Origin of the sequence: Rhodococcus sp. NPDC079359, from assembly GCF_040702585.1 — a bacterium.
Taxonomy (GTDB): Bacteria; Actinomycetota; Actinomycetes; order Mycobacteriales; family Mycobacteriaceae; genus Rhodococcoides.
Genome location: NZ_JBFBLH010000003.1, coordinates 279,977 through 507,138, shown reverse-complemented (window position 1 = coordinate 507,138; position 227,162 = coordinate 279,977). Strand labels below are relative to the sequence as shown.

General features: G+C 65.5%; 227 protein-coding genes, 1 tRNA gene and 1 riboswitch (2 of these 229 running past the window's edge). Of the genes, 146 read left to right on the top strand and 82 right to left on the bottom strand.

From position 1 onward, the window contains the following. A protein-coding gene (locus AB0362_RS10740; RefSeq protein ID WP_366235568.1) for an MBL fold metallo-hydrolase crosses the window boundary here: on the top strand, positions 1-610 show its 3' portion. The gene continues 182 nt to the left of window position 1, outside the view; the window shows 610 of its 792 coding nt (coding positions 183-792); its start codon lies beyond the left edge, outside the window; its stop codon occupies positions 608-610. A gap of 27 nt (positions 611-637) precedes the next feature. On the opposite strand, the gene AB0362_RS10735 is transcribed toward AB0362_RS10740, so the two are convergent. After that, positions 638-1,312, bottom strand: coding sequence for a Crp/Fnr family transcriptional regulator (locus AB0362_RS10735; protein WP_027494494.1), 675 nt, complete (start codon positions 1,310-1,312; stop codon positions 638-640). Between the two features lie 267 nt (positions 1,313-1,579). Then, positions 1,580-1,849 carry a hypothetical protein gene (locus tag AB0362_RS10730; RefSeq protein WP_068054099.1) on the bottom strand — a complete coding sequence of 90 codons (270 nt, stop codon included), beginning with the start codon at positions 1,847-1,849 and terminating at the stop codon, positions 1,580-1,582. A 173-nt stretch (positions 1,850-2,022) separates the two neighbouring features. Here AB0362_RS10730 and nth point away from each other — a divergent pair, with 173 nt between their 5' ends. The 4 genes from nth to marP are packed head-to-tail and all read left to right on the top strand — an operon-like array spanning position 2,023 to position 5,265. Next, positions 2,023-2,709, top strand: coding sequence for an endonuclease III (gene nth / locus AB0362_RS10725; protein WP_366235630.1), 687 nt, complete (start codon positions 2,023-2,025; stop codon positions 2,707-2,709). Positions 2,710-2,759: 50 nt separating this feature from the next. Further along, positions 2,760-3,368, top strand: a complete 609-nt coding sequence (locus tag AB0362_RS10720; RefSeq protein WP_317809701.1) for a TlpA disulfide reductase family protein — start codon at positions 2,760-2,762, stop codon at positions 3,366-3,368. Positions 3,369-3,391: 23 nt separating this feature from the next. After that, entirely contained in the window at positions 3,392-4,078 is a 687-nt protein-coding gene (locus tag AB0362_RS10715; protein WP_068054125.1) for a CoA pyrophosphatase, read from the top strand. Then, positions 4,075-5,265 (top strand): acid resistance serine protease MarP, encoded by a 1,191-nt coding sequence (gene marP / locus AB0362_RS10710; protein WP_317809552.1) that lies wholly within the window; start codon positions 4,075-4,077, stop codon positions 5,263-5,265. The genes AB0362_RS10715 and marP overlap by 4 nt, the downstream gene beginning before the upstream one ends. Here marP and AB0362_RS10705 read toward each other — a convergent pair. After that, complete coding sequence (locus AB0362_RS10705) at positions 5,262-5,765, bottom strand: MarR family winged helix-turn-helix transcriptional regulator (protein ID WP_366235567.1); 504 nt, start codon at positions 5,763-5,765, stop codon at positions 5,262-5,264. The two genes, marP and AB0362_RS10705, sit on opposite strands and share 4 nt — an antisense overlap. 99 nt (positions 5,766-5,864) lie before the next feature. Here AB0362_RS10705 and AB0362_RS10700 point away from each other — a divergent pair, with 99 nt between their 5' ends. Next, entirely contained in the window at positions 5,865-6,776 is a 912-nt protein-coding gene (locus tag AB0362_RS10700; RefSeq protein ID WP_366235629.1) for an NADP-dependent oxidoreductase, read from the top strand. A gap of 27 nt (positions 6,777-6,803) precedes the next feature. On the opposite strand, the gene AB0362_RS10695 is transcribed toward AB0362_RS10700, so the two are convergent. Together AB0362_RS10695 and AB0362_RS10690 are read right to left on the bottom strand one after the other, a co-directional pair. Next, a complete protein-coding gene (locus AB0362_RS10695; protein WP_317533229.1) occupies positions 6,804-7,736 on the bottom strand; it encodes an alpha/beta hydrolase in 933 nt (310 codons plus the stop codon). A gap of 22 nt (positions 7,737-7,758) precedes the next feature. After that, positions 7,759-8,253, bottom strand: coding sequence for a phage holin family protein (locus AB0362_RS10690; protein ID WP_068054119.1), 495 nt, complete (start codon positions 8,251-8,253; stop codon positions 7,759-7,761). A gap of 250 nt (positions 8,254-8,503) precedes the next feature. On the opposite strand from AB0362_RS10690, the gene AB0362_RS10685 reads away from it, so the two are divergent. After that, positions 8,504-9,871 carry an MFS transporter gene (locus tag AB0362_RS10685; protein ID WP_188078774.1) on the top strand — a complete coding sequence of 456 codons (1,368 nt, stop codon included), beginning with the start codon at positions 8,504-8,506 and terminating at the stop codon, positions 9,869-9,871. 67 nt (positions 9,872-9,938) lie between these two features. Here the strand turns inward: AB0362_RS10685 and acs are convergent, their stop codons facing one another. Continuing rightward, a complete protein-coding gene (gene acs / locus AB0362_RS10680; RefSeq protein WP_149407304.1) occupies positions 9,939-11,882 on the bottom strand; it encodes an acetate--CoA ligase in 1,944 nt (647 codons plus the stop codon). Positions 11,883-12,368: 486 nt separating this feature from the next. Here acs and AB0362_RS10675 point away from each other — a divergent pair, with 486 nt between their 5' ends. The 5 genes from AB0362_RS10675 to AB0362_RS10655 all read left to right on the top strand — a co-directional run bounded on the left by AB0362_RS10675 (position 12,369) and on the right by AB0362_RS10655 (position 18,403). Then, positions 12,369-13,949: an ABC transporter substrate-binding protein gene (locus AB0362_RS10675; protein ID WP_176460169.1), complete on the top strand. Its 1,581-nt coding sequence runs from the start codon at positions 12,369-12,371 to the stop codon at positions 13,947-13,949. 147 nt (positions 13,950-14,096) lie between these two features. Continuing rightward, positions 14,097-15,020, top strand: a complete 924-nt coding sequence (locus tag AB0362_RS10670) for an ABC transporter permease (RefSeq protein ID WP_094612081.1) — start codon at positions 14,097-14,099, stop codon at positions 15,018-15,020. Next, positions 15,013-15,951: an ABC transporter permease gene (locus AB0362_RS10665; protein WP_094638621.1), complete on the top strand. Its 939-nt coding sequence runs from the start codon at positions 15,013-15,015 to the stop codon at positions 15,949-15,951. Before AB0362_RS10670 ends, AB0362_RS10665 begins: the two co-directional genes overlap by 8 nt. A gap of 1 nt (position 15,952) precedes the next feature. Continuing rightward, positions 15,953-17,626 carry an ABC transporter ATP-binding protein gene (locus tag AB0362_RS10660; RefSeq protein WP_094638622.1) on the top strand — a complete coding sequence of 558 codons (1,674 nt, stop codon included), beginning with the start codon at positions 15,953-15,955 and terminating at the stop codon, positions 17,624-17,626. A gap of 30 nt (positions 17,627-17,656) precedes the next feature. After that, on the top strand, positions 17,657-18,403 hold the full coding sequence (locus AB0362_RS10655; protein ID WP_317549711.1) for an oxidoreductase: 747 nt from the start codon (positions 17,657-17,659) through the stop codon (positions 18,401-18,403). Positions 18,404-18,801: 398 nt separating this feature from the next. Here the strand turns inward: AB0362_RS10655 and AB0362_RS10650 are convergent, their stop codons facing one another. Further along, complete coding sequence (locus tag AB0362_RS10650; RefSeq protein WP_068054189.1) at positions 18,802-19,635, bottom strand: HAD family phosphatase; 834 nt, start codon at positions 19,633-19,635, stop codon at positions 18,802-18,804. 346 nt (positions 19,636-19,981) lie between these two features. On the opposite strand from AB0362_RS10650, the gene ssd reads away from it, so the two are divergent. The 7 genes from ssd (at position 19,982) to AB0362_RS10615 (ending at position 24,587) form a co-directional block, all read left to right on the top strand. Continuing rightward, positions 19,982-21,097, top strand: a complete 1,116-nt coding sequence (gene ssd / locus AB0362_RS10645; RefSeq protein ID WP_366235564.1) for a septum site-determining protein Ssd — start codon at positions 19,982-19,984, stop codon at positions 21,095-21,097. Then, positions 21,094-22,278 carry a TadA family conjugal transfer-associated ATPase gene (locus AB0362_RS10640; protein WP_366235563.1) on the top strand — a complete coding sequence of 395 codons (1,185 nt, stop codon included), beginning with the start codon at positions 21,094-21,096 and terminating at the stop codon, positions 22,276-22,278. Before ssd ends, AB0362_RS10640 begins: the two co-directional genes overlap by 4 nt. Continuing rightward, the gene (locus AB0362_RS10635) at positions 22,275-23,054 is read left to right on the top strand and encodes a secretion protein F (RefSeq protein ID WP_366235562.1); all 780 of its coding nucleotides are present in this window, start codon (positions 22,275-22,277) and stop codon (positions 23,052-23,054) included. Before AB0362_RS10640 ends, AB0362_RS10635 begins: the two co-directional genes overlap by 4 nt. Next, a complete protein-coding gene (locus AB0362_RS10630; protein WP_366235561.1) occupies positions 23,051-23,623 on the top strand; it encodes a type II secretion system F family protein in 573 nt (190 codons plus the stop codon). The genes AB0362_RS10635 and AB0362_RS10630 overlap by 4 nt, the downstream gene beginning before the upstream one ends. Before the next feature lie 63 nt (positions 23,624-23,686). Then, entirely contained in the window at positions 23,687-23,890 is a 204-nt protein-coding gene (locus AB0362_RS10625; RefSeq protein WP_068054150.1) for a DUF4244 domain-containing protein, read from the top strand. Between the two features lie 23 nt (positions 23,891-23,913). Continuing rightward, on the top strand, positions 23,914-24,225 hold the full coding sequence (locus AB0362_RS10620; protein ID WP_366235560.1) for a TadE family type IV pilus minor pilin: 312 nt from the start codon (positions 23,914-23,916) through the stop codon (positions 24,223-24,225). Next, entirely contained in the window at positions 24,222-24,587 is a 366-nt protein-coding gene (locus AB0362_RS10615) for an Rv3654c family TadE-like protein (protein ID WP_366235559.1), read from the top strand. The genes AB0362_RS10620 and AB0362_RS10615 overlap by 4 nt, the downstream gene beginning before the upstream one ends. Before the next feature lie 198 nt (positions 24,588-24,785). Here AB0362_RS10615 and AB0362_RS10610 read toward each other — a convergent pair whose 3' ends face one another. Together AB0362_RS10610 and AB0362_RS10605 are read right to left on the bottom strand one after the other, a co-directional pair. Beyond that, positions 24,786-26,048, bottom strand: a complete 1,263-nt coding sequence (locus AB0362_RS10610) for an alpha-hydroxy acid oxidase (RefSeq protein WP_366235558.1) — start codon at positions 26,046-26,048, stop codon at positions 24,786-24,788. Positions 26,049-26,100: 52 nt separating this feature from the next. Continuing rightward, complete coding sequence (locus AB0362_RS10605) at positions 26,101-27,786, bottom strand: L-lactate permease (RefSeq protein ID WP_366235557.1); 1,686 nt, start codon at positions 27,784-27,786, stop codon at positions 26,101-26,103. A gap of 121 nt (positions 27,787-27,907) precedes the next feature. Here AB0362_RS10605 and AB0362_RS10600 point away from each other — a divergent pair, with 121 nt between their 5' ends. Beyond that, a complete protein-coding gene (locus AB0362_RS10600) occupies positions 27,908-28,675 on the top strand; it encodes an FCD domain-containing protein (protein WP_366235555.1) in 768 nt (255 codons plus the stop codon). 203 nt (positions 28,676-28,878) lie between these two features. Here AB0362_RS10600 and AB0362_RS10595 read toward each other — a convergent pair whose 3' ends face one another. Next, the gene (locus tag AB0362_RS10595) at positions 28,879-31,248 is read right to left on the bottom strand and encodes a DEAD/DEAH box helicase (protein ID WP_366235554.1); all 2,370 of its coding nucleotides are present in this window, start codon (positions 31,246-31,248) and stop codon (positions 28,879-28,881) included. Positions 31,249-31,639: 391 nt separating this feature from the next. Here AB0362_RS10595 and AB0362_RS10590 point away from each other — a divergent pair, with 391 nt between their 5' ends. The 9 genes from AB0362_RS10590 (at position 31,640) to AB0362_RS10550 (ending at position 39,968) form a co-directional block, all read left to right on the top strand. Then, on the top strand, positions 31,640-31,843 hold the full coding sequence (locus AB0362_RS10590; protein WP_005248460.1) for a cold-shock protein: 204 nt from the start codon (positions 31,640-31,642) through the stop codon (positions 31,841-31,843). A 147-nt stretch (positions 31,844-31,990) separates the two neighbouring features. Continuing rightward, positions 31,991-32,578: a hypothetical protein gene (locus AB0362_RS10585; RefSeq protein ID WP_094638632.1), complete on the top strand. Its 588-nt coding sequence runs from the start codon at positions 31,991-31,993 to the stop codon at positions 32,576-32,578. 109 nt (positions 32,579-32,687) lie between these two features. Then, entirely contained in the window at positions 32,688-35,681 is a 2,994-nt protein-coding gene (topA, locus tag AB0362_RS10580) for a type I DNA topoisomerase (RefSeq protein WP_317549719.1), read from the top strand. Between the two features lie 100 nt (positions 35,682-35,781). Continuing rightward, complete coding sequence (locus AB0362_RS10575; protein ID WP_366235553.1) at positions 35,782-36,969, top strand: DNA polymerase III subunit delta'; 1,188 nt, start codon at positions 35,782-35,784, stop codon at positions 36,967-36,969. Positions 36,970-37,054: 85 nt separating this feature from the next. Beyond that, a tRNA-Thr gene (locus AB0362_RS10570) sits at positions 37,055-37,127 on the top strand. A gap of 365 nt (positions 37,128-37,492) precedes the next feature. Then, positions 37,493-37,741: a type II toxin-antitoxin system prevent-host-death family antitoxin gene (locus tag AB0362_RS10565; RefSeq protein WP_317809565.1), complete on the top strand. Its 249-nt coding sequence runs from the start codon at positions 37,493-37,495 to the stop codon at positions 37,739-37,741. Next, positions 37,738-38,004 carry a Txe/YoeB family addiction module toxin gene (locus tag AB0362_RS10560; RefSeq protein WP_317549722.1) on the top strand — a complete coding sequence of 89 codons (267 nt, stop codon included), beginning with the start codon at positions 37,738-37,740 and terminating at the stop codon, positions 38,002-38,004. The genes AB0362_RS10565 and AB0362_RS10560 overlap by 4 nt, the downstream gene beginning before the upstream one ends. An 89-nt stretch (positions 38,005-38,093) precedes the next feature. Then, on the top strand, positions 38,094-39,137 hold the full coding sequence (locus AB0362_RS10555; protein ID WP_366235552.1) for a zinc-binding dehydrogenase: 1,044 nt from the start codon (positions 38,094-38,096) through the stop codon (positions 39,135-39,137). Between the two features lie 21 nt (positions 39,138-39,158). Then, a complete protein-coding gene (locus AB0362_RS10550; protein ID WP_366235551.1) occupies positions 39,159-39,968 on the top strand; it encodes an alpha/beta fold hydrolase in 810 nt (269 codons plus the stop codon). On the opposite strand, the gene AB0362_RS10545 is transcribed toward AB0362_RS10550, so the two are convergent. Genes AB0362_RS10545 through AB0362_RS10530 form a run of 4 tightly spaced genes read right to left on the bottom strand, consistent with a single transcriptional unit; the run spans position 39,958 to position 43,973 of the window. Beyond that, on the bottom strand, positions 39,958-40,770 hold the full coding sequence (locus AB0362_RS10545; protein ID WP_269595986.1) for an ABC transporter permease: 813 nt from the start codon (positions 40,768-40,770) through the stop codon (positions 39,958-39,960). The genes AB0362_RS10550 and AB0362_RS10545 overlap by 11 nt on opposite strands. Further along, a complete protein-coding gene (locus tag AB0362_RS10540) occupies positions 40,767-41,729 on the bottom strand; it encodes an ATP-binding cassette domain-containing protein (RefSeq protein ID WP_366235550.1) in 963 nt (320 codons plus the stop codon). Before AB0362_RS10540 ends, AB0362_RS10545 begins: the two co-directional genes overlap by 4 nt. Further along, the gene (locus tag AB0362_RS10535) at positions 41,726-42,853 is read right to left on the bottom strand and encodes a hypothetical protein (protein ID WP_366235549.1); all 1,128 of its coding nucleotides are present in this window, start codon (positions 42,851-42,853) and stop codon (positions 41,726-41,728) included. Before AB0362_RS10535 ends, AB0362_RS10540 begins: the two co-directional genes overlap by 4 nt. Before the next feature lie 22 nt (positions 42,854-42,875). Further along, complete coding sequence (locus tag AB0362_RS10530) at positions 42,876-43,973, bottom strand: DNA alkylation repair protein (RefSeq protein ID WP_366235548.1); 1,098 nt, start codon at positions 43,971-43,973, stop codon at positions 42,876-42,878. A 313-nt stretch (positions 43,974-44,286) separates the two neighbouring features. On the opposite strand from AB0362_RS10530, the gene AB0362_RS10525 reads away from it, so the two are divergent. Both AB0362_RS10525 and AB0362_RS10520 read left to right on the top strand, forming a co-directional pair. Then, positions 44,287-46,812, top strand: coding sequence for an EAL domain-containing protein (locus AB0362_RS10525; protein WP_366235547.1), 2,526 nt, complete (start codon positions 44,287-44,289; stop codon positions 46,810-46,812). Between the two features lie 47 nt (positions 46,813-46,859). Then, on the top strand, positions 46,860-47,951 hold the full coding sequence (locus tag AB0362_RS10520; protein ID WP_366235546.1) for a spore photoproduct lyase family protein: 1,092 nt from the start codon (positions 46,860-46,862) through the stop codon (positions 47,949-47,951). Positions 47,952-48,003: 52 nt separating this feature from the next. Here AB0362_RS10520 and AB0362_RS10515 read toward each other — a convergent pair whose 3' ends face one another. From AB0362_RS10515 to AB0362_RS10505, 3 genes are all read right to left on the bottom strand, one after another. After that, a complete protein-coding gene (locus tag AB0362_RS10515) occupies positions 48,004-48,954 on the bottom strand; it encodes a manganese catalase family protein (protein WP_149406394.1) in 951 nt (316 codons plus the stop codon). A gap of 110 nt (positions 48,955-49,064) precedes the next feature. Next, positions 49,065-50,096, bottom strand: coding sequence for a DUF2087 domain-containing protein (locus tag AB0362_RS10510; RefSeq protein WP_366235545.1), 1,032 nt, complete (start codon positions 50,094-50,096; stop codon positions 49,065-49,067). A gap of 61 nt (positions 50,097-50,157) precedes the next feature. Next, positions 50,158-50,526, bottom strand: a complete 369-nt coding sequence (locus AB0362_RS10505; protein WP_149406396.1) for a helix-turn-helix domain-containing protein — start codon at positions 50,524-50,526, stop codon at positions 50,158-50,160. A gap of 81 nt (positions 50,527-50,607) precedes the next feature. On the opposite strand from AB0362_RS10505, the gene AB0362_RS10500 reads away from it, so the two are divergent. The 3 genes from AB0362_RS10500 to AB0362_RS10490 all read left to right on the top strand — a co-directional run bounded on the left by AB0362_RS10500 (position 50,608) and on the right by AB0362_RS10490 (position 52,912). Then, entirely contained in the window at positions 50,608-51,018 is a 411-nt protein-coding gene (locus AB0362_RS10500; protein WP_317809576.1) for a RidA family protein, read from the top strand. Between the two features lie 69 nt (positions 51,019-51,087). Beyond that, positions 51,088-51,645 (top strand): dihydrofolate reductase family protein, encoded by a 558-nt coding sequence (locus AB0362_RS10495; RefSeq protein ID WP_149406398.1) that lies wholly within the window; start codon positions 51,088-51,090, stop codon positions 51,643-51,645. Positions 51,646-51,685: 40 nt separating this feature from the next. Next, entirely contained in the window at positions 51,686-52,912 is a 1,227-nt protein-coding gene (locus AB0362_RS10490) for an AGE family epimerase/isomerase (protein WP_366235544.1), read from the top strand. Positions 52,913-52,944: 32 nt separating this feature from the next. On the opposite strand, the gene AB0362_RS10485 is transcribed toward AB0362_RS10490, so the two are convergent. The 4 genes from AB0362_RS10485 to AB0362_RS10470 are packed head-to-tail and all read right to left on the bottom strand — an operon-like array spanning position 52,945 to position 56,801. Then, positions 52,945-53,772, bottom strand: a complete 828-nt coding sequence (locus AB0362_RS10485) for a fumarylacetoacetate hydrolase family protein (RefSeq protein WP_317809579.1) — start codon at positions 53,770-53,772, stop codon at positions 52,945-52,947. Positions 53,773-53,775: 3 nt separating this feature from the next. Then, positions 53,776-54,708 carry a VOC family protein gene (locus AB0362_RS10480; RefSeq protein ID WP_317809581.1) on the bottom strand — a complete coding sequence of 311 codons (933 nt, stop codon included), beginning with the start codon at positions 54,706-54,708 and terminating at the stop codon, positions 53,776-53,778. Between the two features lies 1 nt (position 54,709). Further along, positions 54,710-55,213 carry a DUF3237 domain-containing protein gene (locus tag AB0362_RS10475; protein WP_317809583.1) on the bottom strand — a complete coding sequence of 168 codons (504 nt, stop codon included), beginning with the start codon at positions 55,211-55,213 and terminating at the stop codon, positions 54,710-54,712. Between the two features lies 1 nt (position 55,214). Next, the gene (locus AB0362_RS10470; protein WP_317809585.1) at positions 55,215-56,801 is read right to left on the bottom strand and encodes an MFS transporter; all 1,587 of its coding nucleotides are present in this window, start codon (positions 56,799-56,801) and stop codon (positions 55,215-55,217) included. 147 nt (positions 56,802-56,948) lie between these two features. On the opposite strand from AB0362_RS10470, the gene AB0362_RS10465 reads away from it, so the two are divergent. The 4 genes from AB0362_RS10465 to AB0362_RS10450 are packed head-to-tail and all read left to right on the top strand — an operon-like array spanning position 56,949 to position 62,432. Further along, positions 56,949-57,734, top strand: coding sequence for an IclR family transcriptional regulator (locus tag AB0362_RS10465; RefSeq protein WP_149406404.1), 786 nt, complete (start codon positions 56,949-56,951; stop codon positions 57,732-57,734). Between the two features lie 59 nt (positions 57,735-57,793). Continuing rightward, entirely contained in the window at positions 57,794-59,425 is a 1,632-nt protein-coding gene (locus AB0362_RS10460; RefSeq protein WP_317809587.1) for an FAD-dependent monooxygenase, read from the top strand. Beyond that, entirely contained in the window at positions 59,418-60,941 is a 1,524-nt protein-coding gene (locus AB0362_RS10455; RefSeq protein ID WP_317809589.1) for a carotenoid oxygenase family protein, read from the top strand. The genes AB0362_RS10460 and AB0362_RS10455 overlap by 8 nt, the downstream gene beginning before the upstream one ends. Positions 60,942-60,980: 39 nt before the next feature. Then, positions 60,981-62,432, top strand: a complete 1,452-nt coding sequence (locus AB0362_RS10450) for an aldehyde dehydrogenase family protein (RefSeq protein WP_317809590.1) — start codon at positions 60,981-60,983, stop codon at positions 62,430-62,432. 33 nt (positions 62,433-62,465) lie between these two features. Here the strand turns inward: AB0362_RS10450 and AB0362_RS10445 are convergent, their stop codons facing one another. Further along, positions 62,466-62,777 carry a hypothetical protein gene (locus AB0362_RS10445; RefSeq protein WP_068284000.1) on the bottom strand — a complete coding sequence of 104 codons (312 nt, stop codon included), beginning with the start codon at positions 62,775-62,777 and terminating at the stop codon, positions 62,466-62,468. 83 nt (positions 62,778-62,860) lie between these two features. Then, entirely contained in the window at positions 62,861-63,394 is a 534-nt protein-coding gene (locus AB0362_RS10440) for a CGNR zinc finger domain-containing protein (protein WP_068054245.1), read from the bottom strand. Between the two features lie 39 nt (positions 63,395-63,433). On the opposite strand from AB0362_RS10440, the gene AB0362_RS10435 reads away from it, so the two are divergent. Next, complete coding sequence (locus AB0362_RS10435; RefSeq protein ID WP_149406407.1) at positions 63,434-64,435, top strand: DMT family transporter; 1,002 nt, start codon at positions 63,434-63,436, stop codon at positions 64,433-64,435. Positions 64,436-64,443: 8 nt separating this feature from the next. Here AB0362_RS10435 and AB0362_RS10430 read toward each other — a convergent pair whose 3' ends face one another. Then, positions 64,444-65,088, bottom strand: a complete 645-nt coding sequence (locus AB0362_RS10430; RefSeq protein WP_317549742.1) for a TetR/AcrR family transcriptional regulator — start codon at positions 65,086-65,088, stop codon at positions 64,444-64,446. Between the two features lie 73 nt (positions 65,089-65,161). Here AB0362_RS10430 and AB0362_RS10425 point away from each other — a divergent pair, with 73 nt between their 5' ends. Genes AB0362_RS10425 through AB0362_RS10415 form a run of 3 tightly spaced genes read left to right on the top strand, consistent with a single transcriptional unit; the run spans position 65,162 to position 68,244 of the window. Further along, complete coding sequence (locus AB0362_RS10425; protein ID WP_149406409.1) at positions 65,162-66,028, top strand: SDR family oxidoreductase; 867 nt, start codon at positions 65,162-65,164, stop codon at positions 66,026-66,028. 26 nt (positions 66,029-66,054) lie between these two features. After that, positions 66,055-67,545, top strand: a complete 1,491-nt coding sequence (locus AB0362_RS10420) for an NAD(P)/FAD-dependent oxidoreductase (protein ID WP_317549743.1) — start codon at positions 66,055-66,057, stop codon at positions 67,543-67,545. Positions 67,546-67,584: 39 nt separating this feature from the next. Further along, a complete protein-coding gene (locus AB0362_RS10415; RefSeq protein ID WP_317549744.1) occupies positions 67,585-68,244 on the top strand; it encodes an NAD(P)-binding domain-containing protein in 660 nt (219 codons plus the stop codon). Between the two features lie 47 nt (positions 68,245-68,291). On the opposite strand, the gene AB0362_RS10410 is transcribed toward AB0362_RS10415, so the two are convergent. The 5 genes from AB0362_RS10410 to AB0362_RS10390 form a co-directional block, all read right to left on the bottom strand. Next, complete coding sequence (locus AB0362_RS10410) at positions 68,292-68,573, bottom strand: protealysin inhibitor emfourin (RefSeq protein ID WP_082899002.1); 282 nt, start codon at positions 68,571-68,573, stop codon at positions 68,292-68,294. 10 nt (positions 68,574-68,583) lie between these two features. Further along, a complete protein-coding gene (locus AB0362_RS10405) occupies positions 68,584-69,672 on the bottom strand; it encodes a M4 family metallopeptidase (protein ID WP_317549745.1) in 1,089 nt (362 codons plus the stop codon). An 87-nt stretch (positions 69,673-69,759) separates the two neighbouring features. After that, positions 69,760-70,509, bottom strand: coding sequence for a 5'/3'-nucleotidase SurE (locus AB0362_RS10400; protein WP_317533177.1), 750 nt, complete (start codon positions 70,507-70,509; stop codon positions 69,760-69,762). Beyond that, positions 70,506-71,459, bottom strand: coding sequence for a PfkB family carbohydrate kinase (locus AB0362_RS10395; RefSeq protein WP_094687668.1), 954 nt, complete (start codon positions 71,457-71,459; stop codon positions 70,506-70,508). Before AB0362_RS10395 ends, AB0362_RS10400 begins: the two co-directional genes overlap by 4 nt. A gap of 55 nt (positions 71,460-71,514) precedes the next feature. Further along, the gene (locus tag AB0362_RS10390; protein WP_317549746.1) at positions 71,515-73,188 is read right to left on the bottom strand and encodes a phospholipase D-like domain-containing protein; all 1,674 of its coding nucleotides are present in this window, start codon (positions 73,186-73,188) and stop codon (positions 71,515-71,517) included. A 54-nt stretch (positions 73,189-73,242) separates the two neighbouring features. On the opposite strand from AB0362_RS10390, the gene AB0362_RS10385 reads away from it, so the two are divergent. Then, positions 73,243-74,091 (top strand): aldo/keto reductase, encoded by an 849-nt coding sequence (locus AB0362_RS10385; RefSeq protein WP_068054275.1) that lies wholly within the window; start codon positions 73,243-73,245, stop codon positions 74,089-74,091. Positions 74,092-74,165: 74 nt separating this feature from the next. Here AB0362_RS10385 and AB0362_RS10380 read toward each other — a convergent pair whose 3' ends face one another. Beyond that, positions 74,166-74,804 carry a 3-oxoacid CoA-transferase subunit B gene (locus tag AB0362_RS10380; RefSeq protein WP_317809591.1) on the bottom strand — a complete coding sequence of 213 codons (639 nt, stop codon included), beginning with the start codon at positions 74,802-74,804 and terminating at the stop codon, positions 74,166-74,168. Next, entirely contained in the window at positions 74,801-75,562 is a 762-nt protein-coding gene (locus tag AB0362_RS10375; RefSeq protein WP_317809592.1) for a CoA transferase subunit A, read from the bottom strand. The genes AB0362_RS10380 and AB0362_RS10375 overlap by 4 nt, the downstream gene beginning before the upstream one ends. Positions 75,563-75,705: 143 nt before the next feature. Between AB0362_RS10375 and AB0362_RS10370 the strand changes: the two genes are divergently transcribed. Then, complete coding sequence (locus tag AB0362_RS10370; protein ID WP_317809593.1) at positions 75,706-76,479, top strand: IclR family transcriptional regulator; 774 nt, start codon at positions 75,706-75,708, stop codon at positions 76,477-76,479. Here the strand turns inward: AB0362_RS10370 and AB0362_RS10365 are convergent. Beyond that, a complete protein-coding gene (locus tag AB0362_RS10365) occupies positions 76,476-76,745 on the bottom strand; it encodes a hypothetical protein (protein WP_317809594.1) in 270 nt (89 codons plus the stop codon). The genes AB0362_RS10370 and AB0362_RS10365 overlap by 4 nt on opposite strands. 141 nt (positions 76,746-76,886) lie before the next feature. Here AB0362_RS10365 and AB0362_RS10360 point away from each other — a divergent pair, with 141 nt between their 5' ends. Further along, positions 76,887-79,280 (top strand): DUF222 domain-containing protein, encoded by a 2,394-nt coding sequence (locus tag AB0362_RS10360; protein ID WP_317809595.1) that lies wholly within the window; start codon positions 76,887-76,889, stop codon positions 79,278-79,280. 33 nt (positions 79,281-79,313) lie between these two features. Here AB0362_RS10360 and AB0362_RS10355 read toward each other — a convergent pair whose 3' ends face one another. After that, positions 79,314-80,459, bottom strand: coding sequence for an NADH:flavin oxidoreductase (locus AB0362_RS10355; RefSeq protein ID WP_068053519.1), 1,146 nt, complete (start codon positions 80,457-80,459; stop codon positions 79,314-79,316). A gap of 65 nt (positions 80,460-80,524) precedes the next feature. Here AB0362_RS10355 and AB0362_RS10350 point away from each other — a divergent pair, with 65 nt between their 5' ends. The 3 genes from AB0362_RS10350 to AB0362_RS10340 all read left to right on the top strand — a co-directional run bounded on the left by AB0362_RS10350 (position 80,525) and on the right by AB0362_RS10340 (position 83,455). Further along, complete coding sequence (locus tag AB0362_RS10350; protein WP_317809596.1) at positions 80,525-81,346, top strand: sulfurtransferase; 822 nt, start codon at positions 80,525-80,527, stop codon at positions 81,344-81,346. Between the two features lie 72 nt (positions 81,347-81,418). Next, positions 81,419-82,240 carry an SDR family oxidoreductase gene (locus AB0362_RS10345; RefSeq protein WP_317809597.1) on the top strand — a complete coding sequence of 274 codons (822 nt, stop codon included), beginning with the start codon at positions 81,419-81,421 and terminating at the stop codon, positions 82,238-82,240. Positions 82,241-82,249: 9 nt separating this feature from the next. After that, positions 82,250-83,455, top strand: a complete 1,206-nt coding sequence (locus tag AB0362_RS10340) for an acyl-CoA dehydrogenase family protein (RefSeq protein WP_032403731.1) — start codon at positions 82,250-82,252, stop codon at positions 83,453-83,455. An 8-nt stretch (positions 83,456-83,463) separates the two neighbouring features. Here the strand turns inward: AB0362_RS10340 and AB0362_RS10335 are convergent, their stop codons facing one another. Next, complete coding sequence (locus AB0362_RS10335; RefSeq protein WP_149406422.1) at positions 83,464-84,501, bottom strand: TIGR03086 family metal-binding protein; 1,038 nt, start codon at positions 84,499-84,501, stop codon at positions 83,464-83,466. Then, complete coding sequence (locus AB0362_RS10330; protein ID WP_149406423.1) at positions 84,498-84,857, bottom strand: metalloregulator ArsR/SmtB family transcription factor; 360 nt, start codon at positions 84,855-84,857, stop codon at positions 84,498-84,500. Before AB0362_RS10330 ends, AB0362_RS10335 begins: the two co-directional genes overlap by 4 nt. Positions 84,858-84,951: 94 nt before the next feature. Between AB0362_RS10330 and AB0362_RS10325 the strand changes: the two genes are divergently transcribed. Continuing rightward, entirely contained in the window at positions 84,952-85,581 is a 630-nt protein-coding gene (locus AB0362_RS10325) for a hypothetical protein (protein WP_317809598.1), read from the top strand. Between the two features lie 87 nt (positions 85,582-85,668). Here AB0362_RS10325 and AB0362_RS10320 read toward each other — a convergent pair whose 3' ends face one another. Continuing rightward, a complete protein-coding gene (locus AB0362_RS10320; protein WP_317809600.1) occupies positions 85,669-86,778 on the bottom strand; it encodes an NDMA-dependent alcohol dehydrogenase in 1,110 nt (369 codons plus the stop codon). 142 nt (positions 86,779-86,920) lie between these two features. After that, a complete protein-coding gene (locus tag AB0362_RS10315; protein WP_366235541.1) occupies positions 86,921-88,540 on the bottom strand; it encodes a helix-turn-helix domain-containing protein in 1,620 nt (539 codons plus the stop codon). A 141-nt stretch (positions 88,541-88,681) separates the two neighbouring features. On the opposite strand from AB0362_RS10315, the gene AB0362_RS10310 reads away from it, so the two are divergent. The 3 genes from AB0362_RS10310 (at position 88,682) to AB0362_RS10300 (ending at position 90,984) form a co-directional block, all read left to right on the top strand. Continuing rightward, positions 88,682-89,281 (top strand): DJ-1/PfpI family protein, encoded by a 600-nt coding sequence (locus AB0362_RS10310; protein WP_317809604.1) that lies wholly within the window; start codon positions 88,682-88,684, stop codon positions 89,279-89,281. Beyond that, positions 89,278-89,742, top strand: coding sequence for a helix-turn-helix domain-containing protein (locus tag AB0362_RS10305; RefSeq protein WP_317809606.1), 465 nt, complete (start codon positions 89,278-89,280; stop codon positions 89,740-89,742). Before AB0362_RS10310 ends, AB0362_RS10305 begins: the two co-directional genes overlap by 4 nt. Positions 89,743-90,240: 498 nt before the next feature. Continuing rightward, positions 90,241-90,984: a hypothetical protein gene (locus AB0362_RS10300; protein WP_317809608.1), complete on the top strand. Its 744-nt coding sequence runs from the start codon at positions 90,241-90,243 to the stop codon at positions 90,982-90,984. Between the two features lie 76 nt (positions 90,985-91,060). Here the strand turns inward: AB0362_RS10300 and AB0362_RS10295 are convergent, their stop codons facing one another. Beyond that, positions 91,061-92,617 carry an amidase gene (locus AB0362_RS10295; protein ID WP_317809609.1) on the bottom strand — a complete coding sequence of 519 codons (1,557 nt, stop codon included), beginning with the start codon at positions 92,615-92,617 and terminating at the stop codon, positions 91,061-91,063. 105 nt (positions 92,618-92,722) lie between these two features. Here AB0362_RS10295 and AB0362_RS10290 point away from each other — a divergent pair, with 105 nt between their 5' ends. The 3 genes from AB0362_RS10290 (at position 92,723) to AB0362_RS10280 (ending at position 96,673) form a co-directional block, all read left to right on the top strand. Continuing rightward, positions 92,723-93,727 (top strand): aldo/keto reductase family protein, encoded by a 1,005-nt coding sequence (locus tag AB0362_RS10290; protein ID WP_149406430.1) that lies wholly within the window; start codon positions 92,723-92,725, stop codon positions 93,725-93,727. A 51-nt stretch (positions 93,728-93,778) separates the two neighbouring features. After that, the gene (locus AB0362_RS10285) at positions 93,779-95,245 is read left to right on the top strand and encodes a carboxylesterase family protein (protein WP_317809610.1); all 1,467 of its coding nucleotides are present in this window, start codon (positions 93,779-93,781) and stop codon (positions 95,243-95,245) included. A gap of 63 nt (positions 95,246-95,308) precedes the next feature. Next, complete coding sequence (locus AB0362_RS10280) at positions 95,309-96,673, top strand: NAD(P)/FAD-dependent oxidoreductase (RefSeq protein ID WP_317809611.1); 1,365 nt, start codon at positions 95,309-95,311, stop codon at positions 96,671-96,673. A gap of 61 nt (positions 96,674-96,734) precedes the next feature. On the opposite strand, the gene AB0362_RS10275 is transcribed toward AB0362_RS10280, so the two are convergent. Beyond that, on the bottom strand, positions 96,735-98,576 hold the full coding sequence (locus AB0362_RS10275; protein ID WP_317809612.1) for an NAD(P)/FAD-dependent oxidoreductase: 1,842 nt from the start codon (positions 98,574-98,576) through the stop codon (positions 96,735-96,737). Positions 98,577-98,806: 230 nt separating this feature from the next. Between AB0362_RS10275 and AB0362_RS10270 the strand changes: the two genes are divergently transcribed. The 13 genes from AB0362_RS10270 to AB0362_RS10210 all read left to right on the top strand — a co-directional run bounded on the left by AB0362_RS10270 (position 98,807) and on the right by AB0362_RS10210 (position 109,748). Next, entirely contained in the window at positions 98,807-99,865 is a 1,059-nt protein-coding gene (locus AB0362_RS10270; protein WP_149406434.1) for a 2,3-butanediol dehydrogenase, read from the top strand. Then, on the top strand, positions 99,862-100,629 hold the full coding sequence (locus tag AB0362_RS10265; RefSeq protein ID WP_317809614.1) for an acetoin reductase: 768 nt from the start codon (positions 99,862-99,864) through the stop codon (positions 100,627-100,629). Before AB0362_RS10270 ends, AB0362_RS10265 begins: the two co-directional genes overlap by 4 nt. Positions 100,630-100,673: 44 nt before the next feature. After that, on the top strand, positions 100,674-101,966 hold the full coding sequence (locus AB0362_RS10260) for a GAF domain-containing protein (RefSeq protein ID WP_068053582.1): 1,293 nt from the start codon (positions 100,674-100,676) through the stop codon (positions 101,964-101,966). Positions 101,967-101,988: 22 nt separating this feature from the next. Beyond that, entirely contained in the window at positions 101,989-104,046 is a 2,058-nt protein-coding gene (locus tag AB0362_RS10255) for an FUSC family protein (protein WP_317809616.1), read from the top strand. Positions 104,047-104,080: 34 nt separating this feature from the next. After that, entirely contained in the window at positions 104,081-104,707 is a 627-nt protein-coding gene (locus AB0362_RS10250; RefSeq protein WP_317809617.1) for a HEAT repeat domain-containing protein, read from the top strand. A 9-nt stretch (positions 104,708-104,716) separates the two neighbouring features. Then, the gene (locus AB0362_RS10245; protein WP_366235538.1) at positions 104,717-105,691 is read left to right on the top strand and encodes a HEAT repeat domain-containing protein; all 975 of its coding nucleotides are present in this window, start codon (positions 104,717-104,719) and stop codon (positions 105,689-105,691) included. Positions 105,692-105,714: 23 nt separating this feature from the next. Continuing rightward, entirely contained in the window at positions 105,715-106,056 is a 342-nt protein-coding gene (locus AB0362_RS10240; RefSeq protein WP_269596638.1) for a plastocyanin/azurin family copper-binding protein, read from the top strand. Between the two features lie 31 nt (positions 106,057-106,087). Beyond that, complete coding sequence (locus tag AB0362_RS10235) at positions 106,088-106,498, top strand: DUF2752 domain-containing protein (RefSeq protein ID WP_317809618.1); 411 nt, start codon at positions 106,088-106,090, stop codon at positions 106,496-106,498. Positions 106,499-106,612: 114 nt separating this feature from the next. Further along, positions 106,613-106,810 (top strand): hypothetical protein, encoded by a 198-nt coding sequence (locus AB0362_RS10230; protein WP_094640895.1) that lies wholly within the window; start codon positions 106,613-106,615, stop codon positions 106,808-106,810. Positions 106,811-106,933: 123 nt separating this feature from the next. After that, on the top strand, positions 106,934-107,590 hold the full coding sequence (locus AB0362_RS10225; RefSeq protein WP_317809619.1) for a GntR family transcriptional regulator: 657 nt from the start codon (positions 106,934-106,936) through the stop codon (positions 107,588-107,590). Then, on the top strand, positions 107,587-108,843 hold the full coding sequence (locus tag AB0362_RS10220) for an MFS transporter (RefSeq protein WP_269595918.1): 1,257 nt from the start codon (positions 107,587-107,589) through the stop codon (positions 108,841-108,843). Before AB0362_RS10225 ends, AB0362_RS10220 begins: the two co-directional genes overlap by 4 nt. Positions 108,844-108,873: 30 nt before the next feature. Next, positions 108,874-109,494: a hypothetical protein gene (locus AB0362_RS10215; RefSeq protein WP_317809620.1), complete on the top strand. Its 621-nt coding sequence runs from the start codon at positions 108,874-108,876 to the stop codon at positions 109,492-109,494. Between the two features lie 59 nt (positions 109,495-109,553). After that, positions 109,554-109,748: a hypothetical protein gene (locus tag AB0362_RS10210; protein ID WP_094640899.1), complete on the top strand. Its 195-nt coding sequence runs from the start codon at positions 109,554-109,556 to the stop codon at positions 109,746-109,748. Between the two features lie 85 nt (positions 109,749-109,833). On the opposite strand, the gene AB0362_RS10205 is transcribed toward AB0362_RS10210, so the two are convergent. Continuing rightward, positions 109,834-111,171 carry a M1 family metallopeptidase gene (locus tag AB0362_RS10205; protein ID WP_149406444.1) on the bottom strand — a complete coding sequence of 446 codons (1,338 nt, stop codon included), beginning with the start codon at positions 111,169-111,171 and terminating at the stop codon, positions 109,834-109,836. A 6-nt stretch (positions 111,172-111,177) separates the two neighbouring features. Continuing rightward, entirely contained in the window at positions 111,178-115,110 is a 3,933-nt protein-coding gene (locus tag AB0362_RS10200) for a Pls/PosA family non-ribosomal peptide synthetase (RefSeq protein WP_317549835.1), read from the bottom strand. A gap of 208 nt (positions 115,111-115,318) precedes the next feature. After that, positions 115,319-115,434, top strand: a riboswitch (SAM riboswitch). A gap of 54 nt (positions 115,435-115,488) precedes the next feature. Here AB0362_RS10200 and AB0362_RS10195 point away from each other — a divergent pair. Beyond that, positions 115,489-116,820, top strand: a complete 1,332-nt coding sequence (locus AB0362_RS10195; protein WP_317809621.1) for an aminotransferase class V-fold PLP-dependent enzyme — start codon at positions 115,489-115,491, stop codon at positions 116,818-116,820. Between the two features lie 151 nt (positions 116,821-116,971). Next, complete coding sequence (locus AB0362_RS10190) at positions 116,972-117,472, top strand: hypothetical protein (RefSeq protein ID WP_317549828.1); 501 nt, start codon at positions 116,972-116,974, stop codon at positions 117,470-117,472. A 30-nt stretch (positions 117,473-117,502) separates the two neighbouring features. Here AB0362_RS10190 and AB0362_RS10185 read toward each other — a convergent pair whose 3' ends face one another. From AB0362_RS10185 to AB0362_RS10175, 3 genes are read right to left on the bottom strand one after another with little or no spacing between them, the layout of a single operon-like run. After that, a complete protein-coding gene (locus tag AB0362_RS10185) occupies positions 117,503-117,976 on the bottom strand; it encodes a YbaK/EbsC family protein (protein ID WP_068053615.1) in 474 nt (157 codons plus the stop codon). A gap of 27 nt (positions 117,977-118,003) precedes the next feature. Next, on the bottom strand, positions 118,004-118,969 hold the full coding sequence (gene alc / locus AB0362_RS10180; protein ID WP_149406447.1) for an allantoicase: 966 nt from the start codon (positions 118,967-118,969) through the stop codon (positions 118,004-118,006). Between the two features lie 4 nt (positions 118,970-118,973). Continuing rightward, positions 118,974-119,978, bottom strand: a complete 1,005-nt coding sequence (locus AB0362_RS10175) for a hypothetical protein (RefSeq protein ID WP_317809622.1) — start codon at positions 119,976-119,978, stop codon at positions 118,974-118,976. Between the two features lie 52 nt (positions 119,979-120,030). Between AB0362_RS10175 and AB0362_RS10170 the strand changes: the two genes are divergently transcribed. Both AB0362_RS10170 and AB0362_RS10165 read left to right on the top strand, forming a co-directional pair. Beyond that, on the top strand, positions 120,031-120,675 hold the full coding sequence (locus AB0362_RS10170) for a TetR/AcrR family transcriptional regulator (RefSeq protein WP_317549826.1): 645 nt from the start codon (positions 120,031-120,033) through the stop codon (positions 120,673-120,675). A 28-nt stretch (positions 120,676-120,703) separates the two neighbouring features. Continuing rightward, positions 120,704-120,928, top strand: coding sequence for a DUF6480 family protein (locus AB0362_RS10165; protein ID WP_068283967.1), 225 nt, complete (start codon positions 120,704-120,706; stop codon positions 120,926-120,928). A gap of 36 nt (positions 120,929-120,964) precedes the next feature. Here the strand turns inward: AB0362_RS10165 and AB0362_RS10160 are convergent, their stop codons facing one another. Then, entirely contained in the window at positions 120,965-121,462 is a 498-nt protein-coding gene (locus AB0362_RS10160) for a 2-oxo-4-hydroxy-4-carboxy-5-ureidoimidazoline decarboxylase (RefSeq protein ID WP_149406449.1), read from the bottom strand. A 119-nt stretch (positions 121,463-121,581) separates the two neighbouring features. On the opposite strand from AB0362_RS10160, the gene AB0362_RS10155 reads away from it, so the two are divergent. The 3 genes from AB0362_RS10155 (at position 121,582) to AB0362_RS10145 (ending at position 124,039) form a co-directional block, all read left to right on the top strand. After that, positions 121,582-122,409 carry a crotonase/enoyl-CoA hydratase family protein gene (locus AB0362_RS10155; RefSeq protein ID WP_366235536.1) on the top strand — a complete coding sequence of 276 codons (828 nt, stop codon included), beginning with the start codon at positions 121,582-121,584 and terminating at the stop codon, positions 122,407-122,409. A 1-nt stretch (position 122,410) separates the two neighbouring features. Then, positions 122,411-122,875 (top strand): MarR family transcriptional regulator, encoded by a 465-nt coding sequence (locus AB0362_RS10150; protein WP_068053636.1) that lies wholly within the window; start codon positions 122,411-122,413, stop codon positions 122,873-122,875. Positions 122,876-122,962: 87 nt separating this feature from the next. Continuing rightward, the gene (locus AB0362_RS10145; RefSeq protein ID WP_149406451.1) at positions 122,963-124,039 is read left to right on the top strand and encodes a GGDEF domain-containing protein; all 1,077 of its coding nucleotides are present in this window, start codon (positions 122,963-122,965) and stop codon (positions 124,037-124,039) included. Positions 124,040-124,088: 49 nt separating this feature from the next. Here AB0362_RS10145 and AB0362_RS10140 read toward each other — a convergent pair whose 3' ends face one another. Both AB0362_RS10140 and AB0362_RS10135 read right to left on the bottom strand, forming a co-directional pair. Beyond that, positions 124,089-124,538: a PAS domain-containing protein gene (locus tag AB0362_RS10140; RefSeq protein ID WP_032395173.1), complete on the bottom strand. Its 450-nt coding sequence runs from the start codon at positions 124,536-124,538 to the stop codon at positions 124,089-124,091. 63 nt (positions 124,539-124,601) lie between these two features. Beyond that, entirely contained in the window at positions 124,602-125,093 is a 492-nt protein-coding gene (locus AB0362_RS10135; RefSeq protein ID WP_366235535.1) for an inorganic diphosphatase, read from the bottom strand. Positions 125,094-125,298: 205 nt separating this feature from the next. On the opposite strand from AB0362_RS10135, the gene dacB reads away from it, so the two are divergent. The 19 genes from dacB to AB0362_RS10040 all read left to right on the top strand — a co-directional run bounded on the left by dacB (position 125,299) and on the right by AB0362_RS10040 (position 145,662). Next, complete coding sequence (gene dacB / locus AB0362_RS10130; protein ID WP_366235628.1) at positions 125,299-126,639, top strand: D-alanyl-D-alanine carboxypeptidase/D-alanyl-D-alanine-endopeptidase; 1,341 nt, start codon at positions 125,299-125,301, stop codon at positions 126,637-126,639. Further along, positions 126,624-127,721, top strand: a complete 1,098-nt coding sequence (locus AB0362_RS10125) for a zinc-dependent metalloprotease (RefSeq protein WP_366235533.1) — start codon at positions 126,624-126,626, stop codon at positions 127,719-127,721. Before dacB ends, AB0362_RS10125 begins: the two co-directional genes overlap by 16 nt. A gap of 41 nt (positions 127,722-127,762) precedes the next feature. Further along, positions 127,763-128,713, top strand: coding sequence for a tRNA lysidine(34) synthetase TilS (gene tilS / locus AB0362_RS10120; RefSeq protein ID WP_366235532.1), 951 nt, complete (start codon positions 127,763-127,765; stop codon positions 128,711-128,713). Between the two features lie 11 nt (positions 128,714-128,724). Next, positions 128,725-129,276: a hypoxanthine phosphoribosyltransferase gene (gene hpt, locus AB0362_RS10115; RefSeq protein ID WP_032395535.1), complete on the top strand. Its 552-nt coding sequence runs from the start codon at positions 128,725-128,727 to the stop codon at positions 129,274-129,276. 298 nt (positions 129,277-129,574) lie between these two features. Further along, on the top strand, positions 129,575-132,466 hold the full coding sequence (gene ftsH / locus AB0362_RS10110) for an ATP-dependent zinc metalloprotease FtsH (RefSeq protein WP_366235531.1): 2,892 nt from the start codon (positions 129,575-129,577) through the stop codon (positions 132,464-132,466). A 219-nt stretch (positions 132,467-132,685) separates the two neighbouring features. Beyond that, positions 132,686-133,285 carry a GTP cyclohydrolase I FolE gene (gene folE / locus AB0362_RS10105; protein ID WP_037195562.1) on the top strand — a complete coding sequence of 200 codons (600 nt, stop codon included), beginning with the start codon at positions 132,686-132,688 and terminating at the stop codon, positions 133,283-133,285. A 19-nt stretch (positions 133,286-133,304) separates the two neighbouring features. Then, complete coding sequence (folP, locus tag AB0362_RS10100; RefSeq protein ID WP_366235530.1) at positions 133,305-134,153, top strand: dihydropteroate synthase; 849 nt, start codon at positions 133,305-133,307, stop codon at positions 134,151-134,153. After that, positions 134,150-134,554: a dihydroneopterin aldolase gene (folB, locus tag AB0362_RS10095; RefSeq protein ID WP_068053664.1), complete on the top strand. Its 405-nt coding sequence runs from the start codon at positions 134,150-134,152 to the stop codon at positions 134,552-134,554. Before folP ends, folB begins: the two co-directional genes overlap by 4 nt. Beyond that, complete coding sequence (folK, locus tag AB0362_RS10090) at positions 134,551-135,093, top strand: 2-amino-4-hydroxy-6-hydroxymethyldihydropteridine diphosphokinase (protein WP_366235529.1); 543 nt, start codon at positions 134,551-134,553, stop codon at positions 135,091-135,093. Before folB ends, folK begins: the two co-directional genes overlap by 4 nt. Then, positions 135,090-135,560 (top strand): DUF3180 domain-containing protein, encoded by a 471-nt coding sequence (locus AB0362_RS10085; protein WP_149406707.1) that lies wholly within the window; start codon positions 135,090-135,092, stop codon positions 135,558-135,560. The genes folK and AB0362_RS10085 overlap by 4 nt, the downstream gene beginning before the upstream one ends. 90 nt (positions 135,561-135,650) lie before the next feature. Further along, a complete protein-coding gene (locus AB0362_RS10080) occupies positions 135,651-136,973 on the top strand; it encodes a DUF6779 domain-containing protein (protein WP_366235527.1) in 1,323 nt (440 codons plus the stop codon). Positions 136,974-137,087: 114 nt separating this feature from the next. Continuing rightward, positions 137,088-137,999 (top strand): DUF2520 domain-containing protein, encoded by a 912-nt coding sequence (locus tag AB0362_RS10075; protein WP_366235526.1) that lies wholly within the window; start codon positions 137,088-137,090, stop codon positions 137,997-137,999. Continuing rightward, a complete protein-coding gene (gene panC / locus AB0362_RS10070) occupies positions 137,996-138,904 on the top strand; it encodes a pantoate--beta-alanine ligase (protein ID WP_366235525.1) in 909 nt (302 codons plus the stop codon). Before AB0362_RS10075 ends, panC begins: the two co-directional genes overlap by 4 nt. A gap of 4 nt (positions 138,905-138,908) precedes the next feature. Beyond that, on the top strand, positions 138,909-139,340 hold the full coding sequence (gene panD / locus AB0362_RS10065) for an aspartate 1-decarboxylase (protein ID WP_032380718.1): 432 nt from the start codon (positions 138,909-138,911) through the stop codon (positions 139,338-139,340). Positions 139,341-139,344: 4 nt separating this feature from the next. Further along, complete coding sequence (locus tag AB0362_RS10060; RefSeq protein ID WP_269595900.1) at positions 139,345-140,145, top strand: type III pantothenate kinase; 801 nt, start codon at positions 139,345-139,347, stop codon at positions 140,143-140,145. Between the two features lie 137 nt (positions 140,146-140,282). Then, on the top strand, positions 140,283-140,852 hold the full coding sequence (locus AB0362_RS10055) for a cysteine dioxygenase family protein (protein ID WP_366235524.1): 570 nt from the start codon (positions 140,283-140,285) through the stop codon (positions 140,850-140,852). An 11-nt stretch (positions 140,853-140,863) separates the two neighbouring features. Next, entirely contained in the window at positions 140,864-141,286 is a 423-nt protein-coding gene (locus AB0362_RS10050; RefSeq protein WP_149406462.1) for a rhodanese-like domain-containing protein, read from the top strand. 36 nt (positions 141,287-141,322) lie between these two features. Then, positions 141,323-142,846 carry a lysine--tRNA ligase gene (gene lysS / locus AB0362_RS10045; RefSeq protein WP_300521366.1) on the top strand — a complete coding sequence of 508 codons (1,524 nt, stop codon included), beginning with the start codon at positions 141,323-141,325 and terminating at the stop codon, positions 142,844-142,846. A gap of 275 nt (positions 142,847-143,121) precedes the next feature. Beyond that, on the top strand, positions 143,122-145,662 hold the full coding sequence (locus AB0362_RS10040; protein ID WP_366235523.1) for an ATP-dependent Clp protease ATP-binding subunit: 2,541 nt from the start codon (positions 143,122-143,124) through the stop codon (positions 145,660-145,662). A 190-nt stretch (positions 145,663-145,852) separates the two neighbouring features. On the opposite strand, the gene AB0362_RS10035 is transcribed toward AB0362_RS10040, so the two are convergent. Both AB0362_RS10035 and AB0362_RS10030 read right to left on the bottom strand, forming a co-directional pair. Continuing rightward, positions 145,853-147,178, bottom strand: coding sequence for a serine hydrolase domain-containing protein (locus tag AB0362_RS10035; RefSeq protein ID WP_317549816.1), 1,326 nt, complete (start codon positions 147,176-147,178; stop codon positions 145,853-145,855). A 175-nt stretch (positions 147,179-147,353) separates the two neighbouring features. Beyond that, on the bottom strand, positions 147,354-148,568 hold the full coding sequence (locus AB0362_RS10030; RefSeq protein ID WP_317549815.1) for an alpha/beta fold hydrolase: 1,215 nt from the start codon (positions 148,566-148,568) through the stop codon (positions 147,354-147,356). Positions 148,569-148,669: 101 nt separating this feature from the next. On the opposite strand from AB0362_RS10030, the gene AB0362_RS10025 reads away from it, so the two are divergent. Continuing rightward, positions 148,670-149,107 (top strand): OsmC family protein, encoded by a 438-nt coding sequence (locus tag AB0362_RS10025; RefSeq protein WP_068053702.1) that lies wholly within the window; start codon positions 148,670-148,672, stop codon positions 149,105-149,107. Positions 149,108-149,282: 175 nt separating this feature from the next. Next, positions 149,283-151,595 (top strand): bifunctional diguanylate cyclase/phosphodiesterase, encoded by a 2,313-nt coding sequence (locus AB0362_RS10020; protein WP_317549814.1) that lies wholly within the window; start codon positions 149,283-149,285, stop codon positions 151,593-151,595. A gap of 6 nt (positions 151,596-151,601) precedes the next feature. Here AB0362_RS10020 and AB0362_RS10015 read toward each other — a convergent pair whose 3' ends face one another. Further along, the gene (locus AB0362_RS10015) at positions 151,602-151,913 is read right to left on the bottom strand and encodes an antibiotic biosynthesis monooxygenase (protein WP_317549813.1); all 312 of its coding nucleotides are present in this window, start codon (positions 151,911-151,913) and stop codon (positions 151,602-151,604) included. 36 nt (positions 151,914-151,949) lie between these two features. Between AB0362_RS10015 and AB0362_RS10010 the strand changes: the two genes are divergently transcribed. Together AB0362_RS10010 and AB0362_RS10005 are read left to right on the top strand one after the other, a co-directional pair. After that, a complete protein-coding gene (locus AB0362_RS10010) occupies positions 151,950-152,687 on the top strand; it encodes an alpha/beta hydrolase (protein WP_317549812.1) in 738 nt (245 codons plus the stop codon). A 5-nt stretch (positions 152,688-152,692) separates the two neighbouring features. Beyond that, positions 152,693-153,502: an alpha/beta hydrolase gene (locus AB0362_RS10005; protein WP_317533891.1), complete on the top strand. Its 810-nt coding sequence runs from the start codon at positions 152,693-152,695 to the stop codon at positions 153,500-153,502. Between the two features lie 7 nt (positions 153,503-153,509). Here AB0362_RS10005 and AB0362_RS10000 read toward each other — a convergent pair whose 3' ends face one another. Continuing rightward, positions 153,510-154,394, bottom strand: a complete 885-nt coding sequence (locus AB0362_RS10000) for an A/G-specific adenine glycosylase (RefSeq protein WP_366235627.1) — start codon at positions 154,392-154,394, stop codon at positions 153,510-153,512. A 90-nt stretch (positions 154,395-154,484) separates the two neighbouring features. On the opposite strand from AB0362_RS10000, the gene AB0362_RS09995 reads away from it, so the two are divergent. The 3 genes from AB0362_RS09995 to AB0362_RS09985 all read left to right on the top strand — a co-directional run bounded on the left by AB0362_RS09995 (position 154,485) and on the right by AB0362_RS09985 (position 156,838). After that, positions 154,485-155,111, top strand: a complete 627-nt coding sequence (locus AB0362_RS09995) for a carbonic anhydrase (RefSeq protein WP_068053727.1) — start codon at positions 154,485-154,487, stop codon at positions 155,109-155,111. Between the two features lie 92 nt (positions 155,112-155,203). Beyond that, entirely contained in the window at positions 155,204-155,950 is a 747-nt protein-coding gene (locus AB0362_RS09990) for a hypothetical protein (RefSeq protein ID WP_366235519.1), read from the top strand. A gap of 15 nt (positions 155,951-155,965) precedes the next feature. Continuing rightward, entirely contained in the window at positions 155,966-156,838 is an 873-nt protein-coding gene (locus AB0362_RS09985; RefSeq protein ID WP_366235517.1) for a hypothetical protein, read from the top strand. On the opposite strand, the gene disA is transcribed toward AB0362_RS09985, so the two are convergent. The 3 genes from disA to AB0362_RS09970 form a co-directional block, all read right to left on the bottom strand. Then, entirely contained in the window at positions 156,835-157,920 is a 1,086-nt protein-coding gene (disA, locus tag AB0362_RS09980) for a DNA integrity scanning diadenylate cyclase DisA (RefSeq protein ID WP_037195049.1), read from the bottom strand. The genes AB0362_RS09985 and disA overlap by 4 nt on opposite strands. Before the next feature lie 155 nt (positions 157,921-158,075). Further along, positions 158,076-159,473, bottom strand: a complete 1,398-nt coding sequence (radA, locus tag AB0362_RS09975) for a DNA repair protein RadA (RefSeq protein ID WP_366235516.1) — start codon at positions 159,471-159,473, stop codon at positions 158,076-158,078. A 43-nt stretch (positions 159,474-159,516) separates the two neighbouring features. Then, the gene (locus AB0362_RS09970; RefSeq protein ID WP_068053749.1) at positions 159,517-160,125 is read right to left on the bottom strand and encodes a hypothetical protein; all 609 of its coding nucleotides are present in this window, start codon (positions 160,123-160,125) and stop codon (positions 159,517-159,519) included. A 288-nt stretch (positions 160,126-160,413) separates the two neighbouring features. Here AB0362_RS09970 and AB0362_RS09965 point away from each other — a divergent pair, with 288 nt between their 5' ends. From AB0362_RS09965 to rlmB, 5 genes are read left to right on the top strand one after another with little or no spacing between them, the layout of a single operon-like run. Further along, positions 160,414-160,902: a CarD family transcriptional regulator gene (locus AB0362_RS09965; RefSeq protein ID WP_027494344.1), complete on the top strand. Its 489-nt coding sequence runs from the start codon at positions 160,414-160,416 to the stop codon at positions 160,900-160,902. A gap of 1 nt (position 160,903) precedes the next feature. Further along, positions 160,904-161,581: a 2-C-methyl-D-erythritol 4-phosphate cytidylyltransferase gene (ispD, locus tag AB0362_RS09960; protein WP_149406475.1), complete on the top strand. Its 678-nt coding sequence runs from the start codon at positions 160,904-160,906 to the stop codon at positions 161,579-161,581. Beyond that, the gene (gene ispF / locus AB0362_RS09955) at positions 161,578-162,042 is read left to right on the top strand and encodes a 2-C-methyl-D-erythritol 2,4-cyclodiphosphate synthase (RefSeq protein ID WP_300518776.1); all 465 of its coding nucleotides are present in this window, start codon (positions 161,578-161,580) and stop codon (positions 162,040-162,042) included. The genes ispD and ispF overlap by 4 nt, the downstream gene beginning before the upstream one ends. Positions 162,043-162,065: 23 nt before the next feature. Next, positions 162,066-163,481, top strand: a complete 1,416-nt coding sequence (gene cysS / locus AB0362_RS09950) for a cysteine--tRNA ligase (protein ID WP_300518773.1) — start codon at positions 162,066-162,068, stop codon at positions 163,479-163,481. After that, positions 163,481-164,464: a 23S rRNA (guanosine(2251)-2'-O)-methyltransferase RlmB gene (gene rlmB, locus AB0362_RS09945; RefSeq protein WP_032397190.1), complete on the top strand. Its 984-nt coding sequence runs from the start codon at positions 163,481-163,483 to the stop codon at positions 164,462-164,464. The genes cysS and rlmB overlap by 1 nt, the downstream gene beginning before the upstream one ends. A gap of 102 nt (positions 164,465-164,566) precedes the next feature. Here rlmB and AB0362_RS09940 read toward each other — a convergent pair whose 3' ends face one another. Genes AB0362_RS09940 through AB0362_RS09915 form a run of 6 tightly spaced genes read right to left on the bottom strand, consistent with a single transcriptional unit; the run spans position 164,567 to position 169,542 of the window. Further along, positions 164,567-165,421, bottom strand: a complete 855-nt coding sequence (locus AB0362_RS09940) for a biotin-dependent carboxyltransferase family protein (RefSeq protein ID WP_366235513.1) — start codon at positions 165,419-165,421, stop codon at positions 164,567-164,569. After that, positions 165,418-166,020 (bottom strand): 5-oxoprolinase subunit PxpB, encoded by a 603-nt coding sequence (pxpB, locus tag AB0362_RS09935; RefSeq protein ID WP_366235512.1) that lies wholly within the window; start codon positions 166,018-166,020, stop codon positions 165,418-165,420. Before pxpB ends, AB0362_RS09940 begins: the two co-directional genes overlap by 4 nt. Further along, positions 166,020-166,778: a 5-oxoprolinase subunit PxpA gene (locus tag AB0362_RS09930; RefSeq protein ID WP_366235511.1), complete on the bottom strand. Its 759-nt coding sequence runs from the start codon at positions 166,776-166,778 to the stop codon at positions 166,020-166,022. Before AB0362_RS09930 ends, pxpB begins: the two co-directional genes overlap by 1 nt. 10 nt (positions 166,779-166,788) lie before the next feature. After that, positions 166,789-167,667, bottom strand: a complete 879-nt coding sequence (locus AB0362_RS09925; RefSeq protein ID WP_068053774.1) for a metal ABC transporter permease — start codon at positions 167,665-167,667, stop codon at positions 166,789-166,791. After that, a complete protein-coding gene (locus tag AB0362_RS09920) occupies positions 167,664-168,497 on the bottom strand; it encodes a metal ABC transporter ATP-binding protein (protein ID WP_094640928.1) in 834 nt (277 codons plus the stop codon). The genes AB0362_RS09925 and AB0362_RS09920 overlap by 4 nt, the downstream gene beginning before the upstream one ends. Positions 168,498-168,528: 31 nt before the next feature. Continuing rightward, positions 168,529-169,542, bottom strand: a complete 1,014-nt coding sequence (locus tag AB0362_RS09915) for a zinc ABC transporter substrate-binding protein (RefSeq protein ID WP_068053783.1) — start codon at positions 169,540-169,542, stop codon at positions 168,529-168,531. Between the two features lie 142 nt (positions 169,543-169,684). Between AB0362_RS09915 and AB0362_RS09910 the strand changes: the two genes are divergently transcribed. Further along, complete coding sequence (locus AB0362_RS09910; protein WP_068053785.1) at positions 169,685-170,791, top strand: LacI family DNA-binding transcriptional regulator; 1,107 nt, start codon at positions 169,685-169,687, stop codon at positions 170,789-170,791. Between the two features lie 159 nt (positions 170,792-170,950). Here AB0362_RS09910 and otsB read toward each other — a convergent pair whose 3' ends face one another. Together otsB and AB0362_RS09900 are read right to left on the bottom strand one after the other, a co-directional pair. Beyond that, complete coding sequence (otsB, locus tag AB0362_RS09905) at positions 170,951-173,494, bottom strand: trehalose-phosphatase (protein ID WP_317809639.1); 2,544 nt, start codon at positions 173,492-173,494, stop codon at positions 170,951-170,953. Positions 173,495-173,553: 59 nt separating this feature from the next. After that, complete coding sequence (locus AB0362_RS09900) at positions 173,554-174,297, bottom strand: FCD domain-containing protein (RefSeq protein ID WP_317809642.1); 744 nt, start codon at positions 174,295-174,297, stop codon at positions 173,554-173,556. A gap of 80 nt (positions 174,298-174,377) precedes the next feature. Between AB0362_RS09900 and AB0362_RS09895 the strand changes: the two genes are divergently transcribed. From AB0362_RS09895 to AB0362_RS09880, 4 genes are all read left to right on the top strand, one after another. Next, the gene (locus tag AB0362_RS09895) at positions 174,378-174,938 is read left to right on the top strand and encodes a gluconokinase (protein WP_068053791.1); all 561 of its coding nucleotides are present in this window, start codon (positions 174,378-174,380) and stop codon (positions 174,936-174,938) included. 244 nt (positions 174,939-175,182) lie between these two features. Beyond that, positions 175,183-175,485 carry a WhiB family transcriptional regulator gene (locus tag AB0362_RS09890; protein WP_317809643.1) on the top strand — a complete coding sequence of 101 codons (303 nt, stop codon included), beginning with the start codon at positions 175,183-175,185 and terminating at the stop codon, positions 175,483-175,485. A 346-nt stretch (positions 175,486-175,831) separates the two neighbouring features. Then, positions 175,832-176,551 carry a DUF2637 domain-containing protein gene (locus tag AB0362_RS09885; protein ID WP_149406488.1) on the top strand — a complete coding sequence of 240 codons (720 nt, stop codon included), beginning with the start codon at positions 175,832-175,834 and terminating at the stop codon, positions 176,549-176,551. A gap of 22 nt (positions 176,552-176,573) precedes the next feature. After that, a complete protein-coding gene (locus AB0362_RS09880) occupies positions 176,574-177,086 on the top strand; it encodes a DUF427 domain-containing protein (RefSeq protein WP_068053796.1) in 513 nt (170 codons plus the stop codon). A 4-nt stretch (positions 177,087-177,090) separates the two neighbouring features. Here the strand turns inward: AB0362_RS09880 and AB0362_RS09875 are convergent, their stop codons facing one another. Genes AB0362_RS09875 through AB0362_RS09865 form a run of 3 tightly spaced genes read right to left on the bottom strand, consistent with a single transcriptional unit; the run spans position 177,091 to position 181,033 of the window. Further along, entirely contained in the window at positions 177,091-178,134 is a 1,044-nt protein-coding gene (locus AB0362_RS09875) for a hypothetical protein (protein ID WP_317809644.1), read from the bottom strand. Then, positions 178,131-178,766: a 5,6-dimethylbenzimidazole synthase gene (bluB, locus tag AB0362_RS09870; RefSeq protein WP_317809645.1), complete on the bottom strand. Its 636-nt coding sequence runs from the start codon at positions 178,764-178,766 to the stop codon at positions 178,131-178,133. Before bluB ends, AB0362_RS09875 begins: the two co-directional genes overlap by 4 nt. After that, positions 178,763-181,033 (bottom strand): bifunctional diguanylate cyclase/phosphodiesterase, encoded by a 2,271-nt coding sequence (locus tag AB0362_RS09865; protein ID WP_317809646.1) that lies wholly within the window; start codon positions 181,031-181,033, stop codon positions 178,763-178,765. Before AB0362_RS09865 ends, bluB begins: the two co-directional genes overlap by 4 nt. Positions 181,034-181,190: 157 nt before the next feature. On the opposite strand from AB0362_RS09865, the gene AB0362_RS09860 reads away from it, so the two are divergent. The 3 genes from AB0362_RS09860 (at position 181,191) to AB0362_RS09850 (ending at position 184,433) form a co-directional block, all read left to right on the top strand. After that, on the top strand, positions 181,191-181,784 hold the full coding sequence (locus AB0362_RS09860; protein ID WP_149406492.1) for a TetR/AcrR family transcriptional regulator: 594 nt from the start codon (positions 181,191-181,193) through the stop codon (positions 181,782-181,784). Positions 181,785-182,091: 307 nt separating this feature from the next. Next, the gene (locus tag AB0362_RS09855) at positions 182,092-182,769 is read left to right on the top strand and encodes a DUF4956 domain-containing protein (protein ID WP_037190487.1); all 678 of its coding nucleotides are present in this window, start codon (positions 182,092-182,094) and stop codon (positions 182,767-182,769) included. Between the two features lie 2 nt (positions 182,770-182,771). Beyond that, entirely contained in the window at positions 182,772-184,433 is a 1,662-nt protein-coding gene (locus AB0362_RS09850; protein WP_317809648.1) for a CotH kinase family protein, read from the top strand. Positions 184,434-184,444: 11 nt separating this feature from the next. Here AB0362_RS09850 and AB0362_RS09845 read toward each other — a convergent pair whose 3' ends face one another. Beyond that, positions 184,445-184,612 (bottom strand): S4 domain-containing protein, encoded by a 168-nt coding sequence (locus tag AB0362_RS09845; RefSeq protein WP_317785433.1) that lies wholly within the window; start codon positions 184,610-184,612, stop codon positions 184,445-184,447. Positions 184,613-184,699: 87 nt separating this feature from the next. Between AB0362_RS09845 and AB0362_RS09840 the strand changes: the two genes are divergently transcribed. The 6 genes from AB0362_RS09840 (at position 184,700) to dinB (ending at position 189,799) form a co-directional block, all read left to right on the top strand. Next, positions 184,700-185,548: a hypothetical protein gene (locus AB0362_RS09840; protein WP_317809649.1), complete on the top strand. Its 849-nt coding sequence runs from the start codon at positions 184,700-184,702 to the stop codon at positions 185,546-185,548. A 48-nt stretch (positions 185,549-185,596) separates the two neighbouring features. Next, entirely contained in the window at positions 185,597-186,514 is a 918-nt protein-coding gene (locus tag AB0362_RS09835; RefSeq protein WP_269596732.1) for a polyphosphate polymerase domain-containing protein, read from the top strand. Positions 186,515-186,537: 23 nt separating this feature from the next. Then, entirely contained in the window at positions 186,538-187,155 is a 618-nt protein-coding gene (locus AB0362_RS09830; protein WP_094687770.1) for a DUF47 family protein, read from the top strand. 7 nt (positions 187,156-187,162) lie between these two features. Further along, positions 187,163-188,149, top strand: coding sequence for an inorganic phosphate transporter (locus AB0362_RS09825; protein ID WP_317785435.1), 987 nt, complete (start codon positions 187,163-187,165; stop codon positions 188,147-188,149). A 44-nt stretch (positions 188,150-188,193) separates the two neighbouring features. After that, positions 188,194-188,538, top strand: coding sequence for a hypothetical protein (locus AB0362_RS09820; RefSeq protein ID WP_366235507.1), 345 nt, complete (start codon positions 188,194-188,196; stop codon positions 188,536-188,538). A 73-nt stretch (positions 188,539-188,611) separates the two neighbouring features. Further along, the gene (gene dinB, locus AB0362_RS09815) at positions 188,612-189,799 is read left to right on the top strand and encodes a DNA polymerase IV (RefSeq protein WP_179272114.1); all 1,188 of its coding nucleotides are present in this window, start codon (positions 188,612-188,614) and stop codon (positions 189,797-189,799) included. Here dinB and AB0362_RS09810 read toward each other — a convergent pair whose 3' ends face one another. Then, complete coding sequence (locus AB0362_RS09810; RefSeq protein WP_317809651.1) at positions 189,800-191,197, bottom strand: cytochrome P450; 1,398 nt, start codon at positions 191,195-191,197, stop codon at positions 189,800-189,802. A 95-nt stretch (positions 191,198-191,292) separates the two neighbouring features. Here AB0362_RS09810 and AB0362_RS09805 point away from each other — a divergent pair, with 95 nt between their 5' ends. Beyond that, entirely contained in the window at positions 191,293-191,868 is a 576-nt protein-coding gene (locus AB0362_RS09805; protein WP_094640941.1) for a TetR/AcrR family transcriptional regulator, read from the top strand. Positions 191,869-191,890: 22 nt separating this feature from the next. Then, entirely contained in the window at positions 191,891-192,166 is a 276-nt protein-coding gene (locus AB0362_RS09800) for a DUF2277 domain-containing protein (protein WP_317809652.1), read from the top strand. 6 nt (positions 192,167-192,172) lie between these two features. Here the strand turns inward: AB0362_RS09800 and AB0362_RS09795 are convergent, their stop codons facing one another. Then, positions 192,173-192,592, bottom strand: coding sequence for a helix-turn-helix domain-containing protein (locus tag AB0362_RS09795; RefSeq protein ID WP_068053936.1), 420 nt, complete (start codon positions 192,590-192,592; stop codon positions 192,173-192,175). Positions 192,593-192,884: 292 nt separating this feature from the next. Between AB0362_RS09795 and AB0362_RS09790 the strand changes: the two genes are divergently transcribed. Continuing rightward, entirely contained in the window at positions 192,885-193,556 is a 672-nt protein-coding gene (locus AB0362_RS09790; protein WP_141215322.1) for a hypothetical protein, read from the top strand. A 22-nt stretch (positions 193,557-193,578) separates the two neighbouring features. Here the strand turns inward: AB0362_RS09790 and AB0362_RS09785 are convergent, their stop codons facing one another. Further along, complete coding sequence (locus AB0362_RS09785; RefSeq protein ID WP_068053851.1) at positions 193,579-194,742, bottom strand: globin domain-containing protein; 1,164 nt, start codon at positions 194,740-194,742, stop codon at positions 193,579-193,581. A 178-nt stretch (positions 194,743-194,920) separates the two neighbouring features. Between AB0362_RS09785 and clpB the strand changes: the two genes are divergently transcribed. From clpB to pyrE, 5 genes are all read left to right on the top strand, one after another. Then, positions 194,921-197,467 carry an ATP-dependent chaperone ClpB gene (clpB, locus tag AB0362_RS09780; protein WP_283347694.1) on the top strand — a complete coding sequence of 849 codons (2,547 nt, stop codon included), beginning with the start codon at positions 194,921-194,923 and terminating at the stop codon, positions 197,465-197,467. A gap of 97 nt (positions 197,468-197,564) precedes the next feature. Continuing rightward, positions 197,565-198,545: a DUF5666 domain-containing protein gene (locus AB0362_RS09775; RefSeq protein ID WP_317533909.1), complete on the top strand. Its 981-nt coding sequence runs from the start codon at positions 197,565-197,567 to the stop codon at positions 198,543-198,545. Between the two features lie 113 nt (positions 198,546-198,658). After that, on the top strand, positions 198,659-199,723 hold the full coding sequence (locus AB0362_RS09770; RefSeq protein ID WP_317533910.1) for a hypothetical protein: 1,065 nt from the start codon (positions 198,659-198,661) through the stop codon (positions 199,721-199,723). Between the two features lie 58 nt (positions 199,724-199,781). Beyond that, positions 199,782-200,366, top strand: coding sequence for a LemA family protein (locus tag AB0362_RS09765; RefSeq protein WP_317533911.1), 585 nt, complete (start codon positions 199,782-199,784; stop codon positions 200,364-200,366). A 115-nt stretch (positions 200,367-200,481) separates the two neighbouring features. Continuing rightward, positions 200,482-201,030: an orotate phosphoribosyltransferase gene (gene pyrE / locus AB0362_RS09760; RefSeq protein ID WP_094687780.1), complete on the top strand. Its 549-nt coding sequence runs from the start codon at positions 200,482-200,484 to the stop codon at positions 201,028-201,030. A 21-nt stretch (positions 201,031-201,051) separates the two neighbouring features. On the opposite strand, the gene AB0362_RS09755 is transcribed toward pyrE, so the two are convergent. The 5 genes from AB0362_RS09755 to AB0362_RS09735 all read right to left on the bottom strand — a co-directional run bounded on the left by AB0362_RS09755 (position 201,052) and on the right by AB0362_RS09735 (position 206,108). Beyond that, the gene (locus tag AB0362_RS09755; protein ID WP_317533912.1) at positions 201,052-201,549 is read right to left on the bottom strand and encodes a class F sortase; all 498 of its coding nucleotides are present in this window, start codon (positions 201,547-201,549) and stop codon (positions 201,052-201,054) included. Between the two features lie 97 nt (positions 201,550-201,646). Further along, on the bottom strand, positions 201,647-203,479 hold the full coding sequence (locus AB0362_RS09750) for a hypothetical protein (protein ID WP_317533913.1): 1,833 nt from the start codon (positions 203,477-203,479) through the stop codon (positions 201,647-201,649). Between the two features lie 275 nt (positions 203,480-203,754). Then, positions 203,755-204,981 carry an MFS transporter gene (locus AB0362_RS09745; protein WP_317533914.1) on the bottom strand — a complete coding sequence of 409 codons (1,227 nt, stop codon included), beginning with the start codon at positions 204,979-204,981 and terminating at the stop codon, positions 203,755-203,757. Then, on the bottom strand, positions 204,978-205,439 hold the full coding sequence (locus AB0362_RS09740) for a MarR family transcriptional regulator (protein WP_149406507.1): 462 nt from the start codon (positions 205,437-205,439) through the stop codon (positions 204,978-204,980). The genes AB0362_RS09745 and AB0362_RS09740 overlap by 4 nt, the downstream gene beginning before the upstream one ends. Positions 205,440-205,511: 72 nt before the next feature. Then, a complete protein-coding gene (locus tag AB0362_RS09735; protein ID WP_143545925.1) occupies positions 205,512-206,108 on the bottom strand; it encodes a hypothetical protein in 597 nt (198 codons plus the stop codon). 132 nt (positions 206,109-206,240) lie between these two features. Here AB0362_RS09735 and AB0362_RS09730 point away from each other — a divergent pair, with 132 nt between their 5' ends. Continuing rightward, complete coding sequence (locus tag AB0362_RS09730; protein WP_317809654.1) at positions 206,241-206,876, top strand: lysoplasmalogenase family protein; 636 nt, start codon at positions 206,241-206,243, stop codon at positions 206,874-206,876. Here the strand turns inward: AB0362_RS09730 and AB0362_RS09725 are convergent. Further along, positions 206,847-207,299 carry a hypothetical protein gene (locus tag AB0362_RS09725; RefSeq protein ID WP_300521151.1) on the bottom strand — a complete coding sequence of 151 codons (453 nt, stop codon included), beginning with the start codon at positions 207,297-207,299 and terminating at the stop codon, positions 206,847-206,849. The genes AB0362_RS09730 and AB0362_RS09725 overlap by 30 nt on opposite strands. Before the next feature lie 89 nt (positions 207,300-207,388). On the opposite strand from AB0362_RS09725, the gene AB0362_RS09720 reads away from it, so the two are divergent. The 4 genes from AB0362_RS09720 (at position 207,389) to AB0362_RS09705 (ending at position 210,819) form a co-directional block, all read left to right on the top strand. After that, the gene (locus AB0362_RS09720; protein WP_068053942.1) at positions 207,389-208,177 is read left to right on the top strand and encodes an SDR family oxidoreductase; all 789 of its coding nucleotides are present in this window, start codon (positions 207,389-207,391) and stop codon (positions 208,175-208,177) included. A 138-nt stretch (positions 208,178-208,315) separates the two neighbouring features. Continuing rightward, positions 208,316-208,918, top strand: coding sequence for a DUF6636 domain-containing protein (locus AB0362_RS09715; protein ID WP_317809655.1), 603 nt, complete (start codon positions 208,316-208,318; stop codon positions 208,916-208,918). Further along, positions 208,915-209,595: an RNA methyltransferase gene (locus tag AB0362_RS09710; RefSeq protein ID WP_317809657.1), complete on the top strand. Its 681-nt coding sequence runs from the start codon at positions 208,915-208,917 to the stop codon at positions 209,593-209,595. Before AB0362_RS09715 ends, AB0362_RS09710 begins: the two co-directional genes overlap by 4 nt. Positions 209,596-209,682: 87 nt before the next feature. Next, entirely contained in the window at positions 209,683-210,819 is a 1,137-nt protein-coding gene (locus AB0362_RS09705) for a glycoside hydrolase family 76 protein (protein WP_317533918.1), read from the top strand. Positions 210,820-210,859: 40 nt separating this feature from the next. On the opposite strand, the gene AB0362_RS09700 is transcribed toward AB0362_RS09705, so the two are convergent. Continuing rightward, positions 210,860-211,555: a DedA family protein gene (locus tag AB0362_RS09700; protein WP_068053945.1), complete on the bottom strand. Its 696-nt coding sequence runs from the start codon at positions 211,553-211,555 to the stop codon at positions 210,860-210,862. A 28-nt stretch (positions 211,556-211,583) separates the two neighbouring features. Then, a complete protein-coding gene (locus AB0362_RS09695) occupies positions 211,584-212,315 on the bottom strand; it encodes a VTT domain-containing protein (RefSeq protein ID WP_269596671.1) in 732 nt (243 codons plus the stop codon). A 185-nt stretch (positions 212,316-212,500) separates the two neighbouring features. Between AB0362_RS09695 and fbaA the strand changes: the two genes are divergently transcribed. Continuing rightward, entirely contained in the window at positions 212,501-213,541 is a 1,041-nt protein-coding gene (gene fbaA / locus AB0362_RS09690; protein ID WP_317533919.1) for a class II fructose-bisphosphate aldolase, read from the top strand. Between the two features lie 55 nt (positions 213,542-213,596). On the opposite strand, the gene AB0362_RS09685 is transcribed toward fbaA, so the two are convergent. Continuing rightward, positions 213,597-214,385: a hypothetical protein gene (locus AB0362_RS09685; RefSeq protein WP_317533920.1), complete on the bottom strand. Its 789-nt coding sequence runs from the start codon at positions 214,383-214,385 to the stop codon at positions 213,597-213,599. Between the two features lie 150 nt (positions 214,386-214,535). On the opposite strand from AB0362_RS09685, the gene AB0362_RS09680 reads away from it, so the two are divergent. The 3 genes from AB0362_RS09680 (at position 214,536) to AB0362_RS09670 (ending at position 217,093) form a co-directional block, all read left to right on the top strand. After that, on the top strand, positions 214,536-214,952 hold the full coding sequence (locus AB0362_RS09680) for a DUF3151 domain-containing protein (RefSeq protein ID WP_068053907.1): 417 nt from the start codon (positions 214,536-214,538) through the stop codon (positions 214,950-214,952). A 37-nt stretch (positions 214,953-214,989) separates the two neighbouring features. Beyond that, on the top strand, positions 214,990-216,084 hold the full coding sequence (locus tag AB0362_RS09675; RefSeq protein WP_317533921.1) for an FUSC family protein: 1,095 nt from the start codon (positions 214,990-214,992) through the stop codon (positions 216,082-216,084). Between the two features lie 79 nt (positions 216,085-216,163). Beyond that, positions 216,164-217,093 (top strand): cation diffusion facilitator family transporter, encoded by a 930-nt coding sequence (locus AB0362_RS09670; protein ID WP_317533922.1) that lies wholly within the window; start codon positions 216,164-216,166, stop codon positions 217,091-217,093. Here the strand turns inward: AB0362_RS09670 and AB0362_RS09665 are convergent. The 3 genes from AB0362_RS09665 to AB0362_RS09655 all read right to left on the bottom strand — a co-directional run bounded on the left by AB0362_RS09665 (position 217,083) and on the right by AB0362_RS09655 (position 219,116). Next, the gene (locus AB0362_RS09665) at positions 217,083-217,550 is read right to left on the bottom strand and encodes a pyridoxamine 5'-phosphate oxidase family protein (protein WP_317533923.1); all 468 of its coding nucleotides are present in this window, start codon (positions 217,548-217,550) and stop codon (positions 217,083-217,085) included. The two genes, AB0362_RS09670 and AB0362_RS09665, sit on opposite strands and share 11 nt — an antisense overlap. A 130-nt stretch (positions 217,551-217,680) precedes the next feature. Then, entirely contained in the window at positions 217,681-218,454 is a 774-nt protein-coding gene (locus AB0362_RS09660) for a site-2 protease family protein (RefSeq protein WP_149406515.1), read from the bottom strand. Further along, positions 218,451-219,116, bottom strand: coding sequence for a hypothetical protein (locus AB0362_RS09655; RefSeq protein WP_068053919.1), 666 nt, complete (start codon positions 219,114-219,116; stop codon positions 218,451-218,453). Before AB0362_RS09655 ends, AB0362_RS09660 begins: the two co-directional genes overlap by 4 nt. 202 nt (positions 219,117-219,318) lie before the next feature. On the opposite strand from AB0362_RS09655, the gene AB0362_RS09650 reads away from it, so the two are divergent. The 8 genes from AB0362_RS09650 to AB0362_RS09615 all read left to right on the top strand — a co-directional run bounded on the left by AB0362_RS09650 (position 219,319) and on the right by AB0362_RS09615 (position 226,080). After that, positions 219,319-220,608, top strand: a complete 1,290-nt coding sequence (locus tag AB0362_RS09650; protein ID WP_094640959.1) for an adenylosuccinate synthase — start codon at positions 219,319-219,321, stop codon at positions 220,606-220,608. Between the two features lie 424 nt (positions 220,609-221,032). Further along, on the top strand, positions 221,033-221,623 hold the full coding sequence (locus tag AB0362_RS09645) for an alternate-type signal peptide domain-containing protein (RefSeq protein ID WP_317809658.1): 591 nt from the start codon (positions 221,033-221,035) through the stop codon (positions 221,621-221,623). A gap of 3 nt (positions 221,624-221,626) precedes the next feature. After that, complete coding sequence (locus tag AB0362_RS09640; RefSeq protein WP_317809660.1) at positions 221,627-222,187, top strand: hypothetical protein; 561 nt, start codon at positions 221,627-221,629, stop codon at positions 222,185-222,187. Continuing rightward, the gene (locus AB0362_RS09635; RefSeq protein WP_317809662.1) at positions 222,184-222,783 is read left to right on the top strand and encodes a signal peptidase I; all 600 of its coding nucleotides are present in this window, start codon (positions 222,184-222,186) and stop codon (positions 222,781-222,783) included. The genes AB0362_RS09640 and AB0362_RS09635 overlap by 4 nt, the downstream gene beginning before the upstream one ends. After that, positions 222,780-223,289 carry a hypothetical protein gene (locus AB0362_RS09630; RefSeq protein ID WP_317809663.1) on the top strand — a complete coding sequence of 170 codons (510 nt, stop codon included), beginning with the start codon at positions 222,780-222,782 and terminating at the stop codon, positions 223,287-223,289. Before AB0362_RS09635 ends, AB0362_RS09630 begins: the two co-directional genes overlap by 4 nt. Beyond that, entirely contained in the window at positions 223,238-223,897 is a 660-nt protein-coding gene (locus tag AB0362_RS09625) for a TasA family protein (protein WP_317809665.1), read from the top strand. The genes AB0362_RS09630 and AB0362_RS09625 overlap by 52 nt, the downstream gene beginning before the upstream one ends. A 3-nt stretch (positions 223,898-223,900) precedes the next feature. After that, positions 223,901-225,550 (top strand): signal peptidase I, encoded by a 1,650-nt coding sequence (locus AB0362_RS09620; protein WP_317809666.1) that lies wholly within the window; start codon positions 223,901-223,903, stop codon positions 225,548-225,550. Between the two features lie 89 nt (positions 225,551-225,639). Then, entirely contained in the window at positions 225,640-226,080 is a 441-nt protein-coding gene (locus AB0362_RS09615; protein WP_149406522.1) for an LGFP repeat-containing protein, read from the top strand. Between the two features lie 68 nt (positions 226,081-226,148). Here AB0362_RS09615 and AB0362_RS09610 read toward each other — a convergent pair whose 3' ends face one another. Continuing rightward, positions 226,149-226,673: a methylated-DNA--[protein]-cysteine S-methyltransferase gene (locus AB0362_RS09610; protein WP_317809668.1), complete on the bottom strand. Its 525-nt coding sequence runs from the start codon at positions 226,671-226,673 to the stop codon at positions 226,149-226,151. Positions 226,674-226,763: 90 nt separating this feature from the next. On the opposite strand from AB0362_RS09610, the gene AB0362_RS09605 reads away from it, so the two are divergent. Then, positions 226,764-227,162 carry the 5' portion of a PLP-dependent aminotransferase family protein gene (locus tag AB0362_RS09605; protein WP_068053970.1) on the top strand. The gene runs 1,083 nt beyond the window's last position, so the window shows 399 of its 1,482 coding nt (coding positions 1-399); it begins with the start codon at positions 226,764-226,766; the stop codon falls past the right edge of the window.

Sequence of the window (227,162 nt, the reverse complement as noted above, 5' to 3'; positions counted from 1 at the left end):
TCATCTCGACGCCGTCGCCGCGTCGGGCACGGTGGTGCTGACCCTGGTGACCCATCGCCACGCCGATCACACCGGTGGGCTGAAGCGTTTTCATCGAAAGACGGCGGCTCCGGTGCGCGCTGTCGGGGAGAAGTTCCTGCACGGGGACGGCGTGAGCCTGGCCGACGGCGAGGTCATCGAGGCAGCCGGGCTGCGCATCGAGGTTCTGCACACGCCGGGTCACACCGCGGATTCGGCGAGTTTCGTGCTGGACGACGCGATCCTGACGGGAGATACCGTCCTCGGTCGCGGCACGACGGTGCTGGACCCCAAAGACGGTTCGCTCGCGGACTATCTGCAGTCGTTGGACCGGCTCGAAGCGGCCGGCGCGGGGAAGACGGTACTTCCCGGGCACGGGCCGGAGTTGCCGGACACCGCCGAGGTGGCGCGAGCGTATCGCGCCCACCGTCGGCAGCGGCTGGATCAGGTTCGCTCGGCGCTCGCCGAGATCGGCGAGAACGCGAAACCGATGCAGGTGGTACGGCACGTCTATTCCGACGTGGACAAGAAGTTGTGGCCGGCTGCGCGGATGTCGGTCAAGACGCAGCTGGCCTACCTCCGCGAGAGCTAGCGAGCTGCTGTCTCGACGGAACTCGGCCTAGCGAGCTCGGCGTGCCAGACGCTCGGAGTCCGAGATCAGCACGGACTTGCCTTCGAGGCGCAGCCAGCCGCGGTGTGCGAAGTCGGCCAGTGCCTTGTTGACGGTCTCGCGAGACGCGCCGACGAGCTGAGCGATCTCCTCCTGCGTCAGGTCGTGGGTCACGCGCAGCGAGCCCGCTTCCTGGGTGCCGAAGCGCTGGGCCAGCTGGAGCAGCGCCTTCGCGACACGTCCGGGAACGTCGGTGAAGATGAGGTCGGCCAGGTTGTTGTTGGTGCGACGCAACCGGCGAGCCAGGACGCGCAGCAGCTGCTCGGCGATCTCGGGGCGCTGATCGATCCAGTCCTTGAGCGCGGCGCGATCCATGCTGACCGCGCGCACCTCGGTGACCGTGGTGGCCGAGGACGTACGGGGGCCGGGGTCGAAGATCGACAGCTCACCGAACATGTCCGACGGTCCCATGATCGTCAGCAGGTTCTCGCGGCCGTCGGGGGAGCGTCGCCCGAGCTTGATCTTGCCCGAAACGATGATGTAGAGCCGGTCTCCGGGCTCACCCTCGTTGAACACCACGTGCCCACGGGGGAAATCGACAGGCTGCAGCTGCTTCGTCAGTGCCGCAACCGCAGAGGGTTCGACTCCTTGGAAGATGCCGGCCCGTGCCAGGACGTCGTCCACTTGCGCTCCTTTTGGGATGTCGGTGTCGCGGAAACCCGCACCACCGAAAGCGTTTGTACTCAGTTCGTGCCATGCACCGAACTGCGGTGCAGTTCAGGCGTCGACGCCGATCCGATGATCAAACACAACAATTACCTCAGGGGAGTCTACTTCGAGTCGGTGAAAACCGAGTGATCGACGCCACCACAGGTTGCCAGAGGACTCGGGCGTGTGTTCCCGTTCACCCGAAATTCATCCAAATTACGACCAATGGGACGAAACGCGCGCTCAACTGGCTCGTTGGTCGGCCAGGCCGTCGCGCGTGTCGATGGTCCGCGGCGGGGTCTGGCGGCGTTTGCGGGTGTTGAACCGGGCCAATGCGTGCGGGAAGCCCTCGTTCGCCAGGGTGGCGACCTCGGACTTGCTCGCCTGATCGAGGAATTCCTGTACTTCCTGCTCGCGGACGCCGAGCTTGCTCAGACGAAACTCGACCCGTTCCATCGCGAGTGCGAAGAGCATGAGTAGTACCGGAAAGAGCACCACGGCGAGTCCTTGCATACCGGCCAGTTAACACCGAAAAGATCTCGATACAAACACGGTCCGCTGCTGCCGCGAGGAACGTTACGCATTCTTGTCCGTACAGTTGTGGAGTGGATTCGACAGCTCCGAAACGCCCCGACGTGCGCAAACGCGAGGAGACGCACCTCGGGCTGGTGCGTCGAGCTCGGCGAATGAACCGGACGCTGAACACTGCCTTCCCGCATGTGTATTGCGAACTCGACTTCACCACGCCGCTGGAACTGGCCGTCGCGACCATCCTGTCCGCGCAGTGCACCGACAAGCGCGTCAACATGGTCACCCCGGCGCTGTTCGTGAGATACCGCACAGCCCGTGACTACGCCGAGGCCGACCGGACCGAACTCGAGGAGTTCATCCGCACCACCGGCTTCTATCGGAACAAGGCCAACTCGCTGATCGGTCTCGGGCAGAAGTTGCTGGAGAACTTCGACGGCGAGGTGCCCGCGACGCTGACGGACCTCGTCACGCTCCCCGGGATCGGCCGCAAGACGGCCAACGTGGTTCTCGGCAATGCCTTCGATGTTCCGGGGATCACCGTCGACACCCATTTCGGACGGCTCGTACGGCGCTGGCAGTGGACCGAGGAGCAGGACCCGGTCAAGGTCGAGCACGCCGTAGGCGCACTCATCGAGCGCAAGGAGTGGACGCTGCTCTCGCATCGAGTCATCTTTCACGGTCGACGCGTCTGCCACGCTCGTACACCCGCCTGTGGGGTGTGCGTCCTCGCCAAGGACTGCCCCTCGTTCGGGACCGGTCCGACCGACCCCGCAACCGCAGCTGCGTTGGTGAAGGGCCCGGAAACCGATCACCTTCTCGCTCTCGCCGGAATCGTGCCGTGAACAAATCTGCCCTGCGGTGGTCACTCGTCGCTCTGATCCTGGTGGTCGGGATGGTCTACGCGCTGTGGCCCCGGAGCGACGCGCCGACCGCGCAGCCCATGGATTCGCCCGGCCTCGGGCAGCGAACACCGAGCACGGACGAGCGTCGTGCAGTCGACACCCCCGAGGCGCTCGCACCACTGCGTCAGGACGCCGGTCTCGCCGCATGCCCCACGGCGTCGGGCAACGCCGCGGGACCGTTGACGGGCATCACCCTCGAATGCATCGGCGACGGCTCGTACGTCGACCTCGGGCAGGTACTCGCGGGCCGCCCTGCTTTGCTCAACATCTGGGCGTACTGGTGTGGCCCGTGCGCCGAAGAGCTGCCCTATCTGCAGCAGTATGCCGACCGGGCGGGCGAGAAGATCGAGGTCCTGACCGTCCACAACGACGCCAACGAGGCCAACGGCCTGACTCGGCTGACCGATTACGGCGTCACCCTGCCCGGCGTTCAGGACGGCGGCGGCCGCGTCGTCGCCGCCGTCGGAGCACCCAACGTGCTGCCCGTTTCCGTTTTGATATCTGCGGATGGCACTGTCGCCAAGGTGCTGCCACAACCTTTCCGTAGCGTCGACGAGATCGCCGACGCCGTACGCGTGAACCTCGGAGTCGACTCGTGAGCGCACCCGACTGGCTCGGACGCATGCTCGACGTGGCAGGCAGGGCCGGCGGACTGACCGACACCACCGGCATCAACCCCGTGCTGCAGCGTCAGGCACCGCCGTCCGACCGACCGCGGTCCGCCGCTGTGCTGGTGCTGTTCGGCGGCCCCGCCTCCGCAGATCCCACCTCGCCCGGTGGATTGCCCGCCGACGCCGACGTCCTGCTGACGCAGCGCGCGTCGACGCTGCGCGATCACAGCGGGCAGATCGCCTTCCCCGGCGGAGCCACCGACCCGGGCGACGACGGCCCGGTCGGCACGGCTCTGCGCGAGGCGCAGGAGGAAACCGGACTCGATCCGGCAGGCGTCGTGCCACTGGCGACAATGCCCGGCATCTACGTTCCGCCGTCGCGCTTCGATGTGGTTCCGGTGCTCTCGTACTGGCAGCAGCCCAGCCCGGTGCGCGTCGTCGATCCCGGTGAGACCGAGCGAGTGGTGCGAGTTCCATTGCGCGAGTTGCTCGATCCGGACAATCGATTTCAGGTGCGCCACCCTGCGGGCTACCAGGGCCCGGCGTTCGCCGTGCAGGGAATGCTGGTGTGGGGATTCACGGGCGGTATCCTGGCGGGTCTGCTGGCTGTATCGGGCTGGGAGCCCGAGTGGGACACGGGGGACATACGCGATCTGGAGGCCAGCTTGACTGCGGTAGGAGCGAGGCTCGATCGGTGACGGGTTCAGGGTGGGTCGATATCGCGGTGATCGCCATCGCACTGCTGGCGGCGTCGTCGGGATGGCGGCAGGGGGCGGTGGCGTCGGCGCTGGCGTTTCTGGGGGTCGTCCTCGGTGCCGTTGCCGGCATTCTGGTGGCACCGCACGTGCTCGAACACGTCGACGGTGCGCGGACGCGGGTGTTCGTCGGTATCGCACTGATCGTGGTGTTGGTGATCGTCGGTGAAGTCGCCGGCATGGTCCTCGGGCGGGCCTTGCGCAGCGGAATACATTCGCGCGCAGCGAGATCCGTCGACAGCACGGTCGGAGCCGGGCTGCAGGCGGTGGCGGTGCTCGCCGCTGCGTGGCTGCTGGCCATTCCGCTGACGTCGTCCTCGCAGCCCGAGGTGGCCAGTGCGGTGCGCGGGTCGTCGGTGCTCGGTCAGGTCGATCAGGTGGCACCCGACTGGCTGCGGCAGGTACCCGAGGAATTCTCGGCGTTGCTCGACACCTCCGGATTGCCGGACGTCATCGGGCCGTTCGGTCGCACCCCGGTCGCCGAAGTCGCCGCGCCCGATTCCGGTATCGCAGCGGGACCTGTTCCGGTGCAACTGCAATCGAGTGTCATCAAGATCAACGGCATCGCACCGAGCTGCCAGAAGGCTCTCGAAGGCTCCGGTTTCGTCGTCGGATCCGATCTGGTGATGACCAACGCGCACGTCGTCGCCGGCACCTCCGAGGTGACCGTCGATTCGCCAAACGGACCGCTCGACGCAGACGTCGTGCTGTTCGATCCGGAAGAAGACGTTGCGGTGCTTCGTGTTCCACAGTTGCAGGCACCGGTGCTGACCTTCGCCCCGACGCCTGCCGAATCCGGAACCGACGCCATTGTGCTCGGTTACCCCGGCGGCGGCCCGTACACGGCGAGCCCGGCGCGAATCCGCGAGATCATCAACCTCAGCGGCCCCGACATCTACCGCACCGGAACCGTCCAGCGTGAGGTCTACACCGTGCGCGGATCGGTGCGGCAGGGCAATTCCGGCGGACCCCTGGTCAACTCGTCCGGTGAGGTACTCGGAGTCGTGTTCGGCGCTGCCGTCGACGACCCCGACACCGGATTCGTGCTGACCGCGTCGGAGATCGCGGACGAACTTGCACAGAGTTTCGCTGCCCCGGTGCCGGTCGGCACGGGCGACTGCGTCGTCTAGTCGCCAGGGCCTGGCGAAGTCCGGCTGGGCAACAGATGCACACAATCTTGTCTGAGTGGGGTCAGGATCGCTTCGGTCAGTTGCTCCAGCTGGTCGATCCGGCCGGGGGCGAGCTGCTCGAAAACCCGTCGGCGCACTTGCTGCACGTACCCGGGCTCGATGCGGTCCACCGCCTGCGAGCCTGCATCGGTCAATCGTGCCAATGTTCGTCGTGCGTCCTCGGAATCGCTTCGGCGAGTGACCCACAGCTTCTTTTCCATCCTGGTCACGATGCGCGACAGGTGTGAGGGCGTGACGCCTGCGCCCGCGGCCAGCTGCGTCATGTGAACGTCGCTTTCCTCGCTCGTCGACAACCAGCGCAGGACCTGATACTCCGCGTGTGTGAGCCCGTGCTCGTGGCCGAGGTACGCATCGAGGGCGCCCGGTAGCCACATCATCACTCCCACGAGCAGAGACCAGGTTCGGTCTTCCTGAGGCGAGAGGTGCGGGGCATCGGACACGGGTTACACGATAACGTTGCTTGCTGCGGAAAGTATTCGCGGGTAGATTGCTTTCCGCGGGAAGTAATCTCGCACCTGATGCGTAGTACGGAGAAGCAGATGCAGGCAGCGCGATACCACCGTTACGGTGGCCCCGAAGTACTCGTGGTCGAGGACGCACCGGAACCTCACGCGGAGGCGAACACCGTTCGCATCGAGGTCGGAGCCGCGAGCATCAACCCCATCGACTATCTGCTGCGCTCCGGTCGGTTGAGTGATGTGGTGCCGCTCGATCTGCCCGCCATCCCCGGCCGTGACGCGGCCGGAGTGGTCGACGAGGTAGGACCGGGGGTTGTCGGTACGCAGGTCGGAGACGTCGTGTTCGGCGTCGGTGGGATCAGTGACACCACCGCGCAGTACGCAGTACTCACCGCGTGGAGCAGTGCACCCTCGGATTGGAGCATCGAGCACGCTGCGGCCGCCGGGCTCGCTTCGAGCACGGCATCCGCGGTCATCGAGGCTCTCGAGGTCTTCGGGAGTCTGGAAGGGAAGACCGTACTGATCGACGGCGCTTCCGGAGCAGTGGGCACCGCCCTGAGTGTTCTCGCCAGGGATTCGGGGGCCGAGGTGATCGGAACCGGAAGCCCGCGCAATCACGACTATCTGATCGGCCTCGGCGTACGGCCGACCACCTATGGTCCGGGGCTTGCCGAACGGGTCGCCCTCCTCGCGCCGGGCGGGGTGGACGCGGCTGTGCACACGGCGCCGTCATCTCTGCCGGCGGACCTGATCACGCTGGTGGGCGACCCCGCCCGCGTCGTGACCGTCCTGGACGCCGAGGGTGCCGAACGTCTGGGTGCGCGAAAGATCGACGCTCGCAACGAGTCTCAGTTGTTGGAGCGCGCTTCCGAGCTGGGCCGACGCGGAATCTATCTGCCCCGGGTCGACCACACTCTGCCGTTCGCCCAGATCGCCGACGCCCACGCCGTGGCCGAGCGGGGAAGCGGCAAGGTCGTCGTCACCATGCGGTGACCCACCGCCGCGCGTAATCGAGCGCGTTCAGATTTCGCGCACGACGCGCAGGATTTCCTCGGACACCACGTCGGGTGCTTCCTGGTGGACGTAATGTCCCACGTCGCGCACTGTTCGACGCGTCAGTCCCGGTGCCCAGTGCCGATCGCGATCGAGGGTGGTGGGCAGCACGTACGGGTCGAGGTCGCCGCTGATCTGCGCGACGGGAATCGAGGTGCGCACGTCCACGGCGGCCATGAAGCGGCGTCCCTCGGCGCGGAACTGGCTGCGGAACGCCCAGCGCTGATATTCGAGCGCGCAGTGCGCAGCACCCGGAATCCGGATGGCCGAGCTCATCTTGGCCGCGGTGTCCGCATAGTCCTCGGTGTTCTTCCACGCGGACCCGGCGCGGCTGCTCATCAACTCGCCCACCGCAGCTCCGCCTCGGCGCGTCAGCAGCCTCTCCGGGCGCAGCGGAACCTGGTAGCGAACGAAATGCGGTAGCAGCGCAGCGCGTTGCGCGGAATCCTTCAACACCGCTCGCCGCAGCGAGATGGGGTGCGGTGCGTTGATCAGCACCATCGAGCTCACCAAGCGGGGGTGCAACGCCGCACTGGCCCAGCAGACGAGACCGCCGTCGGCGTGACCGACGAAGGTGGCGTGCGGGTATCCCAGAGCGCGAACCAGTCCGACGATGTCGCCGGCCAGTGTCCACCCGTCGTATCCGCGTGGGGGCTTGTCGGAGTCACCGTAACCGCGCAGGTCGACGGCGATTGCCCGGACGCCGGACCGAGCGAGTGCGGCAAGTTGGTGTCGCCACGAATACCAGAAGTCGGCGAAGCCGTGCAGCAGGACCACCAGCGGTGCGTCCGGTGCATGTTCGCCGACCTCGACGACGTGGAACCGGATTCCGTTGGCGTGGATGTCGCGATGGATCCACTGTCCCGGATACCGGACCGTGGACGGATCGGGCTGATTCATACTGCTCGATTCGCCCGGGCTACTACTTCTTGTAGCCGGGAACCCCGGGGATGGAATCGTGCTGGTTCGGCAGCACCGTCGACGCCTGCTTGAGCGAGTCGATGGTCTTCTCGGGCTTGCGCAGTTTCTTGACCCTGCGGTAGCCGAGGAATCCGAACAGCGCCGCAGCCAACACCATGAACGCGAACACGATGAGGAATGCGGCCCAACGGTAGAGCCACACGTCGAGCAGCTCGGCCGCGAAGAAGAAGAAGAAGAAGGTGCTGAACAGCAGAACCGTCAGGGCGATGATGAAGAAGACGCTGCCCTGCAGACCCTTCTTGACCTCACCGGTGACCTCGGCCTTGGCGAGGGCGACTTCGGCGCGCACGAGCGTCGAGACCTGGGTGGTGGCGTCCTTGACGAGGTTTCCGATGCTGGCGCTACCAGGGGTGCGGGCATCGACATCGGTCAGAGGTATCGATGAAATCGTGTTCGGGACGCCGTTTCCGTATCCCTTGTCATTGCTGACGCTCAACTCTCGACCCCTTGTAATCGCTCTGCTCGGTGTTGTGCGGAAGATCGTATCGACAGTAGTGCCTGGGTAGCAGATTAACTGTTCCGCGAAGGGCGAGCGACGCTCGGCCCTCGTTTGGACGCGTACCTCGGTACCGCTTCCCGCAAACTCGCCGATCTTGCGCGATCGGGCACCGGACACGCCCGGGTCGTGAAATTCTCAGGTGTTCATCAGGTAATTTGCAGGGAACTTCCCCCTTTCAGGAGCATTCGTGAGTTCAACACACGCCGTCGCCGACGGCGCAATTCCCGCACCTCAGGTGCCGCGGTCACGCATCGTGATCGCGTCGATGGTCGGCACGTCCATCGAATTCTTCGACTTCTACATCTACGCGACCGCCGCAGTGCTCGTCTTCCCGCGTCTGTTCTTCCCGGCGGGCAACGACACCACGGCGCTGCTGGCGTCGTTCGCGACGTTCGGTCTGGCGTTCGTGGCGCGACCCATCGGGTCGATTCTGTTCGGCCACTTCGGTGATCGCATCGGGCGCAAGGCGACCCTCGTCGGCTCCCTGCTCACGATGGGCGTCGCGACGTTCGCGATCGGCCTGTTGCCGACGTACGCCGCGGTGGGTCTGTGGGCACCGGCCCTGCTGGCGATCATGCGCTTCACCCAGGGTGTCGGTCTCGGTGGTGAGTGGAGCGGTGCAGCATTGCTGGCGACCGAAACCGCGAAGCCGGGCAAGCGAGCCTGGGCCGCGATGTACCCGCAGCTGGGCGCGCCCATCGGCTTCTTCTTCGCCAACGGCATCTTCCTGCTCATCGTCATCGCGACGGGCTACGATTCTGCGAACTCCGGCACCGACCATGCGTTTCTCACGTGGGGCTGGCGAATCCCGTTCCTGCTCAGCGCGATCATGGTGATCATCGGTCTGTACGTCCGGCTCAAGCTCGAGGAGACGCCGGTGTTCAAGCTGGCCGTCGAGCGCGGGCAGAAGGTCAAGACTCCGCTGGCTCAGGTGTTCAAGACCAGCTGGCGTCAGCTGATCATCGGTACCTTCGTCATGCTCGCCACCTACACGCTCTTCTACATCATGACCACGTGGGTGGTCAGCTACGGAACGGGCAAGGTCTCCGACGTCAACGGGCCCAAGCTGGCCATTCCGTACACCGACTTCCTGGAACTGCAGCTCATCGCCGTGCTGTTCTTCGCGGCTCTGATTCCGGTCGCCGGACTGCTCGCCGACAAGTACGGCCGCCGTCCCACGCTCATCGTCATCACCACGGCGATCGTGCTGTTCGGCCTGTCGTTCCACTGGTTCGCCGACCCGGCGTCCGCGTCGGCAGGCAAGATGCTGGTGTTCATGTGCGTCGGTCTCGGCCTGATGGGTCTGACCTTCGGACCGATGAGTGCCGTTCTGCCCGAGCTGTTTCCGACCAACGTGCGCTACACGGGCTCGGGGATCTCGTACAACACCGCGTCGATCCTCGGGGCCGCAGTCGCCCCGTTCATCGCCACCTGGCTGGTGAGCAGCTACGGCGTCGGCTGGGTGGGCGTCTACCTCGCCATCGCCGCAGCGTTGACGCTGATCTCGTTGATCATCATGAAAGAAACACGGGATCAGTCGCTCGACAGCGTGTGAGCGGCTGCGCCGCACGTGAGCGGAAACTCGTAGCAGGGGTCGAGTTTCCGCTCACCTGCGCTGAGCGCTAGCGGCCCTTCTTGATCGCCTCGAACACCTTCGGGTCGACGAGGGTGGACACGTCGCCGAGTTCGCGGCCCTCGGCCACGTCGCGCAGTAGGCGACGCATGATCTTGCCGGATCGCGTCTTCGGCAGCTCGGGCACGATGGAGATCTCGCGTGGCCGGGCGATCGGTGAAATCTCCTTGGAGACCTGAGCTTTGAGCTCCGCGATCAACGCGTCGCCGGTGTTCTCCTCGCCGGCCCGCAGGATGACGAACGCGACGATGCCCTGACCGGTGGTGTCGTCGGCGGCACCGACGACAGCCGCCTCGGCGACACTGTGATGGGTGACCAGTGCCGATTCCACCTCGGACGTCGAGATGCGGTGGCCCGAGACGTTCATGACGTCGTCGACGCGGCCGAGAACCCAGAGTGCGCCGTCCTCGTCGTACTTGGCACCGTCACCGGCGAAGTACCAGCCTTCTTCGGCGTAGCGGGACCAGTAGGTGTCCTTGTAGCGGTCCATATCGCCCCAGATGCCGCGCAGCATCGCAGGCCACGGCTCGTCGAGCACGAGATATCCGTTGCCGCCGTTGCCGAGTGGCTTGGCGTCGTCGTCGACGATCTTGGCGCAGATACCCGGTAGCGGGGTCATTGCGGAGCCGGGCTTGGTGGATGTGACGCCGGGCAGTGGGGAGATCATGATCGCGCCGGTCTCGGTCTGCCACCAGGTGTCGACGATCGGTGCGGTGCCGCCGCCGACGACGTCGCGGAACCACCGCCACGCTTCGGGGTTGATGGGCTCACCGACGGAGCCGAGCAGACGGATCGAGCTCAGATCGTGTGCCTCGGGAATCTCCTTGCCCCACTTCATGAATGTGCGAACGAGGGTGGGGGAGGTGTAGTAGATCGAGACCTTGTACTTCTCGATGACGTTCCAATGCCGGTGCTCGTCGGGCGAATTGGGCGTGCCCTCGTAGACGACCTGCGTTGCGCGGTTCGAGAGCGGGCCGTAGACGATGTAGGAGTGCCCGGTGACCCAGCCGATGTCGGCGGTGCACCAGTAGACGTCCTTGCCTGCCTTGTGGTCGAAGACGTTGTGGTGGGTGTACGAGGTCTGCGTCAGGTAGCCGCCGGAGGTGTGGATGATGCCCTTCGGCTTACCCGTCGTACCGGAGGTGTACAGGATGAACAGCGGGTGCTCGGCCGGGAAGGGCTGTGCCTCATGCTCTTTCGACGCCTTCGCGACGGTCTCGTGCCACCACAGGTCGCGTCCGTCGGTCCACGAGACCTCGGAGTCGGTGCGCTTGACGACGAGCACGTGTTCGATCGAGGCAGCCCCGTCGACGGCCTCGTCGACGGTGTCCTTGATGGGAGCGGGCTTGCCGCGTCGCCACTGACCGTCGGTGGTGATGACGAGCTTGGCCTCGGCATCGTCGATGCGCGAGCGCAGCGCGGTGGCCGAGAAGCCGGCGAAGACGACGGAGTGGGTCAGGCCGAGGCGGGCGCATGCGAGCATCGAGACGATGGCCTCGGGAATCATGGGCATGTAGATCGCAACGCGGTCGCCGGAGACGAGGCCGAGTTCGGTCAGCGTGTTGGCGGCCTGGCTGACGTCCGCGAGCAGATCGGAGTACGTGACGTCGCGGCTATCGCCGGGCTCGCCTTCCCAGTGAATGGCCACCTGGTCGCCGTGGCCGTCGAGGACGTGGCGGTCGACGCAGTTGTAGGCGACGTTGAGCTCGCCGTCGGCGAACCACTTGGCGACGGGGGCGTCGGACCAGTCGAGTACCTCGGTGAACGGGGTGTGCCAGTGCAGCCGGCGAGCCTGCTCGGCCCAGAAGCCGAGTCGATCGTTCTCCGCGGCGGCGTAGAGGTCGGCTCCGGCGTTGGCCTGAGCGGCGAACTCGGCCGAGGGCGCGTAGGAGGCAACCGCGGTCTCGTCGGTTCCGGAGGTACTGGTCGTCATCTCGAATAGCTCACTTTCGTCCGGTGCATTTCGCTCATGAAACTGCACTTCCGTGCCTGTCTCGAGCCCCTTGTGAGGGTAGTCACATGTGATGGCAATCGCACCGTTGCAATCGCCTGCAACCCCCTGATCTGCGGTGATCGGTAGTTTCTGCACGCTGGGCGGTAATCGGGGCCGTCGGCGCGCACCCCGGGCGACGCCGATGTCCGAACTGTGAGAAATCGACTTGCCGAAACGTTTCGATCATGTTTCCGGCTTACTCACGGGTCAGCAAAATCTGGGGGAGTTCACATGTTCGTTTCAGGATGTGTCTAAAGTCCATCCCATCAGATCGTTGGAACGGCCCACCTGCCGTGCCATGCGGTCGCCCACGAATCCCCGGGCGTCGCGCCCGAGGAACTGAGCACGGACGACCCCGTGTTCACATCTGGATGGAGGATTTTCTTGCGTATCAAACGTGCCGCGGTAGTCACCACGGCTGTGCTGATGAGTGCGAGCCTGCTCGCCGCCTGTGGCGGCGGAGGCTCGAGCTCCGGCGGTAGCGCCGACGGTATCTACAGCATCTACATCGGCGAGCCCGAGAACCCGCTGATTCCGGGCAACACCACCGAGAGCGAGGGCAGCCAGGTTCTCGAGGCGCTCTTCACTCCGTTGGTCACGTTCAACGACGAGGACAACAGCGTCGAGTACAACGGTGTTGCCGAGTCCGTCGAGTCCGAGGACAACACCACCTGGACCGTCAAGCTCAAGGACGGCTGGACCTTCCACGACGGCACCCCCGTCACGGCCGAGTCCTACACCAAAGCCTGGAGCTACAACGCGTTGAGTACCAACGCTTTCGGTGCCTCCTACTTCTTCGAGAACATCGAAGGCTACGCAGACCTGCAGGGCAGCGACACCGCCGAGCCCGTCGCGACCGAACTGAGCGGACTGAGCGTCGTCGACGACACGACCTTCACCGTCAAGCTCAACGGACCGTTCGCGATCTTCCCGCTCACGCTGGGATACACCGCATTCGACCCGCTGCCAGAGGCGTTCTATGCCGACCCCGACGCCTACGGCGCTCGCCCGATCGGTAACGGCCCGTTCAAGGCCGACGAGGACTTCGTTCCCGGACAGGGATTCACCGTCACCAAGTACGACGATTACGCAGGCGACAATGCGGCACAGTCCGCAGGCGTCAACTTCAAGGTCTACACCGAGGTGAGCACCGGTTACAACGACGTTCAGGGTGGCGGACTCGACGTCATGCTCGACCTCCCCGAGGACGCATGGGCCACTGCCCGCGACACGTTCGGTGACCGGTACGGCGAGCGCGCACGTCCCGACATCACCTCGCTCGGCTTCCCGACGTACGATCCGCGATTCCAGGATCCGAACGTGCGTAAGGCATTCTCGATGGCCATCGATCGCCAGGCCATCGCGACCGCGATCTTCACCGATACCCGCACTCCGGCAGGATCTTTCGCGTCGCCCGTCGTCGACGGCTACCGCGAGGACGCCTGCGGTGCCAACTGCGAGCTCAACGCGGACGAGGCCAACCGTCTGCTCGACGAGGCCGGATTCGACCGCAGCCAGCCGGTGGATCTGTGGTTCAACGCCGGTGCGGGCCACGACTCGTGGATGACCGCCGTGGGCAACCAGCTGCGTGACAACCTGGGCGTGAACTACGCACTGCGCGGTGACCTCCAGTTCGCGCAGTACCTGCCGCTGCAGGACGCTCAGGGCATGACCGGCCCGTTCCGTTCGGGCTGGATCATGGACTACCCGTCGATCTACAACTTCCTCTCCCCGTTGTACTCGGCAGCCGCAACCCCGCCTGCAGGTAGCAACTACGTCTTCTTCAACGATCCGGCATTCGACGCCGCGCTGGCCGAAGGCAACAACGCTGCAGATATCGACGCTGCAACCGCGGACTACCAGAAGGCAGAGGACATCCTGATCGACCAGATGCCCGCTACTCCGCTGTTCTACGGCCTGAACCAGGCTGTGTGGTCCGATCGCGTCTCCGACGTCAAGATCGACAACCGAGGCAACATCATCCTCGAGGACGTCGTAGTCAGCTGACGACACACCCAGGTGGGTGGCAGCCGAGCGTGATCGGCTGTCACCCACCGGGTCTCGTTCAACCGTGGGGCGCATCCGCCCCACACCGACCTGCGCCGGCAAGACCCGAGGCGCAGGTTCGTCCCTTGTTCAAGGAGAAGACACACAGTGGGTCGCTACATCACTCGCCGATTACTGCTGACGATTCCCGTCCTGATCGGCTCCTCGTTCTTGATCTTCGCGATGGTCTACGCGCTCCCGGGTGATCCCATCCGCGCCCTCGCCGGAGATCGCCCCCTCGCCCCGGGCGTCGTCGCCCAGTTGCGAGACGAGTTCAACCTCGACGACAACCTCTTCGTGCAGTACTTCAAGTACATCGGCGGCTTCTTCCAGGGCGATTTCGGTACCGACTTCTCCGGACGCCCCGTTCTCGACACCATCGAGCGGGCACTTCCGGTCACGGTCCGATTGACCATCGTGGCCGTCGTCATCGAGACCGTCATGGGTATCGCCGCAGGCGTGCTCGCCGCCCTCAAGCGCGGATCCTTCTTCGACAACCTGGTGCTCATCTCGACGACGCTGCTGGTGTCGGTGCCGGTGTTCGTTCTCGGCTTCATCGCCCAGTTCACCCTCGGTCTCAAGTTGGGGCTCTTCCCGATCTCCGGCATCAACGACGGCTGGTCGAGTTACCTGCTTCCCGGATTGGTGCTCGCATCGCTGTCGATGGCGTACGTGGCTCGTCTGACGCGCACCTCGGTGGCCGAGTCGATGGCCGCGGACTACATCCGCACCGCCAAATCCAAGGGAATCAGCAACCGGCGCATCATCGTTCGGCATGCGTTGCGCAACTCGCTCATTCCTGTTGTCACCTTCATCGGTGCCGACGTGGGTGGTCTGCTGGGCGGCGCCATCGTGACCGAAACGGTGTTCAACCTGCCCGGGCTCGGCCGCGCCATCTACGACGGTCTCGCCCGTCAGGAAGGTGCCGTCGTCGTCGGCATCGTGACGCTCTTCGTGTTCTTCTACATCTTCTTCAACCTCGTGGTGGACGTTCTCTACGCGGTTCTCGATCCAAGGATTCGCTATGAATAAAGAAGATTCGAGCGCAGCTCAGCACGCCGCGGACGAGGGCCAGCCCGGAAACGTCGTCACCGGCGAGGCCGTCGAGCTGGTCGGTCAGGCCAGCCTGTGGGGCAACGCGTGGAAGTACCTGCGCAAGAGCCCGTTCTTCATCATCGGCACGTTCCTGCTGTTGGTGCTGTTGGTCATGGCGGTGTTCCCGCAGCTGTTCGCCCGCGGCATCGATCCGCGAGTGTGCTCGCTGTCCGATTCCGGTCAAAAACCCAGTGCAGCACACTGGTTCGGCACCGACATCCAGGGCTGCGACTACTACGCCAACGTCATCTACGGTGCGCGGATCTCGCTGTCGATCGGTGTGCTCTCGGTGATCGGCGTACTGATCATCGGCGTCCTCATCGGTGCTCTCGCCGGCTACTTCGGCGGTGCGATCGACAGCATCCTGGCGCGCTTCACCGACGTGTTCTTCGGTATCCCGCTGCTGCTCGGTGCTCTGATCCTGCTCACCGTCACCGCCCAGCGCACCATCTTCACCGTCTCGCTGGCCCTGGTGGCCTTCGGTTGGATGACGGCGATGCGCCTGGTGCGATCGTCGGTGATATCCATCAAGAACAGTGAATACGTCCAGGCCGCACAGGCATTGGGAGCGTCGACCTACCGCATTCTGGTGCGACACATCCTTCCCAACGCGCTGGCCCCGGTGATCATCTACGCCACGATCTCGGTGGGTACGTTCATCGCGGCCGAGGCGACATTGACGTTCCTCGGAATCGGATTGCAAGCCCCCGAGATCTCCTGGGGCCTACAGATCAACCTCGGTCAAGCCAGGTTCCTCACGTCACCGCACCTGGTGCTGTTCCCGGCCGCGTTCCTCTCCGTCACAGTGCTGGCGTTCATCATGCTCGGCGACGCACTCCGTGACGCACTCGATCCGAAACGGAACTGACATGAGTATTCAGAAGGACACGGTTCTCAGCGTCACCGATCTGACGGTCGAGTTCGAGGTCGAGAAGGTCTGGCGCAAGGCGGTCGACACCGTCTCGTTCACGGTCGCCTCCGGTGAAGTTCTCGCCATCGTCGGTGAATCCGGATCCGGTAAGTCGACGACGGCGATGGCCGTCCCGGGTCTGCTGGCCGATAATTCGCGGGTGTCCGGCAGCATCAAGCTGGGCGAGAAAGAGCTGGTCGGGCTGCCCGAGAAGCAGCTCGCACCCATCCGCGGCAAGAACGTCGCGGTGATCTTCCAGGAGCCCATGACGGCGCTCAATCCGGTGTACTCGATCGGCTGGCAGATCACCGAGGCCATCCGCGCGCACACCTCGCTGTCGAAGAAGGAAGCGAAAGCGCGGGCCGTCGAGCTGCTGAAGCTCGTCGAGATGCCGGATCCGGAGACGCGGGTCAACTTCTACCCGCACCAGCTCTCCGGTGGTCAGCGTCAGCGCGCCATGATCGCCCAGGCGCTGTCCTCGGACCCGTCGCTGCTGATCGCGGACGAGCCGACCACGGCCCTGGACGTGACGGTGCAGGCCGAGATCCTCGACCTGATGCGTGATCTCCGGAACCGCATCGACGCGTCGATCGTCCTGATCACCCACGACATGGGTGTGGTGGCCGACATGGCCGACCGCATCGCGGTGATGAAGGACGGCGTCATCGTCGAAACAGACGCTGCGCAAACCATATTCAAGAACGCGTCGCATCCGTACACGCAGCAGTTGCTCGCCTCGGTTCCGCACCTGGGTAGCAGCATCGAGGCCGTGACCGCCGGGAAGATCGCCGAGCCCAGTGCCGTCGAGGAGACCCGGGCTCTGAGCATCGTCGACGGTGTCATCGAGTACCCGGGCCGCACCGTGTTCCGGGCCGTCGACGGGGTCAGCCTCGACATCGAGATGGGTGAGGTGGTCGGCCTCGTCGGCGAGTCCGGCTCGGGCAAGTCGACGATCGGCAAGGCCGTGGTGGGACTGAACAAGCTCACCGGCGGCTCGTTGTCGATCGCAGGCGTCGACATCACCAACCTGTCGAATCGTGAACTGCGGTCGGTGCGAAGCAAGGTCGGCATCGTGTTCCAGGATCCGGGTTCGTCGCTGAACCCGCGCTGGCCGATCGGACAGTCCATTGCCGAGCCGATGCTGTTGCACACCGAGCACAGTGCTGCAGACCGAAATCGAAAGGTCGAGGAACTGCTCGACCGGGTTCACCTGTCGCGGACCATGCGCAACCGCTACCCCCACCAGTTGTCCGGTGGGCAGCGTCAGCGCGTCGGTATCGCTCGGGCATTGGCGCTGGAGCCGACGCTGCTGGTGGCCGACGAACCGACGTCCGCACTCGACGTGTCGGTGCAGGCCAAGGTGCTCGAGCTGTTCAAGGAACTACAGCGTGAGTACGGCTTCGCGTGCCTGTTCATCAGCCACGACCTCGCTGTGGTGGAGGTACTGGCCAAGCGCATCGCGGTGCTGAACAAGGGCAAACTCGCCGAGTTCGGTACGACGGATCAGATTTTGCGTCGTCCGACCAACGAGTACACCAAGCGGTTGCTCGCGGCCGTCCCGGTGCCCGACCCGGCCGAACAGGCCAAGCGTCGCCAGGCCCGTGCCGAGCTGTTGGCGGCAGGGGCAAAGTAGGGGTGAGGGGAGGGGGTACCGTCGTCTGTCGTGACGGACCCCCTCGCCCCGCTGCTGGAATTGCCCGGAGTTGTCGACTCCGCCGAACGGGCGCGTGACGCTCTCGGCGCGGTGCATCGACACAAGGCCAACCGTCGTGGCTGGCCGGCCACCGCGGCCGAGGCCGCGGTCCGTGCGGCCCGCTCGTCCTCGTCACTCGAGGGCGGGTCGATGGATTTCCCCCGCGAGGGCGAAGAGGGCGACCCCGTGCTCGCGGGCGCGCTTCGAGTCGCGGCAGCCCTCGATGGCGACGCCCTGCAGAACACGCTCTCGACGTGGAAGCGCGCTCCGCTGCAGACCCTGGCTCGACTCCACTTGTTGGCAGCTGCCGATCTCGTCGACGACGCCTCCGCGCTCGGTCGTCCGCGCGGTGATTCGGGGGTCGGCGAGCGACTCGATCTGCTCGCTCAGCTCGTGACCGGTGGAACCTCTGCACCCGCTCCGGTGATCGCGGCGGTGGTGCACGGTGAGTTGTTGACGCTCAAAGCTTTCGGATCGGCCGACGGCATCGTTGCGCGGGCTGCATCGAGACTGGTGGCGGCGTCGTCGGGCTTCGACCCCCACAACCTCGGAGTGCCGGAAGTGAGCTGGATGCGTCGAGCAAATGCCTACCGGGACGGCGCGACCGGATTCGCCCAGGGCACCGCGACGGGCGTCGGGAGTTGGGTGATCCTGTGCTGTGGAGCCTTCGAAGCCGGTGCGGCAGAAGCGACTTCGATTGCCGAAGCCGCACAGTAGCGAGCACATAAAAGGGCCGCGAGCGGAGCCTGCAGTAGCGAGCACATTAAAAGGGCGGCGATGCCGACTTGCGTCGACTTCGCCGCCCGTTAGCACGGAGCGCCTGGTTACCAAGCGTGCTCAGGTGGGCTGTGATGGAAAACCACGTGGCCTCGGCGAGGGTTCGACGGTGATGAGGTCATCCCTGCAACCGGTGCAGGGTTCTTGCTGATCATCGACGAATCTCGCAGGCCCACAGCGCTTCTGCCATTAGGTGGCCGCTCCGCGTGGGTGCCTGGTGTCCGTGCTGGGAAGGGCGGTCGGGAGAGCGAATCTTCTCTTCCGATTCGATCTTGGCCTTCCGTTCTTCCGTACGTCATTTGTACCCCGTGACGCGCCTCACATCAAGGGGTTGAGCGTCATCTTTTTCTTCGGAGCAGTCCGTAGGTGATCGCGCCGGCCGCAAGAGCGCTGAAACCTGCTGCCGCACTTGCCGCTACGGTCTTACCGGACGGGGTCTGGATCCGTGATCGCAGCGAGACCGGGTTGGAGAAGGTGAGAATCGGCCAGCCGCGGGATGCGGCTTCCTTGCGCAGCGCTCGGTCGGGGTTGACGGCCGTGGGATGCCCGACGGCGCGCAGCATCGGCACGTCGGTGATCGAGTCCGAGTACGCGTAGCTCGACGCCAAGTCGTAATCGTGTTGCGCGGCCAGGGAGTTCATGGCGTCGACCTTGCCCTCGCCATAGCAGTAGAAGTCGACCTTGCCGATGTACTTGCCGTCCACGGTCACCATCGTGGTGGCCATGCTGTGATCGGCTCCGAGCAGTTCTGCGATGGGGTGCACGATCTCGTCGCCGGACGCCGACACGATCACCACGTCGTGGCCGCGGAGCTTGTGGTCTGCGATCAGGTCGGCGGCTTCGGCGAACACGAGGGGGTCGACGATGTCGTGCAGGGTTTCGGCGACGACTGCTCGTACCTGTTCGACGTCCCAGCCGGCGGTCATGCTCGCGATGTGTGCGCGCATGCGCTCCATCTGGTCGTGATCGGCTCCGGAGAGCAGGAACAGGAACTGGGCGTAACTGCTCTTGAGAACGGCGCGCCGGTTGATGAGTCCTTGGTCGAAGAACGGCCTGCTGAATGCCAACGTGCTGGACTTGGCGATGATCGTCTTGTCGAGGTCGAAGAATGCCGCCACGCGCGCTGCGCGTCGGCCGGCCGGGGCGTCGTCGGTGCTCGCGCTCTGGGTCACGTTTGTCACCATAGTGGCCGGTGGTGACCGGTGGATGTTGCGCGGTGCCACTGGCGGACTCGGTCCGAAACCGTCGAGAAAAAGCGACGGTTGAACTTGCAAACAAGGAAGTCCACGGGTGTAGTATTTGCTATGAGCCCGGTTCATTCCGGGCGGTGTTCAGCCCGACCCCCCGGGGCTGAACCAGACGACCCTCGCCTCCTCCCCCCCTGGCGAGGGTCGTCCTCTTTTCCGGGTCGGGTCAAAAACTGGTACAGCAGTACCGGTATTCATCCACAGGCCCCGATCTATCCACATTTCCCCAAGTCGCGCGCACCTCGAGCAGATTCTCACGCAGGCTTGGCGCATGGAAACGGACCCGCGACAGCGAATCGCGCACCCGACTGTGGCGATGTCGATAGAACTTCGCGGACTCCGCGAGGACGTCTATCGAATAGCCGCAGCCGCGGATTGTGTTGTGGAAGAGCAGAACTTACTGGTCGGTATCGGTTCGGCACGGTCGATGTGGGACCGACTCGGAACAATTTTGGTCGATTTCGAGTCTGCAGAGACGGCATTGGCGTCCGGATTTTCGCGACGCTCGGGCGTCATTCTGGTCACGGCCGCGCAACCGACACTCGACGACTGGCGCATCGCCACATCGCTCGGTGCCGAGCATGTGCTCTCCCTGCCGCAGGACGAAGACGCACTCGTGCGCATACTCGGCGAACCCGCGTCGGTGCCGTCGGGAGACGGTGGAGTGATCGCCGTGGTCGGCGCTCGCGGCGGCGCGGGCGCATCGACATTCGCCGCCGCACTCGGACTCCGCAGCAGCCGCTCGGACCGACGTGCCCTCCTCGTCGAGGGTGATCGGTACGGCAGCGGCCTCGACCTGTTACTCGGCTGGGAGAACGCTCCGGGTCTGCGGTGGTCCGGCCTGGTCGTCGAAGGCGGCCGAGTCTCCGGCGACGCTCTGCACGGGGCGCTGCCTTCCCGCGGCGGGTTGTCGGTGCTGGCGCTCGGCCGATCCGAGGACCGGGGTGTCGGACTCTCGGCCGTTGCAGTGGCGGCTGTGGTCGATGCAGGACGCGCAGCGGGAGATCTGGTGGTGTGCGACGCTCCGCGTCATCCGAGCGTCGTCTCCGACGCTCTGTACGCCGCGGCGGATCTCGTCGTGCTGGTACTTCCGGCCGAACTGCGGGCCGTGACGTCGGCCGAGGCGGTGGCAGCGCAGGTGATGGATCGAAACGCCAACGTCGGCCTGGTCGTTCGTGGGCCTGCGCCGGGTGGGCTGAGGGCAGACGACATCGCCGTCGCCCTCGGGCTTCCTCTGTTGACGTCGATGCGCGCCGAGCCCGCGTTGGCCGAGCGCCTCGAACGAGGAGGTCTGGTGCTGGGCCGACGTTCGCCGCTGGCCGCGGCAGCCGACGCTGTGCTCGATACGTTCGCGCACAAGCCCGGTGGTCAGCGGTGGGCGGCATGAGCGCCGTCGTCACCGCGGATCTGCTCGACCGCGTCCGTGATCGCTTGGCGGCATCGGCTGACGCTCCGGTTCCCGCGACCGTCGCCGCGGCCATTCGAGCGGAAGCAGGTGGAGTCATCGGCGACACCGATATGCTTGCGGCCCTTCGTGTTCTGCAGACCGAGCTGACCGGCGCGGGGCCGTTGGAGCCGCTGCTGACCGAGCCCGGAGTGACCGATGTGCTGGTCACCGCACCGGATCAGGTGTGGATCGATCGCGGTCGCGGACTCGAGCGCACCGGTATCCGCTTCGCCGACGAGGCTGCCGTACGTCGTTTGGCGCAGCGGCTCGCGTTGTCGGCCGGCCGCCGCTTGGACGACGCGCAGCCCTGGGTCGACGGTCGATTGCCGGGCGTCGGGCAGGGGGCGTTCGGAGTCCGCCTGCACGCGGTGCTGGCACCGGTGGCGAGCGGAGGAACGTGTGTCTCGCTTCGGGTGCTGCGACCGGCAACTCAAGGACTCGCCGTGCTCCGTGCATCGGGAGCCGTGACCGAAGACGGGTACGAGCTGCTGCGTCGAATCGTGCTCGGTCGCCTGGCATTTCTCGTTGTCGGCGGTACCGGCGCTGGAAAAACTACACTCTTGGCCGCCCTTCTCGGAGAGGTGGATCCGGCCGAGCGGATCGTCTGCGTCGAGGACGCCGCCGAGTTGGCCCCGGCACATCCGCACGTGGTCCGGCTGGTGGCCCGCGCGCCCAATGTCGAAGGCGTGGGTGAAGTATCGGTGCGGCAGCTGGTGCGTCAGGCTCTGCGAATGCGACCGGATCGGCTCGTGGTCGGGGAAGTGCGCGGGGCCGAGGTCATCGACTTGATGACGGCTCTCAATACCGGTCACGACGGCGGAGCAGGAACCATTCACGCGAATTCCCCGGCCGAGGTGCCGGCCCGACTCGAAGCCCTTGCGGCACTGGGCGGAATGGGCCGAGACGCGCTGCACAGCCAACTCGCCGCTGCGGTCCAAGTGGTGTTACACGTCCACCGCAGTTCCGACGGTACTCGACGGCTACGTGAGATCGGAGTGGTCGACGTCGATCGCGCCGGGCGAGTGCACATCGCGGCGGCCTGGTCGGTGACTGCCGACGCGACGCCGGGTGAAGGTCGGCTCCTCGAACTGCTCGACCGCCGTTGCGGTGACACCCGATGACGGCGGCGGTGATGGTCCTCGCCCTCGCGGTTGTCCTGTGGCCGAGCAGTTTCCGTCGGTTGCCTCGTGAAGAACGGGCGGCTTCCTCCGCGCCGCGATGGCTGGTGCCGGCCTGCTGCGTTCTGCTTGCGGCAGGGGCGGCGTGGTGGTTCGGCGGAATCTGGGCCGTGAGCGCAGCAGCGGTGGCGGGCGGTACCGGATGGCGTCGCTATCGTCGGCGACTCGGACGCGACCGGCGTGCCGACGAATTGAACTGGCTTGCAACCGGAGTCGAGTTGATCATCGGCGAGCTGCGCGTCGGATCCCATCCGGCCACGGCCAGCGCGGTCGCGGCGGACGAGTGCGGCGGCATCGCGTCGACGGCACTGCGCGGTGCGGCATCGCGGTCCCGACTGGGCGGCATGGCTGCCGACGGTATTGCCTCGTCCGATTCGTTGTTGGACGCCGAGCTCGGCCGGCTGGCCGCCGCGTGGAGAGTCGCAGACGAGCACGGGCTCGCGCTCGCCGAGCTGCTCGACGCCGTCCGCGAGGACATGCTGGGACGCAGACGGTTTCGCGAACGAACCGACGCATCGCTCGCCGGTGCCCGTGCCACCGCGCTGGTGCTGGCCGGGTTGCCGATTCTCGGAGTCGCGCTCGGTCAGCTGATGGGAGCCGATCCATTGCACATTCTGCTCGGCGGTGGGCTCGGCGGAATGCTGCTGCTCATCGGCACGGCGCTGGGCTGTGCCGGACTACTGTGGACCGATGCGATCACCGGCAAGGTGACGACGTGACGTGGGTGGCGATGCTGTGTCTGGCCACGGCATCGATCACGCTGCCCTCGGTCTCGGGTGGGTTGCACAGGCTGGCACCCGAGCGCCGGGCGGACACCGACACCGTCGATGTGCCGACACCCGACCCGCTCGCGGTGGCCACGACCTTCGATCTGCTCGCCGCCTGTCTGCGGTCAGGCTTGCCGATATCGACCGCCGCTGCGGCAGCGGCACATTCCGCTCCGACCTCGTTCGGTATCGCGCTCCGCAAGGCAGCCGATTTGCTCGAACTCGGTGCCGACGCCGCGACCGCGTGGGACGCCGTCGCGCAGGATCCCGAGACCGAGGCTCTGGCCAGGATGGCCCGCCGATCTGCCCGGGCCGGGTCGTCCATGGCGTCGGCGATGACGGAACTCGCTGCGACACAACGAACTCGCGCCGAGGACGCGTCGGCCGCTGCGGCCGAACGCGCGGGTGTGCTGATCAGCGGGCCGTTGGGGCTGTGCTTTCTGCCTGCCTTCATCTGCCTCGGCATCATCCCCGTGGTGATCGGACTGGCGGGCAACGTACTGGGCGGCGGTCTGCTGTGACCGCCGCGCCGACAATCTTCCGTTGCGGAACTACCGCAGCGGACAACAGGGAGGGGAATCGAGATGATCGAGAATGCACTGCAGGAGTTGAAGACTCGAATCGTTCTGTTCGGCGTGGAGGACGATGGCATGTCGACCGCGGAGTACGCGATCGGGACCATCGCGGCCGCGGCGTTCGGGGCGGTGCTGTACACGGTGGTGACCGGCGACAGCATCGTCACGGCGTTGACAGGGATCATCGATCGAGCGCTGAACACAGCCGTCTGAGCCTGGCCGATGACGACGGTGCCGTGACGGTGGAGGCGGCGTTCGCGATCGCATCCATCGTCGCGGTGATCGTGGTGTGCATCGGGGCGATCGTGTCGGTGACGATGCACATCGGCTGCGTCGATGCGGCCAGGGAGACAGCGCGGTTGGCGGCCAGAGGGGATACGGACCGGGCTGTGTCGGTGGGGGAGAGGGTTGCGCCGGAGGGGGCTCGCATCACGGTGACCGAGGACGGGGAGTTCTTCGTCGCGCGGGTGGAGGTGGCGAGTCCGCTGCCGGGGTTGACGTTGTCTGCTGAGGCGGTTGCTGCTGCGGAACCGGTTGCAGCGGAATGAAGTTCGCCTTCTGGAGGGCGCTGCGTGATGAGGAGGGTGGCGCGACGGTGTTGGCGGCGCTGGCGATGTCGGCGTTGATCGTTGTCGTGGTGATGGTGATGCACGTCGGCTCGGCGGTGGGTGCACGTCATCAGGCGCAGTCGGCGGCCGATCTCGCGGCGCTGGCCGGGGCCGGGGCCCTCGACCGCGGGATAGCAGATGCGTGCGAGACGGCGCGGGGGCTGTCGGTGCGAATGGGTACGGAGTTGCGGGAGTGCACGATCGACGAGTGGGACGTGATCGTGACGGTGGGGAAACCGGTGTTCCTCGGACGCTTCGGAATGTCCGACGCCACCGCCTCGGCGCGGGCGGGTCCGGGGTGAGGGTCGCCCCGCTTGCCCGCCCCGGTCCGCCTCGCCCGCTGACCGAATCCGCAAATGCGCGCGCGTTTGTCAGGTGCGCGGGGATTCGCCCCGTCTGGCCGGCGATTTCGCGAGCATTCAGCGAATGCGCGCGCGTTTGCCGTGAGCCTTTGCCGTGAACCCCGGCTTCGAACCCAAGCCACGGCTGGCTTACAGCGGTCAGCGTGGCGTGAAGGTGTGTGCCCCCGACTGCAGAGGGGCCAATCGAGTGAGTTGGGTGACGTGCTCCGGGGTCAGTTCCGCGAGTGAATTGACCTGCAGCAGTTGCATGGTGCGGACTATTTCTTCGCGCAGGATCTCGATCATGCGGTCGACGCCGGCTCGCCCTCCGGCCATCAGGCCGTACAGGTACGCGCGTCCGACGAGGGTGAACGACGCTCCCATCGCGATGGAGGCGACGATATCGGCACCGTGCATGATTCCCGTGTCGACGGCGACCTCGAAATCGGAGCCGACTTCGCTCACCACCTGAGGCAGCAGGTGGAAGGGAACGGGGGCCCGATCGAGCTGTCGGCCTCCGTGATTGGACAGGATGATTCCGTCGACTCCCAGCTCGGCGAGACGGACCGAATCCGCCACCGATTGAACACCTTTGACGACCAGCTTGCCGGGCCAGATCTCCCGGATGACGTCGAGATCCTCGAACGAGATCGATGGATCCATCGCTGAATTCAGCAGCTCTCCGACCGTGCCGCCAGTGGAGGACAGCGATGCGAACTCGAGCTTGGCCGTGGTGAGGAAGTCCCACCACCACCAGGGCCGCGGGATGGCGTTGGCGATCGTCGACGCGGTCAACTGCGGCGGGATGGAGAATCCGTTGCGCTTGTCTCGCAGTCGTGATCCGGCGACGGGCGTGTCGACCGTGAACAGGAGGGTGTCGAAGCCTGCCTTCGCGGCGCGTTCGACCAGCCCGAACGAGATGTCGCGATCTCGCATCACATAGAGCTGGAACCAGTTTCGTCCGTTCGGATTGGTGGCCTTGACGTCCTCGATAGACGTGGTGCCCAGGGTCGAGAGGCAGAACGGAATTCCAGCAGCTCCGGCCGCGGCAGAACCGGCGTATTCGCCCTCGGTCTGCATGAGTCGAGTGAATCCCGTCGGTGCAATGCCGAACGGGAGCGCGGACGGCCCGCCGAACACCGTCGTCGAGGTGTCGACGTGCGAGACGTCCCGCAGGATCGAGGGGTGGAATTCGACGTCGCGGAAGGCCTGTCGAGCCCGCGAGAGCGAGATCTCGGCGTCGGCGGCACCGTCGGTGTAGTCGAATGCGGCCCGTGGGGTGCGGCGTCGGGCGATGGTGCGGAGATCGTCGATGGTGAGTGCGGCGCTGAGGCGTCGTCGACGCAGATTCAGATCCGGTTTCTTGAACGAGAGGACCTCGCGCAGGTCGGTCGCTTTGGGCATCTGCCGGGTGATGGGCATGTCACGTTCTCGATTCTGTGGGCTGATTGCGGTGAGTGGTGGTGACGACGGGTCAGGGGAGCATCCAGGCCAGGACCGAACTCTGGAGTCCGACCAATAGGCAGATGGCAAGCAAAAGGCCGAGACTCCACCCGATGACCTTTCGGAATATCTCGGACTCGCGGCCGACCAAGCCCACCGCGGAAGCAGCGATGGCGAGATTCTGCGGGCTGATCATCTTTCCCACCACACCACCCGAGGTGTTGGCGGCGACCAGCAGGGTGGGGTCGATGCCGGCGTTGATCGCTGCAGTCTGCTGCAGCGTCGCGAACAACGCGTTCGCGCTGGTGTCCGAACCGGTGACCGCGGTTCCCAGCCACCCGAGAATCGGGGAGAGGTAGGCGAAGAATGCGCCGGTGCCGGCAATCCAGGTTCCGATGGTGATGGTCTGCCCCGACTGGTTCATCACGTAGGCGAGCGCCAGAACCGCGCCCACCGTGAGTGCGGAGAATCGGAGTTTGATCAGGGTGCTTCCGAACAGCCGGGCGGCGTCGGGAGCGCTGACGCGGTAGACGGCGGCGACGATGACACCGCAGATCAGGAGCAGTGTTCCCGGCGTGGACAGCCAGGTGAACTTGTAGATGGTGGTGGTGGCGGGGGAACCGGCGGCGGTGAGGATATTTCCGTCGAGACCGGGCCACGGTACGGCGATGTCGGTCGAGGCGAGGAACCTGGCCACCGGGGACCACAGTTTGGCCACGGAGAACACCGCGATGACCAGCAAATAGGGAAACAGTGCGAGCCACACTCGTTGGGTCGTCAGCGGCGCGGCCTCGATGGTGCGGGTGGCGATCGGTGCAGGCGTGATCGGGGCGCTGCCCGAGCCTCCCGAATCGAGGTCCGCATCCCGGGCGAGGAGGATGCGTTCGCGGGCCGCGTCGGATCCGGTCGGCTTCCAGAACCGCAGAACCACGACTGCTGCGGCGATACCCGCCAGCGAGGCGATGATGTCGGTCAATTCGACCGAGATCCAGGTTGCGCTGACCCACTGCGCGACGGCGAACACGACGCCGACGGCCAGGGCGACCGGCCACGTCTGGGCGACGCCGCGTCGACCATCGGTCAAGAACGCGATGAACAGCGGTACGAACAGGGCGATGAACGGGGTCTGGTGGCCCACGTACGCGCCGATCTCGTGGTAGTCGATGCCCGTCAAGTTTCCGGCGGTGAGGATCGGAATGCCGATGGCGCCGAAGGCGACCGGCGCGGTGTTGGCGAGCAATACGACGACGGCTGCGCGCATCGGAGCGAAGCCGATAGCCAGCAGCATGACACCGGTGATGGCGACGGGAGCACCGAATCCGGCGAGGGCTTCGAGTAGTCCGCCGAAGCCGAACGCGATGATGATGGCCTGGATGCGCGGATCGTCGGAGATGGCGTCGATGATGCGGCGCAGGTCGTCGAACCGTCCGCTCGTCACCGTCAACTCGTACAACCAGATCGCACAGATCACGATCCACACGATGGGAAACAACCCGAAGGCGAAGCCCTGTGTGGCCGACAGCCCGGCCAGGTTCACCGGCATGTCGTAGGCCAGAACCGCCACCGCCAATGCGACGACGAGCCCCGCCAAACCGGCGAAGCGGGCTTTCCATCGAAGAAGTCCCAGCGTGACGAAGACCGTCAACAGCGGCAGGCACGCGACCGCAGCGGACAATCCGATGCTGCCCGCGAGCGGTTCGAGATCGGGTGTGTACACGGCTACTCCATTCAAGACCTTCAAGGTGTGTGAGGTCTGACCACATGACGAATGATATGGATCACACTCGATGGGGTCAAGAGGCTCGAGGCACAGACCTTCTTCTGGTTGGATGATCGTTATGGCTGACGACGCTGGACGGGCGCAGAACGAACCGCTTCCGTGGAAGCCGGTCCGGCGCGCCCGCGCGCACGAACTGGTCATCGACGCGATCGAGGAGCGCATCATGGCGGGCGATCTCCGCGTCGGGGATCCGCTGCCGCCCGAGCGGGAGTTCGCAGCTCAGCTCGACGTCAGCCGGGCCGGGGTCCGTGAAGCGGTACGCGTCCTCGAAAGCAGTGGAATCCTCCGGTCGTCACCGGGTTCGGGTCCCGGAGCCGGCACCTTCGTTGCGGCACTGCCGCGGCCGGCGCTCACACGTCTCCTTCGCCTGCACGTCGCGCTGACCAACTTTCGGATCGACGACTTGATCAGCACGCGAGTTGCGCTCGAGCGGGCAAGTGTTCACCTTGCCGCGGTGGCCCCCGATCAGGACAAGCTTGCGCAGGCGAGGGCCGAAGTGGACATCATGGCAGCGCGGGGTGTCACCCGAGAGGTCTTCAACGACGCCGACACGAACTTTCACATCGCCTTGGCCGAGGCCTCGGGTAACGACTTCGTCGCGTCCCTCACCGCAGCAATCCGGGAGTCGATGCGTGCGCCGATCCTCGCCGCGCTGTTGGAGATCGAGGATTGGGACTCGTTGGCCGACAAGCTGAATGCCGAACACCGGCAGATTCTGGCGGCCGTCCAATCCGGTGACGCAGAGCTCGCAATGAAGTCGGCCGAAGAACACATCCGGTCGTCCGCTGCGGCCCTGTCCATTCGCAACAGCCCGGAACCGACGTAGCATCGGCTGTCGCAGATTCGGGTGCCCGTCGACCTACGGATAGATGACGAATTCCGCAGTGAGCCCGTGAGTTCGAGCCTTGTGCCGGACGCCGCGAATGCGCGCGCGTTTGTCAGATGCGCGCAATATAGCCCCGTTCAGCAGTCGATTTTGCACGCGTTCAGCGAATGCGCGCGCGTTTGCCGCCGAACTGGGGCGGCCGCTCACCCCTCCCGAGTGATGGCCGCCAAGACAGCCGTCAACACTCGAACAGCACCGTCTTTGTCCAGTGGATCGTTGCCGTTTCCGCATTTGGGTGATTGCACACAGGAGGGGCAACCTGTCTGGCATTCGCACGAGACGATGGCGTCTTTCGTGGCCGTGAGCCAATCGGCGATGGCCACGTGACCGCGGTCGGCGAAGCCTGCTCCGCCGTCGTATCCGTCGTAGACGAACACCGTAGGCAGGCCGGTGTCGGGGTGCAGAGCCGTCGACACTCCGCCGATGTCCCAGCGGTCGCACGTCGCCACCAGGGGCAGCAGCCCGATGGCGGCGTGTTCTGCGGCGTGCAGTGATCCGGGGAATCGTTCGTACGGAACTCCGCTGTGCTCGAGCAACTCCGGGGTGATGGTGTACATGACGGCTCTGGTGTCGAGTGTCTGTGCGGGCATGTCGAGTTCGATGGAATCGAGTACCTCGCCCGAGAGGAGGCGTCGCAGATATCCGACGACCTGATGGGTGACGTTGACCTGCACCAGTGCGACGCGTACCTCGCCGTAGTCGACGGATTCGTGCACCGCGGTGATCGAGATGTCGGTGATCTCGCGGGCCGAGGTGTTCCACTCGGGCTGCTCGGCGTGCACCAGTGCGAGACCGGCATCGAGATCGAGCTCGTCGACCACGAACGACTCACCCTGGTGAATGTGGACGGCACCCGGGTGGGCAGTGGCGGGAGCGCGGCCGCCGTCGACGGTGCCCAGCATGCGGCCGGATTCGCCGTCGACGATGGCCACCTGCACCCCGGTGCCGCCGCGAATGTTCACCGCACCGTGCGGCGACAGCTGCTGCCCCTCGGGAGTGATGAACCACCCGTGCGGACGCTTGCGCACATAGCCTTTCAGCTCGAGTTCCTCGAGCACCGATTCTGCGCTCAGCTCCTCGGCCTCGACGAGGGTGATCGGCAGTTCGACTGCAGCGCAGAGCAACTGCGGAGCCAGGATGTACGGGTTGGTGGGGTCGGTGACGGTGGCCTCGACGGGCTTGTCCAACAAAGCCGCCGGGTGATGCACCAGATATGTGTCGAGTGGATCGTCGCGCGCAACGAGCACCAACAGCGAGCCCTCCCCGCGTCGTCCGGCCCGGCCGCCCTGCTGCCAGAACGACGCGACGGTGCCGGGAAAGCCGGCGACGATCACCGCGTCCAGACCGGCGATGTCGACGCCCAGTTCGAGCGCGTTGGTGGTGGCGACGCCGAGCAACGTGCCGTCGGACAGGTCGGATTCGAGTTTGCGCCGATCCTCGGCCAAATACCCTGCGCGATAGGCGGCGACGCGTCGTATCAATTGCGGATCGACGTCGGCGAGAATTCTCTGGGTCCCCAGCGCGGTCACCTCGGCTCCGCGCCGGGACCGCACGAACGCTAGAGTTCGCGCGCCCTCCACCAGTAGGTCGGCCATGATGCGCGACGCTTCCGCACCTGCGGATTTCCTTACCGGAGCGCCGTTTTCGCCGGTGATCTCTTTGAGCAGCGGTGGTTCCCACAGTGCGACGGTGCGGGCTCCGTGCGGGGATCCGTCCTCGGTGACTTCCGCGCACGGCGCTCCGATGAGACGACTTGCGGCCCGCCCCGGCTCGGAGGTCGTCGCACTGGCGAGAACGAATACCGGCGATGCTCCGTAGCGTGCGCACAGGCGTCGCAACCGGCGGAGCACCAATGCAACATTGGATCCGAAAACACCACGGTAGTAATGGCATTCGTCCACCACCACGTAGCGGAGATTACGCAGAAGCCGCGACCACCGCTCGTGCGAGCCGAGAATGCCGAGGTGCAGCATGTCGGGATTGGTGAAGATCCATCGCGCGTTCGCACGGGCCCACTGGCGAATCTCGATCGGCGTATCGCCGTCGTACGCGCTGGGGAATACCTCGGCGAGTTCGTCTGATAACGAACGTAACTCGTCGGTGATCGAGATCGTGGTGCGCAGCTGATCGGCACCGAGGGCCTTGGTGGGGGCCAGATACAGCGCGGTCGCTCGGGCATCGGCGGACAGCGTCGTGAGGATGGGGAGTTGATACGCCAGCGACTTACCCGACGCGGTGCTGGTCGAGAGCACCACATGACTGCCTTCGGCAGCGAGTGTTGCCGCACGTGCCTGATGCGTCCAGGGTTGTGAGATCCCACGAGAGGTGATCACCTGCACCACTTCCGGGCCCACCCACGACGGCCAGGAGGCGAACTGCGAGGCGCGTGCCGGCAGTTCGGCGACGTGGGTCAACGGGCTCTCGCTCGCAGGCGATCCCGCCAATACTCGATCCAGCAACCGCTGCCCGTAGCTCCCGGCATCCGCACCGCCCAGCGGATTCTTCTCGCTCACGGGCCTCCATGCATTCGTTCGATCTACAAGCGCCGTCGGGCTATTCGCGACATCCCCATGCTAGCGGGAACCTGCTCAGCTCCTTCGCGCCCTGGTGGAAGCAGCAATTCGCTTGTCGGATGTTGTCCGTTTCTACAACACGGACAAAATGTTCGAAAACGGTCGACTTTCGACTGTTGCGAACGCGGAGTTCATGGTTCACTTGACGCGGTCGCAGCTTCTGTGTTCGTTCTACGCTCGCAGGATCTAATGTTGCGGGCGCGGTACTGGAAGAGCTCGTCCGTCAGGGGGAATCCTGAGGGGGATTCGTAGAAAGTGCAGCGGTCGGAACCGGCCCGATGGACCGAAAGTGCGCTCCATCGAATCCGGTGTTAGAAAGAGAAGGAAAAGCATGGCACAGGGAACTGTGAAGTGGTTCAACGCCGAAAAGGGCTTTGGATTCATCGCACCAGAAGACGGCTCCGCTGACGTCTTCGTTCATTACTCCGAGATCCAGGGCAGCGGCTTCCGCACCCTCGAGGAGAACCAGCGCGTCGAGTTCGAGGTCGGCCAGGGCACCAAGGGTCCTCAGGCCACGGGCGTTCGCGCAGTCTGATTCTCTTCTCTTTGGAGTCGAGAACCGTCATCCCCCTTTTCATCGGTCCTACAAGGCCGATCGAAAAGGGGGATGTTTCGTTTCCACGAACCACCGGGGAGCGCTGAAAGCCGTGAGCGCGGGCGTCGATGTCCTAATGTCCATGCTGTGAACCAGCTGTCCTTCTTCTCCGCCGAGTCGTTGCCGCCCGCGGTGACCGATCTCGGTGGGCTGCTGGCTGCCACCGGCCATGTCGTCACCTCGGCGGGTGCGGCCCGAATTTCGGTCGTGGTCGACGCTCAGTGGCGCGCGGATGCCATCGCCGAACTCATCGAGCAATGCGGTCTGACGCCGGAGCTCGGTCGATCGGAGGAGGACAGGCCTCTGGTGCGTACCGCGTCGGTGCCCGAACTGTCCGCTTTGGCGTCTCTGTGGACCAAGGGTGCCGTCAAGGCCGTCCCGCCCGGTTGGGTACCGGGTTCTCGCGAACTGCGCGCCTGGGTGCTCGCGTCGGGTCGTCCCGAGGCGGAGGGGGAGCGGTACGTGCTCGGTCTGGATCCCCACGCGCCGGAAACTCACGCCGTCCTCGCTCAGTCGTTGATGCGCGCGGGCATCGCGCCGACGCTGATCGGCACGCGTGGGTCCAATCCGGGCCTCCGAATCACCGGTCGACGCCGGCTGCTGCGGCTCACCGAGAACGTCGGCGAGGCTCCACAGAACGTGGACGCACGTACCAATTGGCCCCACGCCGAGTAGGCCGATCTGTGACTGATCTGCGAGTATTTGGCCGACGTATGTCAGTCTGTTAGTAGTGGGACAGGCAAATCTGCCTGTGAAAACGCACTAGGGAAGGTTCGGCAGCAAGGTGGCAGCACGTAACAACGGCACGGGGGACAGCTCCGCCGAGCCACGTCGTCTGGTCATTGTCGAGTCTCCGACCAAGGCAAAGAAGATCGCCCCGTACCTCGGGAGCAACTACGTCGTCGAGGCCTCCGTCGGCCATATTCGCGACCTTCCCCGCGGTGCCGCGGACGTTCCCGCCAAGTACAAGGGTGAGCCCTGGGCACGTCTCGGCGTGGACGTCGACCACGACTTCGAGGCCCTGTACGTCGTCTCGCCCGAGAAGAAGGGCAAGGTCGCAGAGCTGAAAAGCCTGCTCAAGGACGCCGACGAGCTCTATCTCGCCACTGACCCCGACCGCGAGGGTGAGGCCATCGCCTGGCATCTCCTCGAGACCCTGAACCCCAAGATCCCGGTTCGACGCATGGTGTTCCACGAGATCACCAAGCCGGCCATTCTCGCTGCCGCCGCCGATACCCGTGACCTCGATCAAGACCTCGTCGACGCCCAGGAGACCCGTCGTATCCTCGACCGTCTCTACGGCTACGAGGTCAGCCCGGTGCTGTGGAAGAAGGTCATGCCGAAGCTCTCGGCAGGCCGAGTGCAGTCCGTCGCCACCCGCATCGTCGTCCAGCGCGAGCGCGAGCGGATGGCGTTCCGCAGTGCCGAGTACTGGGACATCTCCGCCACGCTCGACGCCGGAGCCGACGCCACCCCGCGCAGCTTCGGAGCCCGCCTGGTCAATGTCGACGGCAATCGCGTCGCCGCAGGTCGTGACTTCGGGGCAGACGGCAAGCTCAAGTCCGACTCGGTGACCGTGCTCGACGAACCGCGTGCCCGACGCCTCGCCGAGGCTCTCGAAGGCGTCGACCTGACGGTCGCGTCCGCCGAGGACAAGCCGTACACCCGCAAGCCGTACCCGCCGTTCATGACGTCGACGCTGCAGCAGGAAGCCGCCCGCAAATTGCGCTTCAGCTCCGAGCGCACCATGCGCGTCGCGCAGCGGCTGTACGAGAACGGCTACATCACCTACATGCGTACCGACTCGACGACGCTGTCCGCGTCGGCGATCTCGGCGGCACGTACCCAGGCGACCGAGCTCTACGGACCGGAGTACGTCCATCCGTCGCCGCGTCAGTACACGCGCAAGGTCAAGAACGCGCAGGAGGCCCACGAGGCCATCCGCCCGTCCGGTGATGTCTTCCAGACACCCGGTCAGTTGCACTCGGCCCTGCAGACCGACGAATTCCGCCTCTACGAGCTGATCTGGCAGCGCACGGTCGCGTCGCAGATGGCCGACGTGCGCGGCACCACGCTGACACTGCGCATCACCGGAACGGCCGGAACCGGCGAGGAGTGCACGTTCTCCGCTTCGGGGCGCACCATCACGTTCGCCGGCTTCCTCAAGGCCTACGTGGAGAGCGTCGACGATCAGGCCGGCGGACAGTCCGACGACGCCGAATCACGTTTGCCCGCACTGGTTCAGGGCCAGGCCGTCACCGCCACCCAGCTCGACCCCGACGGTCACACCACCAACCCGCCCGCGCGTTTCACCGAGGCGTCGCTCATCAAGACGCTCGAGGAGCTGGGCATCGGTCGGCCGTCGACGTATTCGTCGATCATCAAGACCATTCTCGACCGCGGTTACGTCTACAAGCGCGGCAGTGCACTGGTGCCGTCGTGGGTGGCGTTCTCGGTGGTTGCGTTGCTGGAGGCGCACTTCGGGCGTCTGGTGGACTTCGACTTCACCGCAGGCATGGAGGACGACCTCGACGCCATCGCGGGAGGCCGTGAGCGACGCGGCAATTGGCTGCAGAGCTTCTACTTCGGCGGCGACACCGGTGCCGAGGGTTCGGTGGCTCGCTCCGGTGGACTGAAGAAGATGGTCGGCCAGAATCTCGAAGAGATCGACGCCCGCACCATCAACTCCATCCGTCTGTTCGACGACTCCGAGGGTCGCGAAATCCATGTGCGCGTGGGCCGTTACGGTCCGTACCTCGAGCGCATGGTCAAGAACGATGACGATCCGGACGGCGATCCGATCAGCCAGCGCGCCAACCTGCCCGACGATCTTCCGCCGGACGAGTTGACGATCGACTTCGCCGAAAAGCTGTTCGCCACACCGCAAGAGGGACGCAAGCTCGGTGTCGATCCGCTGACCGGTCACGACATCGTCGCGAAGGAAGGCCGTTTCGGTCCCTACGTCACCGAGATCCTGCCCGAGCCGGAACCCGAACCCACGCCCCCCGAGCCCGATATCGTCCCGGTGCCGTCCGGCAACGACGGTGACGGTGGCGGTGGCGTCAAGACCGCGGTGAAGAAGGCGGCGGCCAAGAAAGCTCCGGCCAAGAAGGCGGCTGCGAAGAAGGCAACCGGCCCCAAGCCGCGCACCGGTTCTCTGCTCAAGTCCATGGACCTGGCGACCATCACGCTCGAGGATGCGCTCAAGCTGCTCTCGCTGCCCCGCGTCGTCGGAGTCGATCCGGAGTCCAAGGAAGAGATCCTCGCGCAGAACGGTCGATACGGCCCGTACCTGAAGAAGGGCACCGACTCTCGCTCGCTTGCCGACGAGGATCAGATGTTCACCGTCACCTTGGAAGAGGCGCTGAAGATCTACGCCGAGCCCAAGCGTCGGGGTCGTCAGGGCGAAGCCAAGCCGCCGCTGCGTGAGTTGGGCGTCGACCCGATCAGTGAGAAGCCGATGGTGATCAAGGACGGTCGCTTCGGGCCGTACGTCACCGACGGCGAGACCAACGCCAGCCTGCGCAAGGACGACGAGGTCGAGTCGATCACCGACGATCGTGCGTCGGAGTTGTTGGCGGACAGGCGTGCTCGTGGTCCGGTGAAGAAGAAGGCACCGGCGAAGAAGGCTGCCGCCAAGAAGGCTCCGGCCAAGAAGGCCGCAGCGAAGAAGGCTCCGGCGAAGAAAGCTGCTGCCAAGAAGACGGCGACCAAGACCACTGCCGCGAAGAAGACCCCGGCCAAGAAGGCACCGGCGAAGAAGACCGACACCGAGTAACCGCCGAGCTCGAAGTTATGGATGTGAAAACGGTTCAAAGCCGCCGTAACTTCGAGTTCGCGGGTTCGGGTTGTCGGCCCCAACCACTAGGGTTGCGTGCATGGCGGGTGTGTTCGATCGATTGGTCGGTCAGGAAGATGTCGAGGCCGATCTGACGGCCGCTGCGGTGGCCGCTCGCACCGGCGTCGACTCGTCGGCGATGACGCATTCGTGGCTGTTCACCGGCCCGCCGGGATCCGGCCGTTCCATCGCGGCCCTGTGCTTCGCTGCGGCATTGCAGTGCACCACCGAGGGCACTCCCGGGTGTGGGCACTGCCAGGCCTGCTCGACCACCGTGGCCGGCACTCACGGCGATGTGCGACGCGTCGTGCCCGAGGGGTTGAGCATCAGCACCAAGGAGATGCGAGACATCGTCTCCATCGCCTCGCGTCGACCCAGCACCGGGTTGTGGCAGGTGGTGGTGGTCGAGGACGCCGACCGGCTCACCGAGGGTGCCGGAAACGTGCTGCTCAAGGTCGTCGAGGAGCCGCCGGCCAAGACGGTGTTCCTTCTGTGTGCGCCGTCGGTCGATCCGCAGGACATCTCGGTGACTCTGCGCTCGCGGTGCCGGCACGTTTCGTTGGTGACGCCCACGGTGCCGGCGATCGCGCAGGTGCTGCAGACCCGCGACAAGCTCGACGCCGAGACGGCCGAGTGGGCCGCGTCGATCAGCGGCGGTCACGTGGGCAGAGCGCGTCGTCTCGCCACCGACGAGGACGCCCGAGCGCGTCGTAAACGTGCACTGACGCTGGCGTCGGCTGCAGCCCGGCCCAATCAGGCGTACCTCGCGGCCGAGGAGCTGGTGAAGGCCGCCGAGGACGAGGCCAAGGAGATGAGCGCCTCCCGCGACGAGGCCGAGACCGAGGAGTTGCGGACGGCTCTCGGAGCCGGAGGTACCGGCAAGGGTGCGGCGGGCGCGCTGCGTGGCTCGGCCGGGGTGCTCAAGGACCTCGAGAAGCGGCAGAAGTCGAGGGCCACCAGAACCGGTCGTGATTCACTCGATCGCGCGTTGATGGATCTGGTGGGCCTGTATCGAGATGCGCTCGCTCGCTCGTACGGATCGACCGCCACGGCGACCCATCCCGACATGGCCGAGCAGGTCGAGCGAATGGCAAAAGCCGTCTCGCCCGAGGCGCTGCTGAAGAGTATCGAGGCAATCCTCGAATGCCGAGAGTCGTTGGCAGTCAATGCAAAACCGAAGTTCGCCATCTACGCGTTGGTCGGGACGCTGGGCGACGTGCTGCGCTAGGGGCCGAGCCCGCCTCGCGGCTCGAGGGAGGGCGATTTTCGTTTCGACGTGATGCTCCGTTAGACTCACCAACGCCGAAAGGCACGCCGCCTTAGCTCAGTCGGTAGAGCATTTCACTCGTAATGAAAAGGTCAAGAGTTCGATTCTCTTAGGCGGCTCAGAGGCGAGAAGCCCCTCACCAGTAGGACTTGGTGAGGGGCTTTTTCGTGTTCTGCTCCGGTAAGCGTCAGGCCGGCTGATGTGGTCGCGCCGCGCTCGCGAGCGTGCTTATCGGCTGACCTTTCCGCGTCGGCCAGCCGGCCCGTGAGGTAAGTGCTGACGGTCTTCCGGTCGTCGTTGTGTGGTTGCTGCGACTATGACCGGTACCGCTTGTGGTACCTGTACCGAAAGTGGTACCTTTCCGCTCTGAAGGCGACTTCCCGCGCAACGCGGGGCCGAACAGAAGAGAGTTGCCCGCGCACGGCGGGCCGCACACGTCCGACGGCGACCGCCAACGCCACGGACCGGAGGAGCCGAGATCGAAATGTCAGCCATCACTCGCACCGAAGCCCGCAAGAGTCTGTTCCCGCTTGTCGAACAGGTCGTAGAGGATCACACCCCCGTAGAGATCGTTTCCAAGGGAGGCAACGCGATTCTCATGTCGAAGGCCGACTACGACGCGATGGTCGAGACCGCGTATCTCTTGCGCAGTCCCGCCAACGCAACGCACCTACTGAAAAGCATGGAGCAGGCCCGCCGCGGGGAGGTGAAACCCAGAAAGCTGGCCGAATGACCGAGGTCCGATTCACCGAAGAAGGATGGGACAGCTACACGTCCTGGACCGTCGTCGACAAGAAGATGGTCGCCCGCATCAACAAACTGATCGACGCGACTTTGCGCGACCCATACGCCGGGATCGGCAAGCCCGAGCCCTTGAAATATGCTCTGGCCGGGGCATGGTCACGACGCATCGACACCGAACACCGACTCGTCTACCTGCCTCCGAGCGACGACAATCCAGACCTCGTCATCGTGTCGGCGAGATACCACTACTGACATACCTCGGCACCCGGGCATTGATCCTCTGATCGAAGCGCCAGCGCTCCATCGGCCTGTTCGTCGCGTCGGTCCTGCAAGATGACTTCATGCGAACCGATAGCACCCGCGGTGACCTGATGACAGCCATCGTCACCACCGGCATCGGCGGGTACGACAAACTCGTCGTGTCCGAGGTGCCGATACCTGTGCCAGGGCCGGGCGAGGTGCTCGTTCGCGTGTTGGCGGCGGGGATGAACAACACCGAGATCAACACGCGCGTGGGCTGGTACGCGGACGGCGGGTGGAACGACGCGACGCCTTTCCCGTTGATTCAGGGCACCGACTGCTGCGGTCTCGTGTGTGCGAGTCCGGCGACGGACGAATCCATCGTCGGCAGCCGAGTCCTGGTTCGATCGTGCATGCGCGTCGACGGCTTCTCGTCGGGCGAGACGCGCTGGTTGGGTTCGGACATGGACGGCGCGTTCGCGCAGTTCGTCGTCGTTCCGGCAAGCGAGATCTTCGCGGTCGACTGTGGGTGGACCGATGCGGAGCTGGCGACGATTCCGTGTGCCTACGGCACGGCGGAGAACATGATCGCCCGCGCGGGGGTGCGTCGAGGGTCGACGGTACTCATCACCGGCGCGTCGGGCGGAGTCGGTTCTGCCGCAGTGCAACTCGCCGCTCGTCGCGGTGCCCGCGTGATCGGCGTCGCGAGCCGCGCCAAGCACGATCAGCTCCGCGAACTCGGCGTCGACGAGGTGTACGGGCGCGATGTCGACGTGGTGGACGCCCTCGGCAAGCGCAGCGTCGATGTGGTGATCGACAATGTCGCAGGCGACGGTTTCGGCCCTTTGCTCGACGTCCTCGTGCGTGGGGGAACGTACGTGTCCTCCGGCGCGATCGCAGGACCCGTCGTCGCGTTGGATCTACGGACGATGTACCTGAACGACCTGACGCTCCTCGGCTGTACGGCGTGGGACGAGGACGTGTTTCCGAACCTCGTGTCGTACATCGAAGCCGGTGAGATTCGTCCCCTGTTGGCCGAGTCGTTTCCGCTGGAGCAGATCGCGGCCGCGCAGCAACGCTTCCTGGAGAGGGACCACGTCGGAAAGTTCGTGCTCGTTCCTCCGGTGGTCCGCGATCAGGTGTGATCTCCAGGCACACTGGACAGAGTGTTCGCCTCCCTCGCCCCGGCTCGCCGTCGTCTCGTGTTCGTCTTACTCGCCCTCGTATTGGTCGCGGTCGTCGCGGCTGTGGCGGCCTTCGTCGCATCGCGCCCCGCGAACGACCCCGTCGCGAGCGTCGACCAGTCCGTTCCCGGCCCGGTGCTGCTGATCCCCGGGTTCGGCGGATCCACCGACTCGCTGGAGGTGCTCGCGGCCGAACTACGTGAGGACGGCCGCGACGCCACCGTCGTAGCTCTGCCCGACGGTGGCGTCGGCGATCTGACCGTGCAGGCGCAGACCCTGCGCGACGCCGTCGACGCGGCTCTGACTCGGACGGGAGCGAGCTCGGTCGACGTCGTCGGGTATTCCGCCGGCGGGGTGGTGGCCCGGCTCTGGGCCGCCGACCTGGGCGGTGCCGAGCAGGCCCGACGCATCGTCACTCTCGGCTCCCCGCACCACGGCACTCAGGTGGCGGCTCTGGCGGCCCAGTTCGTGCCCGACCAGTGCGCGACCGCCTGTCAGCAGCTCGCCCCGGACAGTTCCGCGTTCGCCGCCCTGAACTCCGGGGACGAGACCCCGGAGGGGCCGCAGTGGGTGTCGATCTGGACCGAGTTGGATCAGGTGGTGACCCCGCCGACGTCGGCCGAACTCGACGGGGCCGTCAACATCCCCGTTCAGAGCGTGTGTGCGGACTCGACCGTCGATCACGGGAACCTGCCGCGCGATCCTCTGGTCGGCGCGATGGTCTCTGCCCAGTTGGACGGCGACTCCACCACCCAGCTCGGCGCAGCTGATTGCAGCCGTCTCAGCTCGTGATGTCCTTGGTGGTGAAGTTCGCCCACGCCGCGCCGAGAAGAACGACGACGTAGACGCCCTGCACACCGACGCCGCGCATCAGGTCCCGCGTCGGCACCGGATCGCGGAACAGGTCGACGAACGCCAACCAGTATCGCGTCGGCAGGTACGGCGCGATGGCGTCGGCGGCGTCCAGCGTCAGCAGCAGCGAGCTCGCGATGAGGAACGCCAACGCGCCCAACGTCGCGGCGAGCGGGGAGTCGGTCAGAGTCGACAGGAACAGGCCCATGGCGGCGACTCCGAGCATGGACATGGTCACGTAGAGCACGGCGATGACGGTGCGCGTGGCGACCTGTTCGTCGGTCAGCACTGTGCCGGACACGCTGGAGACGCCCCCCAGGGTCGTGACGTCGAACAGCGTCGTGCCGACGAAGTATGCGATGACGGCCACGACGACGACGGCCAGCAGTACGAAGGCGGCAACCGAGATCAGCTTCGCCACCAGCAGTTTGGTTCGTCCCACCGGGCGGGCGAGCAGGTAGCGCAGCGTGCCGGCCTGGGCCTCCCCGGCGACGGCATCGCCTGCGATCACCGACACGGCGACGGGCAGGAACAGCGGGAGCACGATGGCGAGCGCGGCGAGCGGAAACAGCTGGCCGTTGGTGGTCACCGCAGAGAGGAAGGCGGGGCCTTCGCCGGGACGCGGACCGACGTCGGTGAGGGCGAGGAGGCCCGCGACGATGGTCGGCAGCAGATTGAGCAGAAGGATGACGACCCAGGTGCGGGGTCGGCTCAGCATTGCGCGCAGTTCGACGCCGATCATGCGGTCACCTCGGTCCGGGTGGCGCTGTCTCGAAGTGCGCCGGGGGCGTCGACTCTGTCGGAACTGGCCCCGGTGACCGCCAGCACGGACTGTTCCAGGCTCATCCGTTGCTCGCTCAGCTCGCTCACCCGGACTCCGCCCTCCACGAGGAGCCGGTTCAGCTCGGCTGGGTCCCGGTGCTCGACGATCAGTTGCTGACCCACACGTTCGAGCACCGTGGCCCCGTCGACGCCGGAGAGCAGGGAGACGGCGTGGGCGGGATCGGCGGTGCGCACCGACACCCGGCCGGTGGACCGCTGCATCGAGGACAGCTGGTCCTGTAGGACGAGTCGACCTCGATCGAGCACCCCCACTCGGTCGCACAGTTGCTCCACCTCGGCCAGCAGATGGCTGGAGAGAAACACCGTGGTGCCTCGAGAGTGCAAGCCCAGCAGCAACTCTCGAATCTCGAGGATTCCCTGTGGGTCGAGTCCGTTGGTCGGCTCGTCGAGGATCAGCAGTTCGGGGGTACGCATCAGCGCCGCCGCCAGCCCGAGACGCTGCCGCATGCCGAGCGAGTACTGCTTGACCGGTCTGCGTCCCACCCCGGCGAGGCCCACCTGCTCGAGAGCTTCACCGACCCTGGTTTTCCGGGTACGCCGGGACCCACCCGGACCGGCCGCGTCGAGCAGCGTGAGGTTTCTGCGTCCGGACAGGTTGGGGTAGGCGGCGGGGTTCTCGATCAGCGCCCCCACGCGTGGCAGCACGCTTCTGCGTCGCCGGGGCATCTCTTCGCCGAGCACCTGTATCTGCCCGGAGGTCGCCAGTACCAGGCCGAGCAGCATGCGCACGGTCGTCGTCTTGCCGGAGCCGTTGGCGCCCACGAAGCCGTAGATGTCGCCGGCGCGTACGTCGAGGTCGACACCGTCGACTGCCCGCACCGATCCGTAGCTCTTGGTCAGGCCGGTCGTGCGGATCATGTGGCTGCTCCTCCGAGCTGTTGGGCGGCGGTCGTCAGGGTCTCCGCGGTGACGGTGCCGGACAGCAGATAGCGACGCCGGTCGTCGGTGGGTCCGGTGACGAGGACGTTGAGTGGACCGAGCGACACCGCGACGCTGTCGTCGGTGACGATTGCCCCGGGGGCGGACTGCAACTGTTCGACGAGTCCGCCCGCGGCGCGTCGCGGCAGGGGAACGGCGAACAGTTCGGTCACACCGCGGCCGTAGATTCCCACCGACCCCTGGCCTTCGCGGGGGCGCAGATCGAGGCCGGACAGGGTCGACGGCAGGCCTGCGGTGTCGAGCCGGTCGGCGAACGAGGCGATGTCGCCACCGTCCTGCTGCTGCACGTCGGTACCGGGCGGGGGAACGAAACGGACGGTGTCGGCATCGGGGGTCGCGGAGGAGAAGTCGAGGAACGCGGTGCTGACGACCGGACGGGTGGCCCCGGCTCCCAGTACGTCGACCTGCAGCGGGAGCCCGCTGCCGGGGTCGACCCAGACGTCGACTCCGGTGACGGTGCTCTGCGGCTGGCTGGGGACGAGCCTCAGGCCAGGGGCGTCCTGGCCGGCGATCCGGCGTGCCGGAAGCCGGGTGACCTCATCCGCGGTCGCCTCGCTCAGCAACCGCTGCCCCAGCTCCGGGGGTAGCAGGTCGGCCTCGCGTGGCAGGCGCAGGCTCGGTTCGGGGACCGGGGTCACCACGGCCGTGTTCTGCTCGTAGTCCCATCTCCACAGCCGCGTCGGGCTCCGGTAGAGACCGCGCTCACCGGCCAGACGCACGGTGTCGACGCGCCAGCTGTCCGGGGCGCGATACCAGGCACGCAGAGAGGTGGTGTCGCCGAGCAGATCCGGCAGGCCGCCGAGCCCCTCGGTCACCGGAATGATGACACCGCCGACCGCCTGGGCGTAGCCCGAGTACGGCGTCTCGGTGGAGGACTTGACCTGTTCGAGCAGTTCGGCCGCGCCGATGTCGGACGGGTCGACGGGCAAGCGCGCGATCACCGAGGGGGTTGCGACGAGCACGGCGATGCCGAGCACCACTGCCAGCCACCGCCACTTCTTGCGCACCTCTTCGACCGTACGGACGTACCCGAGGTGCTGCATGTGAGCTGCACGACGCTCGCCGCTAGCCCCTGAGCGTGAACTCCGCGTGACCGTAACTCACACCGTTGATCTGGAGCTCGATGGAGTGTGGGCCGGGGTAGTACTTCCGTGTGGTCAGCGGCTTGAACGAATGTTGCCGCCGCACATCGATGCTGTCGCCGGGCGTGATCGTTCTCGTCGTCAGCTTGAACGTCTTCCCAGTCACCCCACCGTTGGCTTTGGTGTGGTGCACGATGTAGTCGATCGCAACCTTGGCCGGTTCGGCGCCGACGTTGCGGATCGAGGCTGTGAACTCCACTTCTCCGCCCATGGGCAGCTCCGTGACGTCGAGGGTGGGCCCGTCCACCTCGAGGTCGGCCGGAGCGAACCCGAGCAGCTCGAGTGCGTCCCGGTTTCCCTTCTTGATCACCGTCCGAAGTGCATGTCGCACAAGCTTTTCGGTGTGTGCGTCCGGGCTGTCGAGCCACCGAGTGGTGGTCCTGACGACCAAGTCCGGGACGTCTCGGCTGACATCGTTGAGATGGTTGGCGACCGACCGTCGAACGTAATCACTGTCGTCTCGGTAGAGCCGGTCCAGGATCGCCACCGTGACGCCCGGGCGCGCGAGTATTTCGGGGACGCGCACCGACCACGGAAGATACGGGCGGGTGCCCTCCGACGCCAGACGCCGCACATGCTCGTCCGAGGATGTCGTCCAGTCCGACGCGATCGCGAGCGACCGATCCAGGTCGGCTCGAAGAAACGAGCGGATGGCGAATTCCGAGCTGAGTCGTCCGGTGAGCTCGGCGAGCAAGGCCATTCCGTCGTCGAATGCGCTCGAGGTGTTCTCCTCGACGGCCTTCGATGCGACAGCGCTCGTGACCGGCCAGACCGCCCAGCCCCGGAAGTCGGAATCGGTGGCGGCACGTCGGATGATGCGGGCGAACTCCGTGTAGGTGCCGGGCAGTGCCGTGAGCAGGCCGTCACGCAACAGATCTGCGCGGGCTCGAAGCGCGAGTGGACCCAGCCGATCGATCGATCCTTCGAGTACCGACAGGTCTGCGCCCGGAGCGGCGGTGCGCATGGTCCGAAACAGCGTGCCGGCCGCATCCGGGCCGAGGAGTTCGTCGGCGAAGGGCATGAGAGCTTCTTACCCGACGACTCTGCTCCACGGGTTCGTCGGGGCTCGACGCTGTGTCGAGGGCTGCGCGGGAGGGTGAAATCACCAGGCCGACACCTATTTCTCGGGCTGCGCCAATGGCGGCTGTGGGAATCGGAGTGGGATAACCTTCGTCGAATATCAAAGTGCTGAGCGGCTGGTCGACTCGGTTTCTCCGGCCGGACCGGTCTTTCCGCGCGGTGGGCTACAACCCTGGGGGTCGCGTCATGCCCGTCGTCTGTGTCGAGTGGATCCAGCGCGCCTGTTGTCGGACTCGATTCGGTGAGCACGCACTGTGAGCGGCTGGGTGTGGGTGGTGGTCCTCAACGGAATCACCGCTGCCGCGTATCTGGGGATCGTGCTGTTCATCGTCCGTGGGCTCATGCGGACCGGACAGCTGCGCAACAACAGGTTGGCGGTGGCCACAGCAGCGATCTTCCTGACCTGCGCCGCGCATCACCTGGTGCACGCGGTGCACCTGTGGACAGGATTCGACGGCCACGCCTCGCATCTCGCTGCAGGTTCAGGCGGGGGGATGCTCGACGCGATGCGAGAGTCGATGGGCGGCACCCTCGACGTTGCGGTGACGGCATCGACGGCACTTGCCGGTGTGATCTACCTGGGGATGCGTCGTTTCTACGGTCCGTTGCTCCGCTCGCCTTCGATGTTCGACGATGCGAGCGAGGCTCGATACCGGCAGTTGGCAGCCAACCTGCCGCACACGTCCGTTCTGGTCGTGGACTGCGATCTACGATTCGTCCTCGTCGAAGGTGCCGGTCTGGTGGCCGAGGGCTACGACCCACGACGGATGGAGGGGCAGCTGCTCCGAGACACGGTGTCGCCGGAAGCCTTCGCGTTGCTCGAGCCGCATTACCTGGCGGCCGTGGCGGGTGAGGAGATTTCGTTCGATTCCGTCAGTCCTCGAACGGGAGCGATCTTTCAGGTCGAAGCGAGGCCGTTGCGCGATGATTCGGGCCGGATAGTCGGTGCCATGGTGCTCTCCGAGGACGTCTCCGCCGAGCGGGCGGCGCGAGCCGAACTCGAGCAGGCCCGGGCCTTTCGTGACGCGGTGTTGACTGCTTCACCGGACATCACGACCGTCACCGCCGTCGATACCGGCCGGGTGACGTGGGCTTCTCGCAGCCTGCGGTCGTTGCTGACCGGACCACCTTCGGATGGAGCGGTCGAGGACGGTCGGGTGCCGTGGCTCGGACTCGGTCGGTCCGACGACTCCACTGACGGCGAGGATCGATTGGACGGGGTGGTGGAACAAGATGTCGAGGTCGTCCGAGCGGCGGACCGAACCGCGGCGTCGCTTCCGGAGGGCGAGAGCGTCAGTATCCGGTATCGGGTACTCGCGGCCGACGGCTCGCTGCGGTGGTTGTCCCGACGCACCACGCCCTTTCGACGTGGGCCGTCGGGTGAGGTGTCGGAGGTCCTCTCGGTGGTGCGGGAAGTGACCGACGTCGTCGAGGCAGAGCTCGCGCTCGAGCGAGCGGCCCTGCAGGATCCGCTGACAGGGCTGCCCAATCGGATGCTGCTGCTCGACCGTATCGGCTCGGCGATCGCACGCGGTGAGAGCACGGGAGCCGCTGCTGCGGTGCTGTTCTGCGATCTCGACGGATTCAAACGAGTGAACGACACCGGCGGGCATGCTGCCGGTGATGCGGTTCTCGTCGAGGTTGCGCGACGTCTGCGGTCGGTGCTGCGAGCCAACGATTCGATCGCCCGTGTCGGCGGTGACGAGTTCGTCCTCGTCGTCGATGCGTTGCCGGCCGAACGTGGAACCGACAAGCTTCCCGGTGCCGGGTTGGCGGAACGGGTCGCCGAGCGTATCCGAGCGGTTCTCGCCGCGCCGATCGTGTATCAGGGCAGCCAGTACGTGGTGTCGGCCAGCGTGGGCATGGTTTTGGTTCGCAAGGGTGCCAGCGCGCAGGAGGTACTGCGGGACGCGGATTCCGCGATGTACCGGGCCAAGCAACTCGGTAAGGACCGGATCGAATTGTTCGACGACGCGCTGCGCGCGAACGCCCTCGAGCGTGCATACATCGAGCGGACCTTGCGGGGTGCTCTCGATCCCGAACACCGCGGAGCTGCGAGGCTGAACGTCGTCTATCAGCCGGTCTACGACCTGGACAGCAGAGCGCTCACGAGCTTCGAGGCACTCGCGCGCTTACGTGACGACGACGGCGCAGGAATTACGCCGGACCGATTCATCCCGGTGGCCGAGGACACCGGTCTGATCTCCGAGCTCGGCGAGCGTGTGCTCGATGACGCACTGGGCACTCTGGTGCGATGGCGCGCGGCGAACCCGCTCGATTCGGACTCGGGTGTCCCCGTCACGATCGCCGTCAATCTCAGTGCCCGGCAGGCTCAACACGTGGACATGGCTGCTGTGGTGAGCGCGGCTCTGGGACGGCACCGAATGGCTCCGGCGGACCTGATTCTCGAACTCACCGAGTCGGTGCTGCTCGAGTCCGGCTCCTCGATGCTGCGTCAGCTCGGTGAACTGCGTGAGCTGGGTGTCGGCATCGCCATCGACGACTTCGGCACCGGATTCGCGAGTTTGCGGTATCTGGCCACACTGCCGGTGAGTGCAGTGAAGATCGATCGGTCGTTCACCGCCACGATGACCAGCGACGAGACGAGCAGCAGCATCGTTCGGGCGATCATCAACCTCGCCCGAGATCTGCATCTGGGGTGCGTGGTCGAAGGCATCGAAACCCCCGACCAGCTCGACGCATTGCCGAGTTTCGTTCAAGGACAGGGCTATCTGTTGGGTAGGCCCGCCGAGGTACCGTCGAACACCTGGGTCTCGTAACCCCGAAACGGGAAGGATCCACCGTGTGCGGGCGTTGACTCCAGGTAATGGACGACACCCTCTCTGCACCCACTCGACTCTGGACGCCGTCGCGCGTCCTGATCACGCGGTCTGCATCGGAGCTTCCCCACACTGCGGAAATAGTTCGACGGTGCGAGGCGGCCGGCGTGACCGAGATCGTCGTACTGCCGGGCGACCGTCTGACGGGTCTACGCGGCGAGACCGAGCGAGAGACCTACGCGCGAGCCAAGACGACGATGGCCGTGGTGGTCGCACCACCGAGTGTGCTGAAACCACAACCGATTCCGCCGAGCGCCGACTGGCGTATCGATCTGGCGAAGGGATGCCCGGCCCACTGTCAGTACTGTTATCTGGCGGGGTCGTTGTCCGGGCCGCCCATCACCAGGGTCTTCGCCAACATCGACCACGTGCTGTCCGGCATCGGTACCTACGCAGGCCGCGGCACGATCACCTCCGGCACCGAGGAACGTGGGCACGAGGGAACCACTTTCGAGTTGTCCTGCTATACGGATCCGTTGGGTATCGAGCATGTGACCGGATCCCTCGCCGAGGCCGTTCGTCGAGTGGGCGCGGGGGATTACGGCGATGACGTGTCGTTGCGCTTCACGACCAAGTTCGACGACGTCACCGAGTTGGTGACGTTGGACCACCGACGCCGTACCCGAGTTCGCTTGTCGGTCAATGCCGATGACATCGCGCATCGGTTCGAGGGCGGAACTGCGCGGATGCCTGCTCGAATCGAGGCGCTACGGCAGCTTGCGCTGGCCGGATATCGAGTGGGGCTCACCATCGCTCCGATCATGCCCATCCCGGGGTGGCGAGAGCAGTACGGCCGACTTCTCTCGGATGTCGCCGAGGCGTTGGGTGACGTTCCCGATCTGGACCTGACCGCCGAGATCATCACCCACCGATTCACGCCGTCGAGCAAGGACGTGCTGTTGAGCTGGTATCCGGGGACGAGGCTCGAGATGGACGAAAGTGCCCGCACAGCAAAGAGAAACAAGTTCGGTGGCGTGAAGTACGTCTACCCGAAGGACACCATGTCGGAAATGCGGACGTGGTTCGTGGAAGAACTCGAATCAGTCCTACCCGAAGCGCAGCTGCTGTACTGGACCTGACGCAGCCCGACCTCCGTCGTGCGATGGAGGTCGGGCTACGAAAGCGTCGGAGTTACTTCATCTTTCCGAACGTGGCGTCGATATCGGCCATCTCCATCTCGGCCGTCTGCTGAATGAGCTCCATGAGGTCGGTGTCCAGTCCGGGCGCGAACTCCTCGAGTCGCTCGGGTGAGATCTCCATCGGCGCTCCGGCGGGGGCCTGCTCACTGGCATCGAGGTCGGTACCGTCCTTGGACGGCGACATGCCCTGGTAGATGCGTCCGGCCTCGGACGCCCCGGTGAGGTCGAAGCTGTACTGCTTGCTCTGCAGGCCGAGTTCGACCAATTTCTGGACCTCCGGGAACTTCTCGGCGTTGGTCTTCGGAATCGGCAGCGTCTTCTTCCAATCGACGCCGAGGGTTTCGAGGGCCTTCGCGTATCCGTTCTCGTGCGCCTGGTCGCGCACGATCAGGTACGAAATGGTCGATCGCGCAGCCTTGTTGGCGGTCATCTCGTACATCCGGCATTTCTGGAGGCGGCCGGTCGACTCGAGCATCAGGTTGTACATGAGGTCGAGAACCAGATTGCCGGAGTTGTAGACGTAGCTACCACTCCACGGGTTGCCGACGGAGTCCACCGGAAGCGCGCCCTGCGCGCCGACGAGGTAGTGGTGGATATTGCCCTGTGACAGAGCGAGATTCAACGGAGTGGCCCCGCCTGCACCGGGCGTGTCCAACGGGTCTTCCAGCTTGCCCTGGTACTGCGGCGAGCCGTCGAGCAACCGGGAGATGGTGGTGCCGATGAGCTCGACGTGACTGATCTCCTCGGTGCCGATTCCCTGGATCAGATCGCGGTACGGCTTGGCCGCAGCTCCGCGAAAGTTCATGGCCTGGAACAGGTACTGCATCATCGTGCGCATCTCGCCGAACTGTCCACCGAGGCCCTCCTGGAGGGCGTTCGCGGCGGCCGGATCGGGCTCGTCGGTGGCAATGTCGTGAATGAGTGACTGAACGTGCAGGTACATGGAAACCTCCGAATGGCGACCAGCAAAGTTTGCTGCCCTCACCCAGTGGTTGCCCGCAACGCCGTCGTCCGAATCCTGGGCCCCCTCCGCATGGCCGTCGACCAGGCGATCTATTTGTCGCTCTGCGCCCGGTACATCGAACCTGCGCTGTTTCGCTCGAGGAATCCGGCGTCGACGAGCTCGCGTCGCAATGTCGCGTAGTCGTCGTCGAAGAAGCTGCACAATTCGTTGACCTGATGCTCCGAGGACCATCCCGTCGTACTCAGCTGGCGTGCGATTGCCTTCAGAAATTCGGGTCGGTCCCGGCTGTACCGAGGCATGTCGGTCGGTGGGGGCGTCGTGCGCGGGAGATTCCGAAAACTCTCCACCGTGTTCTCGTCCACAACGAGTCGATCGTCCACCCGGGTCACCACCGACAGGGTCAGCAGGCGTGCGATCGCTTTGTGTGTCGCACGGACCGACAGTGACGTATGGGATTGCAGCGCAGCCACTGTCGAGACTCCACTGCCGATCGCGAAGAAGGCCGCCCGAAGATCCGAATCCGCGAGAGCACGAAGCACGCCGGTCGCGTGGTCCAGCAGCGGGGCATCGTCGTGCACACCGATGGACTCGAACCGCAACGGAACCCCGGTGGCGGACACCATCTCGTCGGTGAAGTCGACCTCGCGAATGGGCTCCGATCGCCTCTTCAGAACGCCGATTCCCGGAAGCGTCAGGGTCTCGATGTCGTCGGCACCGAAACGCAGAATGGCATTCCACAGAGGATTCGACCCAGCCGGAGAGAACGAGTTCTGCACGGTCAGAACCCCTCCCTCCGCCACGTGTGGCCACAGAGCCCGCAGGATGCGTGCGTTCGTCACCAGAGATTCACCGTCGATCCACACGAGGTCGACCGGGCCGATCTCCTCCAGCGAGCGCGGTGGCAGGTCGAACAAGGACTCGGTGACCGACTGGATCGGATCGGTGGCAAAGTTCCAGAGTTGGGGCGAGACTTCGGGTGCCGCCGATTCGAGAGCCCTCGACAATGCGATTCCGGCACTGCCGGCACCCACGCTGACCACTTTCTTCGGTTGCAGCATCGCAACCAGGCCGGACAGCAACGCGTCAGCGCGCGCGGTGGAGTGCTGTGAATTGCTCGCCATGGGTGTACCTCTTCTCCGAGATATCGGAACATTAGGGCAGCACGCTGCTGCGGTGAGCGGATCAGAGAGCGTCGAATCGATCTCGTGCGCTGTCGATTTCGTGCATGTGAGCGGCCGCCCAGGCCAACAGCACGTCGACGGGTGCCCGAAGAGTTTTGCCCAGTTGCGTCATTCGATACTCCACCGCTACCGGGCGAGTGCTGAGAACCGTCCGTTCGATGATGCCGTTGCGTTCGAGTTTTCGCAGCGTTGCCGTGAGCGATTTCTGAGTCACCGCCGGAATTGCACGGCGCAGATCGTTGAATCGGCAAGGGCGCTCGCACAGTTCGTTGAGCACCTGAAGCGACCATTTGTCCAGCACCTGATCCAACAGCTCACGGTGAGGGGCACTGATCGTCAGTTCTGTCGCGGCATCGGCGGTATCGGTCATGAAACCAGGTTCCCTTGAAGTGTCCTTTGTGTACCAAGTATCAAGGTTATACCTGGTAATGGTCACGACGAAAGGAACTCCATGAGCGTCACTCGATTCACCCCGTCCGGCATGATGCAACCCACTCCGTATCACCACGTAGCCGTGGGCCAGGGGTCTCGACATATCCATGTCAGCGGTCAGATCGCGCGCAACGAGGACGGGTCGGCGATCGCCGAGAACGACCTCGCCGGGCAGGTGGCGCAGGCGCTGCGCAACACCGCGATCGGATTGGCCGGTGCAGGAGCAACATTCGAGGACGTCCTGCGGCTGACGTTCTACGTCACGCATTGGGCTCCGGAGCGGATCGGTGAGTTCATGGACGGCGTCACCCGCGTCGCCGAGGAGATCGGACTACCTACTCCAATGCCACCTGCGTCGTTGATCGGTGTGGACTACCTGTTCGAGCCCGACGTTCTCGTCGAGGTGGAGGCCACTGCGATCCTGGACTGACCTGCTTACCGGTGAATTCCGGGGACCGTCGAAGTCATACTTTCGAATCCACCCGACCCCAGGAGCGACATGGCCATACTGACCTACAACATGCATGTTTCCCTCGACGGCTACATCGAAGACTCGGCGGGCAGTCTCGACTTCTCGGTGCCCGACGCGGAGTCACATCGATTCTCCAATCGGCAGACCGAAGCGACCGCTGCGTTTCTGTTCGGACGCCGACTGTACGAGGCCATGGAAGACTTCTGGACAGATCCGGAACGCCTCGACGGCGACGAAGTAGAGGCGGAGTTCGCCGAGCTGTACAAGGCCACTCCCCGGATCGTCTTCTCCGACACTCTCGACTCCGTTGCCGACGGCTGCCGTCTGGTGCGCAGCGCAGACGCGATCGCCGAGGTGGAGCGGCTCAAGCGGGAGACCGAGGGAACGCTGGCTGTGGGAGGAGCAGCCTTGGCAGCCTCGCTGGTCGACCTGATCGATCAGTTCGAGGTCATCCTTCTGCCGACGATCCTTGGCAGTGGCAAGCCCTACTTTCCGGTGGGACATCACCTCGACCTCGTTCTCGCCGAACAGAAGCTCTTCCCGGTGTCAGGATGGATGTACCTGCGCTACAGCGTCTCTCGCTGACCGGCGTCGGGTGCTTTCTCGTCGGGCGCACAATGAACACATGGACACCGGAGATGGTCGCAGCTGGCTGACGCTGCCCTCACATCAGTTGTGGCTCGACACCGAATCATCGAGGCTTCTCGATTTCGGAACCACACTCGACCACCCGGCCGGTGGTGCGGCGTGGTTGGACGGCCGAGGGAACCCCGACCTCGATCATCCGGCCCATACGTACATCACCGCGCGGATGGCGCATGTGCACTTTCTCGCCTCGATGCTGGGACGGCCGGGGTCTCGGAGGAAAGCCGATCGGGTGTTCGAGGGATTGCTGACGACGTTGCGAGACAGCACGAACGGTGGTTGGTTCGAGTTCAGTGCCGACGCGACCTCGCCCGATGCCGTGAAATCGGCCTACACGCATGCCTTCGTGGTACTTGCCGCGTCGGCTGCCACCGCAGTGGGGCACCTCCGGGGCCGACAGCTTCTCGACGAGGCACTCGATACCGTCGAACGTCGTTTCTGGGACGATCATCACGGGATGTGTTCGGACACATGGACTGCGGACTGGTCCGTGCTCGACGACTACCGCGGGATCAACGCCAACATGCACATGGTCGAGGCACTGCTGGCCGCTGCAGATGCCGGCGCACCGCGGATCTGGCGCGAGCGGGCACTGCGCATCTGCGACAACGTATGTCGCTGGGCCGAAGCGAACGACTGGCGTGTTCCGGAGCATTTCACCGCCGAGTGGATCCCGCAGCTCGAGTACAACAGCGACGACACCGCCAACCAGTTCAAGCCCTACGGAGCCACAGTCGGCCATGGATTCGAGTGGGCCCGGCTTCTCGTGCAGGCAAGCCTCGATGCGAGCGGGCACGACCGTATCGCCGCCGCCCGAGCGCTCTACCACCGCGCAGCGGTCGACGGCTGGCAACCCGGGCCAACGCCCGGATTCGTCTACACCACGGACTGGTCGGGGGAGCCGGTCGTGACCGAACGTCTGCACTGGGTGCTGTGCGAGGCGATCGGTGCGGCGGCGACACTCGCGCGCCACACCCGAGAAGACCGCTACGAGCAGGACTACCGCACCTGGTGGGACGTCGCCGCCGAATACTTCCTCGACCGCGTCGACGGCTCTTGGCATCACGAACTCGACGGCAGCAACCTTCCGGCCGCGACGGTGTGGAGCGGCAAGCCCGATCTCTATCACGCCGTCCAAGCGACGTGGATCAGTCGATACGAACCGGGCTCGAGCATGGTGGCTGTGCTGCAGCACAATTCGCGCTGACGTCCGTCGAAGACAGCCGGGGTGCGCAGACGTCAGAGCACTTCCGCCACCAGTCTGTTGCTGACCGAACCGACACCGTCGATCTCCACGCTCACGTGATCGCCCGGCTTCAGCAGCAGTTGCGGCTTACGGCGATATCCGACGCCACCGGGGGTGCCGGTGAGGATGACGTCACCCGGCTCGAGGGTGGTGAACGTGGAGATGGTCGCGATCAGATTCGGCACCGTGAACAGCAATTGCGACAGATCCGACTCCTGGACCTTCTCGCCGTTGACGACGGTGCGGATGCCGCAGCTCGCGAGGTCCACCTCGCCTGGGCAGACTATGCGGGGGCCGAGAGGAGTGCTTGCGTCCCATGCCTTTCCCTGCATCCACTGGTGCGTCTTGTACTGGAAGTCGCGCATCGTGATGTCGTTGGCGACGGTGTAGCCCAGAACGTGATCGAGCGCGCTCTCCTCGGTGATGCGCCGACCGGTGCGTCCGATGACGACGGCCATCTCGCCCTCGTAGTCCACCTCGGAGCTCTCCGGCGGTACGGCGATGTCGTCGTAGGCACCGATGAGGCTGGAGGCGTACTTGGGGAACATCACCGGGTACGTGGGGAACTCGCGTCCGGTTTCGGCGATGTGGTCGCGGTAGTTCAGGCCCACACAGATCACTCGGGCCGGGTCGGTGACCGCCGGGAGCACCCGCACGTCCGAGATCGACAGGCGCGCCTGGGTCAGCCGATCCGCGCCGGCAAGTGCCTCGAGCGAACTGGTCCGTCCGATCGCGTCGATGCCCTGCAGCGGAATCAGAGTGTCGCCGTCGACCTCGCCGACTCCGCGAATGTCGTTGTGCTCGTAGCTGATGTAGGCCATCGGTCAGATCTCGCTCTCACTCGTCTTGCGCCAGCTCGCCAGTTGTCCGCCCCACAGATTCACCGACGCGGGTACCGGACGCCACTGCCGCGTCACGTACGTGGCTCGGTCGTCGTGGAACTTCTCCATCTCGGCCGAGAGCTCGATGTGGTTGCCCGCAGGATCGTCGAAGAAGACGAACAGGTTGTTGCCAGGGCCGTGACGGCCCGGGCCCCAGACGACGTCGACGCCGATCTCGGTGAGGCGATCGCACCAGGACTTGAAGTCCTCCCACTCGGCGAGGTCGTAGGAGTAGTGGTCGAGATCGCCGGGGTTGCCGTTCTCGACGACGGCCAGGGTGTGGTGATCGCGGTCGCTGCGTAGCCACGCGAACTTGCCGTCCTCGAGCTGATCGGAGATGCGGAACCCGACGGTGTCGACGAAGAACGAGACCATCTGCGCCACGTTGTCGGTGCCGAGAGTGGTGTGCTGGAACTTGATCGGGCGTCGTCCCGGATCGGCGGCGTTCTCGCCCTGGCGTGCGACCGGCCCGTGAAAATGCACCGTGGTGCCGTCGGGGTCGGCCACCGAGATGCCCGACGGTACGCCGACGGCATGGTCGATGACGGACGGATCCAGATCCGCGACATCGTGGCCTGCGTCCTTCAGTCGCGCGGTGATTCCGGCGATACCGTCGGAGTCACGGACCTCGAAGCCGTAGTGAGACAGTCCTTTCGGACCTTCGGCCAGATCGAGAACATGGTGTCCGAGGCCCCAGCCGAGGCGCAGGCCTCCGCCCGCGAGTTCTTCCTGCACCGTCAGACCGACGGTGCGGCCGTAGAAGTCGGCGGTGGCGGCGACGTCGGGAACGGTGAAACCGATGTGCGAGACAGCGGTCTGCCGCAGCGTGCCCACGGCACCACCTTCCTGCAGTCTGTTCCGGGTGGGAGTGGTCATGTCAGTGATCCGCCTTTCGGGGCGTCGATGGGGTGGGGACGGGGGCGTCGGTGTAGACGGTGATCCGAACCCGGTCGCCGCGGTTCGGTGGCAAGAGGTGGCCGAGGAACACGCTGTGGTTCAACCAGTTCCACTCTGGGTCGGCCACTTCGAATCGAGGGTTGGTGGAGCAGTACCAGCGGTCGACGTCGGCACCGCCGCCGGCGAAGATCCGCTCCATGGTGGCGTCGTCCTGCGTACCCCAGCCCTCGTTGGTGACCATGATGGGCACGTTGTCGTCGGTGACGATCGTGTAGCGGGCCCACAGATGGGTGACGCCGTCGGCGCGCACGAGGTTCCAGTCCGCACCGCCGGGCAGGATCGTTCCTGATCCGGCCGGTCCGTGGAATCGGCCGCCGGTGATCGGGATGACCCGACGCATTCCGTGCGGGGTCGGCCCGATGAGCACCGGGGGAGCCAGCTCGACGTCGAGGGTGAAGACGTGATTCAGAGTGGGCGTGGACATCTCACTCACCTGCCGGCAGCAGTCGCCCGGCCGCAGGTGACGCTGCCGCATCGATCGGGGCCGCATCGAGGCCCTTCGGGGCTCCGCCGGGGATGACGAGTGCGACGAGCGCAGCCAGGACGGTGGCCCCGGCACAGACGTAGATGCCCATGTCGAGTCCGGTTTCGAGGGCCGTACGGGCAAGCGGTGCAACGAGATCCGAGATCGGGCCGAGGTCGGCGTCGGCCACCGCCAGCGGCCCGCCCTGCTCGGCGACGCCGGAGGCCACGCCCACCGCCTCGGGAGGGAGGGAACCGTCGGACAGGTTGGAGGTGAGGGTGGCTCCGGCAACTCCGAAGGCCACGGCGCTGACGATCGCGGGGCCGAGGCTCTGGCCGGTTTCGCGAACGAGACTGGTGACCGCGCTTGCCATTCCGGCGTAGTCGATGGCGACGGCTCCGACGGCGACGGCCGTCAGTGCGGTGAACATGGTGATGAAGCCGGTGCCGAGCAGCAGGATCGGGCCGGTCATGGCGAGCAGTGAGGTGGAGTCGCCCGGTAGCTGAGCCATCCATATCTGACCGATGGCCAGTGCCGACAGTCCGGTGACCAGCAGGGTGCGGGCCGCGACGCGCATCAACAGGCGCGGGAGCAACGGAGTGAGGAGCAGTGGTACGGCTTGGATGAGGGCGAACGGTAGTGCGGCCTGCAGCGGGCTGACGTGCAGGATCGCTTCGAGTTTCACGCTGAGCGCGTAGGCGGTGCCGATGAAGCCGAACATCGCGAGCAAACCGATCAGGGCGGCCGCTGCGAAGGCCGGGGTACGGAACAGCGCGAGGTTCAGCATCGGGGTGCGGGCTCGCTGCTCGCTGATGACGAACGCGACGAACGACGCGACGGCGAGAACGAAAGTGCCCACGATGACGGGGCTCGAGTAGCCGTCCACGGAGCCCTGGATAACCGCGTACAGCAGGGCGAGCAAAGCGACCGCGATGGTGATCTGGCCGGGCCAGTCCAGTCCGCGTCCGGCGGGATGACGCGAGTCGACGATCACCGCGGCGCTGACAGCGGCGGTGACGAGACCCAGCACGGCGGGAATGGCGAACGACCAGCCCCAGCTGAAGTGTTCGGCCGCGAAACCGCTGATCAGCGGGGCGATCATGGCACCGAATGCCAGGCTGACCGCCCAGAGAGACAGGGCGCGGGCTCGTTCCTGACGTTCCGGGGTTGCCGAGACCAGCATGGCCAGTGACGTGGGAAAGATTGCGGCAGCGCCGAGTCCGGCGATGGCCTGCCCGGCGATCAGCTGCGTCAGAGTTCCCGACGTTCCGGCGACGACGTCTCCGAGGAAGACGAGCACGCCGCCCCAGACGAGCAGCCTCTTGCGGCCGAACATGTCGCCCAGCACACCGAAGTTGAGCTCGAGGATGGCGGTGGGAAGGATGAACGCGGCCGGGATCCAGGCCAGCGCCGCAGCGCTCGCTCCGAGGTCGCGTTGGATCACGCCGAGAATGGGCGCCGCGAGTGAGACGCCCATCTGGGCGACGCCGATCGCGAGGCAGCAGGCGATGAGCGTGCCGCGATCCAGCTTGTGTTGGGTGGGTTTCATGAGTTCCTCGTCCGGAGGCCGTGTCCTGTAAAGCAGGACTGCTGTTGTCTAATACAGGACAGCATTCATGGCCTGGATCACAGCTGTCAAGAGTGTTGGTTCGTTTGATGACACTGCAGTCCTGACAGTCAGAACTATGATGGCGACATGGCATCGGAAACGAGTGGATACAGAGAACGCAACAGCACGGCCGACCGTGCGCTGATCATCCTGGGCATGTTCACCGAGGATCGCCTGCAGATCAGCGCGAACGATGTCGCCGAGGCTCTCGGCAGTGCCCGCTCCACGGCATATCGATATCTGCAGACATTGGTCGGCGCATCGTTTCTCGAGGAAGCCCCCAATGGCGGGTTTCGGTTGGGTGTCGCGGTACTCGAACTTGCTCGATTGGCCCGGCGCGGTTACGGATTGACGACGATCGCCCAACCGGTGATGCGCGAACTGGCCGATGAGGTGGGCGAAACCGTGTTGCTCACCAGGCTCGTCGACGACACGGCAGTGTGCATCGAGCGGTGTGAGGGAGCCAAGCAACTGGTGCGCCTGAGCTACGAGCGGGGGAGTCGGCTGCCCATCAACGCCGGCGCGTCGGCGCTGACGCTGTTGGCCTGGTTGCCGGAGAAGGAAATCCGCTCGATTCTGGGTCGGCACGAGCTGCAACGCTTCACCGATCGAACGTTGACCGACGTCGATCGCCTCGTCGATCGCCTCGAGCGGATTCGCATCACCGGCTACGGCCTGACCGTCGCCGAGGTGGACCCGGATGCGATGGGAATCGCCGCACCGATCTTCGACGAGTCCGGTTCGGTGGCAGCGGCATTGAGCATCGTCGCGATCAGGCGTCGAGTCCCGGAGGACCGGACCGACGTGCTCGTCACCGCAGTGCGGGCCGCGGCGCAGACGCTGTCGACGAGATTGGCCGTCGTCAGTTCGTAGCGTGTCCTATTTTATGGGACAGCATTCCTATTTAACGTGATGCGCGCTACGTTGGTGGTGTGGATACGAGATTCGACACCCTCTACGACGTAGCGATCTGCGGTGCCGGTCCGGTCGGGATGACCGCGGGCCTGCTGCTCGCTGCACGAGGGCTCCGCGTCGTCGTTCTCGAGCGGCGCTCGACGACGAGCGACGAACCCAAAGCGATCAGCATCGACGACGAGGCACTGCGCACCTATCAGCAGGCAGGCGTGATCGACAGAATCCTGCCGATCGTCGTGCCCGGCACCGGAACCCGCTACTACGGACTCGACGACGAACCGCTGTTCCACGGCGGCGCGGAGAGCGCCTACCGGTTGGGCTACTCCTTCAAGAACCCGTTCGCGCAACCGGACCTCGAGCGTGTGCTGGCCGAGGCGCTGCACACGGCGCGCAATGTCACCGTTCGGTTCGACACCGAGGTCACGTCGATCGTGCAGGACGCGGACGCCGTGGCCATCGAAGCGGGCGGCCGCACGGTGCGAGCCCGCTACCTCCTCGGTTGCGACGGCGGACGATCGACCGTCCGAAACCTGCTCGGTATCGGGATGATCGGACGCAGCCACCCGGAATTGTGGTTGGTGGTCGACACGCTCGGCGACCCCCACGTCGAGCGCTACGGTATGCACCACGCCGATCCGAGCAGGCCGCACGTGGTGGTGCCGGGTCTCGGTGGCCGCTGTCGATACGAATTCCGCCTGTTCGAGGGGGAGGGTACGGCCACCGACGCGCCGCCGTTCGAGCTCATCGAGAAACTTGTCTCGCGCTACCGGCCGATCACACCCGCTCAGGTCGAACGAGCCGTCAACTACCGCTTCCACGGTCTCGTGGCCGATCGATGGCAGCTGGGGCGCTGCTTCCTGCTGGGCGACGCCGCGCACATGATGCCGCCGTTCGCCGGTCAGGGTCTGAACTCGGGTATTCGCGACGCTGCGAATCTCGCGTGGAAGTTGGCCGGCGTCCTCGACGGTTGCCTGCACGAAAGTGTGCTGGCCACATATCAATCCGAGCGTGGCCCCCACGCCGCCGCGGTGGTTCGCTCCTCCGAGCGGTTGGGCCGCGTGGTGATGACGACCAACCCTCGCATCGCGGCCAGGCGCGACGAGTTGGTCCGGGCCGCATTGGCCACCGAGAACGGGCGACGCTGGTTCGAGACCATGGCCTATCGCCCGCCGTACCGATTCTCCGACGGGCTCGTACTCCCCGGCGACGACACCGGGAGCATGATCGGGCAACCTCGGGCCTTCGACTCGGCGACCCGAACCATCCGCCCGCTCGACGAGATCCTCGGAACCGGTTGGGCGCTGGTGGGAGTCGACGTACACGACACGGCGGAGTGGGCGCACGCGCGCGATATCGGTCGCGGCCTACACGCAGTCGAGGTCGCCGTGCCCACCGATCGCACGGTGCCGAGGATGGACGGCATCAACGTTCTACTCGACGTCGACGGTCGGCTGGACGACGAGATGCGGACGTACACCGGAAGATTCGTGCTCATCCGACCCGACCGCTTCGTTGCGGCCGCGTGGCATCCGCACGACGGTGACGACGTTCGAGCCGCAGTGAGGGCCGCGGTGGCGTCGTGGATCGAAACTTCGGTGAGTCCTTCCGAACTGTCCTACATCGAGACGAAAGGCATCAGCTATGCGTGAACTTCCTACCCCGCTGCCGACGACAGTGGTCCGCCGCACCGCGCCCCCGACTCCGCGGCACGAGGCGGACGTCGACTGGAACACGTCCAACAAGTTTCTGAACGGGCCGTTCGCGCCGTGGCACGAGGAGACCGAGGCGTTCGACCTCGAGGTCATCGGGAAACTCCCCGACGATCTCGCCGGCGCGCTGTTCCGAGTGGCTGACAATCCACGCTTCGAGCCACTCGACACCGATCGGTACCACTGGTGGGAGGGCGACGGCGGCGTCGCGGGCACCTACATCCGCGACGGTAAGGCGTCGTTCCGGATGAAGTGGGTGCACACCGATACGATGAAGATCGAGGTGGAGGCCGGGGAAGCGCTGTACAGCGGTTTCGTCAACGGCTCCGGCAAGGCCAAGCGGGATCTGCCGGCGGGCGCGCCGCCGTCGAAGAGCGTCGCCAATACCAACGTCGGGCTGTTCGCCGACCATCTGCTGGTGTACTACGAAGGCGGACTTCCACATTCGATACACCCCGGAACTCTCGATACGCAGGGCACGTACAACTTCGGTGGTGCACTCGACATCCTGTGCACGGCGCACTACAAGATCGAACCGACGACCGGAAACATGCTGTTCTACTCTGCCATCGGGCCGAGACTGACGTGGTACGAGGCCGATACCAGCGGCACCGTCGTCGATTCCTTCGGTTTCGACATGGGCTGCCCGGCAATGGTTCACGATTACATCGTGAGCGAACACCTCGCGATCTTCCTCATCTCGCCCAACCAGTTCCGCCTCGACCGCATCATGGAGGGGCGACCCGGCGTGCTCTGGGACGAATCGGCGACGCCGAACGGCAGCAGGTTCGCCGTGCTCGACCGTCGCACCCATGAGGTGAGCTGGTACGACACCGGCCTGATGCTGGCCCCGACGCACTTCTTCAACGCGCACGAAACCGCCACAGGAATCGTGGTGGATCTGCACGTCATCGCGCGTCTGGGCAATCCGGCCGACGACTCGGACGAGCCGATCGACTCGCACTCCTGGTTTCCACCCGCGATGGCCTGGCGGTTCGTGCTCGATACCGCGACCGGGACGACCACCCAGCACATGCACAGCGGGATCGCGGGTGAATTCCCGAAGATCAACGACGCGTGGCTGGGCAAGGAGAACCGCTTCGGCTACTTCGCCACCACCCGAGATCTGTCTCCGCTGACTCTGACGGATGGGCTTGCGCGCCATGACTTCTCCACCGGCCAGACGATCGTGCTCGAAGGGCCCGACGGATTGACCAGCCCCAGCGAACCGGTCTTCGTCCAGCGTCGAGGAGCGAGCGGCGAGAACGACGGATATCTGCTGACCCTGTGGTGGAATCCGGCGACAGGACTCTCCGAGCTGCTGGTGCACGAGGCCGACGCGTTCACCCGCGAACCTCTCGCGCGGGTGAAGCTTCCCGTTCGAGTTCCGTTCGCGTTCCACGGATCCTGGGCCGAGGCCGAGGTACTCGACGCAGCGATCGCAGCCCAGCGGTAACGAAGAAAAGAACACCGAGAATGAAAGAGCAGGACTGACATGGCGAACACACTGGCGTGGACGGCGAAGATATTCGACGGCGGATGGCTGGACGGCGGCGGTGGAACCCTCGACGTGACGGCTCCTGCCGACGGGGCCCTCGTGGCCACCGTCGGTGCTGCGGACATCGCTGACCTCGATCGAGCTGTCGCGAAAGCTGCACGTGCGCAGCAAGAATGGGCCGCCAAGCCCTACCCGGAGCGAGCATCGGTCATGACGAAGGCTGCAGCGATTCTCGAGCAGAACCCCGAGCGTCTGACGCGGTGGCTGATTCCCGAATCGGGATCCAGTCACGGCAAGGCAGGGGCCGAGGTGGGCTTGGTTCTTGCCGAACTGACCGAGGCGGCCACGTTGGCGTCCCAGCCCTACGGGCAGGTCCTGCGCAGCGCGAAGTCCCGGTTCTCGGTAGGGCGATACGTTCCGATGGGCGTCATCGGCGTGATCAGTCCGTTCAACTTCCCAGCGGTACTGTCGATGCGGTCGGTCGCGCCTGCTCTGGCCGTCGGCAATGCCGTCGTGCTCAAACCCGATCCGCGAACGCCGATTTCGGGTGGACTGATCCTCGCCGAGATTCTCGCCGAGGCCGGCCTGCCGGACGGTCTGTTGCACGTACTGCCCTCGGGTGCCGACGTGGGAGCGGCGCTCGTCTCGCACCCCGACGTGCCGTGCATCTCCTTCACCGGATCCACCGCGGCCGGCCGCCGAATCGCGGAAGCCGCTGCGCCGTTGCTCAAGAAGGTCCACCTCGAGCTCGGCGGAAACAACGCGTTCCTCGTGCTGCCCGATGCAGACATCGAGGCCGCTGCATCGGCGGGCGCGTGGGGATCGTTCCTGCACCAGGGGCAGATCTGTATGGCGTCGGGTCGGCACCTCGTTCCCGAGCATCTCGCCGAGCAGTACACGGCGGAACTCGCGAAGATCGCCGCGCGCATCACCGTCGGAGATCCGACCGACCCGTCGAATGCGTTGGGGCCCATCATCGACGAGAACCAGCTGAAGCGAGTCGACAGCATCGTGCAGGCCACGGTCACGGCCGGTGCCGAACTCGCTGCGGGCGGAACTTTCGACGGGCTCTACTACCGACCGACCGTGCTCGGTAACGTGCCGAAGGATTCACCCGCGTTCACCGAGGAGATATTCGGCCCGGTCGCACCCATCACGACGTACCGCACCGTCGACGAGGCAATCGACATTGTCAATTCCTCGGAATACGGCCTGTCCGTTGCTGTTCTGACCTCGAACCCGTTCAAGGCCTACGAGCTGGCGGACCGAATTCGTTCCGGTGCCGTGCACATCAACGACCAGACGATCGACGACGAGGCCGTCGCGCCGTTCGGTGGCGTCAAGGCATCGGGTTCCGGTGGACACTTCGGCACCACCGTCAACCTCGATACGTTCTGCGATCTGCAGTGGGTCACGATGCAGTCGGACATTCAGAAGTATCCGTTCTGACCGACCCCGCCGGGCGAACCCGCACCGATCGCGCTACTCGCGGTGCGGGGTTCGCTCACCGGTGTTCGGGTCGACGTCGAACAGCTGGTCGGTGTTGTCCGGGGCGTAGACGACGGTGTTCGTTTCGAGGGCTCGTCGTCGAGCGCCGTCGCGAATCGCGAGGAATCCGGCACCGAACAACACGATCACGGCGATTCCGGCGACGATCGCCCAACCCTCGAAGCCGCCCGCCAATGCGGCGATCAGACCGCCTGCGGCGGCGATACCGGCGAAGATCAGGATGACGGCCAGCATGTTCTCGACAGCTCTGGCCCAGCTCGTTTTGGTAGGCCTTTTCTCGACCATAGGGGCAATTCCTTTCGATCAGCTCGGAGCGGGGGATACCCGAAAGCCGACCGATTAAGCCCCGCACTGCCCAGTGGCGGTCGTCACTGAGCCTTGCGCGCGCGGTACGCGGCAACGGCCGCTCGGTTCCCGCAGGTAGTGCTGCAGAACCGGCGGGATCGGTTGCGCGAGAGGTCGAGGACCAGGCCGTTGCAGTCCGGATCCGCGCAGACGTCGAAGCGCGAGAGCTCGTCCGCTCGGATGACGTCGATCATGGACATCGCGGTCTCGACGACGATGCGGGTCGCGAGCGGACTGTCGTCGGCGACGGCATGGATGTGCCAGTCGAGATCTCCGTGACGAACCAGTCGGGGCAGGGCCGAGGATTCGGCGAGCAGACGGTTCACCTCGACCACGGCGTCGTCTCGGCTGCTGGTCAGCAGCGCGCGCAGGGTCGGGCGCAGTGCTCTCACGGCCTCGAGCTCGGCGTCGTCGCCGTCGAAGCGGCCGGAGTAGCCCTGTTCGGTGAAGAACTCGGCGAGCTGCTCGCGGGTGGTCAGCGTGTCCGGCTCCTCGGCGGAATTGATCAACGCCACGGCCGCCAACAGTGACAGTTCCGCGTCATGAGCAAAAAGCATGTTGACACCTTACCAAGTCGGTCCCTACTGTCACATGCCATGACGGCTTACACTCATGACGCGAATGCGGATCTCGCGGCCACCCACGATGCTGCCGCGCGGTCGCGTCGACTCTCGGGACTCGGTTTCGCGCTGCTCTCCGCGGCGTCCTTCGGGCTTTCCGGGTCACTCGCCACCGGGCTGCTCGACGCAGGCTGGACGGCCGGGGCCGCGGTGACCGCGCGAATTCTGCTCGCCGCAGCCGTCCTGCTGATTCCGTCGATCCTCGCGTTGCGCGGGCGGTGGAACCTGCTGGCGAAGAACTGGAAGCTGCTCCTCGCCTACGGTGCCTTCGCGGTCGCAGGGTGCCAGCTCGCCTTCTTCAACGCCGTCGGCCGGATGGAGGTGGGCGTGGCGCTGCTGATCGAGTTCACCTCGCCCGTGGCCGTCATCGGGTGGATGTGGTTCCGGCACCAGCAGCGTCCCGGTCGCCTGACCGTGGTGGGCGCACTGCTGGCCGCGATGGGGCTGGTGCTCGTGCTCGATCTGATCTCCGGTGCCGACGTGGACTCGGTCGGCGTGCTGTGGGCGCTGGGCTCGATGGTCGGTGCGGCCGTGTACTGGGTGCTGTCGGCGGACGAGAGCAACGGCCTCCCGCCGATCGTGCTCGCCGGAGCCGGTCTGTTGACGGGCGGGCTCATCCTGCTGGTCGCCGGGCTCATCGGGATCGTCCCGTTCGCTGCTCCGCTCACCGACGTCACCTTCGTCGATGCGGTCGTTCCGTGGTGGGTTCCGATCATCGGCCTCGGCGTCGTGACCGCCGCGCTGGCCTACGTTCTCGGGATCGCGGCGGGCCGACGTCTCGGGTCGCGGTTGGCATCGTTCATGGGTCTGATGGAGGTCGTTGCGGCACTGGTGTTCGCGTGGCTGCTGCTCGGGCAGGCGCCGGCACCGGTCCAATTGGCCGGTGGCGCACTGGTTCTGCTCGGCGTGGTCGTCGTCAAATCAGGAGAACGCGCCACGGCTCACGAGCCGGTGGAGCCGTTGCAGAGCAGGCCCTGACCTGACGCTCAGCTGTCGACGCGTCCGAACACCACGGCGGCGAGAATGGTGTGGGCGCTGGCGATCACCGAGTCCAGTGGTTCGCGTTCGGGAGAGAGCAGCCATTGTTGGGCGATGGTGAGGACCGCGCCCACCAGGCCCATGGCCAGTGTTCGACGGTTGGGCCCGGCGAGTCCGCGGCTGGATCCGGCGGCCTCGGCCACCTGCAGCACCGTCTCGGAGAACGAGGTCGTCGTCTTGCGGTAGAGCGCGTCGACGGTGGGCGAGACTCCGAGAATCTCGACGAAGGCGATGCGCGCGGATCCAGGATTCTCGGCGACGAACGTGAAGAAGCCGGTGAGAGCGCCACGGAGAACCTGTTCGGTGGAGTCGGCCTCGGCCTGCGCACCGGCCAGGATGTTCTCGCGCATGGCGTCGGTCGCTCGGCCGTAGGCGGCCATGAGCAAGTCCTCGCTGTTGGAGAAGGACTCGTAGAAGTAGCGCTTGGTCAGCCCGGCCTCGCTGCACACCTTCTCCACGGTTGCCGTCCGGTAGCCGGTGGTGCCGAAGACCTTCACGGCGGCGTCGAGCAGGCGAATTCGACGCTCCTGCTGCCTCTGCTGCGGGTCGGCACCTCGGTAGGTACGGCCGGGTTCGCTGTGATGGGTAGTCACAGACAGATCTTGACACCGCTCGGTATCAGATGCAAAGTGTTCGCAGACAAGCATTTCGATCGAGGGGGAGCAGATGGCGGCGTCGACGCTGCGGAACAAGGTCGTTCTGATCACCGGAGCGGCACGGGGAATCGGTGCCGCAACGGCACGTGCGCTGGCGGGCCGAGGTGCCCAGCTGGTTCTCGTCGATGTCGACGAGGCACCCCTCCTGGAACTCGCAACCCAGCTGAAAGCAGCGGCATTCGTTGCCGACGTGCGGAATCTGGACGACATGCAGCGCGCCGTCGACGGGGGAATCGAGGCGTACGGCGGCATCGATCTGGTGCTGGCGAACGCAGGCATCGCGAGCTACGGATCGATCATGCAGGTCGATCCCGCCACGTTCCAACGCGTCATGGACATCAACGTGATGGGCGTGTTCAACACCGTCCGCGCGGCTTTGCCGTCGCTCATCGATCGCAACGGCTACGTCCTCGTCGTCTCCTCGCTCGCGGCGTTCACCCCGTGCCCCGGCCTGGCCGCGTACAACGCCAGTAAGGCTGCGGCAGAACACTTTGCGAACGCCCTCCGGCTCGAGGTCAACTATCGAGGTGTCGATGTCGGCTCCGCGCACATGGCATGGATCGACACACCGATGGTGCAGGACGCCAAGTCCGATCTCACCGCATTCCAGGATCTGCTCGCGGTGCTGCCCGGCCCGCTGGGTAAGACGATGACCGTCGAGCAGTGCGTCGACGCGTTCGTCGACGGCCTGGCCAAGCGCAAGCGGCGTGTCTACGTGCCGCGGTGGGTGGGCGCAGCGTCGTGGTTCAAGGCCGTCATCACCTCGCGGGTCGGTGATCGCAGCATGCTCGAGCACGTGCCGACGATCCTGCCGAAGATGGACGAAGAAGTAGCCCGCCTCGGCAGGTCCGAGAGCGCTCGCAACAAGACCAGCTGACACCGGACATCGAAGGAATCGCTGACATGACTGCCGTACTGCCCTCTCCCGAGGTCGACGTTCTCATCATCGGTGCCGGCCTGTCCGGGATCGGGGCCGCGCGCCACCTCGGGCACGATCTGCCCGGTAAGACCTACGCCATCCTCGAAAGTCGCGGCGCGATCGGGGGAACGTGGGATCTGTTCCGCTACCCCGGGATTCGTTCCGACTCCGACATGTACACCCTCGGATACAGCTTCAAGCCGTGGATGGGTGAGAAATCCATCGCCGACGGCACCGACATCCGCAACTACATCGTCGAAACCGCGCAGGAAGCGGGCGTCGACAAACATATTCGGTTCCATCACAAGGTCGTCGCGCTCGAGTGGTCGTCCGAACAGCAGTTCTGGACGGTGACCGCGCACCGTAGCGACACGGACGAGACGGTGACAATCACGGCGTCGTTCGTGTTCTCCTGCAGCGGTTACTACAACTACGACAAGGGGTTCACCCCCGAGTTCGCCGGACAGGAGAATTTTGGCGGCCAGGTGATCCACCCGCAGCACTGGCCCGAGGATCTGGACTACTCCGGCAAGAAGATCGTCGTGATCGGTAGCGGTGCAACGGCAATCACGTTGGCTCCCAACCTGGCTCGCGACGCCGAGCACGTCACGCTGCTGCAGCGCTCGCCCAGCTACGTCCTCTCGCTTCCGTCACAGGACCCGATTGCGCAGACGCTACGCAAGCGCCTGCCGAAGAAGTTGGCGTACAGCGTCACTCGGCTCAAGAACGTGTCGATGGCCATGTTGATCTACACGCTGAGCCAGAAGTACCCGGAGTTCATGAAGAAGCGGATCCGGACGATGCAGGAGGGGTGGTTGCCGAAGGGATACGACCTCGACACCCACTTCACCCCGTCCTACAACCCGTGGGATCAGCGCCTGTGCCTGGTGCCCGACAACGATCTGTTCCGTTCGATTCGCAAGGACGAAGTCTCGATCGTCACCGATCACATCGACACCTTCACCGAGACCGGCCTGAAGCTGAAGTCGGGCCAGCACCTCGACGCCGATATCGTCGTCACCGCAACGGGATTGAACCTCTCCGCTCTCGGCGGTGCGCAGTTCCGGGTCGACGGCGAGGACGTCGACCTGCCCAGCACGATGGCCTACAAGGGCATGATGCTCACCGGTATCCCCAACTTCGCCTTCGTCGTCGGTTACACCAACGCCTCGTGGACGCTCAAGGCCGACATGGTCTCGAACTACGTGATGCGACTGCTCGCGCACATGGACGAGAAGGGCTACAGCACAGTCGAGCTCGAACGCGACCCGTCGATCGACGAGGAACCGTTCCTCGACTTCGCGGCGGGATACGTGCTGCGGGCGGTGGACAACTTCCCGAGACAGGGCAGCGAGACCCCGTGGAAGCTGCGCATGAACTACTTCCGCGACCTGCCGGTGCTGCGCTACGGCAAGGTGGTGGACAAGGCCATGAAGTTCCGTCGTCCCCGGTCGAAGGTCTCCGTCGGATCCTGACGGGAATTGTTCGGGGTCGGGCGTGCGTTGGTTCCGAGTATGAAAATTGGAATCATCGGAAGCGGATTCATCGGCGGTACTCTCGTCCGTCGCCTGACGGCACTCGGTCACGAGGTTCGGTTCTCGAACTCTCGTGACCCGGAGACCCTGGCAGACCTGGCGGCGGACACCGGGGCGACGGCAGTGTGGGCCGCCGACGCGGCTCAGGACGCAGACCTGGTGATTCTGAGCATTCCGCAGAAGAACGTGCCGGATCTGGCACCGGGAATTGCCGGTGCCCGTAAGCCCGGGGCGCCGATCATCGAGACCAACAACTACTACCCGCAGCAGCGGGATGGGTTGATCGAGGAGATCGAGGGTGGGACACCCGAAAGTGTGTGGGTGTCTCAGCAACTCGGCGAGCCGGTGATCAAGGCGTTCAACGGAATCTACTGGAAGCACCTGTTGGAAAAGGGGGTGCCCAGCGGGGCCAGCGGTCGTATCGCACTGCCGATCGCAGGCGACGACGAGGATTCCAAGAAGCTCGTGTTCTCGGTGATCGACGAGCTCGGATTCGACCCCGTCGACGGCGGCACCCTCGCCCAGTCGTGGCGTCAGCAGCCGGGAACGCCCTCGTACGGCAAGGACTTCGGAGTCGACGCGCTCGTCGAGGCGCTGGGGCAGGCAACGAACGAACGCAGTGCGGAGTGGAAGGCCTGAGCTCGATTCCTCTTGCTACCTGACGCGACAGCTACCTGACGCGGCAGCTACTTGACGCGGCCCTCGCGGAGCGTGCGCTCCGCGAGGTCGCGTAGCGGCCCGGTCAGGTTCGAATCGCCGACGCGGCACGAGTGCTCACCCACCGACACGTTCCAGACGAACGTGTCGCGGGCATTCGAGTCGGCCGAGTCGGTGGCCTGCTGATCGGCGATGTACGGCTGCGCGGCCTCGACCAACGACTGCCATTCCGGCTCGTCGGTCTCGACGACTCCGCGCTTGGACATGCCGGCGACACCGCCGGTTCGCAATACCTCGATGCGCAGGCTCATCTGCCCTCGATCACACCCGATCGTCGCTCGGCTTCGGTATGGACTCGTTCCCCGTTGTCCGAACTCCCACGGTAGACCAACCGGTCGCCACAGCCTCGGCAACGTCGGAACCGGCTCCGTACCGCTCGTTCGCTGCAGCGAGTGTGGCGGCCGCGAAGCCGGCGAAATCGACCGTAGGAGACAGTCCGCCGACCGTCATCGTGTCGAACCACACCTGCCCGACGCGATCCCAGGCCGGACCGCCCAGAGTGGTGGCGGCGACGGCGAATGCACGGTTGGGGATACCCGAATTGATGTGCACACCGCCCTCGTCCTCGGTGGTGACGACGAAGTCGTCCATGCTGGCCGGCTGCGGATCCTTACCCAGCACGTCGTCGTCGTACGCGGTGCCGGGCTCGAGCAGAGAACGCAACGCTTTCCCCTGAACGGCCGGAAGGAACAGGCCTTCGCCGATCAGCCACGACGCGTCCTCGGCGTTCTGCCCGGCGGTGTACTGCTCGACCAGTGCGCCGAACACGTCGGAGATCGACTCGTTCAGCGCGCCGGCCTGGTCCTTGTATTCGAGTGGGGTGGTGTACTGCGTGAACCCGTGCGCGAGTTCGTGTGCGATGACGCCGAGCGAGACGGTGAATCGAGCGAACACCTCACCGTCACCGTCGCCGAAGACCATGCGCGAGCCGTCCCAGAACGCGTTGTCGTAGTCCTGCCCGTAGTGCACCGTCGCGTCGAGGGGCAGGCCGCTGCCGTCGAGACTCGAGTAGCCGTAGACCTCGTCGAAGAACGCATAGGTAGCGCCGAGACCGTCGTACGCCTCGTCTGTCGCGGCGTCTCCGGTTGCTTCCTCGCCCTCGGCGCGCACCTGCTGGCCGGGGAGATCCCTGGTGGACTTCGCGTCGGAGATCGTGCGTTCGAGCGTGCCGCCGGTGCGCGGGGCGATGGCGGTGCGCGCCTGCACCACCTCGCGTCCGGCACGCATTTCACGATCGGCGAGCAGGGTGGCGCGAGCGCCCGCACCCTGGAGCCTTTCGAGCAGGAACGGTGGAACAACCCCGTGGAAATGCTGGCTGCGCGATGATCCGGAATCGAGAACTGACGTCATACTCGGTGACCCCCTAGGTCCGTGGCATGTGCGGTGATGGTTTCAGTGTGCCCGAGGGCACCGACACAGTCGGTCTCGTCGGTGAGATCACGCGCCCATCGTGGACAGGTCGACGCCATCCACCTCGCTCGGCGGACGAAGCGCAGTGACGGTCGCCCAGTGTCGGGCCAGCAGGGAGGCGTCGGAATCGTCGTCCTCGGCTCGGATCTCGTCGAAGCGAACGGTGACGAAATCCTCCCCGCGATCGCCTATTTCGGCCTGTACCGCGCCGTAGCGGGCGAGCGATGCCGGCACGATCCCCGCCAGATCCGCCAGCGGAACGTCCGGGATGTTCACGTTGACGACGGCGTCGGACGGTCCGTGCGACACCATCCACGTCACCGCGAGGTGTGCGACGTGCTCGGCGGTGTCCCAGTGAGCAGGCTCGGTGGCGATCGACGACAGGGCCATGGCCGGAACTCCATGGGTCAGCGCAGTCAATGCGGCCCCGACGGTGCCCGAATGCAGAACGGCTGCACCGGTATTGGGGCCGTGGTTGATGCCCGAGAGCACCAGGTCCGGCACGTCGCCGAAGGCTCCTCGGGTGGCGACGAACGCGATCAGAGCAGGCGACGCCTGCACCGCGTACGCCGGGACATCGGGCAGACCGTCGATCTCCACCGCTGCGACGCCCAGATGATCGTCGACGCCCATACCGGTCAACGATGCGCTGGCCCCGCTGCGCTCCTCGTGGGGCGCGGCCACGACGACGTCGAGACCGGCAGCGACAGCCACGCGCGCGAGCAGGGCGATGCCCGCGCTGTGCACGCCGTCGTCGTTGGTGATCAGGGCTCTCATTTCTTGCCTGCCTTCTTGTACGGACGAACCTCCACCGATTCGGTCAGGCCGAGAACCAGGTCGCGTCGCCCGCTGCCGAGGCCGCGTCGGGTGACGTTGGCCGTGCCCGCGCCGCCGCCGAGACGCAACGCCTCCGGGACCGACAATCCCTGAGCGAGCCCTGCGGCAATGCCGGCACTCATCGAATCGCCTGCTCCGTGGTGATCGACCATGCGTAGACCCGGCGTGACAATTTCGAGCACGTCGCCGTCCACCAATGCCAGGGCTGGATCTCCGGCCCGCGAGATCACGACGATCTCCGCGCCGTCGTCGTGCATCTTCCGCATCGAGTCGATGAGGTGCGCCGGGTCCTCGGACTCGGCCCGGCCGTCGGCGATGAGGTCCTCGTGGCTGACCTTGAGCACCGTGAGGCCGCCGGCGAGCGCAGCGATCATGGTCGGCCCGGACAGGTCGGCCACCACCGTCTTGCCCAGGGCGGTGAGGTCCGCGCACAACCTCTCGTACACCTCGGGTGGAACGATGTCGTCTTCGTGCGGTCCGCCGAGGATGGCGACGTCGCTGCGGGCACCGGCTGCGAGTGCCGCGCTGAACAGGTCGTCGAGCGCATGCCTGGCCAGGGGCGGCGGGTCGACCGTGGCAAGGATTTCACGCTCACCGCTACGGCGATCGTGCACGTACGAGCCGCTCTCCTGGCCGATGTCGACCGAGACGACGGAGATGCCCTCCCGCTCGACGATGTCGCGCAGAATGCCCCCGATCTCGCCGCCGAACACTCCCGTCAATGTGACGTCGAGGCCGAGCACCGTGGCCATCCGGGCGATCCAGTGGCCCTGACCACCCGCGTGCACGTGCAGTTCGGTGTTGCCGTTGGGAGCTTTGTCGAGGGTCACCGTCAACAGCGGAGACGGAGCGAAGACGAGGGCACTGAGGGATTCAGAGGAGGGAGGCATCGACTGCGAATGCCCGATATGTCAGGACCGAAACGGCTGGTGCTCGGCGATAGCCTCAGAAGCGACGACGCAGACGCATTCCGATCGGCCGGCCGTCGGGGTCGACGAACAGGCGATAGGCGAATGCGGCGAGTCGCTGTTGCCACACCGGTGGCACGGAAATTTCGTGTCGGCGAAGCCTGCCGGCAGGGCGCGGGCCCGAGGACGGGTTGTGGTGCCACTCGTCGAGCGCGGTCGCACTCGCCGAGATGGCGTCGAAGAATGCCTGCGGATCCACCAGATCGGCGTCGTCGCCGTCGGCGCGGCCGAGGTGTTCGCGAATCAGTTCCAGGCGCAGGTTGCGGGCATGGGTTCGGGCACCGTCGCCCAACCCGGCGGGGTCGAGAGGCTCGCGGTCGTCGCGTTCTTCGTCGACGATCGCCGCTGTCAGCTCCGAATCGTGAGTCCAGGACCGACGATTGAAGTTGTCCGAGCCCACCGCGGTCCACACGTCGTCGATGATGCAGACCTTCGAGTGCACGTATACCGGTATGCCGCGGTCGTTTTCGATGTCGAGAACCAACACGCGATCACCACCGGCGGCGCGGATGACCTCCAAGGCAGCCGAGTGTCCCAGCAGCGCAGAGGGAATGGTGAGTGCACTGTCGTCGTCGAGGTGCTTGGGAACCACCACCACCAAGCGCAGGTTCGGCTTACGGCGCAGTGCCGCGGCGAAGACGCGTGCGACATCCACCGACCACAGGTACTGGTCTTCGATGTAGATCAGCTCGGTTGCCCGGTTGAGCGCCTTGGCGTACGCCCGTGCCGCGCTGCGCTCGCCCTTGGTGGCGAACGGGTAGGCGGGGCGTCGACGCGGGTAGGTGCGCAACAACTGCACCGAGCACGTGCCCTGCGGTTCCGGCGGCGCAGCCGCAGGCGGCAGTTCCGACGGCTCCCGAGTCACTCCGCGCAGCATGTCGGGGATGGCGTGCCAGGGTAGGCGGGACAGGGCTGCGGGATCCTCCCAGCGCTCGCGGAAGACGTCCTCGACGTCCCGCACCGCGGGTCCCTCCAACTGAACCTGCACGTCGTGCCAGGCCGGGATCTCGCCGTACTCGGGAGGGAAGGGTCGGGAGACCGGATCGCCGAAATGATCGGCGTCGTCGCGTCGAGCACGGGCCAGGTCGATGCCGCCCACGAACGCGACGTCGGGCAGATCTTTCCTCCCGTACCGCACGACCACGAACTTCTGGTGGTGGCTTCCGGTCACCAGCACGCGCTGGTCGAGGATCACCTCGCCGCCTGCCTCTTCGAGCTTCATGGCGAGCTTGCGATTCTTCGGGCCGGTGAATCCGAGCGTCTCCATGTGCGAGCGCCACACCATGCCCTTCACGACGCCACCGCGGTGCGCGACGCCCGTGAGCGCGTCCTCGACGGTCACGCCGTCGTCGGTGAGCAGCTGTTCCGGATCTCCGCGCCAATCGGTGAACAGCACCAGGTCGTCGCGCTCGGTGCGGTCGAGGGCTCGGGCCAGCGCCGCGAAATAGGTCTTGCCGTGCACCAGGTTCTCGACGCGGTTGCCCTCGGTCCAGGCGGTGATCCGGGTGTCGTCGTTGCCGCGCTCGACGGCAGTGAGGAACCACGGGTGCGCCGGATCGAAGTGTCGCTCCGGTGCGATGAGGGCGGAGGTGGATCTGCCGAGGCTCTCGGCGACACCGTCGACGACGCGCCGGATGCGCTGCACTATCACGGTGGCATCATTTCATCCGGTTTGAAGCGCGGGGAGGGCGGGCACCCGAGCGATATGACTCAGGTACCCAACGTCACGCTCAGAAACGGCAAGCAGATCCCGCAGCTCGGCTTCGGCGTGTTCCAGATCGATCCCGAGAAGACAGCGCAGGCCGTCGAGACGGCACTCGAGATCGGCTACCGCCACATCGACACCGCCGAGATGTACGGCAACGAGAAGCAGGTCGGCGAAGGTATTCGGAACTCGGGTATCGACCGCGACTCGGTGTTCGTCACCAGCAAACTCAACAACGGCTTCCACAAGCCCGACGACGCGCGCAAGGCGTTCGACAAGACGCTCAGTGACCTCGGCACCGACCACGTGGATCTCTTCCTCATCCACTGGCCGCTGCCCACCCGCTACGACGGCGACTTCGTCTCCACCTGGAAGACGCTGGAGGAGTTCGCCGCAGACGGCCGCGCACGCAGCATCGGCGTCTCCAACTTTCAGCCCGCCCACCTCGATCGCCTGGCGGAGGAGACCGAGACGGTCCCCGCGGTGAACCAGATCGAGGTGCACCCGTACTTCGTCAACAACGACGTCTGGGCCTACGGCCGCGAGCATGCGATCCCCACCGAGGCGTGGTCTCCGATCGCCCAGGGCAATGTTCTCGACGACGCGGAATTGAAGCGAATCGCCGACGCGGCAGGCAAATCCGTCGCACAGGTGGTGCTCCGCTGGCACATCCAGCGCGGAAACATCATCTTCCCGAAGTCGGTCACGCCGGAGCGGGTGAAGGCCAACTTCGACATCTTCGACTTCGAGCTCAGCTCGGCCGATGTGGACGCCATCACGGCTCTGGACAAGGGTGAGCAGGGTCGTACCGGACCGAATCCGGACACCTTCGACATGATCCCCGACTGATCACGTAACCCTGTGGGCTCGAACATCTTCGGATGTTCGAGCCCACAGTCGTTCGATCAGTGCATCAGGGCCGGTCAGTGCTTCAGGGCCGATCCTGTTGCCGCGGTGACCTGCTCGGTGGTCACGCCCGGTGCGAGTTCCACCAGTTCGAGGGTGCCGTCGCCGACGACGTCGATGACGGCGAGGTTGGTGATGATGCGATTCACGACGCCTTGGCCGGTCAGTGGAAGGGTGCAGGCGTCGAGGATTTTCGGGTTACCGTCGCGGTCGGTGTGTTCCATGACGACGATGACGCGCCGGGCACCGTGCACGAGGTCCATCGCGCCGCCCATGCCTTTGACCATCTTGCCGGGCACCATCCAGTTGGCGAGGTCGCCGGTGCGTGAGACCTGCATGCCGCCGAGTACGGCGGTGTCGATGTGGCCGCCGCGGATCATGCCGAAGCTCAGTGCCGAATCGAAGTATGCGGCACCGGGGTTGACGGTGACGGTTTCCTTGCCTGCGTTGATGAGGTTGGCGTCGACGTTGTCCTCGGTGGGGTAGGGCCCGGTGCCGAGGATGCCGTTCTCCGAGTGCAGGGTGACCTTGACCGCGTCGGTCAGGTATCCCGGGATCAAGGTCGGTAGTCCGATGCCGAGGTTGACGTATTCGCCGTCGACCATCTCGGCTGCGGCGCGTTCGGCAATCTGATCGCGGGTCCATCCTGTGCTCATGCTCGAACTCCTGAACTGACGGTGCGCTTTTCGATGCGCCTGTCCTGTGGGCCGGTGTGTACGACGCGTTGGACGAACACGCCGGGAAGGTGTACGTGGGCCGGGTCGATTTCGCCCGGTTCCACGAGGTTCTCGACCTGGGCGATGGTGATCTTTCCTGCCATCGCGGCGAGGGGGTTGAAGTTCATCGCAGTTTTGTCGAACACGAGATTGCCTGCGGTGTCGCCGATTTCGGCGTGCACGAGTGCGAAGTCGGCGTTGATCGACTCTTCGAGTATGTACCTTTTGTCGCCGAACACTCGGGTCTCTTTGGGCGGGGAGGCGATCGAGACGGAGCCGTCGGGGTCGTAGCGCCAGGGCATTCCGCCGTCGGCGATGGGGCTGCCGACTCCTGCGGGGGTGAAGAATGCGGGGATTCCGGTGCCGCCGGCGCGGAGTCGTTCGGCGAGTGTTCCCTGTGGGGTCAGTTCCACTTCGAGTTCGCCGGCGAGGTACTGCCGGGCGAACTCTTTGTTCTCGCCGACGTAGGAGGCGGTGACGCGGCGGATTCGTCCGGCGGCCAGCAGGATTCCGAGTCCGTAGCCGTCGACGCCGCAGTTGTTGGAGAATACTTCGAGCTCGGTGGCGTCGGTGTTGGCGATGGCCTCGATGAGGGCGTCGGGGATGCCGCACAGTCCGAAGCCGCCGACCGCGAGGGTCGCTCCTCGGCCGATGTCCGCAACCGCGTCGGCGGCGGACGCGTAGGTCTTTCCAGTCACTTGCAGCTCCTGATGTGTTCGTTGAGCAAACGTTGTAGTCAGTGAACCTGAGCTGTGTATTTCGGTGAAGCAAATGCTGGTATCTGCTCGTTCGGTGAACGGATGTGGACCAGGCGTCCGGTGAGTGGACGTACGATGGCCGGGTGACGACACCGGATGCCAACGCAAGTGTGATCGACAAGATCTGTTCGTTGCTGCGCGCAGCGGGGAGCGAGGAGCCGTCGGGTGCCTCGACCACCGCGCTCGCGCGGGCAACCGGTATCGCGCGACCGACCGCACATCGCCTACTGGCGTCGCTGGCCGACCAAGGATTCGTCGACCGCGACGCGACCGGCAACTGGTCACTGGGCCCGGAGATCTATCTGCTCGGATCGATGGCGGCATTGCGGTACGACATCACCGACCAGGCTCGAAAGATAGTGCAGGCGTTGGCCACCGAGAGTGGAGAGAGCGCGTTCCTCTCGGCCCGGCGCGGGGCGGAGACCGTGTGCCTTCTTCGGGTGGAAGGGAGCTTTCCGTTGCGCTCGCACGTGTTGTACGAGGGCATTCGGCTACCGCTCGGGGTGGCGTCCGCCGGTTTGGCCATTCTTGCGCACCTGCCCGATCGAGGGGTCGACGAGTACCTCGGCGACGTCGACCTGGTGCCGGAGTGGGGCGAGACTCATTCCGCCACAGCGATTCGGCACCGCGTAGGCCACACTCGGACAACAGGTTTCGCCGTCAATCCAGGGTTGCTCGTGGAAGGCAGCTGGGGTCTCGGTGCTGCTGTGTTCGACCGCGCCGGAGGTCCTGCGTGGGCACTGAGCCTGACGGGCGTCGAGACGCGATTCCGTGACGACCGACGCCGGGAATTGGGCAAGATGCTGCTCGACGCGGCACACCGGCTCACCGTGCAACTGGGGGAGCGGCCCGCTTAGCTATCTAGTTCCTCCAGAATGTCCGCGGCGTCTTGGCTACCTGCGTCGGCCAATCTTTGCAGCTCGGCGCGGTCGCCACGTTCACCGGCGAGCTCGACGAGGATGTCGACGGCATCGGTGCTGCCTGCCTCTGCGAGAGAGCGGAGTTCGTCGAGGTCGTTGCGCTCGCCTGCAAGCTCTACCAACTGGTCGATGGCATCCTGATCGCCGCCGGCCGCACGCCGGCGCAATTCGATCGGTGCCGACTTTGAATCGGGCTCGCTCATGGAGTGGAGTGTAGAACGATTCCGCGGGTAACGGCAGGTCAGCCGGTGCTTTTTCGGCTCGAGCATTCTTGTCGGTGGGTCGGGTTATTGTTCTTCTTGTTCGAACAGGCGTTCTTGTTTCGGCTCACCGGGGGGTGAAAAATGGGTGCAATCCCGACCGTGTCACTGGAGGCGTTGACCGCTGCCGCGCGTGAGGAGAATCGGCAGGCCGCCCGCAAGATCACCGCCTGCTATCGCGTGCACTGCGACTGGATCACCCGCGACACCAAGCACAAGCACTACAGCCGATACGGACGCACGGAAATGTCAGTGGCGTTGGGCTGCTCGGCGACCGTCGCCGAAGCGTATGTCTCGGTCGGCGTTGCTCTGCATACCAGGATGCCGCTGCTGAGGGCAGCGTTCGAGACCGGTGAGATCGACCTTCCCCGCGTGCGGACGGTATGCCGGATCCTCGACAATCTTTCCGATGACATCGTCACCCGCGTCGAAGCCGAGGTGGTCGAGGCGGCGCGGAGGTCGTCCCCAGGTCCGCTCGAACAGGCGATCTGGGACATCCTGCTGCGCGTTGCACCGGAGGAAGCGGCCGCGTTGCGGGAGTTCGCGAAGAAGTTCCGGACCGTCACCTACAGTCCCGCCGGAGAACTGGCCCGCATCCGAGCCGAGTTGACCGCCCCCGAAGCCGCCGCCGCATGGCAACTGCTCGAGGAGATGGCCGACACCCTCTGCCCGAAAGACCCGCGCGGGAAGAAAGAACGCCTGTGCGATGCATTCATGGCCCGCATGCACGGCGAACCCCGACTGGCTTGCCTGTGCCGACGCGAGGATTGCCCGAAGAAAGACACAGCGTTGCCGGATCGGCGGGTGCCGTTGACGATGATCACCGTCGACATCGCCACCCTCATCGGGTTGTTGGCGAACCCCGCCTACCTCGCCGGGCACGGTTCCATCGACCCCGACCTCGCGCGGGAGTTGGCACGCAGCAGTCAGTGGCAGATCCTGCTCACCGAAGCAGTGACCCTCGCGGAGAAACTCGGGCTCGCTGTGCAGAACCCGGAGACCGGGGAATGGGAACGACGCCCGGACAGCGAGACGGCATCGGCTGCAACAGAACCCGAGACGGGAACAGCGACGGACGAAGACAACGACACGGGCTCGGGCATGGGCTTGCCTGCAGACTCGGCTGCGGATGCCGATGAGGGAACTGGGTTGGAAGCGGACTCGAGGGCGGCGACAGATTCCTCGACCGAACCGACGTCGGCCACTTCACCGGCACCTGCACCGGCACCTGCACCGGCACCTGGACCTGGAAATACCTCGACACCGACACCGGAACCAGCAGCACCGGCAGCACCGGCACCGGCAGATGAGGTCGACGAGACCGGCGATGCCGAAGAGACTGGCGAGACCGGCGAGAGCGGCGATGCCGAGGAGAACAACGAGTCCACACCCGCACCTGCGACCGACCCGTCAGCAGCTACCGCCGACCCAGTCCGCAAGCACGCAGCAACCAGTGCCCCGGCACCAGCGAACGCCCCTCCAACACAGCCGACCTCGGCAACCGGCCCCGAGAGACCTGCATCGGACCCGGCACCGGCGTTGCAGTCACCTGCGGACCCGATATCGCCGGCACCTGATCCTGCTCCGAAACAATCCGAATCAGGTTCTTCCACAACGGCATCCGGATCCACAACATCCGGGGCGACATCAGCCCAAGGCCCGGAACCAGGAACAGGCTCGACTGCCGCTGCCGCTGCCGCTGCCTCCGGCGACAATCCACGCCAGCGTCGCCTGGGATCGTTGACGTCCGCTGCAGCCCTGTTCTGCACCCACACCCCCGTCGGCCGGGGCACACGGCACAGCTCTGCCCTCGACCTGGACGACATCAGACATCCCGCCCGCAACATGAGAGCACTCGACCTACGCTCGGCAATCCGGATGGACAACCGAACGACCCCCACTGCAGGCCACACACCCGCAAACCGCACACCCTCAGGCATCTACCTCGGCAACGCCTCCCTCGCCGCAGCGCTCGAAGCCGCCATCGCCGCCGACCCCACCCTCGGCAAATCGGTACCCCGCGATCCACTCACCGACCGCGCCCTGATCTACCGACCCGATGCCCTCACCACAGCAGCCGTCCGACTCCGCGACAAACACTGCCGCTTCCCCGGCTGCCACCGACCCGCCGCACGCTGCCAACTCGACCACGTCGTGGCCTTCGATCACGCCAACCCTCGCGGCGGCGGCTGGACCACCGTCAACAACCTCCAATGCCTCTGCGACTACCACCACTCGGTCAAAACCGCCGGCTACTGGACAGCAGTCATGCTCCCCGGCGGAGCGATCTTGTGGACATCGACATCCAAGACCACCCGAATCACTCTGCCCGCCAACGGCACATCCGTACCCATCCTCGGCAACGACCTCAGGCCACACATCCCCACCACACCGAAACGATCCGGCCACATCGCCTACCCCAACCCACCCGACAATCAACCGCCCGAGACAGACGAAACGGCAGCACCGCCGTTCTAGGCGATGCTGCCGTGGATTCCTGTGCCCGATCCGTCAGACCAAGTGCTGAATGTGGTCGCGGGTGAATTCGATGCGCTCGTCGACGCGTCCGTCTCCGACCTTGTTCACCCAATCCGGGTCGGACAGCAGTGCGCGTCCGACGGCAACGAGATCGAATTCGTTGTCCTCGAACTGGCCGACCAGTGCATCGAGTCCGGTGACACCGGATGCGGCATCCTCCGACCACGCCGAGGTGAACACGGAGTCGAGGCCGACGGATCCGACGGTGATCGTCGGGACGCCGGTGAGCTTGCGGGTCCACCCGGCCAAGCCCAGCTTGCCGTCGTTGCCGTCCAGCTCGGGAAACGCAGGATCCCAGTGGCGGCGGGTCGAGGCGTGCAGGATGTCCACTCCGGCGTCGACCAGGGGAGTCAGGACGCGTCCGAGTTCCTCAGGGTTCTGGGCGATCCGGGCGTCGAAGTGATTGCTCTTCCACTGCGAGAACCGGTAGACGATGGCGAAGTCCTCGCCCACCGCAGCACGGATCGCCGCAACGACCTGCGCGGGGAAGCGAGTCCGAGCTTCGAGGGAGCCACCGAACTCGTCGTCGCGCACATTGGTTGTGGCCCAGAGGAATTCGTCGAGCAGATATCCGTGCGCGCCGTGCAGCTCGAGACCGTCGAATCCGGTGTTCTTCGCGTTGACCGCGGCCTGCACCCATTGCGAGGTGAGTTCGTCGAGGTCGGCGTCGGTGAATGCGCGACCCACCGAAGAACCGTCGAGTGCAATGCCCGACGGGCTCACGGTGGTGACGTCCGGGAACAGGCGAGGCTCGGTGCCGCGCTCGACGCCGAGGTGCCACAGCTGCGGGATGATCGCGCTGCCCTCGGCGTGCACGGCGTCGACGACGCCTTTCCAGCCCTCGAGGCTGGCGTCACCGTAGATCCGCGGGACGCGGGTGTGCGGGCCGGCTGCGGGATCGGGAATGTAGGTGCCCTCGGTGATGATGAGGCCGGTGCCGCCGGCCGCGCGCTTGCGGTAGTACTCGGCGACATCCGGGCCGGGAATGCCGTCGGGAGAAAAGGCGCGCGTCATCGGGGCCATGGCGAAGCGATTGCGCAGCTTCAGCGACTTGACCTCGAACGGCTCGAAGAGCCCGGCGGTGGACAGATGCTGAGTTGTGGATGCAGTTTCGGTCACGCCTGCGCACAACCGGCATGTAACCCGAGCTATTCCCGGCGTAGGGCTGTTAGCGTCGGAGCCTTATGAGCCCTTCGCCGCTGATTTCTGCCGCCGAACTGCACGACCTCTTCGAGATGGGACGGGCTCCGGTCGTCCTCGACGTTCGTTGGGCGCTCCAGACCGGCAGCGACAGAGCAGGTTACGGGTCCGGCCACATCCCGAACGCGCAGTTCGTGGACCTCGATGCAGAGCTTGCCGGGGTCCCGGGTTCGGGCGGCCGCCATCCGTTGCCCGACGAGGAGACCTTCGTCGCAGCGATGCGAAGCGCCGGGGTGAGCGACGATTCCTCCGTGGTGGTCTACGACGCAGGACCCGCAACTGCCGCGGCGCGCGCATGGTGGCTGTTGCGTTACTACGGCCATGCAGACGTGCGAGTCCTCGACGGCGGTCTGGCTCAGTGGGTGGCCGAAGGGTTTGCCACCGGCACCGAGCCGTCGATCGTCGCAGCCGGATCTTTCAGCGCCCGGCCGTCCCTGGCACGAGTCCTCGACGTCGGCGATGTACTCGAGTTCGCCCAGAGCAACGTCCTGCTCGACGCCCGAGCACCCGAGCGATTCCGCGGTGAGGTGGAGCCGGTGGATCCGGTGGCCGGTCACATCCCCGGCGCAATCAATCGACCGACCACAGACAACGTCGATTCGGACGGCAAGTTTCTGGACCCCGGGGTACTCAATGGCACATTCGGTGGACTTGTGCCCGAGGGAAAGGCCGTCGCCGTGTACTGCGGTTCCGGCGTGACCGCCGCCCATCAGATTCTGGCGCTCGAGTTGGCGGGCTTCGATGCTGCGTTGTATCCGGGATCGTGGTCGGGGTGGATCACTGATCCGACGCGTCCTCGGGCCTAGATTCCGCGCTCTGACCAGCATCTTCATGCAACCAGGGTTGAACTTGAATCCGACTTCAACTATACCTGGGGCATGAAGGTAGAAGGCAAAGTTGCCATCGTCACCGGCGGTGGTGGCGGAATCGGCGGGGCCATCGCCGCTCGACTCTCCGAGCACGGCGCACGCGTCGTCGTCTCCGATCTCGACGAGACCACGGCCCGATCCGTGGCCGACGCCATCGAACGCGACCGGCCGGGGACGGCCATCGCCGCCGCGGCGGACGCGTCGAACACCGAGGACATTCAACGGCTGATCGCACTGGCCGAGGACTCGTTCGGACCTGTCGATCTCTACTTCGCCAACGCAGGCATCAGCGGCGCACCCGGACTCGACGCCACCGACAAGGACTGGGATCTCTCGTTCGATGTCAACGTCCGCGCACACATTCGCGCCGCGCAGCTGTTGGTGCCGGGTTGGCTCGAGCGCGGTGAGGGCTACTTCGTCAGCACCGCCTCGGCGGCCGGCTTGCTCACCCAGATCGGCTCGGCGACATACGCGACCACCAAGCACGCCGCGGTCGGATTCGCCGAGTGGATGAACGTCACCTACGGCAACCGCGGTATTCGCGTCAGCTGCCTGTGCCCGATGGGCGTCAACACCAAACTGCTGTACGAGGGACGCGAATCCGGAGATGCGTTGGGAGCGGCCGCAACTGCCGCGGTTCTCAGTGCCGGTGCCGTACTCGAACCGCTCGATGTCGCCGACGTGGTGCTCGACGCAATGGACCGCGAGCAGTTCCTGATCCTGCCGCACGAGAACGTGCTGGACATGTACCGCAACAAGGGTGCCGACTACGACCGGTGGTTGCGCGGCATGCGTCGCTACCAGGACAGCTTGCTCGACAACAACCGATAGGGGCCCACCGTGGCATTTTTCGAGACCTCCGACCGTGCGAAGAAGTACGAGTCGGATCTGTTGGAGTTCATGGACTCTCACATCTACCCGGCCGAGGCAGTGTACGAGCAGCAGATGCTCGAATCCGGTGACCCGCACTTCCAGCCGCCGATCATCGAGGATCTGAAGAAGGAAGCGCGCTCGCGCGGCCTGTGGAATCTGTTCCACCCGCATCCCGAGTGGGGCCCCGGTCTGACCAACCTCGAATACGCACCTCTGGCCGAGATCATGGGACGCAGCCTGCTCGCCCCCGAGGCCTGCAACTGCAACGCACCGGACACCGGCAACATGGAGGTGTTCACGCTCTTCGGCACCGACGAGCACAAGGAAAAGTACCTGAAGCCGTTGCTGGACGGCACCATTCGCTCTGCCTTTGCGATGACCGAACCCGATGTCGCCAGCTCCGACGCCACCAACATCGCGATGAAGATGGATCGCGACGGGGACGATTTCATCCTCAACGGGCGCAAGTGGTGGACGTCCAATGCGATGCACAAGAACTGCAAGGTTCTCATCGTCATGGGCAAGACCGATCCCGAGGCGGCCACGCACCGCCAGCAGTCGATGTTGGTGGTGCCCATCGACGCACCCGGAGTCACCGTCCTGCGCAATCTGCCGGTGTTCGGCTACATCGACCGCGAAGGTCACGCCGAGGTGCTCTTCGAGGATGTACGGGTACCGGCGAAGGACGTGCTGAAGGGGCCGGGGGAGGGCTTCGCAATCAGCCAGGCTCGCTTGGGACCCGGCCGCATCCACCACGCGATGCGCACCATCGGCGTGGCCGAGCGTGCACTCGAATTGCTGTGTCGCCGTGCGGTATCGCGAGTGACGTTCGGCAAGCCGGTGGCGATGCGCTCGAACATTCAGGACTGGATCGCCGAGGCGCGCATCGAGATCGAGAAGACCAGGTTGCTCACGTTCAAAGCGGCGTACCTGATGGACACCGTCGGGAACAAGGAAGCGCGCACGGAGATCGCAGCGATCAAGGTTGCGGCACCGGAGATGGCGCTGAAGATCATCGACCGGGCGATCCAGGTCCACGGCGGAGGCGGAGTGTCCAACGACTTCCCGCTGGCCATGATGTACGCACACATTCGCACCCTGCGGCTCGCGGACGGTCCCGACGAGGTGCACAAGATGTCGATTGCGAAGATGGAGCTGAAGAAGTACCTCTGAACGTTCGTCTACCGACCCGGCTGCCAGGCCGGGTCGCGGCCGATGAAGGCCATCAGCTTGTCCTGTGAGGAAGCATCGTCGGCAACGGGGGCGGCGGGGCCGTACTGCCCGCTGTCCCGTAGCACCTGCTCAATCGGTCGCATGGCCTCGAGCGCTGCAGCGCAGCGTTTCTGGCCCAGATCAGGCTCTCGGCCGAGGGCTTTCGCCAGGTCCCAGGAGTGCATCCAGACGTCGGCGGTGTAGAACATGTCGATCGCCTCGTCCACCGGCATGTCTCCGGTGTGCGGGTTGCTCAGTACCCGGCCGGCGGGGTCGTCGAGAATTGCTTGGATATCGGCGACGTGCTGGGTCCAGGCTGCGGCCGGGTCGGCTCCGACGTCCAGCGCCGGTAGTTCGATACCGGCTCCGCCGGCGAGAAAGCCGCGGGACCACTCGACCAGGTGCCGCACCACATCGATTGCAGCCCAACCCGATACCGGGCTCGGCCGAGACCAGTCCTCCGGTGATGCGGACTCCACCAATGAAGTGAACATGGCCGCGTCCTGCAGGTGTTGCTGGGCCGGGCCGGTGCTCTGCGCGAGCAGTTCGTCGAGCTTCTCGTAGCCCTCCTTTACACCGACGTCCATGCCGCTCGACAGCATGCCGTCGCGCGTCGCGAAGTCCGACATCACGCTCAATACCCTCAGACGTGTACCGCCGTCGCCACGGCTGTCGAAGGTGAGCGTTTCGAGCGCGACCGAGTCGGGTGCACCCTTCCAGGTGAAGGTCCACACGATCCGCTCGCTCGCACGCACCTCGTGGAAGCTGCCGAAGAAGGCAGCGATCTCTTCGCCGTCCCGGTCGTTGGCGAAGGCCCAAGCGCCTCCGGTGTGCCCCTTCCACTTCAGGATTCGGGTCGTCAACGATCGCGGCCCCACCCACTGCCGATACAGCTCGGGGTCGATGTGAGCGCGAAACACCTGCTCCGGCGTCGCGTCGAACTCTCGGACGATCTCGATCGTGGGGACTTTCTCGTCCGCAACGATTTCGGTGTCGTGTGCAGTCATGACACTTCTTTCGACTCGTTGGTCTCGTCGTCTGCGATGCTGTCCAGCAGGGCGTCGAGGCGTCGATACCGTTGTTCTGCTTCCTGGCGATAACGCTCGATCCATTTCGTCAACAGGCCGAACACCTCGGCATCGAGGTGCACCGGGCGACGCTGGGCATCCCTGCTGCGCGTGACCAATCCGGCCTCCTCTAGCACCTTCACGTGCTTCGAGACCGCTTGCAGGCTCATCTCGTACGGTTCGGCGAGCTCGCTGACATTCGCATCCGCCCCGGCGAGTCGAGCGACGATGTCACGTCGAGTGGGATCGGCCAATGCCGCGAACGTCCTGTTGAGCTGCTCTGTTCGATCGTCCATGGGGTTCCTCGCTGTGCGTTGTTTCCGAGGGTAAGCCGCCCGCTCGACGTAGTCAACCACTTGGTTGACTAAGTTGATCGCCTACCCTCGAACCATGAGCGTCGGTGATGACCTGGTGCAGGATGTGCTCTCCCGGGCCCCGAGACACCCGCTACGGGTGGCGATCGACGGGGTGACGGCTTCGGGCAAAACCACCTGCGCGCGATGGCTGGTCGATGCTGTTGCGGCACAGGGGCGTCCGTCCGTGCACGTGACGATGGACGGCTTTCATCATCGGCGCGCCCATCGGTATCGGCAGGGTCGGGCGTCGGCTCTCGGCTACTACCGGGACGCGTACGACTTCGACGCGTTTGCGGCACACGTGCTGATCCCGTTGGGGCCGAACGGAAGCGGGGCCATTCGGCGTCGGGTCATCGATCTGGCGACGGATGAGCCGGTGGACGATCCGCTCGAGCCGGTGCCGGCCGACGCGATCGTCGTGGTGGACGGAACGTTCCTGCACCGGCCGCCGCTGCCCGAGTACTGGGACTACACAGTCTTCGTCGATACCCCCATGGACGTCGCACGGGCTCGCGGTATAGCCAGGGATGCGGAGGCGCTCGGTGGCACGGAGGCGGCAGGTCGGGCCTTCGACCAGCGCTATCACGCAGCATGCCAGATCTATCTGGACGAGGTGGATCCGCGCGCTCGGGCAACGCGAGTGTTGCCGATCGACTGGAGATGACCACCATCGTTCGTGCATTCCGGTGCTCGCAGTGGTGCGGTCGAGTGCAACCCAACGCACTCGACCGCACCACTGCCGCAGCGTGTTTCAGAAGTGAATCACCCCGCGCATGTTCTTGCCGTCGCGTAGGTCCTGGTAGCCCTCGTTGACCTGCTCCAAGGAGTAGGTCGAGGTGATGAGTTCGTCGAGCTTGAGTTGCCCGGCGTCGTACAGGCGTAGCAGGCGCACGATGTCGTACTGCGGATTCGCGGACCCGAAGAGCGTGCCCTTGATCGTCTTCTGATTCAACGTCAGATCCGTGCCGGACACGTGCACAGTCAGCTTCTCGGGATCGGCGAGCCCGGTGATGACGACGGTGCCGCCCTTACCGATGGCCGCGGTTGCGGCTTGCACGACCTCCTCGTCGACGGTTCCGACCAGAATCAGAGCCTGGTCCGCTCCCTGACCCCACGTGAGTTCGGTCAACTTCTCCTGCGCCGACGCGTAGTCCGCGAACGCGTGAGTCGCCCCGAACTTCAGCGCCTGGTTACGCTTGAACTCGAGCGGATCGACGACGAGGACATGCTTCGCGCCCGAATGCACCGCTCCCTGAACGGCATTGATGCCGAGGCCGCCGATGCCGTAGATGATCACGGAGTCACCTGCGCGTACACCGCCCGCGTAGACCGCGGTACCCCAGCCGGACGGAACGCCGCAGCCCACGAGAACTGCTGTCTCCAAGGGCAACCAGTCGTCGATCTTGACGACGGAATGCTGCGAGATGGTGGCGCGTTCGGAGAAGGTGCCGAGCATGCACATCGCTCCGAACTCGGTGCCCTTGCTGTCGCGGCGACGGAACGTGCCGTCGGGCATGCAGCCTTCGAGGATCGTTGCGCCCATGTCGCACAGGTTCTGTCGGCCGGTGGAGCAGTAGCGGCAGGTGCCGCAGTTCGGGATGAAGGAACAGACGACATGATCGCCGGGCTTGACCTTGGTGACGCCGGGACCGACGTCCTCGATGATGCCGGAACCCTCGTGGCCGCCGACGATGGGGAAGCGCGGTGGCAGGTCGCCGTCGAGCAGATGTAGATCCGAATGGCACAGTCCTGCGGCCACGTACTTGATCAGGACTTCACCGGGGCCGGGGCCGTCCATGTCCAGTTCGATGATCTCGAACGGCTTGTGTGGCTCGAACAGTACTGCTGCTTTGGTCTTCACGGAGCTTCTCCTGACGTCGATTCAGCGGTCGATGGATGTGGCGTGTCCGACGGTGCCGCTGCTCTCGTATTGCCGGGCGCGCATCCATGCATGGAATTGTGACCCCGATCACGGGCGGTGAGTGTTCAGAAAGTGGACAACCTCAGCCGAGGATGCCGAACTCGCGCATCCGCTTGTACAGCGTGGTTCGACTGATCCCCAGGCTCTCCGCCGTCGTGCGTTTGTTGCCGCCCTGCCGTGCCAACTCGTGCACGATGGCGTCGCGCATCGCGGTGTCGAGGGTGCTCATCCGAGTGGTCGACGCTTTCTTGCGCGGCCGGACCAGTTCCCGTTCGGTGATATCTCCGACGGATCTGCGCGACGCGGCCTCGGTGACCTCGGCCCGGAGTTCGCCGATGTTGCCCGGCCAGTCGTAGTCGATCAACGCCGACAACGCTGCCGGGGTGAAATGCGCGCGGGACTCGAGCTCGGCCATGATGGCGCGGACCAGGTCCGGAATCTCGTGTCGGCGAGAGCGCAACGGGGCCAACTCGATGGTCTCGGCGCACAGTGACAGAAGTTGGCGATGTTCGAGTTCGGCCGAGTCGGTGGCCGAGCTCGACAGCGCGTACCACCCGGGAGCGGACGACAGAATCGAATGCAGCCGGCTCGCCACCGGGCCGGTGAGGAAGTGCACGTTCTCGACCACGACATCGTGGGCGGCCCGGACCTGATGCTCGACGCCTGCCAACCACTCGGCCGCAGTCGTCGTCACCAGATCCGACGCGTCGAACCAGCGTGGTGACGTCGTTGCTGTCCAGCGGGCCAGGGTGGTCGATTTCCCGGTGCCGGGTTCACCGTTGACGCACAACGGCTTTCGTGTCTTGGGTGCCGGTGGTGGTGTACGCAGGGTGTCGTGCGGATCGATCTCGATGACGATGCCCGCGGCCGACACCGGACGTTCCCAGCGTACGGTTGCATGCAGTCCGGAATTGAGAATCACATCCTGTACGACGCCGCTGCGCCGGACCGCATCGTCGGTGAGCGAGCGTAGTGCGGAGTGATCGACTGTGTCCACTATTGTTGCAGCGCTGGTGTTTTCGAGCAGAATCTCGTCGGCGATCGCGATGACGGGGGCACCGCGGCGCTGTGAGGATGCGTACTGAAACGCCTGGAAGAGTCGTTGTTCGCCCGAACGCGTCTCTTCGAGGAGCCTGCCCTGAATGTCCTGTGCGGCATGGACGAGCATCGGTTGGAGCAACGGGTTGTCGTCGGAGGCCAGGAAGGTGATGTCGAGGACGCCCTCGATGCGGCGGGTGACGGGGTGGATCAGGGGGTGGCCGTAGCAGCCGAAGGTTTTCATCGACTCGATGTAGTGCTCCTCGGCGTGCACAGCGCACGGGGCGCGCATCTCGAAGCTCGTCGAGATCGAATTGGTGCCCGACGCCTGTTCGGTGAACGAGCGGCCGACGACCGCGCCCATGGAGGACACCGCATCTCGTAGCGAATGGGTTCCGAAACGGAGATCGACCAACCGGGCGTCACGGTCCGCGAGCAGGACGCAGTACCCGGAGCCGTGGAGCACACTCTCCATCCGATCGAGGATGGGGTTTGCGGCGGCGAGGAGGCGGCTACGACGGTCGACGTCACGCAGGCTCGCCTGCTCCAGGGTGTCCGCCGGTGCGAGACCGCTCTGCGCCGACCGTTGCCAGGACTTGGCAATGGAATCTCGGAGCTTCTCGGCACCGCTGGGCATCTCGCGCACCTCCGTCGGCCGGCGCATGGTCGTCATACGACGGTATCGCCGACTGCTCCGCTCGACGCACGTTTCGACGGAACCTGCCCGATCGGGCAGTGGTGTATTGACAGTGTGCTGTCGTGTGCGCACAATGACAGCACGCTGTCGAAAGTCTGGAGGTTCGAGATGACAACGATCGCTCTGTACGCCACCGACACCATGGCCGACTGGGAGTACGGATACCTCACCGCCGGGTTGGCCATGGCTCGTGAGCAAGACCCCGACGCCAATCGGCTGATCGTTGCATCCGAGACAGGGAAGGCCGTCACGACGATGGGAGGTCTGCGAATCACTCCGGACGTCGGCTTGGCGGATCTGCCGGCACTCGACGCATTGATTCTGCCGGGCGCGGACAGTTGGGACTCCGGTCACGACGCGGTGCTGAGACTCGCAGTCGAACTCGTTGCGGCGGGAACGCCGGTCGCGGCGATCTGCGGGGCAACATTGGGTATGGCCAGGGCCGGACTGCTCGACGACCGACCGCACACCTCGAATGCTCCCGAGTTCCTCACGCAGGCAACCGAATACCATGGTTCGGAGTACTACCGCGACGAGAAGGCAGTGTCCGACGGCACCGTGATCACAGCAGGCGGCGTCAGCCCGTTGGAGTTCGCGAAGCTCGTGTTCGAGCGGTTGAACGTGTTTCCGCAACCCGTGGTCGACGCCTGGTACGGCCTCTACACGACGGGGGAACGCAAGTACTACGACCAGCTGGCGGGCGCATGAAGCAACGCACCCCCGAGGGGGATGCGCTGACTGCGCTGGTCTTGCCTGTCTTCGAGCTCAACGGTGAATTCCTCGCCGCCGCACAGGACATCACCGAGCCGACGGGCCTGACTCCGGCGTGGTGGCAGGTTCTCGGAGCCACCTTGGACGAACCGCTCTCGGTAGCCGACATCGCGCGACGCGTCGGGCTGGGGCTGGCACGACAGAGCGTGCAACGAACCGCAAACCTGTTGGTGGACAAAGGGTGGGCCGTGTACGTCGACAACCCGAACCACAAGCGCGCGAAGCTGTTGGAACCCACCGCCAAGGGACGCGACACCGTGGCCGAGCTGCGGGATGCGCAACATGCCTGGTCCGATGCCGTGGGAGCCGCTGTGGGAGAGGGAGAGCTGCAGGCATTTGCGGCAACCCTGGAGAAGATCCTTTCGGCATCCAGGGACTATCGCAGCGGCAGTGCATAATTCGGGCATGATTGCGCTCGGGGTACTTCTGACCGGATTGCTGGCCGGATTGTCGATGCAATCGGACGGCATCGACATTTTCGGCGACAGCAGCGTCGGCGGGCTGTTGCTCTCCAGTGGCGGTGGGGGAGTCGCGGTCGCGCTGATCCTTGCGTCGGGTACGGCGATGGTCGTTCGTCGGCGCAGCATGCTCGCCGGACTGTCCATCGCCGCTGCAGTTGTCATCGGGGGATCGGCACTGCTGTTCTCAACCGATTTCGCCGAGGTGATGGCAGGCGGAGTCCTGTTGGGATGCAGTGCAGTACAGGCGAGTAGCACGCGGGTTCGGCAGGCACTGCTGACGACATCGTTTCTGCTCGGGCTGCTCAGTGTGGGTGCAGTAGAGGCGTTACAGCACAGCGCAATTCCCCGGCGCTACGCCGACTACCTCACCGAATCCGACATGGGCACACCGGTGATCGTTCTGGTGCTCTGTGTGCTCGTCGTGGTGGCTGCGGCGTGGGCAGCGCGCGCCGAACAGGGCGAAAGCCCGGCGACCGATCGCGACTCCGCACAGTCGCGGCAATACTGCTGGTCTCGATCGGTGGCCTGCTGCTCAATATGGTGTTCGTGTTCAGCATGTTCCAGAGCCTGTACGGGTTCGGCGGCCGCTGGTACTACGGACTCTTCGTCGTACCCGTGTTGTTCGCGGCGGCCGGCCTGCTACCGGGCCGCCGCGGCGTCATGGTTCTCGCCGGGACGGCCGTGTTGCTCACCTCGACCACCACCGCGGGGGTGGGCATCAGTGCCTCGGACAGGGGCTGGACACTCGGACTCGTGGCCGTCACAGCAGTGTCGGTGGCGGCCGGCACCGCGCTCGGATTCCGTTGGGGGCGTACGTTGATCGGCGTCGCAGTTCTGGCGGTGGTCTGCGTGACGGCACTGTTCGAGCAGCCGCCGCTGGACAACGTTCACTACGTCGCGACCCTGATCGTCTTTCCGGCCGCCGCAGCCTACCTGTACGTGGCGTGCACACCGGCCGCTCCGACGCCGTCGACCCTCGGCCTCGCGATCCCGGCGGCGATCACGGTGCCGATGGTCGTCACCTACGGATGGACGTCGTACACGCCGTTGACCTCTGCACTCACGGACACGTCCTGGCCCCGCGTCGAACTCTGGCTCTCGACGGGCGGTGCATGTGCCGCCGTCGTACTCGCAGGTCTCGGGATGTGGGCTCTGAACCGCTACCGGATTCCGGGGTAAACGACACGCGAAACCTGTTCTGACATAATGGCATCTGTCCTCTCGAATATTGTCGCGGCCCAGATTCTCGAGCGGGCTACGGCAGTGCCGGAGCCGGTATGTCGGCGTCGACGGAGGCTTCGAGGGCGGCCGCTACCGCGAGGGCGACGGCGTCTTGCCCAGGTGCGGCCGCGACGGTCAGGCCGAACGGCAGGCCGCTCGTCGTGCTACCGATCGGGATCTGCACCGAGGGTGCACCGGTGTTCGCGCTGATACCGCACGCTGCCGTGCCTGCCCACTCCTCTGAGGCTGTTTCCGGCGTCGTCGGGTAGATGAGGACGTCGACATTCTGTGCGGCCATGAGGTCGGTCAGCGCCTGCGTTCCCGCCTGTTGTTTTGCGAGGGTCGCATCCTGCGCCGGGTTGGGCAACGAGGGTGCCTCCAACCATTCGGTGATCGTGTCTGCTTCCAGCGCACTGCCTTCGGTCACATCCTCGAAAGTCAAAGCATCCGACGGGAGAGCCCTCGCGGCGACCTCGGGGTCGTAGGCGGCGTCCGTCGAGCTGAGAAACTGGTCGATGGATGGCCGTGCATCCTTGTAGCCACTGTCGGTCAGAACGTCGGTGGCGAACTCCTCGTTCAGCTCGGGTAGTTCGACCAACTGCGGTCCCGATTGAGCGAGTGCCTCGACGGCCGCATCCGAGCCGCTACGGATCTGGGGCCGCACGGCCTGGTCGGGACTGTCCGGATCAGCCCCACGGGCATCGAACGGCCAGGTGAGGTACGCGGCCGTTACCGATGTCAGGTCCACTGCTGCTGCGGAGTCGGACCATCCGTTGTCGTTGCCACTGGTCAGATCGGCCACCGCGGCTGCGTCGGCGACCGAGTGCCCGATCGGCCCGACCACGTCCTGCGAAAGAGACAGGGGGACGACGCCGTCCCTGCTGATCGCATCGTGACTCGGGCGAAAACCCACCAGCCCGGCGTGGGCGGCCGGCCCGACCACCGAGCCGCAGGTGTCCGTACCCAAGGCGATCGGGGCGAACCCCGCCGCCACGGCTACTGCGCTTCCGCCACTGGAACCGCTTGCGCTGAACTCACGGTCGAAAATGTTCGCGGTTGTACCTTCGAGGGAACTCTTGGTGAACGTTCCATGCCAGGCGAATTCGGACATGTTGGTGGTTCCGAGGATGATTGCGCCCGACTCTCGCAGGTTGCGAACCACCGGGGAGTCCTCGACGGGGCGAAACGAACTCAGGTTGACGTTTCCCGCCGTCGCGGCAAGTTCCGAACTTCCGATGTTGCTCTTGATCAACACCGGAATACCGTGCAGCGGGCCCCGTATCGTTCCCGCCGCGCGCTCGTCGTCCAACGTGCCCGCCTCGGCCAGTGCGTCGGCATTGACGTCGACAACAGCATGCAGCGGCGTCGGGCCCGAGTCGTCGTACTTCTCGATCCGGTCCAGATACGTTCGAGTGATATCCGCGCTGGTGTACTGACCCGACTCCAAGCGTGACCGAAGATCGTCGACGCCGAGTCCCTGCAACGGGAGTTCGGACTCGTTGTCGGGAGTGCTGTTCGATTGACAGCCGACGGCGCTGAGCGTGAGAGCCGTGATCAGTACGAGGACGCCCCTGCGGTCTTTGATGGACACGGTAACGACGCTAACGACGCCGTATGCACACGCTGTTACACATCAGTAAATTCGGACCGCGTGACACTCGGAGTCGGAGCTTCGCCGGGGAGTACCGTTTTCGGTATGGCTTACAGATACCTCGGAAACAGTGGACTGAAGATTTCGGAGATCACGTACGGCAACTGGTTGACCCACGGATCGCAGGTGGAGAACGACATCGCCACCCAGTGCGTGCGTGCCGCCCTCGATGCCGGCATCACCACGTTCGACACCGCCGACGTCTACGCCAACGGAGCAGCCGAGACCGTCCTGGGCGACGCGCTGAAAGGCGAGCGTCGGGAATCGCTGGAGATCTTCACCAAGGTCTACTTCCCGGTCGGACCCAAGGGCCCCAACGACACCGGACTCTCGCGCAAGCACATCCTCGAAGGCATCGACGCGTCGCTGCGTCGGCTCGGCACCGACTACGTCGACCTGTACCAGGCCCATCGCTACGACGTCGAAACTCCGCTCGAAGAGACCATCGCCGCATTCGGTGACGTCGTCCGCCAGGGCAAGGCGCTCTACATCGGCGTCTCCGAATGGACCGCCGACCAGCTCCGCGCCGGTCAGGAACTCGCCCGCCAGAACGGGTTCTCGATCATCTCGAACCAGCCGCAGTACTCGGCCCTGTGGCGCGTCATCGAGGATCAGGTGATCCCCGCGTCGAAGGAATTGGGCATCTCGCAGATCGTCTGGTCGCCCATCGCCCAGGGTGTGCTCACCGGCAAGTACCTCCCCGGTCAACCTCTGCCCGACGGTTCGCGCGCCAAGGACGACAAGGGCGGCGACAAGATGATCGCGCGCTACCTCGACGATCAGACGCTCACCCGGGTGCAGCAGCTCAAGCCCATTGCTGACGATCTGGGAATTACCATGGCGCAGTTGGCTGTTGCGTGGGTGCTGGCCAACGACAACATCGCCGCCGCACTCGTCGGTGCCTCCCGCCCCGAGCAGATCGCCGAGAACATCAAGGCCTCCGAGGTCACCCTCGACGCCGACGTGCTCGCGAAGATCGACGATGCGCTCGGTGATTCGGTCGAGCGTGACGCGGGAAAGACGGGCTCGCCGGAAGCACGTCTGGTCTGACCGCCTGCCGGCGTCGGTCCGAGGCGAACAGGGTAATAAGGACGTATGGACATGATCACCGTCGATACACCTCAGGGCCAGGTTCGCGGTCGGACCGACGCAGGCATCACCTCGTTCCTCGGGGTGCCGTACGCCGAGGCCCCGTTCGGCCCCCGTCGATTCCAGGCACCGTCACAGCCGCCTACCTGGGACGGAGTGCGCGACGCGCTCGAGCTCGGGGCCACTGTTCCCAAGGTGGGCTACCGGCCGCCGACCAGTGAGATCCTCAGCGAGCCGGTGGTGCCAGGCGAGGACTGCCTGAACGTCAACGTCTTCACCCCCGACGTCGGCGGCTCGGCACCGGTGTTCGTCTGGATCCACGGCGGCGCATTCGTCAACGGCAGCAACGCGATTCCCACGTACGACGGTTCCGCGTTCGCCCGGGACGGCGTCGTGGCCGTGGTGATCAACTACCGACTCGGAGTCGACGGCTTCGCACTGATCGACGGTGCCCCGGCCAACCGCGGGATGCTGGACCAGGTCGCGGCTCTCGAATGGGTCCGCGACCACATCGCTGCCTACGGCGGTGACCCGGCTCAGGTGACCATAGCCGGTGAATCCGCGGGCGCGATGAGCGTCGGCACCTTGATGTCGATGCCCCGGGCCGAGGGACTCTTCCAGCGGGCAATTCTGCAGAGCGGAGCCGGGCACCATGTCATTGCCGCCGAGACCGCAGGGAAGGTCTCCGCAGCATTGGCGTCCGCGCTCGGTGTCGAGGCAACGGTCGACGGATTTGCTTCGGTGTCGGTGGACGCGTTGGTCGACGCTCAACGTGAACTGTCCGATCGGATCACCGCCGAGGCCCCGACCGGGGCGTGGGGTGAGCTGGCCCTGAACGTCATGGCCTTCGAGCCGTACGTCGACGGCGATGTCGTTCCGGCGCTGCCCATTTCGCGTATCAGCGACGGTGCGGGCACACAGGTGGATGTGTTGATCGGAACCACCAGTGAGGAGCACGCGTTCTTCATCGTGCCCGCCGGCCTCGTTCCGCACATCACCGAGGACTACGTGACGATGGTTCTCGCCGGGTACCGAGCCGATGCATCGGCGCTGGACCGGTACCGCGAGCAGCTGCCCGACGCCTCGGCGGGCGAGCTGATGATCGCCGTCATGACCGACTGGTTCTTCCGCATCCCGGCCACACGCCTGGTCGAGGCCCGTTCCGGAAACGCGTTCGTCTACGAGTTCACCTGGGGCTCAACGCTGTTCGATGGCGCGCTCGGAGCCTGCCATGCGCTCGAGATCCCGTTCGTGTTCGACATGCTGCACAAGCCCGAGACCGCCCGCATCACGGGCCCGAATCCGCCGCAGCAGGTGGCCGACCAGATGCACCGTGCCTGGGTCGATTTCGTGCGCGACGGCTCTCCGGGCTGGGACCGGTACGGCACCGACCGGGCCGTGATGATGTTCGGCACCGAGCCGGGCGTCTCCCTCGACCCGAGGCCGGCAACCCGCGCGGTGTGGGACGGGGTTCGCTGACCTTCTCTCGGCAACCTCCGAACGTCGTCTGCGGGGTGGCTCACCGGCGGGTTAATCTCGGATATGCGCAGATTCCTTTCTGGTTTCGGTACGAGTTCTCCGGTCCCCGCGCGGCCTGCTCGCGTCGTGGTGGTCGGTGGGGGCTTCGGCGGATTCAACGCCTTGCAGCGGCTGGCGAAGCTGCTGGGGCCAGATCGCGCCGTGCTGACGTTGGTGGCCCCCACTGACTACCTGCTCTACAGTCCGCTGCTACCCGAGGTCGCCACCGGCGTTCTGGATCCGCGGGACATCGCCGTCTCGACCCGTCAGGCGCTGCCGCGCGTCAAGTTGGTGCTCGGTCACGTCACGACCGTCGATTTCGACGCGCGCGAGCTGACGGTGATCGGCCCCGACGGCGACTCGACGCTCGAGTGGGACAAGCTGATACTCGCGCCCGGGTCGGTGACCAAGCAGTTCGACATCCCCGGTGTCGATGAGCATGCGTACGGGCTCAAGACGCTGAGTGAGGCCGTCTACATCCGCAACCACGTGCTTGCGCAACTCGACGCAGCCGATGCTCTGCCGGACAACCCGGAAGGCCGGAGCGAACGAGCCGAGCGGCTGACGGTGGTGGCCGTGGGAGCCGGTTACACGGGCACCGAATTCGTTGCGCAGATGCAGAATTGGGTCAAAGGCATCGCGTCCCGTTGGGCGAGCGTCGACCCGGACGAGGTGCGCTGGGTACTCGTCGACGTGGCGGACGCGGTGCTGCCGGAACTCGGCGCGCGACTGGGCAAGGAAGCGCTCGCCGTACTCGCCGAGCGAGGTGTCGACGTCCGGCTGGGGGTGTCGGTGGCATCGGCCACCGCAACGTCGGTGACGCTCACCGACGACGAGGTGATCCCGTCCCGAACTCTGGTGTGGGGAGCGGGCGTCGCCGCGAGCCCGCTCATCGCACGGCTGGGTCTGCCCACAGCGGGCGGACGCCTGGTGGTGGGCGCGGACATGACCGTCCCCGGCGTAGAAGACGTCTGGGCGATCGGCGACGCGGCGGCAGTCCCCGACCTCGCCGCCGACCCGTCGAAGCCAACGCCGCCGACGGCGCAGCACGCCCAGCGCCAAGGCGTCGCCGTGGCACAGAATGTGGCGGCGTCGATGGGCGTCGGGCAGGCACGTCCGTACAAGCACAAGGATCTGGGTCTCGTCGCCGATCTCGGCGGATTCGACGGTGTGGCAAAGCCTCTGGGCATTCCGTTGACCGGACCCGTCGCGAAGTTCGTCGCGCGCGGCTATCACCTGTACGCCTTGCCGACGGTGTCCGCGCGAGTGCGGGTGGCAACGGACTGGCTGTACTCCTCGGTCCTGCCGACGCGCGTCGTCAACCTTGCGCAAGTGCGATCCGAGGACGCGCTGATCAAGAAGGCTCAGGCAATCGATCTGTACGAGTAGAGCGGCCGTGCCGCATGTGCGCGGTAACTCGTAGCAGGCTACGAGTTACCGCGCACCTGGGTCACCGAAGGTGATGCACTTCCTGCAGTCCGTAGACCGGGGTGTCGATGCCCTCGTAGCGCGCCTTGATCTGCAGCGCGAGGTAGAGCGAGTAGTGGCGTGACTGGTGCAGATTGCCGCCGTGGAACCAGAAGTTCTCCTGCTGCGTCGGCTTCCACATGTTCCGCTGCTCGCCCTCCCACGGACCGGGATCCTTGGTGGTGTCCGAGCCGAGGCCCCAGCATTTGCCGACCTTGTCTGCGGTCTCCTGATCGATGAGGTCTGCCACCCAGCCGTTCATCGAGCCGTAGCCGGTGGCGTAGACGATCAGATCGGCAGGCAGTTCGGTGCCGTCGTCGAGCACGACGCCGGTCTTGCTGATCCGATCCACCTGCCCGGCAACGAGTTTGATCTTGCCGTCCGCGACCAGCTCGGATGCGCCGACGTCGATGTAGTAGCCCGAGCCGCGGCGCAGGTACTTCATGAACAGCCCGGACCCGTCGTCACCGAAATCGAGCTGGAAGCCGGCCTTCTCCAGCCGATCGTAGAAGTCCTTGTCCTGCTCCGCGATCTGCTGATACACCGGAATCTGGAACTCGTGCATGATCCGGTACGGCAACGACGCGAACGTGAGATCGGCCTTGCCTGTGGTCATTCCGGACTCGACGGCCCGCTCGGAGTACAGATCTCCCAGCGCGATCTCGCACAGCGAATCGGACTTGACGATGTGCGTGGACGAACGCTGCAGCATCGTCACATCGACGCCCGTCTCGTACAGCGCCTTGCAGATGTCGTGCGCGGAGTTGTTGGAACCGACCACCACGACGCGCTTGCCGACATACGCGTCGGGGCCGGGGTGTTCGCTGGAATGGTGCTGCTCACCCTCGAATTCGTCCATGCCGGGGAAGTTCGGCACGTTCTTCTTGCCGGACATTCCGGTGGCCATCACCAGCTGCTTGGGCCGCAGGATCACTTCTTCGCCGTCGCGGTCCACGACGACCGTCCACTCCTTCGCCACCTCGTCGTAGGTAGCGGACTTCGCGGTGGTCTTGGTCCAGTAGGGGACCTCCATGACCTTGGTGTACATCTCGAGCCAGTCGCCGATCTTGTCCTTCGGTGCGAACACCGGCCAGTTCGGCGGGAACGGCAGGTACGGCAGGTGGTCGTACCAGACCGGGTCGTGCAGACACAGGGACTTGTAGCGGCCACGCCACTGGTCGCCTGGGCGCTCGGCACGGTCGACGACGATCGCAGGCACACCGAGCTGACGGAACCGAGCGCCGAGAGCGATACCGCCCTGGCCTCCGCCGACGACGAGGGCGTACGGCTGCACGCTGTAGCCGAGTTCCTTCTCCTCGATCTCCTTCTTCTCCGCCCAGTTCTGGGTATCGGCATTCGAGCCGTGCACCGCGCCCTTGATGCGGGACTTTCCCTGCCGCTCCTCGTGCCCCTTGAGCTCCTGCATCGTGGTCAGCAGCGTCCACGCGACGTCCTGGCCGGTATCGGCGTCGACGGTCAGCCGCAGGTGGCCCTTGCCGCGGCTGGTCGCGGTCTCGAACTCGATCCACGCCGAGACGACGCCGTCTGCCTCGTCGGGAGTCTCGGTGGTGCGGAAACCCGTCGGATCGGTGTCGTCGAGCCGCTCGGAGAGCATGTCGGACACGCCGTCGCGTCCCTCCACCGTCTTCAGATTCCAGGTGAAGGTGACGAGATCGCGCCAGAAGCTGCTGACGGCGAACATGCCGGCAACGCGAGGAATGTCGCGCGCGACCAGTGCCTCCTCGAACTCCGACAGCCAGGCGTCGACCCGTTCCTGCGGGGTGTGGGTGCGGGCGATGTCGACCGGCTCGATGGTCTGGGTCATCAAAACTCCTAGCGGTGTGCGGGACCTTCTGTGTGACCCAGCACACTCCTTCAGGGGTGGGTGGTCGAGAGTTGCAGGGGGTTGCAGTGCAAATCCGGTGCAGCTGACCGCGCTCAGCGCGGTCGAATGCACCCGATTTCGAGGGGCATTGACTGCAACCGGATGCAACCCTGTCCGAAGTGGTCGGCGTCACATAGACATGAGTGCATCCGACGATCAGGAGTGAAGCGATGCGCGCAGCTGTGTACTACGGCCCCAACAAGGTGGAGATCACCGACGTACCCGAGCCGAATCCAGGTGAAGGGCAGGTCAAGATCCAAGTCGGGTTCAACGGAATCTGCGGAACCGACTTGCACGAGTACTACGCCGGCCCCATCTTCATCCCCACCTCGCCGCATCCGCTGACCGGTCAGGAGATGCCGCTGGTGCTGGGCCACGAGTTCTCGGGCACGGTCACCGAACTCGGCAAGGGTGTCACCGGCATCAACGTGGGCGACCGCGTCGCCATCGAGCCGCTCTACCGCTGCGGGCATTGCGGACCGTGCCGCGCGGGGAACTACAACATCTGCGCGCAGATCGGCTTCCACGGACTGATGTCCGACGGCGGAATGGCCGAATACACCGTGGTGCCCACCGACATGATTCATGCCTTGCCCGACAATGTTTCCCTCGAACTCGGTGCGCTCGTCGAGCCGATGTCGGTCGCCTATCACGCTGCGACACTCGGGGATCCGAAGCCCGACGACACCGCGATGGTGTTCGGGGCCGGCCCTATCGGCATCGGACTGTGGTTCGCGCTGCGCGGCAAGGGAGTCGACAACGTGTACGTCGTCGAACCATCGCCGACGCGTCGAGCATCGATCGAAGCCCTGGGCGCGAAGACCCTGGACCCGACGGCTGTCGACGTCCCCGCCTTCATCGCCGATCTCACCGACGGCAACGGAGCCGATGCGATCTACGACGCGGCAGGCGTTCAACCGGCCGTCGAGACAGCGCTCGGATGCATCGGTGCGCGAAAGCCACTGGTCAGCGTCGCGATCTACGAAAAGCCCCTGACCACACCGCTGCAGAAGCTGGTGATGAACGAATCCCGCATCCAGGGCTCGCTCTGCTACACCTCGGCCGATTACGAGGCCGTCATCGATCTGATGAGTCAGGGCCACTACGACACGACGGGCTGGGTGGACAAGATCACGCTCGACGGAGTCATCGACGACGGCTTCGAGGCGCTGCATGCGGGCACCAAGATGAAGGTTCTGGTCGACCCTTCCACCGGAGCGGCGTCATGAGCGCGGTGCTGGTGACCGGTGCGGGCCAGGGCATCGGCCGGGCCATCGCACTGCGGTTGGCGAACGACGGACACGACATCGCCCTGGTGGACCTGGCCGAGGACAAGATCGCCGGCGTCGCCGATGAAGTGCGTGAAACCGGCTCGAAGGCAACGATATTCGTGGCCGACGTCAGCGACCGCGATCAGGTGTTCGCCGCCGTCGAACACACGCACGAGGCGCTCGGCGGGTTCGACGTCATCGTCAACAACGCGGGTATCGCGCAGGTTGCGCCGCTCGACGATGTTCGACCCGAGGACACGAAGAAGATCTGGGCCGTCAACGTCGACGGTGTGCTGTGGGGAATCCAAGCTGCCGCAGCGAAATTCAGGTCGCTCGGCCAGAAGGGCAAGATCATCAACGCGTCGTCGATCGCCGGTCACGACGGGTTCGCGATGCTCGGGGTATACAGCGCAACGAAATTCGCCGTTCGCGCCCTGACCCAGGCCGCAGCGAAGGAATACGCGGCCGAGGGGATCACCGTCAACGCGTACTGCCCCGGCGTGGTGGGCACCGATATGTGGGTCACCATCGACAAGCGTTTCGCCGAGCTGACGGGCGCAGCGGAAGGCGAGACCTACGACAAATTCGTCGGCGGCATCGCCCTCGGTCGTGCGCAGACCCCCGAGGATGTCGCGGCGTTCGTCTCGTATCTCGCCGGGCCCGACTCGGACTACATGACCGGCCAGGCACCGTTGATCGACGGCGGTCTGGTCTATCGGTAACCCCCGTTCATGTCGATCTGTGAGCTGGAGCACAATTGACTGTGATGACGCAGTCGACAGGTCCTGAACCTGCGCTGGCGGCCGGCGAAGACCCGCGCCGCTACGCGCAGATTCTCACTGCCGTGTACGACGCGACCATGACCGGCGGCAAGTCGCCTGCACGTCCCCGCGAGGTCATCGGGGACTCGTGGCGACGGTTGCAGACCCTGGGCATCGACCCGGAACTGGGCAACCCCGCCGAGACGCAGATGGACGTCTCCGATCTCGAGCTGAGCCGTCGGGAATCGGGGCTGTTCGACATCCTCGACGATTTGGCCCGCGGCCTGGAATCGGTGGTGCAGGACGGCGACAACATCCTCGTCGTCGCCGATCGGCACGGCCGGGTGCTGTGGCGCAGCGGATCGACGGCGGTACTCGACCGCGCCGACGACCTCGGCTTCGTGGAGGGTGCCAACTGGGCCGAGGACTCGGTGGGCACCAATGCCATCGGCACCGCGCTGGTCTCCCGGCGCGCGGTGCAGATCTTCTCGGCCGAACACTATGTGCGCAGCCACCATTCGTGGACGTGCGCCGGTGCGCCCATCCGTGATCCGCGAACCGGCCAGGTGCTGGGAGCCATCGACGTCAGCGGCCCGGCGAAGACGGTCCACCCCACCACCATCGCACTCGTCGACGCCGTCGCACGGTTGGCGGAATCTCAACTGCGGGAACTTCATCGGAGCACCCTCGATCGACTGCGTTCGGTGGCCGCACCGATGCTCGCGCGCCTGCAGTCCCCGGCCCTCGCGGTGGACGCGAACGGTTGGGTCGCGGCTGTCGAATCGGTGGCGCTGCGTAATCGCATCCTGTTGCCCGAGGATCTGGCGACCGGACGCTTCTGGCTGCCGACCCTCGGCGTGTGCGACTTCGAGCCCCTGCCCGGTGGCTGGCTCGTCCGACCCACCAGCACGATGGATTCCGGCGTCGCCGATGTCGGATCGACGAGAATTCGCATCGACCTACGCAATTCGCAGAAACCTCGCATCGAAGTGCGCAGCGAGGTGGGTGAGTGGACCCACGAGCCGACGCCCCGGCACGCCGAAATTCTGTACCTTCTCGCCACGCATCGGCAGGGGCGAACCGCGTCGCAAATGGCCGCCGACCTGTTCGGCGACGACGGACGTGCCATCACCGTGCGGGCCGAGATGTCGCGGCTGCGCAAACACCTCGCCGGCATCATCTCCACGCAGCCGTACCGACTGGACGAATCTGCGACCGTCGAACTGGTCATGCCATCGGACATGAGCCGATTGCTGCCGCATTCGTCGGCCCCGGCGATCCGGGCGGCACGGGGTTGAGCCGTAGCGCAGAATCGGGGGAATGAACCGCCTCGCCCGAATCCTCGACGCCTCGGATCCGGGACAGGTACGGCTGCGCGGTGCGTCGGCGACGACGCTGACGGTACTGCTGGCGATGGTGACGCTGGTGCTGATTACGCGCGCCATCGGGCAGCCGGTGACAGTGGCGATGCTCGGAACCGTCGTGGCGATGCAGGCGTCGGCGGCGGTGAAGGACAAGGACCAGCACAGTCGGTTGATCACCACCGCGCTGATGGCGCTGCCGGCATCGGCGGCAGTGACGTTGGCGGCGCTGCTCTCCGAGCTCGGCAAGGTGGCCGACGTCGGATTCATCGTGGTGTTGTTCGCGGCCGTGTGGGTGCGCAGGTTCGGTCCCCGCGGCACGGCACTGGGGATGGTCGCGTTCATCTCGTACTTCTTCGCGCTGTTTCTGCGCGCGAGCCCGGGACAGCTGCCGATGCTCGTCGCTGCGATCCTCGGCGGCTTGGTGATCGCCTTGTTCGTGCGAGCGGTCATCTTCCCGGATCGGCCGATCGTGGAGGTTCGTCGGCTGCTGTTCGCCATGCGGGCGGTCTCGGTGTCGGTGCTCGAGGCGGCGTCGGCAGGGGAAAGTCGCGACCTGAACCTGGTGCGCCGCAGACTCGATCGACTCGGCAACACGGCGCTGCTGATCGACGACTGGCTCGACCGACACGATGCCGGGAAACTGCTCAGCGTCACGAGTACCGATCTGTCGCTCCGCGTGTTCGACGCCCAGATCGCCACCGAGCAGCTCGTCAGCTCACTGTGGGCTCTGGATCCCGCGAAACCCTGGCCGACAGCGCTGGGGCAGGCGACCACGGCACTGGGGTCGGTTCTGCAGAACACACCGTCCGCGGAGCAGCTGCGCGCGGCCCGTCGGTTGGCGTCCACAGCAGCCGAGCGCGCCGACCCGTCCACCCTCGCGGGGATTGCCACGGTCTCGGCGCAACGAGCTGTGCAGGCGCACATTGCTATTCATCACATCACCACCAATGCCGTCTCGGTGTCGGCGACCGCCGCTGTGGAGCCGTCCGAGGCGGCGGTGAAGGACACGCCGAGCGGACTCGACCCCAGCACCAAGGCTGCCATCCAGGTGGCCGTCGCCACCAGCGCGGCGACCGTGCTGGGTGAACTGGTCTCACCCGACCGTTGGTACTGGGCCGTACTGACGGCGTTCCTGGTGTTCACGGGGGCGTCGACGCGGGGTGAAATCCTCACGCGCGCAGGCCAACGCGTCCTCGGGACCATCGCGGGTGTGCTCGCCGGGGTGGTGATAGCCGCACTGGTGGGCAACAATCAACCCCTGCAGCTGGTGCTGATCGTCGTCTGTGTCTTCTTCGCGTTCTATCTTGTGACGGTGGCGTATGCGCTGCTGTCGTTCTTCGTCACCATTCTGCTCGCGATGCTCTACGGGCTACTGGGCACCTTCAGTATCGAGGTGCTCGAGCTTCGGATCGTCGAGACCGCCGTCGGCGGCGTGGTCGGTATGGTCTCCGCCTACTTCATCTTCTCGACGAGTACTCGAAAGACATTGGTGAACAAGGTCGATACGTACCTCGAACAGCTGGATACGTTGATCGAATCGAGCGTGGAATCGGTCATCGCTCCGGGCGAAGGGACCGACCTGGTGGCGTCGACGCGCACGCTCGACAATGCCTTGAAGGATGTAGTGACGGCCGGAAAGCCGCTGGTGCTCGGGCCGACGACCCGCAGCAGGCGAGGCGCGAAACGACTGTTGCGAGTGCTGGCAGTCAGCGGCCGATCTGCTCATGCTCTGGCCCGCGCGGGTGTGCTGGCCTCCCGCGCCGACGCGGGAACGGCTCCGACGGCCGAGACTGCCCAGGCACTACGCGACGCGGCGGCGCTGGTGCGCGACACTGTGCGTCACGTCGAGGCAGCCGTTGCCGGAAATCACGTCGAGCCGCCGGAGAAGATCACCGAGACAACGGTATTGGACGTGCTGCTCACCTCCACCAACGCGCCCGGTCCGCTGCGGGGTGCGGTGCGCGCACTGAACACGATGAACCGAACACTCGCCGATGTGTTGACTCGGGGTTGACCTTCACATCGTGACAAGGTCTTGGCTGACGGCCATGAACGAACTACTTCGGCACCACGCTTCTTCGGTTCGGCTTCGAGCCGCGTTCGATATTGGCACCACGCCGAACCTGCAGTTTCTCGACGCGCTGGTGCAGCGGAGCGCCGTCGAACCGGATTTTCAGGTGCGAGAGATGTTGACGTGGGCGCTGATTCGACTTCCCGCGTCGGCGACGGTTCCGCGGTTGATCGAGGAGGTGAGATCGGGCGGCGCGCAGGCACGCAGCCAGGCGCTACACACGTTGTCGAAAATCAAGGACGAGTCGGCGTGGGAGGCGATCACCTCTTCCGTGCTTGTTGATCCGGACGACGAAGTGGCCCGAAGCGCATGGCGAGCCGCAGTGGTTCTGGTGCCGGCAGGAAGTGAATCAGCATTGGCGACAATGCTGTCCACCCAACTCGGCCGAGGTGGGCACGACGTCCAGCGAAGTCTGAGCCGCGCTCTGGTGGCACTGGGGTCGGTGATCGAGCCGATGCTGCGGGAGGCCGCGTCGAGCAAGGATGCTGCTGTTCGTGCTCACGCGCGAGCAACCGAGGCGCTGCTGCTGGACCCGGATGCCGGGTTCGCCGTGTTCGAGGCCAAACGCGCCGATGCCCTTGGCGTAGTCGACACGGCGGGGTGAGATAGGACGATGTTGATCGGTGAAGTGGCGCGGCGGTCAGGGGTCAGTGCGCGCATGCTCCGGCACTACGACAGGCTCGGTGTGGTGCAACCGACGTCGCGCAGCGGCACCGGCTACCGCGAGTACTCGCCGGATGACGTGCGGCGCCTGTTCCACGTCGAGTCTCTGCGTTCGCTCGGGTTGTCCCTGCACGATGTCGGGCGAGCGCTCGACGACCCGAACTTCGCGGCCTCGGGACTCGTCGACGAGCTCGCCGCCCGAACGGAGGAACGCATCGCTCGGGATACCGAGTTGCTCACGCGGTTGCGTCGCATCGGCGACCCGCGGCCGGCGGACTGGGAGGACGTACTCGACACCGTTGCGCTGCTGAGTGATCTGCAGTCGGTCAGTGCCGGGAAGCGGCAGACGGCGGCGCTGTCCTCCGTCGGAGATCGACCCATTCCGGCAGACGTCCAGGCCGAGGCGGTGCTGCGTGAGCCCGCAACCAACGTGGCCGGCGCACTGCGGTGGGCCCTCGCTCAGTCGGGTGGGGACGCGATCGGGCCGCTGCAGGAGGGCCTGAATTCTTCGGACCCCGAGGTACGACGCCGCGCCGTGGATACCGTCGTCGAGATATCTCACCCCGATGCCACCGAACTACTGACCGAGTCGCTGGTCCACGACGACGAGCAGGTCCGGCGGGTCGCTGCACTGGAACTGGCGACTCGAGGCGTCGTCGACGCCATTCCGACACTGATCGCGATGGTGCACGACGGCAAAAACGATGTGGATGCCGCGGATGCCCTGGGCGTGCTGGGATCCGCTGACTCCATAGTGGCGGCGTTGATGGACGGCATCGACGATTCTGTGGTGCGACAGCGAGTGACGCAGGCGTTGGCGAGCATTCCGGGCTCGGCAGCGCTCGCGGCACTGCAGGAACTGTCCCGGGATTCGGAGCGATCGATCGCGCTGACGGCCCAGTACATCCTCGGCCGGAGGGAATGAAGACCTTCGGTACCGTCGGAGGTATGAAGGCTTTCGGACTGCTCGCGGCATCGATGATCATGTTGACTGCCTGCTCCACCGCAACCACCCCGGCCGCACCCGCCGAACCCGTTGCCGAGAACCAGGTGACCGTCGCCGATCGGATGTACTCGCCGAAGTCGCTGACGATCTCCGTGGGAGACACCGTCACTTGGGTGTTCGCCGACCGCGGCATGGCCCACAACGTCGTCGCCGACGACAACTCGTTCCGAAGTGCATTGATGGAGACCGGACAGTTCACGCACACCTTCGATACCGCGGGCACCTTCACCTACCACTGCACCCCGCATCCGGACATGACGGCGACGATCGTCGTTGAACCTTGATGGATGCTGGAACCGTGATGGACTGGTAGTCATGACGGCACCCACCCGATCGCGCAGCATCGCCGCACCCCTCGGTGTGGCCGCTGCGGCTGTCGGTGGGGCAGTGCTGCTGCACGTTCGTGACCCTCGCACTTCGGTTTACCTTCCCTGCCCGTTTCACGCCCTGACCGGATTGTGGTGCCCCGGATGCGGCACGACCCGGGCTCTCGGTGACCTCACCCGCGGAGACATCGCGGCGGCCGCGTCGAGCAATGTGGTTGCGGTTGTCCTTGCCGTCGGCGCACTCGCAGTGTGGGCGCTGTGGCTGCGCGCTCGGTGGACCGGACGCCCGCTCGAGCTCCCGCGATTCGACCGCCCGACGGTGATCGTCCTGAGCGCCGTTCTCACCGTGTTCACCGTGGTGCGCAACACCCCGTGGGGCTCCGCGATCGCCCCGACCTGACATCACTAGGAGTTCCGACATGCTGCTGGAAATCTTCTCGATCATCGTGCTGTTGGGAGTGCTCATCGCGCTCATCCCCACGGCCCGCCGCGTCTTCAAGAAGGGTGACGACGAATGAGCGACTCGCTGAAGGATCGCGTCCGCGCGAAACTGCTCGCGCAACTCGCCGACGACGGAGGCACGGCTGCCGAACAAGCCGAGGGCGATGACCCACGCTTGAACGCACTGCGCGACGACCTCGAAGCACTCGATGCTGCGCAGGACGGGGATCCGGTGATCGACGACATCGCCGCAAGACACTGGGTGCCCTGACCGCCCTCCCCCTGGGGAGTCAATGTGACGTTCGGTGGCCTTTTCGGTAGTCAATGTCACGTTGAGTGGACTTCTTCGGGTCCCGAATTGGTGCACAGTTGAGGTGCATCTAGTATCTATGTTGTGTCCGAGACGAAATCTGCCGCCGATACGGCGTATGTGACGGTCAAGGAGCTCATCGTCTCAGGAGAACTTCCTGGCGGTGAGCTCGTCAGTGAGGGTGAGATCGCCACCCGGCTCGAGATCAGTCGCACACCCGTACGTGAGGCGTTTCTGCGTCTGCAGGTCGAGGGGTGGATGCGGCTCTATCCCAAGCGCGGGGCACTGGTGGTGCCGATCGCGGTGGGTGAGGCCGAGAGCGTCGTCGACGCGCGTCGACTCGTCGAGGCAGGCAGCGTTCGCGCATTCATCGATGACGCGTCAGCCCGCGAATCCGTGGTGTCCGCGCTGCGTGAGAACGTGCGGCTACAAGAGCAGCTGGCCGTGGACGGTACCGCCGCGCAGTTCAGCGCCGTCGACGCCGACTTCCATCGCACCGTCGTCCATGCGGGCGGCAACCCGTTGCTCGACGCGTTCTACGACGGACTTCGCGAGCGTCAACGCCGAATGACCGCAGCCTCGGTGACGCGTGACCCAGGCCAGATCTCCCGCATCGTCGACGACCATCGCCGACTCGCCGACCTGATCGAGGCGGGAGATGCAGACGGATTCGAGCGGGCCGTCGAACAACACATGCTCGGGGTGCACGGCCTACGACCGGACAGAGGGGGAGCACGATGAGCGAGACGATCACGAACGATCGGGACATCGAGACGACTGCGCGACGTTGGCTACTGGTGGCGTCGGGCATGTTCGCTGTCGCCTGGGGCGGCAACGAGTTCACGCCACTGTTGGTGATGTATCGGCTCGACCACGGCTTCTCGGCCGTGGTGGTCGATACGTTCCTGTTCGCCTACGTCCTGGGCATCATTCCGGCGATGCTGATCTGCGGACCGCTGTCCGACCGACTCGGTCGACGCCCGATCATGTTGCCCGCTACGGCAATTGCCGCGGCCGGGTCCATTCTGATCGCACTAGGACCGGACAACGCGTACCTGCTCTTCGGTGGTCGCGTGCTCAGCGGTATCGCGCTCGGAATCGGTATGGCCGTGGGCGGCAGCTGGGTCAAGGAACTCTCGAGCCGCGACGCCAACGCCAAACCCGGTGCCGGAGCGCGCCGTGCGGCGATGTCGCTGACCGCGGGCTTCGCCCTCGGTGCCGGAGTGGCCGGTGTGCTCGCGCAATGGGCACCCTGGCCGACGCACCTCGCCTACAGCGTGCACGTGCTGATCTGCATCGTCGCCGGTATCGGCATGCTGTCGGTTCCCGAAACTCGAACTGCCACAGCGGTATCCAAGAACAAGAAGCTGCTCGACGACCTGAGGATCCCGTCCGCTTCCCATCGACGGTTCTTGTTCGTCGTGCTGCCGTTGGCCCCGTGGGTGTTCGGTGCCGCCAGCGTCGCCTACGCGGTGCTGCCGTCACTGATGGCCGACGCCCTGGCCGACGAGCCCGGCGGCGGCTATCCCGTCGCCCTGTCTGCCGCGATGGCGGTGATCGCACTCGGTTCCGGCTTCGCGATTCAGGCTGTCGGGCGTCGAATCGACACTCCCGCCAGTGCGCGAGGCGCTCTGGTTGCGCTGACACTGCTGGTTGTCGGCATGGCTGTCGCGGCGTGGGCGGCGTCGGTGCTGACCATTGCCGCAGCCCTGATCGCGGCCGCAGTGCTGGGGTGTGGCTACGGCATGGCGCTGGTCTCGGGTTTGCAAGAGGTGCAACGCATTGCGGGCCCCGATGATCTCGCCGGCCTCACCGCGGTGTTCTATTCGCTGACCTACCTGGGCTTCGCGGTGCCCGCCCTGCTGTCGGCATTGACCGAGACATGGCCCGGCGTGGTCACGTATCCGATCATCTTCGGCTTCGGCGCGGTGATGGCGGCACTGTGTGGCCTGGTGGTGCGGTCGAAAACGTCTGCGCACTTGCCGAGCGCGTAGGGGCGGTTCGGCCCTAGGATCAGCGGCATCATGCTGCAGTCCTCGCGCACGGTCCCGCCGCATCGGGTGCCTCCGACGGTGGCGATCGCGGGTGCCACAGTATGGAACCGGCGTGAGGCGTACTGGTTTCTCGTCGCGGTGATCGTGCCGGCTGCGTGGTGGTCGAGGCATCCCGCTCTGGTGCCCTACGTCTTCGCGATCGTGCTGCTGGGTGCAGTGGTATTTCGCAGCCGACGGAATGCCTGGTGGGTGTCGATGCTGCGCTGGGGACTGATCGCCGACGTCGAGACCGTGGACACGGCACTGCGCGGTGACCGCAATCTTCGGCTCGCGCACGCCACCGGCTGGAACGTCCAACGGCGTTGGTACACAGGGATTGTCACCGAATCAACGGTGCGGTACCGGGCCGGGGAAGCGCGCGGTCACCTGTTCGTTCGGGGTCTGCCGTTCACCACCGGCGTGGTGCTCGCGCACTCGAAAAATCCTGGATCGGCCATGGCCATCAGCGACTTCCCCTGCGATCTGCAACTGGACGGCAGGGGACGCTGGGCGGCGTCGTTCCCGCCGGGCTTCTGGCGTCAAGCATTGGCAACGGCAGCGATGTACGGCTACGCCGTGGCCGGCTTGGTGTTGTCACTCGGCGTTCGCTGACACAGCCGATGCGGTGGGTACCGTGGAGCGAGCACATCCCTCGTCCGACAGGAGCGAGCATGAAGTACAACTACTCCGGACCCTGGCCGATTTTCGCGGTGCTGGGCGTCATCGTGTGTTGGGTGCTGTTTCAGGTCGTGGCACTCGATGCGAGTGTCGGCCGTGCGATCGCGTCGCCGATCAATCTTTTCGCGTTGATGTCGGCGGGCTTCTTGACCATCGGCTACGCGCAGAAACGGCGTCGGCGGGTCTGACCGGCGGGTCGGCTCCCCAGACCTGGATTCAGGCCTCCGATTGCAGGCTGGTATCCGAAACTGGGGAGCCGATTGCCCGCGGGACCTACGGCAGCGACGGAAGTTGCTTGTCCACCAACCATGCGTCCCACAGATTTCGGGGGCAACCGAAGCGGGAGGCGAGGTCGGTGAAGTCCGCGGTTGCGACCGTCGAGTAGCGGTACTTGGAGGTCCATTCCTGGATCAGTCCGAAGAATCGCTCGTCGCCGATGGTGCGCCGCACTGCATGCAGTGCCAGTGCGCCGCGTTTGTAGACACGGTCGTCGAAGATGCGCTCGGGCCCCGGGTCGGTGAGTTGCAGGTCCATCGCCAGACCGCGCTGAATGGTGTGCGCCCGCTTGGCCTTGTCGTGAGCCGTTGCGCCGCCGGAGTTCTCGGCCCAGATCCACTCCGAGTAGCACGCGAATCCCTCGTGCAGCCAGATGTCGGCCCACTTGCCGAGGGTGAGCGAATTGCCGAACCACTGGTGCGCCAGCTCGTGCGCCACCAGGCGCTCGTAGTACCGGGAACCGGAACAGTGATTGGCACCGAAGATCGATAGGCCCTGCGCCTCGATCGGAATCTCGAGATCGTCGTCGGTCACCACCACGGTGTACGACGCGAAAGGGTAAGGGCCATAAAGCCGTACGAACGTATCCATCATCTGCGGTTGACGACCGAAGTCGTGATCGAACTGCGCTCGCAGGCGCGGCGGAGTGATCGCCTTCATCGGTACCGGCCCCGGGCTGACGATGCGATGCTCGTACGGACCGATCTGGATGGTGGCGAGGTAGCTGGCCATCGGCTCGGGCTGCTCGTACACCCACGTGGTGCGGCTGGCGCGAGTCTGCTTGCGCACCAACGTTCCGTTGGCCACCGCGTAGTACGGGGAATCGGTGGTGATGGTGATGCCGTAGCTGGCCTTGGACACCGGATGGTCGTCGCACGGAAACCACGACGCAGCGCCGTTGGGTTGGCTGGCGACGAGCGAGCCCTCGGTGAGCTCCTCCCAGCCGACCTCACCCCACAAACCGTTGATGGGCTTGGGGGTTCCGCCGTACGCCACCGTCACCACCAGTGCCGCACCCGACGCGATGGGCTTGGCGGGCGTGATCTTCAGCTTGCCGCGCTGGTGGCTGAACTTCACCGAACGCGATCCGTTGACCGACACCTTCGACACGTTCATCGCCGGACCGAGATCGAGCGCGAACTTCGACACCGTCGCCGTGGTGACCGCGGTGATCTTCGCCTTACCCGCCAGCCGGTTGCTCTCGACCTTGTACTCGAGATCGAGTTCGTAGCGCGAGACGCGATAGCCGCGGTTGCCGTTCTGCGGAAGATACGTATCGATCGGATTGTCACTGGAGTCGACGTCGAACACCGGTGCCACGAGCCTGTCCGGCACGGTAGATCACCCCTCGTTTCGGTCGTCGCGAATACGCGGAAAGGGATCACCCTTGGCCCACGGCGCGATCGGATTGCCCTGCCAGCGAGTATGCGCGGGAACCGTATCGCCGCGCATCACCAGAGAGGCAGGCCCCACCGTCGCTCCATCACCTATACCCGATGCAGGCAGCGCGACACAGTGTGGTCCCAGTGTTGCGCCTCTGCCGAGATCGACCGTGTCCATGGACATGATCCGATCATGGAACAGGTGCGTCTGCACAACGCACCCTCGGTTGACCGTCGCACCGTCGGCCAACGTCACCAGATCGGCCTCGGGAAGCCAGTACGTCTCACACCAGACGCCACGGCCGATATCCGCACCGAGCCACCGCAGCCACATGTTCAGCACCGCGGTGCCCTCGGCGGCGCGCGCGAACCACGGCGCGGCAACGGTCTCGACGAACGTGTCTGCCACCTCGTTGCGCCACACGAACGAACTCCACAGCGGATGATCGGTCTTGCCGATCCGGCCCACCCACAACCACTTCGCCAACGCCGACACCGCAGCAGCCACGAAACCGGCGACGAGCAGGACGACGCCGCTGAGCAACGCAGCCAACCAGTACCCGATGGAGTCGGCGATGGCGGTGAGCGTGAACAGCACTCCGAGCCCGATGCCGAACGTCACGACGACGGGAATCAACCGGCACGTCTCGACGAACGACCGGGCGACCTTGAGCTTGCGGGGCGGATCGAACGTGCGCGACGAATCCGCACTACCGGCGGCCCGACGCAGCCGCACCGGCGGACTGCCGAGCCACGACGAGCCGGACTTCGCCTTGTCCGGAGTCGCGGACAGCACCGCGACCAGGCCGTTCTTCGGGACGGTTCGCCCGGGCCCGGTCATACCGGAGTTGCCGAGGAACGCCCGCTTGCCGACCTTGGCGTCGCCCAGATGCATCCAGCCGCCGCCGAGTTCGTAGCTGGCGACCATCGTGTCGTCGGCGAGAAACGCGCCGTCGGCGACGGTGGTGAACTTGGGGATCATCAGCACCGTCGACGCCTCGACGTCCTTGCCGATCTTCGCGCCGAGGAGCCTCAGCCAATGCGGAGTCAGCAGTGACGCGTAGAGCGGGAACAGGAAGGTGCGCGCGGAGTCCATCAATCGTTCGGTGGCCCAGACCTGCCAGCCGATGCGGCTACGGACCGGGTGGTAGCCGCCGACGAGACCGATGCTGAGCAACCGCACCGCGACGACGGTGATCAACGCGAACACCGCCAACGACACCATCGTCGCGACGGGCAACATCACCAGACCACGTTCGAAGGCGTCGAACACGGAGTCCGCGGTGTGAATCCACCAGCCCATCAGCACCAGGCTGACGCCGATCGAGAACAGTGCCATGCCGGACAGGAACAGCGACGCGACGCCGTACGCGAACACCCATTTCGTCGCGCGCGGTGGCGTTTCCGCGGGCCACGGATGATCGGCCTTGCCGACCTTCTGAGCCGGCGAACCGGACCACATCTGACCGGCCTTCACCCGTCCGACGACGGCGGAGCCTGCGGTGACGACGGCGTTCTTGCCGACCTTGGTGCCGGGCAACAGCGTCGACCGTGCGCCGACGGTGGCACCGGCACCGATCTCGACGCCGCCGATGTAGACGAGATCTCCGTCGATCCAATGTCCGGACAGATCCACCTCGGGCTCGATGGAACAGCCGTCGCCCAGCTCGAGCATTCCGGTGACCGGCGGCATCGTGTGCAGGTCGACACCCTTGCCGATCTTGGCACCCAGAGCGCGCGCGTAGTAGACCATCCACGGTGCGCCCGAAAGGTTCGACGCACCACTGGCATCGGTCAATCTCGTTGCTGCCCACAGCCTGATGTGCATGCTCCCGCCGCGTCGATACGCGCCGGGTTTCAAGCCCGCCAGCAGGATGCGAGAGCCGATCACCGAGATCGCCATCCGGCCGACCGGAGTGATGAACAGGACGAACGCCACGAGCACCCACCACCACGACAGCGTCGGGGCCCAGGGCACGTCGCCGAACCAGGACATGACGTTGAACAGCAGTCCGAGCCAAGTGACCCACTGCAATCCGGTCAGCGTGGTCAACGGAACCGTTGCCGCGATCTGCGCCCACTGCGCGGTACGCGACGTCGGGGCCACGTCACGAGGAACGGCCTCGACGACAGGCTTCAGATCGTCGAGATACTGCGCCAGTGAACCCAGCCGTGGGTGGTCGTAGAGCTGTGCGACGGTGATCTCGGGGAACCGTTCGCGCAACGCCGTCACCAACTGAGCGGCCGACAGCGAACCGCCGCCGTTGGCGAAGAAATCGGCGTTCTCGTCGGAAACCTGCGCGCCGAGGATGTTGGTCCACAATTCGGCCACCCACCCCGCCGTGCCGCCGAGCGCAGACGCGCCCGCCATACCGGGCAGGGGCCACGGCAGCGCGTTGCGGTCGACCTTGCCCGAAGTGCGCGTTGGCATCTCGTCCACCAGCGCAAGCCTGGGCACCAATGCCGCGGGCAACTGCTCGGCGAGCAATTCGCGTGCGGCTTCGAGATCGAAATCTGGATTGGTGCTGGCGAGGTATCCGACCAGCACCGAGTTACCGGCAGCGGTCTTGCGGATGGCGGCCGCCGCACCGCCGACTCCCGGAAGTGCTTGCAGCGCATTGTCTATCTCGCCGAGCTCGATGCGTCGACCGCCGAGCTTGACCTGATCGTCGGCGCGACCCTGGAACAAGAGCCCTTCGAGCTCGAGCTTGACCAGATCGCCGCTGCGGTACGCCCGATCCCACCCCAGAGAGGGCATGGGCGCGTACTTCTCGGCGTCCTTGGCCGGATCGAGATACCGAGCGAGTCCGACGCCGCCGATGACCAACTCACCGACTTCGCCGACCTGTACCGGGGTGCCCGACGCATCGACTACTGCCAGGTCCCATCCGTCCAACGGCAATCCGATGCGGACGGGCCCCTTCCCGTCCATGATCGCCGCGCACGCGACGACCGTTGCCTCGGTGGGGCCGTACGTGTTCCAGACCTCGCGGCCCTCGACGGCGAGCCGCTCGGCCAGTTCCGGCGGGCACGCCTCGCCGCCGAAGATGAGCAACCGCACCGCTTCCAGAGCCACCGCGGGCCACAGCGACGCGAGGGTGGGCACCGTCGAGACGACACTGATGTCGCGGGAGACGAGCCACGGGCCCAGATCGAAACCTGACCGCACCAGCGACCTGGGTGCCGGAACCAGACACGCACCGTGCCGCCACGCCAGCCACATCTCCTCGCACGACGCGTCGAACGCCACCGACAGACCGGCCAGCACTCGATCACCTGGGCCGAGTGGATCCTTCTGCAAGAACATGCGGGCCTCGGCGTCGACGAACGCCGCCGCATTGCGGTGACTGACCGCCACACCCTTGGGCGTGCCCGTCGAACCCGAGGTGAAGATGACCCACGCGTCGTCCTCGGGAGTCGGCGGCAGTGGGTCGGTCTCGGAAAGGCCGTCTTGTTTGGGAGCAGTACCGGCGGCGATGCCGCCCGCCGTGACGATGGCCGTCACCTTCGCCTCACCGAAGACCAACTCGGCCCGCTCCTCGGGATCGTCCGCGTCCACCGGAACGTACGCGGCACCGACCGCGAGGATGGACAGGATCGCGACATAAAGGGAGAAGGAACCCGACGGCATGCGGATGCCGACGCGATCGCCGCGCCTGACGCCGGCATCGGCGAGCCACTGCGCGCCCTCGGCGATGTCGTCCAACAACTCGGAGTAGCTGACCGAGACAGCACCGTCGTCGATGGCGGGGGCGTCGGGAAAACGATGAGCGGTATCACGGAGAACGTCGATGAGCGTCCGGGCAGGAGGGGCGAGCGACGAGCGAAGAAACGCCGCCGGTGCAGGCGCGGTGTCCGCGCTCGAACCCGGCAGATCGTTCTCTTGATGCACAGACAACCGGGCGTCCTTCTCGTTCGTTGGCAAGTGACTCTGTGGTGCTGGGACTCTGTGCCGCTGGGGAGCAGCGCCGTTGGTTATCTCACGTTCTGTTTGCCAGCAGGTGAACGAGCGCTCCTTCCCACCGCGGGAATCCTACTGCTGCCCACGCGTGAGTTCCGGCTTGACAAAACCGCAGCGGGTTTGCCAGTGTCTTCTCCACGGTCACGAGTACCAGCGTCAAGCCCCGGCTCGCTGGTCGGCAACCCTCCTCCGCGGTGGGGTGCTCCGGGTGACGACCAGGCTGATGCCGGAAAACCGGCGCGGCAAGCGCGGACTCGTTCACCACATCCTTCGGTTGCGGGTCCCTCGAACGTGAGGGCTTGATCTGTCATGACATCTGTACTTTCCCGCCCCTGTGCTCCTTTTGCCCCTGTTTCGGGCACGGATCTGCAGGTACCCCTGGTGCAGGGCGGCACCTGCACCTACGCCAATTTCGACTACGCTGCCAGCGCACCGGCTTTGACGGCGGTGACCGATCGGATCGCGGAACTGCTGCCGTTCTACTCCAGTGTTCATCGCGGTGCCGGCTACGCCTCACGGGTCTGCACGGCAGCGTACGAGAAGGCGCGGGTGACCGTCGCCGATTTCATTGGTGCGCAGTCGGATTCGGTGGTGGTGTTCACCCGGAACACCACCGATTCGCTGAACCTGTTGGCCGCATGCGTGCCGGGTGAGACCGTGGTGCTCGACATCGAACACCACGCGAACCTGCTTCCGTGGCGTGACCGACGAGTGGTGGTGGCTGCGTCGACCCTGGCCGAGACCATCGACCGCCTCGACGCCGAACTCGCCGCGAAACCTGCTGCTCTGCTTGCGATCACGGGCGCATCGAACGTCACCGGAGAAGTTCTGCCGGTCGCTGAACTCGCGGCACTGGCGCATCGGCACGGCGCACGCATCGCGGTGGACGGTGCCCAGCTGGTTCCACATCGGCGGGTCGACATCGCCGCACTCGGGGTGGACTACCTCGCCTTCTCCGGACACAAGCTCTACGCCCCGTTCGGCGCGGGAGTGCTTGTGGGCAAGCGTGATTGGCTCGACCTCGGTGAGCCACACCTGGCCGGCGGTGGCGCGGTACGTAGCGTGCGCATCGACCACACCGATTGGGCTCCTGCACCGCAGCGGCACGAGGCGGGCACCCCCAACGTGCTCGGGGTTGCCGCATTGGCCGCGGCCTGCGAGGCCATTGCCGGATTCGACGATGCCGAGCTGCAGGCGCACGAGCGCGAACTGTCGTCCCGCCTGCGCGACGGGCTGGCCGCACTGGACGGCGTCGAGCAGCTCGAGGTGTGGGCCGACGCGACCGACAGCGTCGGCATCGTCACCTTCACCGTCGCCGGACGTGACCCCGGTGAGGTCGCCGCGTACCTCTCCGCCGAACACGGAATCGGCGTGCGGGACGGGAAGTTCTGCGCGCACCCACTGCTGAGCAGGCTGGGGCATGCGGCCGGAGCGGTTCGGGCCAGCATCGGCCTCGGCAGCTCGTTCGCCGATGTGGACCGACTCGTCGACGCACTCGCCGCCCTGGTCGAATCGGGACCGAACTGGCACTACGCAGAGGATGCCGGCTGGTGGAACCCCGTACCCGACCCGCGACCCTTCCCCGAGCTGGCCGATGGCGCCGCCGGGGTTGGATCCCCGTGCACCCCCGCAGACAGTTAGCATGGCGTCATGACCGTGAGTGTCGTATGGGCGGGCAACCGCCACTGGTGCAACAGATATGTGGATCTGTGCCGCACTGCGTCCGGGTCGTGTTCGAGTTCGGCTCCGCTCCGACCGAATGCCACCGACTGAAGAATCAGGACCACCACTCATGTCGCACAACTTCACCCGCGTCGCCGTCGAATTCTCTGCGGGTTGGACCGAACTGACCGCCGCTCCCGAGACGGATGTAGTCCGAATCCAGGCCTCCGACCTGCGGGAATCCCAGCAGCAACGCGCGCGGCTCCGCGCCGAGGCAGTCGACCGCGGCGAATCTGCCGACAGCACAGCAGTGTTTCTCGACCTCGAGATCCACATCGCGGCCGATGCCAGGACGGCCCGTCGGGAATTTGCCACACTGGATGCGCCGAGCAGTCCGTCGTCGATCCGCTACGTCGGAACACCGGCGGGACTGGCCAGTTTGATCTCCGACGTCACCGCGGCCGATGTGGCCGACGGCGTGACATTGACAGTGCTCGGCGACGTCGCTCGCCAGTCGGTTCTCATCAACAACGGAGTACTGCCGCTGCTGGAATCCCGCGGGACCCGACTCGACATCGACGTCGTCGACGCGGTCCTCGGCGCACCGATCGCCCCGACTCTCGCGTCCTGAGGATTCGCGTCCTCGGGACGTGCGCGTGGGTCAGGTGACGTCGATCGCCAGACCCGCAGTGATGCGCACCAACTCGGTGAACGTGGACCTGAAGATCGTATTGGTGTGGCCGGCGGCCGCCCACACCTCGGAGTAGCCGGCCAGATCCTGGTCGACGAACGTGTCGAGGTTGGTGGGGTGGCCGACCGGGGCGATCCCACCTATCGGCTGGCCGGTGGCATGCTTGGCCGTGTCCAGAGGCGCACGCGTCAACACGCCGCCGAGACGCTCGCCGGTGTGCTCGAGATGAACGTTGTGGGCACCGGAGACGAGCAGCAGCACCGGCTCGTCGCCCAGTAGAAACACCATCGACTTCACGATCGCGCCTACGTCGACGCCCAGTGCGGCAGCAGCATCGGCGGCAGTGTGCGTGCCCTCCGGACTGCTGACCACCACCCCGTGATGACCACGTGAAATCAGCGTGTCGGCAACATGGGCTGCATTCGGATGAAGTAGCCGGGACATGCACCAACCCTATTGCCCCAGTCTCATTTACGCAGATATGTCGAGATCACCGAACAGTCTCAATCGCGCCATGCCGCCGTCCGGGAAGATGTCCATCCGAACCTCCGAGACCGGGGTCTCGTGGTCGAGTACGAAGCGATGGCGGGTGTCGGGCTGCAACGTCGTTCGCGGCAACAACTCGATCCACTCGCCCTCACCGAGCCGTCCGCGCAGTGACGCCGCGCCAGGGGCGTTGCCGAGGAAGCAGGTGGTGTCGAGCTCGGCGAGGCGAACGAGCCCGCTGCCTGCCAGCTGTACCTGAACCCAGTCGTTCGCGTCGTTGCGTCGACGCGAGGTCTCCCAACCCTCACCCATCGACCGCGGCGGGCCGGGGAACAACAGATTGTTGGGGGAGCTGTAGAACATGTTGGAACACGCCGAGACGTAGGCACCGTTCTCGAGCGCAGCCAGGTCGACCGGCCCGGCCGCGAGGAACTCGGGATCGGGCTTGCCGCGGCCCAGTACCCGCAACCGCGCCACTCCGCCGTCCGGATAGATCGACAGTTTCACGTGCGTCCACCGCGCGTCGGAGGCGACGGCGAACCTGTTCTCACTGTCGCCGTCGACCGGGCTGCGCGCGACGATGGTGGTCCACTCGGTCTGCGTGCGCAGCTCGTCCGGGGACGGGAAGCCCTGCACCTCGGCGGCCTCGACCGAAATCTCCGGCGGATAGTTTCCGGTGAACCACGAGGTGTCGACGACGATTGCCGAGACGACACCCGGTGCGCCGAGACGCACGATGGCCTCGTCGTAGCCGGGCTCGCGTCGCCGACGCGTCTCCCACCCGTCGTAGATCTGACCCTTGTGCCCGAACGTCGCGGTCGAATAGTCGGCCTTGCCGGGACTGACGAGATTCTCCTTCTCCGCGAACGTCTCGTCGTTCGCCCACACGACTGCGCCTCCGAGAGTGCGGACAGCGAGATCGGGCAGAGGCAGCGGGAAGGTGGAGGTCATGGGATCACACTTTACTGGTCTCGCGTGAGCTCATCTGGTTGTGTGCAGACCGACGCCGCAGAGCCGCCGCGACCATCAGTAGCGCGCCGATCACGATGTAGAGCGTCAGGCCGAGTGCGGGTTGCCCCAGTCCGGTGCCGGAGAAGTACACGATGCTGCGTACGCCCTCGGTGCCGATGCCAGGGGTGATCCACCGACCGATCGAGGCGTAGAGCGACGGCAGTACATCGGCCCCGAAAGCGCCTCCTGCACTGGGGTTTCCGAGGATGACGAACAGCACGATGGCGGCGGGCACCGCCGCGACACCGATCAGGGCGCGCAGGCCCATGGTGAACAGTCCGGTGGCGAAGACGACCCCGGTTCCCAGCAGGGTCAGCGGAAACCAATGGCCGGCAAAGGTTTCCAGTACATGGGTGGTGAGGAATGCTCCGAGAGCGCCGGAAGCGAGGGAGTACGCCGCGAGAATGCCGACATGCATCCAGGTTTCGCGGCGCGAGGTCGGTGCCCCGATCAGCAATCCGAATGCGGCAGCCAGAAGGTAGCCGCCGACGACCCAGCCGACCGAGAGATAGAAACCGGACAGCCCTCGGTTGTCGTGCACACCGACCGGGATCTCGTCGCGGACCACGAACTGGCGGCCCTGGGCGGCGTCGACCTCGGTGAAGATCGATTCCAGCGCGGTGGCTTCGGAGCTCCCTGCTGCGCTCGCGGTGATCAGTGTGTCCGTTCCGTTCGCGCCGACGACATAGGCCCCGATGATGTCCCTGTCGCGGAGCAACGAACGGACCTCGGCGGTATCGGCCGCGGTGCGTGCCTCGATTGGGGCACCGTCGATGGCGTTCAGGCGATCGGTCGTCTGCTGGTCCAGCCCCTCGGGGAGGCCGGCTTCGGTCACCACCGCGATGGGGATCGTATGCGGAGTCGGCTGATGAAACGCCGAGACGTAGCTGAGGATGAAGCCGAGCTGAAGTATCAGCACCGCGGCGGCGAGCAGTGACATCTTGCGCATGGGTGACTCCTGAATCTTGTCGATACCCGAGGTATTCAATACTCTAGGTATCGTGAATGCCGACGAGCAAGAAAAGTGGGGGTCGACACAGTCGCAGCGACGACCGCAGCGTGCCGACGTTCGAGACCGACTGCTCGCCGCCGCAGCGGACGAGTTCACCGAAAACGGCTATGCCGCAGCCAAACTCACCGACATTGCGGACCGCGCCGGCTTCACCAAGGGAGCCGTCTACTCCAATTTCGAGTCCAAGCAAGCGCTGTTCGCCGAGCTGCTGGCCAGGCGGTCCCTCGACCTCGCGGCCCGCGTACTGGCTCACATTTCCGATCTGGACCCCGGCGCGGCAGCCGGAGCGGGCGGCGGAGAGATCGCGTCGTGGGTGGTCGCCGAACCCCGCTGGCCGCTGCTGACCGTCGAATTCGGGATTCTCGCCGGACGCGACCCGGCCGTCGCGGAGCGCTATCGCACCGACCGTCGAGCACTGCGGCGCGAGCTCGAACGCCTCATCGCCGAGCGAGCGGACGACTGGGGAGTCGGCGAGAAGTTCGATGCCCGACGCCTCGCGACGTCACTGGCGGCCTTGATCTCCGGATTGGCCGTCGAACATTCGGTGGATCCGGAGGAAATCGACGAGGGAGCGATCGCCGACGCGGTCTCCGAACTGTTCGCGGGAGCGATAGCTAGGGCACATCTCGATTGAGGGACACGGCACCGGGTAACCGGGAGAGATGAATGCTCAGAATCCCGATCCCGACGTCACCGCAGGACTCGAAGCGGGTGGCAGCGTCACGCCAGGAGACACCCCGCCCGCCGAAACGGGAGTCGGCGGCCCCAATCACGAACCGCCGCAGCGCAGCCGTGTCATGCCGATCCTCATCATCGGTGTGGTGGCCTTGCTGGCGATCCTGATCGCCGGTGGACTGATCGGTCGCGTCGTCGGTCTGTTCGGCTGATCCCGGGTCGGCGGCCCGTCCGTACTCGGCGAACAGTCAGTACTGCGGCCAGCCGCCCTCGGGCCCGAGCAGGCGATCCAATCGAATGTGGTTGATCTTCGCCAGCTCGTCGCGCATGATCTTGCGCTCGGTGCGATCGTCGTTGTCGAGTCGATGGCCCAGATCCACCAGGATGTCGCGCGGCTCGAAGCCCTCGGGCTCGAACAACCCGCTCCAGATGTACGGATAGCCGAACCGCTCGCAGTACGCGCGCGCCGCGGTCACCAGAGCGCCTCGCGTATCCGCGTCCATGGCTGCGCACACCTTGCTCGGCTCGGGACGCGTCGCGGCCAACATGTCCATGTCGCCGTCCGACAGCTCCGCCAGTTCCGCGTCGGCTGCGGAGAACAGCTCTGCCCGCGAGCGATACCTGCGGCCGTCCGCCACCCTGGACGCCCACGCCACCGAGCAACAACACTCGTACAACGCATGCACCGCCTTGCGGCGCGGCAGATCGTTGAACGTCTCCAGGCCGAGTCCCTGATGCATCAGCATGGATAGATGGTGAGCCTCATTCGGCTTATGCACCAGAGCTGAGCAGGGACTTAGCGCAGACGTTACGCGCCGTAACATGCGGTGCGGGGATGGGCGACTCTGCCGCTAGGCTCGCAGGCATGACGGAACGAACCTGGAAAGCCTTCTCCGTGGAGATCGCCGACCACATCGCGCAAGTGACCCTCCTCGGACCGGGCAAGGGCAATGCCATGGGCCCGGACTTCTGGAGCGAGAGCCCCGAGCTGTTCGCTCAGCTCGACGCCGATCCCGAGGTTCGTGCAGTCGTGCTCGCGGGCTCGGGCAAGAACTTCACCTACGGACTCGACCTCGCCGCGATGGCAGGAACCTTCGGTCCGCTCATGGCGGACAAGGCACTGGCCGGTCCCCGAACGACGTTCCACGACACCATCAAGACTATGCAGAAGGCCATCAACGCCGTGGCGGACTGCCGCAAGCCCGTCGTCGCGGCCGTGCAGGGCTGGTGCATCGGCGGTGGCGTCGACCTCATCACCGCCGCGGATGTGCGCTACGCCAGTGCCGACGCGAAGTTCAGCGTGCGCGAGGTGCGGGTCGCGATCGTCGCGGACATGGGGTCGTTGGCTCGACTGCCCGCGATCATCGGCGACGGGCACATGCGTGAGCTGGCACTGACGGGCAAGGACATCGACGCCGCGCGCGCCGAGAAGATCGGCCTGGTCAACGACGTGTTCGAGGACCACGACTCCGCCCTCACCGCTGCTCGCGAATGCGCCGCCGCCATCGCCGCCAATCCGCCCCTGGTGGTGCAGGGCATCAAGACCGTGCTGGATCATTCCCGATCCTCCAGCGTCGACGATTCCCTGCGCTACGTCGCGGCCTGGAACGCCGCCTTCCTCGCCTCGCACGACCTCACCGAGGCGATCACCTCGGTGTTCGAGAAGCGACCGGCGCAGTTCACCGGTAACTGACGTGGTCGAGTTCGCCGAGGAGCTGGGCACGCAGCTGGTTCGGCTGCAACGCCTGCGTGAGCGCAACATCGCTGCGATCTCGTCCTCGGGCGGTGTCGACGGTGCCGCGTACGTATGCTTGTTCCGGCTCCTGCGCGACGGACCGATGCGGTCGAGTGAACTTGCCGCCATGGTGAATTCCGATCCGTCGACGGTGAGCCGGCAGGTGGCTCAGCTGGTCGAACGGGGGCACGTCGAGCGGCTGCCCGACAAACGTGACGGTCGAGCGTTCGTGCTCGCGGTGACCGCGTCGGGTCAGGAAGCAGCGGCGGCGATCCAGCAACGACGAACCGACAATCTCGGACGGGTGATCGAGGGGTGGACACGGCAGGACCGAGAATCGCTCGTGACGTTGCTCGATCGTTTCTTGACCGATTACGAAACCATCAGGCCGGACCTGCCCGACCGTCGCGCAGGTAGCGTCTGATCGGCGGGCGATCCACGATCGGGGCGATCGAGGTGATCGAGGCAGTGCGCAGTCGCTCGTAGAGCAAGCGCGGACGGAGGGGATGCTGTGCCGATCGGTCGTGACAAGCCGTCGCTCGCGTCCGATGCCGGGACCCGTCGGAACTCGGTACGACTCGAACGCCGGGTGGCGCGAGGAATCGCCGTGCTGGTGCCCTCGTTCGGTCTCATCGGGGCGATAGCGATGCTGTCCTCGGACGGTCCTGTCGGACCGACTGCTGTTGTCGTGTGCCTGGTGGTCTTGCTGTCGACTCTCCCGGTAGGGGCATGGTGGTGGCTGCGCTCGGCGGACGCCTCCCACATGCCGGGATGGTTCGTCGTGTACGCCGACGTGGGCGTGTCGACGATGCTGCTGACCTTCGACGACCGTGATCTCGCGCTGTACGGCGCTGCCCTGTTCGCCGTGATCGGGACCTACATCGCGTACTTCTCGCGGCGAACGGTGCTCAAGTTCCACACGGCATTCGTCAACGCGGTCATTCTGCTACTCGCAGTACTCGCCCTGGTCGAGCGGCCGGAGGATCCGGCGTCGATCCTCGCCCGCACCCTCGTGACGGTTCTGGTGGTCAACTCAGTACTCGCGTTCCGCGCAGTGATCCAGCGCCAGCTCGATCTCGCCAACACGGACTCGCTGACCGGACTGCTCAACAGACGCGGCCTGGAATTGCGGCTCCAACGCATGATGAACTCGCTGGACGAGCACCGTTCCGTCGCACTCATGGTGGTCGATCTGGACCAGTTCAAGCGAGTCAACGACACCTACGGTCATGCGGTGGGGGACCGAGTGTTGCGCCGGACGGCCCGCAGGCTGACCGCGGTCACGGGCACGAGGCCGTGCGTGGCACGCACCGGCGGTGAGGAGTTCACCATCGCGCTACCGGTCGACGATGCCGCCGCGCATCGGATCGCCCACGAGATCCTCGAGTCGATTCACGACCCAGCCGACGACGTGCCGGTGACGGTCAGTGTCGGGGTGGCCCTGCTCGACGGCAGCCGATGGTTCACCGCCAGCGAGTCCGGTGACAGTGCCGGTCTGGTCCACAACGTGCTGCTCGACGCCGACACGGCGATGTACGAGTCCAAGCACGCGGGCGGAAACAGAGCAACGGTGTACGCCGGCGAATGATCCGCCGGCATACACCGTTCGTCGTTCGGGGAAGAACGTGCTCCGTGCGTCAGCGCAAGGCGCTCTTGGGGTCGTTCCACAGCTGATCGGTGAAGTCCTCCAACGCGACGAGAACGATGGTGTCCTCGGTACGGCGCAGGATCGACTTGCTGGCGCGCACCTGCACGATATCGCCGGTCTTGTCGGTCATCCGCCACAGAGAATCCGCGCGGGTGGCCACCGTCGTGAGGAACATGTCAGCGACGTTGACACCCTCCGGAGCCCGGTCGGGGAAGATGTCGTGCAGGTGGAAGTCCTCCCGCTCGGTGCGGTCGAGACCGAACAGATCGTCGAAGGCCTCGTTCGCGAACACGATGGCACCGGTGGGGTCGACCGCGAGGATCGGCACCGGGATCCGGTCGAGGACGACCGTCACCGGCAGATCGGGAAACTGAGTCGGATCCGAAATCGGTCGCGAATCGAGATTGCGCCGATCACCGTTGGAAGTGCTGTCGGTCATACGTCTCCCCAAACTATGTTTCGTCGGCCCACGGCCGAGACGAGGTGTGTGGTGCCGAAACGATCAGTGACCCGGATTGTCCGCCAAGCGCTTGAATGATGCAGTGATTTCGGCCTCTGCCTCTGCGCGCCCCACCCAGTCTGCCCCGGTGACGTGCTTGTTGGGTTCGAGATCCTTGTAATGGACGAAGAAATGCTTGATCGCATCGAGCTCGAACGTCGAGACGTCGCTCAGGTCCTGGATGTGATCCCAGCGGGTGTCACCGGCCGGAACGCACAGCACCTTGTCGTCGCCGCCGGCCTCGTCGACCATCTTGAACATCGCCACGGGGCGGGCCTCGACGATGACGCCGGGGAACACCGACTCGGGCAGCAGCACCAGTGCGTCGAGCGGGTCGCCGTCCTCGCCGAGCGTGTTCTCGATGAAGCCGTAATCGGCTGGATACGCCATCGCGGTGTAGAGGTAGCGATCGAGGCGAACACGTCCGGTGACGTGGTCTACCTCGTATTTGTTGCGCTGCCCCTTGGGGATCTCGATGGTGACGTCGAACGGCACGTGCAGTCCTCACTGTCGTCGTCGAGCCGGAACGGCTCGAGTCGTTGGGAATGTGTCGATGGTGGCGGCGCAAGGCTACCGGACCCGAGGATACTGTTGACTGGACGATCATGGGTACGACCACGGCAGTTACGGAGGAACGGTGGCGGGGCTGACACGGCGGTTCCTCGGCCCCACAGCGGGTCGACGGCGCAGGAAGAAGCGCGTGATCCTGACGCTGTGTGCGCTGTTCGTGGTGATTCTCGCTGCGACGACCGCCGCGCTGGTGCTGCCGTCGGTGTCCGACGGTGCCGAGACCGCCATCGAACCTCCACCCGAGACGGTGCTGCCCAACCCGCTGATCACCCCGTTTCCGGAATCGGCACCGATGCCGAACGCTGCAGGTCTGGCAGCGGCGCTGGCCCAGGTGGTCGACGATCCAGCCCTCGGCACGTTCACCGGAACCGTCGCCGACGCGCAGACCGGGCAGGTGCTCTGGTCGCAGAACCCCGACACCCCGATGACACCTGCCTCGACGACCAAGGTGCTCACCGCGGCGGCAGCGATGCTCGGGCTCCCGGCGGATCATCGCGTCACCACTCGCGTGGTCCAGGGCAGTGGCGAGGGCGACATCGTGCTGATCGCGGGCGGCGACCCCACCCTCACCGCGCTGCCGGTCGGCACCGACGGGTTCTATCCCGGGGCGGCGCGCATCGACGACCTGGTGGAGCAGATTCGGCGCAGCGGAACGGTGGTGCGCAGCATCGGCGTCGACACCTCGATCTACTCCGGTGACACGATGGCACAGGGTTGGTTTCCCGCCGATATCGCCGCCGGCTCGATCACTCCGATCGAACCGATCATGCTCGACGGCGGACGATCGGACCCACTGGTCGACGAGTCCCCGCGCAGCACCACCCCGGCACTCGACGCGGGCCGCGCACTGGCCGCCGGACTGGGCGTCGACCCGGCGGCGGTGACGACCGGCAGAGCGGCCGACGGGGCCGATCAGATCGCATCCGTCGAATCCGCGCCGCTGCGAAACCGCCTGCAGCAGATGATCTACCGCTCCGACAACGTCCTCGCCGAGGCCATCGGACGCGAACTGTCACTCGAGATGAACACGGCCGCAAGCTTTTCCGGCACCACGGCGGCGATAGGGCAGACCCTGTACGCCGCAGGTTTCGACATGACCGGACTCATGCTGGAGGACGCCAGCGGGCTGTCGGTCGACGGCAGGATTCCGGCCAGGCTGCTCGATCAGGTGTTGACGTCGGCAGCCGGAACCGAGCAGCCGGCGCTGCGTCCGATGCTCGATTACCTTCCCGTCGCCGGTGCCACCGGAACCCTGACGGATCGATACGCCTCGGGGAACCGAACCGGAGCGGGGTGGGTTCGAGCCAAGACCGGAACCCTTTCTGCTGCAAGCGCTCTGGCGGGATATGTCGTCGACGTCGACGGCCGAATCCTGACCTTCGCCCTGATGTCCAACGACCGGCCGCCCGACGTCAGTCGACCCGCCCTCGATGCCGTCGCATCGACCCTGAGATTGTGTGGTTGCCAGTGAACACGGACGCAGCAACGAAGGCCGACGACAGCGCAGCCACCTCCGGTTTCGCCGGAGCCGTCGACTGGTCCGTTGCGGCCAAGACCGGAGCGAAGCTGGCCCGCAAGGGCCCGGCCACCTCTCGCTACACCGCCGCTGCAGCCGTGGAAGAGCTTGCCGCCGCGTCCATTCGGGCCGAGGGGCCGGTTCGCGAGACCACCGGCCTGGCCGACGGACTCCCCGTGCCCGACGCCCAGGTGGTCGATCGCGCCGGCTGGATCGCGGCGGCCGCGTCGTCGATGAAGCACCTGACCGGAGACGACGACGGCACGCCGCCGTCGGGTCTGCTCGGCGGAAAGCCGGCCGGACTGCAGGCCGGAGCGATGCTGGCGTTCCTCTCCAGCGCCATTCTCGGACAGTACGACCCGTTCACCGGCGAGAACGGAACGCTGCTTCTGGTCGCGCCCAACGTGATTGCCGTCGAGCGGGCGCTTCGCGTGTCGCCGAGCGACTTCCGACTGTGGGTGTGCCTGCACGAGGTCACGCACCGAGTGCAGTTCTCCTCCGCTCCCTGGCTCGGCGGTTACATGCGCGAGAACGTGGGGGTGCTCTCCGACGGCACCGACGAGCCGCTCACCGATGTCGCCAACCGGCTGACCGGCGCGCTGAAGGCCCGCAAGAATCCGAGCGGGGCGTCGAAGTCCGAGGACGCAGGCATCGTCGGATTGCTGCGCGCCACCCAACCGCAGCCTCAGCGCGACGCCATCGACCGGCTCCTCGTGCTGGGCACCCTGCTCGAGGGTCACGCCGACCACGTGATGGACGCCGTCGGACCGGCCGTCGTGCCGACCGTGACGCAGATTCGCGGCGCCTTCGATCAGCGCAGGCAACGCAAGGTGAACCCGCTCCAACGCGTCATCCGGGCACTGCTCGGCATGGACGCGAAGATGGCGCAGTACGTGCGCGGCAAGGCGTTCGTCGATCACGTCGTCGCCACGGTGGGAATGGAACGCTTCAACACCGTGTGGACCGGGCCCGACACGCTGCCGTTGCTGTCGGAGATCGAGGACCCGGACGCCTGGATCGCCCGAGTTCTGGGCTAGTGCTCCTACCCGAGGGAGTGGAGCCTGCGGAACGACCCAAAATGCCCGAGGGCCCCGCGCTTTTGGAGGTCAGGCATGCGGTGCGTGGATGGCTCGCCGCCCATCCGGGACCGGTGGCCGTCGCGCTGTCCGGTGGCGCGGATTCGCTCGCTTTGACGGCCGCGACCGTGGCCGAGGCTCCGAACGTGCGCGCCTTGATCGTCGATCACGGTCTGCAGTCCGGCTCGGCTGAGGTTGCGGCGACGGCGGCGGCTCGGGCGTCGGAGCTGGGAGTGGTCGAGGCGCGCGTGCTGCCGGTGCAGGTGACCGGCTCGGGTGGGACGGAGGCCGCCGCCCGCCGGGTCAGGTACGACGCGTTGGATCGCGAGCGCGGCGACGCGTCGGTGCTGGTGGCGCACACCCTCGACGATCAGGCCGAAACGGTGCTGCTCGGGCTGGGCCGCGGATCGGGACCGCGGTCGATCGCGGGCATGGCGGCGTTCGATGCGCCGTGGGGTCGGCCGCTGCTAGGAATTCGACGCAGCGTGACCAGGGCTGCCTGCGTCGAGTTGGGGATGGAGCCGTTCGAGGATCCGCACAACATCGACCCCGATTTCACGCGGGTGCGGTTGCGTCACGAGGTGCTGCCCCTGCTCGAGGACGTGCTCGGCGGTGGTGTCGCCGCTGCACTCGCCCGGACCGCCGAGCAGTTGCGCGAGGACGGCCGGGTGCTCGACGCGCTCGCCGAATCGGTTCTCGACGCCGATGCGCTCGACTTGGAGGTCGCGGCGATCGACTCTCTCGATCCCGCAGTCCGTCGCCGCGTACTGCGCCGATGGTTGCTCGGCCGGGGTGTGACGTCGCTGACCGACCGGCAGATCCGGGCCGTCGACGCCCTCGTCGGACGGTGGACCGGCCAGGGCGGGGTTGCGCTGCCGGGAGGAACGCCCGACGCCAGGTTGGTGTGCTCGCGTCGGCATGGCAGGCTGAGCGTCGGCCTGGAGAACGAATGAAGGGAAACCCCGTGTACGAGGGCGACATCGAATCGGTTCTCATTTCCGAGGAACAGATCAAAGCGCGCACTGCGGAACTCGCAGAAGAGATCGCCCAGCGGTATCCCGAAGGCTCACCCGAAGGTGACCTGCTCCTGGTCGGTGTCCTCAAGGGCGCGATCATGTTCATGACCGACTTCGCCCGGGCCCTGCCCATCCCGGCGCAGCTCGAGTTCATGGCGGTCAGCTCCTACGGCTCGTCCACCTCGTCGTCGGGTGTCGTTCGAATCCTCAAGGACCTCGACCGCGACATCACGGGACGCCACGTGCTGATCGTCGAGGACATCATCGACTCCGGTCTGACGCTGAGCTGGCTCAAGCGCAACCTCGCGACCCGCTCGCCTGCCTCGCTGTCGGTGGTGACGTTGCTGCGCAAGCCCGACGCCATCAAGGTCGACGTCGAGGTCGCGAACGTGGGCTTCGACATCCCCAACGAGTTCGTCGTCGGCTACGGCCTCGACTACAACGAGCGCTACCGAGATCTGCCCTACATCGGTCTGCTCGATCCCAAGGTCTACAGCTGAGCTGGTTTCTTCGGTTCGTCCGGTCCACCTCGTTCGCGTGAATGGACCATTGCCGCGCCGAGACGTGTGCAAGGGTCCATCGATGCGGATAGTGTGCCCGACAGGTGGGGAACTGCCGGGGGAGTGCAGTCGTTGGAGGGGAAGAAGCGTCGACGCAAACAGGTGCGTGGACGCACAGCGCCAGGTATGAGCGAGTCAGATGTCCGAGTCTCGCGCTAGCCTGGAGTATCCGGCGGGCAGGGAGCAGCCAGCGCGCGGGAGCGGACTGAAAGGACACGGCCGACTCGGCTGAAGCTGTATGAATCGGAAGACAGTAATACGAAATCTTGCCATCGTTTTCGGCATTCTGTTGGTGATCTATGCCTTCAGTTACTTCGGTAACGACACGCGGGACTGGAAGACGGTCGACACCTCGGTGGCGATCGCCCAGCTCGACGATCGCAATGTCGAGTCCGCGCAGATCGACGACCGTGAGCAGCAGATCCGGCTGACTCTGCGGGAGGCGTCCGACGCCACCGACAACGAGACGCAGATCATCGCCAAGTACCCGGACTCGGCGTCGGAGCAGATCTTCGACAAGGTCGACTCGCAGGGCTTGGCGAGCTACAACACCACCGTCACCCAGGAGAGCTGGTTCAGCTCGTTCCTGCTGCTGATTCTTCCGATGGTGCTGATCCTCGGCGTGATCATCTTCGTCATGAGCCGCATGCAGGGTGGCGGACGTGGCGGGGTCATGGGCTTCGGCAAGTCCAAGGCCAAGCAGCTGACGAAAGACATGCCCAAGACCACGTTCGCCGACGTCGCAGGCGCGGACGAGGCCGTCGAAGAGCTCTACGAGATCAAGGACTTCCTGCAGAACCCGGCGCGCTACCAGGCGCTCGGTGCCAAGATTCCGCGCGGCGTGCTGCTGTACGGCCCTCCCGGAACCGGCAAGACGCTGCTCGCGCGCGCCGTCGCAGGCGAGGCCGGAGTGCCGTTCTTCACCATCTCCGGCTCGGACTTCGTCGAGATGTTCGTCGGTGTCGGTGCATCCCGTGTGCGCGACCTCTTCGAGCAGGCCAAGCAGAACAGCCCCTGCATCATCTTCGTCGACGAGATCGACGCCGTCGGTCGCCAGCGCGGTGCCGGCATGGGCGGCGGCCACGACGAGCGCGAGCAGACGCTCAACCAGCTGCTCGTCGAGATGGACGGCTTCGGTGAGCGCACCGGCGTCATCCTCATCGCCGCCACCAACCGCCCCGACATCCTCGACCCCGCCCTGCTGCGTCCGGGCCGCTTCGACCGCCAGATCCCGGTCGGTGCCCCCGACCTGGCCGGCCGTCGAGCAATCCTGAAGGTGCACTCGGCAGGCAAGCCCGTTGCTCAGGACGCCGACCTCGAAGGTCTCGCCAAGCGAACCGTCGGGATGTCCGGTGCCGACCTGGCCAACGTCATCAACGAAGCTGCACTGCTCACCGCTCGCGAGAACGGCACCGTCATCACCGAGGCGTCGCTCGAGGAGTCGGTCGACCGCGTCGTCGGCGGCCCGCGCCGCAAGAGCCGCATCATCAGTGAGCACGAGCGCAAGATCACCGCGTACCACGAGGGTGGTCACACTCTCGCCGCGTGGGCGATGCCCGACATCGAGCCCGTCTACAAGGTCACCATCCTCGCTCGCGGTCGCACCGGCGGCCACGCGATGACGGTGCCCGAGGACGACAAGGGCCTGATGACGCGGTCGGAGATGATCGCTCGTCTCGTGATGGCCATGGGTGGCCGCGCAGCGGAGGAGCTCGTCTTCCACGAGCCGACCACCGGTGCGTCCTCGGACATCGACCAGGCGACCAAGATCGCCCGCGCGATGGTCACCGAGTACGGCATGAGCAGCAAGCTCGGAGCCGTTCGGTACGGGCAGGAACAGGGCGATCCGTTCCTCGGCCGTTCGATGGGCCAGCAGTCCGACTTCTCGCACGAGGTCGCCCGCGAGATCGACGAGGAGGTGCGCAAACTCATCGAGGCGGCGCACACCGAGGCGTGGGCCATCCTCAACGAGTACCGCGACCTGCTCGACACCCTTGCCTCGGAGCTGCTCGAACGTGAGACGCTCACCCGCAAGGACCTCGAGAAGATCTTCCACAGCGTCACCAAGCGTCCGCGCATCACCCTGTTCAACGACTTCGGTGATCGCAAGCCCTCGGACAAGCCACCGGTCAAGACGCCCCGCGAACTCGCCGCCGAGCGCGGCGAGCCGTGGCCTCCGGTACCGCCGGCCCCGAAGCAGCTTCCGCCGCAACAGTTTCCGCAGCCTAGCTACGCCGGTTCTCCGCAGCTGACCAAGGGTGGCTACCCGAACGGAAGCAACGGATACAACGGCGGACCGACCAACGGCGTGCCCACCAACGGCGCCCCATCGAACGGTGCTCCGACCAACGGTGGCCCGGTCAACGGATCACCGAGCACCGGGGACGTCGATGCGCCGAACACCGGTGGTGGCCGACGCAGCGCCCCCGCAACCGGCGGTTACAACGGCGGTGGCTACAACGGTGGTTACGGCGGCCCGACCAACGGAGGCGCTCCCAACGGGGGCGGATACTCCGAAGGCCAGCGTCGGCAGGAACCTCGCTCGAGCGGCCCCGGCCAGGGCTCGCGTCCCGATTACGGTGCCCCGGCCGGATGGTCGGCTCCGGGATGGCCCCCGCGCGACCAGCCTGCGGTTCCCCGGTACCAGGGACCGACAACGCCGCCGGTTCACGATCAACCGAACCGCGAGCAGCCGGGATCGGACCAGAATCGGTACGAGCCGCCGCAGGGTCAGCCTCCGGCGTACCGACAGCACCCGACCTACCAGCAGCCACAGGCATACCAGCCGCCGACCGCTGCGCCGTCGAACCAACCGCCGACGAATCAACAGCCGGGATATCAGCCGCCGCAGTATCAGCCGGATCCGTTCCGGCCGGACACTCGGGACCAGGGTCGTAACTCTCGGCACGAGCCCCCGTACGGCCAGCACCAGGACGAGGCCGGACCGGCCGAGGCGTCGCCACCCACGTGGGAGGTTCCGACTCCATCGCAGAGCTATCCGCTGCCCGGAGACGATCGTCCCTCGCACAACCCGTCCGAGGACTCGCGCCGAGACGAGCGAGCCGAGGACGACGGCGACGAAGGTCCACGCACCCAACGCTGGGAAGGGCCGGGCGGTTCGTACCGCTAGGTCGGTCATTAGGCTGGCTGGGTCGACCCTTTCGGTCGGCCCAGTCCGTCGTTCGAACCGTGCTGCAGGTCGGCGCAGCTGCTCCGTGAGGAACAGGTGCGGTTCGGCCCAGCTGTCACATTCGCGGAGCCCAACCGGAGGTACGTTCTCGTGTCAGTCAACCGGACCGACGAGTCGGCAATCGACTCGGCAGAAGTCCCAGCAGCGCAGCAGCGGGCAGTGGAACAGACAGTGGCCTACGCCACCGGCGCGGTCTTCGACCAGCCCCGTGCCGAGGCCGCAGTGCGTGAGCTGTTGATCGCCGTCGGCGAGGATCCCGACCGTCCAGGTCTGCTCGACACGCCGGCCCGCGTGGCGCGTTCCTACCGTGAAATCTTCGCCGGGCTCTACACCGACCCGGACACGGCGCTGAACACGACATTCGACGAGGGACACCAGGAACTGGTGCTCGTCCGCGACATCCCCATGTTCTCCACGTGCGAGCATCACCTGGTCTCGTTCCACGGCGTCGCGCACGTCGGGTACATCCCGGGCAAGAGCGGCAAGGTCACCGGCCTGTCGAAACTCGCGCGCGTGGTGGACATGTACGCCAAGCGCCCGCAGGTTCAGGAGCGTCTGACCAGCCAGATCGCCGACGCGTTGATGCGCAAACTCGACCCGCGCGGTGCGATCGTCGTGATCGAGGCCGAGCACCTGTGCATGGCCATGCGCGGGATCCGCAAGCCGGGTGCCAGCACCACCACGTCGGCGGTGCGGGGTCTGTTGCAGTCCAGCGCGGCATCGCGTTCGGAAGCTCTGGACCTGATCCTGCGGAAATGACGCGTCCGGTCGAGTCCTGATGAACCCGGCGCGCAGTATCCCCCCGGCACCGGTCGTCATGGGTGTCCTCAACGTCACCGCCGATTCGTTCTCCGACGGCGGTCGATACCTCGATGTCGATGCCGCCGTCGAACACGGGTTGGCGATGCACCGTCGCGGAGTCGACATCGTCGACGTCGGTGGCGAGTCGACACGTCCCGGAGCAGACCGGATCGACCCGACTCTCGAGGCGCAACGCGTCGTGCCGGTCATCGCCGCGCTGGCCGCAGCAGGGGTTGCCACCAGCGTCGACACCATGCGTGCCTCGGTCGCCGAGGCGGCGATCGAGGCCGGGGTCTCGATCGTCAACGACGTCTCGGGTGGTCGGGCGGATCCGGCCATGGCCGGGGTCGTTGCGGACGGCGGATTGCCGTGGATCCTGATGCACTGGCGAGCTGCCGGATCCGAGTATCGGCACGCCGGCCCGGCCGATCGATACGACGACGTGGTCGCCGACGTCCGCAGCGAACTGCTCGAACAGGTCGATCACGCGGTGGCCGCCGGCGTGGACACGGCGATGCTCGTCCTCGATCCCGGCCTCGGATTCGCCAAGAACGCCGAGCACAACTGGCAACTGCTGCGGGGCCTGCCGGACTTGGTGTCGGCCGGCTTCCCGGTACTCGTCGGTGCTTCCAGGAAGCGCTTTCTCGGCTCGCTGTTGGCGGCCGACGACGGTACTCCGCGGCCGCCGGACGGGCGAGAGATCGCCACGGCCGTGGTGTCGGCGCTCGCGGTCGCCGGGGGAGCATGGGGTGTGCGCGTGCACGACGCCCGCGCATCACTCGACGCGGTCGCCGTCGTCCGGGCATGGCAGGGTGATCGGGCATGAGCGAGATCAGCAGCCGCGTCGGCGCGGGGACGCGTCGCGGCGACCGCATCGAACTACGGGGCCTGACGGTGCGCGGCAATCACGGCGTCTTCGACTTCGAGAAGCGAGACGGGCAGGACTTCGTCGTCGACATCACCGTGTGGATGGATCTGCGGCCCGCGGCCGAGACCGACGACCTGACCCGAACGCTGCACTACGGAGAACTGGCCGAGCACGCTGCGGCCGTCGTCGCGGGCCCGTCCAGGGATTTGATCGAGACGGTCTCGGCCGAGATCGCCGAGGTCGTGTTGGCGTACGACTCACGCGTCGACGCGGTGGAAGTGGTGCTGCACAAGCCGTCGGCCCCGATCCCACTGACGTTCGGGGACGTTGCCGTGGTGGCGTACCGGGAGCGGGCGTGACCCGCGCGGTGCTGTCCGTCGGCAGCAACATCGGTGACTCCCTCGCCCACTTGCGTTCTGTCACAACCGAATTGGGTTCCCGCCTGGTGTCCTGCTCGCCGGTGTACCGTTCGGCTCCCTGGGGTGGCGTGGAGCAGCAGGACTTCCTCAATGCGGTCGTGGTGGCCGAGGACGATGACTTCGACGCCTGGGACTGGTTGCGCTTCGGTCAGCGCCTGGAGGAGGCGGCCGATCGCGTTCGAGTGCAGCGGTGGGGGCCGCGGAGCCTCGACGTCGACGTGGTGGTGTGCGAGAACATGATCAGCGATGACCCTCGTTTGATCCTCCCGCACCCGCGCGCGCACGAACGAGCGTTCGTACTGCTGCCGTGGCTGGACGTCGAACCGGACGCCACCCTGCGTGTCGGCGACGACGACATTTCGGTGTCCGAGTTGCTCGCGCGACTGAGTCCGGAGGAGCGGGCCGGGGTGACGAAGCAGGAGTGGAGCCTGCAGGAACGGCCCGTGGAGCACGACGGCGTCGGTGATGGGTCGTGGTGACCAATCCCACCAAGGTCTGGGATGTCTTGGGTCTTTTCCTGGTGGCCGCGATCGGCACGTGGCTGTTGGTTCGGGTCTTCTACGGCTCGTTGCCGCCGATTCCGGTGTACGCCGGGGCGTCGTTGTATCTGGTGGCAGTGGTGCAAGTGGTGACTGCGGTGATCGTGCGCAATCGCATCGCCGAGCACCGGGTGGGCACCGGTCTGCACGATCTGCATCCGCTGACGGTGTTCAGGGCGCTGGTGTTGGCGAAGGCATCGATGCTGGTGGGGACTGCAGTCGTCGGCGTGTGCGTCGGATTTCTGGTGTACGTGCTGCCGCGTGCGGCGACGATACGTGCAGCGTCGTCGGATCGGGCCGGAGCCGTCGTTGCGCTCGTGGCCGGACTGGCCGTCGTCGCTGCCGCGGTGTGGCTCGAACAGTGCTGCCGTGCCCCGAAAGACCGTGACGACGAGCGTTCTCGGTAACCCTCGAAACATTTGATTGTTACCTCGGTTGTGTAAGTGATCGGTCGAGGATGACTATTTGCGAACGATTTGCCAGTTACCCTTGTGAACATGACAGATCAGACTCGCGCAAAGAAGGGACGCCGTAAGAGGCGTAGTGCGAGCCAGCTGTTCCTCGCGGCGCTCGTCGTGTTCGGCATCATCGCCAGTGTGTTGTTGCTCTTCACCGAGAGCGTGCAGTGGATGAGAGTCGGTGTTCTCTCGGCCCTGTGGGCTGCGGTGATCGGTGCGTTCGCGATGACCAAGTACCGGCGTGAGGCGGCCGCAGATCAAACCAAGGCCAAGGACCTGCAGACGGTCTACGAGCTGCAGTTGGCTCGGGAGATCTCGGCGCGACGCGAATACGAGATGAGCGTCGAAGCTCGGGTTCGTGGCGAATCGCAACTCGAGATCGACGAGGTCGCAGCGCTGCGCAACGAACTCGCTGCCCTTCGCCATAATCTCCAGGTGCTCTTCGACGGCAATCTGCCCACCGAACGTGTCGCACTGCGGGCCGAGGCGATGAGGATGCAAGAACTCGGCGGACGCGGATACGACAGCTACCAGCCTGCGCCGTCCGGCCTGTACGTCCCCGGTCGCGGGAACGGCAACGGTGCGATGGCGCCGGGAACCGGCCTCAACGGTGTCGGAACGCCCTACGACGAGCCGGTCACGGCCGAGACCTCGGTGGTGTACCCCGAGGATCCGGACGAGATGCCGCAGGCCACAGCCGCCGCACCGGCGGCCGCCGAGGCGGATCAGGATCGGTACGCCGAGGATTCGTTCGCGGAAACGAGCGACGACACCGAGTCCTCCGATGCGGACTCGTTCGAGCGAACCGGGGCGCAGGCACGTCCTTACGGCGCACCGAGGCCTGCGGGGCGCGTCACTCCGCCCAGCTCGCCTTTCACCGCATACGACTTCGAGCAGACGCGTCGACCCGTTGCCGAGCCGGAACCGGCGGCGGAGCCCGAGCCACAGGTCGAGGAAGAGACCTACGAGACCGGACACGCGGACGTCGATGCGGCCGGTTCGTATTCCACGGAGTCGTTTTCCACGCAGTCGTTTGCGGCGGAGCCGGCCGAGCAGTACGAAACCGAACCTGCAGCGGAACCGAGCGACGACGCCTTCTCTGCCTCGCGCGCCTCGTTGCGTGAATCGGCCGACGCGTTCTTCACGGCCGATCAGGACTACGAGACACCGGCCGAGGACACTGCCGTCTCGTCCCGGCGAGGTCGTAGGCGCGCGGAATCGGCCGACGACGAGGACGCGTCGGGCGCACACTCGAACGGTCGATCGGTTGCCGAGATCATGGCCGGTCTGCAAGGCGGAGGGTCCGGTGATGCGGCCGTGACCGATCCGGGTACACGTCGCCGTCGTCGTCGCGCAGACTGAGAACCACATCACACAGCTCTCCCATGGCCTGCGAGGGGTCGCGGTCGCTATTGTTCCGTGCAGGACGTCTGGTACCCGCCGAGCGGGACTGGAACGAACGAGAGGAATTTTTCGGTGACCTTTTCCGGCACCGGTGGTCTGTCTCCGGCTCGCCTGACGGTTGGTGTCGTCTCGGCGGGACGGGTCGGTACCGCATTCGGTGAGGCGCTCGAACGCGTCGGGCATGTCGTCGTCGGTGCTGCCGCGGTGTCCGATGCGTCCCTCTCGCGGGTGCGTGAGCGACTTCCCGAGTCCCAGGTTCTGCCCGTCGACGAGGTTGCTCGTCGCGCAGAACTGTTGGTTCTGGCCGTACCGGACAGCGAGTTGGCGTCGATCGTCGCGGGCCTGGCGTCCACCGGGGCGGTTGCACCGGGAAAGTTGGTGGTGCACACCTCCGGCGCGAACGGGATTTCGGTGCTCGAGCCCCTGGCTGCCCTCGGTGCCGTGCCGTTGGCCATCCATCCGGCGATGACGTTCAGCGGCGGAGTCGAGGACACCGACCGGATGACGGCGGCGTGTTTCGGCATCACTGCAGGGGACGAGATCGGCTATGCGGTGGCGCAGGCTCTCGTCCTCGAGATCGGCGGCGAGCCGGTGCACGTGCCCGAGAACAACCGAGCGCTCTACCACGCCGCGCTCGCTCACGGCAGCAATCACCTCGTCACTCTGGTGGTCGACGCGGTCGAAGCGCTCCGGGTTGCCTTGGCGGGACCAGGTCTTCCCGGTTCGGACTCCGAACGTGGTGTACCCGAGCGGGTTCTGGCTCCACTGCTCGAAGCTGCGCTGGACAACGCGTTGCGCAACGGCCAGTCGGCGCTCACCGGACCGGTGGCTCGCGGCGACACCGCTGCAGTCGGCAAGCATCTCGACGTACTCGAATCCGTGGATTCGCGGATCGCAGCCGGATACCGCGCCCTGTCGTTGCGCTCGGCGCAGCGCATCGGTGCCAAGGCAGACCTGATCGAACTTCTGGAAGGGAATCGATGACCCTCGCGGGCAGCTACACCAAGGGGCAGTTGACGGTTCACCACGATCCCGCGGTGATCACGTCGGTGTCGAAAGCGCTGCGAGGCGTCGGGAAGCAGGTTGCTCTGGTCCCGACCATGGGCGCGCTGCACGCCGGGCACCTGCAGTTGGTGCGGCAGGCCAAGCTCACCGGTGCCGTGGTGATCGTGTCGATCTTCGTCAACCCGTTGCAGTTCGGTGTCGGTGAGGACCTCGATTCCTACCCACGGACTCTCGACGCCGATGTCGCGCTGCTGCGTGAGGAGGGCGTCGAGCTGGTCTTCGCGCCGTCGGCTTCGGACATGTATCCGTCAGGTCCGCGCACCACCGTCAATCCCGGGCCGCTCGGCGCTGAGCTCGAAGGACGGAGCAGGCCAACGCATTTCGCCGGAATGCTCACCGTCGTGGCCAAGCTGCTGCAGATCGCGGCTCCCCATCGCGCGTACTTCGGGGAGAAGGACTACCAGCAACTGACGTTGATCCGACAGATGGTGCGCGATCTGAACTTCGACGTCGCGGTCATCGGGGTGCCGACGGTTCGCGAGCAGGACGGCCTCGCACTGTCCTCGCGTAACCGATATCTCGATGCCGAGCAGCGCGACGCGGCGATGGCATTGTCGGCCGCGCTGGTCGCCGGGGCGCACGCTGCGGCAGGCGGTCCCGAGGCCATCATCGCCACCGCGCGTGCCGTTCTGGACGAAGCACCGCTGGTGGAGGTCGACTACCTGGAGGTGCGCGACCCGCATCTCGGCCCCGCTCCCGAACGTGGAGACGGAAGACTGCTCGTGGCCGCCAAGGTGGGCACCACGAGATTGATCGACAACGTCGGTGTCGCCGTCGGCACCGGTTTCCTCGAGTACCCCGACGATCCCAAAAGCGGAGAGTGACACGATGTTTCGTACCATGATGAAGTCCAAGATCCATCGCGCCACCGTCACGCATGCAGACCTGCACTACGTGGGCTCGGTGACCGTCGACCAGGATCTGATGGAGGCAGCCGATCTGCTCGAAGGCGAGCAGGTCACCATCGTCGACATCGACAACGGTGCTCGACTGGAAACCTACGTCATCACCGGTGAGCGCGGCAGTGGAGTCATCGGAATCAACGGAGCCGCAGCACATCTGGTGAACCCGGGCGACCTGGTCATCCTGATCGCCTACGGGGTGATGAACGAGCAGGAGGTTGCCGACTATGCGCCGCGGGTGGTGTTCGTCGACGAGAAGAACCGGCCTGTCGAACTCGGCAGCGACCCGGCTCATGCGCCTGCGGGCTCGGGTCTGATCACGCCGCGCGATCTGCGGGCCGATTCCGTGCTGGTCTGAGTCGATGCTCCTCGCGATCGATGTACGCAACACCAGCACCGTGGTCGGTCTGTTCACCGGCACAGGCGATCACTCGAAACTGCTGCGAGATTGGCGAATTCGAACCGACCCGCATGTGACGGCCGACGAGCTGGCGCTGATGTTGCGTGGTCTGTTGGGTGAGGACGCCGAACGGATCACCGGAGTCACTGCGCTGTCGACCGTGCCGTCGGTGCTGCGGGAGATGCGGACGATGCTCGCGCGCTACTGGGATCACGTGGTGCACGTGATGGTCGAACCCGGTGTGCGGACCGGCGTGCCGTTGCTGGTCGACAACCCCAAAGAGGTCGGTGCCGATCGCATCGTCAATACCCTTGCCGCACACGACCTGTACGGCTCGGCATGCATCGTGGTGGACTTCGGTACCACCACCTGCGTCGACGTCGTCTCGGCCAAGGGTGAATTCCTCGGCGGTGCCATCGCTCCCGGACTAGAGATGTCGGCGTCGGCCATGTCGACTCGCACGGCCACGTTGCGCGAGGTGGAGATGGTTCGGCCACGTTCGGTGCTGGGCAAGAACACCGTCGAGTGCATCCAGTCGGGCACCATCTTCGGGTTCGCGGGACTGGTGGACGGCCTGGTCGGGCGAATTCGACGCGAGGTTCCCGAGGTGACCGGAACGGATGTCGCGATCATCGGCACCGGCGACATCGCCGCGCTGATCCTGCCCGAGTCGACCACCATCGAGCACCACGAACCAGACCTGACCCTCGAAGGGCTGCGTCTGGTCTACGAACGAAACATGGCAAAACGACGTCCGCGCTGAGTGTTTCGGTGGTGTGGGGTAGCGCATCGGGTATTCGTGTGTCAGAATCGTCGGCGTGATGACGTGCATGGCCACCCAGGAGTGTTGTCGAGGCTGAACCCTGCCTCGTTCGTAACACACCCCTGGAGTAGAGCTTCATGCTTTCCACACCTGTAATTTCTGCACCTCCCCGTACCCGATTGTCGTCGCGTTCGGTCTCGACGCTGCCGACTCGGTTGCGTCCACCCGACCTGCTGCGCATCACCGACCAGGGCGCATCCGACGTCCTCGAGGGCCGCTTCGACCACCTGCTTCCCGATGGCGGCCTCTGGCCGACCGTCGAGCGCTGGGCCGCCAGGCTGCATTCCGACGACGATCTCGACGTCTGGCTGATCAGCTGGGTTCCCGATCGTTCCACCGAACTGCACGACCATGCGGGCTCGCTCGGCGCGCTGACCGTTCTGAGTGGATCGCTACTCGAATATCGTTGGGCTGGAACAGGACTGAAGCAGCGTCGTCTCGACGCCGGTGATCAGGCGTCGTTCCCGCTCGGTTGGGTGCACGACGTGATGCACGATCCGACGTCGGCGACGACCGGGCCCACCCTCAGCGTGCACGCCTACTCGCCGCCGCTGACGGCGATGTCCTACTACGAAGTGACCGAACGGTCCACGCTGCGTCGTACCCGCAGCGAGCTCACCGACGCACCAGAAAAGGCCACGCTGTGACCATCCAGACCATGACCATCGTCGAAATGCTCGAATCCGCGCGCGAGACCATCGATCGCATGACCGTCTTCGAGCTGCGCGACGCCGTCGCCCGCGGAGCCGTCGTCGTCGACATCCGCCCGCAGGCGCAGCGCGCCGTCGAGGGGACCCTGCCCGGAGCCCTCGCCATCGAACGCAACGTTCTCGAATGGCGTCTGGACCCGACGAGCGATGCGCGCCTGGCGATCGCCGTCGATCACGACGTGGAGTGGGTCGTCATCTGCTCGGAGGGCTACACCTCCTCGCTCGCGGCCGCGTCGCTCAAGCTGCTGGGTCTGCACAAGGCCACCGATCTGGTCGGCGGCTACCAGGCCCTGAAAACGGCTGGATTGCTCGGGGTGTTGACGCAGGCCAAGCACTGCGTTCGTGAAGCCGAGGCCGTCGCAGCGCACTGATCGTGCTGACAGTCCTGGACTGTAAAGTGTCTGCGCGTGAGTGATACAGCTTCTACCCAGCCGGCCGACGACACCCCGGAGCAGCTACGGATTCGTCGCGCCAAGCGCGCTTCGTTGCTCGAGCGCGGGGTCGAGGCGTACCCGGTGTCGGTTCCGCGGACCCATTCGCTGCTCGAGATCCGAACCGAATTCCCCGAGCTCGAACCCGATACGACGACCGGCCTGATCGTCGGAGTCGTCGGCCGCGTCATCTTCGTGCGCAACACCGGCAAGCTGTGCTTCGCGACGCTGCAGGAGGGTGACGGCACTCAACTGCAGGCGATGATCAGCCTGGCCGGCGTCGGCGAGGACGCTCTGGCGGAGTGGAAGTCCGATGTGGATCTCGGCGACTTCGTCTTCGTGCACGGCGAGGTCATCAGCTCCCGTCGCGGCGAGCTGTCCGTCATGGCCGACGGCTGGCAGATCGCGTCGAAGTCGTTGCGGCCGTTGCCCGTCGCGCACAAGGAGCTCAACGAGGAGACGCGCATCCGGCAGCGTTACCTGGACCTGATCACCAACCCGGTCTCACGAGAGACCGCCCGCAAGCGCATCGCCGTCGTTCGTGAACTGCGCAACGCACTCGAACGTCGTGGCTTTCTCGAGGTCGAGACGCCGATGTTGCAGACGCTGCACGGCGGTGCGGCGGCTCGCCCGTTCGTCACCCACTCGAACGCGATGGACACCGATCTCTACCTCCGCATCGCACCGGAGCTGTTCCTCAAGCGCTGCGTCGTCGGCGGCATCGAGAAGGTCTTCGAGATCAACCGCAACTTCCGCAACGAAGGTGCCGACTCTTCCCACTCGCCGGAATTCGCGATGCTCGAGACGTACGAGGCCTACGGCACGTACGACGATTCGGCGAAGATGACCCGTGAGCTGGTTCAGGAAGTGGCCATGGCCGCGCTCGGATCCACGGTCGTGACGCTGCCCGACGGCACCACCTACGACCTCGGCGGCGACTGGACGACGCTCGAGATGTACCCGTCGCTGTCGGAATCGCTCGGATTCGACGTCACCCCCGACACCACCGTCGACGAGCTGCTCGCGATCGCCGACAAGGTGGGCGTCGAGGTGCCGCGCAAGGACGGCGTCCCGATCTACGGCCACGGAAAGCTCGTCGAGGAGCTGTGGGAACACCAGGTGGGCGACGCGTTGACCGAGCCCACGTTCGTCCGCGATTTCCCGGTCGAGACGTCCCCGCTGACGCGTCAGCACCGCAGCAAGCCCGGCGTCACCGAGAAGTGGGACCTGTACGTTCGCGGATTCGAGCTGGCCACCGGCTACTCGGAGCTGGTGGATCCGATCATCCAGCGCGAGCGTTTCGAGGACCAGGCGCGTCAGGCCGCCGCCGGCGACGACGAGGCCATGGTGCTGGACGAGGACTTCCTCGCCGCGATGGAGCAGGGCATGCCGCCGACGACCGGAACCGGCATGGGCATCGACCGTTTGCTGATGGCGCTGACCGGCCTCGGCATCCGCGAAACGATCCTGTTTCCGATCGTCAAGCCGTCCCAGACCTGATCGGACGGTAAAGGACTGTTCGCCAGCAGCGGACAGCCGATGGGAAACGTTTTGCATAGTGCCTGCGTTATGAACAGTAAGCAGCCACGGAAGTCCGTTCGAGTGGGCGGTTGCGCAGCATTTCAGGGGTGGAGGGTCGGCGTTCGTAACGTCGGCCAACTACAGTGAGAAGCAGTCTTACCTTCAAATGCACAAGCGACCGCAGTGTTATGGACACTGCAGCGCTAGAAGAACTGGCGGGCGAGCAACCACCCGCCAAGAAGTGAGGGAGAGCGATGTTCGAGAGGTTCACCGATCGCGCGCGGCGTGTTGTCGTCCTGGCTCAAGAAGAAGCCCGGATGCTCAACCACAACTACATCGGCACGGAGCACATTCTGCTCGGCCTCATCCACGAGGGCGAAGGCGTCGCAGCCAAGTCTCTCGAGTCGCTGGGCATCTCCCTCGAAGGAGTACGCAGCCAGGTAGAGGAAATCATCGGCCAGGGCCAGCAGGCTCCGTCCGGTCACATTCCGTTCACCCCGCGCGCCAAGAAAGTACTCGAGCTCAGCTTGCGTGAAGCACTGCAGCTCGGCCACAACTACATCGGCACCGAGCACATTCTGCTGGGTCTGATCCGCGAAGGCGAAGGCGTCGCAGCTCAGGTTCTGGTCAAGCTCGGAGCCGACCTCAACCGCGTGCGCCAGCAGGTCATCCAGCTGCTCTCGGGCTACCAGGGCAAGGAGCCCAGCGAGTCCGGCAGTGGCCGCGGCGAGGCGGGCACCCCGTCGACGTCGCTGGTCCTCGACCAGTTCGGTCGCAACCTGACGCAGGCCGCGCTCGAGGGCAAGCTCGACCCGGTCATCGGTCGCGCGAAGGAAATCGAGCGCGTCATGCAGGTGCTCTCGCGTCGTACCAAGAACAACCCTGTCCTCATCGGTGAGCCCGGTGTCGGTAAGACCGCAGTCGTCGAGGGCCTCGCGCAGGCCATCGTCAACGGCGAGGTTCCCGAAACGCTCAAGGACAAGCAGCTCTACACCCTCGACCTCGGCTCGCTCGTGGCCGGCAGCCGTTACCGCGGTGACTTCGAGGAGCGCCTGAAGAAGGTGCTCAAGGAGATCAACACTCGCGGCGACATCATCCTGTTCATCGACGAGCTGCACACGCTCGTCGGCGCAGGTGCCGCCGAAGGTGCCATCGACGCAGCGTCGATCCTCAAGCCGAAGCTGGCTCGTGGCGAACTGCAGACCATCGGTGCCACCACCCTCGACGAGTACCGCAAGTACATCGAGAAGGACGCCGCCCTCGAGCGTCGTTTCCAGCCCGTCCAGGTGGGCGAGCCGACCGTCGAGCACACCATCGAGATCCTCAAGGGTCTGCGCGATCGCTACGAGGCACACCACCGCGTCTCGATCACCGACGGTGCCCTCGTCGCGGCCGCCACGTTGGCCGACCGGTACATCAACGATCGGTTCCTGCCCGACAAGGCAATCGACCTCATCGACGAGGCGGGCGCGCGGATGCGCATCCGCCGGATGACCGCGCCGCCAGACCTGCGTGAGTTCGACGACAAGATCGCCGACGCACGCCGGGAGAAGGAATCGGCCATCGACGCACAGGACTTCGAGAAGGCTGCGAACCTGCGCGACAAGGAGAAGACCCTCGTCGGTCAGCGTGCCGAGCGCGAGAAGCAGTGGCGCTCGGGCGACCTCGACGTCATTGCCGAGGTGGATGACGAGCAGATCGCCGAAGTCCTGGGCAACTGGACCGGCATCCCCGTCTTCAAGCTCACCGAGGAGGAGACGACCCGTCTACTCCGCATGGAAGACGAGCTGCACAAGCGGATCATCGGCCAGGTCGAGGCAGTCAAGGCCGTCTCCAAGGCGATCCGTCGTACCCGTGCAGGTCTGAAGGACCCGAAGCGTCCGTCGGGCTCGTTCATCTTCGCCGGCCCGTCCGGTGTCGGTAAGACCGAGCTGTCGAAGGCTCTCGCGAACTTCCTCTTCGGCGAGGACGACGCACTGATCCAGATCGACATGGGCGAGTTCCACGACCGCTTCACCGCGTCGCGTCTGTTCGGTGCTCCTCCCGGATACGTCGGCTACGAAGAGGGTGGCCAGCTCACCGAGAAGGTCCGCCGCAAGCCGTTCTCCGTCGTGCTGTTCGACGAGATCGAGAAGGCCCACTCGGAGATCTACAACACGCTCCTGCAGGTGCTCGAAGACGGGCGTCTCACCGACGGCCAGGGACGCACGGTCGACTTCAAGAACACCGTGCTGATCTTCACCTCGAACCTCGGTACCGCAGACATCTCGAAGGCAGTGGGCCTCGGCTTCTCCTCGGGTGAAGGCACCGGCTCGAACTACGAGCGGATGAAGCTCAAGGTCAACGACGAGCTGAAGAAGCATTTCCGCCCCGAGTTCCTGAACCGCATCGACGACATCGTCGTGTTCCACCAGCTCACGCGAGACGAGATCATCCAGATGGTCGATCTCATGCTCAACCGAGTCGAAGGTGCGCTCAAGAACAAGGACATGGCGATCGAGGTCACCGAGAAGGCCAAGTCGTTGCTGGCCAAGCGCGGATTCGACCCTGTCCTGGGTGCGCGGCCACTGCGTCGCACCATCCAGCGCGAGATCGAGGACGCACTGTCGGAGAAGATCCTCTTCGGCGAAATCGAAGCCGGCCAGATCATCCTGGTCGACGTCGAGAACTGGGACGGCGAAGGCGCAGGCGAGGACGCGAAGTTCACGTTCCGCGGCGAGAAGAAAACCATCATCGTCCCCGACGAGGTCCCGGTCGACCTGGCCAAGGCCACCGGAGACAGCGACAGCGAGTAAGTTTCACCTATCCCAACCAACGGGCGATCCTCTTCGGAGGGTCGCCCGTTGTCGTGTGTCCACCCGTCGCGTGTTCGCTCACCGTTCGCCCGTCCCCCCGTTCGCGTCAATGGACCCTTGCACTGCCCAGACGTATGCAACGGTCCATTCACGCAGCTCATGGACGGGCGTGAATGGACCGTTGCACCGCTCAGACGTGTGCAGTGGTCCATTGACGGAAGACCCGAGCGCCGAGGGCAACAGCGATGACAGCAAGTTCGGCGAGCAGAATCCAGAACAGCAGCGCGATGTCAGGAGCCCAGCGGGCCAGGGTCGAGATCGGTGCTCCGGCGAGTGCGGGCAGTGAGAAGTACAGCAGTCCGCCTGCGCCGAGGGCAGTCAGAACACGCGCGAGTGCCCATCGTCCGGGAGCGGCTCCGAATCCGAGCAGGGTTCTCGTGACACATATCGCCAACAACATCGCGAGTGCAATCGATCCGATCAGGGCTATCTCGTAGAGACCGAGTCCGGCGGCGCGGGGTTCGTCGATACCGAGTCGGGTGAGTACGAGGGAGCGGGCCGCGGAGGCAAGGTTGTCGGCGTCGAGTTCGCCGTATCGGTTGGTTGCGAACACCACGGCCAGGTGTCGTTCCGGAACGAGTGCGACGTGAGTGAAATAGCCAGGGACGGCCCCGGAATGCCATCGCATCTCGGTACCGTCGGGCAGCGTTTCGACGTACCACCCGTATCCGTACGCCGTGCCCGAACCCTTCGGCACCGTATCCGAACTGTTCGACGCCGGAGCGGTCAGTTGCCTGGATGCGTAGCGGGAGAGCTCGGCGATGGATCCGCTCAGATAGCCGTAGCCCAATCCCGCGGAGTCGATGCCGGTCTCGATGCTGCGCGGGAAGGTGAAGAACGGTACGTGGCCGGGTGTGACGGCACCGGCAGTGTGCACTCCGGTCTCGCGGGCTACGACGTCGGCGAAGGGTACGGCGGCGACCTTCTCGACGATCGATTGCAGCAGTAAGTAATTGAGACTCGAGTAGCGGAAGGTGCCGCGTTCGCCGACGGTGACGTCCAGGGTGGGGACGACGTCGAGTGCTCGCTCGGAACGTCCCCACACGTCCAGTTCGGTGACGTCGTGGGGGAGTCCACTGGTGTGGTGGATCAGGTCGTCGATCGTGACATCGCCGGGGAAGATCCAATCGAACTCCGGGAGAATCGAATTCACCGTTCCACTCAGATCGAGGCGATGCTGCGAGGCGAGGGAGTACACCGTCGCCGCCGTCACCGACTTCGATACCGAACCCCACACGAACGGCGTGCTCTCGTCGATCGGCACCCCGTCCCCGTCCACCCCGTACTCGACGTCCTCCAACACCTCGTCCTCGGAGACGACGCGGAACGCAACCCCCGGCAATCCGAGTTCCTCGGCGACAATCTCGATGTCCGACGCCATGCCGGGATCCGGTGGGGTGGGGGAGCCCGCAGTAAGAACTGCTGCGACGGTGAGCAGGGCGTGGACGATGCGCATGGTTGGAGTGAACCAACCTCATCGTGGCCGACGCCTCGGTGATCACCCTGATTTCACACCTGAGATCAGCTCCTGCCCATCGGGTCGTTCCTGCAGGCTCCACTCCTGCCCATCGGGTCGTTCCCGCAGGCTCCACTCCCGCCTATCGGGTCGTTCCTGCAGGCTCCACTCCTGCCTATCGGGTCGTTCCTGCAGGCTCCACTCCTGCGAGAATCAGCCCGGCGATCCAGGGCATCACGTCGGAGTAGGCCGCGAGAGCTCCGGGCAGGTGGTTCGCGCCCTCGACCGGTATGGCCGGGAGGTCGTATTCGCGGTAGGTGATGTCGGCACCCAGATCGCTCCAGCGTCGAAGCAGGGTGCGGCTCTGCTCGATCGGCACGGTGTCGTCCTCGACTGCGTGCGAGAGATACACCGGCATGACAGGGGCGATGCGCCCGACGGTGTTGGTCTCGATGATCTCGGCCAGAACCGGATTGCTCAGTTGATCGTCGAGGGGTCGTCCGTCGCGGGTCAGTTCGGTCGTGCGCACTGTCGCGGTGGCCGCGGAGTCGGTGGTACACCAATTCTGCGCGGCGTCGAGTGCGGCGATTCCGTCGGAGTCGAAGAGGCTGCGGATGCTGTCCGCCCGATCCGGGTAGGCATTGATCATTCCATCGACGGCGAAGAGCACGGCGCTGCCGAGGCCGGTGTTGTCGAGTGTCTCGATGTTGAGCGTCGGATCTGCCGGTGGCGCACCGACATACGCTCCCCGGATGCTGAGCTCCGGGGCATAGGTGGCGGCGAGTTCGGCAGCGGCCCCCGACGCGAATCCGCCTTCCGAGTAACCGAACAACACCACGGGGGCGTCATCGTCTGCGGTTCTGGCGGCGTCGAGCAGAGCTCGGCCCGAGGCGATTCGGTTGAGGTACGTGTGTCCGCCTGGGGTGCCCAGTCCCTGGTAATCGGTTGCGACGACGCGATATCCGGCGAGCAGAAGCGGCAGGATGGCCGGTGACGAGCCGACTGTCCCGAGAACTACCGAACCGGCGCAACGGTCCGCCATCCCGGAAGTGCCGGGCGCATAGGCGATCACCGGTCGCGGTCCGGGGCCGGTCCACGGAGCTGTGGGTGTCATCGAGTAGCCGGAGACGACCATGGGGTCATCGTGGGTGTCGGTGGAGCGATAGAGAATGCGTTCGATGTCGAATCCGAGTCCGAACCCCTTGGGTGAGTTGACGGGAAGGGTTCTGAGTACCTCGCCCGGCGACGCGGCACCGACCGTCGTGACCGGCGCGTCGTAGAAGTCCGTCAGGGGGCCTGCCTCGGCCGTCGGCGTCGAGAATCCGACGATCGACAGCATCGCGATTGCCGCGATCGTCGCCTTGCGCGAGAACTTTTTCGTTTGTCGCACCCGTCGTGTCGACATCCTCGCACTCGGTAGCCCGGTCACCCCGCTGACGTTAGCCTGAGAAACAGGCCTACACAGGGTCGACAACGAAAGGATTCGGTTCGATGCCAACTCGCACCTCACGCACAGCTTGGAACGGAACGCTGGAACAGGGTTCCGGTCAGGTGGAGCTGTCCAGTTCCGGCGCAGCGACTTTCGATGTGTCGTTTCCCAAGCGCGCCGCCGAGAACGCAGACGGCACCACCAGTCCCGAGGAACTGATCGCCGCGGCTCATTCGAGCTGCTACGCGATGCAGTTGTCGGCGTTGATCGCGGAGGCGGGCGGCACCCCGCAGAGCCTCGAGGTCACCGCCGATGTCTCGCTGGGGCCCGACGAGCCGGGTTTCAAGCTGACCGGCATCAAGCTGACCGTGCGGGGCGAGGTCGAGGGTCTCGACGCCGACGGCTTCGCCAAAGCGGCTCAGGCGGCAAAAGAAACTTGTCCTGTCAGCAAGGCTCTCACCGGCGTGGACATCACACTGGACGCGGCTCTCGAGGGCTGAACGGACAAACCGCCCGAAGTGAGACTGGCGAACAATCGTCAGGTTTGAAATAGTTCGTTTCTCGACCCATCTGCAGGGTGGATCAGCAACGAATCGTGATCAAACGTCGGGTTCGATCGGCTGATGCGTACGTTCGGGGTATGCACCGACCGGCCTAGGAAGGATCAGCCCCACCATGTTGTGGACGCGCTTCCTGGGCCTCGGTGCACTCGCCGTGGCGGCGTACGCAATTGCCCCTTCGGGAATACCCCAGAGTGCGTTGTACGCAATCGTGCTCCTGGCCACAGTCGCTGCGTTCGTGTACCGCTACCGTCGGGAACCCGGTCCGGACAAGCGGACCTGGAAGTACATGGCCGTCGGTGTCGGCTCCTGGGGCATCGGCGACGCGTTGGTGTCGATGGCGCAGGTCGGCGGCGGCCGAGTATCGACGTTCTCCTCGTCCGACGTCTTCTACCTGATCGGCTATCTGGTGATCGCCATCGGCTTCGCCCGAGCCGCCGACGAGAACGGGCTCGTGTTCGGGATCGAGGAGCTCCTCGAATGTCTGGTGGTTGCAGTCGGCTTCGGCCTCGCCACCTGGGTCTTCGTCATCTCCGACGGTTCGTCGTGGTCGTTTTCGTCGGCGCTGGAACTGTGGCCGGCCACGATCTACCTCACCGTCGACGCATTTCTGCTGACGCTCGTCGGCAGTCTGTACCTGCTGACCCGGGCGACCACGGTGCCGTTCCTGGCAGCCACGGCGGGAGTGGTGTTGCTCGTGGCTGCCGATTTCGCGTCCTATGCGGCGGTCGGCAGCCACGAGCTCTACCGTTCGACTCTCCTGAACACGCTGTGGCTGGCGGCCTACGTGTGTTTCGGGGTGATCGCCCTGCACATTCCGGAAAGAACGGTCTCGCGTGTGGACCGGTCCAGCCCGTTCAGATTCGGGCGCGTGAGATTTCTCGGACTCAGTGTCGCGGTCGCCGTGACGCCCTTCGTGATGGCTGTTCAGTTGGCCCGTGGGATACCCGTCGATCAGTGGGGTTGGGTGATCGTGGCCTCGTCGGCCTTGGTCATCGCCCTCGTCGGGTGCCGCATGGCGTGCTTCCTGACCACGCTGCGCCTGCAGGCCGCAGTGCTCGAGGACGTGGCTCGCACGGACGCGGTCACCGGACTGGCCAGTCGACGGCTGCTCCGAGAGCGGTTGGACACGATGCTCGCCACGCGTGGTGAGTCGGACGTCTTCACGCTCGTGGTGGACATCGATCGCTTCGCCCAGATCAACGAGACCTTCGGGTACAGCGTGGGAGACAGTGTGCTGCGCGAGATCGGTCACCGTCTGGTCGCATCGGTGCGATCCGATGACCTGGTGGGTCGGCTCGGTGGGGATCAGTTCGTCGTCGCCATGCGTCGGCGTCCCGCCCAGATCGACGTGTCGGATACCGCTGAGCGGCTCCAATTCGCAGTCAGCAGAACGATGTTCGTGCACGACATCAACGTTGCACTCGACGCGGTCGTCGGAATCGCGTCGACCGAGGAGCCGGACGTCAGTCGAAGCGGCATCGAGAATCCGGAGGCCAATCCGGTCGACGGTGAGGCGATGCTTCAGCGCGCCCACGTGGCGTTGACGGCCGCGAAGGCCGGCCACACTCGAGTCGGCCGCTACGAACCCGACATGGATCGCGACCGCCACGATCAGATGCGGTTGCTGGGTGAACTCGACACAGCCATTCGTGACCACCAGCTTCGAGTGTTCTTTCAGCCGTGCCTGGATCTGGAATCCGGCAGCGTGGACCGCGTCGAGGCGTTGCTGCGGTGGCAGCACCCGCGTGAGGGCCTGATCGGACCCTCGATGTTTCTGCCCGACGCCGAGCGCACCGGCATGTTGCCCGCCATCACCGCGCTCGTGCTGGACGAGGCCTTGGCACAGTGCAGCGAATTGCGTCGACGCGGTGTCGATCTGTCTGTGTCGGTGAATCTTTCGGTGAGAAACCTACTCGACGAGACACTCACCGAGCAGGTCGCAGCGGCGCTGGCGAAATACGCGGTTCCCGCTCATGCCTTGGAATTCGAGGTCACCGAGACGACTGCGATGACCGATCCGGTGCGTTCGGTGAATGCGCTGACGTCTCTGCGTGGCCTCGGCGTCACCATCGCGATCGACGACTACGGCACTGGCTACAGCTCGCTGGCCTATCTGCAGAGTCTGCCGGTGCAGACTCTCAAGATCGACCGCTCGTTCGTGTCGAAGATGAACACCGACGACACCGACGCGTCGATCGTGCGCTCGACCATCGACCTGGCTCGAAGCCTCGGGGTACGGGTCATGGCAGAGGGGGTCGAGGACGCGGGCACGCTGGATGCGCTTCGCGAACTCGGCTGCGACGGTGCCCAGGGCTACTTCCTGGGAAGACCGATGCCCGCTGAATTCCTGGCCGATGCCGTGAAAAAACTGGATTCGGAGATGCCGACGAAACTCGAGTGGAAGCTCGCGCGCCAACACATCTGAGCGGCGTCACGAAGAAGCAGGCACGTCCAATACGACCTCGAATTCGAGCAGCGACGCTCCGGACGACACCGGCTTCGGGGAACGGGCACCGGCATGAGCCTCCCGCGACGGTCCTGCCGACCACGCCTGGAACGACTCCTCGTTCTCCCACTGGGTGACGACGAAGTAGCGCGTTTCGCCCTTGACTGGCCGCAGCAGTTGGAACCCGAGGAAGCCGGGGGAGCCGTCGACCGACCCGGCGCGCGCGGCGAAGCGCTTCTCTAGTTCGGGGCCTGCGCCCTCGGGTACGTCGATCGCATTGATCTTCACAATGGCCATGCTCGCGAGATTACTCCGCCGTTATGCTCGGCGGTGATGCTCTACGACGAGGGTGGATCCGGCCGTTCGATTCTGCTGCTGCACGGGCTGATGGGCAGTGCTGCCACCTGGCGTAGGCAGGTTCCGTGGCTTCGAGAATTCGGGCACGTGCACACCTACGACGCACCGGGGCATCGTCGCCCTCCGCCGCCGGAGCCCACCACCGAGTACTTCGTGGCCGACCTGCTCGAGCATCTCGACCGGCTGGGTCCCAGCGTGCTGATCGGTCATTCGATGGGCGCACTGCACGGGTGGTGTGCGGCCGCGCAGCGACCCGACCTCGTAACTGGGCTCGTGGTCGAGGACATCGCCCCGGACTTTCGGGGCCGCACCGCAGGCGACTGGGCCGCCATGATGCGGGCCTGGCCCCAGCCCTTTCCCGACGCCGACGCAGTACTCGCATTCTTCGGAGATGTTGCGGGACAATATTTTCTGGACTCTTTCGTTCGCAGCGAAGACGGCTGGCGATTGCACGGCGAGGTGGACTTCTTCGAGGCGATCTCGCAGGAATGGGGGACGCGGCACTTCTGGGGCGAGTGGGAGGCCGTCGCCGCTCCGGTGTTGCTGATCGAAGGTGAGCACACCATCACCCCGGCCGGCCAGATGCAGCAGATGCACTCGGACAAGCCCGAATCGACTCACATTCGGATCGAGAAGGCGGGCCATCTGATTCACGACGAGGCTCCCGAGCGGTATCGCACGGCGGTCGAGGAGTTCCTGCGCGCACTAAGATGATCCGAATGCCGCTCGCGAAGCTCAACGGAATCGACCTCAACTACGACGTCACCGGCGACGGCCCGCTCGTGGTGTTGGTGATGGGCACCGGTAGCCCAGGACGAGTCTGGCGAACCCATCAGGTCCCGGTCCTGGTGAAGCAGGGGTACCGGGTCGTCACGTTCGACAATCGCGGTATCGCACCGTCTTCCGAGTGTGCGAGCGGGATGACACTCGACGACCTGGTCGCCGACACCGCTGCCCTCGTCGAGCACCTCGGTGGCGGCGCAGCACGCGTCGTCGGCACCTCCATGGGTGCCCGCGTTACCCAGGAATTGGCCTTGGCCAGGCCGGATCTGGTGTCGCATGCAGTGATGATGGCCACGTTCGGCAAGACCACCACCTTTCGTGCGCAGATGTCGAAGGGCGAGAAGGACCTTCACGACGCCGGGGTCGAACTACCCGCGTCGTACCGGGCTGCGATGACTGCAATGCAGAACTTCTCGCCCAAGACGCTGGCCGACGACAGCGCGATCGGTGACTGGCTGGCGATCCTCGAATACTCGGGCGGCAAGAAGACGGCGGGCATGCGAGCGCAGATCGGACTCGAAATGCGAGCGGGGACAGACCGATTGGCTGCATACCGGGCAATCAGGGCGAAATCTCTGGTGATCGGATTCGCCGACGACCGCATGATCCCCGTGCAGCAGTGCCGCGACGTCGCCGACGCTATACCTGGTGCTCGATACGTCGAAATCGCCGATACCGGTCATTTCGGCTACCTCGAACGCCCCGACGCCGTCAACGCGACTCTCGTCGAATTTCTCGCTCGGTAGCGAAGATTCAGCCGTCCGAACCCTCACCTGCGAGGGCGAACAATCCCGACTCCGTCTGTTCGATCAAGCCGTCGGTCAGCAGTGAATCGAGAGCTCGGTCGCGTTGAGTCGGGTCGGTGGGCCAGACGATGTCGAGTTGTGCCCGCTCGACGGGGCCGGTGCTCTCGCGTAGCACCGACATGAGCTTGCCTCGAACCTGACGATCCGTGCCTGCGAACTTCTGGACCTTCTTGGCCGGGCCGGTGTGCGCGGGCCTACCTGCCTCGATCCAGGCGCACTCGGGGAGCGGGCACAGCAGGCATGCCGGATTCTTTGCCGTGCAGATCAGTGCACCCAGTTCCATCAACGCCGCCGAGTAGCGGGCGGCCCGCGGGACGCTCTCCGGGAGCAGCTGTTCGACGTCGGCGAGATCCCTTGTCGTGGATGGATTTCCAGGCTCGGCGTTGCCGTGCAACGCACGCGCGACGACGCGTCGAACATTGGTGTCGACCACCGGAACTCGCTGGCCGTAGGCGAAACACGCTACCGCTCTGGCGGTGTACGCACCGATGCCGGGCAGGCTCAATAGCGTCTCCACGTCTGTCGGCACCTCATCGCCGTACTCCTCGGCGAGCACGCGGGAGCACTCGTGCAATCGCAGTGCTCGACGCGGATAGCCCAACTTGCCCCACGCACGGAGCACCTCGGCCTGAGAGGACGCGGCCATCGCAGACGGGACCGGCCAACGCTGCACCCACTGCTCCCAGATGGGCGCGACCCGCACCACCGGTGTCTGCTGCAGCATGATCTCGCTCATCAGGATCTGCCATGCGCTGACGCCGGGTCGTCGCCACGGCAGATCGCGTCCGTCGGTGTCGAACCACCCGAGCAGAGCGTCGGCATCGATCGGCAACTGGTCGCCCTTCTCGTCGTGTCTGTGATCGGTCCCAACAGTAGTCAACCCGACTCGCCGGTAACTCGATCCACGTGCACAATGAGACCCATGCCTGCTTCGAATCCGATCGCTGCCTGGAAGTCCCTCAAGGAAGGCAACCAACGGTTTGTCTCCGGAGAGGTCCTGCACCCGTCGCAGGGCATCGAGGATCGTGCCCGCCTCGAGAGTGCTCAGCACCCCAGTGCCATCCTCTTCGGCTGCGCCGACTCCCGTGTTGCTGCGGAGATCATCTTCGACCAGGGCCTCGGCGACATGTTCGTCGTGCGTACCGCCGGTCACGTGGTGGACTCCGCGGTGCTCGGCTCCATCGAGTACGGCGTTGCTGTGCTGAACGCGCCGCTGATCGTGGTGCTCGGCCACGATCACTGCGGTGCAGTCAAGGCGACCGTCGACGCCCTCGAGAGTGGTGACGTGCCCGGCGGCTACATCCGCGACGTCGTCGAACGCGTCACCCCGTCGGTGCTCTCGGCCCGCCGCGACGGCTACCAGGCCGTCGACGAGTTCGAGGCACGCCACGTCGAGGAGACCGGCAATCTGCTGATGCAACGTTCGCGGATCGTCGCCGAGAAGGTCGAAGCCGGGGAACTCGCGATCGTCGGCCTCACCTACCAGCTGTCGAAGGGTCATGCGCAGTTGCGTGAGGTCATCGGCGACATCGGCGAAATGCCCGCCTGAACCGACTCGAACCCCAACATCGGTGAGGTCGCCCACGCGACACGCCGCGTGGGCTCAGGGATAGCGTGGCTTCGGCCGCATACGGTTGATTCGTGTTGGAACCGACCGGGCCTTTGCCTCCCGAAATCTACTGGCGACGCCGCGCTCTCGCCATCGGTGCGGCCGTTGTCGTCCTCGGATTGATCGTGTGGTTCATCGCCTCGCTCAGTGGCGGTTCCGACGACACCGAGGCTGCTCCCGCGGGCGTCGTTGCGGCTCCGGCAACAACTTCGGCCCTGCCGTCACCCAGCTCGTCTGCCGCCGACGCCGATTCCGGCGGTTCGGGCGGCTCCGGCGACGGTGCGGGCGGATCCGGCGGCTCCGGTGGCTCCGGTGGGGCGACCGACTCTGCTGCCGGTGGCGGAGCGGCTGCGACCACCAGCGGCGCTCCGGCCCCGGTGATCTCCAACCAGTGCCCGGATCAATCGCTCGCAATCAAGGTGACGCCGGAGAAGGCCACGTACCGTCTGGGTGAAGAGCCCGTGTTCACCGTGGTCATCACCAACATCGGCTCCACCGAATGCCAGCGTGACGTCGGTGCCGGGTTGCAGCAGGCGCTCGTCTACACCCTCGACAACCAGCGCATCTGGTCCAACGTCGATTGCTTCCCCAATGCCGCGTCGGATCTGCGTACCTTCAAGCCCGGCGAGCAGGCCGGCTTCACCGTCAAGTGGTCCGGCACCAACTCGGTACCCGGCTGCGGCGAAGAGCGCATTCCCGTCGGTGTCGGTGCTTACCAGGCGATCGCCCAGCTCGGCGAGCTCAAGAGCGTGCCGGAGCCCTTCAACATCACCGGCTGAGTACGGTCGAATCTCATGACCACCTCGACCGCACTCGCCCGCTCCGCCTACAAGACATTCGAGCCCTTCCACGTCACCGCGTACTTCAACCCTGAACTGGGTGCGGCATACGAGGACACCGGCCTCGACGGTCATGCCTGGTACGTCGGGGCTCGGGCAGCCCCGATGGGTCCGTGTGCGCCGAGTGTCGTCGCAGCGGCGTTCTACAACTTCAACCCGGTGCTCATCGAACGCGCCTGGCCGGCCGCTGTTGCCGTCGGTTTGGATTCGGTGTCGAATCGCCGGTGGACACTGCTCGATTCCGTCCTCGGCACCGCGCTGGGTTCACTTGCCGCCGACCCCGGCCTGGCCAAGCTCGCAGATCGTCTCCGCGTCATCGGCGACGCAGCCTCGTTCGCCGGTCGGCCACTCGCCGCAGCGTGGCATTCGGCCGAGCACCCCGACGTGCCGCATCTCGCGCTCTGGCACTCGATCACCGTCCTACGCGAGTGGCGCGGTGACGGTCACCTCGCCGCCTTGATCGACGCAGAACTCGACCCGACGGAAGCCGCCGTCTTCCACGAGGCCGACCGCACGACCCCGCAGCCCGGCCGTCGAGCACTCGGCAAGCGCATCACGCAGCTGACCCGGCAGTGGTCCGAAAGCGAATGGGGCTCTGCTGCAGAACGACTCGCCACTCGCGGATTGCTCACCACCTCGGCGGACGGCGAGACGTTGACCGGGGACGGACTCGCTCTCGACCGGCACATCGAGGATCGGACCGACGTGATGGCGTCGGCCGTATGGCGAGACGTCGAGGACGCCGATCAGTTGATCACCAGCGCACGACCGTACGTGAAGGCCGTGATCGACGCGGGCTTCCTCCCCGGAACGAAGAAGGCGTCCTAGTCGTACGGTCCCGAGATCGAGGCCTCGGCGAGTCTGGACAGGCCTTCGCGGATGTGACGAGCCCAGAGTCCACCGATACCGTCTACGGACTGCAGGTCGGCTGCGGTGGCCGCGAGCAACCCCTGCAGAGTGCCGAACGCGCCGACCAGTCGGTGAATCTGGCTGAACTGCAACCGCGGAACTCGGGTGAGCACCCGGTACCCACGGGGGCTCATCGGGGTGTCGAGGGCCTCTATGGTCGCGGGATATCCGAAAGCGCGGGCCAGCGTCGTCAGATCCAGCAGGTCGACGTCGGTCAGCTTGTCCAGAGCGGCGAGCGCTTTCTCCACTCCGGTGGTGCTCGACGGTTCGTTGCCGGCCAGGTAGTCACGCACGATCAGTTGGCGATCGACGTCGTTGTCGCCCAACAACTCTTCGAGCTGAAGAGCGAGCTGGCGGCCGTCCGTGCCGAGTTCGAGGACGTTCTGCTCGATCTCCACCGACACTCGCCGCACCATCTCGAGGCGCTGCGCGACGGTCAGGGCGTCGCGCAGTGTCACGAAGTCCTCGATCTCCACCACCGAGAGTTGACGGGTGTTGTCGTCGAGCCGGGCCTTGTAGCGTTCGAGAGTCGCGACGGCCTGATTGGCGCGCGAGAGAATGGTGGCCGAGCCTTCCACGACGTGCCTGATGCCACCGATGTAGACGCTGACGATGCTCATCGACTGGCTCACCGAGACGACGGGATAGCCGGTCTGCATGGCGGTTCGCTCGGCGGCGCGGTGCCGGGTACCGGATTCGACGGTGGGAATCTTGTGGTCGGGGACCAGCTGGACGTTGGATCGGACGATGCGCTTGCCGTCGGTCGAAAGCACCACTGCGCCATCCATTTTCGACAATTCGCGCAGCCTGGTGGGGGCGAACTCGACATCGAGCTCGAACCCGCCGTCGCAGATCGCCTCGACCTCTTCGTCGTAGCCGAGGACGATCAACCCGCCGGTGCGGCCGCGAAGAATTCGCTCGAGACCGTCGCGCAGTGCGGTTCCCGGTGCGAGCCGGGCGATTGTCTCGCGCAACGCTGGGGACGGCGTGGTGCCCTCCATCGGCCAACCCCCTCGTGTCTTGGCAGCGGCTACGGCTCGGGCTGCGGATTTCTGTGCGTGCGAACAAAGAGTACTGCGCTGCCACGTGCAGGCAGGCAGACAAAGGATACTGCGCTGCTACACGCGGGCGGTCGGACGAAGAATACCGCCCGGTGTCATAAGGGCCGCATACGCGTGTAGGTCAACGCCTCGCCGACGTTGGTGACGGTCTTGACCTTGATGCCGTCGGGTATGGGACCGGCGTCCTCGGGGACGATGGCGTAGTTGAACCCCAATCGGGCGGCCTCGGCGAGACGGCGACCCAGCCCGGCGACGCGGCGCACCTCTCCGGCCAGGCCGACTTCGCCCAGAATCACCATGCCCGCGGGAAGTGGTTGATCGCGAACCGCCGAGGCCACCGCTGCGGCGAGCGCGAGATCGGCGGACGGTTCGCTGGTGCGCATCCCACCGACCGTCGCCGCGTAGACCTCCGCCTTGGACACCTTGACGCCGCAGCGACGTTCCAGCACGGCCAGGATCATCGCCACGCGGGCGTGATCGAGCCCGCTGACCGCGCGCCGGGGCGATGGCATCGTGGTGTCGACGATCAACGCTTGCAGCTCGGCCAACAGCGGCCGTTTGCCGTCCATCGTGACGGTGACGGCAGTGCCGGGCACGGCGTCGTTCCGATGATGCAGGAACAACCCGGACGGATCACTGATGCCGACGATGCCGGTCTCGCGGAGCTCGAAGCAACCCACCTCGTCGGAGGCCCCGAACCGGTTCTTGACGCCCCGAATCATCCGCAGGGTGGAGTGCTTGTCGCCCTCGAAGTTGAGCACCACGTCGACGAGATGCTCGAGAGATCGCGGACCGGCCACCGCGCCTTCCTTGGTGACGTGCCCGACGAGCAGTACCGCGACGCCGGTGGTCTTGGCCAGCGTGGTCAACGCGCTGGTGATGGCACGAACCTGGGTGACGCCGCCGATGACGCCGTCGACGTCCGCGGCGAGCATCGTCTGAACCGAATCGACGATCAGCAGGCTGGGCTTGACCTGCTCCACGTGGCCGAAGACGGTGGCGAGATCGGATTCGGCGGCGAGGAAGACGCGTTCGTGTACCGCGCCGGTGCGATCGGCACGCAACCGCACCTGCCCCGCCGACTCCTCGCCCGTGACGTAGAGCGCGCGTCGATCCGGTGCCGAGCGGGCCCATCGGTGCACCACCTCGAGCAGCAGCGTCGATTTGCCGACTCCGGGTTCGCCGGCAAGGAGGACGACCGAACCGGGAACGAGCCCGCCCCCGAGCACGCGATCGAACTCGTCGATTCCGGTGGTGTTGGCCTGCGAGGTGGCACTGCTGATGGTCGTCAGAGCCGCAGCGGGCGTGCTGGGAATCATGGCTCCGCCGCCCGAGCGAAGGGACGATGCGCCTGCCCGCGTCGCGAGCGGAGCCGCAGTGGCCTGGACCTCTTCCATCGAGCCCCAGTCACCGCATTCGGGACAGCGACCGACCCACTTCGAGACCGAGTGACGGCACGCAGAGCAGCGGTAGCTCGACTTCAGTTTGACCACGTCGGCAGCCTAACGATCGGCACCGACAGGGTCGGAGCGGCGGTTATTCGCCTTCGCTGTGCTCGGTGACCGCGGACGGGTCGCGCTCGAGCTCGATACCGGCATCGACGGGAACGTTGACGACGACCTCGCCCGCGTTCGCGAACTCGAACGTGACCGGCAGCGTCAGGCCCGGTCGAACGTTCTCGGAGATGTCGGCCATCTCGACCTTGATCAGCTGGATCGGCAGCAGCGGATCGTCGAGCTGCACGTCTGCGGGCGAACCTGCGCCGAGCGCGGTCTGCGGCGCGATCTCGTTGCTGCCCGCTTCCGCCTCGTCGACGATGGTGACCTGTGCCTCGGGGGAGGAGATGCCGGTCAGCTCGTCGGCCACACTCGTGTTGGCGTTGATGGCCGTGAAGCCGAGCTCGACGGTGCCGCCGGGCTCGATGCTGTATTCCTCGGAGGTGGGGTACACCACGTGCACGTTGCGGAGCTGGATGTCTCCGACGTCGGCGGAGTTACCGTTGACCGCGGCGACCTGAGTGGCCGTCTGGGAGATCTGACCTGCGCCGCACGCGGTGAGGGCGAGCGCGCCACCGGCGAGAAGAGCGAGGGCGGCGGCCGTCCTGCGATGGCGGCCAAGCGGTGTCGCAGCGTCGATTGCAGTCACTTCGGTCGTCCTCCATGTGGTGCCGGGCCGGCTCGGTCCTTCTCGTCCACTAGGCAGAGTAGTAGTTCTGGTCCACCGGCCGCTCGTGGGGTCTGCCGAGGGCCCGATGACGCCAGGTGAGGGTGCCTGTCGGGAGTGGAGACAGCGGAACGAACCGACCGGAAATGTGGCGTCGGATACACGTCGAATCCTCTGTGTCAACCCCTGATTCGGCACCGCTATGCCCCTGACCTGCACCGTTGATATGGGCCGTGGTATTCTTGATAAATCGAAAGGGGCACTTGTCACATGATTTTCAAGGTCGGAGACACCGTCGTTTACCCCCATCACGGAGCGGCGCTGATCGAAGCGATAGAGACACGCACCATCAAGGGTGAACCGAGAGAGTATCTGGTTCTCAAGGTCGCGCAAGGCGACCTCACCGTTCGAGTTCCCGCGGACAACGCAGAGTACGTAGGCGTTCGCGACGTCGTCGGGCAAGAAGGTCTCGACAAAGTCTTTCAGGTGCTCCGCGCGCCGCACACCGAAGAGCCCACCAACTGGTCGCGTCGGTACAAGGCCAACCTGGAGAAGCTCGCTTCCGGTGATGTGAACAAGGTTGCCGAGGTCGTCCGTGATCTCTGGCGACGCGAGCAGGACCGCGGACTGTCGGCAGGCGAGAAGCGCATGCTCGCCAAGGCACGGCAGATTCTGGTCGGCGAGTTGGCACTGGCCGAAGGAACCGACCAGGCCAAGGCCGACACCATGCTCGACGAAGTTCTCGCCACAGCTTCTTAGAGTGAACGGTACTTCCGGCGACGTGGTCGCCCTGGTACCCGCTGCAGGCAAAGGCCTTCGGCTCGGATACGACGAGCCGAAGGCATTCGTCTGTCTGGGTACGGACTCTCTCCTGACGCGGTCCGTCGACGGCCTCCGGGCCTCGGGTGCTGTCGACCGCATCGTCGTCATCGTGCCGACGGAGCTGCTCGACGCGGCCCGCCGTCATGTCGGCGACGACGTCACCGTTGTTGCCGGAGGCCTCGAACGCACCGATTCGGTGCGCGCCGGTCTCGCCGCCGTCGGCGACGCAGCCGTCGTGCTCGTCCACGATGCCGCCCGCGCTCTCACCCCACCGACGCTGATCGCCCGTGTCGTGGCCGAGGTGCGCGCCGGCCGCTCCGCCGTCATCCCGGTTCTCCCGGTCGTCGACACCGTCAAGGAAGTCGACATCATGGGCGCAGTGGTTGGCACCCCGGACCGCGCGAGCCTGCGGTCGGTACAGACCCCGCAGGGCTTCGACGCCGACGTCCTGCGCCGCGCGTACGACGCGACCACCGACATCTCCACCGACGACGCGGGCCTGGTCGAGCGCATCGGCGAGACCGTGCACACCATCGTCGGTGACGCCCTCGCGTTCAAGATCACCACCCCCCTCGATCTGCTGCTGGCCGAGGCCCTGACGAGAGGCGATTCATGAGAGTCGGCATCGGTACCGATGTGCACCCCATCGCCCCCGGCCGGCCCTGCTGGCTGGCCGGATTGCTGTTCGACGACGCGGACGGACTCGACGGGCATTCCGACGGCGATGTCGCATCCCACGCCCTGTGCGACGCGTTGCTCTCCGCGGCCGGACTGGGCGATCTCGGATCGGTGTTCGGGACGGGACGTCCGGAATGGGACGGGGTCAGCGGAGCTGCCATGTTGACCGAGGTCAAACGCCTGCTCTACGCCGATGGATTTGCGATCGGCAACGCTGCGGTGCAGATCATCGGCAACAGGCCCAAGATCGGACCGCGCCGCGCCGAGGCCCAGGAAGTGCTCTCGCGGGTACTCGGTGCGCCGGTATCGGTGTCTGCGACCACCACCGACGGGCTCGGGCTGACCGGTCGGGGCGAAGGAATCGCGGCCATCGCGACCGCACTTGTCATGACGAGGTAAAACCACCGGTAGCATTGCTGGTCGTGACCCTTCACCTACACGACACCGAGACGAGGGCCCTGCGGGAATTCACCCCCTTGGTCCCTGGCCATGCATCGGTGTACCTGTGTGGGGCGACGGTGCAGGGCGAACCGCACATCGGTCACGTGCGCAGCGGTGTCGCGTTCGACGTACTACGTCGCTGGTTGCTGGCGCACGACTACGACGTCGCCTTCGTCCGCAACGTCACCGACATCGACGACAAGATCCTCAGCAAGGCACGCGACGCAGGCCGGCCGTGGTGGGAATGGGCTGCGACGTACGAGCGGTCCTTCACCTGGGCGTACGACCGACTCGGAGTGCTTCCGCCGTCGGCCGAGCCACGCGCCACCGGGCACATCACCCAGATGGTCCAGATGATCGAGCGACTGATCGAACGCGGCCATGCCTACGCCGACGAGTGCGGTGACGTCTACTTCGACGTGCAGAGCTTCCCGAGCTACGGCGCGCTGTCCGGCCACAAGCTCGACGACGTACATCAGGGCGAGAGCGTCGCCGAGGGCAAACGCGACCCTCGCGATTTCACGCTCTGGAAGGGCGCGAAGCCGGGTGAGCCGTCGTGGCCGACGCCGTGGGGCCCCGGTCGGCCCGGCTGGCACCTCGAATGCTCCGCGATGGCGGAGAACTACCTCGGGTCGGATTTCGACATCCACTGCGGTGGACTGGATCTGGTGTTCCCGCACCACGAGAACGAGCGGGCCCAGTCCATGGCGGCCGGTGACGGCTTCTCTCGGTACTGGCTGCACAACGGCTGGGTGACGATGGGCGGCGAGAAGATGTCGAAGTCTCTCGGCAACGTGCTCTCGGTACCCAATGTGTTGAAAAAGGTTCGGCCGCAGGAACTTCGGTTCTATCTCGGTGGAGCGCACTATCGTTCGATGCTGGAGTACTCCGACACTGCGCTCGAAACGGCGGCCGTGACCTACCGGGGTATCGAAGGGTTCGTTCGACGAGCCGTCGAACGTGCAGGCGAGGTGCCGCTGGGTAAGTGGACCGCCGGATTTGCCGAAGCTCTCGACGACGACCTCGGAGTTCCCAAGGCGTTGGCCGAGATTCACGCGACCGTCACTCTCGGCAACACCGCGCTCGAATCCGGAGACCTACCGGCAGCGGTGGAGTACGCAGGCAGCGTCCGAGCGATGCTCGACATCCTCGGCGTGGACCCACTCGATCCGCACTGGGCCAGCGACAGTGGTTCCGACGCAGCAGCTCTCGGTGCCCTCGGCGTCCTCGTCGAGGCCGAGCTGGAGCGTCGGGCAACGGCGAAGGCGACCAAGGACTGGGCCGCCGCAGACGAGATACGGACGAGACTGGCCAAGGCCGGAGTAGACGTGACAGATACACCCAACGGGCCCGAATGGTCGCTGGGTACGAGCAAGACCGACGAAGCAGGTTTGTGATGGCAGGCAATTCGAGTAGGCGCGGCGCGATCCGCAAGGACGGCACCAAGAAGGGGCAGGTCGCCGGATCGGGCGGCAAGCGTCGGAAGGGTCTCGAAGGCCGCGGCGCGACGCCTCCCGCCTCCGAGCGCACCAAGCACCCCGCCGCGCGTCGGGCCAAGCTCGCCGAGAAGTCTGCCCAGAACCGCGGCGGCAGCACCGGTGGCCGCGCGGGTGGACGACCGGCAGGACGCAAGGCCGAGGACGGTCCCGAGGTGGTGCTCGGTCGCAACCCGGTCGTCGAGTGCCTGCGTGCGGGCGTTCCCGCGACGGCCCTGTGGGTTGCCGTCGGTACCGACAGCGACGATCGACTCAAGGAGGCCGTGCAGCGTGCAGGTGATGCGCGGATCTCCATCCTCGAAGTTCCCCGCTCCGATCTGGACAAGCTCAGCGCCAACGGATTGCACCAGGGCCTGGCCCTGCAGGTGCCGCCGTATCGCTACGCGCACCCCGACGACCTGATCTCGAACGCGCGCACGCACCAGGAACCCGCGCTGCTCGTCGCGCTCGACAACATCACCGACCCGCGCAACCTGGGTGCCGTCGTGCGATCGGTGGCGGCGTTTGGCGGCCACGGCGTCGTGATCCCGCAGCGACGCAGCGCGAGCGTGTCCGCGGTGGCATGGCGAACCAGTGCCGGTGCCGCGGCTCGCCTGCCCATCGCACGCGCAGTGAATCTGACTCGCACACTGAAGGATTGGCAGTCCAAGGGCGTCACCGTCGTCGGCCTCGACGCAGGCGGCGACACCGAACTCGACACCTTCGACGGCAAGGGCCCGGTGGTCATCGTCGTCGGATCCGAGGGCAAGGGCCTCTCGCGTCTGGTCAGCGAGACCTGCGACCACATCCTGTCGATCCCGATGGCCGGACCGGTGGAATCGCTCAACGCATCCGTCGCGGCGGGCGTCGTATTGGCGGACATCGCGCGGCAGCGTCGCGGCTGAAGCGCGAACCTCACACCCTTTCTGCAAACCTCACATCCCTGCTATCGCTTGAATGGGTGTGTGAGGTCGAGAAAAGGGGTGTGAGGTTGTGTGCGGCCGGGATCAACCGATAGCGCGGAAGTGTATCTGCGTTCCCGGCGTCAGCTGCGCGGCTGCGGAGACGTCTGCCGCAGTGACAACCGCGATCACCGGATAACCGCCCGTGACGGGGTGGTCGGCGAGAAACAGCACCGGCTGCCCGGACGGCGGAACCTGAAGCGCACCCAGAACCATTCCCTCACTGGCCAATTCGTCCTCTTTCGTGCGGCGCAAGGGTTCGGCACCGTCCAGCCTGATTCCGACGCGATCGGAATCCTGCGTGACGGTCCACGACTGCTCGAGCAGAATCGATCGGGCGCGTGCAGTGAACCAGTCTGCACGTGGACCGAAGGTGATGCGCAGTGTGTCGGGCCACGCGGGCGGTGGAACGAACTCTGCTGCAGGCCACTCGGCTTTGTCGTTCCCGACGGGCAGGGCGGTACCGGGGGAGACCACAGCCGGGCCGAGACCGGACATCGTGTCTGTCGACCGACTGCCGAGGACTGCAGCAACGGCGATTCCGCCGCGCACGGCCAGGTAGCTGCGCAGACCGCTCGTGGGTGGGGACAGTTCGAGTTCCTGCCCGGTACGGAGCGTGATGGTCGAGAACAGGCCCTGCTCTGTGCCGTCCACTCGGCAGGTCACCTGCGCCCCGGTGACGGCCACGATCGCGTCGAACTCGGCGCGGACCTTCAGTCCACCGAACGTCACTTCCAGTGTTGCGGCATCGGAAGTGTTGCCCACCAGCCTGTTCGCTGCATCGTGCGAGAGCAGCTCTGCCGCCCCCGAGCGACCGACCCCGATCGACGCATGCCCCGGGCGACCGCGATCCTGCACGGTGCACAGCGGTCCCGTCCGCAGAACGGTGAGGGCTCTCATGCCTGCTCGAATCGGACGGTGGTGCCGGGCCGGAGCGGCGCCGGTGGGTCGCGGTCGAGGTTCCAGAGTGGTGTGTCGGTGCGGCCGATCAGCTGCCAACCGCCCGGCGAGGACCGCGGGTAGATGCCCGAGAATTCGCCTGCCAGGCCCACCGAACCGGCAGGGACGCTGGTGCGCGGCGACGAGCGGCGCGGGACGTGTAGCCGCTCATCGGTGCCGACGAGGTAGCCGAAGCCGGGTGCGAAACCACCGAACGCAACGGTCCACGTCTGATCGGTATGTGCCGCAACGACGTCCGTGGTGGACAGCCCGGTCAGACGGGCGACGTCGTCGATATCCTCGCCGTCGTAGACCACCGGGATCGTGACGGTCTCCGAGTGATCTCTATCGGGCGTCGCGGCGGGTGTCACTGCCGCGATCCAGTCCAGTGTCGGTTGCTTCGGCCCGTCGAACATCACCAGCACGGTCCGAGCAGCGGGAACCAGATCGACGACGCCGGCCGGTGGGTCCAGCGTGAGCGCCCGGTAATACGCCATCGTCTCGTTCAGTCCGTCGAATTCGACGAGTGCTGCACCCTCGCCGGCTGAGAGAATGCGCATCAGACGAAAGCGGTGATATCGATGTCGTTGGCGCGGAGCAACTCCGAGACGGCAGTGGCCATCGCGACCGCGTCGGGGGAGTCGCCGTGCAGGCAGATCGACTCGGCCCGAACGTCGATTCTCGAGCCGTCTGCCGCCTGCACGGTGCCGTCGGTGATCATGGTCAACACACGCTGGGCGACGGCCTCGGGATCGGACAGTACCGCGCCGGGTTCCGAGCGGGACACCAACGTTCCCTGCGGGGTGTAGGCACGATCTGCGAAAGCCTCTGCGACGGTGCGCAGTCCGGCTCGCTCGGCTTCTTCGAGGAAGATCGAACCGGGGAGACCGAGCACCGGCAGCGTGCGGTCGTAGGCCAGGACGGCGTCGACGACGGCCTTGGCCTGGCCGTGATGGTGCACGATCGCGTTGTACAGCGCCCCATGTGGTTTGACGTAGGCGATGGCCGATCCGGCGACCTGGGCGAGGCCGTCGAGTGCACCCATCTGATAGATCACGTCCGCGGTGAGGTCGGCGGGGGAGACGTCGAGAAAACGTCGGCCGAACCCGGCCAGGTCGTGGTAGCCCACCTGCGCCCCGATCCGCACGGCTGCGTTCGAGGCGGAACGGCACGTACGCAGCAAAGTGGTGGGATCACCGGCATGGAAGCCGCACGCAACGTTGGCGCTCGACACCAGGGCGAGCATCACGTCGTCGTCGCCGAGAGTCCATGCACCGTAGCTTTCGCCGAGATCGGCGTTGAGATCGATGGACGTCACCCTCGACATCCTAGGCGGCGACGAGCCGTCCGGAATTGGCCTTGCGGGTTCCGCCGATCGCGCGGCAGACGAGGTAGATGACGAAGGAGATGGTGGTGACGAACGTCGACACCGGCAGGCCGGGGGCGAGGGAGAGCAGGATGCCTCCGACGGCGGCGACCTCGGCGAACAGAATGGACAGCAGCGTCGCCTTGAGCGGGCTGGCCGTCACTCGCGCGGCAGCGGCAGCCGGGGTGATGAGCAGCGAGAGCACCAGCAGTGCGCCGACGATCTGGACGCCCAGTGCACAAGCGACGCCGACGAGTACGGCGAACACCACCGAGAGGGCACGAACGGGAACGCCGCGGGCCAGCGCCACCTCGGGGTCGGTGCTGGCGAACAGCAGCGGCCGGTAGACGACGGTCAGCACGATCAGTACCAGCACCGCGCAGACCAGCAGCAGCTGGATACCGCTCTGTCCGACGCCGACGATCTGGCCGATGAGCAGCGAGAAGCTGGTTCCGGTTCGGCCGGGGTAGAGCCAGATGAACAGCACCGACAGGCCGAGGCCGAAGGACATGATGACGCCGATGACCGAGTCGCGGTCGCGGGCCTTGCTGCCGAGCAGCGCGAACATCACCGCTGCGACAACGGATCCGACGATGGCTCCGAGGCCCACGGTTATCCCGACGAGCAGGGCTGCGGACGCACCGGTGAGCGAGAGTTCGCTGGATCCGTGCACGGCGAACGCCCACTGGCGGCTGACGATCAACGGTCCGAGGGCACCGGCGAGCAGCCCGAGAATGGCGGCGGCGATCAGTGCCTGCTGGACGAAGTCGTATGTCAGCAGGTTGGCGGTGGTGTCGAAGTCGAGCATCTTCGAGAATGCGTCGAGAACCTTCTCGTTCATGCCTTGTCTTCTCTGTCGTGCGGCACGGGTGGGTGGTGTGCGCCGGCCGAGCCGAGCGCATCGATGGAATCGCCGGTTCCGACGACGATGAGCCGGCCGCGGACCTTCAGGACCTCGACCTCGGTGCCGTAGAGCTCCGAGAGGACCTCGGTGGTCATGACGTCCTCGGGAGTTCCGATGCGGAACCGGCCGTCGACGATGTAGACGATGCGGTCGACGAGGGGGAGGATCGGGTTGATCTCGTGCGTCACGAACAACACGGCGGTCTCGTGCTCCCGCCGTCGGCGATCGATGAGGCTCGAGACCAGAGATTGGTTGGCGAGGTCGAGGCTGAGCAGGGGCTCGTCGCACAGCAGTACCGACGGATCGCCGACGAGTGCCTGGGCGATGCGCAGTCGCTGCTGCTCACCGCCGGACATCGAGCCGACCGGCGCACCCGCGAACGAGTTGGCGTCGACCTGATCGATCGCTCGCTGCACCGTCTCCTTGCGCCTTCGTATGCCGCGCAGGCCCATGCCCCACCGATGGCCGTCCCAGCCGAGGCCCACGAGGTCGCGTCCGCGCAGCGGCAGATCGTCGTCGATGTTGCGTTGCTGGGGGATGTAACCGACGCCCGACTGGCCGCGACGGACGGGATTGCCGTCGATCGCGGCCGTGCCGGACGTGAGGTGATTCTGGCCGAGCAACACCTTGAGCAGAGAGGTCTTACCCGAGCCGTTGGGGCCGAGAACGGCGACGAACTCACCCTTCTCGACCGTCAGGTCCAGGTTCTGCCACAGCGTGCGCTCGCCGAACGCCAGTCCGGCATCGCGCAGTTCTACAGCAGGCATGTACTACAGCTTTCCATCACGCCGGTTCGGGTCAGGAGGCGGTGGTGAGCGCGGCCTGCAGATCCGTTGCAGCCTTGGTCTGCCATTCGAGGTACGTCATGCCGGCAGGCAGCGTCTCGGTGACCTCGACGACGGGGATGCCGGCCGCCTCGCTGGTGGAACGGATGTCCTGGGTGACCGCATCCTCGGTCTGGATGTTGTAGATCAACGCGCGAACCGAGTTCGACGTGAACAGATCTCGCGTCGCAGCGATGGAAGCGGGCGAGGGATCGTTGCCTTCCTCGATGGAATCCTTGAAGTCCTCGGGAGTGCGATCGTCGAGATCGGATTCCTCGATGAGGTAATGCGCGATCGGCTCGGTCTGCGCAACCGGTGCGTTCGGGAAATCGGCGGCGATCTGCGCCGTCACGTCGGTGATGGCGTGCACCTGCTCGTGGAAGGTCTCGGCGTTGGCGGTGTACTGCGCGGCGTTGTCGGGGTCGAGCTGACCGAGCTTCTCGGCGATCTCCTCGGCGGTGTGCGCGGCGACCTCGGCGTTGTACCAGACGTGCTCGTTGACCTCACCGTGTGAGTGGCCGTCCTCGCTCGCCGGTTCGGCTGCTGCTTCCGAGGTGGGCTCGTCGGAGGAGTGATCATGGCTGTCGTCGAGCAGCGTGAAAGCGTCGACGGACGGTACGTTCTGGCCCTCGGAGGCGAGGATGTCCTCGATGAACTCGTCGTAGCCGCCACCGTTGTAGACCACCAGCGACGCCTCGGCGACGGCGGCAGCATCGGCCGGGCTGGCCTCGTAGGAGTGCGGGTCGGCAGAGGGATCGGAGATGATCGACGTCACTGTCGCCAAGTCGCCTGCGACTGCCTCGGCGACGCTTCCCCACACGTTCGTGGATGCAACGATCGTGATCGGTCCGTCGACGGCGGTGGCCGGTGCGGATTCGGTGCTCGCGGATTCGGTGGAGCTGCACGCGCTGAGCGTGAGCGCTGCGGCGCAGGTCAGGCCCAGTACGGCCGTGAGCTTGGTCCGGGACGCGCGATGGTTGGACGACATCGATGTACTCCTGATGAGCGGAACTTGACGCTAATGGAAACCGTTACCGTTGTACTCTAGCGCGCAGTGGGGTGGCGGATCGAATCGGATGAACGCGACCTCGAGTTTCTCTGCGCAGCGTTGTGGGACTAACGTCCCGGTTATGGCCAGGTCAAGCGAACCGCGACGTCAGGCGACGTTGGCGTCGATCGCTGCCGAGCTCAAGGTTTCTCGCACCACTGTCTCGAACGCCTACAACCGACCCGATCAGCTCTCCCCGGAGCTTCGCGAACGCGTGCTCCAAGCCGCGAAACGCCGCGGGTATGCCGGTCCCGACCCGGTCGCCCGATCGTTGCGCACCCGTAAAGCAGGCGCCATCGGGCTGCTCCTCACCGAAGCACTCAGTTACTCCTTCCGCGACCCAGCCGCGATGAGCTTCCTCGCCGGACTCGCCGAATCCTGCGAAGCCGCCGGACAGGGCCTGCTGCTGATCCCCGCCGGAGCCGAACGCGACGACGTGCAAGCAGCTGCCGTGGTGCAACAAGCCGGAGTCGACGGATTCGTCGTCTACTCCGTCGCCGACGACGACCCCTACCTCGCTGCCGTGCGCGAGCGCCACCTCCCGATCGTCGTGTGCGACCAGCCCCGCAACATCCCCGAAGCCGCCCTCGTCGCCATCGACGACCGCGGCGCGATGAAAATGCTTGCCGCACATCTGATCGCGCTCGGTCACGAACACCTCGCGGTACTGTGCATGCGGCTCGGACGCGACCGCCGCGATGGCGTCGTACCCCCGGGGCGGTTGGCGGACAGTCACTTCCACGTCCAACGCGAACGTATCGCCGGAGTTCAGGCCGCCATGATCGACGCAGGACTCGACCCCGACACCCTCACCGTGGTCGAACGCTTCGACCACACCGTTCGCTCAGGCCACTCCGCCGCCGCCCAAGCACTGCAGGCCAACCGCGAAACCACGGCGTTGCTGTGCACCACCGACGTCATCGCCCTCGGTGCACTCAACTTCGCCCGAGTCTCCGGAATCGATGTGCCGAGCCAACTCTCGGTCACCGGATTCGACGGCATCTCCGACGCCATCCGCGAAAACCTCACCACTGTGCGCCAGGACGCCGAGGAAAAAGGCCGTCGAGCAGGAAAACTGGTGCTCTCGTCCTCCCACTCGGGCATCGTCGCCGCCGAAACATTGCCGACCGAACTCTTCCGCGGCCGAACCGCAGGACCGCCGCCGAAACAACCGCCCGCTATCGCCTGAGCTGCCCCTCGCCCGTTCGCCCCCCCGTTCGCGTCAATGGACCATTGCACGGCTCAGACGTATGCAGGGTGCCATCCACGCAGCGGACCCCAGTGGGTGAATGAACCACTGCACCGGTCAGACGTATGCAGTGGTCCATTGACGCAGCTGGGGTGAGCCCTAGACGCTGAGCAATCTCGCGCAACGCAGTAGACCCAGGTGACTGTAGGCCTGGGGATGGTTGCCGAGTGATCGTTCGGCGATGGGGTCGTATTCCTCACTGAGCAGTCCGGTGGGGCCTGCGGCACTGACGAGTTGGGCGAACAGGGCCTCGGCCTCGGCGCGTTGTCCCACCAGTAGGTAGGCCTCGACGAGCCAGGCGGCGCAGAGGTGGAAGCCGCCCTCGCCGCCGGGCAGACCGTCGTCGTGGCGGTAGCGGTAGACCGTCGAGCCGCTGCGCAGTTCGGCCTCGGTGGCAGTGACGGTGGCCGCGAAGCGGGGGTCGGCCGGGTCGATCAGTCCGGACAATCCGATGAACAGCGTCGCGGCGTCGAGGTCGGTGCCGTCGTACGCGGCGGTGAAGGACTGCACTTCTTCGTTCCAGCCGTTGGCGAGTACTTCCTCGCGGATGGTATCGCGCAACGATGCCCAACCGGGTTCTGTTGTGCGACCGAAGGTTTCGGCCAGACCGATGGCGCGATCGACGGTGATCCAACCCATCACCTTGGAGTAGACGTGGTGCCGGGGGTTGTCTCGAATCTCCCAGATGCCGTGGTCGGGCTCGAACCAGCGACGCTCGACGGCCTCGACCATGGCGCGGACGAGTTCCCAATCGTCGTCGGACAGGCCGTTCTCGGAACCCTTGGCCTTGCGTGCGTGGGCGAGGGCGGAGACCAGTTCGACGATGGGGCCGAAGACGTCGAGCTGAACCTGTTGATTCGCAGCATTTCCCACGCGCACCGGACGCGAGCCGGCATAGCCGGGCAGCTCGTCGATGACGGCCTCTGGCGGTAGACCGAGACCCCAGATGGTGTAGAGCGGGTGCAGACGCTCGGGGCCGGAGACCGACTCGAGTACCCCGTGAATCCAGGAGAGGTAGTTCTCGGCCTCGGCCGTCGACCCTACGTCGACCAGCGCGGCTGCGGTGAGTGCGGCGTCGCGCAGCCAGCAGTAGCGGTAGTCCCAGTTGCGCACTCCGCCGATGTCTTCGGGTAGCGAGGTGGTGGCTGCGGCCATGATCGAGCCGGACTCGGCGTGGACGAGGCCGCGGAGGGTCAGTGCCGATCGTTTCATCAGATCGCGCTTGAGCGGCGGCAGGTCCAGGCCGTCGGCCCAGTCCTTCCAGTACGCCTCCGACGCGCGGCGACGCTCCACCTCGTCCCACGGGTGCTCGCTCAGATCATCTGTGCCGAGCCGCAATTCGAGAACGATCGGCCCGTTCGAGGGATCGACCTCGGCGTGCGCGGCCTGCTGCGAACCGTCGGAAACGATGTTCCAGGTGACGCCGGGACTGCGCAGCACCATCGGATCTGCCGTACCGAGAATGCGCAGGCCGTCGACATCGGGTTCGAGTGAGGCCCAGGCTTTTCCGAACTCCGGACGCGGCGCGAACGTCACGACGGCGGTGGCCTTGCCGGTGATGACGCGGGTCAGCGCGGTCTGGCCCTGGCCGATGTCGTGCGGCAGGTAGTCGGTGACCTGCAGGCTGGCCCACTTGGTCTGCACCGTCATCGTGCCGTCCACGTACTGCTGACTCAGTGGAAGTGATGCGCGGGTGGGTCCGACGCTGAAGTGGCCGGCCTGATCGCCGCCGAGGAGGTGTGCGAACACGGCTGCGGAATCTGGTTCGGGGTGGCACAGCCAGGTGACGTCGGCGTCGGGGGTCAGCAGCGCAACGGCATTGGGGCTGGCCAACATCGTCAGTCGTTCGATGCGCGGGGCGTCGGCTCCCGAGAGCCACTGTCGTCGCTCCTCGAGCAGGAATGCCAGGGCGAGCGCAACCTGCTCGGTGCTGTCGATGCGGAACTCCGCGAGCGTGTCTCCCGGTCCGATCTTGACGCCGATGTCCGGCCCGTGCAGGTGTCCGAAGGCCTTCTCGTCTGTGACGTCGTCGCCGAAAAAGACTGCGGCAGTAGCGGCTTCCTGGTGACGAAGGATGTCGAGGGCGACGCCCTTGTCGGTGACGATGACCGCCAGCTCGATGACGGACTTGCCCTCGGTGACCTGAACGCCGTCCCGCGCCGCCGCACCGGATCGCACTGCTGCAAGCGCTTCGTCACCGGCGGCGGTCTCGGCGTTGCGGACGTGCAGCGCGACGCTGGCCGGCTTGGTCTCGATGCTGACGCCGGGATGGGCGTCGGCGATGGCCTGCAGTTCGCCGGTGATGACGGTGAGGAGCTTCTTGGCGTTCTCGTCGATGGCGTTGACGAATCCGGCGTCGAACTCGCTGCCGTGGCTGCCCACCAGCTGCACCTCGGACGGCAGGCGCGAGAGGATCGCGAGATCGCGGAGGGCACGTCCGGAGATGACGGCGGCGTTGGTGCCGGCGAGGGAGGCGAGTCCGCGCATGGCGCTGACCGACTCGGGGTGCGGGAAGGCCTTCTGCGGGTCGGAGACGATCGGCGCCATGGTGCCGTCGTAATCGGACGCGACGAGCAGACGCGGAGTCCGAGCCACTCCAACGAGCGCGCGGCGAAGTTCGAGCGGCAATTCGAGAGCAGTCACCCGTCGAATCTAGGCGATGAACCCCGCCTCGGCGTACCTGGCTTTGTGCGCGGGATGTATCACTGCTGGTCGGGGACCAGACCGGGCGATGGAGTCACACCGGAGGCCGCCGACATCGAGGCGGCGGACTTGGTGACGATGGCCAACATCGCTCGCTGGGCGCCGTCGGCGTCGCCGGATTGGATCGACGACGCCACCACGCCGTGCAGTCGGATCGCCTCCGGGTCGGCTTGGCGGGACATCAGGGCGTGGCGAGTGCGGCCCGCGAGCACCTCCACCACGATGTCGGACATCGACCGCAACATCGGGTTGCCGGAGGCAGCGAGCAACGTGCGATGGAAATTGCTGTCGTGTTCGAGGTAGGCGTCGGAGTCCGCGGCCCGGGACGTCGACGACATTCCGATGACGGCGGCCGTCAGCGCGCCGCATTGCTCGGGTGTTGCTCGATGCGCAGCGAGCTTGGCTGCCAAAGGCTCGATCCCCGAACGTAATTCGCTGAGCAGCAGCAACTGCTCGGCGCGGGCAGGCCCGGCCAGTTGCCAGCGGATGACCACAGGGTCCAGGGACTTCCAGTTCTGCGAGCCCTGCACGGTGATCCCCACGCGTCGACGCACGGTGAGCAACCCAAGCGATTCCAGGACGCGAACCACTTCCCGGACGACGGTCCGCGACACAGTGAACCGCACGGCGACGTCGTCGGCCGAGATTCGGGTCCCGCTCGGGATCGCGCCGCTCACGATGTCGCGACCGAGCTCGTCGAGCACCGAATCGTGCAGCTGGCGGAAGTCGTTGGTCTCGCTCATGTCCGACCGATCGTCCCACGCCTTGCCCGGTTTCTCGCGTCTGTCCGGTCCACCCGAGCGAGATGGAGCAGTATCGAGGGATGGCAGCACAGACGACAGGCAGAGCACATCATCCGGTTCTCGTGGTGATGGGAGTGTCCGGTTCGGGTAAATCCACAGTGGCGGGCATCCTCGCCGGAGCATTGAAATGGGACCTGCAAGAAGGCGACGACCTGCACCCGGACGCCAACGTGGCGAAGATGGCGTCGGGTCAGCCACTGACCGACGAGGACAGGTGGCCATGGCTCGACGTGATCGCGGAGTGGATCACCGAGCACACCTCCACCGGTCGATCGGGAATCGTCACGTGCTCGGCACTCAAGCGGTCGTACCGAGACGTGCTGAGCGCCGCATCGAGGGACGGGGCCGAGGTGATCTTCGTGCATCTGGCCGGCACCAAGGACCGAATCAGCGGACGCCTCAACGCTCGAATGGACCACTTCATGCCGTCCTCGCTCCTCGATACCCAGATCTCGACCCTCGAGCCACTCGGTGACGACGAAAACGCGATCGTCGTCGACATCGGACCGCCGCCGACCAAGATCGCCGAGCGCATTCTCGTCGAACTCGAAAAGCGTGCGGGAATGTCGGAAAGTCACTGATCGCCGTTTCGTGACCGCCACGGGGGATCAATGTGACTTTCAGTCGGTCTGACTGCGGCAATGCGACGTTCATTCGGACCTGGGGCCGCAAACGGGGCGCAGGTCTGCTGACGGTCGCCCTGAACGTGCGAATTTCAAGCAAGCGCGCTTGCTTTTAAGTACTACGAATGACCGAAAGGACTTGTAAAAGTATGACGAATGCGAGATAGTGAGCTTGTTCACTTTTTCAGTGAGGAGACAGCTCATGGTGCGAGGCGCACCCGCCAGGCCGGTCCAACTTCCCGTTCCCAACGCAGACGTCTGGGACTGGCAACTCGACGGTCTGTGTCGCGGATTGGACTCGTCCGTCTTCTTCCACCCCGAAGGTGAACGAGGCCGCGCTCGCACCTCGCGTGAGAAATCCGCCAAGCAGGTCTGCGGCCGCTGCCCGGTACTCGAACAGTGCCGCCAGCACGCCCTCGAGGCGAACGAGCCCTACGGCGTATGGGGCGGAATGTCCGCACACGATCGCGCCGACTTCTACCGCGGAGTCGTTCGTACCGCTTGATCTCTGAGCGGGCTCGGTGCGGTGGCAGTGGGGGATTGTGGCAAATGCGCGCGCATTCGCCGGGCGCGTTCGCAATTGTCAACGCTCGCATAGCGATTCCGCGCGCCCCTGGCAAACGCGCGCGCGTTCGCGAAGACTGCTGGGCGGACAACACCGGGCCGCAACGAGGCGATCAGAATCCGCAGGTCTCCTCGGACTTACCTCCGGCGCACTCGCTGTCGACACTGCTGTGAAGCCCAGCCTGATCGACATTCGCGGCGGCGACGCATCGTTCGCGCCGCCTTCGAGCCCTGACCGTCGCAGCCTTCACCGAACTTGTCGGTGGGTTCGTGTTTCATGACGATCCATGAACAAGGTCCTGCGTGCGACGCTCGTCAGTGCGGTCGTCATCACCACCGTCATCGGAATTGCGTCCTTCGTGCTCAGTTTCGCTGCACTGTGGGATCTGGCCACGATGGCAGGCGTTCCACGCTCGCTGTCCTGGCTGTGGCCGGTGATCGTCGACGGCACCATCCTGCAGGCCACGATCTCCGTGATTGCGCTCGCCCAATTCGAAGATCAACGCAGTGGTCGACGCTTCTTCTGGGGTGTGTTGATCACGGCAGCTCTGGTGAGTATCGGCGCAAATGCCATGCACGCCTTCATCTCCGACGCCGGTACGCTGCATCCGGCCCTGTCGGCGGCAATTGCAACCGTCGCCCCGGTGAGCTTGTTGGCCGCGACCCACGGGCTCGGCATCCTCGTCCGGGTACCGGCGGAACTGCCGAAGACCATCGACATCGCCGACGAAGAACCCGCCGTCGAGGAGGTGGCTATCGTCCCGAGAACAGAACCCGTGACACCTGCAGCCGAACTCACCACCCCGGATATACCGGCACCCGCGCCGATCGAGCGCACCGAGCCGGTCCGCACCGAGCCCGTCCTCACCGAGCCGGTCCGCAGCGAACACCGCCCACCTGAATCTTCGGTCACCTCGGTGCGCACGGTCGAGCCACTCGACGAGGTCGATCGCTGGATTCTCGACGAGGAACGGGTGGACGATCTCTATCCCGTCGACGCCCCGTGACAGCCGGTGGCACCATCGAAGGATGAGTACACATCTGCCGAGATCCGTCGTTCCCGAGAAGCCGAAGCCGGGCCAGGAGTCCGTCTGGGATTACCCCCGTCCGCCCAAGCTCGAAGCCTCGAACCGTTCCCTCGTCGTGCGGCTCGGCGGCGAGGTGATCGCCCGCACCACCGCCGCCTACCGCGTACTCGAGACGAGCCATCCGCCCACCTGGTACATCTCGCCTGCAGACGTCGTTCCCGGCGCGCTGACCCCCTCGGCGGCGCGCTCGACGCACTGCGAGTGGAAGGGCGCAGCAACGTACTGGGACGTCCACGGCGGAGACGCTGTCGCAGAGGCAGCCGGGTGGAGCTACGAGAACCCCACCCCTCGGTTCGCCGAGATCGCCGGTTACCTGGCGTTCTCGCCCAGCCGCCTCGAGTGCGAGATCGACGGCGAAGCGGTCCGACCCCAGGAAGGCGGGTTCTACGAGGGCTGGATCACCGACGACGTCGTCGGTCCGTTCAAGGGAATCCCGGGCTCCTACGGGTGGTGACGCCCTAACCGACCGGCAACTCGGCGCGGGGGATGATCTGAATCGAACTCGCCGCGCCGGGGTCGCTGCCGGTCACCAGCACGTCGCCGTTCCGCGGATCGACCGCGACCGAGTTGGCCTGCGTCACCGTCGGAACATCGCCCAGGGTTCGCGGAGCTGCGGGATCGGATACATCGACCACCCGCAGTACGTTCGACGCGGTCAGCGTCACGAACAGCAACCGACGTTCGAGATCCACGGCGAGCCCGTACGGGTTACCCGGTGCGTCGATCGATGCGATCTGACGAATGCCGCCGGCATCGTCGACCGATGCGAGCAGGACCGCACCTCCGTCGGTGTCGGCGAACCCGGCCACAGTCTGATTCACCGTCACCGCGTGCGTGAGTTTGACGCCGATCGGAGCCTGAGACACCTCCTGCTGCGTCGCGCCGTCGTAGACCCACACACCGTTGCCCTGCACGTCCGCGACAGCCGCGAACGGACCGAGAGCGGCCGCGCCACCGGGCTGGACAGGGCCCGGCGGTAGCTCCGACACGATCGCCCCGTCGCGCAGGAAGATCACTCCGCCACCCATCTCGTTGGTGGCCACGACGGTGCCGTCGGAGGTCTGCACGGCATCGTGTGGTTGACGGCCGACACCGGTGGCCGTCGACAGAATCGCGCCGTCGGCGAGTGAGATCTCGAGCAGCTCGTCACTGCCCTCAAGTGGAACCAACACCGGGCCGTCGGGACCGGCCAGTGAGAGATGTCGCGGCGCACCCGTCGTCGAGACCATCTGGCGCACGGCACCGGTGGCCGCGTCGAACAGCACCACGCCGTCGGGCTCCCGCACCCCGGCAGCAGCGATCCCGGACGATCCCACCACGACACCTTCGGGTGCACCCGCAAGAGGAACGACGGTACCGATCGGGTCGGCCGCATCCGGGGCCTGTGCGGGCTCGGCCGCCGGAGTGGTTGCCGGAGTGGTCGGTTCGGTCGGGGATTCGGCCGCAGAGCAGCCGGCGACGAGCAGGCAGACAGTGGCCGCCGCGACCAGGCGCGCCCTCATCGGCGGTACTGCTCGAAGTGCAGGGCGTCGTCCAGTGGACGGCGGCTACGCCAACCGAAGCGTTCCAAATCGGGTACCTCCTGAAACGATTGGACCGGACCCACACAGAGCCAGGCGATCGGGCGGACCGGTGCGGGGATGTCGAGCAGTTCGGTGAGGTATGCCTCGTCGTAGAACGAGACCCAGCCGACGCCGACGTTCTCGGCTATCGCTGCGAGCCAGAGGTTTTCGATGGCGAGGACGGCGGAGAACAGTCCGGTGTCGTCGACGGTGTCGCGGCCGAGGACGTGCCGACCTCCACGGTCGGGATCGTAGGTGACCACCACCCCGGTCCCGCTGGTCTCGATTCCCTCGATTTTGATGGGGTCGAACGTCTTTCGTCGTTCGGCGTCGAGCTTGTCCGCGAAATCCTGTCGGCAGCCGGCCACGTGGGTCGCGAATGCGCTCAAAGTATCGGGCTTGCGGACGACCACGAAGTCCCAGGGCTGGGTGTTGCCCACGCTCGGGGCTTGATGCGCCGCTCCGAGGATTCGTCGCAGAACGTCGTCGTCGACGACGGTTCCGTCGAACTCGGCGCGGACGTCGCGGCGAGATCGAATCGCGGCATACACCGACAGGGCTGCTTCGGTCATGATATCCGTTCTCCTGTAGCAGTATTCAGATGCGCGTTCAGTTCGGCGACGAGGGCGGGTAGTCGGTCTGCCGAGGTGGGACGGCCGAGGTGGTAACCCTGCGCTCGTCCGCACCTTAGTTCGCGCAACGCCGTCATCGTCACCTCGTCCTCCACTCCCTCTGCCGTCACCGACAATCCCAGCGTACGGGCGAGCTCGACGGTCGATCGCACGATGGCGGCATGCGCCGGGTTGTGTGCCATGCCGCCGATGAACGTGCGATCGATTTTCAGTTCCTGAACCGGCAATCGCTCGATGTAGGCGAGCGAGCTGTAACCGGTTCCGTAATCGTCGATGGCGACCTGCACGCCCATCGCATGCAGTATCGACAACGTCTCGGTCGCGCCGATCGGGTCGGTCATCGCCGAGGTCTCGGTCACCTCGACGGTCAATCGGCGAGGTGGACAATCGAATTCCTTCAGCGCAGCACACACTTGCTCGATGAGGGTGTCGTCGAACAGGTTTCGGGTCGAGATATTGACGGCGATGCTCAGCTCGAGCCCATCGGTCATCCACTGCCTTCGTTGGGCGAGGGCCTGGGTGAGGACGTAGCTCGTCAACGGCCGGATCAGTCCGGTGCGTTCGGCGGTGGGCAGGAATGTGCTGGGGGACAGGACGGTGCCGTTCGGATGATGCCACCGCAGCAGTGCTTCCACGCCGACGACGGTCATCGTCGTGAGGTCGATCTGCGGCTGATAGTGCAGTTGCAGTTGATCCGTCTCCAGTGCCGTGGTGAGTTCGCCGAGCATGATGAGCTGCTCGCTCTTGTCCCGGTCCATCGACCGGTCGTAGTACGCGACGCGAGACTGGGCGGCTTTCGCGGCCTGGACGGCGAGGTCGGCGCGCTGTACGAGGCGATCGGGTGTCGTTTCGTCCTCACCGTCGCCGGGAGAATTGGACGCGACTCCGACGCTCGCTTCGATCAGCAGGGTCATGTTCCCCACCTCGAAAGGAGTGGCGAACAGGAGCTGAATCCGGTGCGCCAACGCGGCCGGGTCCATCGACTCCGATGCGCCACACAGGGCGAACTCGTCACCGGCCAAGCGCGCCAACAGAATCGAGTCGTCGGCGACGCCTCGCAGTCGCTCGGCGACCACCACGAGGACCTGGTCGCCGAGGCCGCGTCCGAAGGTGTCGTTGATCTCCTTGAATCGGTCGATGTCGACGGTGAGCAAGGTCGACTCACCCGCATTGCCCCAGAGTCGATGCTCGAGGGCGCGTAGGTTGGCCAGTCCGGTGAGGTGATCGGTATCGGCGACGGCACGGAGCTGGACGGTCTGAGTGTGCAACAACCGCAGCAGATCGGTGATGCGTAGCATCACCAGGACCACCAACGCGAGTGCGCAGAGCAGCACCGCCCATCCCCACTGGGCGATCGGCTCGTCGCGAACGACCTCGATGAACATCACGATCGGCGCAGTCAGGGTGGCTGCGGTCAGCACGACGACCGTGGGAGTGGTGAACGACGCCATCAGGTGGGCGTCGGATTCGATGTTCGGGTTGGTGATGCGCCGCATGGATGGGTGAAGGGCGGCGACCCCGATGAGGACGTAGGACATGATCCATCCGACGTCGAAGACAGATCTGTCGGACGAGGAATCGGAGACGATCGCGAAGTTGTTCACGGTGTCGGTGACCACGAGCAGCGCTACGGCGACGGTGAGGAGCCGGTAGGACAGGGTCCGCCACTGCCGTGAGCCGACGAAGTGGGCCAGCAGTCCCAGCAGAAAGATGTCCATCGCGGGGTACGCGACGTCGACCAGGCCTGCGGTTCCGGAGATGCCGCCTCCGCCGAGCGACGGCTGCACGGCGAACACCCAGGTGAGTAGTCCGAACGCGACCATGATGATGGCGCTGTTTGCCACGTGGCCGCGTTCGCTTGGTCGCCACTTGTGGCGAGCGAGAAGGAACAGGCCGAAACCGTAGACCGGATAGCCGACGAGGTAGATCGCGTCCGCCGGCGACGGGTAGGGGACACTGCCCTGGGTGATGTGGATCCACTCGTAGACGATGTCGCCGATCACCCACAGGGCGGTGCCCATGGCGATGGCCAGCCAGGCCGTACGGTTGCGGGGCCGGTGCATCCTGGTGCCGACGACGGTGGCGGCAACGGCGGAGGCTCCGACGAGGACGAAGACCGACTGGCCCCAGACGGTGGTCGGGACAACGAAGTAAGCGGCGCAGCCGACTGCGCCGAGCGCTGCGTACCACCGCCACCAGGCCGTCACGATTTTCTCCAGCCGTTCACGCCGATCCGACGGCTTCAACAATGGCACACGACCGTGACGTCGGTCACCCGCACTGCTCGTCCGGTGACAGTATTATGCCTCACCGCTACAGTCGAGAAGCGGTACGAAACTGTTTCGATTCGATAAGGTGGCACGCATGAACAGCGACGCTCCACGTCGATCGAGGGTCAGTGCGGCGCGCGAGGAAGAATTTCTCGACGCTGCACTGATGTGTCTCGGCGACGTCGGTTACGACTCGCTGTCGATGGATCTTGTCGCCGAGCGAGCGCAGTGCAGCAAAGCCACCCTGTACCGGCGGTGGTCGAGCAAAGGGGAGATGGTGGTCGCCGCCATCGAATCGGTCGGCCCGCCGCCGTTCGCCGGAATCGATACCGGGACTCTTCGCGGCGATCTGGTGGAGCTGATGCGCCGGATCTCCGAGGGGGCAGAGCACGATCGACGTTTTGCCGCGGCGATTCACCATGCGGTGATGGTCGACGAACAGTTGGCGGCAGCGGTGCGAAGAACGTTTCTCGAACCCGAGGCTCGGTTCCTGGAATCCGTCGTCGTTCGTGCGGTGCAGCGGGGGGAATTGTCGAGCAGGCCGAGATCGGCAGACTTTCTGCAATACATGGTGTTCAGCGCAATCATGACGGGTCCGTTGACGGACGCCGAGCCTTTGGATTCGGAATACCGAACACGAATAATCGACGAAGTAATTCTGCCGTCACTTCGCTCGACGATGGATTGACGGTACGTACACGTACACGTGCGCTTACGCGTAATCAATTGATGCACAACACAACCGAAGAGTCGAACCGACCGACGTCCGAGTGGGACGCCGGGTCGTGTGCGTTCGAAATTCGATCGCTGCCAGCAAATGAACGGCTGAATTGGCAGGAAACTGCCAGCTTCTGAGGTGGAATTTCCGTCGCAGCTGTCTCTAGGGTTAACGGCATCCGAACAAACGGTAAACAGCATCGGTTGCGGATGTCGGCGCGCGGGTCACGTGCTCCCGGTGACCGGTGCGGAATTCGAATCGACTCGATCGGAATGCAATGAATTTCAACATTCAAGACCTGAGCGGAACGTTCTCGACGTTCGACATCGTGGTGTCTCTGACACTGTCGTTCGTCCTGTCGGCGATCATCGGCTGGGTCTACCGACTCACCCACAAGAACGTCTCGTACAGCCAGTCCTACGTACAGACCCTCGTCACGGTGGGCATGGTCATCAGCTTGATCATGCTGGTCGTCGGATCGAACGTGGCACGGGCTTTCGCGCTCGTCGGCGCGCTGTCCGTCGTCCGATTCCGCAACGCCATCAAGGAAACTCGCGACGTCGGGTTCATCTTCCTCGTGATGGCGATCGGCATGGCCACGGGAACTCGGTTCTACGTACTGGCGATTGCGGCCACGTTTGCGATCTGCCTGGTGATGGTGGTGATGAGCAAGTTCAACTGGTTCAAACTCGATGTCCAGCGCCAGGTCGTCAAGGTGCAGGTGCCGCCCGACGCCGACTACACCGATCTCGTCGAAGACGTACTGATCAAGTACTGCAAGGAATTCGAGCTGGTCAGTACCGAATCGGTGCGATCGGGTGCGTTGACCGAGCTCTATTTCACGGCCCAACTCAGATCCGGGAAGAAACCCGGCGAGTTGATCGCTGCTCTCAGTGAGGTCAACACAGGGCAACGGGTCTCGGTACTCACCGGATACGACCAGACGGACATCTGATCGTGACCGACCCGAACACGAACTTTCCCTCGGCCCCGACAACCCTGCGAAGGAGGCTCGTCCACCGAGTACCTCGGACGGTGCGGCAGCACTGGAAAATTGCTGCCACTCTGCTGGTGTTCGTCGTGGTGATGGCGACCGTGTTCGGGTCGACCCGGATCCGCCCGTACATCACCGGTGATGCAACCGTGATCGCCTCCGAGATCACCGAGAACGTCCAGGGCACGGTCGATCTGTTCGATACCACTGTGTCGCACTCCATTTCGATCGACGTGGACGCCGGCGACTACCAGACACTGAAGGACTCCTTCCAGAACGAAGGGGTCAAGGAGTCGGTACCCGCAGACATCACCATCGACGGAACCCTGATCACCGACGTCGGTATCCGATTGAAGGGCAATTCCACGCTGGCAACTCTCAGCAGCGACGACGGCTCGATGCCCGGCCGCGGCGGAGGGAACGCTGAAACATCCGGTCGACCAGCACCTGCAGAGGGTGGGGCGATGCCGGAGGGTGGGGCGATGCCGGAGGGTGGGGCGATGCCGGAGGGTGCAGTGATGCCGGAGGGTGCAGTGATGCCGGAGGGTGCGGCCATGCCCGGCGGTGCCGGGATGAATATGTTCGGGGAGCCGCTCAGTTTCGATGCGCCCGAGGATCTTCCGTTTCTGATCGACTTCGCGGAGTATTCCGAGGGGCGGGCCTATCAGGGTCACACCACGCTGTCGCTTCGGCCGTACACGCCCGCGTTGAACGAGTCGGTGTCTCTTGCGATCACCGAGGCCTCGGGCCAGGCGACCCAGGACTTCACCTACACCACGTACTCGGTGAACGACTCGGCCGAGACGACGCGGCTGGTTGTCGTCGCTCCCGACGACGACTACGCCAACTCCCTGGAGGACGGCGACGGGGTGCTGTACAAGGTCGGTGCCGAGGCCAGTTTCACCTACGAGGGAGACGATCAGACGACGTACGCCGAGCAGTACACACAGATCAACGCTCTCGGCACCGCGGACCTGCAACCGATCATCACGCTGTTGAAGTGGCTCGACGGTGCCGATCAGGCCGAGTTCGATGCGCATCTGGCCGACTATGTCGATGTCGACTCACTGGCGAATTACCTTGCCCTGCAGAACTTGCTGGCCAACGGCGACGACATGGGTGGCCCGGGAAAGAACTTCTACCTGTACTACGACCTGGACTCGAAGACGTTCTCGGTGGTGTCGTGGGATCTGAATCTGGCTCTGAACTCCGATTCCACCGCAAGTGCGAACGACGCGGTGTCGATGATTCCCGGTGGCGGCGGGGCAGGTGGCGGTGGGATGCCGCAGATGCCCGAGGGGTTCACACCACCGGAGGGAATGGAGATTCCGGAAGGCGGGGGGATGCCCGAGGGCGGCCCGATGTTGGGTAATTCGCTCAAGGACATGTTCCTGGACTCGACGGAATTCACCGACGAGTACGACGCTGCCTTCCGCACGATCTACGACGAGCTGTGGGCGAGCGGCCGAGTGCTCGACATCGTCGACGACGTTGCCGCATCCGTTCCGACGTCGGCGGCGCTCACTCAGGAGGAGATCGACGCCGACGCTGCGGAATTGAAGTCACGGCTGCAGATTCGCACCGATGCACTCGCCGACGATCCTGTCGTGACGGGATCGTCGTGATGTCCCGGCGGTCAGCGCAGGGTCAGGGTGTCTGCCGGGGAAACTTCGCGGCGAGGATCGCGCAGCGGCAAGCCGTTGATCAGGACCATTCCCTCCATCACGAAGGAGGCGGCCTGCGACAGCGTGCGCGCAGCGCCGGTGGCGACCAGCAACTCGGGAACAGAAGTTCGACCGTTCATGAACCGATGCTGCTCCCGCGCGGTGACCGCCGACGCTCGATCTCGTGGCGGGTAGGCGACGGTCGGGTGAACACTCGGAGACGACGCGTGGGCATGATTCTCGCGGGGTGCGGGGTCCTCGCGTCGTGTTCGGCAACCGAGCTCGCGGCTGTCGAACCCACGACCGCAACAGCACCGTTCGAAACCTGGTGCACCCCCACCGACTCGGGCCTGTCCGAGTTGTCGGGCCTGGCGTGGAGGGGCGATACCGGCTACGCCATCGGAGACCGCGGCAGCGACGACCGGCTGGCGGTGCTGGACCGGGCATGCGAGGTGACCAGGTGGGTCGACGTCGGAGCGGAGACGGTCGACGTAGAGGACATCGCCGTCGACAGCGCGGGGATCGTGTGGCTCGCCGACACCGGTGACAACGACAACGACCGCGACAGCGTCACGTTGATCGGCGTCGACGTGGCCACCGACCGGCGCACCTCGATCACGATGCGCTACCCCGACGGCGCACACGATGTCGAGGCGTTCGCTCTGACGCCCACCGGGCAACCGGTCTTGATCACCAAGGTCTCGGGCGGTGCGGCCGCGTCGATCTACAGCAGTGGCGAAACCATCGACACCACAACGACATCCATCGATCTGGTCCGTTCCGGAACGGTGTCTGCGACTGCGCCGGACGGGTCGAGCAGACCCATCACCGGTGCGGCCGTCGATGCCGACGCCACTGCGGGGGCACTGCGAACCAAGAAGGATCTGTTCGTCTTCGAAATCGCCGACGGTGATGTGGCCGCGGCATTCTCGGGCGCTCCCGCCGGTGTTGTCGAGGGCCCCGATCAACCACAGGGCGAGGCCGTCGCCTACACCGACGCGGGTGAACTGCTGATCGCCTCCGAGGCGGACGGGGCCGCCGAGTTACCCCCGATCGTGTTCGCGGAGCCGAACTGAACGCGGCGTCGCCCGACCGTGCACACCCACCGAAGGAAGGTTCGATCCATGTATCTGTTCGACAAATTTCGACCCAAGGCCGCTTTGGAGAAGCAGGGTGCGTCGCCGGAGGACCTGAACACCGAGCCCACCGGTTACCAGCAGACCGCCAGCAAGCTGCACTCGTTCAATCGGTACGAGATCAAGTACTTCGTTGCCGAGGCCGACGTCGCTCAGGTCCGTGAAGAACTGACGGCACGGATGGACACCGACCCGTTCTCGCCCAAGGGTGGCTACCCGGTCACCTCGCTGTACTACGACACCACCGATCTGCGGTTCTACTGGGAGAAGATCGAGGGCCTGAAGTTCAGGCGCAAGGTGCGGGTACGGCTGTACGGGGCTCCATCCGAGTGCACCGACGACACGCCGGTGCAGATCGAGATCAAGCAGCGCGTCAACAGGGTCACCCAGAAGCGCCGAATCTCGTTGCCCTACGACGTTTCTCAGCGGTGGCTCAACGGCCGCGAGGAGATCGAGTGCGATCCCAGTCAACGCCCGTTCGTCAACGAGGTCAGCACGTTGATCGCCAATCTGGATCTGCGTCCGATGGTCACCACCGGTTATCTGCGCGAGGCGTACATCGGTCGTGAGGCCGACCTCGGTCTACGGGTGACGATCGATCACAAGGTGCACGGGCGGGATCGCGACTTCCGATTCGATTCCGGTGCCCAGAACCGCTTCATCATCCCGCCCAAGCTCGCGATCCTGGAGATCAAGGCCAACGAGCGAGTGCCGTACTGGGTGACCGACATGACGGCACGGATGAACATGTCCGTCATCCGAGTCTCGAAGTACTGCCAGTCGATCGAGGCGTTCGAGATGGCACCTCGATCACGCGCCGGTGCGCCCGAACTGGTCCTGCCCGCCGATGCCGACCACCGCGTGCCGTCGGATCTGCTCGAGCCCTACGCCGGCGCTCGCCGGTAGCCGCACCATTCAGGAGACGAAAGATGTTCGCACGCTTCAAACCCAAGTCCGTTCTGTTCTACGACCTGTTCAACTCCTCGGCTCAGCTGTTGGCCACCGGAGCGAAGACGTTGACCGAACTGCTCGAATCCGCACCGGAAATCGATGCGGTGGCGCGTCGAATGGTCGATCTCGAGCACGAAGCCGACAGCGTCACCCACGATCTGTTCCGCACCTTGAACTCGAGCTTCATCACCCCGTTCGATCGCACCGACATCTACGTCCTCGGCTCGAGCCTCGACGACGTGATGGACCACATGGAAGCGGCGACACATCTGCTCTCGCTGTACCGAATCGACGAACTGACCCCGCACATGCACGACATGATCGACATCCTCGACCGGTCGGCCAAGGTCACCGCGGATGCAATGCCGAGGCTGGCGTCGATGAAGGATCTCGAGCGCTACTGGATCGAGATCAACGAGCTCGAGAACCGGGCCGATCATGCCTATCGGACTTTTCTGGCGGATCTGTTCGACGGCCGATTCGACGCATTGACCGTGATGAAGCTCAAGGGAGTGGGCGACGAACTCGAAGATGCCGCAGACGCTTTCGAGAAGGTCGCGCACGTCATCGAATCCATCGTGCTGAAAGAGACGTGAGTGCGCGGTGGTAGCACTGGTTCTGGTCATCACCCTTGCGATGGCGTTCACCTTCACCAACGGCTTTCACGATTCGGCCAATGCCATCGCGACGTCGGTGTCCACTCGCGCACTCACCCTGCGGACGGCGCTCGTCATGGCCGCGGTGGGGAATCTGCTCGGTTCCTTCTTCGGTGCGAAGGTCGCGTCGACGGTGGGGGAGGGAATCATTGCCCTCGACGTCGGATCCGACGCGTTGCTCGTGGTCGGGTGCGCCCTGGTCGGTGCCATCGTCTGGAATCTGATCACCTGGTGGTACGGGTTGCCGTCCTCGTCCTCGCACGCATTGGTCGGCGGCATGGTGGGAGCTGCACTGGCCGGCGGAATGACGGTGCTGTGGGGAGGCGTCGCGACCAAGGTGATCCTCCCGATGATCGTTTCTCCTGCAGTCGGTTTCGTGCTCGGAAGCGCCGCGATGGTGGCCATTCTGTGGATGTTCCGACGATCGTCTCCCAGTGCCACCAGCCGCGGATTCCGCCGGGCACAGACGTGCTCGGCAGCGGCCATGGCTTTCGGACACGGCATGCAGGATGCAGCGAAGACGATGGGCATCGTGGTTCTGGCGTTGGTCGTATCGGGCAATCAGGCCGACTACACGATTCCTCTGTGGTGCTACTTCCTCACCGCGACGGTGCTGGCGGTCGGAACGGCGACCGGTGGGATGCGGATCATGCGCACCCTCGGCCGCAAGATCATCGAACTCGACCCACCCCAGGGGTTCGCCGCGGAGGCGACGGCGTCGTCCGTGCTGTACGTGGCATCGATCGGACTGGGAGCGCCGGTGTCGACCACCCACGTCATCTCGTCGGCGATCATGGGCGTCGGGGCAACCAAGCGTACGACGGCCGTGCGCTGGGGGACGGCGGGAAACATGTTCGCAGCGTGGGTGACGACGCTGCCCGCGGCCGCTGCCGTCGCCGCGCTGACCTACGTGGTTGCTGGGGTGATTCTGTGAAGCGGGGAGCGGGTCGGATATCGATGGGCGCTGCACTCTGCCTGATGGCACTGAGCGCAGGCTGCAGTTACGAGATGACGTCGACCGAGACCGGTACCGGCATCTCGCGTGACGTGCAGGAGGCCAGGGACGGATTTCTCGAGACTCCGGGAATGAGCGAACTGTTCGACGACCTGTACGGGCAGGGCATCGGCACCACGGTCAACGAGGTGTTCGCACTGGGCATCTACATTCCGGGTTTCTGTGAAACCCGCGCTCAGCAAGGAATGTCCGATGAGGAGGCCGTCGCCGAGGTGACCGATTCGCTCGGTGCTACCTACGAGAAAGGGACCGGCGAGCCCTGGGCCGAGCCGATAGTGCAGGCCGCGGAGGACCACGTCTGCGAGTGAGCGGGCCGAGGGTGTCGGTGGCCTGTGCGAGCATGGAACGGTGGAGTCCACCGGCAGACCCGTGGCGAGCATCATGCACGCCGACCTGGACTCCTTCTATGCCTCGGTGGAGCAGCGTGACGATCCGCGGCTGCGCGGCAAGCCGGTGATCGTCGGCGGGGGAGTGGTACTGGCCGCCAGCTACGAGGCCAAGGCCTTCGGGGTACGCACGGCGATGAGCGGTGGGCAGGCACGCGCGGTCTGCCCGCAGGCCATCGTGGTGCCGCCGCGTATGGATGCCTACTCGCAGGCGAGCAAGGACGTGTTCGACGTCTTCCACGACACCACCCCGCTGGTGGAGGGCATCTCCATCGACGAGGCATTCCTCGACGTCGGCGGGCTGCAGAAGATCGCGGGCAGTGCCACCGAGATCGGACAGCGTCTGCGGCAGGACGTCGCCGAGCAGGTGGGGCTGCCCATCACCGTCGGGATCGCCACCACCAAGTTCCTGGCCAAGGTTGCCAGCGCCTTCGCCAAGCCCGACGGTCTGCTGCTGGTACCGCCCGGCGGCGAACTCGAATTCCTGCACCCGCTGAACATCGAAAGACTCTGGGGCGTAGGGAAAGTGACCGCCGAGAAGCTGCACGTTCTGGACATCAGAACGGTCGGCGACATCGCGGCCTACGGCGAGCGGTCGTTGGCCTCGGTACTCGGCAAGGGTGCGGGTGCCCACCTGTACGCGCTGGCCATGGGCCGGGATCCACGACGCGTCCAGCCCGGTAAGTCGCGCAGTTCCATCGGTGCGCAGCGGGCACTCGGTCGCGGCAGGCACGACGCGGCCGAGGTGGAGGCATCGTTGATCGGGCTCGTCGATCGCGTCACGCACCGCATGCGCGCCGCGCAGCGAACCGGCCGAACCGTCATGTTGCGCTTGCGCTTTGCCGATTTCACCCGGGCGACGAGGTCGCACACGCTCGATCGAGCGACCGCCGACACTCGCGACATTCTCGACGCCGCACTCGAATTGCTGCACGACGCGGCGCCGCTGATCGCGGAGAAGGGCATCACGTTGGTGGGGGTCACCGTGTCGAGCATCGACAGGGGCGGTGCGGAGCAACTGGAGCTGCAGTTCGACCCGCCGCAGGTACGGACACCACCGGAGGCCTCGGCCTTGGACCGGGCGCTCGACGGGGTGCACAAGAAGTTCGGCTCGACGTCGCTCACTCGTGGGGTGTTGCTCGGCCGTGATCCGGGGATCTCGGTTCCGCTGCTGCCCGACTGACTACTGCCGCACTGTGGGTTGTACCCGAAAGCCTGTGGGCATCATGGTCAGTCGCTCCTGTACCTTCAGTCGGTACGACGGGTCTGCCTGCAGGTCGAAGCGCTGCAGAATGGTTCCGAGTACCAGAACGGCCTCGTGGATGGCGAATTGCCTTCCGATGCAGGCGCGTTCACCGGTGCCGAAAGGCTTGTAGACGTGAGCGGGCCGGGCCTTGATGCGATCGGGCAAGAAGTTGTCGGGATCGAACTCGTGCGGGCGGTCACCCCACACAGGATCGCGGTGCAGCGCCGTGGCGAGCACGATCGCCCAGTCTCCGGCCGCCATGGCGTAGCCGTCGCCGACGACGGTGTCGGCGCGTGCCCCGCGGCCGAACGCCGGGACCGTGGGCCACAGGCGCAGTGATTCGTCGAGGACGCGTCGGACATATCGCAGCTTGGGGACCTGGCCGAACTCGGGCTTGCCGGTACCCCAGACCTCGTCGACCTCGGCGCGGGCGCGCTCGAAGACCTCGGGGTGCGTCGCCAGGTAGTACAGCGCAAAAGAGAGTGCACCGGAGGTGGTCTCGTGACCGGCGATCAGGAATGTCAGTATCTGGCAGCCGATGTTGGCTTCGCTCAGGGCATTCGGATTGTCGGCGTCACGCGCGGCGTCCATCATGATCTGGAGCAGGTCGCTGAAGTCTTCGGTGGATCGGCGCCTGGTCCTGACGACATCTGCGAGGACGTCTGCCAGGTACTGCTTGTTGTCCGCGTACCGGCGATCCGAGCGGGCGAACAGAGGCTTGGCGAACGCGGGAACCTTCAGCAACGCCCGCCGCTGGTTGTACGTCAGCGCACCGACCATGGCCGAGACGAACGGATGCGGCTCGGCACGCGCGAACGAGCCGAAGCTGTAGCTGAATCCGGTCCGGCCGATGGTCTCGAGCGTCAACGTCGTCATGTCGGCCGATACATCGGTCGGTGACGCGTTGCGAGAGAGGGACTCCCAATGCTCGATCAGGTCGTCGGCGACGTCGACCATGATCTCGTGGTACCCGCGCATGGCCCCTGCGGTGAACGCCGGGCGCAGAAGATCATGGGCGCGTTGCCAATTCGGTTCGTGGTTGTAGGCGGTGAACAGCCCGTCGGCTCCGATGTCCCGTAGATTCTCGACGCCCGGGGGCAAGAACTTCTCGAAGCGCTTTTCGTCGCACAGCTCGCCCACCACGTCGGCACCGGAGGCGAAGACGAATCGTCGGCCGAGGATGTGCCGCTCGAACAGCGGGCCGAGCGTGCGGGCCATCGCGGTCGAATCCTGGACGGGGGTGCGGGGATCGACGCCGACGACGTCGCCGAGCACGGGGAGTCGGTGCGGGGGATGGGGCAGGGAGCCGCCTCGTACCGCGAACTGTGTCGACATCGCCACTCCATCGTCTCGGGACCGGCCCTTGTTGAACCGTGTCAAATAGTGACCGTACTCACTGTTGAACCGGTGTCAAGTAAGGTTCGAGGCCCATGACCACACCGCGCAAGCGCATGACGCCGGCACTGCGGCGTGCGCAGCTGATCGAGATCGGCTCGGCACTGTTCGCCGAGCGGCCGTACGAGGACGTCTGGATCGAGGAGGTCGCAGACCTTGCCGGCGTGTCACGCGGATTGATGTATCACTACTTCCCGTCCAAGCGGGAGTTCTTCGTCGAGATCGTCCGCGCCGAATCGGAGCGCAACCTCGGTCTGACCGCGCCGGACACCTCGTTGCCGGTATTCGAGCAGATCGCCGCAGGCCTCGATGCGTACATCTCGTACACCGACGAACATGCGCACGGCGTCCGCGCGGTCAATCGCGGCACGTTGCTGGGGGATCCTCTGATCAACGAGATCCTCACGCGCGAGTTCGACGTCCAGCAGCAGCGGATCCTTGCCGCGCTGCCGACGACGTTGCAGGACGACGAAACGGTACGCACCGCGCTGCGCGGCTGGATCGCCTTCGTGCGAGCTGTGTGTCTGGACTGGGTGGAGCGCAGAACTCTCGACCGCGAGCAGGTGCGCGCGTTGTGTCTACGGGCGTTGTCGGGTCTTCTCGAGGTGTGAGATGCGGGGCTATCGTCGAGATATGTGCCGAAACATCACCACCCTGCGAGGGTTGGAACCGCACGCCACCGACGCCGAGATCGAAGCGGCCGCGCGTCAGTACGTCCGCAAGATCAGCGGCGTACAGAAGACGTCGGACGCCACCCGCGATGCGTTCGAGCTGGCCGTCGCCGAGGTGACGGCGACGACGCACCGACTCCTCGATGCGCTTCCCGAGCGGCGTCAGCCACCGCCGACGGTGCCGCCGCTGCGGCGTCCGGAAGTGCAGGCAAGGATTGCCGCCAGGGCCGGGTCCTAGCGGGTTCTAACGGGTGCTGTCCGGCGGCACCGCGGGTAGGCCTTCGCTCACGCGGAGTTTCTCGGCCATCGAGCTGAGCAGATTTTGCGATTCCTCGGACAGGTCGAATGCCCGAGCGGACAGGCGGCGCAGACCGTAGCCCTTCAGTTGGGTGAGCAGTTCGAGATCGTGGTCGACCTTCGTCGCATAGATGTTGTCGAAGAAGTAGTCGGGCTTGACCTTGAAGAACGCGGCCAGCGCCGCGACGGTGTCCGCGGACGGATTGGCGCGCTGCCCCGACCGCAATTGCGAGATGTAGGGCTTGGAGATCTGGTGTCCGCGCGAGGCGAGAGCGTCGGCGACCTCGGCGTTGGTGTGTGGCTTGCGTCCGGGCGGGTGGATCGTGGCGAACAGATGGTTCAGACGTGCGGCGAAATCAGCGGACATCGGGGATGTGTGTGCCTTCCTGATACAGCCGCTGCCCACCCGGGCAGATCGGTCCGCCGCGGACCGAACCGGCTCATAGTAGCCGCTGCCGTGGATCCCGCGAACCATGGCTGACCTGCAGAAATTCGTCAGAAAATCGTACTGATCGGTTTCATGCGTCGGTGGACATAGAGGGGCGAGCCCGGGCAGGCGGGTGCCCCGAGAGCGGGATCGAACGAATGGTTTTCCGCAGAATCGGACGCGTGATTCGAGCCCCGGTGGCAGACTGTCTTGCCAGGCGAAGGGGGTGGAGATGACCGATCGTCGACGGCGAACGTTCGATTCACGAGACGGTGACGCGGAGGTGGTCGAGCCGCTGCTACGCGCCGTGCTGTCCTACGCGCCGCGGGACGAATCGCGCCTGCCGCACCCCTCCGAGGGAATCACGCTCAGGGCCGAGGACGGCTCCGGGTTCGTTCGGCTCGCACTCACCATCGCAGACGATCTCGGCGCGGGCATCCCGGGGCCGTTCGGGTCCCGATTCTACGAATGCGGATCGTTCGAAGTCATTGTTCCGCAACGAGATCCCCGCGACGGCGCGCTGTTGATGATCCACCTGCTCGACGCCCGAGCGCCCCACAGATTCGAGTTCGCCACGTCCATGCCGCCTCAGTGGAGCCTGCGGCTCGAGCGCGATGGCTCGGTGTCGGTACTCGACGATCTCGGCGATGCAGTGATATTCATCGGTCGCCCATGGGCATTCGACTCCGACCTGTATCCGGTTTCGGTGCACTACACCATCGAGAACGGCCTCCTGGTGCAGAACATTCTCGCCACCGCAGACACCGGCTATCCCATCCTGATCGATCCCGACCCCGACGCGATCATCACCGGAGACGGCCGGCTCATCACCGAGACGTGGACTCCGCGACTGGTGGCCGGCGGAATCGTCGAGGATCTGCCGCCGAAATCGCTGTCCAGCTGATTGCCCTGCAGCGCAGACTGATTCAGAACGGATCGTGCTGAATGTGCTCCATCGGCGTGCCCACTTTGCGGAGGGCGTAGATCGTCGTTCGCACCATCGACGGAGACCCGCAGATCTGAATCTGCCGATCGGCCCACGAGCCGAACTGGGTCACCACCTTGCCCACCGCACCGTGCAGACGGTGGTGCATTCCCCACGGCAGTTCGCGAGGCGTGCCCGAATACCACCACGGATTCTCGAGCTGCTCGGTCACCGGAACGATCGTCAACCATGGATTCGACAGCGACAGCTGCCACAACGTGTCCAGATCGTAGAGATCGCACGGATACGTTCCGCTGACGAACAGATGCACCCGCGGATTGTTGCTGCGCTGCGCCATCTCCATGACCTGCGCACGCAGCGGAGCCAGACCGGTGCCTCCCGCGATCATCAACACGTCCTCGCCGATCGCGCGATCGACATGCATCCCGCCCAGCGGCGGACTGATCGACCAGCGATCACCCACCGCGGTCTCGGTGACCATCGCCGGTGACACCCAGCCCCCGGATACGCGTCGAACATGGAACTCGATCTCGCCGTACGGATTGCTGGGAATGGCCGGGGACAGATACCGCCAGAGCTTGGGCCGCTGCGGAATCTGCACACTGACGTACTGCCCGGGGAAGTACGGGATCTCGCCGTCGGTCTTCAATCGAACCACCGCGAGGTCGTCGAGCACCCGCTGATGCTCGACGACGGTGGCACTCCAGAAAGGCGGCAGTTCGTCGTCGTCGGCGGCGACGGCCATCGCATCGCTCACCACGGTCAGTGCATCGTTCCAGGCCGTCTCGACCTCGTCGGTCCATACCTCGTTGCCGGCGAAGGTGCGGAACGCGCTGATCAGAGCCGAACTGCCCGCACGGAAGTGCGCGCCGGAGATTCCGTGCTTGCGGTGGTCCCGGCCGAGTTGTTCGAGGAACGGTTCGACGCGGTCGGGATCGTCGAGATGCTCGAAGACGTAGCCGAGTGCCATGACGAAGTGTTCACGCAGGGCATCCATCGAGGCGGGAAACAGAGCTCGGAAGTCGGGGTGCTGGGCGAAGAGATGGCCGTAGAAGGACCGGGACAGCCGCGCCGGACCGTCCTGAGCGGCCACGACGGATTTGAATCCGGTGCGGACCAGGGAGATCGTGCGTGCGTCGAGCATCGATCCACCTCCACCCCACCGAATCACTGCTGTCGACCGACACCAAAGTAGACCGGTCGAGGATATCGCGCACGTCGCAGAATGTGGAGAAATCCAAGGTTGAGCGGAACAGACTCAACTTCGCTATGGTTGTACCGAGCGACAGTCTTTGCAGAACCCAGTCGAAAGAAGGTGACCGGTGGACAGCTTCACTCCCACCACGAAGTCGCAGGCAGCACTCTCCGCTGCTCTGCAGGCCGCATCCGCGGCCGGTAACCCGGATATCCGTCCGGCACATTTGTTGGTGGCGTTGCTCGATCAGACCGACGGCATCGCCACTCCCTTGCTGAAGGCCGTCGGCGTCGACCCCGCAACGGTGCGTCGAGAAGCGCAGAGCCTCGTCGACCGGCTGCCCTCGGCAACCGGTTCGACCACCACTCCGCAACTCGGCCGTGAAACCCTCGCCGCGATCACCGCAGCGCAGCACCTGGCCACCGAACTCGACGATGAGTACGTCTCCACCGAGCATCTGATGGTCGGCCTGGCGACCGGAAACGACGACGTCGCCAAGCTGCTGACCGGCCACGGAGCCGGACCCAACGAGCTGCGCGACGCCTTCCAGGCCGTCCGGGGCAGCGCTCGGGTCACCAGCGCCGATCCGGAGAACACCTACCAGGCGCTGGAGAAGTACAGCACCGACCTGACCGCGCTCGCCCGGGAAGGCAAGCTCGATCCGGTCATCGGCCGCGACACCGAGATCCGGCGAGTCGTACAGGTTCTCTCCCGACGCACCAAGAACAACCCGGTGCTCATCGGCGAACCCGGCGTCGGCAAGACGGCCATCGTCGAAGGACTGGCCCAGCGCGTCATCGCCGGCGACGTACCCGAAAGCCTGCGCGGCAAGACCGTCGTCTCTCTCGACCTCGGTTCGATGGTCGCCGGCGCGAAGTTCCGCGGTGAGTTCGAGGAACGGCTCAAGGCCGTGCTCGACGACATCAAGAACTCCGCCGGTCAGGTCATCACGTTCATCGACGAGTTGCACACCATCGTCGGAGCCGGCGCGAGCGGTGAATCGGCGATGGATGCGGGCAACATGATCAAACCGATGCTCGCCCGCGGCGAACTGCGTCTCGTCGGTGCGACGACCCTCGAGGAGTATCGCAAGTACATCGAGAAGGACGCCGCTCTCGAACGACGCTTCCAGCAGGTCTACGTCGGTGAGCCGTCGGTCGAGGACACCGTCGGCATCCTGCGCGGACTCAAGGAACGCTACGAGGTGCATCACGGCGTCCGGATCACGGACTCCGCCCTCGTCGCCGCGGCAACCCTGAGCGACCGGTACATCACCGCCCGGTTCCTGCCGGACAAGGCGATCGACCTGGTCGACGAGGCCGCGTCCCGTCTGCGCATGGAGATCGACTCGCGCCCCGTCGAGATCGACGAGGTCGAACGCGCCGTCCGTCGCCTCGAAATCGAGGAGATGGCACTGGCGAAGGAGACCGACGACGCGTCGAAGGCTCGACTCGACAAGCTCCGCCAGGAGCTGGCCGACCTGCAGGAGAAGTTGGCCGGGCTCAGCACCCGCTGGCAGAACGAGAAGAACGCCATCGATTCGGTACGGGCACTGAAGGAGGAGCTCGAGAACCTGCGCGGCGAATCCGATCGCGCCGAACGCGACGGCGATCTGGGCAAGGCCGCCGAACTGCGCTACGGACGCATCCCGACCCTCGAGAAGGAGCTCGCAGCCAAGACCGAGGACTCGCCCGCCCAGGGTGACGTGATGCTCAAGGAGGAAGTGGGCCCGGACGACGTCGCCGACGTCGTCGCAGCCTGGACCGGAATTCCGGCCGGCCGGATGCTCGAAGGCGAGACCGCGAAGCTGCTCCGCATGGAAGACGAGCTAGGCAAGAGAGTCGTCGGACAGAAGGACGCAGTACAAGCGGTGTCCGACGCCGTCCGACGCTCCCGCGCCGGAGTGGCCGATCCCAACCGTCCGACGGGATCGTTCCTGTTCCTCGGACCCACCGGCGTCGGCAAGACCGAGCTGGCGAAAGCGTTGGCGGAGTTCCTCTTCGACGACGAACGCGCGATGGTCCGCATCGACATGAGCGAGTACAGCGAGAAGCACGCCGTCGCTCGGCTCGTCGGTGCGCCTCCGGGCTACGTGGGCTACGAGGCCGGCGGCCAGCTGACCGAAGCCGTGCGCAGGCGTCCGTACACCGTGGTGCTCTTCGACGAGGTCGAGAAAGCGCACCCCGACGTGTTCGACATCCTGCTCGCCGTACTGGACGAAGGCCGCCTCACCGACGGCCAGGGCCGGACCGTCGACTTCCGCAACACGATCCTGATCCTCACCTCCAACCTCGGTGCCGGCGGCACCAAGGAGCAGGTGATGGACGCGGTGCGGCGCTCGTTCAAGCCCGAGTTCGTCAACCGCCTCGACGATGTCGTGGTGTTCGACGCCTTGTCCGAGGACCAGCTCGAGTCGATCGTCGACATTCAGCTCGGCTTCCTCGCCAAGCGTCTCGCGGCTCGTCGCCTGACGTTGGAGGTGTCCTCGCCGGCCAAGTTGTGGCTCGCGGCCCGCGGCTACGACCCGCTGTACGGCGCGCGTCCGCTCCGCAGGCTGATCCAGCAGGCGATCGGCGATCAACTGGCGAAGCTCCTGCTCGCCGGCGACGTCCACGACGGCGACGTGGTGTCGGTCAACTCGAGCCCGGACGGCGAACGCCTGATCCTGGGCTAGCGGCGGCCCTTCTCCGCAACAGGCCCACCCGAGCACTGCTCGGGTGGGCCTGTTTTGTGCCTTCAACCGGGAAGTGCCGGATAGGTACGCTCGTGGAATGACGAATCCGGACGACCCACGGTCACCTCGGGAGCGCGATCAGGACGCAGCACCCCAGGCGGAGCCATCCGAGCCGACCAAGGACTACGGTCGGCCGTACCCCGGAGCCCAGCAGTATCCCGACGGCGCTCACCCCACCGAGGCATATCCGACCCAGGCGTACCAGAACCCGGCGTACCAGAACCCGGGCTATCAGGATCCGGCCTATCAGTATCCGACTCAGCAGAATCCTGCCCAGCAGAACCCCGACCCCCAGGCCTATCCGCCGGGGTATCAGCCCACGCAGGCATTTCCGCCGTACGACCCCGAGCAGCAGGCGGCGGCGAATCAGGCCTACGGCCAAACCCAGCAGTACGGCCAGGGGTACGAGACTGCGCAGTACGGGCAGCCGCAGCAGTACGGCAACACTCAGCAATTCGGCCACACCCAGCAGTTCGGGCAGCCGCCGGAGTACGGCGCTCCGCCTCCCGGCGATGATCCGAACGCCGCCGATTCCGGCAGCAAGGGGCCACGACCGTGGGTTCTGGCGCTGATCGGACTCGTCGTACTCGCCATCGTCGTGGTGTTCGGGATTTCCTTCCTGAGCGGGGGATCCGACGAGTCGACCACCGCTTCTGCGCCGTCGACGTCGATCCGACCGCCCACCTCGAGTGCACCCACGACCACGCCGCAGCCCACCGAATCGGGCACCGCCACCACGCCCGAGCTGATCCCGGGAGGAATTCCCGAGATTCTCGGTCAGCTGGGGTCGTCGGTGGGAACGATCAGCGCCAACGACGGTTCGACTCTGACACTCGACGGACTCGACGGCGCTCCGGTGACGGTGCAGACCACACCCCAGACCCAGATAATCTCGTTGTCCGGTAGCGATCTGGCGTCGCTGGCGGTCGGTGCTTTCGTCGTGGTCCAGGGCGAGGCCGTCGAGGACGGAACGATTCGCGCGAACGTCATCATCGAAACGCCCAGTCTCGGTGGCTAGGAGTGGAGCCTGCGGAATGACCCCATAGGCAACCCGAGCAGTCGTAGGGACCGTTCACAGGACCCGGCGGTGGTGGGCGGTGAAGGTGTGGATGTCGATTAAGGTGGTTCGCGATGACGGCAATGTGGTTCGGCCTTGCGGCAATTGCACTGATGGGTGCAGTGGCGCTGCTCTACATCGACAGGTCCAAGCGAGATCGGTCCGGACGTGTCCGGCAGATGTGGGCCAAGGCGCAGGGGTACGAGTATCGACCGCACGATCGAGAACTGGTCACTCGGTTCTCTCGCGCTGCTCTGTCCAAGCCCGAGTTCGACGTGGCTCTGGGAGTGGTGACCGGTGTTCGGCGCGGTGAGGAGTTCGTTCTCTTCGACGTCGAGGAGACAGGCACCATCGTGGCCGTGCAGCGTTCGGTCGGTTCCGATGTCGACATCGACCTCCGGCCCCGCTCGACGCCGCCGCCGCGCGACGAGGACATGGAACTGCTCGGTTCCATCGGGCCGCGCGTGGTGTTCGCCACCGACGTCGATATCGCTCGCCGTGTCTGCGACCAGCGGATGGCCGCGTTCACCGAGTCCATTCCAGCGAATCTGCAGTTGCTGTGGAGCGAGAAGGACTGGACGCTCGGGTCCTTGCCGCTGAACAGTTCGGGTCGCGATTGGGACGCCGCGATCGACGCGGTCGCACGACTGTCGGGCATGTTGCACGTGCTGCCCCCGGTTCGTGGAAGTGCCGTCTACGGCGCTCGCCCCGGCGATCCCGGCCGCGATCGAAGCGATCCGGGTAGGCCGCTGGTCCATGAGCCACATAATCAGCAAGCGGACGTGCCGCACGATCCCCAGCCTCGGGTGGCGGAACCCCGAATCCAGGCGGTGCGAAGCCCGGAGTCACGTGTTGCCGAGCCGAGAACGCCTGCGCCCAAGACACCCGAGCCTCGGATTCGGCCTCCTCGGATAGCCGAGCCCCGTACCCAGGAGCCTCGTACCCCGGAGCCCCGCACCCGAGATCCTCGTACTTCCGAGCCACGTCCGCAGGAACCCGGACGTAGGCCGCGTCCGCCGCGGCCCGATGCGGCCGGTCCGCAGGCTGCGCGTTCGGCGAATCCGTCGCGTCCTGTGCCGCATCCGCCTGCGTCGCGTCCGATTCCTTTCGACTCGGAGCGCCGACGCAACCAGCCCTGACGAAAGTTCGGGCGTGTTTACAGGCACAGATGCGCTTACGCGGCTAAATTCGTACCTCGTGACGGTTTCTTCGGGTGTTGTCGTGGCAGTGGTGGTCCTGGTCGCGGTTGTCGTGGTCGGTTACGTGCTGATCGCGCTGCGTCGACTCGGTCGGTACAGCGAGCAGACGGAGCAGAGTCTGCGACTGGTCGAGGTCGAACTGGATCGGCGTCACGAGCAGTTGGGCCCGTTCCTCGCGGCCGCGGAGGCCACCGGGCTGTCCGGTGATCTGTTGCGTCAGCTCGGCGGTGCACGGTCGTGGTCCAAGGCAGTGCGCGATCGCAGCCTGGGTCTGCAGTCGCAGGCCGCTGCCGAGAATGCGTTGTCCGCCGCGTTCCATGCTGTGCTCGCCGACGCCGATGCGCGTCAGAATGCGTTGGGCAATTGGGCTTTTCAGGGTCCGGCCGGAGAACTGAACGTCACCGAGCGTCGTATCGCAGGCGCGGTACGCGTGTACAACGACAACGCGTACCGGCTGTCGCAGGCGATCGGCACGTTCCCGTCCTCGCTCGTCGCTAGGTCTCGTTCGTTGACCGCACCGGAACCGTTCGTGGAGACCAAGGAACTGCTCGACGAGCAGCAGTCGGCCCACATCGCTGCCTAGTGGCAGAAACGACCCGAGATCGAGCATCGGAGCCGCCGGGAGCGGTCGCGCGAGTCGGTGGGTAAGTTCGTACCGACCTATCGAAGATCCGTGGTGCGACGAGAGGAATCCGAACATGGCCGAGAGTGCCGCGAATTCGGACCGGCAGGAACTGGCCGATTTGGTGAAAGAGCTTGCCGTCGTGCATGGGAAGGTCACGTTGTCGTCGGGCAAAGAAGCCGACTACTACGTGGATCTGCGTCGCGCGACCCTGCATCACCGGGCAGGTGCGTTGATCGGTTCGCTGATGCGTGATCTGGTTGCCGATTGGGATTTCGTCTCGGTCGGCGGCTTGACGATGGGCGCAGATCCGGTGGCGATGTCGATCATGCACGCCCAGGGACGGCCGATCGATGCATTCGTGGTGCGCAAGGCAGCGAAGGCGCACGGCATGCAGCGTCAGATCGAGGGACCGGACATCGTCGGCAAACGTGTTCTGGTGGTTGAGGATACGACGACGACCGGAAATTCTCCGCTCACTGCCGTCAAGGCTCTGCGGGACGCAGGCGCGACGGTCGTCGGAGTGGCCACGGTGGTCGACCGCGCGACCGGGGCGGACGAAGTCATCGCCGCCGAGGGACTCGAGTATCGATCCTTGCTCGGCTTGGCGGACCTCGGCCTGTAATCCCGGTCCCGAAAGGGCTTGTCAGCGAACCAGTTGCGCGACGACGACGAAGTTGTCGTCGGTGGGTTCGCCGCCTTGGACGTCGCAGTTCGCCAGGATCAATCGTCCGGGCACCGAGCGTCGGAGTTCGTTGTCGGCCAACAGTGACCCCTTCGGTAGGGGGCCGACCGATTCGACCGCGTACTCCAGAGTGCCGCTCGCTGTGCGCAACGCGACGGTATCGCCGGGCATCACCACGCGCAGCGCCTTGAACGGCGCGTCGCGCTTCGAATAGTTGTGTCCGGCAACCACTACCGTCTGTTCGGTGGAGGTTCCCGGCATGCCGCTCTCGGCCCACCATGCAGGTAGCTCGTCGACCGGGTTGAGTACCTGGCCACTGTCGCCGCCGCGGTAGAGCGGATCGGGGTGGATGGGGCTGCTCAGATAGGTCGTGCCGTCCGAGGACCGGAGTTCGATGTGTTCCGGCTGAGCGGGAGCGATGTCGCTCGTCGGTGCCGCCACAGTGATCTGTGACTGCACCGGCGAGCGATCCGGCGCGGCGACCCCGACTTCGTCACTCGCACAACCTGATACGAGGAGAACGAAGGTCAGGATCGCCGTCCACAACCAGCGGGTACTACGAGGTGGCATCGGTGGAGCTGCGGCGACGCAGGTAGAACGCTCCGCCTGCAGCCGCGACGACGACCACGCCGACTCCGGCGAGAATCACCGGGGTGTTCGACGAGCTGTCCGATGCGCCCGACGCCTCGTCGGAGGAGTCGCCGAGAGCGAGATCGACCGGCGGCAGATCGCCGGCAACACTGACGACACCGTTCTCGTCGGTGGTGAAGTAGTCCGCGACCGTGAACGATCCGTCCTCGTTCTTGACGCCAACCAGGGAGACTCCGGTCTTGTCGACGACGACGGTGTTCTCGTCGACCTCGGTGACCGGAACGTCCTCGCGGACGGTGTTTCCGAGATTGATCGTCCACTCGAACTTCGGTCCGCTGGCGGCCAATTCGGCGGCTGCGGCCTTCAGATCGGCTTCGGCCTTGGCCTTCTCGTCGGAGTTGGCCTTTGCTGCGGTCACGTCTGCCTGTGCGGCCGTCAGCGCCGTCGCGGCGTCGGTGGCCTTGGTCTTGGCTGCTGCGGCTGCCTCGGTCTTGAGCTGCAGATCCGCGTCGGCGGCCACAACGGCTGCGTTGGCATCGGTCACCGCCTGTGCGGCGTCGGCGGCCGCGGCTTCCAACTCAGCGATATCGGCGTCCGACGGCGCGGCGTCGAGTGCAGCCTGAGCTGCGGTGGCCGCGTCGGCCTTGGCTTCGGCGTCGGCCCTGGCAGCATCGGCTGCTGTCCGGGCGTCGGCTGCGGCCTTCTCGGATTCGGTTTCCTCACCTGCTGCGGCCTCGGCTGCAGCTTCGAGGTTCAGAGCGTTCTGCTCGGCCATCGCGGCCACGGCAGCGGCCGTCTGCGCTTCGACGTGCAGTGCGAGCGACTTCGCTGCGGTCGCGGCTGCGGCCCTGGTGGCCGCAGCGATCTTGGCGAGGTTGAGGCTCTTGAACGACTCCTGCAGTGCCGCGACGGAATCCTCGACGGCCTTGGTCGACGCATCTGCCTCGACCTTGGCGCTTGCTGCCAGTTCGGCCTTGGCGTTCGCATCGGCGCGAGCTGCCTCGGCTTCTGCGGTGGCCTCGGGATCGCCCGATACCGCTGCGGCCTCGAGCTGGACGGCAAGCTCCTCGGCTGCGGTCGCGTCGGCTTCGGCCTGGTCCGCTGCAGCGTTGGCCTCGTCGGCGGTGGTCTTCAGCTCGGCAGCGTCGTTCTTGGCTGCGGTGACCGCAGCACTGGCGGCCGTGCTGGCGACCACGGCGGCCTTGGCCTCTGCGGCGGCCGTCTTGGCCTTGACGTCGGCCTCGGCTGCGGCGACCTCTGCCTTGGTGGCGTCGGTGCTCGCGGTGGCCTCGGCGGCCTTGGCGGTCTCGAGCCGCACCTGGGCGGCAGTGGTGGCTTCCACCGCTGCCTTGCTCTCGGCCTCGGCGTCGGCGATCGCCTGCTTCTCGGCGTCGGACAGCTGCGGGATGATGTCCAGGTTGACCGTCGCGGTGCCGTCGTCGTTGAAGACGACGCCACCGGTCACCTGCGGCAGTGGGCGGATGGCCGACGGGACCTCGGGGGCCGGCACTGCCGCTGCGGCGGCCGCTGCGGCGTCTTCAGGGGTGACGGCCGGAGCAGGCGCTTCGATCTGCCCGTCGACGGTGGCCGATCCCTCGACGGTTGCGCCCTCTTCCGCGGTGGGAGCGCCGGACTCGGTGCCTTCTTCGGTGGCGGGCTGTTCGACGGAGGAGCTTTCGGGTGTCTGATCCTGCGCACTGGCAATTCCCGGTGCGGCGATGGAGAGGGACAGTGCCATGGCGGCCCCGGCAGCGGCGAGGCGCGCCTTCTTGGACCTGGCGATCGACTTCTGCGACATGGAGATTGTGGCCCTTCGGTCAGTGGCAGCATCGTGCTGCACGCACCCGCCCTCCCACGCGGAACGGGTGTAGTTGGTGAGTCACACGAACAACCGTGTTGACGTGACCGTAAACCAACCGGCCGGTCTCGGGAACCGTTCAGAGCTTTACCTGAGAATTGGTTATGAAAGTGTTACTGATGGGACGTATGTGACGAGAGAGATTTGAGACGTGAAACGGCGGTCGAGATGCGTACATCTCGACCGCCGCGAAAACCCAGTCGGGTGAACGTATTTCAGTCGCCGACCGTCACCGCGCGGGCCTCGTCGATGCTGTGAGGTGCGGGTTCGTGATCGTCGACGTGAGCGAGCACCTTCCGGCCGGTTGCCAACGCGACGATGGCCAGAGCAGTGCAGGCGGCACCCACCCAGAACGGGACGTGCATGTTCGACTCGCCCAGTTTGCCGGCCAGATAGGGAGCCGCGGCCCCGCCGGTGAAGCGAACGAAACTGTAGGCCGCCGATGCCGTCGAACGCTCGACCGGTGCCGAGATCATCACGGTCTCGGTGATCAGCGTGTTGTTGACGCCGAGGAACAACCCGGCCACGACGGTTCCCACGACGAGGACGGTCTTGTTCTCGGTGAACATCGCCATGACGGCCAGGTCGACGGCGAACAGCAGCAGCGCGAGCATCATCATGTTCAGCGTTCCGAAGGCCCGCTGCAGCTTCGGCGCGATGAACACCGACGCCACGGCCAGGCACAGGCCCCAGCCGAAGAAGATGAAGCCGATGGAGTAGGTGCCCATGTCCAACGGGAAGGGGGTGTAGGCGAGGAGGGTGAAGAATCCGTAGTTGTAGAGCAGCGCGGTGATGCCGACAGTGAGCAGGCCGCGGTGACGAAGCGCGCGGAACGGATCGAGTATCGACGTGGTGTGGGCGGGCTTCGGGGTGTCCGGAAGCATGACGATGAGCAGGATGAACGCGACGGCCATCAGTGCGGCCACCCCGAAGAACGGTCCGCGCCAGCTGAACCCGCCGAGAACTCCACCGACGAGAGGGCCGGTCGCGATACCGATACCGAGTGCGGCCTCGTAGAGGATGATCGCGCGAGCGACACCTCCCGATGCGGCACCGACGATGGTCGACAGCGCCGTCGCGATGAACAGGGCGTTGCCCAGCCCCCAGCCTGCGCGGAATCCGATGATCTCGCCGACCGATCCGGACGTGCCTGCCAGGGCTGCGAAGACGACGATGATCGCCAGTCCCACCAGCAGCGTGCGCTTGGGGCCGAAGCGACTCGACACCACTCCGGTGATCAGCATCGCGATGCCGGTGACCAGCATGTAACTGGTGAACAGCAGTGACACCTGCGACGGCGAGGCGTCGAGCTGTTCACCGATGGGCTTGAGGATGGGGTCCACGAGACCGATGCCCATGAAGGCGATGACGCTGGCGAATGCAACTGCCCATACTGCGCGAGGTTGCTTCAGCAGGCTGTCGGTCGAGGTGCTGGTGGTCACGAAAGAGTTCCTCTCGTTTCGTGATCGACGGGCTCGAGGATGCTGCGAAGCTCGCTCAAGCCGTCGGTCAGTTTCTGGATCTGTTCTGGGTCGCGGTCGGACAGGTACGGGAGAAGTCCGTCGACGAGGTGGCGTCGACCTTCGGCGAGCCATCGGTGGCCGGACTCGGTCATCTCGATGAGAACGGCACGCGAATCGTCGGGGTCGGGTCGCCTGGTGACGAGATCGGCGTTGCTCAACTTGGCGAGCAGCGCCGTTGCCGAGGGTTGGGAACAGCGGTCCAGCTCCGCGAAGGTGCTGATGCGCAGGGGCTGGTACTCCTCGAGCAACGACAGGGCCCGCATCCACGCCCTCGGCCATTCGTCGCTGCCGAACCGTGCGGCCAATCGGACGAAGCGCGACGAGCTGGTGACCAGCTGCGAGAGGAGATCTCGGATGTCTTCGTCGGAGTGACTCACCGATTTATTGTTACATACACTAACTATCTATCGCAAAATGCGCTCGAGTCCAGGGAGATGGACGAGCTCGGATCAGTGTTGCCGCAGCAGATCGGCGATCTCGCGGTCCCACTCGGCGTCCCGTCGACCGTCGTAGCGGAAGCGCATCAATTGATAGGCACCGATGAGAACGGATGCCACGAGCACCCAGCTGCCGATGGTGTTGAAAATGGATGCGGCGACGACATCCGACGAGGTCAGGGGGCGCATGCTCAGATCGCCGCTGTTGTCGACCCAGATCTGCGTGGTGGTCCCGGCAGGCGATCCGGTGTCGACGCTGACGCGTCCGGTGTGCTCGACGCCTCGGTAGACCCAGCGTGAGTCGACGGCAGTTGCGGCTGCGCCGGATGCGCCGAGCTCGGTGGATACGGCGGGCACGGATTGTGCGACTGCCGTCGTGGTCGCGGTGACCTGGTGAATCGAATTCTTCTGGTCTTCGAGTCGCTGTTGTTGATCGGAGTGCGCAGTGGCACCGATCCACAGCGACACCGGAACCATGAGTATCAGCAGTGCGGTCACCCAGTGCTTGATGCGCGCCTGACGAACGTCGCAGTCGCGGAGCAAAGGGTTGGGATTGCCGGCGAAGGCGGATCGTCCCGAACTGTCCTGCCCGGTGAGTTTGCGGCGCATGATGGTCCCCACTACCTCGATATGATCCGACCGACCTCTCCACGATGGCGACGCGACCTGCGAGTATCAAGCGATAGGGGTCAGCGTCACATGTGACTTTCGCTGTGACGAGATTGTCGGTGGAGGTCTGCGATGGTTGTCGGTCGGGTTCGGCGGGCTCGTGCAGCCGCGCTGGTGGCGGGTGCGGTGACCGTGGTCGGTGCGGCGGCGGGGTCGATGCCCGTGCAGCGTATGGCCAAGCCTCTGATCGTCCCGGCGCTGGCGAGCGGGCTCGATCCGGCGCGAGATCGGGTGCTCATGGCGGGTCTTGCGGCGGCCACGGTCGGCGATGTTCTGTTGATCGACCCCGACGACGATTCCGCTCTGGAATGGGGCGCGCGTGCGTTCGCGGTGATGCAGGGCAGTTATACGTATCTGCTGCTCCGTCTGGGTGCGCGTCCGACGCTGCTCGACGCCGCTCCGCGATACGCCGGATGGGCAGTCGCATCGACGCTCCTGGCCGGGCGGCAGCCCGCGGTGGCGTCGACCCTGGCCGGCTACGGTGCGGTGCTCGCGACCACGTCGACCCTGTCTGCGCGTTCGGTCTCGCGCGGCGGCGATCGCAGGCTGATCATCGGCGGTGTTCTGTTCACCGTCTCCGACGCGCTGATCGTGTTCAGACGGCTCTTCCTGACCGAGGACCGTCGGCGGCGCGCCGCGGAAGCGATCATCCTCTCGACCTATGTGGCGGCGCAGGTCCTACTCGTCGAGGCCCTGGCTTCGGGGTAGCAGCAGTACCCGCTCGCGGTGGGCAGGGTCGACGCGAACGGCGATGACGGTGCCCGGCTCGAATCGTGAGGTGTCCGAACGTGGGATGTCGTAGACGATCTTGCCGAAGTAGCTGCCCGACCCCGGGACGGTGAATTCGAGGTCCAACTCGGCGGTGTCGTCGTCGATCCGGCGGATGGCATCGACCGTCGCCCACCCCTCCACGCCGTGTTCGATCAGTTCCTTCTGCTCACGTGTGGGGCGTCCGGCGATCAGCATGGCCAGTCCGAGAGCTGCGCCGAATCCGGCGACCAGGGCTGCCAACTGATACGGAAGCGTTCCCGGTGGGGTGCGGTCCCTCAACCAACCGATCCAGATCGCCAGCACAAGGGCGTAGCCGATCGTCACGACTACGACGGATCGCACGATTCTCGCGTTGTTCACTTCGGTGCTCCTACGCCGCCGAAAGCGGCCGTTGGATATTCGACGATAGGGGGTTACCGGTAAGTAGGGTTACATGTACGGTGATCGATGTGACTCGACCAACTGTCTTCATCTCAGGCGCAGCTGCCGGTATCGGCCGCGCGACGGCCCTCAAGTTCGCCGCCAGTGGCTACCTCGTCGGTGCCTACGACATCGACGAGACCGGCTTGGCATCGCTCGGCAAGGAAGCTGCCTCGCTCAGCGGCCGTGTGGTCACCGGCATCTTGGATGTAACCAACTCCGACCAGTGGGAAACCCGGTTGAAGGAGTTCGTCTCCGAGGGCGACGGTCGACTCGACATTCTGATCAACAACGCCGGAATCCTCGCCGCGGGCGCTTTCGAGGACATGCCCCTGTCGGTGCACCGCCGTCAGATCGACATCAACGTCAACGGGGTCGTCTACGGCACCCTCGCGGCTTTCCCGTACCTCAAGGACACGGCAGGCGCGCAGGTCGTCAACCTGTGTTCCGCGTCGGCCATCTACGGTCAGCCCGAGCTGGTGACGTACGGCGCAACCAAGTTCGCGGTACGCGGCATCACCGAGGCGTTGGATCTCGAGTGGAGCAAGTACGACATCTCGGTCAAGGCCATGTGGCCGCTGTTCGTCCAGACTGCGATGACCCAGGGCGTGTCGACGGGCACCACGAGTTCGTTGGGTGTCCGGCTCACCGTCAAAGACGTGTCCGACGCGATCTTCGACGCGACCCGGCCGGTGAAGCGTCGGCTGCACAAGGTGCATTTCCCGGTCGGCTTGCCGTCCAAGGCGCTCTCGCTCGGCTCGCGCTTCTCGCCCGCGTGGCTCACTCGCGAGGTCAACCGGCGCCTGAGCCACACCTAGAACTCGTCGCCGAACGATGCCGGCCCTGACGCCGGTATCGTCGGTCTTTCGAGCAATCGGTGTCGAAAGGTGGGTCGGGGTTTCTTCATGCTGAGTACGTGGGGTTCGAGCAGGTTGCGTTCGAGCAGGGCAAGGCGAATGGGTCGGTTTCGAGCCTGGTCGGTGGGAATCGGGGCCGCGGCGCTGGTACTCGCCGGTTGCAGCAGTGAGTCCGCTGCCCAGCCGCCGCAGCCGTCGACCACCACTCTCGCGCCGACGACGACCACGGCAACCACCACTCCTGCGCCGGTGACGACGACGGAAGAAGCGCTCCCGCCGCCCCCGCCTCCGGTCGAGCCGCCGCCCACCGCAGAACCGCAGACGACGTACGCCGCCATCGGCGGCGCCTTCTACTTCAGTTCCCCCGACGGTCTGTTCCAGTGCGGAATCGTGCCGCTGTCGAACCGCACCGAGGCCGGGTGTCAGGGCACCACCACTCCGGTGCCGCCGCGGCCGGAGGATTGCATGATCAACTGGGGCAACGGTATTCGAGTCACCAATCAAGGGCCGGCGGCCTTCATGTGCTCCGGCGGCGTGGTCTACACCTCGGGTGGGGAAACGATCGATCCGCCGCTCGCGGTCGGGGCGACCATCGCCGAGAACGGATTCACCTGCACGTCCGCCGAGAACGGCATCTCGTGCGTCGACGATGCGACCGGACACGGATTCCGCATCGCACCGGACAGCAACGAAATCTATTGAGCAGCGACAGCACTTCTCCGTCGGACAATGCCGGTCCCACCGAGTGGGGCGAGAACCCCAACGGTGTCGGACCGTGGTCCGACACCCACGTCGAACCACCACCCGACGACCCGCGGTTGGACCCGGAACTGCTCGCAGGCGGTGACCGCCGCAACGTCGTCGACGCCTACCGCTACTGGCGGCGCGAGGCCATCGTCGCCGATATCGACACCCGACGGCATTCGCTGCACGTCGCCATCGAGAACTTCACCAACGACGCCAACATCGGGACGGTGGTGCGCACCGCGAACGCCTTCGCCGCCCAGGCGGTGCACATCGTCGGGCGACGTCGGTGGAACCGCCGCGGTGCCATGGTCACCGACCGCTACCAGCACATCCACCACCACGACACGGTGGAAGCGCTGATGGAATTCGCCGCGGAGCAGGGCCTCGTCGTCGTGGCCGTCGACAACACCCCGGGGTCGGTACCGATCGAGACGGCGGAGTTGCCGCGCGACTGCCTGCTGCTCTTCGGACAAGAGGGACCGGGCGTCACCGACAGTGCCCGCGAATTGGCGTCGATGACGGTATCGATCGCCCAGTTCGGTTCCACCCGCAGTATCAACGCCGGGGTTGCCGCGGGAATTGCCATGCACTCGTGGATTCGGCGGCATGCCGACATCGATACTGCGTGGTGACACCACAGCGGGTTCCGGAACGGTTTCGGGGGCGGTTTCCGGGGCGGGATGTAACGAATCTGCAACGGTAGTGGCAGGATTGCGGGTATGCAGGAGTTGTGGTCGCAGCGTGCGGACGCCGCGGAGGGGGCCGTCGTCGCGCGGCACATGCGTCGGCTCTGGGGGCTACCGGGCACGACGTTGGGAGTCGTCGCCTGGCCACCGGTCCGGAAGGAACGGATGTTCCTGCGCTGGCACTACTGGTGGCAGGCCCACCTGCTCGACTGCGCGGTCGACGCCGCAGATCGCGATCTCACCCCCAAGCGCCGTCGGCGACTGAACAAGATCACCCGAGCGCACCGAACCCGCAACGTCAGCGGGTGGACCAACAACTACTACGACGACATGGCGTGGCTCGGGTTGGCGCTCGAACGGGCGCAGCGGAAGCACTTCGTCGGCAATCGCGGTGGCATCCAGCAGATCGAGATGGAATTGTTCGACGCCTGGGCTCCGGCCGAGGGCGGCGGCATTCCGTGGCGCAAGAAGTCCGACTTCTACAACGCACCCGCCAACGGTCCGGCCGCGATCTTGTTGGCGCGCACCGGTCGGCTGTGGCGTGCCCAGGAGATGGCCGACTGGATGGACCGCACCCTCAGGGACGAGCGCACGGGGCTGATTCTCGACGGAATGCATTCCACTCGCGCACTCGTCGACGCCGGCAAACCCGGTGAGATGGAACGCGCCGTGTACAGCTACTGCCAGGGCGTCACGTTGGGCCTCGAGACCGAACTCGCAGTTCGGCTCGGCGAACCCAGGCACGCGCACCGAGTCCATGCTCTGGTCGACGCAGTCGACAACCACCTGACCCGCAACCTCGTCATCACCGGCGGCGGTGGGGGAGACGGCGGCCTGTTCAACCCGATCCTCGCGCGGTACCTGGCGATGGTCGCGGTGAAGCTGCCCGGGGACTCCGACGCCGACGACCGAGCTCGCGAACTCGCAGCTGCGATCGTGCTGAACTCGGCCGAAGCAGCGTGGGAAAACCGCCTCGAAGTGGAAGACAACCCCCTGTTCGGGGCCGACTGGACCCGCGAAGCCCGATTCCCGGGGCAAGGTCTGCACATCGCCAGCTTCACCGAAGGAACGGTCCGACCGTCCGACGTACCCGAGCGAGACCTGTCGGTCCAACTGGGCGGCTGGATGCTCATGGAAGCCGCATACCGCGTCGCAGCTGCAGGTTTCTGAGTCGTTCCGCAGGCTCCACTCCCGCAGGTTTCTAGAGCCGCTACTCCACGACCTCTTCGACCTCGATGGTCTCTTCGGGGCGTGCCATTTCCTTGCGGTACTGCCAGATGCCGAGTCCGGTTCCGACGACCAGCAGCACGACCATGCCGATGAGGACGGCGGGCATCAGCCACGGGATGCCGTCGATGAACGAGCCGAAGTAGAACCCGATCAGCAACAGCACCGGAGCCCAGATGATGGCACCGAGCGTGCTGGCGATCGTGTACTTGCGGTGATCCATCTTCGCGGCACCGGCGACGAGCGGGCACAGGGTGCGCACCCAGGGGATCCATCGCGCGACCAGCACCGCCCAGAATCCGTGCTTCTCGAGCAGGAGATTGACCTTGTGCAGGTTCTTGGTGTTGAGGTATTTGCCGTTCTTGCGGGCCACCAGCGTCGAGCCCGTGCGGTGACCGATCGAGTACCCCACCTGATTGCCGGCGATGGCGGCGACCATCGCACCGAGCGACAGCGCCCAGATGTGACCGGTGCCCGACGCGTGGGTCGCCATCACGATTCCTGCCGTGATCAGCATCGAATCTCCCGGCAGGAACAATCCGATGATCACCGCGCATTCGATGAAGACGAAAGTCATGACGATGATCCACACGACGAGGGGGCCTGCTGTCTCCAGCGGACCGAAACTGCCGACGGCCTGAACGGAGACGGTCGGCAGCGCAGTGGTAATCGACGACATGGACTCGATCACTTTCGGAAGATCTCGATCAGGACTTGGTGTCCGGGGCGTCTGCCTCGATCATGTCGGTGGCCTCCCCGAGCGGAGTCTTGCGGGCCTTGATCATGCGCTTGCCGACCTCGATGACGATGGGCAGTACGGAGACGGCGACGATGAGCAGGAAGATGATGTCGACGTGGTCGCGGATGAACGCGATCTGCCCGAGCAGGTAACCGAGGGTGGTCACACCCGCGCCCCAGAGCACGCCGCCGACGACGTTGTAGGTGAGAAACAGTGAGTACTTCATGTGCGACGCACCGGCGACGACCGGTGCGAACGTCCGCACGATCGGCACGAAGCGCGCCAGGATGATGGTGATCGGACCGTGCTTCTCGAAGAATATGTGCGATTCGTCGATGTACTTCTTCTTGAAGAAGCGCGAATCGTTGCTCTTGAAGAGGGCTGCGCCGCCCTTCGTGCCGATCAGATAGCCGACCTGATCACCGAGGATTGCCGCAATCGGAATCAGGATCACCAGAGTCCAGATGGACGCGAACGGCTCGATCTCGGTGGACTTCGACGCTGCGATCAAACCGGCCGTGAAGAGGAGCGAATCGCCTGGGAGCAGCGGAAATAGCAGCCCGGACTCGATGAACACGACCAGCAGCAGCCCGATCAGCACCCAGTGACCGAAGGAGTTGAGCAGGTTCACGGGGTCGAGAAATCCAGGTAACAACGCCAGATTGGTCGTCACCGATTCCGAGGCAGCTAGAAGACTCACCGCGCCCACACTACCGGCCTGAACCGGGAAGTCCCTCCGTAGTTGGTGTCGCCCGGCTGTGAACACGCTGCCCTGTTCGATCTCCCGCGTAATGACGTCAGCGATGCGGGTACGCACGACACCGGGCTCGGAGGTTGCCATACTGCACAGGACACAACCGAACTTTTCAATGGAGGAATGACGCCGTGCCTATCGCAACTCCCGAGGTCTACGCCGAGATGCTGGGCCGGGCGAAGGAACACAAGTTCGCCTTTCCGGCAATCAACTGTGTGGGTTCCGAGTCCATCAACGCCGCCATCAAGGGCTTCGCCGACGCGGGTAGCGACGGCATCATCCAGTTCTCGACCGGTGGAGCCGAGTTCGGGTCGGGACTGGGCATCAAGGACATGGTCGTCGGCGCTGTGGCGCTCGCCGAGTTCGCGCACGTGATCGCCGCCAAGTACGACGTCACCATCGCTCTGCACACCGACCACTGCCCCAAGGACAAGCTGGACACCTACGTTCGGCCGCTCATCGCGATCTCGCAGGAGCGCGTCGATGCAGGCAAGAACCCGCTGTTCCAGTCGCACATGTGGGACGGCTCGGCCATCCCGATCGACGAGAACCTCGAGATCGCCAAGGACCTGCTCGCCCGCGCGGCGGCAGCGAACATCATTCTCGAGGTCGAGATCGGTGTCGTCGGCGGCGAGGAAGACGGCGTCGAGGCGGAGATCAACGACAAGCTCTACACCTCCAACGAGGACTTCCTCAAGACCGTCGAGGCCCTCGGCGCAGGCGACGCAGGCTCGCGCTACCTGCTGGCGGCGACGTTCGGCAACGTGCACGGCGTCTACAAGCCGGGCAACGTCAAGCTCAAGCCGTCGGTGCTGGCGGACGGCCAGAAGGTCGCGTCGGAGAAGCTGGGCCTGGCATCGGGTTCCAAGCCGTTCGACTTCGTCTTCCACGGCGGATCGGGCTCGGCGAAGAGCGAGATCGAAGAGGCTCTCGAGTACGGCGTGGTGAAGATGAACGTCGACACCGACACCCAGTACGCGTTCAGCCGTCCCATCGCCGGACACTTCTTCTCCAACTACGACGGCGTTCTGAAGATCGACGGCGAGGTCGGCAACAAGAAGGCCTACGACCCGCGCAGCTACCTCAAGAAGGCAGAGGCCGGCATGACCGCCCGCGTCGTCGAGGCCTGCAACGACCTCAAGTCCGCCGGTCGCAGCGTGAGTGCCGGCTAGCCGGCAGTGGCGTGGATAAGTGCCCTCTGGGGCGCCTGTCCGCGCCACTGCAGCGTCAGCTGCACACCTTCCATTGATCGCCCTCGAGGCGCAGGTCGAAGGTGCGCGGCGATCGATCGTTCGGGTTGGCCTCGGTGTGCGCGATGACCTGGGCGATCGCGGTGGTGTCGTCGCCGACCTGGATGGCGTCGATGCTGTCGAGGGTCGGGATGTTGCCCTGCTCGGCCGAGACGCGGTGGACATCGGTGAATTCCGCGTCCGGGATGTCTCGGTAGAAGGTCGCGAGGTCACCGCACGAGGTACTGCGCAGCGTGGCGAGGTCGCCGTCGGCCAATGCGCGGGTGAACGACTCGACGGTCGTTCTGATCCGGGCCTCCGGGGAGTCGTCGACGCTCGTACGGTCGATCAGCAGATACGCACCGGCGGCGACTGCCGCGACCACGACAACCGCAGCCACCAGCGCCGCCCACCATTTCTTCCGACTCGGTTTGCCGGGTTCCGTCGGCGGGGGACCGACGCGCTGGGGACCGACCTGCTTCGGTCTCGGTTGTTGCGGCTCGATCTTCCTCGGCCCGACCGGCTGCGGCACGGCGGCTGGTGATTTCTTCTCTGCCGCAACATCTTTCGCCGGAGCGCCGGACGGGTTTCGCGGCGGGATGCGACGCGGGGCCGCAGTCGGCTTCGCGACCGGCTTCGCCTCCGCTGCCGGTTCCTCGGCTGGGGCAGTGACGATCTTCTCGGTCGGAGGGTCGGCGGGCTCGTCGACCTGCTTCTTCTTGCCCAGATCGATCTTCTCGGTGGCCGCGTCGGCCTCGGAGGGCGCCTTCTTCTTCTCGTCCGGCATGCGTTCTCCCTCGTTCACCGAATTCATCCGAGAACTCGGAGGTTCTCGATTTCGTCAGCTGGCAGCCTATCGACCGGGTGTGCCGCTCGCCGCGAGCGCCACCGGGGGTGTTCGGACACGATTCGGTGACGTAAGGGCACAATGAGCGCCATGACTTCTTTCGGTGATCTGCTCGGACCCCAACCCACACTGTTGCCCGGAGACGACGAGGCCGAATCCGCGCTGCTGAACCACGAAGCGCCCGAGGCTGTCGCGGCGGCGCACCCGACGGCGTCCATCGCGTGGGCGTACCTGGCCGAGGCCGCCCTCGAGTCCGGTGCCACCATCACGGCGTACGCCTATGCTCGTACCGGTTACCACCGAGGTCTGGACCAGTTGCGTCGTAACGGATGGAAGGGATTCGGGCCGGTCCCGTACAGCCATGAGCCCAACCGAGGATTCCTCCGATGCGTCGCAGTCCTCGCCAAAGCGGCCCGCGACATCAACGAGCACGACGAGTACGCCCGCTGCCTCGACCTCCTCGAAGACTGTGACCCCAAGGCAGCAGAAGCGCTCGGCCTGGGCTGACCGGGCCCGCGCCAGCCGGGTGCGCGGCCGAACCCGAGTGAAATCGGGCAGCGCTCGGCTGAAGTTGTCGCTGCTGCCCATCATTCAGTGCGCGTTGGCGGCAGGTGTGGCGTGGTTCGTCGCGACGGACATCGTCGGTCACGAGAGCCCGTTCTTCGCGCCGATCGCCGCTGTCGTCTCGCTGGGCGTCTCGCTCGGTGCTCGAGTGCGCCGATCGGCCGAGCTCGTCGTCGGAGTGACGGTGGGCATCGGCATCGGAGATCTGCTCATCTCACTGATCGGAAGCGGTCCGTGGCAGATCGCTCTGGTCGTGGTGTTGGCGATGTCGGCTGCGGTGTTCCTCGACGGCGGCCCGATCATCGCGATGCAGGCCGGATCGTCCGCCGTGCTGGTCGCGACACTCATTCCACCCGGCAACATGGGTGGCCCCAACCGCATGGTCGACGCGTTGGTCGGTGGCCTGGTGGGCATCGCGATCGTGGCGTTGATCCCGACGCATCCGGTGTGGCGAGCCCGTAAGGATGCGGCGAGCGTGTTGGCGACGGCTGCGACTGTGTTGCAGAAGGTGGCCGACGGTTTGGTGGCCAACGATCCCAAACCGATCGAGGAGGCGTTGCGCAAGGCGCGTGCGACGCAGTCCGGTATCGATGCTCTGCGGACCGACCTCAAGGGCGGCCGGGAGATCGCGCGAATCTCTCCGATGTATTGGAACCACCGCAATCGTCTTGCGGCGCTCGCGGCCACGGCCGATCCCATCGACAACGCCGTCCGCAATATCCGGGTGCTCGCGCGCCGGTCGCTGACGTTGGTGCGCGACGACGAGATTCTCGATCCGCGTGTCGTCGACGAGGTGGAGAAGTTGGCGCATGCGGTGGAGGTGTTGCGGCAGATGATCCTCGCCGATCCGGGACAGAAGCCCGACGCGGCAGAAGCAGCGCGAGTGTTGAGGTCGGTTGCGGCCGGTGCCAAGCCGGAGTTGATCTCGAACGCCGGTCTGTCGGCGACGGTGGTGCTGGCGCAGTTGCGATCGATCATCGTCGACTTGCTTCAGGTCGCCGGGCTCAAGCGTATTTCTGCATTGGCGACACTTCCACCGACGGTGGACCATCCGCACGTCCCGCCGGAGTTGTGACCCGAGCACACCATTGCATATATGCGTATGTACGCATATGGTGACTTCCGGAAGTCGACATCGGTCACCAGGGGGAGTCATGGGCGCGGGTCACGGGCACAGCCACGGCGCGGGCGGTCACTCGCCCGCAGGTGCGGGGCCGCCCAGGTCTCGGGTGCGCAAGATGGTCGTCGCGCTGGCGATCCTGGTGGTGTTCCTCGTCGTCGAGGCATCCGTGGCCCTGGCTATCGGGTCGCTCGGCCTGCTCGCCGACGCCGGCCACATGCTCACCGATGTGCTCGGCATGTCGATGGGTCTGATCGCGTTGATGCTCGCTCGCAAGGGAAGTGCAGCAGCGGCAAGAACATTCGGCTGGCATCGGGCAGAAGTGTTGACCGCCATCGCAAATGCCGTTCTGTTGCTCGGTGTTGCGGCGTTCATCATGTACGAGGCGATTTCACGCATCGGCGATGCTCCTGAAATTCCCGGCGTACCACTGATTCTCACCGCGACGGCCGGTCTCGCGGCCAACATCGTCGTGATGCTGCTCATTCGCGGCGACGCCAAGGATTCCCTGGCCGTCCGCGGTGCGTACATGGAGGTTCTGGCCGATGCGGTCGGTAGCGTCGGCGTGCTCGTGGCCGGTGTGCTGATGGTCGTGTTCGGGTGGACGTGGGCGGACATCGTCGTCGGCGTCCTGATCTCGCTGTGGGTCATTCCGCGTGCGATCAAGCTCGCCGGGTCGGCGCTGCGCATCCTCACCCAGGCGAGCCCGGCAAATGTCGACGTCGACGCGCTGACCGGCGACCTGCGCGCGCTACCGGGCGTGACGGGAGTGCACGACCTGCACGTGTGGACACTCACCACCGGAATGGATGTGGCCACAGTGCACCTCGAATGCGAGGGGTCGTCGTCGATGGTGCTCGATCGTGCCAAGTCGTTGCTGTCCGGCTACGGCCTCGACCACGCCACGGTGCAGGTCGAACCCGCCGCGCACGGCCGAACCTGCAAGGAAGAGCTCACCTGGTGACGGTGTGTACGTCGGAGCCGGGATGCCACACGTCGATCTGCATGTGATCGTCCACCAGTGAGGTCAGTACGACCTCGGTGATGTCGAGATCGAACACGTGGTACGGCACCAGCTCGCCCGGTGCGGCGTCGAATATCGGTTGCAGCACAGCAGGATCGGTGATTTCGACGGCACGCCCGCCGATCTTCGCGTCTCCGCCTTCCATCGAATGGTGACCCGGATTGCTGTGCAGCGCGAACCGTCCGTCGCGCTGCAGATCTCGTGCTTTGACGGCTCCGAGCATCGAGCCGAGGCGTAGTACGCCGCTGTCGTCGAACTCGACCTCGGTTCCGCTGACGCGCGGTGAGCCGTCCACCCGGAGCGTCGCGAGTACATGGTGCTTGTGGGCGGTGAATCTGGCGCGCACCGCCGATGCCAGGCTCGGTGCTGCCGTCGAGAAGTCGTTCCACGTCGTCATGGGGAAATTATGCGACCGACCACCGACACAATCGGGAGAGTTTGCACAGAACCTGCCTGCATCGACGGAATCCCGTCGATCGCGCTCGAAACCGTGCAATTCTTCCCGCTGCTCCTGGATGAACCAGCCGTCACAGCCAGAATCGCATCAGGTAGTTGCCGTTGCCTGCGAAGAACTCGGGAACACCGGACAGCCCGAACAGGGTGTAGATCGCACCGAAGAATACGGAGTTGACTGCGGGCACGAACAGCAACGCGACGAGCACGAGGATTCCGTAGCCCTTGAACTGGTTGAGCGATGCACGGGTGGCGGGCGAGAGCGAGGGCTCGAGTGCGGCGTAGCCGTCGAGTCCGGGTACCGGAATCAGGTTCAGGATCGTGGCCATGATCTGCAGGAACGCCAGGAAGCTGAGCCCGTACCAGAAGGCCTGATGAGTGCCGTCGGTGCCGAACATGCGAATGACGATCAGGAGTGCCACGGCGACAACGGCATTGGCGAAGGGGCCGGCGAGGGCGATGCGCCGCTGCGTGGACGCCGAGAACTGCCCGGTCCGCAGGTACACGGCCCCGCCCGGAAGTCCGATTCCGCCGATCGCGATGAACACCACCGGTAAGACGATCGAGAGCAGCGGGTGGGTGTACTTCAGCGGGTTGAGCGTCAGATAGCCGCGGAGTTCGACCTCTCGGTCGCCGGCGCGGAATGCGGTGAATGCGTGACCGAATTCGTGCAGGCACACCGAGGCGATCCAGCCGGCCAGTACAAGGACGAACACTCCGAGGCGCGCGGTGAACGACGTGACGTCCTCGGCCGTCCACGCGAGTGCGCCGCCCACTCCCGCGACGGCGAGGACGGCAACGAACACCGGGCTCGGCAGAACGGGACTGCGGCGCAGCGGAACGGTCATCGGACCAGTAGCCACTCTTCGTGGTGACGATAGAACGTCGACCGCTTCACCGTTCGGTCGCCGGCGATGCCGTCGCGCATCAGGTCTGCGGCGGGGGAGCCGAGCTGCATCGCCCGTCCGCTCACCCAGCGGCGAGGCAGAAATCGTCGACGGCTGATCACCCGCGCGCGCAGTCCCGGCAGTTCCGGGGTCGGTGCCACCTCGACGCCTGGTACGACTCCGGAGAACAACCGAGTGTCGTCGACGTACGCCTCGCCCTCGAGTTCCGCGCCGCCGGCACCGCCGAGGAGCGCCCGACCGACAACGGCCTTGCCTGCGTCGTCGCGAATGAGGGGGGTGCTCGACGCCTTGCCCGTCAGTGCCACCTTTGCGGCACGGGATCCGGTTCCGAGCTTGTAGATGTGGGCGGCGTCGGTTGCGGTCTCCGGTACGAACGCGACTTCGACGTGCAGACGATCGGTGCGCATCAATCGGGTCAGTACGGCCGCCAGGGACGCGTCGCTGCCCAGGACGATGATGCGGGGGGCCGGTGCGGATTCGATGTCGGAGAAGATCGCGCTGCAGTCGTCGTCTGTCGGTACTGCATCGGCGGTGCGCAGTGGGACGTCGGTCAGCGTGATCGGCAACGGCGGATTTCCGCAGTGCAGAACGAACGGTGTCACGGCGCTCCTAGATCTTCGTCGAACCCTCGAACGACCATAGTGCCCTCGTTTCGGCTCCACCGTAGCGGCATGCGGGCCAGCTCACCGCCTCGGCTAGACTGTTCCCCCGGCCACTGTCGCGCCTGCGGCAAATGGTGACGGCTGCGTTCGATCGAGCAGTATTTGCAGCGCGTCCTCGCACGAAAGCAACGTAGGAGAGCACATGCCGGCGATAGTCCTGATCGGCGCCCAGTGGGGCGACGAGGGCAAAGGCAAAGCCACCGACCTGTTCGGCGAACGCCTTCAGTGGGTCGTTCGCTACCAGGGCGGCAACAACGCCGGTCACACCGTCGTCCTTCCGAACGGCGACAAGTTCGCGTTGCACCTGATCCCGTCGGGAATTCTCACGCCCGGCGTGAAGAACGTCATCGGCAACGGCGTCGTCGTGGACCCGGGTGTGCTGCTCACCGAGCTCGAAGGCCTCGAGAAGCGTGACGTCGATACCACGAACCTGCTGCTCAGCGCCGATGCGCACCTGATCATGCCGTACCACGTCGCCATCGACAAGGTGACCGAACGCTTCCTCGGTGCCAAGAAGATCGGAACCACCGGCCGCGGTATCGGGCCCTGCTATCAGGACAAGATCGCTCGCGTCGGCGTCCGCGCAGCCGATGTGCTCGACGAGAAGATCCTGACCCAAAAGGTCGAGGCCGCACTGGAATTCAAGAACCAGGTGCTCTCGAAGATCTACAACCGGCGGGCGCTGGACTCACAGCAGGTAGTCGATGAGGTGCTCGAGCAGGCCGAGGGCTTCAAGCACCGCATCACCGACACCAGGTTGCAGCTCAACCTCGCGCTCGAGCGCGGCGAGACCATATTGCTCGAGGGGTCGCAGGGCACTCTGCTCGACGTCGACCACGGCACCTACCCATACGTCACGTCCTCGAACCCGACTGCGGGCGGCGCGTCGGTCGGTTCCGGCATCGGCCCCAACAAGATCGGGACCGTCCTCGGCATCCTGAAGGCGTACACGACGCGTGTCGGCTCGGGACCGTTCCCGACGGAGTTGTTCGACAATTACGGTGAGTACTTGGCAAAGCAGGGCGGCGAGGTGGGCGTCACCACCGGGCGTGCTCGACGCACCGGCTGGTTCGACGCCGTCATCGCGCGATACGCCACCCGCGTCAACGGCATCACCGATTACTTCCTGACCAAGCTCGACGTGCTCTCCAGCCTGGACACGGTGCCCATCTGTGTCGCGTACGACGTCGACGGGGTGCGGCACGACGAAATGCCGATGACGCAGACCGGTTTCCATCACGCCAAGCCGATCTACGAAGAGATGCCCGGTTGGTGGGAAGACATCTCCGGTGCCCGCACGTTCGAGGAACTGCCGATCAACGCGCAGAACTACGTGCTGCGTCTCGAAGAGCTCTCGGGTGCGTACATGTCGTGCATCGGAGTCGGACCGGGCCGCGACGAAACCATCGTTCGACGCGACATTCTGCGGTAGGCAACCACTGCGAAATTCAAGCCCCGAGGCGTAGAGCCTCGGGGCTTTTTCCTGCCCGGACACGGGCGTCGGAAGCCGGTTGCCGGCAGCGCACCGAAACAGCGAGTAGAGCAGGAAAATCAAGCAGAAGCACACTACGTTCGCTGAAATCAGATGCTCCACCTCGAAGGATCCGCCACAAGACGGCGGTTTTCGTAATCCAAGTAGCTTTACAAACCAACTTTATGTGTAAACCAAAAGTACGAAACGGGCGGCTGAACATTCCCTCGGACTTTTACCATCACTTGGGTAACGGGCGAGGAAGTCGTGCCGAAACAATGGGCATCGCACCCAGTTGCGGAGGCCTCTTCGGATGGCCGACCGACCCATACCGGGTCACCCCCCTCCGGCCTCAGAACAAGGCCACCGAAGAAAGCGACAACGAATGAACAAGGCAACCAAGGGCGCCATAGCCGCGGGGGCGGCAGCTGTACTGCTGCTCGGCGGTTTGGGATCCTACGCACTGTGGCAGGACACCGAAACGGTCGCGGGTGGCACCATCAACTCGGGCGAGCTCAACTTCGCACCAACGGGTGATCCAGGGGTGTGGACAGACGTCTCCGACGACATCGGTGGTGATGTCACGATCGGACCCGACCCGTCCGGTTACCTCATCGTGCCCGGCGACGTCCTGACCTACGACACGACCTACGACGTGAATTTCGCAGGCGAGAACCTGGAAGCAACGATCACTGCGAATTTCAGCCAGGTTGCCGCCGCGGGGACGACTCCGACGGCGGGTTCGACGCAGCTCGCTGCGGCATTGGCTGCCTCAGCGCAGGTCTCGGTGGGAACGGGCGTACCGCTCCCGAACGGAGCAGCGGTCGAATTGCCGCTGACGACGTCCCCCCAGGAAATCACTGTGAAGGTCACACTCGTATTCAACGAAGCTACAACCGGCCTGATCGCTCAGAACGGAAGCGTCAATCTGAATGCCTTCACCCTGACGCTCGACCAGGTTCGTCCCCTTCCCTGAGCAGTGACGAACAAGCACGGCCGGTATTGGGCGCTCGCAGCCGCATCCGTCGCTGTGGTGGTCTTCGGATCAGCACAGGCGACGGGCGCGCTGTGGCGTGACGAGCAGATCGTTGCCGGCGGGACCATCAACTCCGGCACCTTGGACATCAAGGTCGGCCCGAACGGAGCGGAAGTGAACGATTACGTTCTCGCTGCACTCGGTTCGGCCAATCTCGGACCGAACGGTTTCTCCCAGGCGCCGCTCTCGATCCGGAACTCCGGCAACGTTCCGTTCAACTTTCGGCTGCAGGGAACCACCTCGACCGGAACGGTTCCCCTTGTGTTGACTGCGACAACTGTTGCGGCCGAGACGAATTGCCCGGCGACAGGTGCACCGACGGGGCCGACGACACAGTTGTACAGCGGAAATGCCAGTGGCGCTCAAGCTCCGGTGGCACCGGCGGCCAGACTTTTGGCTGCAGGTGCCACCGAAGTGTGGTGCTTTCGGCTCGCCGTCGGTGCCACCCCGCCGCAGAGCGCGTCGTCGACGGTGACCTTCTCGTTCCGGGCGGACCAGACATGAATGCCGACGACGACACGGACGTGATCGAAACCGTGACAGACGTGTCCGAGGAGAACCGGACCGGTGCCTGGTGGTGGGTGAGCCGGATCGCGTCGTACACGCTTCTGGCGGCGATGTTGTTCGTCCTCGGGGTGACCGTCGTCGTTCCGAAAGTCACCGGTTCGACGCCCTACACGATTCTCACCAGCTCGATGAAGCCGTCGTACCCACCGGGAAGCCTGGTTGTGGTCAAGCCCGCAGCGGCAGACGAGCTGGAGGTCGGAACTGCGATCACCTATCAAATCCGTTCGGGCGAGCCCGAAGTGGTGACTCACCGCATCGTGGCGACCCAGCAGAGCGGGGAAGGCATCACCACCTATGTCACACGCGGGGACAACAACGGATCCGACGATGAGAACCCGGTGCAGATCGGGCAGATTCGCGGAAAAGTCTGGTACTCGGTGCCGTACATGGGCTACGTCAACAACTGGCTCAACGGTGAACAGCGAAAGATCACAGTGACCGTCATCGTCATCGGATTGGCCGGGTATGCACTGTTCATGTTCGTCGGGGCTGGTGTCGATCGCCACCGGAGTCGGAAGGAGGAGTCGCCGTGAGGCACAGCACCTTTGTCGCCTGCACGGCCGTCTTCGCCGGCGTCGCAGTCGTGTTGTTCCTCGGTGCCGGATCCACCCGCGCGCAGACCGTCAAGTACAGCGACGACGGGAGGGAGTGGGCGGCGACCCTTCGAAGCGCATTCTTCGACAACGATATTCGGTGGGTTCCCGGCGATGCGCGTGAATCACAGTTCCACGTGTTCAACGACACCGACCGGGACGGACGGCTCTGGCTGACCTTCGACAGCGACAACCCGGCGTTCCTCCGATCCCTGAGCGTCTCGATCGGCGGCGGCGAGTCGGCCGAATCCTGCGCGTGGATCGACCTCGCGGCCGGGCAGAAGAAGCTCATCGACGCCACGATCGCAATGGCCGAAGCTGCCGGAAACGAAACCCGATCCTCCTCTGCTGCAGTCGATCTCGTTGTGCAGTGGGACAACAGCAACAGTTCCGAGTGCCCGGAATTTTCGGGTGCGCGGGCGGATATGGAAGGGGCGCGGCCCTGATGGCGCGTCACGGTAGTGATTTCCGTTCTTCGAGCGTCCTGCGCCGCATCGGTCTGGCGCTGATCAGCGCTCGGGCCCGGGCCATCATGTCCATAGGCATCGTGCTCGGTCTCGGCGCGGTGGGAACCCTTGCTGCATGGTCGGATACGGCGACTGCGACGTCGGGCGTATTCACGACGGGGCGCATCGATATCCAGCTCAACGGTTCGAATGCCCAGGCAACCATGTCAACTCTGAACAAACTCAACCTCGTACCCGGGGACACTCTGGCTGCCGACATCATTGTCAACAATGCAGGCACTGTCCCGTTCAACTACAAGATCACAGCCGCTGCCTCCGGTGCTTCGATCGGAGCCGTGCTCAGCACGTCGTTCTACACAGGGACGGCTACGGGCAACGCGTGCACCGGGTCGCTTCTCGGGACGCTTGCCCCTCTGACGCTGACTGCGCAGCCGCTCAAGTTGAGCGGCACCGATGCCAACGTTCCTCTTGGTGCAGGCGTAAACGCGCCGATGTGTATGAGCGTCATGATGCCTTTGGGCACTTCGGTGCCGGATCCCGCGGCGTCCGGATCGATCAACTACTCGTTCGAAGCGACGTCGACCTAGCCCATGACCGACATTCCGAAAGAAGTCGAGCGCGACGGCCCACGGGCCAGTCGATTGCTGCGCGAGTTCGCCCTGACCATCGGTGCCCTTGCGGGCCTCGTCTGTGTCGCGGCGGCCTTGGGAGCCTTGCTGTTCGGCTTCACTCCGCTGGTCTTCCGTTCGGGGTCGATGGCTCCTGAGATCGAGACTGGAGCCCTAGCGCTGAGCAGGACGGTGCCAGCGGAAGACATTCGAGTCGGGGATATCGTCAACGTGACCAACGCCGCGGGTGACAGAATTACCCACCGAGTCGTGGCCGTGAACGAGGTCGCCGGAACCGCAGCGTTGACCCTGAAGGGTGACGCGAACGCCGAACCTGACCTCGAAACCTACATCGTCACCGAGGCAGGCCGGGTTCTGGTCAGCGCACCCAAGCTGGGCTACGTCGTCACCTGGCTGAGCGGTCCGGTTGCAGTGTTCGCCGGAGGTGTCCTCGTCGGTGTGCTTCTCATGGTGGCCTGGAGGCCGCGCGACAGGAAGCGGACCGAGTCGACCGGAGCAGACGGAGAAGCGGCTTCGAAGATGTCCGGTGGGCGACATTCCAGGTCGACACTGACAGTTGCGATCGCAGTCGCAACCGTCGGCGCTGTCGGAGTCGCCTCTGCCAATGCCCCGACAACTGTTGCAGCATGGACGGACTCGATATCAGCGACCAGCGGCACCTTCACTACCGCCCTGCCGCCGGTACCGGCTCCCACGAATGTCGGATGCGAAAATCAGCCTGGCGTACTCGGATTGATCGGCAATTTTGTGACGATGTCGTGGACACCACCATCGGGAACCGGGTTCGCGTACCGGTGGACCATCACAAGATCCATCCAGAACGGTCAAGCCGATCGAACGGAAACCGTATCGGGAACCTCGGACGACATCTCCAACGGACTATTGCTCGGCACGAGGACAGGCACTTGGGTCTTCACGGTGCAGACAGTGTCCGGCACCAGGTTTTCTGCGCCGAGTGACGGTTTCACGTTGACCATGGCGACGACCACCTCTGCACTGAATCTTCTCCCCAGCGTTCGGTGTGGCTCTGCGCTTCTCGCCGGGGCCGGCGCCCGCGGTGCCCCTCAGACGATTGTTCCCGAGACCACCACACCTGCACCGCCGGTGACGTCTCCGCTGGTCCCGGAGTCCACCGTCGCACCGGCCCCGACCACGACGGATCCGTCGCTCACCGAGGAGTCCCCGGCTCCGCCGCCGGTCGAAGTTCCGGCAACAACGACAACCGTCCCTCCGACAACGACAACCGTCCCTCCGACAACGACAACAACGACCGTCCCACCGCCGACCACCACCACTCCGCCTGCTCCCGTGGCTTTGTCCGCCCCGCAGACCTCTCCTTCAGGTGCATCGACTGCCCAGGTCGTCGACATCGACGGTGTTCCGACGCTGCAGATCGTCGACGCCACCGGAGCGGTGCAGTACAGCGCTCCCGCTACGTCCAGTGAGGCGTACGGCTACGGAGTGAACTGGTCGGCGGGAGATCAGCTTTGGATACTCGGTCCCGATCAGCTGGTTCGTCTCGACGGCAGCGGCGGTTCGTGGTCTCGGGCGGTGATCGATCCGACGGCGACGGATCTCGTTCCGGCCGATATTCTCGAGCTCCTGAACTAGCCCATTTCACATATATGTCTTATTCGTCAGGCGCCGCTGCTGATCGACGTGGATAATTGTCGCCAGGTTGGGCGACGAAAGGTCGAGCGATGACTGAAAATTACAATGGGTTGGAAGTTTTCAGCTACCAATTCGATCGCTTCGCATACGAACATCCTTGGATCGGTGCTCAGGCCGGTGAATTCATGCTCGGCCCCGAGGGCGGGGGAATGCTCGAATTCACCCATGCGACCGTGTTCGCTCTCCCCGAAGGCGGCGCGCACGAAGTGCACGGCCCGATCCTCGACTGGTATCTCGGCCACGGGGGACCCTATGGCGCACTTGGGTATCCGATCAGCAACGAGCGTCCGACGCCCACTGGATCCGGTCGCTACAACCTGTTTCAGCGCGGAGCTATCGGGTGGTTGCCGGATGTAGGTGCATTCACCATCGGCGGTCGGAGCGAGGAATCCGATGTCAGCCCGGGACCGGAAGCCGTGTTGGTGTCCGCGGTCGATGAACCCATCTCGGCTTTCGGTATTTCTGCCTGAAACCCATTCTTGCTCCCTGTTTCGTGCGCTTTATTCGGTCGGGTAGTTTCGTTCGATCCGGCAGTAATTCAGAACAATCTCGGCTCGTCGAATCCCGGAACCCCTTCGATGCCCAGTATTTTTTGTTTGGTATTCGTACCACCCGGTGCCGAAAAGCCGCCGACTTCCGTACCGGCGCCGAGCACTCGATGACACGGGACGATGATCGGTACAGGATTGCGTCCCAGCGCACCGCCTACTGCCTGGGCTGCGCCGGGGTGGCCGAGTCGCCGGGCAATGTCGCCGTAGGTGAGTGTCGCGCCCCGGGGAATCCCACTGCACACGGTGTACACCGCGGCGTCGAACTCCGAGACGCCCAGCACCAGCGGAATCGGGCTCATGTCGACAGTACGTCCATCGAGCAGGGCGACAATTCGCTCGATCGCTTCGGCTGCGAGGGGGTCGACCGGTCGTTCCACTGCACCGAAGCCGGCGAGGTAGTCCGTCATCGCCTCGTCCGATGGTTCGGGGAGGGCGACCGCGACCACTCCGTCGTCGGTCCAGGCGATGCCGCAACGGCCGATGGCGGTGTCGAAGAGCGTGCTGCTCGGCATCGGTCCAGTATTCACCTGACCTCGGTCGGCAGTCCAGTGAAAGCTCAATGGACTTGAAAGTCGAAGACCAGTGGGCGAATACTGGTGGGCATGGCTTCGAGAGTCCTCAATGCAGCGTCACTGGCCCGTGATCTCGGCAGCTGGCGCGGCGACGCGTCCTCGGACGGATCCGGCAGGCGCAAGGCGTCGCGTCCGACGTATCGGGCGTTGGCCGACGGCGTTCGACTTCTCATTCACGACGGTCGCATTCCGCTCGGTGTCGGTCTGCCCAGTGAGCGTGATCTGTCGGCGGCTCTCGATCTCAGTCGTACCACCATCACGTCCTCGTACTCGGTCCTGCGCGACGAGGGCTATTTGATCAGCAGGCAGGGATCGCGCAGTACCGTCGCCCTGCCCGCAGCGCCCACCCCCAATGGATTGTTGATTCAGTCGACGACACCGTCGGGGCCGGTGGTGGACATGTCCCACGCGGCAATGGCAGCGGCGGAC

Coding starts and splice junctions, on each gene's coding strand:
- AB0362_RS10400 (WP_317533177.1), bottom strand. CDS start 70,509: ATGAGAGCCCTGATCACCAACGACGACGGCGTGCACAGCGCGGGCATC.
- AB0362_RS10165 (WP_068283967.1), top strand. CDS start 120,704: ATGAATGCTCAGAATCCCGATCCCGACGTCACCGCAGGACTCGAAGCG.
- AB0362_RS10720 (WP_317809701.1), top strand. CDS start 2,760: ATGGTCTACGCGCTGTGGCCCCGGAGCGACGCGCCGACCGCGCAGCCC.
- AB0362_RS10535 (WP_366235549.1), bottom strand. CDS start 42,853: ATGCAGCACCTCGGGTACGTCCGTACGGTCGAAGAGGTGCGCAAGAAG.
- AB0362_RS10280 (WP_317809611.1), top strand. CDS start 95,309: ATGCGCAGATTCCTTTCTGGTTTCGGTACGAGTTCTCCGGTCCCCGCG.
- AB0362_RS09660 (WP_149406515.1), bottom strand. CDS start 218,454: ATGACCGTTCCGCTGCGCCGCAGTCCCGTTCTGCCGAGCCCGGTGTTC.
- AB0362_RS10455 (WP_317809589.1), top strand. CDS start 59,418: ATGCGTGAACTTCCTACCCCGCTGCCGACGACAGTGGTCCGCCGCACC.
- AB0362_RS09920 (WP_094640928.1), bottom strand. CDS start 168,497: ATGCCTGCTGTAGAACTGCGCGATGCCGGACTGGCGTTCGGCGAGCGC.
- AB0362_RS10675 (WP_176460169.1), top strand. CDS start 12,369: ATGAGTGCGAGCCTGCTCGCCGCCTGTGGCGGCGGAGGCTCGAGCTCC.
- AB0362_RS10190 (WP_317549828.1), top strand. CDS start 116,972: ATGTCGCACAACTTCACCCGCGTCGCCGTCGAATTCTCTGCGGGTTGG.
- AB0362_RS10215 (WP_317809620.1), top strand. CDS start 108,874: ATGCTGCAGTCCTCGCGCACGGTCCCGCCGCATCGGGTGCCTCCGACG.
- AB0362_RS09620 (WP_317809666.1), top strand. CDS start 223,901: ATGACCGACATTCCGAAAGAAGTCGAGCGCGACGGCCCACGGGCCAGT.
- AB0362_RS09785 (WP_068053851.1), bottom strand. CDS start 194,742: ATGCTCGACGCACGCACGATCTCCCTGGTCCGCACCGGATTCAAATCC.
- AB0362_RS10480 (WP_317809581.1), bottom strand. CDS start 54,708: ATGACCACTCCCACCCGGAACAGACTGCAGGAAGGTGGTGCCGTGGGC.
- AB0362_RS10265 (WP_317809614.1), top strand. CDS start 99,862: ATGAGCGCGGTGCTGGTGACCGGTGCGGGCCAGGGCATCGGCCGGGCC.
- pyrE (WP_094687780.1), top strand. CDS start 200,482: ATGGCCGAGAGTGCCGCGAATTCGGACCGGCAGGAACTGGCCGATTTG.
- AB0362_RS10600 (WP_366235555.1), top strand. CDS start 27,908: ATGGCTGACGACGCTGGACGGGCGCAGAACGAACCGCTTCCGTGGAAG.
- AB0362_RS10185 (WP_068053615.1), bottom strand. CDS start 117,976: ATGTCCCGGCTACTTCATCCGAATGCAGCCCATGTTGCCGACACGCTG.
- AB0362_RS09790 (WP_141215322.1), top strand. CDS start 192,885: ATGACCGATCGTCGACGGCGAACGTTCGATTCACGAGACGGTGACGCG.
- panC (WP_366235525.1), top strand. CDS start 137,996: ATGACCCTCGCGGGCAGCTACACCAAGGGGCAGTTGACGGTTCACCAC.
- AB0362_RS10195 (WP_317809621.1), top strand. CDS start 115,489: ATGACATCTGTACTTTCCCGCCCCTGTGCTCCTTTTGCCCCTGTTTCG.
- AB0362_RS10500 (WP_317809576.1), top strand. CDS start 50,608: ATGAGCGTCACTCGATTCACCCCGTCCGGCATGATGCAACCCACTCCG.
- AB0362_RS10640 (WP_366235563.1), top strand. CDS start 21,094: ATGAGCGCCGTCGTCACCGCGGATCTGCTCGACCGCGTCCGTGATCGC.
- AB0362_RS10730 (WP_068054099.1), bottom strand. CDS start 1,849: ATGCAAGGACTCGCCGTGGTGCTCTTTCCGGTACTACTCATGCTCTTC.
- AB0362_RS10155 (WP_366235536.1), top strand. CDS start 121,582: ATGACGGAACGAACCTGGAAAGCCTTCTCCGTGGAGATCGCCGACCAC.
- AB0362_RS09670 (WP_317533922.1), top strand. CDS start 216,164: ATGGGCGCGGGTCACGGGCACAGCCACGGCGCGGGCGGTCACTCGCCC.
- AB0362_RS10380 (WP_317809591.1), bottom strand. CDS start 74,804: ATGAGCACAGGATGGACCCGCGATCAGATTGCCGAACGCGCCGCAGCC.
- dinB (WP_179272114.1), top strand. CDS start 188,612: ATGCACGCCGACCTGGACTCCTTCTATGCCTCGGTGGAGCAGCGTGAC.
- AB0362_RS09895 (WP_068053791.1), top strand. CDS start 174,378: ATGGCAGCACAGACGACAGGCAGAGCACATCATCCGGTTCTCGTGGTG.
- AB0362_RS10255 (WP_317809616.1), top strand. CDS start 101,989: ATGAACCGCCTCGCCCGAATCCTCGACGCCTCGGATCCGGGACAGGTA.
- AB0362_RS10420 (WP_317549743.1), top strand. CDS start 66,055: ATGACTGCCGTACTGCCCTCTCCCGAGGTCGACGTTCTCATCATCGGT.
- AB0362_RS10210 (WP_094640899.1), top strand. CDS start 109,554: ATGAAGTACAACTACTCCGGACCCTGGCCGATTTTCGCGGTGCTGGGC.
- AB0362_RS10475 (WP_317809583.1), bottom strand. CDS start 55,213: ATGTCCACGCCCACTCTGAATCACGTCTTCACCCTCGACGTCGAGCTG.
- AB0362_RS10285 (WP_317809610.1), top strand. CDS start 93,779: ATGATCACCGTCGATACACCTCAGGGCCAGGTTCGCGGTCGGACCGAC.
- AB0362_RS10360 (WP_317809595.1), top strand. CDS start 76,887: ATGGGTGCAATCCCGACCGTGTCACTGGAGGCGTTGACCGCTGCCGCG.
- AB0362_RS10405 (WP_317549745.1), bottom strand. CDS start 69,672: ATGACGTCAGTTCTCGATTCCGGATCATCGCGCAGCCAGCATTTCCAC.
- pxpB (WP_366235512.1), bottom strand. CDS start 166,020: ATGCGCATTCTCTCAGCCGGCGAGGGTGCAGCACTCGTCGAATTCGAC.
- AB0362_RS10660 (WP_094638622.1), top strand. CDS start 15,953: ATGAGTATTCAGAAGGACACGGTTCTCAGCGTCACCGATCTGACGGTC.
- AB0362_RS10495 (WP_149406398.1), top strand. CDS start 51,088: ATGGCCATACTGACCTACAACATGCATGTTTCCCTCGACGGCTACATC.
- AB0362_RS10335 (WP_149406422.1), bottom strand. CDS start 84,501: ATGACTGCACACGACACCGAAATCGTTGCGGACGAGAAAGTCCCCACG.
- AB0362_RS09800 (WP_317809652.1), top strand. CDS start 191,891: ATGTGCCGAAACATCACCACCCTGCGAGGGTTGGAACCGCACGCCACC.
- AB0362_RS10385 (WP_068054275.1), top strand. CDS start 73,243: ATGACTCAGGTACCCAACGTCACGCTCAGAAACGGCAAGCAGATCCCG.
- AB0362_RS09925 (WP_068053774.1), bottom strand. CDS start 167,667: ATGAACGAGAAGGTTCTCGACGCATTCTCGAAGATGCTCGACTTCGAC.
- ssd (WP_366235564.1), top strand. CDS start 19,982: ATGGAAACGGACCCGCGACAGCGAATCGCGCACCCGACTGTGGCGATG.
- AB0362_RS10020 (WP_317549814.1), top strand. CDS start 149,283: ATGTTGTGGACGCGCTTCCTGGGCCTCGGTGCACTCGCCGTGGCGGCG.
- AB0362_RS09985 (WP_366235517.1), top strand. CDS start 155,966: ATGACCACCTCGACCGCACTCGCCCGCTCCGCCTACAAGACATTCGAG.
- disA (WP_037195049.1), bottom strand. CDS start 157,920: ATGGAGGGCACCACGCCGTCCCCAGCGTTGCGCGAGACAATCGCCCGG.
- AB0362_RS10625 (WP_068054150.1), top strand. CDS start 23,687: ATGATCGAGAATGCACTGCAGGAGTTGAAGACTCGAATCGTTCTGTTC.
- AB0362_RS09685 (WP_317533920.1), bottom strand. CDS start 214,385: ATGCCGGACGAGAAGAAGAAGGCGCCCTCCGAGGCCGACGCGGCCACC.
- AB0362_RS10270 (WP_149406434.1), top strand. CDS start 98,807: ATGCGCGCAGCTGTGTACTACGGCCCCAACAAGGTGGAGATCACCGAC.
- AB0362_RS09680 (WP_068053907.1), top strand. CDS start 214,536: ATGACTTCTTTCGGTGATCTGCTCGGACCCCAACCCACACTGTTGCCC.
- AB0362_RS10235 (WP_317809618.1), top strand. CDS start 106,088: ATGACGGCACCCACCCGATCGCGCAGCATCGCCGCACCCCTCGGTGTG.
- AB0362_RS09910 (WP_068053785.1), top strand. CDS start 169,685: ATGGCCAGGTCAAGCGAACCGCGACGTCAGGCGACGTTGGCGTCGATC.
- AB0362_RS10055 (WP_366235524.1), top strand. CDS start 140,283: ATGCTTTCCACACCTGTAATTTCTGCACCTCCCCGTACCCGATTGTCG.
- AB0362_RS10035 (WP_317549816.1), bottom strand. CDS start 147,178: ATGCGCATCGTCCACGCCCTGCTCACCGTCGCAGCAGTTCTTACTGCG.
- AB0362_RS10010 (WP_317549812.1), top strand. CDS start 151,950: ATGCTCTACGACGAGGGTGGATCCGGCCGTTCGATTCTGCTGCTGCAC.
- AB0362_RS10160 (WP_149406449.1), bottom strand. CDS start 121,462: ATGCTGATGCATCAGGGACTCGGCCTGGAGACGTTCAACGATCTGCCG.
- AB0362_RS09650 (WP_094640959.1), top strand. CDS start 219,319: ATGCCGGCGATAGTCCTGATCGGCGCCCAGTGGGGCGACGAGGGCAAA.
- AB0362_RS09730 (WP_317809654.1), top strand. CDS start 206,241: ATGGTTGTCGGTCGGGTTCGGCGGGCTCGTGCAGCCGCGCTGGTGGCG.
- AB0362_RS09610 (WP_317809668.1), bottom strand. CDS start 226,673: ATGCCGAGCAGCACGCTCTTCGACACCGCCATCGGCCGTTGCGGCATC.
- AB0362_RS10220 (WP_269595918.1), top strand. CDS start 107,587: ATGAGCGAGACGATCACGAACGATCGGGACATCGAGACGACTGCGCGA.
- AB0362_RS10465 (WP_149406404.1), top strand. CDS start 56,949: ATGGCATCGGAAACGAGTGGATACAGAGAACGCAACAGCACGGCCGAC.
- AB0362_RS10700 (WP_366235629.1), top strand. CDS start 5,865: ATGCAGGCAGCGCGATACCACCGTTACGGTGGCCCCGAAGTACTCGTG.
- AB0362_RS09880 (WP_068053796.1), top strand. CDS start 176,574: ATGAGTACACATCTGCCGAGATCCGTCGTTCCCGAGAAGCCGAAGCCG.
- AB0362_RS10410 (WP_082899002.1), bottom strand. CDS start 68,573: ATGAGCCTGCGCATCGAGGTATTGCGAACCGGCGGTGTCGCCGGCATG.
- AB0362_RS10560 (WP_317549722.1), top strand. CDS start 37,738: ATGACCGAGGTCCGATTCACCGAAGAAGGATGGGACAGCTACACGTCC.
- AB0362_RS09700 (WP_068053945.1), bottom strand. CDS start 211,555: ATGTCGTCGATTACCACTGCGCTGCCGACCGTCTCCGTTCAGGCCGTC.
- AB0362_RS10665 (WP_094638621.1), top strand. CDS start 15,013: ATGAATAAAGAAGATTCGAGCGCAGCTCAGCACGCCGCGGACGAGGGC.
- AB0362_RS10365 (WP_317809594.1), bottom strand. CDS start 76,745: ATGAGCGAGCCCGATTCAAAGTCGGCACCGATCGAATTGCGCCGGCGT.
- AB0362_RS09635 (WP_317809662.1), top strand. CDS start 222,184: ATGAATGCCGACGACGACACGGACGTGATCGAAACCGTGACAGACGTG.
- AB0362_RS09940 (WP_366235513.1), bottom strand. CDS start 165,421: ATGAGAGCCCTCACCGTTCTGCGGACGGGACCGCTGTGCACCGTGCAG.
- AB0362_RS10140 (WP_032395173.1), bottom strand. CDS start 124,538: ATGACCGACAGCACTTCCAACGGTGATCGGCGCAATCTCGATTCGCGA.
- AB0362_RS10060 (WP_269595900.1), top strand. CDS start 139,345: ATGCTCCTCGCGATCGATGTACGCAACACCAGCACCGTGGTCGGTCTG.
- bluB (WP_317809645.1), bottom strand. CDS start 178,766: ATGACCGAAGCAGCCCTGTCGGTGTATGCCGCGATTCGATCTCGCCGC.
- AB0362_RS10250 (WP_317809617.1), top strand. CDS start 104,081: ATGAACGAACTACTTCGGCACCACGCTTCTTCGGTTCGGCTTCGAGCC.
- AB0362_RS09915 (WP_068053783.1), bottom strand. CDS start 169,542: ATGTCGTCCAACCATCGCGCGTCCCGGACCAAGCTCACGGCCGTACTG.
- AB0362_RS09995 (WP_068053727.1), top strand. CDS start 154,485: ATGCCTGCTTCGAATCCGATCGCTGCCTGGAAGTCCCTCAAGGAAGGC.
- AB0362_RS09805 (WP_094640941.1), top strand. CDS start 191,293: ATGACCACACCGCGCAAGCGCATGACGCCGGCACTGCGGCGTGCGCAG.
- AB0362_RS10520 (WP_366235546.1), top strand. CDS start 46,860: ATGGACGACACCCTCTCTGCACCCACTCGACTCTGGACGCCGTCGCGC.
- acs (WP_149407304.1), bottom strand. CDS start 11,882: ATGACGACCAGTACCTCCGGAACCGACGAGACCGCGGTTGCCTCCTAC.
- AB0362_RS10305 (WP_317809606.1), top strand. CDS start 89,278: ATGAAGCAACGCACCCCCGAGGGGGATGCGCTGACTGCGCTGGTCTTG.
- AB0362_RS09715 (WP_317809655.1), top strand. CDS start 208,316: ATGGGTCGGTTTCGAGCCTGGTCGGTGGGAATCGGGGCCGCGGCGCTG.
- rlmB (WP_032397190.1), top strand. CDS start 163,481: ATGGCAGGCAATTCGAGTAGGCGCGGCGCGATCCGCAAGGACGGCACC.
- AB0362_RS10470 (WP_317809585.1), bottom strand. CDS start 56,801: ATGAAACCCACCCAACACAAGCTGGATCGCGGCACGCTCATCGCCTGC.
- AB0362_RS10015 (WP_317549813.1), bottom strand. CDS start 151,913: ATGGCCATTGTGAAGATCAATGCGATCGACGTACCCGAGGGCGCAGGC.
- AB0362_RS09665 (WP_317533923.1), bottom strand. CDS start 217,550: ATGACGACGTGGAACGACTTCTCGACGGCAGCACCGAGCCTGGCATCG.
- AB0362_RS10175 (WP_317809622.1), bottom strand. CDS start 119,978: ATGCGCAAGATGTCACTGCTCGCCGCCGCGGTGCTGATACTTCAGCTC.
- AB0362_RS09885 (WP_149406488.1), top strand. CDS start 175,832: ATGAACAAGGTCCTGCGTGCGACGCTCGTCAGTGCGGTCGTCATCACC.
- AB0362_RS09810 (WP_317809651.1), bottom strand. CDS start 191,197: ATGTCGACACAGTTCGCGGTACGAGGCGGCTCCCTGCCCCATCCCCCG.
- AB0362_RS10635 (WP_366235562.1), top strand. CDS start 22,275: ATGACGGCGGCGGTGATGGTCCTCGCCCTCGCGGTTGTCCTGTGGCCG.
- AB0362_RS10415 (WP_317549744.1), top strand. CDS start 67,585: ATGAAAATTGGAATCATCGGAAGCGGATTCATCGGCGGTACTCTCGTC.
- AB0362_RS10445 (WP_068284000.1), bottom strand. CDS start 62,777: ATGGTCGAGAAAAGGCCTACCAAAACGAGCTGGGCCAGAGCTGTCGAG.
- AB0362_RS10565 (WP_317809565.1), top strand. CDS start 37,493: ATGTCAGCCATCACTCGCACCGAAGCCCGCAAGAGTCTGTTCCCGCTT.
- AB0362_RS10695 (WP_317533229.1), bottom strand. CDS start 7,736: ATGAATCAGCCCGATCCGTCCACGGTCCGGTATCCGGGACAGTGGATC.
- AB0362_RS10290 (WP_149406430.1), top strand. CDS start 92,723: ATGGCTTACAGATACCTCGGAAACAGTGGACTGAAGATTTCGGAGATC.
- AB0362_RS10490 (WP_366235544.1), top strand. CDS start 51,686: ATGGACACCGGAGATGGTCGCAGCTGGCTGACGCTGCCCTCACATCAG.
- AB0362_RS09705 (WP_317533918.1), top strand. CDS start 209,683: ATGCAGGAGTTGTGGTCGCAGCGTGCGGACGCCGCGGAGGGGGCCGTC.
- AB0362_RS09855 (WP_037190487.1), top strand. CDS start 182,092: ATGAATTTCAACATTCAAGACCTGAGCGGAACGTTCTCGACGTTCGAC.
- AB0362_RS10510 (WP_366235545.1), bottom strand. CDS start 50,096: ATGGCGAGCAATTCACAGCACTCCACCGCGCGCGCTGACGCGTTGCTG.
- AB0362_RS10440 (WP_068054245.1), bottom strand. CDS start 63,394: ATGCTTTTTGCTCATGACGCGGAACTGTCACTGTTGGCGGCCGTGGCG.
- AB0362_RS10555 (WP_366235552.1), top strand. CDS start 38,094: ATGCGAACCGATAGCACCCGCGGTGACCTGATGACAGCCATCGTCACC.
- AB0362_RS10350 (WP_317809596.1), top strand. CDS start 80,525: ATGAGCCCTTCGCCGCTGATTTCTGCCGCCGAACTGCACGACCTCTTC.
- AB0362_RS10325 (WP_317809598.1), top strand. CDS start 84,952: ATGAGCGTCGGTGATGACCTGGTGCAGGATGTGCTCTCCCGGGCCCCG.
- AB0362_RS09875 (WP_317809644.1), bottom strand. CDS start 178,134: ATGAGGGCGCGCCTGGTCGCGGCGGCCACTGTCTGCCTGCTCGTCGCC.
- AB0362_RS10715 (WP_068054125.1), top strand. CDS start 3,392: ATGCTCGACGTGGCAGGCAGGGCCGGCGGACTGACCGACACCACCGGC.
- AB0362_RS09900 (WP_317809642.1), bottom strand. CDS start 174,297: ATGAGCGAGACCAACGACTTCCGCCAGCTGCACGATTCGGTGCTCGAC.
- AB0362_RS10395 (WP_094687668.1), bottom strand. CDS start 71,459: ATGCCTCCCTCCTCTGAATCCCTCAGTGCCCTCGTCTTCGCTCCGTCT.
- AB0362_RS09795 (WP_068053936.1), bottom strand. CDS start 192,592: ATGTCCGCTGATTTCGCCGCACGTCTGAACCATCTGTTCGCCACGATC.
- AB0362_RS09615 (WP_149406522.1), top strand. CDS start 225,640: ATGACTGAAAATTACAATGGGTTGGAAGTTTTCAGCTACCAATTCGAT.
- nth (WP_366235630.1), top strand. CDS start 2,023: ATGAACCGGACGCTGAACACTGCCTTCCCGCATGTGTATTGCGAACTC.
- AB0362_RS10545 (WP_269595986.1), bottom strand. CDS start 40,770: ATGATCGGCGTCGAACTGCGCGCAATGCTGAGCCGACCCCGCACCTGG.
- AB0362_RS10040 (WP_366235523.1), top strand. CDS start 143,122: ATGTTCGAGAGGTTCACCGATCGCGCGCGGCGTGTTGTCGTCCTGGCT.
- AB0362_RS10505 (WP_149406396.1), bottom strand. CDS start 50,526: ATGACCGATACCGCCGATGCCGCGACAGAACTGACGATCAGTGCCCCT.
- AB0362_RS10615 (WP_366235559.1), top strand. CDS start 24,222: ATGAAGTTCGCCTTCTGGAGGGCGCTGCGTGATGAGGAGGGTGGCGCG.
- AB0362_RS09770 (WP_317533910.1), top strand. CDS start 198,659: ATGACGGCAATGTGGTTCGGCCTTGCGGCAATTGCACTGATGGGTGCA.
- AB0362_RS09775 (WP_317533909.1), top strand. CDS start 197,565: ATGACGAATCCGGACGACCCACGGTCACCTCGGGAGCGCGATCAGGAC.
- AB0362_RS09750 (WP_317533913.1), bottom strand. CDS start 203,479: ATGTCGCAGAAGTCGATCGCCAGGTCCAAGAAGGCGCGCCTCGCCGCT.
- AB0362_RS10275 (WP_317809612.1), bottom strand. CDS start 98,576: ATGACCCAGACCATCGAGCCGGTCGACATCGCCCGCACCCACACCCCG.
- folB (WP_068053664.1), top strand. CDS start 134,150: ATGAGCGAGATCAGCAGCCGCGTCGGCGCGGGGACGCGTCGCGGCGAC.
- AB0362_RS10315 (WP_366235541.1), bottom strand. CDS start 88,540: ATGCGCCGGCCGACGGAGGTGCGCGAGATGCCCAGCGGTGCCGAGAAG.
- ftsH (WP_366235531.1), top strand. CDS start 129,575: ATGAATCGGAAGACAGTAATACGAAATCTTGCCATCGTTTTCGGCATT.
- AB0362_RS10050 (WP_149406462.1), top strand. CDS start 140,864: ATGACCATCGTCGAAATGCTCGAATCCGCGCGCGAGACCATCGATCGC.
- AB0362_RS10530 (WP_366235548.1), bottom strand. CDS start 43,973: ATGCCCTTCGCCGACGAACTCCTCGGCCCGGATGCGGCCGGCACGCTG.
- AB0362_RS09735 (WP_143545925.1), bottom strand. CDS start 206,108: ATGCGCCGCAAACTCACCGGGCAGGACAGTTCGGGACGATCCGCCTTC.
- AB0362_RS10590 (WP_005248460.1), top strand. CDS start 31,640: ATGGCACAGGGAACTGTGAAGTGGTTCAACGCCGAAAAGGGCTTTGGA.
- AB0362_RS09820 (WP_366235507.1), top strand. CDS start 188,194: ATGGCACTGAGCGCAGGCTGCAGTTACGAGATGACGTCGACCGAGACC.
- AB0362_RS10450 (WP_317809590.1), top strand. CDS start 60,981: ATGGCGAACACACTGGCGTGGACGGCGAAGATATTCGACGGCGGATGG.
- alc (WP_149406447.1), bottom strand. CDS start 118,969: ATGACCTCCACCTTCCCGCTGCCTCTGCCCGATCTCGCTGTCCGCACT.
- AB0362_RS09890 (WP_317809643.1), top strand. CDS start 175,183: ATGGTGCGAGGCGCACCCGCCAGGCCGGTCCAACTTCCCGTTCCCAAC.
- AB0362_RS09835 (WP_269596732.1), top strand. CDS start 185,597: ATGTATCTGTTCGACAAATTTCGACCCAAGGCCGCTTTGGAGAAGCAG.
- AB0362_RS09830 (WP_094687770.1), top strand. CDS start 186,538: ATGTTCGCACGCTTCAAACCCAAGTCCGTTCTGTTCTACGACCTGTTC.
- AB0362_RS10240 (WP_269596638.1), top strand. CDS start 105,715: ATGAAGGCTTTCGGACTGCTCGCGGCATCGATGATCATGTTGACTGCC.
- folP (WP_366235530.1), top strand. CDS start 133,305: ATGAACCCGGCGCGCAGTATCCCCCCGGCACCGGTCGTCATGGGTGTC.
- AB0362_RS09965 (WP_027494344.1), top strand. CDS start 160,414: ATGATTTTCAAGGTCGGAGACACCGTCGTTTACCCCCATCACGGAGCG.
- AB0362_RS10230 (WP_094640895.1), top strand. CDS start 106,613: ATGAGCGACTCGCTGAAGGATCGCGTCCGCGCGAAACTGCTCGCGCAA.
- AB0362_RS10310 (WP_317809604.1), top strand. CDS start 88,682: ATGACAACGATCGCTCTGTACGCCACCGACACCATGGCCGACTGGGAG.
- AB0362_RS10005 (WP_317533891.1), top strand. CDS start 152,693: ATGCCGCTCGCGAAGCTCAACGGAATCGACCTCAACTACGACGTCACC.
- AB0362_RS10345 (WP_317809597.1), top strand. CDS start 81,419: ATGAAGGTAGAAGGCAAAGTTGCCATCGTCACCGGCGGTGGTGGCGGA.
- ispF (WP_300518776.1), top strand. CDS start 161,578: ATGAGAGTCGGCATCGGTACCGATGTGCACCCCATCGCCCCCGGCCGG.
- AB0362_RS09860 (WP_149406492.1), top strand. CDS start 181,191: ATGAACAGCGACGCTCCACGTCGATCGAGGGTCAGTGCGGCGCGCGAG.
- AB0362_RS09645 (WP_317809658.1), top strand. CDS start 221,033: ATGAACAAGGCAACCAAGGGCGCCATAGCCGCGGGGGCGGCAGCTGTA.
- AB0362_RS10080 (WP_366235527.1), top strand. CDS start 135,651: ATGACAGATCAGACTCGCGCAAAGAAGGGACGCCGTAAGAGGCGTAGT.
- AB0362_RS10425 (WP_149406409.1), top strand. CDS start 65,162: ATGGCGGCGTCGACGCTGCGGAACAAGGTCGTTCTGATCACCGGAGCG.
- AB0362_RS10435 (WP_149406407.1), top strand. CDS start 63,434: ATGACGGCTTACACTCATGACGCGAATGCGGATCTCGCGGCCACCCAC.
- panD (WP_032380718.1), top strand. CDS start 138,909: ATGTTTCGTACCATGATGAAGTCCAAGATCCATCGCGCCACCGTCACG.
- AB0362_RS10485 (WP_317809579.1), bottom strand. CDS start 53,772: ATGGCCTACATCAGCTACGAGCACAACGACATTCGCGGAGTCGGCGAG.
- AB0362_RS10515 (WP_149406394.1), bottom strand. CDS start 48,954: ATGTACCTGCACGTTCAGTCACTCATTCACGACATTGCCACCGACGAG.
- AB0362_RS10575 (WP_366235553.1), top strand. CDS start 35,782: ATGGCGGGTGTGTTCGATCGATTGGTCGGTCAGGAAGATGTCGAGGCC.
- AB0362_RS10025 (WP_068053702.1), top strand. CDS start 148,670: ATGCCAACTCGCACCTCACGCACAGCTTGGAACGGAACGCTGGAACAG.
- AB0362_RS10330 (WP_149406423.1), bottom strand. CDS start 84,857: ATGGACGATCGAACAGAGCAGCTCAACAGGACGTTCGCGGCATTGGCC.
- AB0362_RS10260 (WP_068053582.1), top strand. CDS start 100,674: ATGACGCAGTCGACAGGTCCTGAACCTGCGCTGGCGGCCGGCGAAGAC.
- AB0362_RS10540 (WP_366235550.1), bottom strand. CDS start 41,729: ATGATCCGCACGACCGGCCTGACCAAGAGCTACGGATCGGTGCGGGCA.
- AB0362_RS10610 (WP_366235558.1), bottom strand. CDS start 26,048: ATGCCCATCACCCGGCAGATGCCCAAAGCGACCGACCTGCGCGAGGTC.
- AB0362_RS09845 (WP_317785433.1), bottom strand. CDS start 184,612: ATGAACGGTCGAACTTCTGTTCCCGAGTTGCTGGTCGCCACCGGCGCT.
- tilS (WP_366235532.1), top strand. CDS start 127,763: ATGCCCGAGGGCCCCGCGCTTTTGGAGGTCAGGCATGCGGTGCGTGGA.
- AB0362_RS10245 (WP_366235538.1), top strand. CDS start 104,717: ATGTTGATCGGTGAAGTGGCGCGGCGGTCAGGGGTCAGTGCGCGCATG.